Below are 230686 nucleotides of genomic sequence, written 5' to 3'. Positions count from 1 at the left end.
GGTCTCTGCAATGCCGCCAATCAGCGAACCAGCCACCACACGACGCTTGAAGACCAGATTGAACGCTTCAATGGCAGGCTCAATGGGCTCCAACAGGCCGACAATGATGTGCGTGCCGTCATACTTCAACGACGTTAGGTAGGGGTTAAGATCGTGCTGTACGGGCACGGTGTCGAGCATAAAGTCGAACGTTTCTGCGACGGCATCCATTTGTGCTTGGTCGCTGGAAACCACCACGTGGTCAGCACCGTTGCGCTTGGCTTCTTCAACTTTAGCGTCGGAACGAGTAAAGACCGTCACTTCAGCACCCAGCGCTTTGGCCAGTTTGACGCCCATGTGGCCTAAACCACCCATTCCGATCACTCCGACTTTATGGCCTTTGCCGACACCGTGATGCTTGAGTGGTGAATAGGTCGTCACACCGGCGCAGAGAATCGGCGCTGCAGAGGCTAAATCAATACCATCAGGCATTTGCAGCACAAAGTGCTCGCTTACGACGATGGAGTCAGAGTAGCCACCTTGGGTCATGGTGCCGTCCTGACGGTCTTCACTGCCATAGGTCATAGTGAAGCCTTCCAGGCAGTACTGCTCGACGCCATCTTTACAGGCGGCGCAGGTACGGCATGAGTCAACCATACAACCAACACCCACCAGGTCACCGGCCTTAAAACGCGCTACTTTATCGCCGACAGAGGTGACGCGGCCGACAATCTCATGGCCTGGCACGACGGGGTACTGGCTCATGCCCCAGTCATTGCGCGCAAAGTGCAGGTCACTGTGGCAAACGCCGCAGTAAAGAATTTCAATCGCTACGTCATCCGGGCGTGGCTGACGACGATCAAAAGTAAACGGTGCTAAGGGCTTATCGTTAGCAAATGCGGCGTAAGATAATGCTTGGCTCATCGGTGAAACTCCTTATCAGCAAAAGACTGCCCTATAAATCAGCAGACATTTCCCCGCGTGCGAGGTATGCCGATAGTATTGTCCTAATCCATGAGGATAGCGATGAACGAAGCTACGCCATTTTTGCCAATTACTCCGACAGTACGTAATAAAATAACAAAAAATAGCCAAAAATCGTTATTATTGTACAAAAGCCACCAGAAACCAGAGAGAACAACCATGGCCTCAACCGCTCAGGCTGGCAATGCGCTGGCTGCCGTTATCGCCCCACTCATTAAGTGTGACGGGATCAGTGATACACCGCTGTCGGGCGTGTCATTACTCTGTTTAAGCCGCCATCAGGTACGGACACCGCTTCTTTATGAGCCAAGCCTGACCATCATTGCCCAGGGACGAAAAATGGGCTACCTGGGTGATCGCGAAATCTATTACGACCCCGGCCACTATTTAGTCCAAACGCTCCCCCTGCCCTTTGAGTGTGAAACCTACGGCTCACCGGAAGCACCTTTGCTGGGTATATCGGTACGCCTGGATCCGGCACTGTTAAGCGAGATGGTCACCGCCATGGGTGACGCCAGGCATCACAACCAAGCACCGTTACCGATGGCTTCAGTGGCCATGACGGAGGGCATGCAGGACGCCGTTTTGCGCTTGGCACGCACGCTAAATGAAGCGGTAGAGTGCAGCACGATGGGCACAGCGCGTATCCGCGATGTGGTATTTGAAGCGTTAAAGGGAGAGCAAAGCCAAGCATTGAGGGCACTGGTACTGGGGCACGGTAATTATTCACGCATTGTGCAGGTGCTTTCCAAGCTCCATGCTAACTTTGCCCAAGACTTTAGCGTGGAACAATTGGCAGCACAGGCCAATATGAGTGCGTCGACGTTTCACCAGCACTTTAAACAGATTACCCGCTCGTCCCCGGCCCAGTATCTAAAACGGCTGCGCTTAATCAAGGCGCAGCAATTGTTGCTGCAGGATAATCACAACGTCAATCAGGCCGCTGCGGCAGTGGGTTACCGCAGCGTGCCTCAGTTTAGTCGTGACTATAAGCGCTATTTTGGTGAGCCCCCGCTACAGCATCGCCGTCAGGAGCAGGCGTTACGCGCTTAAAACGACAATTAACCCAGGGCTTATTTGGCAAACACCTGACTCATATCTTTAAACGCCTTGAACTCCAGGGCGTTTCCGCATGGGTCGAGTAGGAACATGGTGGCCTGCTCACCCACTTCACCTTTAAAGCGAACATAAGGCTCGATCACGAACTGCGTATCACGCGCTTTCAAACGCTCAGCCAGGGCTTCCCACTCATCCCACTCTAAAATCACACCGAAGTGCGGGACAGGAACGTTATGACCATCCACGGGGTTTGTATGAGCGCTCTCTTGGCCAGGTGTTTTGGGCTGCTCATGGATCACCAACTGATGGCCGAAGAAATTAAAGTCGACCCACTGTTCGCTAGAACGCCCCTCTTCCAAGCCGAACACATCATTATAAAACGCGCGTGCCAGTGCTACATCGTAAACAGGAATAGCCAAATGAAAGGGTGAAAGGCTCATGGATGTTCTCCAGTTTATTAAGCTTTTGGGTGGTTGGACGGCACTTTATGCTGCCATGCTCTATTCATCCTAGGGCGGCGCATGGGAAAATAAAATCAATAACTATTTGGCTGATTCACAAAAAGGATTTATCAATGATCCGCGAGCTGAAAACGCTGATTGCGGTCGCCCAGGAAGGCACCTTTGCCGCGGCGGGTAACAAAATCGGCCTGACACAAGCGGCGGTCAGTGCACAGATGAAACGTCTCGAGGAAGAGCTGGGTATCGCCCTGTTTGAACGCAAGGGACGTGCCGCCATATTGACCCAACGCGGGCAAGAAACCTTAAGGCAAGCTCACGCCCTGCTTACCCTTTATAGAACTCTGGGAGCTGCGACAGCGGGACAACCAGCAACGCAACGTATCAACATTGGTGCCATTGCTTCAATACAGCGCTCTCTACTACCCGATGCTCTGGCCCGCTTTCATCATACCTATAGCGAGTGTCGAACGCGGGTGGTGCCTGGGCTTTCCATGGAACTGGTGAATCAAGTCGATGCTGGCGAGCTGGATATGGCCGTGATTATTCGCCCGCCCTTCTCATTGCACAGCGATTTACGCTGGACACCCCTCGCCCACGAGCCTTTTCGGCTAATCGTGCCGCAGCATATTGGCGGTGATCAATGGCGGGAACTGATCGCCCACCAGCCGTTTGTCCGTTACGACCGCGCCTCCTTTGGCGGACGGCAGGTAGACCGTTTCCTACGCGACAATCACTGCAATGTGCGCGAAGTATGCGAAGTTGATGAACTAGAGGCCATCGTCAAACTGGTTGCCAAAGGCGTCGGCATCGCTCTGGTGCCTCAGGCGTTTGCCCAGCAGCGCTGGCCTGCAGGAGTACGTGCGATTGATTTAGGCGAGCGCACCTTTCATCGCGACATCGGACTTATTCATCCCACCAGCGGTCATTTGAGCGAACCCGCCAGGGCGCTTGCCCAATTGATTGGCGATATTGCCCAACAGCATGGGCTCTAAATTTAGGCAATCCACAATATAATCACGCATTAAAAAACGCTACCCCGGACACCAGAGGTAGCGTTTTAGTTAGCGCCATTCAAGGCTGACTAAAAAGGCCGTTAAACTTCGGTGATGGCGTCTTCTTGCATTTCAGTTGACGGGGTTTCGCTTTGTTCCTCTTCGCTCGGTTCGGCTTGCGCGTCACTCTCCCCGCTCGCCTGACCGGCGTCGCTATTGCTAGTAGCAGCAAGGTTCGCAGGCTCATCTAACTGCAAGGTTTGCGCGGTATAGGCACGAACCTCGCTGAGCAGTTCAGGGTTTTCTGCTAGAGGCTGTCCATAAGAGGGCACGATATCTGTCAGTTTATCCTGCCACTCAGCGCTGGCAATCTGCTCAGGAAAAACGCGATCAAGCAGGTTTAGCATGATGGAAGGCGCCGTCGACGCTCCTGGTGATGCCCCCAGTAGAGCAGCAATCGAACCATCTTCGGCGCTGACAATTTCGGTACCGAACTGCAGTACACCACCGCGCTCTTCATCATTTTTGATAATTTGCACACGCTGACCTGCTGTCCAGAGCTCCCAATCGTCCTGGTTGGCTTCTGGGTAATACTCCTGAAGCGCTTCGAACCGATCGCCTTCAGACATCAACACTTGGCCCACCAGATAACGAACAAGATTAAAGTTATCCAGCCCCACTTCCGCCATCGGCCACGTATTGTTGAACGTCATTGAGCCAAACAGATCTGTCCAAGAGCCCTCTTTTAAGAACTTGCTTGAAAAAGTCGCAAACGGGCCGAAAAACAGCGCAGGTTTACCATCTAAATAGCGCAGATCAAGATGGGGTACGGACATTGGCGGCGATCCTTCACCTGCTTTGCCATAAACCTTCATGGCGTGCTGAGCGACAACGTCTTGGTTAGTGGTATAGAGGAACTGCCCACCCACCGGGAAGCCAGCGTAAGCCTTGGCTTCAGGAATACCCGACTCTTGCAGCAGGGGTAGCGCTGCCCCACCAGCCCCGATAAATACAAAGCGCGCATCGACACTGGTTTCCCCACCGTTGGCGAGATCCGCCACGGTGACTTTCCAGGTATCGTCATCATTGCGTTCTAAACCACGCACTTCGCTGCTAAGACCTAGCGTAAATTGATCGCTGCGAGCCAGCGCTTCGATCATTTGGCGAGTTTGCGCGCCATAGTTAACCTCTGTGCCCATTTGCATGCGTGTAGCGGCAACAGGCGTATCATTATCTTCACGCCCCGCCATGACTAACGGCATCCACTCGGCTATCACGTCGCGATCTTCAGAGTATTCCATGTCCGCGTAAAGCGAGTTTTGTACCATGGTGGCATGACGTTCGCGAAGGAAGGCAACATCATCGTCGCCCCAGACGAGACTTGCGTGGGGCACAGTGCTAATGAAGGATGTCGGTTCACCAAGAATATCGTTATCTACCTGGTGAGACCAAAACTGACGAGACACTTCAAACTGCTCGGTAACATTAATCGCACGCTGAATATCTACGCTGCCATCTTCCTGCTCAGGGGTATAATTCATTTCACAGAAAGCTGAGTGCCCACTGCCTGCATTGTTCCAGGCGTTTGAACTCTCTTCAGCGACTTGATCCAAGCGCTCATAAAGGTGGATATTCCATTCAGGCTCGAGTTCTTGTAAATAGGTACCTAGCGTGGCACTCATGATGCCACCGCCAATCAGTACCACATCAACAGGCTCGTCCGCGGCAAGGGGCATCGCTGCCAGCGCCAGCAGAGGTGAACAGAGTAAAAGGCGAAAACGTTTATGCATGTCATGTCCCTGACGATACAGAAAGGACGCGCCGGAACGGTAGGCGTCCGGCATCGAGGGGGTATCATTTGTCGACGAAAGTCTAACAAATTTGTGCCATGCCGGAAATATGCAATCTTACTTAAATGAGAATGAATGGGTTTAAGCTATGAAACCAGAGGATCTGGAAAAGTTAGTGACGCGGACCATGCCCTTTGGCAAGTATGAAGGCCGCCTTATTGCGGATCTGCCAGGCCCTTATTTAAACTGGTTTGCTCGGGAAGGGTTTCCTTCAAGCGAGATCGGCCAGTTACTGCATTTGATGCATGAAATTGATCACAACGGGCTTGGCCCGCTGCTGGATCCCCTGCGAAAAGCGCCGAGTCAGCGCGGCGAAAGCTGACACTGATAGTCGTCGCGCTGACTCAGGGCACCCTCAAACTCAGCCCGGTAAGCCGCCGCATGAAGTGCCGGGTCTCGGGGAAAACGGTCTAACGCGACGGCTAGCTCAAAAAAACCTGCTGCTGGTATCCCTTCACCCCGCCGACTGACCACCAAGGCGGCGATGAAAGGCGCTTTATGCACAGCGTCTTCACGCATTGACTGTTCAAGCGCCTGGGTAACCTGAGCGATAGTGCGTGGTGGCGTTAACGCCAGTGCGGACGCCACCTGCTGATAAGTCATTGGCAGGGCATCACGCGGCACGTTAAGCAGTAGCTGGCGAAGCGCAGCAACGTTGTCTCTCATGTACATCCTATTATTCGGTTTTAAAAACGCTCAAATTTTGGAAAGTCATCGTCAACGCTAAACCATGACACTTTAGCGCTTACAAACGCATGATACTTTTTAGTCACACTGCCACAGAGGCAACTACCTGCTCCCATCCGAAACTCCTTAATTTAGCTATTGATGCGGTATTTGTGCTAAGAATAGCTCAAAAGGAGAGCGACATATGTCGTCATAAGGAGTAAGCATGACAATGCAATTAAAAACTGCGCACCCTCGCGGTGGCCGTTGGCCAAGCGTGCTGGCTGGCGTAGCTATTCTACTGCTAGCAGCAGCGGCATTAATGATGGCGGGTTCTGGGCCTGCTTATCGGGGTAACTTCATCACCCTGGGCGAGGCGTTTAACTGGCTGCGCTATGGAGTTTATGCCGCCGGTGGAGCGGTGGCGATGAGCGTTATCGCCCTACTATTGAGCATGTTTACGCGCCGATTTACATCTGCCTTAGTGGCTTCGCTTGTCATTGTCGGCGCTGCGGCGCTGCTTTTCATCCCCTGGCAACATTGGCAACGCGCTCAACAAGTGCCCGCTATTCACGATATTACAACCGATACGCAGAACCCGCCTGTTTTTGAAGCCTTAGCCAACGCGCGTGAGGTTGCGCCTAACGGGGTCGATTACCCAGGCGAGACCACCGCCCAGCAGCAGCGAGAGGCATACCCCAATATCAGCTCGTTGGTCCTCAACGAAACGCCTCAAACCGTTCTTGCGGCTGCCCAAGCAGAGGCGGAAGAGGCTGGCTGGCGTATCACCCGGATTACCGACGATCACATAGAAGCCACCGCAACGACGCGCTGGTTCGGTTTTCAAGACGACGTGGTCATACGCTTAACAGAAGTTGAAAACGGTGTGCAGGTGGATATGCGCTCGGCGTCACGTCTAGGTGCCAGCGATGTGGGCACCAACGCTGCACGAATCGCCGAGTTTTTAAGTGCGCTTGAGGCAAGACTTAAATAACACTCTTGCTCTTGCCCATCTCACTCTTTTAATTAGTGTAAAGAACCCGTTCTGCTGCCGTTCTCGCGCGCTAAAATTTGCTCAGCATCAAGAGTGCCAATCGGCACTTGGTGCTGAGTGGGAATATCTCCACTCAATTGAAGGGCTTGATAGCGCAGGGCGCAAACGCGTAAAAATGAGGTGAAGTTACCCAGATCGTGGCCGGCGTCGATTGACTCATGGTAAAGCCGGGTAATCATCTGCGCCGTGTTCATACCATCGCGCTGGGCGATCTCTTCAAGGATGTACCAAAAATAATTCTCCATCCGCACACTGGTCACCATGCCATCAATACGCAGCGAGTGGGTAGCACTGCGCCATAGCTCTGGGTCGGCTTGTATAAAGAGTTTACACATCGGCGTTGTCTCTCAGCGTATTCATAGCCACGCAAATTATTAGCATAGCGGCAATGGTGGGCACTGCAAACAAGAGCGCCCAGCGGGTGCCGGGCGCAAATGTCTTGGTTACCGCAATCAATCTCACTTATTCAGTAGTGCCATAAATTGCGCAAGCCAGGCCGGGTGAGCAGGCCATGCGGGGGCCGTCACCAAGTTGCCATCGGTGACCGCATCGGTCACGTCTAAATTGGCGAAGTGACCACCCGCCAGCTCTACCTCTGGTTGGCAGGCGGGGTAAGCGGAGCACTGCCTTCCTTCAAGCACGTTGGCCGCGGCTAATAGCTGCGCCCCGTGACAAATCGCGGCGACGGGCTTGTTAGCCTCAAAAAAGTGCTGAACCATCGCCAGAACGTCTTTGTTTAAACGCAGGTATTCAGGCGCACGCCCACCGGGCACGACCAAGGCATCGTAATCGGCAGGATTAGTAGTGGCGAAATCGGCGTTTAAGGCAAAACGGTGGCCAGGTTTTTCTGAATAAGTTTGATCACCTTCAAAATCATGAATGGCCGTCGCCACGGTATCGCCTGAGGCCTTTCCTGGGCATACAGCGTCCACGCGGTGGCCAACCGCCAACAACGCCTGAAACGGCACCATGGTTTCATAATCTTCTGTAAAGTCGCCGGTGATCATTAAAATGCGCTTGCTGCTCATCTCAGTGCTCCTCTTATCCATCTTATGGTTATTGATCGAGTGTGTGAGCACACGCGGGGCGTGTTAGATGAGACTAGCAAGCGCATTACCACAGCAGGTAGTAATGGCTTACTACTAGATAATTTCTTCCTTCTGCGGAAGTGATAGATGACGCTGACCCGCCGTATCGCTTACACGGAAGCGCCCCACCAGTGAGTGCATATCACCCGCGCGATCATCCAGCGTATGGCTAGCGGTAGTGGCTTCCTGTACCAACCGGGCATTTTGGTGCGTTACTTGATCCAACTGTGAAATAGCTTGGTTGATCTGATCAATACCCGCAGATTGCTCGTGGGTCGCCCCTGCAATTTCGGTGACATACCGCGTCACCTCACCGAGGCTATCGATGATCTCCTGAAGGTGCTTGCTGGACGCGTTCACAAGCTGTTCGCCTTCGCTAACTTTAGCGACACTGTCATCGACCAAATGACGGATTTGGGCCGCCTCTTCAGCACTTCTCCCGGCTAATTTACGCACCTCTTGGGCCACCACAGCAAACCCACGCCCCTGCTCGCCTGCCCGGGCGGCTTCAACAGAGGCATTTAGCGCGAGCAAATTGGTTTGAAAAGCAATATCGTCAATAGCTTTGATGATAGAGGTGATTTTTTCGCTAGCCTCGCGGATATCACCCATTGCCGAGGTAGTGCGCTTGGCAACATCACCCGCTGAACGTGCCCGTTGATCAACGCTCCCACTTGCGCTTTTAGCCTGATCAGCATAATCAGCGGTTTGCTTCACGGTCGCGGTGATTTCCTCAAGACTTGAGGCTGTTTCAGCCAACGAGGCTGCTTGCTGGTCGGTGCGCTGGGAGAGGTTTTCATTCCCGGCAGCAATTTGACGACTGCTGGTTGCAATAGCTTCGGCGCTTTCACGAATTTGCGCCACCATGCCTTCAAAGGTATCCATCATGTTGTTAAAGGCCTGGGCGGTCTGACCTACTTCATCATTACGCTTTAGCTCAAGTCGCATTGAAAGGTCGGCACTCTCTCCTGCCGCCCCACTGATATCTTCCATTTGTCGACGCATTGCCACGAGCGGGCCCAGCACACGCACCATAGTGCGCCAGCCAAAGATCGCCAGCAGTACAATGACGACTAAGGTCACTACAATCAGTAAGGAACGGCCAGCGTTGGCTAACGTCTCTGCCTGAGTAGCAGCACTGTCCGCTTGCTCAACGGTATACGCTTCGACGTCGCTCAATGCACCACGCATCTGCGTCATCGCTTGGGCAACATTTGCCAACGCCGCTTGCACCTGCGCGTGTAACGCGAGCTGTTGCAAGCGAAGCTCATAAACAGCGTTGTCATCAGAGACCATCAACCCTTCCAGCTCGACGATGACACTGTCCAAATCATTAATAAGTGTGCGCTGCTCCACTTCGGTGCTGGGGGCCTCTGCAATCGCCGCCAAGGATTGCCGAGCAAGACCGACCTGCTGGGCAATTTCATTGTGACGCAAATTAACCAGTGCATCGGTGCTGTTCAATTGCATCATTTGGCGGCCAAGGTCAGATAACTGCGCTAACGCCATGCGCGCGTTACCGCTCAAACGCCCGATATCCGCTTGTGCGGTAAACATATTGTCGAGTAGCTGAGTAGGCAGCGTGGTCATGCCATCCTCGCGCCAAGCTTCCATCAATACACGCTGCTCGCGGTCACTTCGCACCTGAGCTAGCGCCGTACGCCCGGCCATATCTTCGGCGCTCAGCATCACTTGTGAAATAAGTGTTTGCATGGCGCTTATGCGATCGGCCATTTGCGTTTGTAAGCTCAGCTCTTCTCGGCGCACCGTTTCCAGTGCCGTATCTCCGTCTAACAATGCCTGATAGTGGCTGTCCAGTTCACTCAGGCCCTCTGCATGATCAACCCCACTTAGACCTTCACGGGCGTCCTGGAAGCGTTCGTTTAATGTGCTTTGTGTGGTGACTTCATCAAGTGCAGTGGCATTCTCTGCGGCAAGTAAATCCGCATGGCGCTGTCCAAACGCGCCCATGGTAAGCACCATGCCACGGCTGGCATCCTGAAGGGGCAACACCTCACCGGTAATATAGCGCTGCGAGTCGATTAGCCGTTGGTTAGTCGTCCAACCTGTCGCCGCTAGAACCACGGCGCCCAGCACCGCCGCTAAGAACAGGCTGATCAGCATGGCTCTAATACTTAACGTTTTCTTCATTATCTTTTTTCACTTGTGTCAGGGTCTTACAGGTAACATCAGCTTTAGTAACATAACCGTTATGGCAACAGGCTAGCCCACTCCACCGACTCGAAACGGCCGTTAGTGATAATGGTTGGCCACACCGCATCGCTAGCTTGGTGATCATTTCGTCCCAAACTGAGCGGCTCTTCTAAACCGATATCGACATTTCCCAAGCCGAGCAAACCATCCACGATGGCCTCCCGATCCGGGTCTGCGCCAGCAGCTTTTACACCTTCCACAAACAGCTTCGCGGCGAGATAACCTTCGAGGGAAATAAAGTCAGGTTCGCTGCCGCGTGCGTGGGTTTCAAGCGCCTGGCGGTAAGCTTCAACAGCAGGTAGGTCGGCATCCAGTGGCGGCACCACTTGGGTGATAATAACGCCTTCTGATAGATCGCCAAGTTCATCCTTAAGCGCCTGGCTACCGACAAAGGAGACATTCAAAAACACTGCATCAGGCAGGTCGTGAAGGGCTTCACGGATAAAATCTGCTGCAGGCCCATAGGTACCCACCACAATGATGGCACGTGGTGTCACCGGCGCTTGCAGAATGGTCGCTAAGCCTTGATGAATATTGCGCGTACCCCGGGTAAAACGTCCATGGGCTAGCGCAGCGGTATTACTAACACCATGTGACGTTAATGCTTGAATAGCGCCATTGTACCCAGCATCACCAAAGCTATCGTTTTGAGTAAAGAAGGCAATTTCTTCGGGCAAAACACCTGCTTCCAAGAGCCCATTCACCATCGCCGCCGTCTCTTGTACGTAGCTGGCCCGGTAATTAATCACATAACGGTCTGGGGGTGTTTTCCGTAATACGCCCGCCCCGGTAAACGCGCCATACATAAGCGTTTTGTATTCGTTATAGAGGGGAATGGTAACTGTCGCTGTTGGGGTGCCGACATTGCCAATGGCTGCTAGCACCTCATCTTGTTGAATAAGTTGACGCGTATTGCTAGCGGCCTGGAGCGGCCGGTACTGATCATCTCGTGCAAGCAAGGTTAGCGTTTCACCGTTAACGCCACCGGAGGCGTTAACCTCGGCAAAGTAGGTCTCGATCCCTTTTTGCATGCCCAGACCAAGCGGAGCAGCACCACCGCTGGAAGGGGCGACAATGCCAAAGGTAAGCTCGGCCTGAACCAGCGGCGAAACCATTAGCCCAGCGAATAACGATATTTTTAATAGCGGAGTTTTTAACAACCCTTTTTGTAACAGTAGTGTTCCCAATCGTCGCATTGATCTGCTCCTTACTCGCTAGATCACTTCCCCACCCGATAAACGGCATGTTGAAAAACAGACAATGATAAACATCGCCTGACTTTTACATTACCGATCCGTTACCCTTTACTATCGGCAGGAGAATATACGACTAAAGATTAATTATCGTTAATAACTAAGTAATTATTGTTGGCCATTTGTAACCGTATGGAAATCACTGAGCATTTTATTTAAATTATCATTCGTAATCATTAGCTTATCGACATTACAAGATTTCTAATCTGGACGTTCAATAGCAAATCTGTCGCTAATACGAATGTAGTCACTACCTGCAAGACGACCCACGGGTTTGAGTTTATCCATATCCACATGACGACCGTCCCAAAGAGTGTCATCGATATGAATAGAGACCACTTGCGCCAGCACTAATGTGCCTGCCAACGGTTGATCGCCGAAGCGGATCATATCGAACAGTTTGCAACCAAACGCGACGGGGGCATCGGCAACCCTAGGCACACTAACGCCCGGCATAACCGCTTTTTCAAGTCCGGCCAGGGTAAATTCATCCTCACCCGGCGGTAGGCTAGCACTGGTGGTATTGAGCGCTTCAATTAACGCCTCGCTTCCCACATGTACAACGCACTCTGCTACTTCATTTAAATTACGCACCGTGTCTTTAAGCTCACCGCTACCATTAAGCAGGGGTGAAAACGCTAGCACCGGTGGATTGACACTGGCGACATTGAAGAAGGAGAACGGCGCTAAATTAGCATTACCATGTTTATCCTGCGTAGACACCCAGGCAATGGGCCGCGGGCAAATGCTGCCTGATAACAGCCGATAAATAACACCGGGGCTTAAGGGGGAATCATCTAATAGGTAGTCGCTCATTGTGGCTCCTTGATGGCAAGTTTTCAGGTTAGTATCACTTTATAACAGCAAAGCTAGCGATGCCCTGTTTTGTCATTTTCGATGCGACCATTTTAAGGAGCCTTTTTTTAATGAGAATTGCCATTCCCGATGATTATCAAGACTGTGTGCGCAGTTTAGATGCCTTTAAGCAGCTAGAAGGCCACGATGTAACGATCTATCACGACACCCTTACCGACCTGGACGCGCTAAGTGCGCGTTTTCAGGACGCCGAGGCGTTAGTGCTGATTCGTGAACGCACGCCTATCACGGCTGCCCTACTGGAGCGCCTGCCCAACCTGAAAGTCATTAGCCAAACGGGTGGCGGTGCAGCGCATGTGGATATGGAAGCGTGCCGCCGTCATGGCGTCACTGTCATGGCGGGCACTGGCTCACCTTACGCTGCAGCAGAAATGACTTGGGGTTTAGTCCTGGCGGCAATGCGTCATATACCGGCAGAAGTGGAGAACCTGAAAGCGGGCCGTTGGCAGCGCACGCTAGGCACCGGCCTTAAAGGGCGCACACTGGGTATTTTCGGCTACGGTAAAATCGGCAGTTTAGTAGCGCGCTATGGTCAGGCGTTTGAGATGAACGTGTTGGTATGGGGCCGTGAGGGCACTCGCCAGCGCGCTTTGGATGCCGGTTTTGAAGTGGCGGAAACCCAGGACGATTTGTTTAAGCGCTCAGATGTGCTGAGCCTGCACCTTCGTTTGAACGACGACACCCGCGGTATTGTCAGCGCTGAATCGCTTGCTCAAATGAAACCAACGTCTCTGTTAGTAAACACCAGCCGCTCTCAGCTAGTGGCACCAGGGGCGCTTGAACAAGCACTCAAAGCCGGGCGGCCTGGCCAAGCGGCGGTAGACGTATTCGACGCAGAACCTGTGCTCGCAAGCTCTCTGCTGGAACTACCCAATCTGGTTGCTACACCGCACCTTGGCTATGTCGAAAAAGATAGCTATGAGCTCTACTTTGGCGATGCGTTTAACAATCTGCTGGCCTATATTGATGGTCAGCCTATTACTAATTTAGCGGGTTAAAAGGGCGCGCAAAATAGCGCAGCGAGCCCCGCCTCTGTGCCAATTGTGCTAGCCTTATAGGTTCACAAGTAACACAGGGGCCTTTAATGCTCACCATTTCTAGCAACGTTACCCTGGCTGACTGGGAGATTGATATCAGCCAGATTCGCGCCCAAGGTGCGGGCGGTCAGAACGTCAACAAAGTCGCCTCAGCGGTACACCTGCGCTTCGATATCCTTAGCTCCACACTTCCACCACTCTATAAAGAGCGCTTGATGGCGCTATCTGATCAGCGCATCAGCAAAGAGGGTGTCGTCATCATTAAAGCCCAGAGTCATCGCAAACTTGAACTCAATAAAGAAGATGCCCTGGCACGTTTAAAAGAGCTAATCCAGAGCGCCACCAAACAGCAAAAAGTGCGTCGTGCCACCAAGCCAACCAAAGGCTCTCAGCGCCGCCGGGTCGATCATAAAACCCGTAAAGGGAAGATCAAATCGCTGCGTGGTAAAGTGTCTGCTTCTTAATACGCGAATTTGTTCCGAAGGCCTCACCCAATGACGATAAGCTCTACCTCTTGCACCGCGCGCCCAGTGTCACCTTGTGTGCAAATCTGTCAGATAGAACCTTCAACGTCGGTTTGTGAAGGCTGCGGACGTACATTGGATGAAATCGCCTGCTGGGGAAGCATGACCGAGGCTGAAAAAGCCCCGGTCTGGGAACGTCTGGAAAGTGAAGGCTATGTCTCAGATGACGGCTTTTCTGACGACAATGCCGCCGATTGATGACGATCACTCAATATATGATGCAACTCACCACAAGCGACCATCGGGTCATCGCAGTTGATAACAATATCAGAACGCGACAGCACGTAGCTGCGCCCGGTGATGGTGTTCTCCACGACCTGGTAGTCACCCTCCTGATGCGTGCCAATAAAGGTGCCGATAAACCCAGTTTCACGCAATGAAACTGTCTCTAACTTGTCACCTATATTGAGCCGTCCTTCATAGTTCATCAACGCCAAGCGCGCCGACGTACCGGTACCTGTCGTACTACGGCAAATAACGCCAGGATGAACATACGTGGTTGAACGTGAGCGAATAAAGCCTTCTGTAATTTGCTCTTCAGGCCCCATAAAGTGCAAAAATGGCAGCGGCCCCACATCCCCCAGGGTGTAATGTGAAAACCCTCGCTGCGCTTTAATTGCTTCAACAATTTTATAGGCACACTCAGAGAGCGCCCGCTCCTCATCACGCGTAAGCTTAAAGCCCAGCTCGGTGGCATCGACCAAGGCGTAAAACCCACCGCTGTAGGCGATTGAGTAGGTGACTTCGCCAATCCCCGGCACCTGAATCTTCTGGCGATAAGTGTCGATATAACTGGGCAGGCCGCCACAAGTCACCGACTCCACCACGCCGTTATGCACCTTCGCTTCGATTTGTACTAACCCTGCTGGTGCTTCCAGCTTAAAGCGCTGTATGCCTTCCTGCTTGGGCACAATACCGCTCTCAAGCACTGCGGTGGCGGTACACAGCGTGTTGGAGCCGGAGTAAATGGGATAACCCATTACCTCCATAATGATATAACCCGCGACTGCTTCCGGATGGGAAGCGGGTACCAGCAAATCCACTGACATTTCGGGAATACCGTAGGGCTCTTCGAGTAATAGACGCCGTAAACCGTCGGCATCGTCACGCAGGTACTCCATCTGCTCACGCACAGTGGCCCCTGGCAGCAGGTCAATGCCTCCTGTCACTATACGGCTGACATCACCACCGGCGTGGGTATCCATAAGCTGGATCGTGTGGAGGTTATGCACTAGCGGCGCTCCTCGGTGGCAGAAGAGGAGTTTTCAAGCGCGAACGGGGCCCCGTGAGATGCCCACTGAGCATCGGGTACAAGCACAATTTTGCCCAGATAGTTGCTGCTCCGATTGACAAAGTAGCGCTCGGCATCATGTAGATCAGACAGCTTGAAGGCGGCGTGAAGCACCGGCTTCAGTTCACCGCTGCGAATCCACGCTACCAGTTGCTCGGCCTCTTCACGGGTGCCGTGGGAAACCCCAAATATCTGCACTTGATAAAGATAAACGCGAGTCCACATCATTTCGCTAAGATTGCCACCGCTAGCCCCGGCAATGGAAAGGCGCGGGTAGCTCTTGCGGCCCTGCATATCGACAATCATGGTGTCGATAAACAGGTTGGTCATCTCACCGCCGACCAAGTCCATCACTGCATCAATCGGCTTACCGCCAGTGGTTTCCAGCACCCGGTCAACAAACGTCGGCAAGTCGCCACGATCAATCACCGCTTCTGCGCCTAGTGCTTTCAACGAGTCTGCTTTATCTAGCTGGCTGACCGCATAGGGAATAGCGCCCACAATACGACAGAGCTGAATCAGTGCAGTGCCCACCCCACCACTGGCGCCACTGACCAAAACACGCTCGCCAGCACTTACATTGGCAGCCGTCATCATATGGTAAGCCGTCTGATAGGAGCACATACCCATTGAGGCTAGTTCCGCGTCGTGCAGCTCTGGGTTGGGCACATGATAAAACTGATCAGCAGGCACGGCGATATACTCAGCAAAGCCGCCGTCGGCACCATGGCCGTAATAGTCGGGGGTAAGATTAATATCGCGGCGCTCGTCGGCGTAAATATTAAAATCCAACAAGCCGCGCTGACCAATACGTTCAGCGTCGACACCCTCACCCACCGCCACTATCCGACCTGCTACGTCGGCGCCTTGAATCCGCGGGAAGGTTAAGGTTGGCGTTCCGCCCATGGCAAAGGAGGTTACATCGCCTTTATCCTTGGTGGGATAAAGTCCTTCACGGGCTTTGCGGTCAGTATTGTTCTTCGCTGTTGCCGTCACCTGCACCAGAACTTCGCCCGCCTTGGGCTGCGGTGTAGCGACATCCTGATGATATTCCAGCTTTTCGATAGCGCCATGCCCGGTCAATAGCATGGCAGCCATTGTGGTTGGCACCGTGTGTGTTGTCTCGGCCATGGAGTGACTCCTAGGTTGGGCTAAAAAACGTCCGGTTAACTAAAAACAGGGACGCCAATCAGCACTGTGTGCAGGTAAAAGGCGAACACCACATACGCTACCAAGCCGATGAGTACGGTAGCAATGGTGGCCATTTTATGAGTATTGACGGGCGCAGGCGGCGTAAGGCGGTCGCGCTTTTTGGCGGTTTTAAATGCCAGGATAGCCCAGATAAGAAAGGCGGCAAAAAAGATAATATCGCCCAAGCGACCGTTGGCCAGCAGGTGAGCGAACGCCCAGATTTTTACCGCTAGCATCATCGGATGGCCAAGCTTGGCCTTGATCGCATTATGCGGAACGTACGCTGCCGCCAACATGATAAAGGCAGGCAGCATTAATAGCGCCACCGCATGGCGCATGCCCATGGGGGGGTACCAAACATTAATAGGGTCGAGACGCATCTGTCCAAAGCCATAAATCGCAATGGCCAGACCAACGATAGAAACCGCCGAATAGGCTACTTTCCAGGTGGTTTCGCCGTGTTGCGCAATCTGTTGCTGACGCCAGTTTTCAGCAAATATACGTACAGAGTGACTGCCTAAAAAAATCAGCAGCCCGATAATCATAATTGTCATGTTACAACTCCCAGTGAAAACGCTAGTCGACGGCTTTATGCCTTATAGTCTTGGTCGCCGGAGAGGATGCCACAATCAACCGCTGTCCACCTATGTATGCGTCAACTTTTCGTGCACGGGCTAAAACCAGTGCTTGCGCTTAAACAACCAAATCAGTACTCCACCGATGCCTAACATGGCTCCCCAAACAAAAAAGTAGCCGTACTCATAACGCAGCTCGGGCATATTTTCAAAGTTCATGCCGTAAATACCGGCGATAAACGTGAGTGGAACAAAGATAGCGGTAATGACGGTGAGAACACGCATGGTGATATTAAGCTGATGCGACGAAATAGAGATATAGCCATCGATTAGGTCACCGCAAATATCGTAGTACATCTGGGTCAAGGTATAGAGACGTTCAAAGCGATCCGCTACATCGTTGATGGCATGCAGCGTTTCACTCTCCTCACGCGGCAAATGTTCATAGTCATAAGCCGTTAGTTCTTGGGTAATACCCTGGTGATAGCTAAAGATACGGCGCATTTTAACCAGACGGGATCGATAGGTAATGATCTTACGCATTAGCGTATCATTACCATTTTCTAACAATTCATCCTCAAGGTCGCTTAACGCCGTTTCAAACTCGAGCAGACTGTCGATGTAAAAACCCGCTGAAATATACATTACCCGGAGCGCTACGTGTTCTGGTGAATGGGCCAGTAGGGCTTTACCTTGGTCGTTGAAAAGCCGTTCTATGGAGAGCGCTTCGCCGGGGTGGAGCGTGACCAAAAAGCGCTCCCCTACGAAAAAACATACCTGCTGAGGCAGGTAGTTAAGCTCGGCATCAAAGGAGGAGATGCCGCGATAAATGATCAGTGTATGGTTATCAAATTCTTCGATTTTAGGCGGATGGCGCTCTTTATGGGCGTCCTGTATCGCCATGGGATGAAACTCAAATGCCTCTAAAATTTTGCGCTCGCTCTCCTGGGCCTCACCCTGCATATCAATCCAAATATGGCTCCCCGGCGAAGATTGCCAAACGGCCAACAGCTGCTCGTCGCCTTCGTGGGTTTCACCTTCAGGCGTGGTCAGGATAGTGCGAATCATAGTCGTCCTTGAATATTTCCGAATTTTAAGAGGCGTTCTCAGCAGGCGGCGCAATGCGTACCTGGGCTTTTCCAGAGCGCTTTGCATCATACATGGCAACATCGGCGCGCTTTAGCAGTTCATTCAAGGTTTCAGCGTTTGTCGGCAAGTAAATAGCAACACCAATACTAACGCTGACATTTAACAACACTTCGCCAACGGCTAGCGGCTCTTCAATCACGTGGACTAATTTATTAGCCAAATACTCAATGGCGGTGGGCTCACTGCCTTCCAAAAGTAAAACAAACTCATCGCCTGCCCAGCGCGCAATATAATCGGTTTCACGGATTGCCTGTACCAGTCGTTTACCCATTGCTCGCAGTAACTCATCACCAATGGCGTGACCGTGAGTATCATTAATTGCTTTAAAACCGTCCAGATCCAAAAACAGAACTGCTAAGGGCTTATGGTTACGTCGCGTGCGGGCCATGGCAGTGGGTAAATGCTCATCTAATGCTCGCCGATTGGGCAGTTTGGTTAATACATCCTCACGCGCCTGTTGGTCACGCAAGCGCTCTAGCTGTTGTCGTTCGGTAATATCATGAATAAACAGGCTTCGTCGTTCGCGCCCATCAATGATTAATTGTTTCACACGCACTTCGACGGGCATTTCATTGCCATCATAGCGCCGCGCCGTGTAGTTGATAGGGGCCTGATCATTTTCGATTGGCAACCCATGGGGAAAGAGTAACTGCGTAATTGACCTTGCTAGCACCGCTTTTCGTGGCCAGCCAAACATTATTTCAGCGGCCTTATTCCAATCCAGTATCACGCCCTGTGAATCAATACTGATATAGGCGTCATAGGCAGATTCGATGACAAGATTAAGTTCATTAGTACGCCGCTTAATTTGGCACTCCATGCTGCGATGAAGCTCGCTTAAAGCCCGTTGCGATTCCTGAGCATTTTTTCTCTCTCGGACCAGCCGTTCACGCAGCCGAATCTCGTCAGTCACTATCGCCGCTAAATCCCTTAATGCCGCCAGCTCAATATCACTAATAGCACGAGGCAGGGTATCGATGGCGCAGAGTGACCCCAGTGCTAGTCCCTTGGAAGTACACAAGGGAATACCCGCATAAAAACGAATACCACCAGAGGCCGACACATGAGGGTTTTGCGCAAAGCGTGGATCCTGGCGTGCATCTTCGACTATTAGCGGCTCTGTGGCAGTCACCGTATAAGCACAGAAAGCCACATCGCGAGATGTCTCGCGAGTCTCTGTGCCCACACGAGACTTAATCCACTGACGCTCAGCATCGATTAGCGTTATCGTTGAGATCGGTACATTCAGTAATTGGGTAACCAGCCTGGTGACGCGGTCAAAGGCTGGCTCATCTGGCGTATCTAGCAGTTCAAGCTCATAAAGAGCGGCTAACCGCGCCTCTTCGTTAGATGCTTTAGGGTAGTTCATTATAGTGTCACCCATTGAGGCAGGTGTAGATATCTCAGCATATCGCGACCAGCACTTTACTGCTTAATACTTACCTTTTTTTAGTCACCATCGCGAGTAACACGCTGACTAGTGTCGAGGCCGCTAAAGCACCCACAAATGGCCCTAATGTGGGAATACTGCCTGGAAAACTGGCAGCCACTACACCCGTAATAATGCTTCCTTGGCTTAACCAGCCGGGAAGGATCGCTCCCAGTAACCCTGCAACACCTCCCGCAATGGCGGCAACAGGCGTCATGCGTTGCCAGAGGCCTAAAAGCACTGGCACTACGATGGCAGCACACAATAAATCAGCAATAAGGAACAGACGCAGTACTGATAACCCCTGCAAAGCAATCACGACCACCGGAATCATTAGCGCCACCGTTACCCAACGAGCGGTGGTCAGTGACACGCCCCGTTTCTCGCTGCGCGCGACGACGAGCGAAGCAATACCGTTTTGCAACGTATCAACGCTGGAGGCAACCAAGGTAACCGCCAACACTAAGGCAGGCAACGTCAGCCAAATGGGGGCATTACTTAACAGGGCAAAAAACGGCATTGGCGGATTCCCTAATGGCGCACCGCTCATAGCGGCCAACATACCCAAACCGCCAATCATCATCACCACAACAACGGTCATACCGCCGCCTAACCACGCACCACGACCCAGGCTTTGATCATCCCGAGCAGCCCATACGCGCTGCCAATAGCCCTGATGAAAGAGATTCGCCGCCGTCACTGCGATCACCAGCGTTAACGCAACACTTAGCGCGTTGGCAACAGGAATAGAAGGCAACGCCGCTTCGTTAGGCATGGTAGGCAAGCGCCACAACGTGACGCTTCCCACCGCCAACAGTAGCGCTAGCAATAGCCATGCTTGCCAACGATCCGTGGCAAGGCTAGCGCGCAGACCACCCATCGCCGTATAAATCAGTGTGGTAAGAGCGACGCCTATAATCACCAGAGGGGGTGGCACATCGGATAACAACGCGGTGATCGCACCAATGGCGGTGAGCTCAGCGGCCAGGAAACAAGCCATATAGCCGACCGACACCAGCGTAACCCAGCGCCGCACACCCTGGCCGTAGCACGCTTCAGCAAACTCGGCAATGCTGCGCCCCTCTGGGAGCGCGCGGCGGATCTTTGGCCCATACAGTCCTAATACAATAAATGGCAACGCAGACCCGAGTGCATAGCCTGCTAGTGCAAGAGGGCCAACGAATGCACCAATTTCAGGCGGCGCGAAAAGAATCCATGCGCCCATTCCGGATGCGAGAAAGGAGAGCCCAAGGGTAGAGGCAGTTTGCGAGTTGCGGGCGGTGACGTAGTCATCCAGTGAGCCATCTACCCATCGAGCGCGGAGACCTAAATAAGCAAAGCAGCAAAGCGCCGCGCCAAGCACGGCTGACGTCAGGTAAAGCATGTCGCACTTCCTCCGCCGGTACTAACCGGATCAGGTTCCAGGGTCTGCGCGAAGCGCATTCTCAGCCTCAATGAAAAGGCTCCCCTGGCGACAGTGAATGGAGGCGCTATCCTCAATGATAAAAGCGCCTTAGTAAAGCTTAAGCAGTGCCTCCAGCATTATGACGGGGCACACGTCCCATTAAGTAAAATTCTTCATTGGGCGGTGTTCCCGCCAGTGTCACCAAGCGATTCGACAAGCCAAAAAATGCTGCAATGGCGCCTATATCCCAGCAATCCTCATGGCTAAATCCTACCTCATGCAGGCGGGCAAGCCACTCATCGGTCATTTCACCGACATCTATAGCGCAGTGCATCGCAAAATCAAGCATCACCCGGTGGCGCTCGCTAATCGGCGCCACACGATGATTAATCGCGACCTGGTCGGCAAGCAGAGGATTTTTACTGTAAATACGTACCAAGGCGCCGTGCGCTACTACGCAATATAAACATCGGTTACGCGCACTAGTGGCAACCACGATCATCTCTTTCTCTGCTTTAGTGAGCGACTCCGATTCACGCTCCATTAAGGCATCATGATAGGCAAAGAAAGCACGAAACTCGGCCGGGCGATGTGCCAACATCAGAAAAACATTGGGCACAAACCCTGCTTTTTCTTGGACAGCTAAAATAGTGGTACGGATATCTTCCGGCAGATCATCCAATGTTTCAGGCACATTAAAACGACTTAATGGAGCAGACATAATCACCTCTTTATTGTTAAGTTTATCCATCTCATAAAAATGGCTTAGCTGTAGTGTAACAAAAAGCTAACTTAAGTGACTTTTAATCAAACGCCCTGCTCGCCATACTGATACCTCGATCTGTGATAAAAACTGCCCACTACACTTAATAAACAGTTCGTTCAAAGGGACACTGTCATGAGCCACAACGAAGCCAAGGAACATACCCCCGGTCGTCTAAACGAGCTGTTTGCTGACCCCTACCAAGCGTTTGAAAATGATACTGATGAGCGTCAACTACACATTCGTATCATGCTGCATATGTTACTTGCGCGCCCAATGACCCGAGGGCAAATGACACTGCGAGTCATCCATGGCTGGGAGAATGGTGGCTTTGAGCCCGAAGACCTTCAGCATGTCGACTATCCACTCACGGGTGTCGCTGATTTCAAACGGGCAGTGCAGGATTTTGTACACGCCTCAAAACACAACACACCGCTTCCCGCTGACAAAACCGCCATTCTGGCAGCCCCTCTAACAGACGCAATTGCCGACGCCGAAGCAGAGGGCCAACATCTCCCTAATGACATTCGCGAGACGCCAGCACGATGGCAAGCGTTTGAGGGCGGTTTGGCGCTATACACACTGTTTAAAATGTACCACCGCCTGGTTTATGGTGAAGACGACACTTACCGCTGCGCTCAGTGCATTACCCCCCTTGGTATGCGAGAAATACATGAGTTTCACCTCGAAGAGGGAGAGTTCGCACTCTTAGTACCGCCAGCACCATACGCTATGGATGAACCGTCCCTACTGGTTCTGCATGAAAGCCAACTCGATCCAATAGAACAATTGCTTGAAGAGAGCCTGCCTCTGTTTGATAACTTTTAAGGGCAGCGATAACGTTTCATCGGCTCCGCGTAGCCACCCCTGTTTTTAATTGGCCCTGTCTAAACAGGGCCAATATCAGGCAATTAATAGCGCTTCAATTAGCCAAGCGAAATAGTACTATTGATACCGCTGGAGACATTCTCCGGCTCAAACCAGCGCGCAGTGACCGTTTTCGTTTGCGTCCAGAAAGCAATCGCCTGTTTGCCATTCGGTCCCAAATCGCCGAGTTTGGATGCCCTTGAGCCGGTGAAGCTGAAGTATGCCACTGGCACAGGAATCGGCACGTTAATCCCAATTTGTCCGACGTCGATATCCGTCTCAAACCGCCTGGCTATCCAGCCTGAGTTGGTAAAGATAGAAGTGCCATTGCCGTTAGGATTGGCATTGATAAAGGCGATCGCCTCATCCAGTGTTTCAACACTCACAACGCACAATACGGGGCCAAAAATTTCTTCGCGATAAATGGTCATATCTGCAGTAACGTCAGCAAACAAGGTCGGCCCTACGAAGTTACCATTGGGGTAACCCTCTACCTGAACGTTGCGGCCATCGACCATCAGTTTGGCGCCCTCTTTTTCGCCTGCATCGATTAAACGCAGCACGCGATCACGGGCCGCTGGCGACACTAGTGGCCCCAAATCCGCATCAAGCTGTGTGCCTGGGCCTACTTTCATTGCCCTCGCCGCTTCAACTATGTCGCTTAGCCATTCGCGTGCCTCACCGACCAGCACCACCACCGAGTTAGCCATACAGCGCTGGCCCGCTGCGCCAAAGGCTGAGCCCAGCAGGTTATTGATCGCCTGACTACGGTTAGCGTCGGGCATCACCACACAGTGGTTCTTGGCGCCCATCATCGCCTGCATCCGTTTACCCGCTGCGGCGGCACGGTTATACAGCAGAGACCCCACATGGGTAGAGCCAATGAAAGAGAGCGCCTTGATATCTTGGTGATCAGCAATTTGGTTAGCCACATCCGGGCCACCGTGTACCACGTTGAGCACGCCCGGTGGGACGCCTGCTTCGTGGGCCAGTTCCACTAAGCGCATGGTAGAACTTGGATCCTGCTCCGACGGCTTAAGAACAAAGGTATTACCGGTGGCTATCGCCAGCGGGAACATAAAACAGGGCAGCATAATGGGGAAGTTGAAGGCGGTAATTCCTGCGCCCACACCCAATGGCTGATGCATGGTGTAAACATCCACCTCATTGGCAGCATTTTCTGCCAGCTCACCCAACTGGAGCGATGTGATCGAACAGGCGTGCTCTACCACTTCCAGGCCGCGACCTACTTCACCTTCCGCATCCGGCAGGGTTTTGCCGTGCTCTTCTGTAATTAGAGCTGCAAGCTCCGACGTATTGTCGCGAATCAGCGCTTGGAGCTTAAGCATAATGCGCATGCGCTTGCCTAGCGGCACTTTACGCCACTCTTTAAATGCCTCTTTGGCACTGCTGATAGCGCGCTCTACTTCGTCAGCGGTACAGAACGGAACCCGAGCCACCACCTCTTGGGTTGCGGGGTTGACAACATCGCGCCACTCCTGGCTTTGCGACTTTACGGGCTGACCGTCGATATACATGGGAATTTCGCGAACGGACATAGCGTTGCTCCTATCTATGATTGTGGTTGTTATGGTCGTTTCTGTTTTAAAAAAGCCGTTTTAAGAGCGTATCGCGGTAAGGCGAGAACACTGGGTATAGCAGCAAGTTGACGTTAACGTCAACCAAGTATCCTGTGAGTAGACAAAATCTACGGCAGGACGTCAATTAGCCTTTCCATTGTGACCCTGTGCTGGCTATGCTTCGGCTAATCAGGGGCTCGGTGGGTTTTTAAGCCGCTCACGGCAAACGCCAGGCACATCGTGTTTAAACACAGGGAACGATCAATGCAGACCTTCAGCTGCCGCTGTGGCAATCCACTCTTTTATGAAAACACTCACTGTCTAACCTGCCAATCGGAGGTCGGCTGGTGCCCTGCCTGTAGCAATATTGTCGCGATTGAGCCGCTGGACAACGGTGGGTATCGCTGCACCCATCCTGATTGCGATACAGCGCTGATGAAGTGCCACAACTACGCCGTTGAGAACGTTTGTAATCGTATGGTGGTGATGGCGCATGGCCAAGCCGATGCTCTATGCGACTGCTGCCGTTATAACGAAGTAATTCCGGATCTCAATATTGAAGGCCATCGTGAACGCTGGGCAGCGCTCGAAGCAGCAAAGCGGCGGCTATTTCATACCCTCGATCTACTCAAGCTGCCCCACGGCACCAAAGACGATGCTATTAACGTGCCGCTAAGCTTTTCATTTATGGCCGATGCCCTTCCCGACCAAGGGTTATGGCGCTCTACCGCGAAGCAAGAGAAGGTGTATACCGGCCATGCGTCGGGCCATATAACCATTAACGTCAAAGAGGCCGATGACGTTGAGCGCGAGCGCTTGCGCGTCGATATGAATGAATCACACCGCACGCTTATCGGGCACTTTCGCCATGAAATTGGCCACTATTATTGGGATGTACTGGTAAAAGATCGCGATGAAGAGGCGTGCCGTGCTGTATTTGGCAACCACCACCGGCCAAGCTATGCCGAAGCGCTTGAGCGTTACTATCAGCAGGGCGCGCCAAGTGATTGGCCTAACCGTTTTATCTCCGCTTACGCCACCATGCATCCATGGGAAGATTTCGCCGAAACCTTCGCTTACTATCTAGATATGGTCGCCGTGCTGGATACCGCCCTGCACATGGGCATTACCCACGTTGAGTACGACGGCAGCCTGGACAGCATGCTGATTGCTTTTCATCAGGTGGGCTTGGCGGTAAATGAGCTAAACCGGGATATGGGACTACTCGATTTAGCGCCTGGGGTGCTTGCCCCCGCCGTGCGTGAAAAGCTGGCGTACCTGCATCACATCATTCAGGCCGCCAGCCCGTTAGAACGTGACTCCCTCACGAGTTAATCGTTATCGTTGTCCCCCGCGTGGCTCTGGCTCTGACTCTGGCTTTGAGTTTGAGTGACGCGGGGAACACTCTCGTCATTTACAAAGTAGGTAGCGCTAAGCGTATCGTGAATAGCGGCAAAGCCAATCTGCAGTTCATCAATAAACGCATGCAGCTTGCTGGGTGAATGAGCGAGCGCTTGGATATCAGCGTCTACGACATCGGCGCGCACTAGCGAGACGGTGGCCGCCGGACGATCCTGGCGTGGTAATAGCGTCAGTTCATGACCCAGCGTCTCAAGGCTGCAGGCAATCGAGCGTGGCAGGTTAGGGTCTTGAAGCAAAAATCTCAGCACATCCGGGCCCCGCACACGCAAACGTACCTGCTGGCGATACATTTGATAAGCCGTGAGCGATTTGAGCACGCTCATCCACTGCAGGTTTTCAAACGGCAGCAGCTCTTCTGGGTTCTGTGGCAGTAGGCTGGCGGAGCGCACATCGACGATGCGAGTCGTCATATCAGCTCGCTCCAACTGTCGTCCTAACTCAATAAAGTTACGCGCGGGGCCATGGCTTAACGTACCCTCAATAAGGCCTGTCAACGCCTGACAGCCACGGATCACACTCTTGAGAAAACTATCGCGGCGACGCGGGCTCACGCCATTTTCAGCATGATCGGCAACGCTCAGATAGAGCTGATTGACCTCTTCCCAAATCTCCCGAGGCACCACGTCCCGGGTGGTTCTGAGGTTCTCGCGCGCACTGGCGAGGGCGGAGATAATCGAAATATCATTATCGCTATCGGCACATAAAAAATGCACGACATTACGCTCATCAAAATCATCATGGCGTGCGGTAAAGGCTTCCAGGCTGCCGGTCATTTCGATAAGCGGCGCCCAACCTAGCGGCAAGCGCCCCGGCAAATCCAGCATAAGGTGGCTGTTGACACTCAGTAGGCGCGCGGTATCTTCCGCTCTTTCGATATAACGCGCCATCCAGTAGAGGTTCTCTGCAACGCGTGACAGCATGGCGTTAGGCTCCTTTCACCGCGGCCACTGCCGCCTTATCGTCGGTTTCAACAATCCAGGTATCTTTACTGCCGCCACCTTGGGAAGAATTCACCACTAACGACCCTTCTATCAATGCCACCCGTGTTAAGCCACCGGTGGTGACATGAATTTCAGGCCCGGAAAGTATAAAGGGACGGAGGTCCACATGGCGGGGCTGCGGTAGCCCATTCGCCAGCGTAGGCGTAGTAGACAGTGCCAGGGTGGGCTGCGCCATGTAGTTTCTAGGGTTCGCCTTAATCAAGCGGGCAAACTCTTCGCGGGTCTCTTTGGTAGAGCGAGGGCCAATCAGCATGCCGTAACCCCCCGACTCGTTGGCGGGCTTTACTACCAATTCATCCAAGTGATCGAGCACATAGCGGCGGTCATCCTCGAACATACACAGGTAGCTGGGCACATTGGGCAGCAGCGGCTCCTGATCGAGATAGTAGCGGATCAGCGCAGGCACAAAGGCGTAAACGACTTTGTCATCCGCCACGCCTGCTCCCGGTGCGTTGGCGAGCGCCACTTTCCCCGCCCGCCAAGCGCGCATTAGGCCCGCCACGCCCAGCATAGATTCAGGGTTAAACGCCTCGGGGTCTAAAAACTCATCATCAACGCGGCGGTAAATAACATCAACGCGGCGCATGCCCTCGACCGTGCGCATGTACACCACATCGTCGTCATCAACGAGCAGGTCACTCCCCTGAACCAGTTCAACGCCCATTTGTTGGGCAAGATAGGCGTGCTCAAAGTAAGCAGAGTTATAGATACCCGGGGTCAGCACCACCACTTGAGGGTCATCCCCCGGTCGCGGTGACATCGCAGCTAACATGTCGTATAGCTGCGCCACGTAGTCATCAACAGGCAAAATTTTACCTGACGCAAACAGCTCAGGCAGCACTCTCTTAGTAACGTTACGGTTTTCCAGCATGTACGAGACACCGGATGGAATACGTAAGTTATCCTCCAGCACATAGAGCGTGCCATCCCCATCGCGCACCAGGTCTGACCCGCATACATGAGCCCATACGCCATGAGGGGGATTAACACCCACACACTGAGGACGAAAATTAACCGACTGGGCCAACACTTCGGCGGGCAACACTTTGTCCTTAATGACTTTTTGGTCGTGGTAAAGATCATCAATAAATAAGTTCAGCGCCTGTACACGCTGTTTTAGGCCTGCCTCAGTTTTACGCCACTCACTGGCAGGAATAATCCGCGGCACAATATCAAATGGCCATGCCCGGTCGATCATGGCCCCTTCAGAATAAACAGTGAAGGTAATCCCCATAGTACGGATCGCGATCTCCGCCGCGGTTTTCCGCTCGGCTAACTCTTCTGCGCTAAACCTTGCCAACATGTTGCACAATTCACCCGCTGACTCGCGTGGCTGACCGGGTGCGGCCATCAGCTCATCGTAATAATCACGACACGCATAGTTATTCCAATTCACTTGGCTCATGGGCGCTCTCCTGGCGCTGGGGTGGAAGCGGCAACTTCCTCAATGCTCAGTGTAGGCCTGCCGCGCGCAAAACAATCAAACAATTGAGAGCAATATGCGTACCATCTTTTGCGATATTTCAACGTTCGCTTACTTAAACGCTACTTGACAGAGATTTCTAGCACTTCAAAACGCATTTATGAGCCATCATGGTGCAATAAAGCTGTTCCATATTGGTGCATATCAACATTTCCACTTTAGTTAAACGCCTTAGTTAAGATAGCGGCTGCAAAAAAGTAAAAGTGGAACGATACTTGCGAAACGTTCGGTTATTCCCTAACCCAGCCGACCACCGGTTGATAACGGTTCTCTTGAGGGTGGCCCATGACCATTCGCGTTGCCTTGTATCATCGTACGACTTACCACTTTGACCGTCCGGTGCGTCTTTCGCCCCATGTTATTCGGCTGCGCCCGGCGCCCCACTGCCGCACGCATATTGAGGCATATTCACTCAAACTCTCCGGCGATGACCACTTTTTAAACTGGCAACAGGATCCGTTCGGCAACTTCAATGCTCGCGTGGTCTTCCCCGAACCGCGTAAGGAACTGACCATTGCCGTCGAGCTGATTGCTCCGATGACGGTGATTAACCCGTTCGATTTCTTTTTGGACGACATTGCGCAAACCATTCCCTTTGCTTACCCGGAAGCACTGCGCCAAGAATTAAGCCCCTACCTGGAAATAACCGAGTCTGGGCCGATGTTGATGGAGTGGCTTAAAGCCGTTCCCCGTGAGCCAACCACCACCGTTGACTTCCTGGTTGCGCTGAATCAGCGCCTGCAGGATGACATCGGCTATTTGGTTCGCCTGGAGCCCGGGGTGCAGAGCTGTGAAGAGACCCTCACGCTAGCCAGCGGCTCGTGTCGTGACAGCGCTTGGCTACTGGTGCAGATTTTCCGCCACCTTGGCCTCGCGGCGCGCTTTGTATCAGGCTATCTCATTCAGCTCAAATCTGATGTCAAAGCCCTCGATGGCCCAAGCGGTACAGACGTCGACTTCACCGATCTGCACGCCTGGACGGAGGTATTTCTGCCTGGCGCTGGCTGGGTGGGACTTGACCCCACCTCGGGATTGTTCGCAGGCGAAGGCCATATTCCGCTGGCGGCGACGCCAACGACGGGCAGCGCGGCGGCTATCACTGGATTTTCCGATAAGTGCGAAGTCACGTTTGATGTGACCATGGAAGTGGAACGCATCCACGAAGACCCACGGGTCACCAAGCCTTATAGCGACGAGCAGTGGCAGCGTATCTGCACCCTGGGCGACGAAGTAGATGCCGAGCTTCTTCACGAAGATGTGCGCCTCACCATGGGTGGCGAACCGACCTTTGTCTCGGTCGACGATATGGAGAGCCCACAGTGGAATACCGAAGCGCTAGGCGATCACAAACGTGAGCGCGCAGAAGCACTGCTAACGCGACTGCAGGCCGCCTATGCGCCCGGCAGCGCTATTCAACAGCAACAAGGCAAGTGGTACCCCGGTGAACCGCTACCCCGTTGGGCGCTGGCCTGCTACTGGCGTAAAGATGGCGTGCCGCTATGGCGCGATCCAAAATGGTTGGCCTGTATGGAAGGCGCTCCCAAAGTAGACGCTGATAGTGCGATGGCTCAGCGTTTCACCAAGGCGCTGAGCGAACGCTTAGGGGTCGCAGAACGATACTGGATTCCGGCCTATGAAGATGCCTACTACTACCTTTGGAAAGAGCAGTCGCTGCCGGTTAACGTTGATCCACGTGAAGTGAATCTTAAAGATGATGCCGAACGTCATCGCTTAGCTCGTCTATTGGAGCAAGGCTTGGACGAAGTCGTGGGCTATGCCCTGCCGCTGCGTCACTCAATTAGCCAAGCGCATCGGTGGGAAAGCGGCCGTTGGCCACTTAAACGCGACCATCTATTCCTGGTACCCGGCGACTCACCCATGGGCCTGCGCTTGCCGCTTTCGGCACTGCCTTGGGCTGACCCGGAAGAGCAAGCTCAGCCTGAATCACTGTTTGCAGCACGCCCCGAGCTTGGCGACATTCACGGTGAAGTTGCCCGCCGTAACGCTGAGCAGCTGCATATCAGCGATGCTGAACGCTTGGGTCGCTCTAGCCACCCTAGCCCTTCCCACCCCGAGGGCGAATCCGTTCAACAGCAGCCACGGGCAGACAGCGACCGGGAGAGTGGCGTTATTCACACCAGTCTATGCGTAGAGCCTCGTGATGGCCGTGTACATATTTTCTTGCCACCGCTGACCAGCCTGGAGCACTACCTTGACCTAATTAGTACCATTGAGGAGTGCGCCAAAGAGCTCGCTTGTCCGGTTATGGTAGAGGGCTATTCGCCGCCCCGTGACCCGCGCCTGGAAAACTTTATGATCACCCCGGATCCTGGTGTGATCGAAGTCAACATTATGCCTGCCGCCAGCTGGCAAACTTTGGTCGCTCAAACCGAGCGGCTGTATGCCGAAGCACGTGAAACACGACTAGGCACTGAAAAATTCATGCTGGATGGCCGCCATACCGGTACCGGTGGTGGCAATCATGTCACTCTGGGCGGATTAACGCCTGAAGATTCCCCGTTTTTGCGCCGTCCGGATCTACTCGCCAGCTTAGTGACCTACTGGCAGCACCACCCAAGCCTCTCTTACCTGTTTTCAGGCCTGTTTATTGGCCCGACCAGCCAAGCGCCACGAGTTGACGAAGCGCGTCACGAAGCCCTTTATGAACTGGAAATTGCCCTACAGCAAATGCCCGAAGGCGACGTGGTACAACCCTGGCTGGTCGACCGCTTACTGCGCCACCTGTTAACAGACTTAACCGGCAACACCCACCGCGCCGAGTTCTGTATCGACAAACTCTACTCGCCGGATAGTGATAGCGGGCGCCTTGGATTACTGGAACTACGCGGTTTCGAGATGCCTCCCCATGCGCGCATGGGACTGATGCAGATGCTGCTGATCCGAGCACTCGTCGCACGCTGCTGGAAAACACCCTACCGAGCCAAACCGGTTCGTTGGGGAAGCGCATTACAGGATCGCTGGATGCTGCCCCACTACCTATGGAATGATCTCGACGACGTACTGGGTGACTTACGCCACCACGGCTTCGATTTTGATCTGGAGTGGTTTGCCCCCTTCCTTGAATTTCGCTTCCCGCTGCATGGACGCTTGCACACCCCCATGCTGGATATCGAGCTGCGCCAAGCCATCGAGCCATGGCATGTACTTGGTGAAGAAGCCTCTGCGGGCGGCACTGCCCGCTATGTGGACTCCTCGGTTGAGCGCCTGGAAGTTAAGGTGAGCGGAATGAGCGGTGACCGCTATGTGGTGACCTGCAACGGCCGTAGAGTGCCCCTTTCCGCCACGGGAAGAAACGGCGAAGCGGTAGCCGGCGTGCGCTACCGTGCATGGCAGCCGCCATCGGCGCTGCATCCGCAGATTCCTATTCACGCGCCGCTGGTGTTTGATGTGATCGACACCTGGAACCAGCGCTCCGTTGCAGGTTGCACTTACTACGTCGTGCATCCGACCGGCCGTAACTTCGATACATTCCCCGTCAATGCGTTTGAGGCCGAAGCGCGAAGACTGGGGCGCTTTAGTGACAACGGCCATCGTCATGGCCATCAGGTACCCAAGGTGGAAACACCCAGCCTGGAACTGCCGCAAACGCTCGACCTACGCTGGACGCCAAGCTAATGCTTTTCTCTTAGCGCCTAGTGCAGGATAATCCGCACCTTACCTCTCAGGATTACAAGGATAATGACGGCCCCTGTCTCTCCCTCGCTTCTCGCGCCCGTGGTTAACGGGCTCGTTGAGGATTATTTAAACCAGCTAGGCAAGGGACAGCCCGGCACATTTGACGCCATGCTCGATGGCCAAGGGCAGTTACGCCCTGGTTGGCAGAGCTTACTGGGCTCTTTGGAAAATCTTGGCCCTGCAGGTCGCTATCAGCAGCATGAAGAGATTCAGCGGCTGCTCGCCGAGAACGGCGTGATTTTCAATATGCATGATGAAACCCAGGGGCGTTCGTGGCGGCTAGACCCGCTACCCTGGGTCATTGATGAACCACAGTGGCATGCGCTGGAAGCAGGGCTTACTCAGCGAAGCCGCCTGCTGACCGCTCTTTATGATGATATTTACGGTCCACGAACGCTCTTCGATGCAGGCCTACTTCCAACTCAAGAATTGCTCGCTTCAGCGCACTTATTATTGCCCTGTCACCGTTCGCTCCCCAATGATCGCGCGCCAATTGCTTTTCATGGCGTGGATGTTATTCAGGACATCCACGGCCAATGGCGGGTGATAGCAGACCGATTGCAGGCGCCCTCTGGAACGGGGTTCGCACTCGAAAACCGCATTTTAATGGCGCGTGCATTGCCGGATATGTACCGCAATGCGCCGTTGAAGCGGTTGGCGGGTTTTCTTGATTTGCACCACCGCACATTAATCGCGATGGCCTATCAGCATCGCGACAACCCAACGCTTATTTTATTAACACCGGGGCCTGGCAGCCCACGTTATTTCGAGCACGCTTATTTAGCCAACTATCTCAATATTGCCCTGGTGGAGGGGCAGGATCTCGTTGTGCGCGATACTCAAGTATGGCTGCGCACACTGGGCGGCTTGCAGCCCGTGGATGTGGTATTGCGCCACTGCGACGATGCCTATTGCGACCCGCTTGAACTGCGTGGAGATTCGCAGCTTGGCGTTCCAGGATTATTACAGGCTATGCGTGCCGGCGGTGTGGCCTTATCAAACGCCTTGGGTGTGGGCATTTTAGAAGCGCCGGTCTTAGCAGATTACTTACCCAAACTGTGTGAGCACCTACTGGGTGAAACCCTGCTGTTACCCAACGCCGACGCCACCACTCAGCCAGCCACTGCGCCCATCTTTGATAGCTATCTACAGCGCTTGGAACCCACGACTCTTAACCTGCGCTGCTTTGTGACACGCATGCCAGGCAGCGCAACCAGCAGTAGCAACGCTAAGGGCGAATATCAGGTCATGCCCGGCGGCCTAGCATGGGTAGGAGAGCCAGGCTCTCCCTCCCTCAGCAGTACTATCGTGAAGGATGTATGGGTCACCGCCGCCTCACCCCAGCCCCATGTTAGCCAGCTCCGACAGGCCCGTGGCCCAGTGGTGGCCACCCGCGATGGTACTGACCTACCTAGCCGAGTAGCTGAAAGCCTATTTTGGTTAGGCCGTTACGGTGAACGGTTGGATACCCGCGCGCGCCTGCTGCGTGAAGCGCTTTTGAGACTGATGGAGTACGACCAGGACGAGATCGCCGATCAATTATTGGATGAGCTGCTGCTGGCCCTGGATATCACGACGCTCAATGAAGATGACGAGCACCGCTTGCAGGCACCCTTAATTGGCTTTGATCAAAAACGTGCAGCGCTGCTTGCCCAGTTTGATGACGTGGAACCCCAGGCGCTGCAGCCCCTGTTTTCACAATTAATGCGCAATGCGCGCAGCGTGCGTGATCATCTAGGCGACGATTCCTGGCGAGTAGTCCATCAATTGCGCCAGCGCATGGCTACGTTTAACCCCAGCCTAGGTGCCAGCGCTGCAAGGCGGGCCTGCGAAGGACTTTCCGCGCAGTTAGCGGCGTTCTTTGGTCTGTGCAACGAAACCATGCCGCATCATTACGGCTGGCGGTTTATGGATATCGGCCGCTTTCTGGACCGTGTGCTGGGGCTGCTGTCGCTGCTTAAACTTACCCTGAATGCGCCCCATTCACCGGGACTGGCGCTTTGGGAAGTTGTACTCGCGACGACCGATAACTTTACCGCTTACCGACGCCGCTACCGCAGCGAGCTTCACCCAGCGGCTATTCTAGATCTGCTTCTCTTCGACGAAACCAACCCCCGGTCGGTGGGTTATATGCTAAAACGCATAGAGCGACAAATGGATCGTCTTCCCGGCACTACATCGCCCTACCGTAATGCCGAACGTCGACTGTTAATTCAGGCCAATGCCGCCCTCCATCTTGCGGATATTGATCGCTTGAGCCATTTGGCCGATACCCCAGAAGCGCAAGACGCCTTAGAGCAACTGTTGGATGCTCTGATTGCCCCCTTGAGTGCGCTTTCGGAAGCGATTAGTCAAAGCCACTTCAGCCATGTAGAGCGGCCACGCCAGCTAGTCAGCATGGAGCCAGACGCATGAACTACACGTTGCGGCATACCACCCGCTACCACTACAGCGCCCCGGTGACGCTGTGCCATAGCGAAGCGCGGGTGTTACCACGCAAAACGCCGCACCAGCAGTGTGGCGCTTCAGAACTGCAGATTAGTCCTACGCCACAAGTGCAGATGGAGCGCCGCGATGTGTTCGGCAACCGGGTGCTTTATTTCGCTATGGAAGAAGTCCATCAAACCCTGGATGTCACTGTCGTAACGCCGCTGAACACGCAACCCTTAGCCGCCTTACCCAACGCTTCGCCAACGTGGGAAAACGTTGCTGAACAGCTTAGCCAGGACAACAGCTTTGATGTACAGCTCTACCGACTGGACTCGCCGTTTATCCGCCGTAACGATGAGCTCGCCACCTTCGCCCATAGTTGCTTCACCCCGGGCAGGCCGATTATTGAGGCAGCGTTGGCACTCAATGAGCTGATCTACAAAACATTCGAATACGACCCCAGTTTCACCACACTGGCAACGCCGTTAAGCGAAGTGCTCACTAACCGACGCGGCGTTTGCCAGGATTTCGCTCACCTGGCGATTGGCGCATTGCGTTCGGTAGGTCTCGCCGCCCGCTATGTCAGCGGTTACTTAGAAACGCAGCCGCCACCTGGTCAGCCACGCCTTATAGGCGCAGATGCTTCCCATGCGTGGCTGGCTACGTGGATTCCCGAGTGGGGCTGGCTAGCCCTCGACCCCACCAATGGCACTGTGGCTGGGGAACAGCACCCTGTGTTGGCCTGGGGTAGGGATTACGCTGACGTCGCCCCGCTTAAAGGTGTTATGAATGGTGGCGGCGAGCACCGACTCGAAGTTGAAGTCGACGTAATGCCATTGGCTGTCTGATGCAAACAGCCCCCGACTAAGGTATAAAAGAAGCTCGGCCAGTTTGCTCAGGGAAGATTTAATGCAGCACGGGGTGATTAGTAACAACGCAAGATATACGCCTCAGAGGACTTCCCAGTGCCTACTTTTAGGCTGTTTTTTAATTCTTTTATTTGGCGCTATTGAGCAATTTCATAAGCCCCATTTCGCAGTATTTCAACAATCCGATGAAAACTTACTGCGCCAGTCAACCCATTACAGTGTTGCCCCACTTCCCACTAAACTGCGTATTAAAAAAGATTCATCCAAGTGGCAAACAGATAATGAGCTTTTACCATTATTTGAGCTGTCGGTTAGCAACGCGTTGCCGCCTAACGTCTATGACACACTATTGCTGGCGTTATCTTACGGCCCTATTTTAAACCGAGTAGCCCCTAGCCAGCCATGTTCCTGCCTCACCTTACTCCCGCCAAATCGAGCACCGCCCAACATCGCGGCAAGTTAATTCTCGTTTATTTAATTGTTGCTGGCAGCCAAAAGGGCTCACTGCCAGTGTGCTATAGGTACCGTTTAAAAGGGTTTCCCGTTTATGTTTCCCGTTGATCATCTCATTTTACTTGCTGCGATTTTAATACTAGTGGGCATTGTTTCCAGCAAGCTCTCCGCCCGTCTTGGCTTGCCGGTGTTAGTCCTATTTTTAGTGATAGGCATGCTTGCTGGTGAGAGTGGCATTGGCGGAATCGCCTTCGACAACCCCGCAGGCGCCCATGCGTTAGGTACGCTGGCGCTGGCGATGATTCTGTTCGATGGCGGGCTACAAACCCCCACTTCCTCGATTAAAAAAGTATGGAAGCCTGCTTCACTACTCGCCACAGTCGGGGTACTAATTACCGCTCTTATTACCGGTTTAGCCGCTGCCTATATTCTAGGTCTGCCACTATTAGAGGGTTTTTTACTGGGCGCCATTGTGGGCTCTACAGACGCCGCAGCGGTGTTTTCGTTGTTGCGCAATGCTGGCATACATATTAACAAAAAGCTTAAGTCGACCTTGGAGATTGAAAGCGCCTCGAACGACCCAATGGCTATTTTCTTAACCGTAGGCCTACTAGAGGTACTGGTTAATAACATGGAGCCTGGCGCAGGGTTACTTAAACTTTTTATTCTGCAAATGGGCTTAGGTGGCTTAGTGGGATTAGGGGTTGGCTGGGTATCGGTAAAACTCATCAACCGCATTCACCTGGTCGCCTCTGGGCTTTACCCGGTCATGGTTGCTGCTTGCGGTTTTCTCTCTTTCGGCATCTCAGCCAACCTGGGCGGCAGCGGTTTCCTGGCTATTTTCTTGACTGGGGTGTTCATCGGCAATCACCGAATCGCCTTTCAGCGCAGTACCTTCTTGTTTCATGACGGACTCGCGTGGTTAAGCCAAATCGTGATGTTCGTGGTATTGGGGCTGCTGATTAACCCTGTGTCACTATTGGATGTGTGGCTGGAAGGGCTATTGATCGCGGCAGTGCTTATTTTGGTCGCTCGCCCTATCGCCGTTCTGCCCATCATGAAAATGTTTGGCTTTAATGCTCGTGAAGCCAGCTTAGTCGCTTGGGTTGGGTTACGCGGCTCTGTGCCCATTATTTTAGCTATTTTTCCGCTTATGTTTGGCCTGGAAGGGGCGGAGTTAATTTTCAACGTAGTGTTTTTCGTGGTGCTGATTTCAGCCACTATTCAGGGAACCACGCTGCCCATCGTAGCGCGTAAACTGAGGCTGACCGAAAAGCCACCGGCAGTACCCGCCGCCAGCCTTGAAATTACCGCACTAGAGGAAGTCGATGCCGATATTGTGGAGTACACCTTGAGTGATCACCCCCGTGCGGCAGGACGACGGCTGTCACAAATGGCCCTCCCGGATACCACCGTTGTCGCCATGATTACCCGTGGAAAAGATGTGATCCCCCCACGCGGCTCGACAGAGCTAATGGCGGGTGACCATCTATTTGTGGTGCTACGACCGGAAACGCGAGCGTTTATTGATTGCGTCTTTTCAGACGCTGTTGGGGTCGTCAGCGATGAACTGCCTGACCAGGAGCTAAAGCTCAAAGGTAGCACCAAAATAGATGACTTATGCCATTCGTATGGTTTGTTGATCAAAACAGAGGATGGGCAAACAACGCTGGATTCGCTGATTCGCGATACGCTACCCAGCCAGCCTGAGGTGGGAGCCTCACTACACATTGAGGGAATTATGCTGGCGGTATTAGAAACACTCGGTGGCCGCATCACCACCGTGGGGTTATCAGTACAAGAAAAGCCTAGTGAATAGGTGAAACTACAACGCTTAGCCTCTCAAAACTTAGCCTCGCAAGAGGCTAAGCAAACAGCACCGTTTAGGCAGAGGCGGTTTCGTAAGCAGCCTTGAGACGATAAAACTCTTCTACGATAGCGGCCATTTCATCGGCGTCGTAATTGCAAAGGCCGCTCACGACAAGCTTCTTGGAGCCCACCCCAACCGCTTCACCAGCGGACTCAATCGAGAACTCCAAGCGAGCGTCTGCGCGCTTACCGTGAACCTCCAGCGAAGAGTGGTTCAGCGTTAACCCTGGAGAAAAGCCATCTAAACGCTCAAGGGAAAAGCCCATGCTATCGTAGATCACCAATGGACGTTTAGGGTTAAACATGACCCCATGTTGCTCCATTAAAGGTTTGAGATAGTGCGGAAAATTTTTACCTGAAAACGCGACATAGCAACGAGCAAATGCTTCCACCACAGCGGGATCGTGGGTAATGTCACCACTACGCACCACCTGTAAGTAGCCTTTGCCGCTCTCATCACAAACATGAAGTGTACCGTTGTCTGCTTCGCTAAACTTTATCGGCGTGTCGGCGCCCACCATATTGGTAAACCGAAATTCCATTTGCCGCGACAACCCAAACTTCGTGAGCACGAGTGCAAACAGCAGGTCGCCGGGGACACAAAAGCGCCGTGCATCCGGGTTATGAATAGGGTTGTAGTCACCAGCCACGCCTTTAGCGAAACGACTGGCCTGCTCTGCAGAGATCACTACATACTCTCCGCGCTGCGCGTAAAAATCCTTGAACATGGCGTTTGTTGCCTGCCTAGCGTTGAAATCGAAAACCCGTCACTGCCCAACGCAGCGCATAATGCCATAAAACACGCCCCAACAGGAGTTATCTGCTAGGGAAGCCACTATGTCAGACGTGAACACTCGTAAAAATCGCCTACCTCATCTAATGCAGAGGGTATTGATTGGCCTACTGTTTTTCATCTTAATCTGGGTGGCGGGCAGCTATTGGCTCCTCAACAGCCAGTGGCTGCCCACACGCATTTCACAATTTGAAGGTGTCGATATCCGCTGGGACAAAGGTGCTAGCCGACACCCTGGCCGCTGGGAAGTAGAGGGACTTTATATCGCCCGCCAGGATGAGGCACTGCCCATTACCATTGAAGCCGAACGCGCCACTCTTTCGCTTTCGCTGCTCTCGCTATTACGCGGCGAGCTGCATATCGACGCCCTTGATGCCGAGGGCATTCGCCGCTTGACCGTGGGTGATATCGCGCTTGAAGCTGACGGCCAACTGCAAGTAGCGGAGACCACGCTAAGTCGCGACACCCTAGCGATTCCTAATATTTCCCTCGCCATTACCAATGGTCGTTTAGTTCGCTTGAGCGATCAAGCGACCTTAGTGCGTGATATTAATCTTAATGCTGATGCAACGCTCAATTCGATAACCTCTGTTGACACCAGCAGCGGCGAATTGAACGCCGATCTATTGTCGGCACTTTCTGCACAACTTCAGTTGGACGCACAGGCAGATGCCTGGGATGTGTTTATGCCCTACCTAGGCGCCCTGCCCTGGCTAACCCTGGAGGGGCGAGGAGCGCTATCAGGAGCGCTAATGCTAACAGACGGCATATTACAGCCTGATAGTGAACTCACTCTGGATGCGCCCATGCTGCGCTTAGCCGTTGATGAACAACGTTTGCGCAGCCCCAGTTTGCGTAGCCTCAGTGACTCACCCCGCTGGATAATTGCAGACAATCCCTCGCCACACCATACGGCTACCGGCCAAGGAAGCGTTCGCTTGGCTGTCGAGAACGACCAGCTGCATTTTTCCACGCAGCTTACCGATGTAGAACTCGCTGATACGCACCCTTACGCGGAGCACGCCGAGCTACGCCTTACTACTCAAATTCCTAACCGGCGCCTGGATCAACTGGACCTTCCCACTTCGGCGGCGCTAGCCTTGCGGGGTGATATCACTCGTTTGGATATGCTTGATCGTTACCTGACGCTTGATGGCAAAGGAACGGATAGTGAACAAAAAAGCATCGATGGGCCTAATAGTGACGGCCCCGATTCTGCGAAACAGGCTATCCGTCTTACCGGCCATGGCCAAATTGAGGCCTCGGCGAGCATTCGCCAATCGCGTCCTTTTGATGCCCAACTGAACATTCAAGCGCCGGAACTCGCCGCCGATACGCTCGGCTTTATCGCTCAAGGAAGTGGCTCACTTAATGCCCAACTTACGCCAGAGGAGACCATCGAGGCAACGCTCAGCTTTACCGATGCCACGCTGCACCACCAAGAGCGCCAACTGCTTGCCAATGCCGATATCAATATCGACGCTACCAGCCCCATTGATACTGAAACAGTACGTGAAGAGGCCTCAGCAACGCTAAGCTGGACAAGGGCGCGTCTACCGAATATCGCTGTTTTACAAAGCTACTTAGAGGCAATTTTGCCAGACCCAGCGCCACTGCAGTTACTTAGCGGGCAAGCTGAAAGTCACGGTCGGCTTTCGATTGCGTCAGAACAGCTAAGCGGAGAGATACATTTAGCTGGCAACGGGCTTACTACGCGCTGGCAGCACGGTGAGCAGGCGGGTGCGCTCACCAGTGATATGCAGCTGTTCCTACCCATTCAGCAGGCAGCGATGGATGGCTCAACGCTGGATATCAGCGGTACCCGGTTAAACTGGCAATTGGCCGACACCGACCAACCAAGCGAGCGTTTAGACAGCGTACTAGCGTTGTCCGACGGCCGTTTTCAGCGGCAAAATGACGAGCCTAGCGGCCAGTTTACCCTTGCAGGAAGCGTGCAGCAGCTCGGTTTTTTAAATACCTTCTTGCCTGACGCTCACGGGCTGACCATCGCCGGTGAAGGCCAGTTGTTTGCCCAAGGCGCCTTTAGCAATGACCGCTTGCTGGCCCCCACCCGTTTACGGGTCAATGCCGACCAGCTCGAAGTCTCGTTTTTAGACTATCTTGTCACCGGTCGGGGTGAGCTTACCGCTCAATTAGATAGCCCCGAGCAGGCCCAACTCTCGCTTGGCATTCCCCGCTTTGCGTTAAGACGCCAAGATGATGACAGCCCGCACCTGGAGGGCCGCCATTTTGCCCTTACGACGCAAACCGAGCAGTTTAGCGATGTGCTCGAATCCCCTCATCCCGAGCACTTCACTACCCGTATAGCGCTGCCCATTACCGAGGTGCCCGACTTCACTCGTTATAACCGCTACTTGCCTGAAGGAGCGGGTATCACCTTACTTGGCGGGCAAGCCAGACTTGAAAGCGAGTGGTTACTGGAAGGACTAAATGCCCAGGGAGAAATAACGCTACGCGCCTTTGGTGCCGAGTTAGCACTGCTAGACCAGCGGCTTCGCGGTGATTTGCATCTCTACTTGCATTTAACCGAAGGCGACCTGGAAACACGGCGCTTTACCGCCAATGATTCACTTCTACGCCTGGAAAATGTTTTCCGTCAGAGCGAGGATGGCACTCAGGACGCAGGTTGGTGGGTACAGCTTTCCATGCTGAATGGCCAGCTAGCGTGGGAAAACCCCATTCGCTTAGCCAGCCAGCTACGTCTTGAAATGCGTGACACCGGGTTACTTGCACGACTTTTTCTAGCCCGTGCCCGAGACAGTGACTGGTTAGGCCGTTTGCTAGATGTTCATGATATTAAAGGTACCGCGCAACTACAGATCAATGGCGAGCAAATTAGCCTGCAAGACTTGACGCTGACCGGCGGACCGCTGCTGCTACTTTCCGATATCACGCTGGCAGAACGCAGCGCTAACGGCGCACTTTATGCGCGCCTTGGGGTACTGGGATTAGGCGTGGAATTGAGAGATAGCGAGCCAACCCTGCGGGTTATTCAACCGCGCCGCTGGTTTGATCGCTGGCGGGATGCGCATCGTTTTCCTAGGCCGTAATCATTAACCCTTCGTCTTTTTGCGATCACGGCGAATCATCCTCACCCGCTCTTTGGCCTTTTGTGGGGTAGAGAGGGGCGCCGCCGTCTCATCAAGGGTTTTTGGCGGAACCGTCACCCAGGCAAAGACCGGCAGTGCTAGGTGCCAATGGATCGCCGCCAAACGCAGCCCTAATGTCACGCTTAATGAAGCGGCAATCGCTATAGTGAGCGGCACTCCCAAAGCATGTAGTGCCACGTAAACGATCCCGCCCGCCATGGCGGCCGTCGCGTAAATCTCTTCGCGCAGCACCATGGGCACCCGCTGGGCCAACACATCACGAATCATGCCACCTGCCACACCGGTCATCATGCCCATCAACACGGCCACCATGCCGGATGTGCCCAGCAGCAGCGCTTTATGGGCACCAATGACGGTGAACAGCGCTAACCCGAATGCATCGGCGATGGGCAAAAAGCCCCGCGACAGGCGGTGGATATAGTGAAACCCCATGACCGACACGCCCACGGTGGCTAAAATCACCCACAGATAAGTTGGATCTGTCACCCAGAACACCGGCCGAACACCGAGTACTAAATCACGCAGCGTGCCCCCGCCAATACCGGTCACCGCTGCCAGCACCAGCATGCCAATCGGATCCATGCGCGAACGGCACGCCAAAATCACGCCCGACAGCGCGAACACGATGACACCCGCCATATCCAGCCAGTAGACCACGCCCGACACGCCCTTCTCCTTTAATTTCACTACTTATGAAGGCAGGCAGGATAGCACTCTCTTCAACATGAGTGGCACGCCACAATGACCACAATCCGTTTAGAGACCTTGACGCTTTAACCACGCTTTCAAAAAAGCAATTTCACTCTCCTGAGCAGCAATAATTTCCTCGGCCAGCTGACGAATCTCGTCGTCTTCGCCGTGCTCCAGCACAATTTCCGCCATGGCAATCGCACCCTCGTGGTGAGGAATCATGCCTTGCGCGAAATCGACATCAGGGTTGCCTGTGAACGCCATTGCCATATCTTCGTGCATACGTTCACTGGCGGCTTGGTAGGCGGCCACGGCAGGGTTATCGCTGTGGGAGTCGGCAGCGGTTCGTTGGTCACCGTGACTACCATGGTGACCGTGCTCTTGGGCATAGATATACGGCGCTACCAGCACTCCGGCTACTACACATAGGCTTGCAGCCATTTTCAAAACAGAGGATGGCCGGACAGTGGACAACGGGCTGTTGGCATAAATAGGCATAGCAATGCTCTTATCGGCAGTGATGGTAATTAAAGTTTAAAACCTACAGGCAGCCCACAGGTCAAGACGTGCCAAGTGAGTTACCCTGTAAGGCATCACCGATACATTGCATTGGAGAGCACATGGACTGGAATCCGGCTTACAGCTGGCTGGTACTCGCCCTGCTATTAAGTTTGGCAGAGCTGACCTCTGGCGCGATGGTACTGCTTGCGCTGGGTATCGCCGCGGCGCTAACGGCGGCGGTTACTGCACTGGGATTAACGCTCCCTTGGCAAATGCTCAGCATGGCTATTTTTGCGGGAGTACTGCTGCCGCTATGCGTTATGGTCATTCGTCCTCGCTTCTCTCCCCGGGGGGTGGCTTACGGCACCACTGGCACAGGCGTCGAGAAAGGCAATCACTACACAACCCTGCGGCGTGATTTTGATGATGCCACTGGCATTAAAGTGAATGGTGATTTCTACCGTTTACGCGACCTTGATAGTGGTGAAACCGAGTTCCCCACAGGTACAACGGTGGTGTTTAGGCGTTTTGAAGGTACTACCGCTTTGGTCACGCTACATCAACCCGCAGACATCGCTCCTCAAGATGACAATTCTCTACGCAAGGAACCTTAATCATGGATTTACCTATTAGCCCAGGTTTAATAATCAGCCTAATTGTTGTGGCAATCGCGGTCATGATCATTTCTAAAGGCTTAATCATTATCCGTCAATCTGAAGTCATGGTGGTGGAACGGCTCGGGTCTTTCAATCGCGTATTGGAAAGTGGTATTAACATTATTATCCCGTTTATCGAACAACCCCGCGCCATCACCATGCTGCGCTATCGCAAACTCGGAGAGGAATACACCGCGATCACCACAGATGAAATCAGGATCGACCGCCGCGAAACGGTCATGGACTTCCCCGGCCAGCCGGTGGTTACCACCGATAACGTCACGGTGCGTATCAATGGCGCGCTCTACTACCAGATTATTGACCCTAAGCGGGCCGTTTATGAGGTCGTCAATATGAGCCAGGCAGTTGAGGTACTGGCCAAGACAACACTGCGTTCAGTCGTCGGCAAGATGGAGCTGGATAAGCTGTTCGAATCCCGCGCGGAAGTGAACAATGAGATCCAGGCGGCAATGGAAGAGCCCGCTTCTAAGTGGGGCATAAAAATATCTCGCGTAGAAGTGCAGGATATAGCCATGCCGGAAGAGGTGGAAACCGCCATGCGCCTGCAAATGGCCGCTGAGCGTAAACGCCGTGCGACCGTCACCGAAGCAGAAGGTGAAAAATCAGCGGCAATTGCCATGGCCCAGGGCCAACGTGAGTCATCGATTCTTAACGCTCAAGGCGATAAAGAGTCCGCTATTCTGCGCGCACAGGGTGAGCAGGAGTCTATTAAGCTCGTACTTAGCGCCATCGGGGATAGTGAGGAGAATAAGCGCACGGTAGTGGGTTACCTGCTCGGTCAAAGCTATATCAAGGTGCTGCCTAATATGGCGAAAGATGGCGAACGGGTATTCGTGCCTTATGAATCGTCGGCGCTGCTTGGTTCCATGGGTATGTTCCGCGAAATGGCCGGTTCACCTGAAGATACGGTGGGTAATCACCTTAAAAACCGTGGTGGCAGTGATAACGATTTTCGTAGTGGGATAGTAGGCGGAGCCGTCAGCGGCCACTAATCACGCGACCAATAAACCACAGACATTGTGATAAGCCGGGCCCCAAGGGGTCTGGCTTTTTTGTGCTCTCCATTTATCCGTTACCCGTCATCAAACGTTGAAGTAAACATCATCGCCCGGACCCATTTTTAGCTAAACTAGCTACCATCCGCTCATAAATTCTGGGCGAAATACTGTATTAATCCTTCGTTTTGTCATCGGTTGATGCAACTATCCATGGAATGTATATCTTGTTCTAAATCAGGACGTTCACCATGCTGCTTCGTGGTTACATCGTACGCCATGGCATTCGGTTATTGATATTTCTTGCCGTGTTATTGGCATCTGCTAGTGCGTTAGAGGCAGATACCTTACCCCAGCCGCTAAACAGCTGGGAGTACCGCTGGGGCGACTCTCCGCCAAATGTCGATGGCACCCCGGCATGGCTCTATAGCGATGCGATCGAATGGGAATCAACTGCCTCGCCTTCCAATCCGCCAGGGCGAGAAGGCCACCAACACCTTTGGTTGCGTACCACGCTACCTGAAGGCGAATGGAACGACCCGGTACTCTTTATTACCAGCATTAACCTGATCGGCCAAGCCTATCTTGGTGATCAATTGATTTATCAGTATGGCGAGTTTGATGAGCAGGGCCGTGGCGAGTTTGCAGGCTGGCCCTGGCATATGATCGACCTTCCCGACGACGCTGCCGGTCAAATACTCACTTTTCGACTCTACTCCTACTACACCAGCATTGGCTTATGGGGCCAAGTTCAGGTAATGGAACGCATTGAGGTTTTAAAGCAAGTTATTCATGACTCCGCCCAGGATCTTGGCGTTAGTGCGCTGGTCTTGGTGTTGGCAATTCTAGCCTCAATTTTTGCGCTCATCGGCCCTGAACGTAGAGGTTTTGGGGCAATCGCCCTGTTTGCTTTTGCAACGGGCTTAATGTTGATTGCGGAGGCGCCCGCTCGACAATTAATCGCCAGCGATGCGCTGATGTGGGATACGCTGCGGGCAGGCAGCTACTACACGCTGCCTGTTGCGTTAGGTCTGCTACTAAGCCACTGGCTCGAAGGCTCTGCCAAACGTTGGCTGACACAACTGTGGCGTCTGCACCTTGCTTATTTGATAGTGGCCATCAGCCTGGTAAAGCTAGGGTTTATTAGCCTATCAATGACCTTTCCAATTTTTGATGCACTGTTAGCCGTTACATTACCGGTTATGCTGATGCTTGCGCTGTTCCGTTTTCCCAAACTGAGTCTTGAACAGCGGCTGTTAGTTGTGAGTTTCACCTTTTTCGCGCCACTGCTAGTGACCGATATGCTAGTAGCGCACGGCTTTATCTCGTGGCGCCCTATTCCTCTAAGCTATGGCACACTCGCATTTTCTCTGGCTAATGCCGCCATTTTTCTATGGCACTATCGACGTACTCAGCAGTCACTGGCGATCTCAAATGAAACGCTTGAGCTTCAAGTGGCAGCGCGCACGGCAGAACTAGACCGCCTAGTGCATGAACTGGAGGGTCTCTCTTTCGAGGATCCCCTTACGGGGCTTCATAATCGTCGTCATTTCAATACCGTATTCGATCATGAATGCCGTCGCGCGCAACAAAACAGCAGCCACCTATCATTACTGATGCTGGATGTAGACCATTTTAAAAAGATTAACGACCATTTTGGCCACGATGCTGGTGATAGCGTACTGGTAGAGATCGCATCGCGACTTCGGCAGCACTTTCATGGCATGGACGTTGTCTGCCGCTTCGGCGGTGAAGAGTTTATCGCCCTGTTGCCAGCCACGTCCGTAAACGCAGCCCAAGAGCACGCAAATGCCCTCCTGAAAGCGGTTTCACAGCAAGCGATGATTTATCATGGGGAGCCGCTGGGCCAGGTCACACTCTCCTGCGGAGTCGCCTCGTTCCCAAACCATACCGAAGAGCCCCAGAAATTGCTGAGACTCGCCGATGAAGCGCTTTATCAGGCCAAGCACAGCGGCCGTAACCGCTGTGTAGTGTGGGCCGAATCGCATCAAGCCCAGCAGTTTATGTTGGCCACTGAAGGCAGTTCGATTGGCTTGATGGCTAGGGTGAATCGGTCGCCAGAAAGTGATCAATAAATACAGCGTAATCCTGTTCTGTACAGTCGGCGTAGGCGACTGCCAGTGTAGAAATAACCTCGACAAACTGAGATTCCCGCCCTTTCAGTCGTTGGCAAACCGCTTTGGCAAAGCGTGTCGCATCACCTTGATTAAGCGCCTGGGCGCCACGCAGGTGCTCACGCGCGAGAATCTCTCCCCACTGTTGCGCCAGCTTGCGGTATGACTTTCCACCCGAGAGCTTATGGGTCGGCATATCTTTTTTGAACGGGGAGCGCTCACGCACCGAAAACACCTTGCCGTTCATCGTCAGCCAGCCAAGATAGGCATCGGGATGCTCAGCATTGGCATGAAATGCCGCAGCATGGCGAATACCTTCATTGGGAAACAGCTTGCGCCATGCCTGCTGCTGGTCTTTATTCATAAGCCGAAACGCCTCTGGCGTCACCTGCTCTTTAACATCCAGAATAATGTCATCGTGTTCGTGCTCAACGCCCCCTTCAATCAATACATAATAGCGTTCGACACCTAGCGATCCTGTGCCTGCATCCAGGCGCCGAGCCGTATCCTTCACGCGAAAATGGTGGGGGTCACTCTCCTTGATGGTATGTTGCAGTGTCTGCTGATACTCCTGCTCAATCAGACGACGTAGCTGGCTGGCTACATCCGCCGGCAGGTTAGCGAGTTTGCCGGGACGCTCAGCGAATTGACGGCCTTTATGGTCATCAAGCCTCGTCCACTTTTCGAGCATCCGCGCACGGCTCTGTTTGTCCGCCACTTTGCTCATAAACGGCTTCAGCGGGCCTTTGGCGGTATCGAGGGTAACAGCGTGAATAGGCTTAGCATCGACGTGATCAGCAAGGGTATGATAATAGCCCTCTATCAATTTTTTAAGCGCCTTATCAATCGCTTTGGCGTCCAGCTCTGCGTTCTCACGGCCATCTAATACCACGCTGATGGCCAGTCGCCACACATCGTATTGGTAGTCACCAATCAACGCATCATCGAAGTCATCCATGCCATAACGCACTTGGTCGTCATGATGTCCATAGGCGCCAAAGTTATAGACGTGAGCATCGCCTTGCAGCCATGTTTGGGTTGCTGGCCACCCGCCAAACAGAGCAAAGCGCCAATCGTGCCAAACGTCGTGCCAGAAAAGATGATTACTGCCTCGGTAAAAGCGGTAAGGCGACGCAGCCATTTTGGCGTATTTGGCTTGGCGGGTGGCCGTCGCCAATGTTTTATTGGCCTGATGGGTTGCTTCAATCACCTGCTGAGGGCGGTTATGTCCAGTCAATGCATGGCTCATTGCGTTGCCTTTGTCGATGCATGTCAGTGCCTACAAGCACTTTGCTATCACTGTAGCCGATGAACATGAATAGATTAAGTCACTGCCCTCCACCCGCCATGTCTATTACCCCAGGCGGGTAAAGCCACGGGGAGCAGCAATACGGAAGAAACGCTCGACCACCTCGGCACGGGTAGCAGGTGTTATTAATGAGACTGCCACAAATACCGGTAAATTGAGCATCAGCCCCCAGAACCCAGCGTGAACCCCCAGCGGATGCGGCCAGAGCGTGGTAAACGCGACGGTAATCAAAAAACCCACCACGATACCGGCCATCACGCCCAAGCGAGAAGCTCGCGGCCAGAAGAACATACCAATAAACGCAGGTAGCACTTGAGAAGCAAAACCCAGCCCCACCAGCAAAATCATCACCAGGCTACCAGGCTCGGCAATCGCCAATGGTGCCACCACCAGGAACATAATGGGAAGAATCAGCAGCCTGGCTAGCTTGCCGGTGACACCATCAGAGAGTTTTAAAACGGGTTGCAGCACATCTTTACTGAGCGAGAGTGATACCGAATGAATAAACGGCTCGCTAGAGGACATTGATGCTGCCAGAGTGCCCGCCCCCAATAGCCCAACAAGCACGACCGGTAAATGCTGCATGGCGTACTCAAGGACGACAGTATCTGCCCTAGCCAGCTCTGGAAGTGAGAAAATACCAATAAAGCCCACGACCACCATGGGTAGGATGACAATATAGTAGGTAGGTAGCCATGTGGCGCTACGACGAATCGTGCGCGCGGAGGATGCGCTCATCCACTGGGTCCATACAGGTGGCATAAACGAAAACATCGAGACGATGATAGAGGTCGTCCAGAAGCTAAAGCTCATATCCCATCCTGCCCCTGGCAGGGTAAGAAACTCACTGTGATCAGCCTGAATGCGCTCAAATACACCTGCAAAACTTAAGCCACCGGTGGCGCTATGCACCGCCCATAGGCCAACCGCCCAGGCAACGATCAGCATTAACACCCCCTGAAACGCATTGGTGCGGCCAATGGCCCGCTGGCCGCTGGCGTAGAGATAAACCGCAATACAGCCAAGCACCAGCACGACGCCCAACCAAATGGGAATCAAGCCACCACTCATCACAAACAGAATATAAGCCGAGCCGATCGTTTGTAGCACTGCATAGGCGACTGAACCAATCGCCATGACTAACGCTGCCAGTGCACCTAAAGCGGGGCTTTGGTAGCGATCAGCAATCGCGCTTGCTTGGGTGACATGGCCAAATTTTTCGCCGAATGCCCACACCTTGGGCCCAAAGTACCAAGCCACCAGCGCCAAATATGCAAGGTAGATCGCCACGTAAAATACCGCGACACCTTTGGAGTAAGCCCAACCCGGCGCGCCCATAAAGGTGTAAGCACTCACACTACCGGCTGCAATTAATAGGTAAAGCGTAATAGGCCCCATACTGCGCCCTGCCACGCCCCACTCTTCCAGGCTGTTCATATCGGCTCTATTAGCACGCGCGCCTCGGGCGCGCAGGCCAATAACCATGGCGATAGCCACATACGTCAGCGTAATCAGCAGTGGCCAAGGGCTATTCATGGTCGTCTCGCTCTACAATGTGGTTGCCGATCAACATGACCGCTACACAGGCGAAAATAACCAAGTAACTCCACACCACCATCAGCGGTAGCCCCATTACCAGCGTTGCCCGGTTGACCAAGCCGATTACCGGCCACGTTCCCGCTATTACCAGCGCCACAAAAGCGATTAATAACCCCCACCCCGCACGGGAAGTGGGCAGAACGATCAAACGTCGCATCAATGTTCCCCTTAGTTATCTAACGACTGGTTTATTAAATGCCAGCACCATCACGTGGCAGCGACGGCCAGCGCAGCGGCAAGGCCAACCGCTTTTCTAGCTGCCGCGCCAGCTGCAGCACAAAATGGTCAGCAAAACGGGGGCCAACTAATTGCACGCCTATGGGCATATCGCTACTGCTAAACCCTGCATTGAGCGAGATCGCTGGCTGTTCTCCCATATTCCAGGGCACGTTATAAACTATATGCTCAAAGGGCTGGCGAGGATCATTGGTGGGCGATGGCCACTCTGCGGGGAAAGCGATGTTTGGCGTGGTCGGTGAAATGACCGCGTCCACCTGCTCAAATACCGCTTCTGTCACACGGCGCATGACCATGGTCTGTTGAAATCCCTGAACCACCTCCACGCCGCTTAAGCGAGCGCCGCCGTCTGCCCAGGCTAAAATGGCGGGTAGCACTCGCTCACGCTCTTCTGGCGAGAGCTTTAATAGCTCGTTCCATTGGCGAGCCTGCCAAAAGCGATCCAGCCCATCCAACATGTCGCGAGTAAGCACTGGTGCCAGCGGCACCAGCGTTGCCCCGGCGGCTTCCAACTGCTTCGCAGCTTGCTCAACGTGATGGCGAATCTCATCATCCAAGGGCAGACCACACCCCGCCTCCATCATGACGCCAATCCGCAAGCCTTTAATATCTAGAGTTAAGTTTTGCCAATCAATATCTTCCGGTGGCAAGCGCATCGCATCTCGTCTATCCGTACGGGCAAGCGTCGACATCATCAGCGCCGCATCTTCAACGCTGCGTGTCATTGGCCCCGCGCAACGACCCACATAATACGGATCAATAGGCACCCGGCCGAGGGAGGGCTTAAATCCCACCACGCCACACCACGCTGCAGGCAGGCGTATCGAGCCACCGATATCGGTACCCACGTGCAGAGGGCCAAACCCCGCAGCGGCGGCTGCCCCCGCGCCGGAGCTTGAACCACCAGTATTGCAGGCCAAATCCCAAGGATTACGGGTTAAACCATGAAATGACGAAAGGCCTGATGAGAGCATGCCAAAATCGGGGCAGGTGGTTTTTCCTAACAGTAAGGCATTGTCTTCATCTAAACGTGTCGCCGATGGCGCATCCTGGCTGGAGATCGGCTGTTCGCCCAATCCTGTTCCGCCGGGTACGGGCATGCCTTTCGTTGCAATTAACTCTTTTAAGGTTACCGGCACCCCATCCAGCGCACCGCTAGGCTGACCTTTGGCCCAGCGCTGGGTGGAGTCTTCCGCTGCGGAAATAAAGGTATCCGCCTGATAGGCATAGAGTGCATTAATATGAGGCTCCCAGGCGCCGACATGCTCGACCAGAGCAATCGCCACCTCGTTGGGAGAAAACGATTTCACGCGGTAGCCATCCAGTAGCTGAGTGGCCGTAAGTTGGTGTAGTTCAGCCATCACATCACCTTATGCGGTTGTTATCATACTGTTGATATAAGTCTGTCGTTCTTAATAACCTCAGCATGAACCCACATAGTGTCTTACGCCATTTCAATATTGACCGCAGAGTGTCCACATTTTGTGTGCGCTTGCCGTCTCAGCGCTAAGGCTTTTCCAACGCCTGCAGAGCGCCGGCCAATAGCGAAAGACACGCATCAGTAGCAAAGCTGCGCTGTCGATGACGATAGACGCAAAGGTCAATCCGCGCCGCTTCCAGCTCAGAAGAGCATAAGGGAATGCTGACTAACTCACCTTGCTGACACTCTCGTGCCACCGCCATCGGCGGCAATATCAGAACGCCCGCACCGTTAAGGGCGAGTACCTTTTGGGTTTCTAGAGAGGCAGTTTTGAAGCTGGGGATTAGGCCAACGCCGGCACGGTGTGCTGCGCGTTCCAGCGCTTGGCGTACACCGTAGGATTCATCAGGCAGGATCAAGCGGTGCTCTGCTAGAGAGTGAAGACTTACCTCTGTAGCAGTGGCCAACGGATGATTGGGGGCCATGACGGCATGATGATGTAACTCGCCACTGGCGAAAGGCACTATGTCATCGTGGCGGGGCATGAAAAACGATAGACCGATATCCGCGTCGCCACGGCGCAGCGCTTCCACCATCTGGCTGGAACTAGCAATGCCAATTTCAAAGCTTAAATGGGGATAGCGCTGGCCCATTTTGGATAACGCAGGGCCTAATAGGCCAGCCACAACGCCTTCTGCCACCTGCAAACTCACCCGGCCAGTGCGCAATCCTTTGAGGTCAGCAATATGCTCTTGCACCCGCTCAAGGTCGCGCAGAGTGCGCTGAGCCTGAGCGGCTAACAGTTCCCCCGCAGCGGTGAGGCTAATACCGTTGGGGCCACGTTCGATCAACGGAGCGCCAAGCTGATGTTCCAGTAAATCGATCTGTCGGCTAATCGCCGTAGGGGCAATATGTAATTGAGCCGCCGCCTGGCGCAGCGAACGACAGCGTGCAACAGTATCGAAGTAGCGTAGTGCTCGCCCACTGATCATAAATGCCTCTTAGATACGTGGCTTACTTAGCGGGGTAAGTTTATCTAGCTAACGCGCTATTAACATAAAGTGATCGCGCTATAGCGCGTCAGACCAGCGAGTGGCAAGTGGCTGCCCCCACTTATCGCCATGCACCAGATCACTTAACGGCAACCGGGAACGCCAGCCTTTCGCTTCAAGTTCAGGCTGATCTAAAAACTCGCTCACGTAGCCAAGGCAGAGATACGCGAGCGGGTAAACGTGCTCCGGCAGATTTAGCACTGTGCTTATCTGTTCTTGGTCGAGAATACTCACCCAACCAACGCCAATACCTTCTGCCCGTGCCGCCAACCAGAGGTTTTGCACCGCCATGCAAGTGCTAAACAGGTCGGTTTCTACAATGCTATTACGCCCTAGCACATGGGGGCCACCCCTACTCCGGTCGCAGGTAATGCAGAGGTTAAGAGGGCTTTCCATAATCCCTTGCAGCTTAAGGCTGCGATAATGCTCTTGGCGCTCGCCTTCAAAGCGCTCGGCAGCCTTCTGGTTCTCCTGCTCGTGCATCGCCAATACCGTTTCCCTGACGCTACGACTCTCAATCACGATGAAATCCCAGGGCTGCATAAACCCCACTGAAGGCGCATGATGCGCTGCTTCCAAAAGACGGGCCAGCACGTCAGGGGGAATCCGGTCGGGCAGAAATTGCGAGCGTACATCGCGCCGCTCATGTATGGCGCGGTAAAGCCCACGGCGCTCAGCTTCGGTAAAACGGTGATTCGAGGTGGTCATGGCGCTTGTCGGACCTTTTGCTGATCTGTTTTATAGACGAGTGAAGAGTCTACACGAGCTCAGCCCAGCCTCCATCGCAGTGGCGTTGTTTGGCGTAATACACCGTCCTCGTCCCAGTCGTCCCAGCCAGCAAAGGGGATGGCCAGCTCACTCTCCAGGCTCTTCAGCCGAGATGCCCAGGCCGCTTTACAAGCCTCCAAGTGGCCAGTGAGGTCAGCTTCCGCTTGATAACGAATACCGCCGCCCTGAATGCCGTAGCTCACCTGAGGCGCCAGCACGTCAAAGCCAACGTAGTACAACGATGCGTGCATGGGCCACAGCCAGTGCACCATATTGCCAGCGCGGCCAAAGGGCTGAAACGCCATCTCCGGCGAGCCCGTGGTGACGGAAAGCATCGCCTGTTTACCTCGATAGTAGCCCCGGTCGTAACGCATGCGGCTTGTATACCGCCCGCCATACACCAGCACCCGATCAAACCAGCCTTTCAAAATGGCGGGCTGGGCGTGCCACCATAATGGAAACTGGAAGATCACCAGGTCAGCCCACTCCAGCCGCGCCAACTCCCGCTCAACATCCTGCGGTAATGCATTTTGCTGGTAGTGAGCCAGTTGCTCATTGAGGGGATAAAAGTATTCCACATCAACAGTGTGATGCGGATAGTGCTTGGCGCGCTCCACCGGATCAAACTGCTCAGCATAGAGATCATCCACCTCCACTGTATGGCCCGCGTCCACCAGCTTGTTTACCGCCACATCCACTAGGCCGCCATTAAACGACTTGCGTTCAGGATGAGCCAAGACGATCAACACTTTCATACGACGCCACCCTATCGATTGGTTTGACGACAGGCTAACCTGTTCATATATGCCAAAACATTAGCCAAAAATGAGAATCAGGCTTGCATGAATGAACAGCAGATACGGTGGGATGATCTTCAAATTGTGCTAGCGATTGCCGAGGCAGGCTCACTATCCGGCGCCAGCCGAGCGCTGCGTATCAGCCATGCCACCGTCTTTAGGCGTTTAAGTGAGATGGAGCAAGGGCTGGGAGTGAAACTTTTTGAGCGTAGCCGCACCGGCTATACACCTACCTTAACAGGGAATGACTTGGCGGCTTCGGCCAAGCGCGTGCAGAGTGAGATCAACGGTGCTGAGCGCCGCATTATTGGGCAGGATTTAACGCTTACCGGCAGCCTGCGAATCACCACGACCGACACACTTTTCGCAGGCCTGCTTTCGCCACTACTGGCAAGCTTTCGCCAGCGCTATCCGGAAATCACGCTGGAAGTGGTTATCTCGAATCAACTGCAGAGTTTGTCTCGGCGTGAGGCCGATATCGCGATCCGTCCTACCCGTAAGCCACCCGAAACCCTGGTAGGTCGCAAGATAAGCAATATCACTCAGGCGATTTATGGTCAAAAGACGCTTTGGCAAAACACACCACTGCCGCTTGAGCCATCGTCACTGACATCAGAAAGTTGGATCGGCCCGGATGTTCATCTAGGCGACGCAACGCTTGAAAAGTGGATGATGGATAAACCCGCTGCCTACCGGCTGGACAGTATGCTGGGCATGCAATTGGCGGTACGCCACGGGGCGGGCATTGCGGTACTGCCTTGCTATCTTGGTGATGCCGATGAAGCGCTACTCAGGCTCAGCGAACCGATTGACGTGCTGACGACTCAGCTCTGGCTACTCACCCATCCAGATTTGCGTTATGTGGCCAGAGTGCGCGCGTTTATGGAGGCGATCACTGAAGGGCTGCGCGGAGGGTAACCACAAGCTCTGGTGCCTGATCGATGGATCAAGTGACAGCGCCCCCTATGGCAAGAGCGATCACTCCTGCTCAAACTCCGCCAGGAACTGCGTCAGCAACTCATCCAGTTGCTGACGTTGTTCGTCAGTCAGCCCACTCACTAGCTGCGCCTGTGTCTCTACATGGGCAGCCACCGCTTCGTCGATCAGATCAAATCCGCGCTGCGAAAGAGAGATCAGAAAACCGCGACCATCTTCAGGGTTTTTGACCCGCTCGATCAGTCCTGATTTTTCCAATTGATGGATACGGTGAGTCATGGTGCCTGAGGTCACCATGGTGGATGCCATCAAATCGCTCGGCGATAGCGCATAGGGCGCTCCCTCTCGGCGCAGCGTGGCCAATACGTCAAAGCCCGCATCCGTCAGGCCATATTTTGCCCAGGTCTTCTCCATCGCGCGCATCAAGGTGTGGTTCAGCCGTTTGACCCGCCCGATGGTACCCATCGGGGCTACGTCGAGGTCGGGCCGCTCCTGCCGCCACTGTTTGAGTATGTGGTCTACATGATCCATAAACGTATTTTGCGCCTATATACCTTGACGTCAAGATTAATCCTACATACCTTGATATCAAGATATAATCCTTAAAGGCTGCTAATGACATTACCCAACAAACCCAGGCTATACTCCTCTAAAAGAATCTGGCTTGCCCCGCTGCTGTATCTGCTCGCTGGTGGCGCCTTGCTGGGCCTGTCGACTAATTTGGCAAAGCTCGCGGGTGAAATGCAGCTATCAGCGCTCAGTTTTCTGTTTTGGTCCATTTTGGGAGCGGCCATTATTCTGCTTGCACTCGCCGCCTATCGCCGCAATCTGCCACCGTTGACCGTTCGCAGCGTCGAGTATTACCTGGTCTCTGCAATGCTGGGCGTGGCGGGCGCCAACCTGCTTTTTTTCTCGGCGATCCCCCATGTTGGCGCCGGGTTTGTGGCATTGATCATCACGTTGCCACCGCTGCTCACCTACGTCGGTGCGTTGACGTTAAAAATGGAGCGCTTTCAGCTCTTACGGGCGGCTGGGGTTATGTCAGCCCTTGCGGGCGCCTTCACCCTGGCTTTCCATAAGCTTTCCGCCCCTGATGCTGATTACCTCTGGATTCTTCTCGCCTTGATTGGCCCTGTTCTGCTGGCAATCGGTAACCTCTACCGGACCCTGCGCTGGCCAGTGGGGGTATCCAGCGATGCACTGGCGCCAGGGATGTTGATAGCTGCCTCCCTCCTTCTACTAGGAGTGGGCCTACTGCCAGGCTTCTCACTTCACGTACCTACGGATCGATCTCTGCCGATTGTTTTAATTGCCGTACAGGCGATGGTATTCGCGGGGCAGTTTTTACTGCTCTTCCTGCTACAAAAAAGCGGTGGCCCAGTGTTCCTTAGTTTGCTGGGCTCGGTCGGTGCCGTGGTGGGTGTTCCGGTCGCCATCTTGTTACAGGGAGAAACCACCCCCGAGGGCTTGCTGCCTGGCATCCTACTAATTGGTATCGGTATTACCCTGCTTAACATTGGTAAAGCGAAGCAGGTGCCTGATAAAACAGTCTAAACGGTGGGGCGATAAACATGGCAAGTCGCCACGGAGAGGGGACAAGAACGGTTATACGTTCCCGCTTACTGCTACAGAATGCGACGCTCCATGGCGTGCATTCCCCCTGCGGTTTTTAATATCTTAAACCCCATGCGCTGGTATAGAGCGATAGCAGGATTAATACAAAACACGCGAAGCCGAAGTAACTGAATGCCCGATTGCTGGGCAGTATCAGCGGTGAAGCAGATTGCCGCTGTCCCCAAGCCTTGGCGCTGCCACTGCGGGGCAATTTGTAGTTCCCGAATATAGTAAGCGTCTTGATCGTGATTGATGCATAACAGCCCAACACGTGACGCGTTCATAACTAACGCGTAGCTGTCCAACTCGCCCCACTGTCTATCAAACAGATCGGTATCCCAGCGCATATCCAGCTGTTTGTAGTAGCCGGACATATTTTGGCGAATTAATTTTTCCGCGAACGCCTTATCGTCAGTCGGCCGAATAATAGGCGTCATATCTCGACTCCTGGTGCTGCTTAAGGCTATGTGCTGGCTCTTCCTTCGCGTTGCATTGACACTCTCCTCGACATTATCAATATTGCATTCGCTTACGCTATTCCTACACCAACTGAAACGGGTAAACAGACCCGATCTTGAGTAACTGGGTGAGCTCATCCAGTGCCGCAAGTGACTCTTCTGCCAGCTGTGGGTCGGCCAGATCGTCAGGGGCTAGGCGGTCGCGGTAGTGGCGCTCCACCCACGCGGTCAGATCGGTGTAAAGTGCATCGTTGAGCAGCACGCGGCCAGAGAGAGCGGCACGTTCGGTTTCCGTTAGCACCACACGCAAGCGTAGGCAGGCGGGGCCGCCACCGTTGCGCATGCTCTGCTTGACGTCTTTTACGATCACTTCGCCGATGGGGTTATTGCCCGCCAGGATCAGATCCTGGATCGTCCGCCAGACCGTTTCCCGCTCCTGACATTCGCCGGGTACCACCAGCGTCATGGTGCCGTCCGGGTTGGAAAGCAGTTGGGAGTTGAAGAGATACGATGCGACCGCGTCTTCCATGCTCACCGCCTCGACCGGCACGCGCACGGGAATCAGCGGCGTGTGCATTTTGGCACGCAACGCATCGAGCGTGCCCTCTTCGTCCAGAAAGGCCATTTCGTGGTAGAGCAGCACGGGCCCGTTGCCCACTGCAATGACATCGTTATGGAACACGCCAGCATCGATGGCATCCGGGTGCTGCTGGGCGAAGACGGTTTGCGCTTCCGTAAGCCCGTGCTGGCGGGCTACCGCCTGACTGGCTTCTAAAGTTTGACGCGCGGGATAGCGCTTGGGCTCTTGTTCACCGCTACGCACGTCACCAAATGCCTGGCGGCCATAAACGAACAGATGAACGCCTGGCTCACCGTATTCGCCGCATAGCCGAGTGTGATTGGCAGCCCCTTCATCGGAAAAGGCCGGCGTGGCAGGCAGCACCGGATGGTGGGCAAAACACTGCTCATCGCGGAAAATAGCTTGCAGTACCCTCCCGGTGGTTTGCGGCTCCAGGTAGCGGTGAAAGCTAGACTGCAAGTTGGCGGGGGTGAAATGCACCCGGCTATCCGGCGCATCAACGCTGGGGGTAATCGTGCCTGCGTTAGCCGTCCACATACTGGAAGCGGAGCATACCGCGCGCAGCAATTGCGGGGCCTCTTTTGCGGCGCGGGCCAGCACCTCACTATTGCTGCCGCTAAAGCCTAAATCGCGCAGCGCGCCAACATCAGGTCGCTGTTGCGGAGGCAGCACGCCCTGGACGTAGCCCGCATCCATTAGCGACTTCATTTTCAGCAGTCCCTGGAGCGCACCCTCTTTAGGATTAGAAACCAGGCCCACGTGGCTCATGGAAGCCACGTTGCCAACCGCCAGCCCAGAGTAGTTGTGAGTTGGGCCGACTAAGCCGTCGAAATTGACTTCAAAGGCATCAGCGGTAATCACAGGCTAACTCCTGGTGGCAGGGTTTCAGGCATCTCCAGTGTATCGGCTTCCATGGAAGCTACCGGGTAGGCGCAGTAGTCCGCCGCGTAAAACGCACTGGGGCGGTGGTTGCCGCTGTCACCCACGCCGCCGAAAGGCGCATCGCCGGAGGCACCGGTAGTTTGGCGGTTCCAGTTGACAATACCGGCGCGAATACGCAGCAAAAAGTCGTCCCAATCGGCTTGCTCGCCGCCAATCAGCCCGGCGGAAAGCCCGTAGCGGGTGTTATTGGCAAGCTTTAGCGCTTCATCCCAATCACTGTAGCGGTGGATTTTCAAAAGCGGGCCAAAGTGCTCCTCGTCGGGCACATCTAATCCCGTCACGTCAATTAGTGCGGGGCTTAACAGGCTGGTGTTGTCTTGCAGGCGCTGCATGCGATTGATCACCGTGCCGCCCATGGTTTCCAACTCATCCTGGGCTTTCAGCAGGCCATCTGCCGCCGCCACACTGACCAAACCGCCGTAAAACGGGGCTGGATTCTCCTCGAACTGGCCCGCCACGTGCAGCTTGGTGATCGCCTCTGAAAGCGCATCGATAAGGCGGTCGCCCACGGCGCCTTCTGGCACCATCAATCGGCGAGCGCAGGTGCAGCGCTGGCCACCGGAAAGGAACGCCGACTGCAGAATGGTGAGTACCGCTGCACGCTCGTCATCAACGTCCTTCACTACCAGCGGGTTATTGCCGCCCAGTTCAAGCGCGAGAATTTTATCCAACTGTCCCGCAAACTGTTGATGCAGCATACCGCCGACCTTGGCACTGCCGGTAAATAGCAGGCCATCAATCTCAGGATTGCCTGCCAGCGCCTGCCCAACTGCGACGCCTCCCTGAACCAGATTAATCACCCCAGCAGGTAGCCCGGCCTCCAGCCAGCACTGCAGGGTTAAATCGGCGGTCAAAGGCGTCTGGTCACTGGGCTTGAAGACCACACAGTTGCCCGCTAGCAGCGCCGGCACCATATGGCCATTGGGCAGATGACCAGGGAAGTTGTAGGGGCCAAACACCGCCATTACGCCGTGCGGGCGATGGCGCAGCACGGCTTTTGCACTGCCAACGGCTTTTTCCCGCTCACCGGTACGTTCGTTATAGGCCTTGACCGAGAGCGCTACCTTACCCACCATCGCACCCGCTTCGGTGCGCGCTTCCCAGAGCGGTTTGCCAGTTTCAGAGGCAATGGCCACGGCCAGCTCTTCACCGCGTGCTTTTAATACCTCAGCAAATCGCTCAACAAGCACTTGGCGCTCAGCAAAGGGCGTACGCGCCCAACCAGGAGATGCGTTGCGGGCTCCTTTGACAGCGGCCGTGACCTGCTCTGCGCTGGCCGTTGCTGCCTGCCATAGCAACTGACCGGAAACGGGGTCGTGCTTGCTCAACGGATCGGCGTCGCCTGCGACCCAGGCGCCATTGATCAGTTGCTGCTGTTGGGCGTGCATAAAACTCTCCTGTAAACGTCGCCTAGGTTTCGAGTAGCCGTAGGGTATCGCCGGTGGTAACGCCTAAACGCTGCGCTTCTTGTTCGCTAAGCACGATGGTGTTGCCTTCGCTGGGCGCGCGGCCCACCCAGCTGGCAGTAAAGTTCAGCATCTGGGTGGTGGCCGCCAACCAGCGACTGACGCTCTCTTCACGGGCAGCGGCAGATACTTCCACCTGACAGAGCCGCGAGTTGCGGATGGCGCGTACATCGTCAATATAGGCTTCCACGGTGGGGCCACCGTCGAAAATATCGATATAGCCTTCCCAGCGCAGCCCCTCTTTTTTTAGCATCTCAAGCGCCGGAAGGGTATGGCGATGCACCTGTCCTATGCAGGCGCGCGCCTCTTCGGCCATGAAAGTGGTGTAAATTGGGAACTTGGGCATCAGCTCGCCGATAAAGCTCTTTTGCCCTAAGCCGGTGAGTCGATCCGCTTCGCTGAAATCCATGGGAAAGAAGTGTTTTCCCAGGCTTTCCCAAAAGGGGCTGGTGTTGTTCTCGTCGAATACGCCGCGCATTTCCGCCAGTACTTTATCCGGAAAACGGTCTCGAAACTGGGCCATAAACAGCCAGCGCGCTTTAGAGAGTAGCGCACCGTTACGCAGGTGTTTGTTAGCTTCACCACGGTACTCTGGGCGTAGAAACAGCGAACACACTTCGGCGTCGCCGGTGTGGTCAGAGCTTAAAAACAGTGTGTCGATGGTGCGGTGCAGATCCAGCTGTATGGAGGAGTGCGCCAGGGTACCCAACCGATAATTATAAAACGGTACTTCGCGGCCCACCTGCCCCTCGATGGCACAGCAGCCCGCCAACTCACCGCTCACTTCATCTTCCAGTACAAAGAAGTAGAGCCGGTCGTCTGCAGGGGTGCGTTCTTCAAAAGCACTGGCGGCCGCTTCAATCTTACCGGCCAGAAACTCGCGGTTATCCGGCAACGAGGTAAACCCTACCCCGGCCTGCTGCGCAAGCGCCTGGAGCCCATCCAAGTCTTCACGGGCTATGGGTCGAATGCGCATTACATTTCTCCTTCATCGAGCGCGTCTACGGCAGTAGGCAAGGTGAGCGGCGCGGCCAGCACCGCCCGCCCTTCCGTTACCCCCAACCGCTCGGCGTGCTCCGCCGAGAGCATTAACTGTCCCGTGGGTGACAGTGCGTAACGCGCGACGATACAGCGGAAATCACACAGTTTTTGGTTCGCGATCATCGCGGGTTCAGCGTCGGGCAAGGCGTGTTCCGGGCGAATGCGCACCGGGTGCCAAGCCGCGCGGCGAAAAGTTTCCAGCCGGTCGCGCTCGGCTTTGACAATGGGGCCCGCGTCGAAAATATCCACATGGCGAGAGCGCACAAAGCCTTCCGCCAGCATCTCTTCCAGAGCCTCTTCATGGGCGGGATGCTCACGACCGATCGCGGCTCTTGCCTGGGGCGTCAACAGCGGCAAGTAGAGCGGGAATTGGGGCATCACTTCAGCGATAAAGCTTTTCGAGCGCACCCCAGCGATATGGTTAATATCCTGAAAACTGCGGGCAAAAAAGTGCCTGCCAACGCTTTCCCAAAACGGCGATTCGCTGCGGGTATCTAAATAGCCTGGAAACGCTACCGCTAAGATGCGCGAAAAACGCTCTGGGTACTGGGCAATAAACATCAACCGCGCTCGGCGTAAAAGGTTCTCGGCGCTAGTGCCTTTGTAGCGAGGATTCAGCGAAAATGCACACAGCAGGGTAGCATCCGAGACTTCATGGGAGAGCGCTAATGTCTGTACTTCACGGCGCACATTCAACTGCTGTGAGGCGTGAATCAGCGTCTCCTGCCGATAGGTGTAGTAAGCCTCATTGGCACCCGCCTGGGCGCGAATCGTCGCCGTGCCCAATACTTCATCACGGCTATCATCGGCTAATACAAAGGTGTAGTGCTCGTTTTCAGGAAACTCAACGTCGCCATTAAAAGCATCCTGGGAGCGCGCAATACGCTCCTGAAGCCGTTCACGATTGGCAGGCAGGTTGGTGAGCCTCGGCACCGCGTGCTCAGCCAACTGCTCTAGCGCGGCAAGGTCAGTCGCTTTAACGGGTCGAACTACCAGCATTCTCGACGCCCCCTCGATTAACGCAGCATGTGGCTCGCTCATGCTGTCGCAACAAGTCGCTCAATGGCACGCTCTAAACGAGCCATTCCTTCGGCGATATCCGCTTCAGGAATCACCAGGGAAGGCGCCATACGTAGCACGTTCGGCCCAGCGATCAGGGCCATCAAGCCCTCTTCAATGGCCAGCGGCAGAATGTCTTTGGCGCGACCTTCATAGGCATCCGACATTTGAGCACCCATTAGAAGGCCCATACCACGGATCTCTTTAAACACGCCGTGCTTACGGTTAATCGTTTCCAGATGCTCGCGGAACAGGTCGTGACGTTTTTTCACGCCCTCCAGAACCTTGGGAGTATCGATAAACTCAACCGCGGCCAGCGCTACCGCTGACGCCAAAGCATTACCACCATAAGTGGAACCGTGGGTGCCAATCACCAGCGATTTCGCCACTTTATCGGTTGCCAGCATGGCACCAATAGGGAAGCCGCCGCCCAGGGATTTCGCGCTGGTGAGAATATCCGGGGTAATGCCGTAATTCTTATACGCATAGAGTTCGCCGCTGCGGCCAACGCCGGTCTGCACCTCGTCAAAAATCAGCAGTGCGTTGTGTTCATCACACAAATCACGTAGCCCCTGAAGAAATTCTGGCGTTCCGGGCACGATACCGCCCTCGCCCTGCATGGGCTCGACCATGATCGCGCAGGTGTCGTCGCCCATCAGCGCACGAACGCTTTCTAGGTCATTGTAATCGGCATGCAGAATGCCACCCGGCACAGGGCCAAACCCCTGGGAGTACTTCGGTTGGCCGCCCACGCTCACAGTGAAGAAGGTACGACCATGAAAAGATTGATAAAACGAGATGATCTTATCTTTCTGTTCGCCGTGGTTATCCACCGCCCAACGGCGCGCCAGCTTCAGCGCAGCTTCGTTGGCTTCGCCGCCTGAAGAGCATAAAAATACCTTATCGGCAAAGGTCCGCTCGACCAGCGTTTTGGCTAGGTTAAGCGCGGGCTCATTGGTAAATACGTTGGAGAGGTGCCAGAGTTTTTCGCCCTGCTCTTTAAGCGCATTGACCAATACCGGATGGCAATGGCCAAGAGAGTTAACCGCGATGCCACCAGCAAAATCGATATATTCACGGCCCTGCTGGTCCCACAAGCGGCTACCTTCACCGCGCACGGGTATGACCTGCTGCGGCGAGTAGTTTGGCGTCATGTAGTGGTCGTAATCTTGACGGCTTGGGGTATGGCTCATGGCACGCTATCTCCAGTGGAGGAAGTGAATAAGAACAGTATAAGGGGCCAACAAGGTTAGCCGCTTTCAGCAATGGGACGGCAAATTATGAATAGCGGCGCCTGTTCAACTGCGCTAACGCCTTGAAGAACGCTATAAGACCCCCATACTTATTGGCAAGCGATAAAGACATGCTTGGACAGCGAGGTATCGCGACGTACTGACACTCAGGAAGAGAGGAGTACAACGTATGCAGATTGATCTAAGCGGCAAGCACGCCATTATTACCGGCTCCACGGCGGGTATCGGTTTTGCGATTGCCCAAGGGCTCGCCAACGCTGGCGCCAAAGTTGTCGTCACAGGCCGTTCCCAGGCACGTGTGGATGAAGCAATAGCCACCATTAAGCAGGATGCCCCGAACGCCCAGGTTGAAGGCGTAGCCGCCGATCTCGGCACCGCTGAAGGCTGCCAAATGTTGATTAAGCAGCAGCCCAGTGCAGATATTTTGATAAATAATGTAGGCATTTTTGGCCCACAGGACTTTTTCGAAGTCGATGACGCCACTTGGCAGCAGTTTTTTGACATTAATATTATGAGTGCGGTACGTCTTTCGCGCCATTACGCCCAAGGCATGCGTGAACGCGACTGGGGCCGGATTCAGTTTATATCCAGCGAGTCGGGTATCAACATCCCCACTGAGATGGTGCATTACGGCATGACCAAGTCGGCGCTGTTATCCATATCACGTGGGCTGGCTAAAGCGCTGAGCGGCACCCAAGTAACCGTTAACGCCATTTTGCCCGGGCCTACCCGCTCTGAAGGCGTGCTTAAGATGATTGGTGAAATGGCTGAGAAAGAGGGCATTTCCCAGCAAGAGATGGAAGCAAGGTTTGTAAAAGAGAACCGCCCCACTTCCATCATTCAGCGCTTAGCAACGCCCGAGGAGGTGGCCAGCATGAGCGTATACGCTGCCTCGATTCAAGCGAGCGCAACTACGGGCGCGGCACTGCGCGTGGAAGGCGGCATTGTCGATACGTTAACCTAATACCGCTAACCTTATCTTTCTAACCTAGACGCTCTTCTCTTGGCGTCATGCCAAAGTGGTTCCGGTAGGCGGTGGAAAAGTGAGCCCCAGAGGAAAACCCTGTGGCAAACGCGATATCGCCTACCGGCCGATCACTGTCGCGCAGTTGTTTACGTGCTTCCTGCAAGCGTAAATCGAGATAGTAACGGCTTGGCACCGCCTGCAGATATTTCTTGAACAACCGCTCCAACTGACGCCGCGAAATGCCCAGATGCTCAGCCAGTTCCAAGGTCGAGAGCGGCTCCTCGATATTCGCCTCCATCAATGTCACTGCATCGACCAAGCTCTGCGGAGCGTGGCCTAAACGGCTGCGCAGCGGCACATGTTGGCGCTCATCTGCCAAGCGGATACGATCACAGACAAACTGCTCCGACACCTGTTCGGCCAATCTTGCCCCGTGATGCTGGCCGATCAGCGTCAGCATCAGGTCCATCGCCGCCGTGCCGCCCGCGCAGGTCAACCTGTCACGATCAATTTCAAATAGCTGCTGGGAAAGCGTTACCTGCGGATAGGCTTGAGCAAACGCTTCAAAGCGCTGCCAAGGAAGCGTTGCGCGATAGCCTTCCAGCAAACCGCAGCGCGCCAGCACTTCCGTTCCTCCCGCTAACCCCCCCAACGCCACACCACGGCCCTGGTGCCCACGCAGCCACTCATTGAGCTTTGCTGGAAGCGCGTAAGGTAGCGGCGTCGGGGCGCATAGCAGCAGCAGGTCAAGCGGGCCCAGGGCGGCACTAAGCTCATGTTGCGCAATCAGCGAGAGCTGCGCACCGCTGCGAACCGGCTCATCGCCAAGGCTTAACGTAACGGTGTGATAAAGCATTTGCCCACTTAACTGGTTAGCCATTTGCAGTGGCTCCAGAGCGCTAGCATGGGTCAACAGTGAAAAACCGGGCAGCAACAGAAACGCAACCCGCCGACGGGGTGGCGCTGCCAGTGAGGCTAACGGGGTGGGCTGCATGATAACTGACTGGGTTGCATGGAAAGATGCATTAAAAGCTGCATGAAAAACCGCCATCGGCATGGGTAAACAACTATCTTACCCAATTGCGTAGAGGATCGCAGTGTTATGACCACTGCAGCAAAAACATGACGCATGAATGCAATTTGCCGGGCACAAGGCCCGGCAAAAGGAAGCATGGTTAAGCACTAGTTGCCGCGATTAATGATGCCTAGCACGATGATACTCACCACAATGACCCCCAAAATGATGACCACCAGTGGGAGTAATTTATACAACCCGCCTGGTCGCTTCTTGGCTTCAGGCTGAAGATGCGGCTTAGAAGATTCAAAATCCTCAGGCACCCGTTCGCTTATGATGTGCTCTTTCTGTTCTTCCGGGGTTTTGCTTTCCCTAGTATCCATAAACACCTCCCGCGTTCCGGTCGAATTGGGCGGCGCTACCGCCTCTGTTAATGGCTTACAGATTCACGACATCAAACGTAACCTCTGGATTGACGTCGGCATCGTAATCTACGTCGTCACGTTCGAAGCCGAATAGCTTCAAAAACTCGTGCTTATAACCAGCATAGTCGGTTATCTCGAATAAGTTCTCGGTCGTCACTTCCGGCCATAGATCCTGGCAGGCTTGTTGAACATCGTCGCGTAGCTCCCAATCATCCAAGCGCAGGCGCCCGGCTTCATCCGTCGCAAACTCGCCACGTAGGCCCTGGGCCGAGTAAAGCTGTTCACTGAACAGTCGATTCAACTGATCGATTGTGCCTTCGTGCAGGCCCTGCTCTTTCATAATGCGATAGACCATGGCGATATAGAGCGGCATTACCGGAATCGCCGCACTGGCCTGAGTGACCACAGACTTAAGCACAGCAACATTGGCACCACCGCCGCTGGCTTTTAATTTGCTGTCGATCGCCGTAGCGGCGCGATCCAGATCTTCCTTGGCTTTGCCCAGTGCGCCATGCCAGTAAATCGGCCAAGTGATCTCGGTTCCGATATAGCTAAACGCCACACTGCGGGCGCCTTTTGCCAACACGCCGGCTTCGTCTAGCGCGCTCATCCACAGCTCCCAATCTTCGCCCCCCATCACGGTGATGGTGTCGTCGATCTCTTGCTGCGTCGCGGGCTCTACTTCTGCTTCAATAATCGCGTCTTTATTGGTGTCGATGGCGGTGGCACGGTAGGTTTCGCCAATTGGCTTCAAGCTTGAGCGTTTCAGTTCACCGCTATCCGGCAGCTTACGTACGGGCGACGCCAGCGAGTAGACCACCAGATCAATCTCGCCCATATCTTGCTTGATCAGCTCAATAGCTTTTTCCCGCGCCTCATGGGAGAACGCGTCGCCGTTAATCGAATTGCTATACAGCCCTTCCTGCTTGGCAAACTTGTCAAAAGCGGCACTGTTGTACCAGCCTGCGGTGCCTGGCTTTTTATCGGTAGCAGGTTTTTCAAAGAACACGCCCAGGGTGTCGGCGCCATAGCCAAAGGCCGCGGTAATACGCGCGGCCAGGCCATAGCCACTTGATGCACCAATCACCAGCACTTTCTTCGGGCCAGCCTGCTTATCCAAACCGCGGGCACGCGTTGCTTCAATCTGTTCGCGAACGTTCTGCTCGCAACCAATAGGGTGAGTGGTGGTACAAATAAAGCCGCGCACTTTGGGTTTAATAATCACATCGAACCTCATAATCGAATTAATTTAGCGTTTGACATCATAACCAGCGACACCGTTTTGCCCTAGTTTTTGAAATGCTTTGTGGCAACGTTTTGCTATGGCAGTGTTATGACTCATTAGGGCTATTCTAGCTGTCTCAGCGCGCCCTGTCCGCTCTCACGCTATTGTCCACCATTGAGATACAGGCACTTTCGCGTCACGATAGTCGCTTAAGCAACCACTACCCCAACGAGGCGACCATGAATGCGCAGCAGCTAGTAGATGAACGCGGCGATCTTTGGCTAGCGTTAGCACCGCTGTGGCTAGACCGTGAACCCAGCGAGCGCGCTTACGCGCATATGGTCGAGGTCGTGCAGCGCTACGATATGACGCTTAAGGAGCTTGAATGGATGTTCCGGCTGGAAATGGCCCCAGTGATGTCACGCCATCAGCTCTCAATTGCCAGCGAGTGGCGGCAGTTTGATGACCGCAAGTTGATGCAGCAGTTGGTCAATCACAACATGCGCTTGAAGGGTTGGCGACGCAAAAGTTGGGCGCTGTTTTCAGGCTTAACGACGATGATGGTTCGCCATCGATTGAACGCGCTGATGAGCCGTGTGGCCGTGGCGCGGGGTGAGCAGGCTTAAGGGTAAGACTGATCTAGCGCTTCTTCCAATGCCAGACGCAGTGGACGCCCGTGGTCGCGAGGCCCAAAGCGAGCGATCACTTTGCCATCACGGCCCACCAGGAATTTGGTGAAATTCCACTTGATCAGTTGGGTACCCAACACGCCAGGCGCCTCACGTTTGAGCAGTACAAACAGGGGATGCGCATCTCGGCCATTGACGTTGACCTTTTCCAATAGAGGGAAACTCACCCCAAAGGTCTGTTCGCCAAATTGGCAAAATGCCTGGGCGCTTTCTGGCGACTGTCGGCCAAACTGGTTGCACGGGAAACCGAGCACGGTAAAGCCACGGTCCCGGTAGCGCTGAAAGAGGGTCTCGAGTTCGCTTAATTGCGGGGTAAAACCACACTGACTGGCAACATTAACCACCAGCAGCACTTGGCCCCGCAGCGCACGCAGGTTGAACGGCAGCCCTTGATGGGTATAGCAATCTTGATCGTAAATTTGCATCACTCAGTCCCGCAGAACCTCAAACGGCATAGCCATCACCATGCCACGGCTATGCTTTTTACACCAGCGGCCCAGCGACGACTCTTAGCGCCAGCGCAATAAGCAACACGCCGGTAATACGGTTGATCCAGTGGGCACGCTGTTGCAGCCAGGGCAAAATCCTTGAGTGGGAAAGTACAACGGCCACCAATACGTACCACCCCCCATCAATAATCATTGCCGTTAACACTATTATAGCTTTGGCCAGCGCGCTCATTTCCGGCGTTACAAACTGGCTCAGCAAGGCAACAAAAAACAGAATCAGCTTAGGGTTGCCTAATGCCACCAACACGCCCTCTTTGGCTGCCTGCCCGCGGCTAGTGGCAATCGCATTAGGTTTTAAGGCACCGGCTTTCCCGCCGCGCAGCGCTTTTACCCCTAGCCACGCCAAGTAAGCCGCACCGCACCAGGTAATCAGTTGGAACAGTAGCGGAAAACCCGCGATTAAAGCGCCAAGCCCCCAAACAGTCAGCAGCGCATAAAAGCCCACCCCAAAGGCATGGAAGATGGCTGCAGTCACGCCGGTAAAGCGACCGCCACCCAGCGTATGACGCAACACCAGCGCTAGGCTTGGCCCTGGCGACATAGCGCCCATGGCACAGATGGCGGCAAGCGAAAGCCACAGTGTCAACGGCATGCCAGTTTCTCCATAGGGATCGATATCACAAAGTGAAGCGTTAAGCGGCCAGTATACGCGAAGCCAAGCAACACTTCGGCTGGCGTCTTAAATAACGCTGTTAGCATGGTACGCTGTTGGGTAAAATTTACCTTTTCGCTCTTTTTCACTCTATTGAAATACTCGCCCTGCTGCTTCAATGCGCAGGGCATATTGAAAACTTAGGTCTAGAAAAAATAGGACGGCAACATGGGTAGGGCTTTTCAGAACCGTAAGGAATCCATGGCCAAAACGGCCGATGCAAAGACCAAGGTCTACAGCAAATACGGGCGCGAAATTTACGTTTGCGCTAAAGCTGGTGGCACCGACCCGAACGGTAACTTAGCACTGCGCGGTTTAATGGAGCGGGCCAAGAAAGACCAAGTGCCTTCTCATGTGATTGATAAGGCCCTCGATAAAGCCAGCGGTGCCGGTGGCGAAGACTTCTCTGCCGCTCGTTACGAAGGCTTTGGCCCCGGCAATGTGATGGTGATCGTCGACTGCCTTACCGATAACCCCAACCGCACTTTTGGCGATGTACGCGGCTGCTTTACCAAAACCAAGAGCAAAATTGGTACGCCCGGTAGTGTGAGCCATATGTTCGACCACTGCGCTATCTTCTCCTTCGCAGGAAGCGATGAAGACGCCGTGCTGGAAGCATTGATGGAAGCCAATGTCGATGTCACCGACATTGAGCAAGAAGGCGAACGCATCACGGTTTTCGCCCCGCATACCGATTACGCCAAAGCCAAACAGGCGCTGCTGGATGCGTTCGGTGAGATTGACTTTGAGGTGGACGAAATTCAATTTCTGCCGCAGACCACCACGCCGGTTGAAGGCGATGACGTGGCGATGTTTGAAAAATTTCTTGGCATGCTCAACGAACTGGATGACGTGCAAAACGTCTATCACAGCGGAGAGTTGCCCGAGTCAACCGACGCCTAAGCATTGATTGCCCCATTAGTAGGAAGACTCTGCCGCGTTGCGTGCATCCAGGGCGGCATCCGGTGGCAACATTGCCGACTGTACGCCCGCGGCACTTAGCACTGTTTTACCGCGGACGGTTAAGTCGGTGATAAACAGAAATTGTTGGCGCGGGTCCACCGGATAGGCGCGGATGCGGTAATGGGTACCCCAAGGCTTCTCTTCGGCGACCACAATAATCGGCTTATCGAACTTCAAATAGGCGCTGGTTAATGCCACATCGCGCAATGCTTTGCGCACCCAGCCTGCTTCGTGCTCAGGGTGAAGGTAAAAACTCGCCACGCACTGCAGGCTGGTACCGCCATTATTGGCGTTGTAAATGGCGTGATCCCATAACTTCAAGTGCGGCACCGCAACGAGGTCATCGTCGGGTGTTTGAATGTCGACAGTGCGCAGGCCGACATGCTTGACCTCGCCATAGGTGCCTTCAATATTGACCCAGTCACCGGGGCGGTAAGGCAGCTCAATGGCCGAAACAACTCCCGCAATCAAGCTGCTAACGTAATCCTTCATGGCAAAGCCAATGGCTAAGCCCAATGCTCCCAACAGTGTCACCATATTACGCAGCGAAGGCTCGATAATAATGGGCACGACAATGGCGAGCGCGGTAATTAAAATGAATAAGCGCGTCAGCGGTACCAGCGCAAAAATACGAAAACGCACTTGACCATGCATGCGGGTGGCCAGCCAATTTAGCCCACGCTGGCTGACAATAATCAGCACGATGGTGCTTAGCAGGACTACCCCGAGGGTTATCAGCGCCTGGCTATCAATATCGTTGAATAGTCGTGCGTACTTCTGTTGTTCGTCCATGGTGCCCTCCGCGGGCCTGTCTCTTTAGAAGGGCTGCTTATAGGGGGTCGACCAAATAATTACGCGACTCCAATAGCTGGCGAACGCTTGCATAGCTTAACGGTGTAATCTGCCAACGCCCTTCGTAGCTTGAAACAACCCCTTTGCGTTGCAAAGCTAATCGGGCATTGAGCGCTTCATGGTGTGAAAAGGGCAATACCTCACCCAACGAGTGATCATCCAGCCCGCCGTGGATCAATAGCGCGTGCAGCACCAACGTAGCGATATCACCGGTATCAGCGGAAAGCTCCGCCTCGGCGAGTGCATCTACTAGCCATAAACCCACTTCCCCACTGGACGACGGCTCGCGCAGACGCTCACGCCAGTAGTGCCAAGCAAGCCCAATATGACCACGGCAGTGAGCCGCCAAACGCTGCAGTTCTTGATAGGGGGCTTTTTCGTTTCGATTGGCCTCTGAATCGAACAATACCTGGTTGCCAGTTCGCGTGCTATAGACCGGTGGAGACTGCCCCCCATGGGTCGCAATCGCTGAGAAGTAGCGCGACAGCTGCTCCCCCTCCATGGATTGGAGCGTCAAGGCTGGCGCCCCATCAATACCGATCACTTGTTGAAGGTAGGCGTAGGTCCAACTATCGCAGCCAATCACACCCTTACCCAAACGGCCACTTAAGGCGCGTTCTAGAAATTCACGTACTCCTTGAATACCCTGCGTATGGCGTAAAAAGTAACGCTCTAGAGCTGGAACTGCCCATTCTCGATAATTTACAAAGCGCTCTACCCACTGAGTATCTCCCTCGGCGAGTTCACTAAGTGTTGGTGTCGGCACACAGGCTATATGGTGCTCTTCAGCCCACTGCTTGACGACCGATACATGACCGTTATGGGGCGGAGTAATAAAAAACGTGACCGGCGCCTCTAGGCTTTTAAGCTGTTGCGCTAATGCCTTCGCCGCAGGCGACCAATCAATTGGCGGTACTAAATGCGCTAGCCGAACGTCAGGTAGTGCGCGCAGTTCGCTCTCTTCTTTCACTTGCTGCTCGGCGGCTTGCTTGCCCACTAACCACGTTGAGGCTGAGCGTAATGACCGTCGCCACTGGCTTGCCTGGGTCTGCTCGGGAGTTTGAAATTGATCAAGCTCGACGACTGCCCACAATGGCGCCTCGGCTGATGACGACTCCCCCATGACGTTGCCCCTATTACTCATGATAAACGTCCACTTTAGCACGGTGCGCGCGGCATCTAACCTCACAGACGAACTTATGGTCTAAAATAAAGTCTTTATAGACAGTAGGTAGCGCGCTTAACGGACTATTGTTTTATTAAAGGAGAAAGCGATGAGTGTCGTTCATGTTAGCGAAGAAGAGCTGCATGCCAAGCTCGAAAAGTGCATTGCCGGTGAACGCTTACTGATTGAGCATGAAGGTAATCGATTCAGTGCCCGAATCCAGCATGTGGGCTTAGTGGGTGTAAAGGTAATTCCTGAAACAGAGATTAAGAACAGCCACCGCACGCCGGGCGACGTGGAAGGGGTAACAGTGCCCTACGATGAGATATTGGAGCTAGAGGTTAAGGGCGTCGTTTACAGTCGATTGCCGGATTAATTCAAAACCTTGCACGCCCGTAAATTAATCAAGGCGTGCAAGCTCTGGCTAAGCCATGTTGCAAATAACTATGTTTCAAATAAGTATGCTGCAAATAGCTATGCTGACTGGTTTAAAATGTCAGGCAGATCTTACCAAAGTGCTGGCCAGACTCCTGATGGCGGAAGGCATCGGCGATTTCAGCCAACGGAAACTCACGGTCTATGATTGGATGCATATCAAACGTTTCGAGGGCACGAATCATCTCAATTTGATGACGACGACTGCCGACAATCAAACCTTTTAAACTTGCCTGTTTGGCCATTAATTTGGCCGTCGGAACTTCCCCTTCACGACCGGTGAGAATCCCAATTAATGCAATGTGCCCGCCAATTTTTACCGCATCAATGGACTGGGGAAGTGTACCTGAGCCACCTACTTCCACGACATGATCGACGCCTTCGCCATTAGTCAGCTCTTTGACTCGCTTACCCCAATCAGGCGTCTCTTTGTAGTTGATAGTGTGTTCAGCCCCCATCTCACGCAGCCGTGCCAGCTTTTCGTTGGATGAAGATGTCGCTATTACCCGAGCCCCCATCAAGCGAGCAAACTGAAGGGCAAAAATAGACACCCCACCGGTACCTAACACCAGCACGCTATCGCCCGCTTTGATACCGCCATCGACAACGAGCGCACGCCAAGCGGTCAGGCCTGCGGTCGTTAACGTGGCCGATTCAGCGTGGCTATAACCCTTGGGCTGATGGGTAAACCACTCAAACGGGCGGATCACCTGCTCACGGGCATAGCCGTCCACGCCGTCACCCGGTGTCGTGCGAAAATCACCCACTCTGGCAGGGCCTTCCAGCCAGTCAGGAAAGAAGGTCGAGACGACACGATCACCGACGGTGAACTCGCTGACACCTTCACCGACCGCTTCAACTACGCCCGCACCGTCCGACATGGGGATGCGGTTTTCTTCTGTGGGGATCATTCCGGCGACCACAGCGTAGTCGTGGAAGTTCAAGGAACTTGCATGAAGGCGTACTTTAATTTCACCAGGGCCTGGCTCCCCTGGCGTTGCCAGCTCGACCACCTCTAGCTTGTCTAGGCCGCCGGGCTGCTTAAGATTAATCGCTTTCATCGCTACCTCAATATACAAGAATGTATGTCACCATTATCAATGGGGGCCATTGTCCTCAACATCAAGCCCAAGGAACCCGCCCGATTGACGCTGCCAGAGGCTGGCATAGATGCCCCCTTTCGCCAGTAGCTCCTGATGCGAGCCGGTTTCGACGATGCGTCCTTCGTCCACCACGATCAGCCGGTCAAGCATGGCGATGGTAGAGAGCCGATGAGCAATGGCAATGACCGTTTTACCCTCCATCAGGGTATCTAGCTGCTCTTGAATCGCGGCCTCTACTTCAGAGTCCAGCGCCGAAGTCGCCTCATCCAGGACTAAAATGGGCGCATTTTTGAGCAGCACCCGGGCAATGGCGATACGCTGACGCTGGCCGCCTGAAAGCTTAACACCGCGCTCGCCCACGTGAGCATCCAGGCCACGTCGCCCTTTCGGATCGACCAAGTCATTGATAAAGGTATCCGCATGGGCACGGCACACGGCGTTCCAAACATCTTCGTCGTTAGCATGAGGGCTGCCGTAACGGATGTTGTCACGCAGCGAACGGTGCAGCAGCGAGGTGTCCTGAGTGACCATACCAATCTGGTGGCGCAAAGAGGTCTGGGTCACCTCAGCAATATTTTGCCCATCGATCAAAATCCGCCCACCTTGCACGTCATAAAAACGCAGCAGCAGGTTGGCGAGGGTCGATTTACCCGCCCCTGAACGTCCTATCAATCCGATTTTTTCTCCGGGAGCGATAGTAAGGTCTAAGCCATCAAACACGGTTTTGTTTTCGCCTTTAGCCTGCGCGTAGCCAAACCGCATGGCGTCAAATCGAATCTCCCCTTCGGGAACGTTGAGAGGTTGCGCCTCAGGGGCGTCACGCACCGTTGGCTCCTGAGCGATGGTGTTCATACCATCTTGTACGGTGCCGATGTTTTCAAACAGTCCGGCGACTTCCCATAATATCCAGTCGGACATAAAGCGAATCCGCATGACCAGTGCAATGGCAATCGTCAGCACACCCAGGGAAATCGCTTCCATATACCAGGCGCTAATGGCCATGGCCGCTGTGCCTACCAGCAGTGCGGTGTTTAGCAGCGTCAAACCCACGCTCATAATGGTCACCAGCCGCATCTGGCGGTGAACAGTGACCATAAAGCCTTCCATAGCGTCGCGGGCATAGCGCTGCTCGCGCTCGGTGTCGGCAAACAGCTTAATGGTTTGGATATTGCTGTAGCTGTCCACCACGCGACCGGTCATTTGCGCGCGGGCGTCCGCCTGCGCCATGGAGACATCGCGGAGGCGCGGCACGAAGAAACGCATAATCGCCAGGTAGCCCACCAACCATAGCCCAAGCGGTATCAGTAGCAAGAGATCCGCCCGACCCAACAAAAAGGCCGCACCGGTAAAGTAGACAATGGCGTAGACCAGCAGCCCCATTACCTTAGTCACGGTTTCGCGGATCGCCAGCGCCGTCTGCATCACCTTTTGCGACACCCGGCCAGCAAACTCATCCTGATAAAACGCCAGGCTCTGGCTGAGCATATGGCGATGCGATAACCAGCGGCCAATCATCGGGTAGTTACCGAATATACTTTGGTGGGTGACCAATGACTGCAACAGCACTAACAGCGGCAAACCGATCAGCAGTAGCAGTCCAAGGCCTGAAAGCCACAGTCCGTTTTCAGCCCAAAAGCCTGCTCGCTCAACGTTGCCCAACCAATCGACCAACTGGCCCATGTAGCTGAAGAAAACCACTTCCGCCGCCGACACCAGCGCCGTGAACAGTGTCATTAACAGCAGCAGCGGCAACATTGGGCGGGAGAAGTGCACAATAAATGGCATTAAACCCTTGGGCGGCGTTTCAACTTTACCTTCAGGGTAGGGGTTAACCCGGGTTTCGAAGTAACGAAATAGCGGCTGTAAAACACGCGTGAGCATGATGTTTCCTTACGTTACTGGCGTTGGTGTTAACGGTCTTAATATCGTTATGGATTCTTGGGATGATGACTATTTTCAAGAGGTAGAGCGGCGCAATAGCCAGCGCGCCCAGAATGGTGCAATGATCATCAGCGTGACCATACGCAGTAAGTGGTGGAAAGCGACAAATACCGGATCAATGTTTAGCGCCACCGCCAGAATCGCCATCTCGCCAATGCCGCCCGGCGCTAGCGCCAGCAGCGCCACATCACGTCCGACACCCAACAGCTGATGGATTAGCTCAGCGAACAGCGCCAGCACTATCAGTGCTAAAAGCGTAGCAACGCCAGACTGCCATAAATAGCGGCCAAAAAGCTTGCGGGTCATTCCTTGAAAACGCGAACCTATAGCACTGCCCAAGACCCATAGCATCAGGTTCATTCCCCAACCCGGTAGGGCGAGACTGGCAATATCAAACCCCGATAATAAAGCCGCCAGTAGCAGCGGTGCCAGCAACGCAGAGCTGGGAATACGCAGCCAGCGTCCTAGGGGCAATATTAGCGGGATCAGCAGTAGCATCCAACCATGTTCCAAACCACTGTGAACAGGGCCAATACCTTCGCCACCGCCCTCATAGGCCCAGAATAGCGGGGGAAGAAAGAGGATGACTAGAATGATACGCAGCGACTGCGCGACGGCGATGCGCTGAGGATCGCCACCGCACTTCTCACCCAGCAGGATCATCGCTGTCATGGCACCTGGCGACGCACCAAACCAGGCGCTAACTGGGTCAAATCCACAGCGGCGATACCAGGCAGCGGCCACGGCAGTGGAAGCTGCCACGCCCATTAGCAGCAGAGCGGCAGAAATAGGCCAATCAAGCACGCGATGCGCCAGTTGCGGTGTCACCTGGCTACCCAACACCATGCCCATTACCGCTAAAAACATATTACGCAGCGGTTCAGGCACAGCGACGCTAACGCCTTGTGAAGAGGCCAACAGATTGGCAATTAAGGGGCCCAGCATCCAGGCAAGGGGTAAGCCGGTGAGTTGAAACAATGTGCCACCTACGGCACCAACCGCTAGCGATATTACTAGCGCTTTTGCACTCCCTGCCGACACTCCCTTTATGCTACCCCTCACGCGTGCTCCTCACCTTAGCCATGTTTTTCACTGGTAGTTCTGCGAAGCACCGTTTTGCTAAACACATAATTGCTAAACACAGAATTGCCAACGACCGTTAACAAGCTAAGGATATCGGTTTACACCGTCTAAGGCTATTGACCTGGGCTAGAGACCTCAGCCATCGACCGAACTGTTTTAGTAAGGCTGAGGAATCTCGCCATTATCATCGTCGTCATCGCGCATACGCGCCTGACGCTCCGCCTCTTCCTCTTTGGCATCGTCGATGACTTCCATCAACTCATCGACGTTCGCAATATGAGTGTCGGCATCGAAGTGGCCGGTGAGCTTACTATCCGGGTGCAGTTCGCCGGTTTCATACAGCGCCCACATCTCTCGGCCGTACTCGGTCGTGAGAAGTTCAGGCGCGAACTGGCCGAAGTAATTGCGCATGTTATCCACATCGCGGTACAGCATCGCGGCCGCGCTGTTATTACCGGCGGCGTCAACGGCCTGAGGCAGATCGATAATCACCGGGCCAGAAGCATCTACCAGCACGTTAAATTCCGACAGATCGCCGTGAATCAGGCCTGCGCACAACATTTTCACCACGTCCTGAATGACCTTGGCATAGTAGGTCTCGGCCTGCTCTGGGGTAAGCGTCACTTCGTCCAGGCGCGGTGCCACGTTGCCCTCGGCGTCGCTGATCATTTCCATCAGCAGTACGCCGTCCACAAAACCGTGGGGCTCGGGGACCCGCACGCCCGCCGAGGCAAGGCGGTAGAGCGCATCGACTTCGGCATTCAGCCACGCCTGTTCTTGCTCTTTCTGACCATAACGGGTTTTCTTGGCCATTGCCCGTGAACGGCGACTGTTGCGCTCTTTACGCCCTTCTTGGTACTGAACGGCCTGTTTAAAGCTGCGCTGCTTAGCCTCTTTAAACACCTTGGCACAGCGCACTTCTTCACCACAGCGCACCACGTAAACCTGCGCCTCTTTGCCACTCATTAATTGCACCAGCACCTCATCGATCATTCCATCATCGACCAGCGGCTGTAATCGCTTAGGGATTTTCATGGTTAGCTGCGTCGGCTCCTCTTTGGTACGCTTTCAATAACGAATACGGCGAACGCGGAAAGCCCGCCCTTTTAATTTATCACGCTCGAGTTTGGCTTGAGCCTGCTGAATCACATCACGCTCAACGGCCACATAGGCACTGCGCGCGAGCACTTTGATTTTACCTACTTGCTCGCCGCGTAACCCGCCTTCGCTGGTCAGCGCACCAAGAATATCACCGGGGCGCAGCTTATCTTTCTTGCCACCGGCTAATTGTAACGTGGACATGAGCGGCTCAAACGGCACCGAGTGCTGGGGCTTAGGCAAAGGCTCGGTTTTAATCGATTGCTCCAGCAACCCTTCCAGCCGCTCAAGCCGGTAGCTCTCTTTAGGGGTCACCAGCGTGCAGGCAATGCCGCTGGCCCCGGCACGCCCGGTGCGACCTACTCGGTGTACGTGAACATCGAGTTCACGGGCGATTTGGTAATTGAACACGGCGTCTAGTTGAGCGATATCCAAGCCGCGGGCGGCAACGTCTGTGGCCACCAGAATAGACGCACTCTGGTTAGCAAAAAGAATCAGTATTCGGTCGCGATCTTTCTGCTCTAAATCACCATTGAGCGCCACAGCGCTAAACCCGGCATCCGTTAGCTGCTCAGCCACCGCCTGGGTCTCGCGCTTGGTATTGCAGAACACCACGCTGGTGGCAGGCCGATAGACCAGCAAAAGTTGCTGCAAGGCCTCAAATCGCGCCTCCTCATTGGCGACGCTGTAAAAGTGCTGCTGTATCGTGCTGGCATCATGCACTTCGGCGATTTTTACCATCACCGGCTCACGCATCACGCCACGGGTCATCTCGGTCAAGCCACCCGATGCGTGCTCATCTGGAAAGGTGGCACTGAACAGCAGGGTTTGACGTTCATCAGGCGTTTCCGCAATGATCGCATCCAAGGTAGCCTGAAAGCCCATATCCAGCATACGGTCGGCTTCATCCAGCACCAGCATCGATACCGAATTCAGGGTAAGAGAGCCTTTTCGCAAATGCTCGTCAATACGTCCTGGTGTGCCCACCACAATATGTGCGCCATGCTCTAAAGAGCCCAGCTGTGGGCCAAACGGCGCACCGCCGCATAGCGTGAGGATTTTCACATTGGCAACACCGCGAGCTAAACGGCGCAGCTCTTCCGCCACCTGATCAGCCAGCTCCCGGGTGGGGCATAAGACTAAGCCTTGAACCGCGAAGCTCTCAACCTTTAAGTTGGCCAACAGCGCCAAACCAAAGGCCGCCGTTTTACCTGAGCCGGTTTTCGCCTGCGCCAGCACATCGCGCCCTGACAGCATAGGGGGCAGGCTTTCGGCCTGCACGGGCGACATTTCATGGTAGCCAAGGGACGCAAGGTTGCTAAGCAAAGCTTTTGGCAACGCTAACGAGGAAAAGGAGGAGTCAGACACGATATTACCTTGCTTGGGCCACAGATGGGTGGAGATCGGAAACACAGCGTGCGCCCCTGGAGGGCAAGTGACGCACAAACATTACGGCACCATACCAGAAAGTGCCTCTGCCTGCGCCGCCATCAAATCAACTTCACGTTGCCAGCGGTACAAAACTGGCCTGACTCAGGGTGGCTAAATCCCTCGGCGAGAGCTCGATCTCTAACCCGCGGCGCCCGGCACTAACATAAATATTGGCATAGCCTTCGGCGGAATCATCAATAAACGTCGCCAACCGCCTCTTTTGCCCCAGCGGGCTAACGCCACCCAGCACATAACCGGTGGTGCGTTCCACTTCCGCTGGCGCCGCCATAGCGGCTTTCTTGGCACCGGCAGCCTTGGCAATCTGCTTCAAGCCTAACTGGCAGTTCACCGGCACAATACCCACCGCCAACTGCTTGCCATCTAGCTTCACCACTAATGTTTTAAATACCTGCTCAACCGCTACGCCCAGCTTTTCCGCCGCCTCCAACCCAAAGGAGAGCGCGGAGGTATCGTGTTCATACTCATGAAGCTGAAAGGCAAACCCTGCTTGTTTTGCACTATGAATAGCCGGTGTCATGTCGCTCTCTTGGTTAACGGCGCTGATGCTGGGAATTTTACGGTGAGGCGCATTTCGCCCTTTAGATTGATAACGCGACAGGCAAAAGAAAGTCAACTGATTGGAGCATGGTGAAGGTTTGATTGATGCTTCTGGAAAGCTGCGCTCCTCCTGCTAGGCTTAATAACTACTATGCTTAATAAGGCAATTGGTACAAGGAAGCTAACCGGAAGGAGACCCGCAATGCCAGCAACCTCTAAAGCGCAACAAAAAGCCGCAGGAGCAGCGCTTTCCGCTAAGCGCGGGGAAACCAAGCCCAGCGAACTTTATGGTTCGTCTAAAGAGATGTATGACTCCATGAGCGAGGAGGAGCTAGAAGATTTCGCGAGTACAAAGCGCAAAGGCAAGCCCGAAAAGAAACAGGATTGACACTTCGCCCAATCAAAAGCGCCAGCACATTCCCGCTGGCGCTTTTACTGACACGGTCACAATAACTGTAATTAGTTACAAGCGACCACTTTACGCATGGTGTCTTTTGCCCATAGCGTTTGGCCGTCTGGCGTACGCCCGTGGTCATTCCAGCGTTCGGCAGTTTCAAGGCAGAACGATCCAGCGCTTTCAACCGTGGTATCTCGATTCGCCGGACGCTCGCCGCCAATCCGCATGATATCCGGATTGCTGGTGGTATAGCTTGGAGCAATGGTAGAGCTAGCACAGCCAGCGACCAAAACGGTCATTAGCAGTGCGGGTAAACAGCGGCGCAATGGCATGTTTTTACAACCCTCAACGTATCAATAGTAGGCCGACACCTATTGTCGGTAGCGCTAAATAGCACTCCCTTACTCAGAACGTCAATATTTTTTGTACATCTTAGCCAGCAACCAGCGTCAGGCTGGTCACTGGACGTAGATTCAGCCGTTTACAACGCTGCTCTACGCTATCGACAATTTCTTGAGCATCATTGAACTGCTGCTTGTCGAGCTGGATATCGACCATCAGGAAACTGCCCACCTGAGCCAGGCGCACATCGTCGGCAGAGACATCAAAGTCGGCGACATCCTCCACCACATTTTGACGCACGCTGCTGCATGAGCCGCCAAACATAAGCTCGCGCAGCGCTCCTTTCACCATCCTAATGGGCATGGGCAAGAAGTAGCCTGCAATGATCAGCACCATCACGGGGTCGGCAAAGCGCGCGTAACCAGCCCAGGGCGACTGAGTTAGCACCCAGGTCAGCGCAAACCCCAACATCACCGCAGCGCTCAGCCAAGTATCCATCTGCCACTGACGCAACTCAGCGGCCAACAGCGAAGAGCGAGCCACCCGGGAATAGCGCGCCAACCACCACCAGGTCATCAGACAGCCGGTTACATTCACCACGCCAAACATTAACGCTAAATCCAGCGTCACCAGGCGGCCCCCATCAAGCAGACTCCACAGAGCAGAGACCAGCGATACGATACACACCATCGCAATTACTACGCCTTTGAGCAGAACCGCAAGCGGCTCCACCGTCAGCCGCCCAAAGGGGTAGTGATCATCCGCAGGTTTACGTGCCTGTTTGAGGGCATACAGCGAGAGCGATGCCAGCACTAAGCTTAATAGCGAATAGCCGCTATCAAACAGAATGGTGATTGAACCGCTGGTAAGCCCTAGCACAAGCCCTGTAAACGCAAACAGGCTGGCTGAAATGGCTGAAAATTTTAGCGCACGGCGCTCGGCAACAAAGGGGGTCACGCGGATAACTCCATAGCATTCGACGATTTGTGCGCCATAATAGAAGGGAGTTATGACAATCACGAATCGCTCAGCGCCAAGTTAACTGGCGCTCGATCAGTCAACCGGAAAGATTATGCGTGCGGAACAGGTTCAAGCCTTTATCGATGTTACCGAACATGGCTCTTTTGCCGCCGCGGCGCGGCACACCGGTCTTAAACGAAGCACCCTAAGCGCTGCGGTCAATGCATTAGAGGACAGCCTGGGCGTGGCGCTATTTGAGCGTTCGGGCAACAGCCTAACGCTGACCGCCGTTGGTGATAGCGTGCTGCCTGACTGCTATCGTTTATTAACCAGCGCCAGCCGGATCAAAAAGCACTGCCACCAACATTTGCAAGGGGTGGAAAGCCAGCTCTGTATTGCCCGCGACGATGCACTGCCGGAAGTGTTTTGGCGCCAGGTGATGCATGACCTAAAACAGCAGTTTCCACTAACCGCGATTTCGGTTTATTTGGTACCTCCTCAGGAGCATAACCAGTTTGTACAGCGCCAAACGGTGGATATTGCCTTTGGCCTGTATACCGCGGAAGGGATCGACACCAACGCCGCTAACCTTGCCCCTGTCAGTATGCGTTTAGTGGCAGCGCCCCACCATCCGCTTAGCCGGTTGCCCAGCGTTAACCGCGATGATTTAGCCCAGTATACGCAGGTATGTTTAACCCACGTTCAGGATGACAAGCTGATCAGCGAAGCTCTTTTTTCAGGCAATTATCTTGGGCTAACGATGTTTGAGGTCATTCGCGACGCGGTTATCAACGCGACCGGCTGGGCGCTGCTGCCTTACCCGTTAGTCAAAGGCGCTCTGGACGCTGGCACGCTCTGCACGCTAACCCATGACCTTGCGTTAGATAGCCACTACTACCGTTATGTTGAGAGCGATAACCGCGGTGTGGTGGCCACTGCCTTGTTAAATAAGGTGGCGCATTTCTTAGCTTCCCAGAACTAGTGCTCAGACTTAACCCAGGAGTAGCTGACACATCGTTGAAATCTTTTTGTGGCGAAAAACACCAAAGCCTTCCACGCTATTAAAAAGTGCTAAATAAGGAGATGCCAGGACACGTCACGTGTGGGACACAGGCAAGTGTCATCCAGGCGTAATACGCACCTGCCAGTGTCGAAGTTGCCGTCAACCAAGGAGTGATTCCAACGATGGTACGACTCGATAAGAAAGCCACTCGGCTGTATGTGTTGGACACCAATGTCCTCATTCATGACCCCGCCGCGCTTTATCACTTTGATGAGCACGATGTTGTCATCCCCATGACTGTCCTCGAGGAGCTTGATAAGCACAAAAACGGTGTTCGTGAAATCGCTCGCACGGCTCGCCAAATCAGCCGTACGCTCTCTGACCTTACCAGCCAAGTCACCTTTGACGAGATCCAACGCGGCATTCCGATTCCCCGCATCAGCGGCGAAACAGGACGCCTGCACTTCTTATGCTACAACGACTTAAAGCTTTTCGACGCCCTCGACGATAGCCCCGATAACCGAATACTGGCGGAAACCTGCCGCCTACGCGAAGAGCGCCCCGACGCCTCCGTCATCCTCATTACTAAAGATATTAACCTACGTGTGAAAGCCGCTGCGCTGAAAGTGCCTGTTGAGGATTACCTCAACGATCGCGCTTTCTCCGATAGCGATGCCATGATTGAGGGCGCCCAAGTCTATGCCCCCGCAGGCCAGAATGGCGCCTCACTCTGGGAGGCATTGAACGTTGATGTCACCGTGGAGCGTCTTGATCACCACACTTTCTATCAGCTCTCCGGCTCAATGCCTCGTCACTGGCATGTCGGCATGCTGGTCTCGGACAGTGAAAACGGGGCTGAGTTTGAAGCGATCGTTCGCGAGCTAGGGCCCTCCTCGGCTCGCCTTCAGCTACTCACAAACTATCGCCATCACGCAGGCGTCTGGGGGGTTCATGCCCATGACAGTCGGCAAAATTTCACCTTAAACCTCCTCATGGATCCTGATATTGACCTCGTAACCATCGCGGGTAATGCGGGAACGGGGAAGACCTTTATGACCCTGGCCGCCGCCTTTCAGCAGACACTGGATGCCAAGTTGTTTGAACGCATTGTGTTTACCCGCGCGCCGATCCCCATGGGCGAAGACATTGGCTTTCTACCCGGCACGGAGGAGGAGAAAATGTCACCGTGGATGGGGGCCTTCCACGACAATATGGATAATCTGTTGCGCAATGAGGAGGGAGAAACCAGTTGGGATAACGGCGCCACGCGCCAGTTGATCGGTTCGCGAGTGCAGATACGCTCACCGAGCTTCATGCGAGGTCGTACGTTAAACGACACTTTCTTAATCATTGATGAGGCGCAGAACTTCACACCTAAACAGCTCAAATCGCTGGTCACCCGGGCGGGGCGAAATACCAAAATTGTCTGTTTGGGCAACGTTGGCCAAATCGATACGCCCTATCTCACCGCTAACACCTGCGGCATGGCGGCGGTGGTGGAGCGCTTTCGAGACTGGCCTCATGCGGGGCATATCACTCTGAAAAGCGTTGAACGTTCACGCTTGGCACTGGCGGCGGAGGAGCTTCTTTAAGGCAGTGGCGTAAGTCATATCAAACTCCCACCGCTCATCAAGGGTGGGAGTTTGATAGGTAGTTTATTCAGTATCAGCGTCATCCGCTGATATCTTCCACGGACGAGGGCTACCAATGGTATCTGCAGCAAATGCCTCTCGCTCGCCTAGCGGGCGTGTCTCCCCTATCGTGGTGTCGTTATAGGTTTGGCGCTCCATTTCACAATTCACTTCCGCTCCAAACAGCACCACAAAGGCAGATAGCCAAAACCAGATCATCAGCGCTACGACTGCGCCTAACGATCCATAAAGCTCGCTAAAGGTGGAGAAATAACGCACGTAAAGCGAAAGTCCGCCAGAGCCTAACAGCCACATCACCGTTGCCAGCAGCGTGCCATAACTTAACCAACTCCACTGCGCGGAGCGCCGATAAGGCGCGAAACGGTAGAGCAATGCAATGAGCATACTCATCACCACCAGCAGCGCTGGCCAGCGCAGCCACTGCAGAATCTTGTCAAACGGTGAATCAATCGCCAACGCGTTGACCACGATCGGCACAATGGCGATGAAGCCAAGTGAAATCAGGGTCATGATAATCAACCCAAATGTCAGTGATACCAATACCGTGCTGCGGTGTAGCAGGCTGCGCTTTTCAGTTTCGCCATACACCACGTTAAGGCCGATCACCAGCACCGCCACACCCTTCGAAGCGATAAACATCGCAATCAGCAGCCCGGCTAGGGCGCCGAGAAAATTACCCGACTCCGCACTCTCAACAACCTGCTGAGCCTGTTGGTCAATCAATTTAGCCGCATCCGGGGGCATAAAACGACTGATTTCATACAGTTGCTGGCCCGCCTCGTAAGGATCAAAAAGCAGCCCCCAAAGCGAAATCACCGCCGCGATAGTCGGAAACAACGCCAACAACGCATAAAAAGCCACCCCTGCGGCCAACATGGTAATGCGATTGCGGCGCGCCGCTCGCACCACACGCCAAGCAATATCCTGCCAGCCACGCTGGGGAATATCGCCGGGAACCAGAGCGCGACGTCCGCGCGCGAGCTTACCCACAGAGTGCTCCTAACCAGTGCCTGCCTGAGCACTTCTTAGGCAACCATTTTCCTAACAGATGTATCATCGCTGGCCTTCCCACATAAGTAGCGCCGCAAGCAGCACGGCAAGCACCATCATTAAACCGCTTGTATGGTGACGCAACCAGGACTCTCCCGACAACAGCCGAGTTATATGGCCCATTAACGTCTCTTCCGCTTTTTGAGCGGTTACCACGCTTGCCGATTTCAGTCGGCCACAGCCGTGACCGAAAGCTTGGATGGGTACCAGCATCGCGCTAACGACACCGGCGTAGAGCCACCATAAATCGCCCGCGGGAAGTGTTTTTCCCTTGAGCGGGCGCGTTAATAACCAACCTATCGCGGCAAACAGAACCCCCACAGGAAAGGGCCATACGATCCCCAGCCACTCTTTCATCGGTGGCATCTCGATGCTACCTGCAGGCAGGGGAAGCCAAAGAGGTGTCAATAGCGCTGCAACGATAGCCACTAACCAAGCGCCCCACTGCTCTGGGTTGCTGCCCCCTTTATGCCGCTGCTGCCACTGGCGCCATAGGGCAACACTCACCAGTGCCGCAGTGCCGACTGCGGCCCAACTCAGCAACTTGATCAGCGATTCATGGTGCATTTCATACAGCGGGCTTTTCACTCCCCACTTGCTGACCATACCCGCGCCAATAGCGCCCGCCAGTGATATACCGGGCAGCGCTAGCAATGCCCATATCAACGGTAGCGGCCAGCGCGGCAAATGCTCGCTGATACTGGTGCCCATAAACAGCGAGCCTTTAGCCAACGCGTGGTGGGCAGCAAACAGCACCAAGCCCGGCCACAGCAGTGGCCACACCTCTGGCGCGACCAACCCCATGGCGACGAGAGCCGTCATCATGCCCATCTGGCTGATACTGGAGTAGGCCAAGACGGCTTTTGGATGGCGCTGAAAAACACCATACAGTGCGGCGCCAAACGCTGCTGCCAGGCCTGCAATCAACATAGTGTTGCCAAACTGGGCTAGCGGTTCTGACACCTGCTCACTACCTAATGGCAGCACACTAATCCAGCCCAGCAGCCCCGCCTTAATCATTGCCCCACTAAGCACGGCGCTGGCTGGGGCTGGGGCTACCGGGTGCGCTAACGGCAGCCACACGTGCAACCCAATAACGCCCGCTTTCACGCCAAAGCCCAAGCACAGCAAGGCGGCCATCCATGAGCCGTGCTCAGCGACCAAAATACCTTCGCGCACGCCTTGCAACGTCAGCGTATCGGCCTCTCCGGCCGCCCATAAAAAACCGCCTAAAATGAGTCCTTCACCCACCACGGCTAATATCAAATACGCCTTGGCGCCCAGCCGGGCCTCGTCTGAACCGCTATGCACCACCAAGGCGTAAGCGGCGAAGGTCATCAGCGCAAAGCCCAGGTAAAAACTAGCGATATCCTGGGCAATAATCAGCAGCACGTTGCCCAACAGCGTCAGCGGCCATAGCAGCGCCAAACGCAGTAAGCGCCGCTGAGCGTCTTGATCTCCGGCCTGCGCTTTTGCCTGTTCAGCCGCAAAATATCCCTTGGCATGAAACGCTGCCAAACCCCACAGTAGGGCGGTGAACGCAAGCCAAGGGCGGCTTAGCGAGTTGAGCTCCCATTCCCCGCCCAGCATCCAGGCATTGATGGTCCAGTGCGCTTCCCCAGCGTAGGCCAAAAGTAACGCTGGCCAAACAGCGCTTAGCCAGAGTAATGAAAAGTAGCCCCTCTGCGTAGCGGGCCTCCGGTAGGCGTTCCATAGCGTATAACCGGCAACGCCTAGCGGCCAGAGCAGTGCGAGTGCAAGCAGCAGCGTCATCATGGCAAGTACTCCCCGTTGGCTACCCGCGCCGCCCAATCCAAGGGGCTGAAAGGCAGCCCGGCAAATAGCCCTGCCCCAAGGCTTACCAGAGCGGTGAATACCATCGGCCAAAGCAGCCAGCCGTGGGTTTCTAAACGGCCTAACCGCTGCTCTTTGGGCCAACTGCCTTTGCCATGGGATGGCCCCAGGCGAAACCACAAGCGGTGTACAATCGGCAAAAAGTAGATGGCGTTGAGCGTACTACTGGCTACCAATACGGCGACGATCCAGTACATTCCTGCCTGAATGGCGCCAACCCCGAGATACCATTTGGTAATAAATCCCGCCACCGGGGGAAGCCCTATCATGCCTAGTGCGCCGATGGTAAACGCAATACTGGTCAACGGCATACGCTTGCCTGCACCGTCCATTTCATCAATGCGATGAATCCCCAGCTCTTCGGCATAGTTGCCTGCACAGAAGAACAGTGTGACCTTCATTAAGCCTTGGTGGAGTAAGTGCGCTAAGGCCCCGACCGTACCAAAGGGACCGAATATGCCTATGCCGAGAATGACGTAGGAGACTTGGCTGACCGTAGAAAACGCGAGGCGGGGTTTCAGTTCTTCTTGAGCAATCGCCCTTAACGAGCCATAAATAATCGTAATGGACGCTGCCACCGCCAAAACGGTAATAACGCCCAGCTCAACACTGAGCTCAATGCCAAACAGATCATAAACCACCCGCAGAATCCCGAAGGCGCCTGCTTTCACTACCGCGACTGCATGTAATAGTGCGCTCACCGGCGCCGGCGCCACCATGGCTCTGGGTAGCCACCCATGCAGCGGCACCATGGCGGCTTTCACCGCAAGCCCACCCACCAGCAGGGCGAATATCAGCGTTAACAGGCCACGATGATCGTTTAAATAATCACCCAGGCCCTCTTCTGACGAGAACGACTGATCCCCTGTTAGGGTGTACAGCAACACTGCTCCTAGCAGCAGCACCACGCCCGCACTTAAGGTGTAACGTAAATAGACACGACCCGCATCGAGCGCTTTCTGGGTACCATTGTGGACCACCAGCGGATAGGTGGAGAGCGTCAACATTTCGTAGAAAATCAGAAAGGTAAACAGGTTGTCGGCAAGGGCAATGCCGATCGTGCTCGCGACGCAGAGACTAAAAAAGCCAAAGAAGCGCTTTCGATTGGCGGAGCCTTCCAAATAACCGATGGCATAAACCGTGGTACACAGCCACAACAGTGACGATAGCCCGGCGAACATCACCCCTAGCGCATCGCTGCGCAGAACGAAATCAACGCCACCAATTACTTGAAAGCTAAAAATATCTTCATGACCCGCGGCCACCCGACGAACCATCAGCATAACCAGAATAATCTTAACCACGGCCGCCACGAGGTTAATCGTCGTACGCAGTCGTCTGGCCTCTTCCGGCAGAGCAAAAATAATTACGACCACCAGTAGAGAGGTAGCCAACGCAGTCAGCGGTAACCAGGCGGCGTTCATGGGCTACCTCCATGCATCAATTCCAGCGGGTAATGCGCTAATAGCCCTAAGGCAAACGCGATCAGAGCAAGCGTTAGTGCGATCATATCCATGCCCGGCGCCAAGGGTTGGTAGCGATGTCGCGGGGCCGTTTCATCAAAGGAGTAGCGAAACATTCGAAACACATAGGCGGCAGTCAGCAGCGTGCCGGTTAATAGCGCCGCTACCGCCCACCACTGCTGGGTGATAATCATCGCTTGTAGCAGCATCCACTTAGCCGTAAAGCCAGCGCTAGGCGGCAGCCCCATTAAGGTGATTGAGGCAATGCCAAACACCAAGAGTGAAAGCGGTAAACGGCGGCTGGTACCGGCCAGGCCTTTGAGCGTGCTCTCGCCGGTGGCCAGTATCAGGTTGCCAGCAGCCATAAACATAGCCGCCTTGGCAAAGGCATGCCCCATCAATTGCAGCCAAAAACCCTCCCAAGCCAAGGCGCGCGGTAACGGCGCAATATCCGGGCCCAGTAACAGAGGAAAAGCCACCATTAGATAGCCCAGCTGTGCAACGGTTGACGAAGCGACCAGGGTTTTAAGCGAGTCGGTGCGCCAAGCCAACAGCCCTCCCCAAACAATGGCCAACATGCCTAACCAAGCGATCACCCGGGGTGCGTAGAACGTTTCAGGCAGCAGGATGCTCCACAGCTGCAGCAACATAAATAGCGATGCTTTAATCACCAGCGCGGCGTGCAGCGCACTCACCGGCGTCCAGGCATTCTCGTGCACTGGGGTCAACCACGCATGTAGAGGAAATAGCGCGGCTTTCAAGGCCAGCCCAGCACCTATGAGCGCGGCAGCAAACCACGCCACTGGGCCTGGCTCGATTACTTCGGCTAACCCCTGTAAATCCAACCGCCCCCAGTGGCCTAAAATCAGTGCCACCCCAAGCAGATAGGTCAGCGATCCCACCAGTGCTAACAGTAAATAGCGCATCCCCGCCACAATGGCAGGTACTTTGCCTGAGAGCATCAGCATGCCAACCGCTGCCAGCCCCATTAGCTCCAAGGCGATATAAAGGGTGAGCAAATCGGTGGCTAGCCAAATTAACGAGAGCGCACTCAGCACCACGCCCATCAAAGGCCACAGCCAGCGAGCCAGCGGCCCGGTTTCGCTTAAACGCAAATAGCCGGGCGTATATAGCGCCGCGGCAACGCCGATCACCTGAGTCATTAATAGCAACAGCACGCTCAAGCCGTTTAAGCGTAGCGACAAGTGAATACCGGCGATTTCCCACTGCCAGCGCAGTAACCCTGCCTGCTCAAAGGCAGCCAGCAGCACCACACCAGACGCCAATACCGGCAGGCTAGCCAGGGCAACAGGCAAGGCACGCTTAGGGGAAAATAGTGCTGCAAAGAGACCTAGTAGAAGCGGTAAACCCAGTGCTGCTAACAGCGCCCAATGGGTGCTGGCAAGAGGTTCAAAGGTGCTGTCGAAAAGACCAAAGCGCCAGATCATGTTGTGCGCTCCTTGAGTGCGCCGTCACGCCCCAAGGCCTCGACCCCTTCCAGATGCAACAGCTGCCTAATCAATAGCGCGCCGAGCATCGACCCTAGCCAGGCAACAAGCAGCCCAACACTGATAAGTGCTTGGGCAGCAGCGGAGGTGCCCGCCACACCCGCCAGCAGCATAAACACTCCTGAGCCCAGAATATTGAATGCCAATAAACGGCGCAGCAAATGGCGATGCAATGCAAACGCGCCCAAGGCGCTGGCGGCAATTACCACCCCCGCTAAAAGCAGCGGATGCTCTGAAGGTGAATACACCATATCGGCGATAACATAGCGAATCGCCGCGCCGACCATAACAAACCACGCCAGCGCCAACACTACACGCATGGCGACCCGCGACCAGGGCTCGTTGAAGGTATCGTGTTTAAGAGGGGATGATGCGCCAGGGGAAAGATGTCCCAGCGCATAGAAAAAACAGGGGCCTGTCAGCATCACCCCCAGCAGCAGCTCGGCCGTTGCCAGCCAGGGCGCGCCCAATTGCCACCAAGCAAGCGTCATTGAGACAGCAAACGCCAAAAAGAAACAGCAGGCACGCACTAAGTGGCGATCAAATAGGCACACTAATGCCGACCCTGTTAAGCACAGCGCCAGCACTACTTCGATTACATCAAGAGCGGCTATCGCATCAAAGGAAGCTATCATTCGTTTTCGCTACATCCTTGCATCGGGCACGAATAGGCGCTTAGCTCAGGCGAGCACTCAGCCACTTGCCGATATCATTTACCTGCTGAGGGCAAAGCGCGTGCGCCATGGGGTATTGGCGATAATTGACCGCATAACCCATCGCTTTAAGGCGGTCGGCACCACTGCGGCCCAGGCTTTCGGGCACAATCGGGTCAAAGTTACCGTGCTGAACTTCAACAGGAATCTGACGATTGGCTTCTGCTAGGTCGATATTGTCCGCCGTCGCAAAGTAGGTCGACATGGCTAACAAGCCACCCAGCGCCGCGGGGAACGTGAGCGCGGCTTGATAGGCGACAGCGCCCCCTTGTGAAAAGCCCGCGACGATAATGCGTTGGCTATCGATACCTTGATCAATCTGCTCTTGGATCAACGCTTGAATGCGCTCGGCGGATTTTTTGAGCTGGCTTTCATCCACCCTACGCCCCAAATCCATGGCGAGAATATCGTACCAAGCGGGCATCACCATGCCGCCATTAATCGTTACGGCCAACCGTGGCGCATGGGGCATGATAAAGCGCACGTGTGAATCTTTGGGCAGTGCTAACGCGGGTACCAGCGGTTCAAAATCGTGTCCATCCGCACCTAAGCCGTGAATAATAAACACACAGGCATCGGCGGGTTGACCATCTTTCGGCTCAATAATCAGTTCGCCAGGAGCAGTCATGAAGTCGTATTCCTTATCCAAAAAGCGCCACCCTAGCGCAAACCAGCGTTTACCGCGAGCGGTGGCACGTTTAAAAAGGCCACACTAAGGGAATCAAGAGTAGCGCTATCGCGCCGGTCAGTATATTCAAACCACTCCCCAGACGAAGAAAATCGCTGACCCGATAGCCGCCGGGGCCATACACCATCAAATTGGTTTGATAGCCGATAGGGGTTAAAAAGCTCGCCGAGGCGGCGAACATGACCGCTACCACATAGGGCATCGGGCTAACGCCCAAGCTTTCTGCTGCGCTCATTACCACCGGAAAAATAATCACCGCGGCTGCGTTATTGGTCACCAGCTCTGTCAGCAGTGCGACCACGCAGTAGGTGCCGATCAAGAGCAGCAGCGGATTACCCGCCACAAACGTTAGCACCCCACCGGCCATTACCTCAGCGGCACCGGAGCTCTGCAGTGCGGCTCCCACACCAAAGGAAGCGGCAATCGTGAGTAGCACCTGAGTATCCAAACCGCGCTTGGCTGCTCCCACCGAACAGCAACCCGTAAGTAACGCTAATGCCGCCCCTAACATGGCGGCGTTGAGCATACTCAGTACGCCTAAGGCGGCGAGAAGCACGGCCCCTAACAGCAGGCCCCATGCTAGCGGTGCTTTTTCATGTATTGGGCGCGCCGCACCATTGAGCTCGCTAATCAGCAAGAAGTCCCGTGACTGACGATGACGCTCAATAAACGGTGGTCGTGCTTCCAGCAACAGAACATCGGCGGGCTGCAGCCGCACTTGACCAAGGTTGCCCTTGACCCGCTCACCGCCCCGGCAGATTGCCAGCACCGCCGCTCCATACAAGGTTCTGAAGTGGCCGTCGCGAATACGCTGACCGATAAACTGGCACTGATCCGACACCACCGCCTCGACCAAGCGGCGCTCCTTAAACTCTTTCTCCAGACTGGACGTATCATCCCGAGAAGGAATCAAACCACGAATCTGCTGCAACTCCACTGCGGCATCAGAGGTGCCGGCAAACACCAGTCGATCACCGCCTTTTAATTGTTCACCAGGGCCAACCACACTAACCACGTTGCCTGCGCGCTCAATTTCAACCAGAAACAGCTCCTGTAAGTGTCGCAGTCCCGCTTCTTCAACGCTACGATCTACCAGTACGCCCGCTGGGTCGACTTCCATTTCGATAGTGAACTCTCGCGGGTTGGCAAACGCACTAGCCACCCCTTCCCGAGCAGGCAATAAGCGTGGCCCCAGCAAAATCAGGTAAGCAAGGCCGACTACCGCGACGGGAATACCTACCCAAGCCAAATCCAGCAGGCCCATGCCAAGCTCGGGGTAGCGCTCCAGCAACAACCCATGCACCACTAAATTAGTGCTGGTGCCAAACAGCGTAATAGTGCCACCAAGAATGGACGCAAAACTAAGCGGCATCAGCAGCCGCTGGGGAGATAAATGCAGCCTGCGGCTCCAGCTCATGACGGCAGGAATATAGGTGGCAACCACAGGGGTATTATTAACAAAGGCGCTGAGTGTCGCGACGGGTAATAGTAGGCGTATGAGCGCACCTCTTTCTTTATCAGGGCGTCCAAGCACATAGCGAATGATCAGATCGATGCCGCCGGTTTCACGAATGCTGGCTACCAGCACATACATGAAGGCCACAGTAAAAAGACCGCTGTTTGAAAAGCCTCCCAGCGCCTGCTGTGGGTCAATGACGCCAAGCGTCATCAACACAATCACCGCGCCCAGCAGAATGATATCCGGCCCTAGACGTGAGAACGCCATAAGCGGAAAAATGGTCAGCACCACCGTGACTGAAACCCAAGCATCAACCGACATCGCCACAACACCCTTAATAAATAAACATAAGAGCATTGTGAGGCCAGCCCTATATTCTAAAAAGTTATTTTTAGAAACATTTAAAGATCAAAATGGAATATACGGGTGTGAGGTTTGAGGTATTTTTGCACTCAATCTTATAGATACAAAAAACCCCGCACGTGGCGGGGTCCTTTGGTCAATCATCGCTGGGCAGTGATTGCTAACATCTCAATGCTTAAGAATTAACTTAAACAACTTTGATGTTAGAAGCCTGAAGGCCTTTTTTACCCTGGGTGACGTCGAAGGAAACCTTCTGGCCGTCTTGCAGAGATTTGAAACCTTCAGACTGAATTTCAGAGAAATGTGCGAACAGGTCGTCGCCATTGTCGTCAGGAGAAATAAAGCCGAAGCCTTTAGTGTCGTTAAACCACTTAACTGTGCCAGTTGCCATGATCGAAATCCTCGATGTAGCTAATTAAAACCGGGAAATACCCGAAGTGCAGTGGGTAGAACAAGAAACTTTCACCAGATTTAACGCTTGAGGCGCTTCTATCCTGCTGACAACGTTCGACTTGCTAACCAACTGACGCTATTTTGCGCCTAACCTGTGTGCGCGTCAACACTCTTATAATCAAGGCTATGCAGCCCTGTATGACAAGGTGCTGGCTAATCACTCTCACTGCTCAGAGAGGAGCCAACCGGCAGCTTTCTCCGCAATCATCAGCGTGGGCGAATTGGTATTGCCGCTGGTAATCGTCGGCATAATGCTCGCATCCGCCACGCGAAGCCCAAGAATGCCCCGTACCCGCAGCCGACCATCGACTACCGCCAAACTGTCATCCTCGCGCCCCATTTTCGCAGTACCAACGGGGTGGAAAATCGTCGTGCCTATATCCCCCGCCAAGCGAGTTAGCTCGTCGTCGGTTTGGTACTCAACGCCCGGTTTCACTTCCTCAGGCGCATACTTGGCAAACGCTGGCTGCTCGGCAATCCGCCGGGTAACGCGCAGGGAGTCCGCCGCTACTTTGCGATCCTCTGGCGTGCTTAAGTAATGAGGAGAGATGGCCGGCGTCTGACGGGGGTCGCTGCTTTTAAGACGTACCGTGCCCCGGCTGGTTGGATTCAAATTGCATACGCTGGCGGTAATCGCCGGGTACGGGTGTAGCGGCTGCCCAAAGGCTTCAAGGCTTAGCGGCTGTACATGGTATTGAATATTAGGGTGCGTTTGCTCCGCCGTACTGCGGGTAAACGCCCCTAACTGCGAGGGCGCCATGCTCATCGGCCCAGACCGTTTGAGCAGGTACTCCCAACCAATGCCCGCTTTCCCCAATAGCGTGCTGGCTATCGCGTTCAGGGTTTTGCCATTGGTGATGCGATATATCGAGCGAATCTGTAAGTGATCCTGCAGGTTCTCCCCCACCCCGGGCAATTCATGCACTAACTCAACGCCGTGTTCGCGTAGCAGCTCGGCTGGGCCCACGCCGGAAAGCTGGAGTAAATGCGGCGTGCCAATCGCACCTGCGCAGAGCACCACCTCCCCGCTCACCATGGCACGCTGGGCGTGACCGTTGCGCTCCACCTCCACGCCGCTGCAGCGCAGTGCTTCTTCACGTTTGTCAAAGAGCAGGCGATTGACCTGCGTGGAGTGCCAAAGCGTTAAGTTGTTGCGCTTCAGTGCGGGGCGCAAAAACGCTTTGGCGGTATTCCACCGCCAGCCCGAGCGCTGATTGACTTCAAAGTAGGCCACGCCTTCATTTGAACCACGGTTAAAATCCTCGGTGCGCGGAATGCCCGCCTGAACCGCAGCTTCGGCAAAATCATCCAGCACCTGCCATTTGAGGCGCTGTTTTTCAATCCGCCATTCGCCACCATGGCCATGAAAATCTCGGTGCTTCGCGTCACCATCACCATGCTCATCCAAGCGGTAGTGATCTTCATGCTTGATAAAGTCAGGTAAGCAGTTCTCCCAGCGCCAGGCATCGTCGCCGGTGACTCCCGCCCAGTGGTCGTAATCCCGGGCCTGACCGCGCATATAAATCATGCCATTGATGCTGGAGCAGCCGCCCAGGGTTTTCCCCCGTGGGTAGATCAGCGAACGGCCGTTGAGCCCTTTGTCGGGTTCGGTACGAAACAGCCAATCGGTACGCGGGTTATTAATGCAGTAGAGATACCCCACCGGGATATGGATCCAGTGGTAGTTATCGCGACCACCCGCTTCGATCAACAGCACCTTGTTGTTAGGGTTGGCGCTGAGTCGGTTAGCCATCAGGCACCCGGCGGTGCCCGCTCCTACCACGATATAGTCGAAATTATTATTAGTTGGCGCTGGCATGCGTTGGCTCCCATAACGTTTAGGCGTTACTTCGCCGTGGGCATCACAAATTCAGCACCGGCATCGATTGAGTCCGACCAGCGCTGCATAATCGATTTTTGTTTCGTGTAAAAACGCACGCCCTCTTCACCATAGGCATGGGTATCGCCAAACAAAGAGCGCTTCCAGCCACCGAAACCATGCCACGCCATCGGCACCGGAATAGGCACGTTGATACCCACCATGCCGACCTGAATGCGGCGCCCAAACTCCCGCGCCACGGTGCCGCTTTCGGTAAAGCAGCTAACGCCATTGCCGAATTCGTGGTCGTTGATCAACTGGATGGCGGTGGCGATATCCGGTACCCGCACACAGACCAGCACCGGACCAAAAATCTCCTCTTTATAGATCGTCATTTCCGGCGTGACGTTATCGAACAACGTGCCGCCCATCCAGAACCCTTCGGCACACTCATCGCCTGCCGAGGCAGCATTAAAAGTGCGACCATCGACCACCAGTTCTGCGCCTTCAGCCACCCCTTTTTCGATATAACCGGTAATCCGCTGGTGAGCTTGCTGGGTAACAATCGGGCCCATCTCCGCATCAAGCTGCATACCATCTTTTACTTTTAGCGCTTTCGCACGCTCAGCCAGTGCCGGCACGACTTTATCCGCCACGTCGCCGACCAACACCGCCACGCTGATCGCCATGCAACGCTCACCGGCAGAGCCGAAGGCGGCACCGATGAGTGCATCGACCGCTTTATCAAGGTGGGCGTCCGGCATCACCACCATATGGTTTTTGGCCCCGCCGAGTGCTTGGATACGTTTGCCATTACGAGCGCCGCGTTCGTAAATCAGATTGGCAATCGGCGTGGAGCCCACAAACGACAACGCCTTAACGTGCGGATGATCAAGCAGCGCTTCCACCGAGTCTTTATCGCCCTGCACGACGTTGAACACGCCATCGGGCAGGCCCGCTTGTTTAAGCAAATCAGCCATCAGCAACGAGGCGCTGGGGTCAAGCGGGCTTGGTTTCAAAATAAAGGTATTACCCGCAGCAATGGCTAACGGGAACATCCACATTGGCACCATGGCCGGGAAATTAAATGGCGTTATACCAGCGACCACGCCTAATGGCTGGCGCATGGTCCAGTTGTCGATCCCGGTACTCACCTGCTCGGTGTAGTCGCCCTTCAACAACTGTGGGATTCCGCAAGCGAATTCAACAATGTCAATACCACGCGCGACTTCCCCCTGGGCATCGGTGAACACCTTGCCGTGCTCTTTGGTGATCGCTTCGGCCAACGCATCTTTGTGAACATTTAACAGCTCTAATAACTTGAACATTACCCGGGCACGACGGATAGGCGGGGTATCAGCCCAGGCAGGAAAAGCGGCTTGTGCGGCTTCTACGGCGGTGTTCACATCGTTTGATGAAGCGAGCGATACACGGCCAGTCACACGGCCGGTGGCGGGATTGAATACGTCCTGAGCGTTTGAAGACTCACCAGCGGTGACCTGGCCATTAATAAAGTGCTGAATCGCTGTTGTTGTCATGGGAGTACCTGTTTTAAGAGCATGGTTTTAAGAGCATGGTTTTAAGAGCGTAGCTAAAATACTTACTAAAAAGAGCCTGCGTTTAGCCTAGCCTACTGGGCGCTGGGAACAGATCAATTGAGTTATTTAAAAGCCAGTTATAAGCTCTACTAATATCACCAGCACGCGTTGAGGCTCATCATGCAAGATTACGCCACACTCCGCGCCTTCGTGGCCGTTGCAAGAACGGGCAGCGTGTCCCGCGCCGCTGAGCAGTTACATTTAACGCAGCCTGCCATCAGCCTAAAGTTGAAGCAGTTACAGGCTAACTTAGGTCTCACACTGTTTAGTCGTCGCCCCCAAGGGCTAGCGCTAACATCCGATGGCCATGCCCTGCTTCCCGCCGCTGAAAAAGCCCTGACCAGTGCCCAAGCATTTGAGCAAACCGCCGGAACCCTGCACAGCACGCTGCGCGGCAAGCTCTCCATTGGCACCATTGTCGACCCGGAGTTTCTTCGTTTAGGCGCTTTCTTAAGCCGCCTGATGGCCCGCGCGCCACAATTAGAAACCGAACTGCATCACGGCATGAGCGGCAGCGTGCTGAGCCGCATCGCACAGGGTGAACTGGATGTCGGCTTTTATCTGGCACCGCCTGGCGAAGGCCCTGGAGTGAACCAGGGGCATGAGGTTCTGGCCTGGCGCGAGCTGACGCACTTTGACTATCATGTGATTGCCCCGGCTGGCTGGGAAAATCGGCTTATTGATACCCGCTGGGAGCACCTGGCCACGCTACCATGGATTGTGACGCCCCACGATTCGGCTCACCATCGGCTATTAAAGCAGGCCTTGGCGAAAAGCGGCGCGGTGCCTAACCGAGTAGCCCAAGTTGACCAAGAAGCCTGTATGTTGGATTTGGTTCGTGCAGGCGTTGGCTTAAGCTTGGCTCGCGATGCCCTGGCAATGACCGAGCGTCAAGAGAGTGGCCTGGCAGTAGCAGACAACATCCGCCTGCCCTGCGCATTAAGCTTTATATGGCGACACGCAAGCGCTGCCGAATCGACCGTAAATGCGGCACTCGATACGCTGGACGAGGTATGGCCACATCGGCTGGTTTAACCTGTAAGGATGTAGCACTTGCAGCCACTAATCGACTCAACATCGAGCGATAACTCGCCACCGCCACTGGAGTGCTTACCATGACCCGCTTTTCATTTTTCCGTCCCCTAACGCTCTGCGTAATGACCGCCGCAGGTCTCGCCAGTGCGTCGTTGCAGGCGCAATCTACCGCGCAAGCGACCTTTGCCGGTGGCTGCTTCTGGTGCATGGAGCCTCCTTACGACAACCAGCCCGGTGTTAGCGCCACCATCTCAGGCTATATCGGCGGCGAACTCGAGAATCCCACTTATGAGGATATCTCCAGGGGTGGTACGGGGCATGCGGAGGTTGTGCAAATCGAATATGACTCAGAGCAGATCAGCTACGAGCAATTGTTGGAAATTTTCTGGCGCAACATCGACCCCTTCGCAGTAGATCGCCAGTTCTGCGATGTGGGTGATCAATACCGTTCAGCTATTTTCTACCACGATGAAGTGCAGCGTGAGCTGGCCGAAGCCTCAAAAACCGAGATGGAAGCCCGCTTTGACCGCGACATTGCCACTCAAATAGTACCGGCTACTACGTTCTGGCCTGCCGAGGAGTATCACCAGGACTATTATCAAAAGAACCCCGTGCGCTATAAATTCTACCGCTATAGCTGTGGTCGTGATGGCCGCCTGGAAGAGGTGTGGGGCGAAGAAGCCGGTGGGCTTACGTTTGAATAGCAAAGCAGCTTCTTAGCCTTCACCGTGGAACTGATTAATTAAACCAATGCCTCACAATGAGCACCGCTATTATGCAAAGGCGCTCATTGTGTACTAGAGTGAATGCACATCAGAAGTAGACCGGTCGATTAAGCGCCCAGGAGCTGGACGTTTTGACCAACACGTTGATCTATAGATAGGAGATCTTATGAGCAACAGCATCAAGACGATTAACCCGACCAACGGTGAGACCCTCGAAACCTACGCTTTAATGAGTAGCGCTGAAGCTAAGCAGGTCGTGGATGCCTGCTACGATGCTTTTCTCGATTGGCGCCTGGAATCACTCGAAAGCCGCGCCAAAACGGTCAAAGCCATTGGCCAAGCGATGCAGAAGCATAAAGACGAGCTGGCTGACCTGATGGTCAAAGAGATGGGCAAACTGCCTTCTCAGGCCACCCAGGAAGTTGACCTTTGTACCGCTATTTGTGACTACACCGCTGAACATGGCCCTAAAAAGCTAGCCGATGAAGAGCGCCAGCCAGGCAATGGAGAGCGTGGCTTTGTGACCTACTCTCCCATGGGCGTCATTTACGGCATTCAGCCCTGGAACTTCCCGGCGTATCAGGTAGTACGTTACTCAATTGCCAATATCATGGCGGGTAACGGCGTTCTGCTTAAGCACGCTGAAAACGTGACTGGTAGCGGCCTGCTGTTGGAAAAAATCTATCGTGAAGCGGGACTTCCCGAGAACGTTTTCCGCACGCTAGTGATCTCTCATGACGTTTCCGATGAAGTAATCGCTCACTCTGCTGTTCGCGGCGTAACGCTAACAGGCAGCGATGGTGCAGGCCGCAAGGTGGCCACCAAGGCTGCCGAGTACCTGAAGAAGACGGTGCTTGAGCTGGGCTCTAACGATGCCTATCTGGTGCTTGATGATGCCGACATGGATGTGGCGATCGACACCTGCGTTCAGGGGCGTGTCTACAACGGCGGCCAAACCTGTGTAGCCGCCAAACGCTTTGTAGTGACCGAGAAAAATTATGAAGCGTTCAAAGAGCGTTACGTTGCTCGCATGCAGTCGCTGAAAGCGGGTGATCCAACCCAAGAAGACAGCGATCTCGGCCCCATGGCCCGCGTGGATCTTCGCGACGGACTTCATGATCAAGTGGAAGAGAGCGTACGCAAAGGCGCGAAGGTTCTGTGCGGTGGTGAAAAGCCATCCGGCAAAGGCGCGTTTTATCCGGTGACCGTGCTGGATAACGTGACACCAGGTCAGCCCGCTTACGACGACGAGCTGTTTGGCCCTGTAGCCGCGCTGATTCGCGCTAAAGATGATGAAGATGCCATGCGCATTGCCAACGACAGTCGCTACGGCTTAGGCGGCGGCATCATCTCGAAAGACGTTAAACGCGCGACCGAGCTTGCCAGCAAGTACTTCGACACCGGCATGGTGTTTATCAACGGCTTTGGCGTTGCTACACCGGAAATGCCCTTCGGCGGTGTTAAGAACTCGGGTTACGGTCGTGAACACGGCGGCTTTGGCATGCTTGAGTTCGTTAATGCCAAATCCGTTATCGTCGTTCAAGAGTAATACTGTGAGCTAACGCAACATGCAGTGAATTGTGGACTGTAAGTTGTAAGTTGTAAAAAGCTAGCGCCGCAGGCCTTCATCAGGCCTGCGGCGTTTTTTTGAGTCACACTATCGAGTTTTTAGGCACGCTGCTGTGGCGCTCGGCGCTGCCACAGCTTAATCACTAGCGCCATCACCACCCAGGTAACCAGCGCAGCAATCACATCATCCAACACAATGCCAAAGCCGCCATTCACATACTCTGCCAAATGAATCGGCGGCGGCTTTAAGGCATCGAAGAAGCGATAAACCATAAAGGCCAGCGCCATGACCAGCGGATGCCTTGCTGCCTGGAGGCCAATCACCGCCAGCGGAAACGCCACGTACTCATCCGCCACAATACTGCCGTGATCAAGCCCGGCAAACTGTTGCGAAGCGAAGTGACAAACCGGCACAGCAAACACCAGCAGCATCGCGATAATGGTCCCCTGCTGGCTAAGCGGGCGGCTCAGCAGCCACCACGCTATTGGGATACCCAAGAGTGAACCGAAAGTACCTGGTGCAAAGGGTAATCGCCCCAGCCCAAAACCATTCGCTAGCCAAACATTAAGCGTTTCCAGCATCAACCAGCCTGCTCAGCTTGGCGCTCAAGTTCAGTGGTCATCTCTTTGGGTAAATTAAGCGCGCTGGCCAATTGGTCCAGCCATGCACGCTCCATAGGGTTTTGGTCGTCGGTTACTGCCACGCTGATCAGGTACATCTCGCGTGCCGCCTGTGGGGAGTCCGCTTCACGGGCCAGGGCCTGTGCATCCAGCGGTGCTTTCAACTGCTGCTCCACCCAGTTATGCATCTCCTGGTCGGCGCCGAGGGCATCAATTTGCTCGGTGATCAACGCCTGCTCCTGCTCATCAATATGGCCATCAGCACGGGCAGCCATAATCATTGCCTGCAGCAGTTCCAGACTGCGGCGCTCTTGGATCTCACCGCTAAGCACTTCGACCCGTTCGCCTTCTGAGGCATTTTGGGTAGCACTCTGTTGAGCATTGCCATCTTTTGCCGCCTGAGAGCTTTGCCATGCCTTCCACGCCAGCATGCCTACCCCGGCAATGGCACCGTATTTAAGCGCTTTGCCGCCCATGCTACGGCCGCGTTTGGAGCCCACTAACATACCCATGGCACCGCCACCGAGCAGGCTTTTGACATCAAAACCACCGGAGGAGCTACTTCCTTGACTGCTACCGCCGCCTAACTGCTTAGAAAGCCCGCTCAGCATGCCTTTAACATCGACACCGCCGCTGCTACCGCCCTTCTGGCTACCGCCGGCTTGCTGCATAAGCTGCTGTAAAATTTTGCTTGCGTTCATCCTTGTACTCCTGGGTAGGTATTTATCTTGGCTCGCTTGCCGATTAACGTACGTTATAAAGCATGCTGCATGAACGCAGCGTGAACTAACACTGCCTTAGGCTTAAAATGCGTTAGTCTTAAAATGCGTTAGTTTTTAAATGCATGACTCATTAAAGAAGTGCGCCTTTCACTGCCACCGAACTCCCGTGGCGGCTAGCGCTCACCTCTAAACGGACTGGCATTTGCTCTTTGAGTTCGCTGACATGAGAAATCACCCCAATCATGCGCCCGCCCATTTGCAGTTCGCTAAGCATGGCAATCGCTTGATCCAAGGCATCCTGATCGAGGCTACCAAACCCCTCATCGATAAATAGCGTATCCAGCTGAATGCCGCCAGCGTAAGCTTGCACCACATCCGAAAGCCCCAGTGCTAACGACAGCGCTGCCATGAAAGACTCCCCGCCGGAAAGCGTGGCTACCGAACGGTTCTTACCGGTATAGGTGTCCGCCACATCCAACTCGAGGCCTGACGCTTTGGTGCCCTTTGACGGGTCTTCTCGCCGCACCAGCTGATAGCGCCCACGGCTCATACGTACCAGCCGTTCAGAAGCCTGAATCAGCACGTCATCCAGCAGCACGCCGAGCACAAAGCGTTGCAGACTAATGCGATGCCCGGTGCGACCGTTAGCGACCTCGCTTAGCGTACCCCAGAGTTGATATTGCGCTTCAAGCTCCGCCTGGGCGGCGTGAGCTTTGGCAAGCTTTTGGCGAATGCCATGCAGCATGCTCAACCGCCCATCGCACGTTCGCCAAGCTTCTAACTGGGTGTTTTCTTCAGCTTGGGCAGCATCGGTTAACGTGGCAAGCGCGGTGAGATCCGGCGGTGTTTTCTCCGCAAGCTGGGTTTGGTAATTCTGCAGTGCACCCTCAAGCTCGGCTAGGCGGCGTTGGTACGCCTCTATCTGCTGGGTGAAAGTTTGCCGTTGGGTATCATCCAACTGTGCTGCCTGGAACGCAGCATTGTCCTCAAAAGGACTTTGCTGCAGCGCGGCTTGCCACTCTGTTTGAGCCTGTTGTAGCGATTTTTCGCTGCGCTCGACGCGTTCGTTAGCGCCGCGTAACTGCTCTTCCGCCCGCGCCAGCTGGGTTTGGCTGTTCGAAAGCGCTTGCTGGGCGACTTCCCAGGCGTGCTCAATGTGGGAAACCTGGCGCTCTAGTTCGGTGAGCGTTTGGCGCATGGCCTCAGGCTCACGAGCATTTTCCGGTAGCGATTGACTCAACTGGTCGCGCTGGCTTTCAAGCCGCAACGCGTCCTCTTTGGCCTTTTCAACCGCGGGCCGTTGGGCCTTAAGCTGTTTATCCAGCGCCCCCCACTCACGGCGCAGTGTGTCGCGGGCAGCGATTTGCTGGTGAGTCTCACGCTCAACGCTTGTCTGCCGAGCGGTCTGGCGTTGCCACTCATCGCAGGTTTTTTGAAGCTCAACCAGCGGTTGGCTAGCCCACTCACCTAACTGCTGGGTGAGTCGCTGCACTTGCTCTGCGTTGTATTTAATCTGCTGTGCAAGCTGCTGGTGATGACGCTCAGCGCCCTGGAAGGATTGGCGAGCATACTCTTGCGCCGCCCTGGCTTCTTCAACCTGCGCTTGAGTAACTAGGTTCGCGTTATTAGCCGCTGGCGCGGGGTGATCAAGACTGCCGCACACCGGGCAAGGCGCATTAACTTCAAGGCTGAGCGCCAACAGCGCTGCCTGCCCCTGGTGCCAGCGCATCTCCTGCTCCGTGGCGTGATGTTCCGCTTGCGAGGCTTCGCTTTGTAGGCGCTTGAGTGCATCAGTTGCCTGCTGCTGTTGAGCGGTTAACTCACGCCTCTGACGGGTGAGTTCATCCAGTTCTTGGCGTTGGTTCAGCAGGTTGTTATGCCGGTTTAGCTCAGCAGGCGCGCTGGCCAGTTGCTGGAGCTCGGCCTGTAAACGTTCGAGATTGATGCCTATCGCTTCGCCCTGCTGGCGAATGCTATCAAGCTGCTTTTCATCACGCTTGAGCGAAGCATCAGCTTGTTGCCAAGCGGTCTGCGCCGTTTGAAAACGCCCTTGCAACGCACTTAACTGTTGGCCCTGTTCAATAAACTCAGTTAGCTGGCGATGCCGTTCACGCAGCGCGGGGACTTCAGTTTGGCGTTCCTGGGCCACTTCCCAGGCGCGCTGCGCTTTTTCAGCGCTCGTGCGCTCGGTCGTTAATGCGGTGTGCGCCTGCTGATGCTCGGCTTGGGCGGTAGTCAGCGCATGCTGCGCCTGGTCTAAGGCGGTCTTCGGGGAGTGCAGCGCCTGTGCATGGGTGCTTTGCGCTAAACGCGCCTGCATACTTTCTATATGAGGTTGCTGCACAAGGTGGCGGGCTTTATCACTCGCCAGCGCATCGCGCGCCTCAAATTGGCGCTCCAGTGCCAGCGCTTCATCGCGCTTAATTTCAGCCGTACGGCGCTGCTGTTGCGCACGTTCAAACGCTTGCCGCGCCGCTTCTACCTGGGGGGTCAGTGCTTCCAGTTCTTGCTCTAACGCAGCTTCGCCTACCAGTTCGCCACCGGCGAGAATGCCGCTGATATGTTGGCGGTGGTCCTTCACAGCCCGCTCGATTTGTTTGGCCTGGGCGCTTAATTGCTCTTCAATACGCTGGAAAATTTGCGTTTGAAACAGCTGTGAAAAGATTTTCTCACGATCCTTAGATTCTGCTAATAGTAGCTCGCGAAACTTGCCTTGGGGCAGCACCATCACCTGGCGAAACTGATTGGCATCCAGCCCAATCAAGGTGTGTAGCTCTGCAGTGGCATCATTGACCTTGCGCGCCACCAGGCAAGACTCTACCTCGCCACCCTCCTTTAATCGCCATAGCTGCGCTTCAGCGTTATGGGTGGTGGTGCCTTCACCGCGCGCTTTAGGACGCTCCTGCTGGGGTACACGCCTGACCCGGTATTCGACGCCGCGTAGGCGAAAATCCAGCGTCACTTCGGTCAGCAGTGAGGCATCCGCTTGGTCACAGCGCATTTGCGCAGGGTCGCGTTCATTGCCAGTGGTTTGACCATATAGCGCAAAGCAAATGGCGTCTAAAATAGAACTTTTACCCGCGCCGGTAGGGCCGTTTATTAAAAACAGCGGGCTTCTACCCAGCGCAGTAAAATCAATCGTTTGAGTGCCAGCGAAGGGGCCAAATGCCTGCATGGTGAGGTTTAACGGCGTCATCCTTGGGCCTCATCGCGCTGCAGCTGGGTAATTAACGCTGCCATGGCACTGGCCTGCTCTTCGCTCATGGCATCACCGCTGGTTTGGTTGAAGAAGTCGCTGAACATATCCAGCGCATCAAAGCGCAGCCGCTCCCGGTCGAGCTGCTGGGTGCCGCGCGCCTCCAGCATGCCAGGCTTCTCTAAATGCAGCACATTGGGATACACCTCGCGCAGCTTGCCCATGGGATCGAGTATCGCGTGACGATCGGTCAACCGTACTAGCAGATAATCGTCCGCGTTCTTATCGGTTCTGCCCTGGGCGATCAACGCATCAATTTCGCCTTCTAATACACGGACTTCACGGCTGGGTACCAGCGGGAACTGCTCAATCTGCGTGACACCGTGGGAATCTATATCAACCAGGGTGACGCCTTTACGCTGGCTGGCTTCGGAAAAGCTGTATTTCAGCAGCGAGCCGCTGTAGCGAATATGCTCGCCGCCGCGATACTGCGGGCCGTGTAAGTGACCAAGCGCCACATAGTCAAAGTGTTGCATGGGCTCCCACGCCACGCTTTCAGCACCGCCTAACGTTAGCGGGCGTTCTGAATCCGACGCGCTGCCACCATCTACAAAACAGTGGCTCATCAGTATGCAGGGGTGTGTGGGGTGGCGCTGCTCATTAATGCGCTCGACCAAATAGCGATGGGCGCCGTCAAAATCCCGCACGTCAACGTTAAACTGGCTGCGTACATGTTCAGGGTCAGCGTAGGGCATGCCGAACACATCAACGTCAACACCGCCAATAGCCAGCGTGACGGGGGTAGCAACGTCGTTTAAGTCGGAGAGAATGTGCAACCCAGCCTGACGCAGATGGCGTGCGCCAAAGCGCAGGCGTTCGGCGCCATCGTGGTTGCCTGAAATCATGATGACCGGCAGCTTGCGCACTTCACAAAGCGCATGCAGTATCTCATCCAGTAATGTCACCGCCGCCGATGGCGGTACCGAGCGGTCGTATATATCGCCGGCAATCAGCACCGCATCGACGTTTTCACGGTCAATGATCTCGATAAGTTGGTTAAGCACATGGCGCTGATCTTCCAGCAATGAAAGATTGTGGAAAAGCCGACCCAAATGCCAATCGGCGGTGTGAAGTAAACGCATCACTAACTCAACAAAAAGTGTGTAATGGCATCATAACAACCCAGCCCTTTCTCTACCTATAAAACGCCATTCAGCCACAAAAAAGCCCCGCAAGCGGGGCTTTTCGATACTCGTTAGGCTTACTAGCGACGGAATGCGTCAGGGTAGCTGGTTAAATCAACACCCCATAGCATTGGCAGCAGGAAGTAAACCGCCGCGGTAATCAACAACATCGCAATGATGTTGATCCAGAAACCGGTGCGTACCATTTCAATAATTTTAAGCTTGCCAGTAGCAAAAATGATCGCGTTGGGCGGTGTACCCACCGGCAGCATAAAGGCGCAATTAGCGGCCATGGCAGCGGGCACCATCAGCGCGAAGGGGTGAACATTGAGCGCCAAGGCAAGTGAAGCGAGCACTGGTAGGATCATGGTGGCGGTCGCGGTATTTGAGGTGATTTCGGTCAGGAACAGCACCATACCGGTTGCCAGTAGAACTACTAACAGGAAGTTCATGCCTTCCAGCACGCTCATTTGCCCACCAATCCATTCCGCCAGGCCAGAAGAACCAAAGCCTGCCGCAATTGCCAAACCACCGCCGAACAGCAGCAAAATGCCCCAGGGCACATCTTTCGCCACGTCCCAACCCAGCAGGCAGCCGCCCTTGTTTTTAGAAGGAATCAAAAACAGCAGCAGCGCCGCGACAATCGCGATCATGGTGTCGTTAATGCCAGGAATATTGATGATCTGTCCTTGCCACAAAAACGAACGGGTAATCCACATGAAGGCTGCGAATAGGAAAACGCCCAGCACCGCTTTCTCTTCAAAACTGGTGTTACCCAAGGCCCTTTTCTCTTTATTTATTAGCTCCCTACCGCCCGGCAAATGATTAAATTTAATAGGGAAAAATACTCGGGTTAGCAGCAACCACGCGGTTATTAAAAGCACCACGACCACTGGGAAGGCAAACATTAACCAACCGGCAAACGATATTTCGAAACCAAACAGCTCGCTCACAACAGCGGCGAGAATAATATTCGGCGGGGTGCCAATCAGCGTACCCAGACCGCCAATGGTGCCGCCGTAGCCGATACCAAAAATCAGCGCTTTGCTAAATTTATCGATTTCGCCACTGTGGTCGCCGTCGCTTTTTGCAAGCTCCTGACTAACCTGATACACAATCGCCGTACCAATGGGCAGCATCATCATCACCGCTGCCGTATTGGAGACCCACATCGACAGAAAGCCGGTAGCGGCCATAAAGCCGAACACGATGCTATTAATACTGGTGCCCAGAACGGCAATAATCGACAGTGCGATACGCTTATGCAAATCCCACTTTTCCATCGCCAGGGCAATCATAAAACCGCCCAGAAACAGGAAAATAATCGGGTTGCCGTAGGCCGCAGTGACCGTACTTCCATCCAGTGCACCGGTAATCGGCAGCAGCACAATGGGCAGTAGCGAAGTGGCAGGAATCGGGATAGCTTCAGTGATCCACCATACGGCTACCCACAGCGTGGTGGCTAACACCATGCGTCCTTCAAAACTCAGATCTTCAGGGTGAAAAAACATCACGACAAAAGCAAACAGCAGCGGGCCAAGCAGCAAGCCAACCTTCTGCGGAGTCGTGTAAGCGGGCGGTTTAGGTTGATGTGAAGGCTCGCGCTTTTTGTTGGCGGCCGCGGCGTTGGCAGCCCCACCCGTTGGCAGCGCGCACATCAATAAGTTTTTGGCTTGGTAGTGGGAACTCCAGAGCTGATCCCACACCGTCATCAGGGCAGTTTTATGCATACAATTTGCGCCACTTACGGTCAGAGTGAAAAGAACAAAGCGAGGCTCCACATACCGACAAAAATGTCGCCCGAGGGGCAATGCGGATACTCCTTAGGCGCCCTTTATTAACTGCAATAGGCAATTAGTCCAGTGATTTACCCATAATTACCACCAAAGTCTAACAACTTTAGTTTTATTATTAGCAGCTCCTAACAATGACATAGCTATCGTGTTTACGTAAGTTGGCATCACTATTAAAGAATTAATTTCGCGTAGCAATTAAGGAGAATCGAGTGCTTGACCGCTGGACAATGCCGCTTACCCATGGCCCACTCAAGCGCCTCGCGCAACCGTTACATAAAAAGCGAATCACGCCGGATCAAGTAACACTATGGGCTTTTTTAATTGGCATGACCGCCCTGCCGCTACTGGCATTCGAGCAGTTTGGGTTCGCTCTGTTGGCGATAGTGCTAAATCGGGTGGGAGATGGTCTAGACGGCGCTTTGGCACGCTTGAGTGGCCGTACCAGTGATGCAGGCGGGTTTCTCGATATTGGGCTCGATTTCGTTTTCTACGCTGCCGTGGTGTTTGGTTTCGCGCTGGCAAACCCGACCCAAAATGCACTTGCGGCGGCATTGTTACTGTTTGCATTTATCGGCACGGGCACCTCATTTCTAGCCTTTGCGATTGCCGCCAAACACCAGGCAGTAGAGCGCCCCCACTTCCCCACTAAAGCGTTCTACTATCTGGAAGGGTTGACCGAAGGCACCGAAACCGTTTTGGCACTGATCATTTTTTGCCTGTTTCCAGAGCACTTTTCCACACTGGCTATACTGTTTTCAATTGCCTGCCTTATTACTACAGCCACACGACTATGGGGAGGCTACTGGACACTGCGTCGGCATGAAGCCGACTAATATAGCGTATGCTGAAGGATACAGTGACACGCTCTCTCAAGGACGATGCCATATGAAAGATCGTGATGAAACGGCACAGAACCATTTACTCGCGGCGCTACCCGATGACGCCAAGCAGCGACTTGCCCCCTTGTTTGAATCGCTCTACCTGCCACTCGGCCACGTTATTTACGAACCAGGCACGACGTTACAGCATGTCTACTTTCCAATTGATGCCATTGTTTCGCTACTTTATGTCACTGAAAACGGCGCCTCTGCGGAAATAGCCGTAGTGGGTAATGAAGGCATGGTAGGTATTGCTTTATTTATGGGGGGCGAAAGCACAACAAATCGTGCCATTGTGCAAAGTGCTGGCGATGTCATGCGATTACCCGCGACGCCTCTGCGCGATGAGTTTAACCGCCATGAGGGTATGCTCCATTTACTACTGCGCTACACCCAAGCCCTCATTACCCAGATGTCGCAAACAGCGGTATGCAACCGTCACCACTCGATTGATCAACAGCTGTGCCGCTGGTTACTGCTTTCGCTAGACCGTTTGCCCGGCAATGAGCTGATTATGACTCAGGAGCTGATTGCCAATATGCTCGGGGTTCGCCGCGAAGGCGTGACGGAAGCCGCCGGTAAATTGCATAAATTGGGCGTTATCGAATATCGCCGGGGGCATATTAGCGTTTTGAATAGACCCATGCTCGAACAGCTTAGCTGTGAGTGTTATGCCGTGGTTAAACGGGAAAGTGACCGCTTGATGCCTTATCAAGCCATGTATCCAATAAAGCATCTAATAAAAACACCTAATTAAAAACGCTGAAAATACGCAAGCCGAACGCAATTAGTGCACGCAATGTGCGCTAGCGCACGGACGCCATCTCTCGCTACGACCATTGTTCTAGTATGGAAGCATCGTCTGTGCGCTCCCCAGAAAAGTGCACTTTCACAAGGATGGAATCTGTGAACCAATTTCTCCGTTTTGTGCGTTCGCACCATGCGTTTGATGCGCCGTGGGATTCTACTATCCCCGTTAGAGAAGAACTCTTTAGCGCAGAGCGTCTTGAACAACATGCAGGCAGCCTGGCACTTGCTCAAGCGGTGACCGCCTCGCCGCCCAAGGTAGTGTCGTTAACACGACGGCTCAACGTTAACGCTAAAACGCTGCTAAGTGTTTACCGCGCCAGTGCCAGCGCGCTCGCCGGAGGCCGCGATATCGTCCCAGCGGCTGCTTGGCTACTTGATAATTACCACCTGATTGAAGCGCAAATCCGTGAGATTCGCAGTGACCTTCCTCCCGGTTATTACCGCCAGTTACCCAAGTTAGCCCACGGCCCTTTTGCTGGTTACCCAAGGGTATTCGGTATTGCCTGGGCGTTTGTGGCGCATACCGATAGCCATGTCGATCTAGATAATCTGCAAACCTTCATTACCGCCTATCAACGCGTTCAGCCCCTTACCATTGGTGAGCTTTGGGCCGTGGCGATTACGCTGCGTATTGTGTTGATTGAGAACCTGCGGCGCCTTGCCGACCAAATTATCAGTGAACAAACGGCAAGGGATGAAGCGGATGCGTTGGCCGCTAAATGGCTAAAGCCCACCGATCAGCAATCAGCGTTAGAGCGCCACACTTTTAGCGTTGAGACCACTACCTTAAATTTTCATAAAGGACCGCTGGCTGAACCGTTCACTGCCCAGTTGGCTAAGCGATTACGTGGCTTAGACCCTAGAAGCAGCCCACTGGTAGGTTGGCTTGATGAACAGCTCAGCCACCAGGGTGAAACCATTGACGAGATGGTTTTACACGCGCAGCAGCGCCAAGGTGCTGCCAATGTGACGGTTCGCAACATCATTACCAGCATGCGATTTGTCTCCAGTATCGACTGGGCTGAGTTGTTTGAAGGCGTCAGCTTGGTGGATGAGCGACTGAACCAACAGAGCAATTTTGAACAGTTGGATTTTCCCACCCGTAATCAGTACCGCAGTGCGGTAGAGCAGCTCTCACGTGGTTCAAAGCGCACAGAGCTTGAAGTGGTGGATGCAGCTCTGACGCTATCGCGTCACGCAGTGGCAAACACTGGCGAACCCATTGAAGCGGCGCGCATGGGCGACCCTGGCTATTTTCTCATCGGCTCAGGCCGCTCCACCCTGGAACAAACGCTGGGATTTACACCTACGCTTCGCCAGCGCCTACGCCGAACCCCCATTCACCATGGCATTCGCAGCTATATCGTCATGATGACGGTAGTAACATTAAGCTTGATGACGCTGGCGGCCGTGTTACTGCTTTCATTGCCACTTGGACTAGGCGAAGTGCCGTTACCATGGCTACTCTTGCTGGGCATATTGGGTTTTCTGCCGATTGTGGAAGTGGCCACGCTGATCGTTAACCGGCTGATCATTTACTGCATCGATGCTCAGCCGCTGCCAAGTCTTGATCTTGCTAAGGGGATCCCCAACCATCTACGCACCCTGGTTGCTGTCCCTACACTGTTGACCAGTGAAGAGGATTTACAGGAACAGATTGAGCGTCTTGAAGTGCACCACTTATCGAGTGGCGAGGGCGCCCTTGCCTATGTACTCCTTCTAGACGGCGTCGATGCCCCCCAATCGGAATTACCTCATGAGGCAGCGCTTCTTTCTGATGCCCACGCCGCCATTGAGCAGTTAAATGAGCGTTACCGTTTACACGCCCCAGGCGGTTTACAAGCCCCAGGCGGTTTAAGCGCTCAGGGCAGCGATAAGCGCTTCTTTCTGCTACACCGTCGACGGATATTTAACCCCAGTGAAAACACCTGGATGGGATGGGAGCGTAAGCGTGGCAAGCTGCATGAGCTAAACCGCCTGCTACGTGGCGCGCTGGACACCACCTTTATCGACCCGCCCACGCTGCCTGCGGATGTTCGCTATGTCATCACCCTGGACGCTGACACCCGTCTTCCCAGAGGTGCAGCCAGCCGGTTAGTCGGTAAGATGGCGCATCCACTTAACCAGCCACTGATGGATGAACAGCAGCGCCGAGTGGTGCAGGGTTACGCCATTTTGCAGCCGCGTGTTACACCGTCGTTGCCCACCGGAGGAGAGGGGTCTATTTATCAGCGGCTATTCTCTGCCCCAGGTGGGCTTGATCCTTACGCCGCCGCTATTTCAGACCTTTATCAGGATTTAATCGGTGAGGGCTCATTCGCGGGGAAAGGTATCTATGCCATTGATGCGTTTGAAGCATCCTTAGCTGGCCGAGTGCCCGAAAACAGCCTGCTCAGCCACGATCTATTTGAAGGTGTGTTTGCCCGTGCGGGGCTCGCCTCCGATATCGAAGTGATTGAGGACTTTCCCGCCCGCTATGACGTGGCCGCTAAGCGTCAACACCGCTGGACCCGCGGCGACTGGCAGTTGCTTCCCTGGCTATTGGCGCCAGCGCTGCCACTGACGGGGCGCCTGAAAATGCTCGGCAATATACGCCGCTCAGTGCTGCCACCCTTGGTACTCGCAAGTCTTGCGGTTAGTTGGCAGTTCCCGCTCAGTATGGCCATCGCCAGTACGCTGTTGCTGTTAGCCGTGGTGGGAGCGCCTGTCCTGCTCTCGCTAGTCACCTCGCTTATCCCCTTCCGAGCCACAACAAAACTGCGCCACCACTATCACCTTTGGTTTGATGAGCTGAAGTTGGGTAGCGTGCAGGTTCTGCTGCTGATCATCTTTTTACCCGACCAAGCGTGGCGCATGCTAGACGCCATTGCCAGAACCTTAGTTAGGGTATTGATAACCCACCAACGACTGCTTGAGTGGACGTCTGCCGCTCAATCTATGAAGAGCCCTGCCCTGACCGTTTTGGGGTTCTACCAGCGGATGGCACCCGGCACGGCATTGGGTTTAGCGGTCACTATCAGTACGCTTTGGACAGCCAGCAGCGCTTGGCCCATTGCGCTGCCGATGGCACTACTCTGGTTGGCTGCACCGGCCGTGGCGTCATGGTTAAGCAGCAACAAAAGCGCTGTTGTCCAGCCCACTATTTCAGTGGACGAAGCACGCGAGCTACGGCTGATTGCACGGAGAACCTGGCGCTATTTCGAAACGTTCGTGACCGCCACAGACAACCGCTTGCCGCCCGATAACTTTCAAGAAGATCCTCAGCCTGCGCTTGCCCAGCGCACCTCACCCACCAACATGGGGCTTTATCTGCTTTCGACCTTGGCAGCGCGTGATTTTGGATGGGCAGGCACTCAAGCAGCGATGGAACGTTTAGAAGCGACCCTCGAGGTGATGCATGGGCTGCCGCGCTACCGGGGGCACTTCTATAACTGGTACGCCACCCACGACTTGCGCCCACTTGACCCCCGCTATGTGTCCACGGTGGATAGCGGCAATCTTGCAGGTCACTTGATCGTGGTTGCCAATGCCTGCGAAAGTTGGCAAACGGAGCGCTTTCTAGCGGATCCCCGGGTGGGCATTGCTGACACGCTAAATTTGGCCCGCCAGGCACTCCAACAAGCCTCAGTACCGGTGAACAAGAGGCTCCCGGAAAAATTTACGGTTCAGTTAACCGTACAGTTTGAAGCCATTGACGCTCAGTTAAAGGGTGAAGCGCTGCAGCCAGAGTACTTGGCCAGTATCGCCGAGTTGACCCATAAAGCTTTGAGCCTGGTACGCGCTACGCTGGATGAAAAGAGCGACATATACAGCGAAGATGTACTGTTTTGGGTGGAAGCATTGCACTCTTCCGTGGCGCAGCACCGCGCTGACCGTGATAGTCAGGCAAGCGTGGCAGAGGCTGCGTTATCGCTGCGCTTGCAGCAGATTGCCACGTCCGCGCGGCGCCTGGCGATGAACATGGATTTCGCCTTTCTACTCAACAACGAACGCCAACTGCTGTCGATTGGCTACTCGCTGGATGACAACTGCCTGGATACCAGTTGCTATGACCTGCTGGCATCAGAGGCACGGCTTGCCAGTCTGTTTGCAATTGCCAAAGGGGACATCCCTACTCGTCACTGGTTTAGATTGGGCCGTGCGGCAACACCGCTTACCTTTGGCTCGGCCCTGATCTCCTGGTCGGGCTCGATGTTTGAGTACCTAATGCCGTCCCTAGTGATGCGTGCGCCCGGCGGTAGTCTGCTGGAACAAACCAACCGGCTGGTAGTAAAGCGCCAAGAAACCTATGCCACCCAACTCTCTGCGCCGTGGGGTATCTCCGAATCCGCCTATAACGCCCGTGATATGGAGTTCACCTACCAGTACTCAAATTTTGGCGTGCCTGGGCTGGGGCTTAAGCGGGGGCTCTCAGCGGATTTGGTGATTGCTCCTTACGCCACCGGATTAGCCACGATGGTCGACCCCAACGGGGCCTGCCGCAACTTTAAACGCTTAGCGGAGATGGGCGCGCTAGGCCGCTACGGCTTCTATGAGGCGCTAGACTTTACCCGCTCGCGCCTGCCTGCGGGGGAAAGCGTGGTGATTGTGCGTAGCTTTATGGCCCACCATCAGGGCATGACGATCGTCGCCATTGCTAATACTCTGAACCACGGCCAGATGCGCGCTCGCTTTCACCGTGAACCGATGATTCAAGCCAGTGAGCTACTGTTGCAAGAGCGCGTTCCGCGCAATGTGGCGATTGCTCACCCCCGTGCCGAAGAGGTTAAGTCAAACGCTAGCCAGGTGATAAACGAGGCCCAAACCATTCGCCGTTCAACCACGATGGCAAGTGGCCCGCCTATTACTCACTTGCTTTCTAACGGCTGTTACTCGGTGATGTTAACGGCCACCGGCGGGGGTTACAGCCGGTGGCGTAATATTGCGATTAGCCGCTGGCAGCCAGACGCCTCTCGCGATCACCTGGGCAGCTTCATTTTTTTGCGCGATACCCAGCTTCCTGGGGTATGGACCGCAACAGGACAAACCGCTTCGCATTCGGCCAACGCTACCGATGACCATAACCATGTGATATTCGCCGAAGATTACGCTCGCTACACCCATCGCCACGACGACATCACCAGTCACATGGAAGTAATGGTGTCAGGCGAAGACGATTGTGAAGTGCGGCATATCTCGCTCACCAATAGCAGTCGCCATTCCCGTGATATCGATATTACCTCCTACTCTGAATTGGTATTGACCACTCCCAATGCCGACAATGCGCACCCCGCGTTTGCCAAAATGTTTGTGGTGACCGAGTACTTAGATGCATTCAACGCCCTGATTGCGACCAGGCGACGGCGCTCGCCTGACGAAGATGAAGTGTGGGTAGCACACTTTGCTGTAGTAGAAGGCGAAACCGTCGGTGAATTGCAGTTTGAGACCGACCGCGCTCGCTTCTTGGGTCGCGGACGACGTGCGCTAAACGCGGTATCGCTGGGCAAAGATCATCGCTTGTCGGGCAGTGTCGGTAGCGTGCTGGATCCCGTTTTTGCATTGCGCTACCGACTGCGCGTGGCCCCCGGCAAAGCCACTCGCATTGCATATTGGACTGTGGTGGCTTCAACCCGCGAAGCATTGATGGACTTGATCGATAAACACCACGATCGTAGCGCTTTCGAGCGCGCCAAAACCCTCGCCTGGACACAGGCGCAGGTTCAGCTCCGTCACTTGGGCATTCAACCTGAAGAAGCGGCCGATTTTCAGCGTTTAGCCGCCCCCATTTTATACCCCGACCCACGCTTTAGAGCGCCCGCCGAGGCCATTGAACGCGGTGCAGGACCGCAGTCACGCCTATGGCAGCACGGCATCTCCGGTGATCTGCCGATTATTTTAATGCGCATCGATTCTATCGATGACATTGCTCAGGTGCGCCAGTTACTGCGCGCCCATGAGTACTGGCGCATGAAACGGCTAGGCGTCGATGTGGTGATTATTAATGAGCGGGCCTCCTCTTATGTTCAGGATCTGCAACAAGCGATTGAAACGGCCATTCTTAGCAGTCAAACCCAACCCCGGTTCAAAAAGGATCACGCTCAGGGCGCGGTGATTTCGCTACGTGCCGACCTGATTAGTTTAGAAATACGCACGCAGTTACAGTCGATTGCCTGTGTCGCGCTGATGGCCCATCGAGGCAACATAGCGAATCAATTAGCGCTCACACTGCCTGAACATCGCTCTTTACCATCGCGCGCCTTCATCAAACGCTCGCTGCCCAAACACACCCCGACTAATACCGTTGAGGCTGCGCTTGCCCCACTTCCAACGCTTGAGTTTTTTAACGGGCTGGGGGGCTTTGCGGCGCAAGGGCGCGAGTATGTCACGGTACTTGAAGCGGGAAATTCTACGCCGGCACCGTGGATTAATGTGATCGCCAACTCAGGCTTCGGCTTTCAGGTATCAGCGGAGGGCGCGGGCTATGTATGGGCGGATAATAGCCGTGAAAACCAGCTGACACCGTGGTCTAACGACCCCGTGGCTGATCCCAGCGGCGATGTGATTTATGTGCGTGATGAAGAGTCGCTGAACCTCTTTACCGCGACCGCCCACCCTATACGTGATCATGGTCGCTATATAGCTCGGCACGGCTTCGGCTACAGCCAGTTTGAGCATCACACGGATGGTATCGCCCTTGAGCTACTGCACTTTGTGCCGTTAGACGACCCGCTCAGAATATCCCGGCTGCGCATTAGCAATCACTCAGGGCGTCCCCGTAAGCTTTCTGTCACGGCTTACGCGGAGTGGGTATTAGGCACCTCGCGCAGCGGCTCGGCGCCATTTCTTATCTCTCGCTCAGACGCTGACAGCGGCGCGCTGCTGGTAGAAAACCCATGGAACATCGCGTTCCCAGGCCGGGTAGCGTTTTTGGATATGGGCGCCCACCCTACCTTTTGGACAGCTGATCGATGTGAATTCATCGGCCACGGGGGGAGCTTGGCAGCGCCTTTGGGGCTGCGCACTAACGCCCCTCTTTCCGGCACTCACGGTGCGGGGTTAGATCCCTGTGCCACGCTACAGCGCAGCGTAACTCTGGCAGCAGGCGAAAGCGTCGATGTGATCGTGTTACTGGGTCAGGGAGGATCAGCCCAAGAAGCACAGACGCTGATTGCCCGCTATAGAGAAGCCGATATTGATGCTGAACTGGCCACAGTAACAGCGCACTGGCAAACACAGCTTAATGCCATTCAAGTGACCACGCCCGACCGCGCCATGGATATCATGCTTAACGGCTGGCTGCTCTACCAAACCATTGCCTGTCGGATCACTGCGCGCTCAGGGTTCTATCAGGCCAGTGGCGCCTATGGTTTCCGCGACCAGTTGCAAGACGGCATGGCGTTGACGTTTACAAGCCCAGAAACCACTCGCCAACATTTGCTACGCGCTGCTTCGCGCCAGTTTGTCGAAGGTGATGTTCAGCACTGGTGGTTGCCCCATTCCGGCCAAGGGGTACGAACGCGCATTTCTGATGATCGGGTATGGCTCGCCTATGCCTGCGCTCGCTATATAGCCACGTCTCTTGACGTTGGCGTACTGGACGAGCCAGTCAGTTTTCTTGAAGGTGCTTTATTAGAACCCGATGAGCACGACTGCTTTTTTCAGCCCATGATTGCCGGGGAAACAGCGTCACTCTTTGAGCACTGCGCCCGCGGCCTGGATCAAAGCTTAACGCTGACCGGCGAGCACGGCTTGCCACTGATCGGTGGCGGCGATTGGAACGATGGTATGAACCGCGTTGGCGAAGCGGGCAAAGGGGAAAGTGTCTGGCTAGGTTGGCTGCTAGTGCATACGCTGGAGCAATTTTTACCCTTCGCCGAGCAGCGTGAACAGTCACTATCTAGCGCTTCTCTCCTCCCTTTGGATGAGCAGGAATCACCCCGCACCGAGCGGTGGCGTGCCCACGCTATTGCGCTTCGTGTTGCGCTGGAAGGTAGTGGCTGGGATGGCCAGTGGTACCGGCGAGCAACCTATGACGATGGTCATTGGTTGGGCAGTAAAGAGAGTGAGGCGTGCCGGATAGATTCGATAGCCCAAACGTGGGCGGTGCTTTCTGGCGCGGCGAACCCACACCGAGCAGCGCTTGCCATGCGTTCACTTGAGCGCGAGCTCATCATGCACGATGAGCAACTGGCGCTACTGTTCTGGCCTCCCTTTGACCAACCCGAACGCGACCCTGGCTATATCGGCGGCTACCCACCGGGCATGCGCGAAAATGGCGGGCAATATAGCCATGCTGCCATGTGGGCGATACTGGCATTTGCCAAATTAGGCGAAGGCGGTAAGGCCCACGCGCTTTTCTCGCTGCTCAATCCTATCAATCACGCCCGCACGGCTGAAGAAGTGTCCCGCTATCACGTTGAACCTTATGTGGTCGCCGCTGATGTTTACTCGGTTGCGCCGCATACCGGTCGCGGCGGCTGGACATGGTACACGGGCTCGGCAGGCTGGATGTACCGAGCAGGCATTGAAGGTATCTTGGGAATCAGCCGGGAAGGCAGTTGGCTGGTAATTGCTCCCTGCCTGCCTAACGAGTGGCCAGGCTATAGTGCGACTCTTACCGTTGCCGCTACGCATTACGCGGTTGATATCGTCGCCACTGACGAGGCACCCAGCGCAGAGCTGGACGGCAGCCCACTTGCGCGCCAGCAAGGAGAAGTACGAATCCCACTGGACGGTAAAAACCATCAGCTGAAGATAACTATTCAGCGTCACGTTAACCAGGCTAAATCGTGAGTTGTTACCTGCTTTTGGGGGTTTGCTTCTGACTGAAAGCTATATTATGCTCAGCTGCGTACAAGACACGTACAACTCATAAGCAGGTGGTCGACCAACACCACCATTAAGAATCGCATTCACACGGAGCCGTGATATGCACAGCGAAACGCAAAGCGACCTTTCCCAGGCAGGTCTTCAAATTGCCATTCAAGACATCAAGGATGATCTGTTCGACACTCCCGAGTGCGACTACGCCATTGCCCAACTGCTTAACCGCTGGGGCCAAGCTAAAAAAGCCGAGCACCTACTGGATGAGATGCTGCTTAAATGGGGCACTTCCTCTGAAGTTATGGCTTTAACGCAGCAGGGCCATGAAGAAATAAAAGCAGAAATGAAGGCAGCGATGACAGGTAGCGAAGTGCTCGCGGATAATAGCGAACCAATGCGCAAGCCTAAAACCGCACCCGCTCAGCTAAGCGTCGTTGCGGCTTGACTCGCTAATTCATTGATATCAATGCCCCTGGCCGCTTGGCAGGGGCATTTTTAATGGATGCGAGTAGCGTTAATCGAGATGATCCAGCGTGACGATGATGTCTTCCGCTGCAACATTTACGTTCCAGAAGGTATAGCTGTCGTTATCTTCATCTACGAGGCGGATGTCGAAATAGGGATTGGTATAGCCGGTTAACGTCACCCGTTGCGTATCACCGTTCATCAACACATCACTGCCCAACAGATCCTCTTCCCAACTTTTTGAGCTCCCTGGGCTCACGTACATATAGTAGATGGTGTAACCAGTGCGGTTCGTAATATCCACATAGTAGTCTGCTGCTACTGCTAGTGATGAAGCGATTAGCGCCATAAGCGCAACCAACAACGTTCTTATACGCATTGGAAAATTCCCTGGATCTTTTTTTTGGAGTAAACAGCAAGTTGCGAGTTTTGCACCGCTAAGTTTGAACACCCAGCGACATTCTCAGTATATAACCTGCGAGTTTTTTTACACGGCTGCCCGCGGCATACCCGCAGCTGATAGAATGCTGCCCCTTTCAGGCGCGTTAGTGGCCCATCGCCGTAACGTAACCCCTTTTCGACTACCTGAGAGTTGCGCAATGATCGCCACCGCCCACGCAGTTTTCCGGCCACTCATTCGGCTGGGCCTTATCCCGCAGATTTTAATCGGTATTGTTGTTGGGGTATTGCTCGCCCTGTTTGCACCGGGTATTGCCAGCGATGTGGCCCTATTGGGCCAGCTATTTATCGCCGCGTTACAGGCCGTGGCACCTATTTTGGTGTTTGTATTAGTGGCTGCAGCCATCTCTGCTCATCAAAAAGGCCAACCAACCCACATGCGCCCTGTGCTAATGCTGTATGTGGTAGGCACGCTAATCGCCGCATTCATTGCGGTGGCAGCCAGTTTTCTTTTTCCTACAGAGCTTTCATTGAATGCAGGTCAAGTGGATGGCACTCCACCTGGGGATATTTTTAGCGTTCTACGCGATCTGCTATTGAACGCCGTGGCCAATCCCATTAGCGCGCTGATGGAGGCTAACTTTATCGCTATTCTGGCCTGGGCGATCGGACTGGGATTAACGCTGCGCCAAGCCAGCGATACCACCCGTCAGGCATTGAGCGATTTATCCACGGCAATCACTCGCATCGTTACGCTGGTGATTCGATTAGCGCCGCTGGGCATCCTGGGTTTGGTAGCAGGCACGCTAGCAGAGTCTGGCGTTGGGGCGCTGCTCAACTATGCCCAACTGCTAGGTGTGATTGTGGGCTGCATGCTGTTTGTCGCGCTAGTGAGTAACCCGCTACTGGTGTACTTCACCACTCGGCAAAATCCTTATCCACTGGTGTTCACATGCCTGCGGGGCAGCGCGATCACGGCCTTTTTCACCCGCAGTTCGGCAGCCAATATTCCGGTCAACTTAGAACTTTGCCGCCGCCTGAAGCTTGACCCTGACACCTACTCCATATCAATTCCGTTGGGCGCAACGATCAATATGTGCGGTGCGGCCATTACAATTACGGTGATTACCCTGGCCACCACACATACGCTAGGGATTAACGTTGATTTCGCCACGGCGCTGCTGCTGTGCGTGGTTTCAGCGCTGGCGGCCTGCGGCGTTTCAGGGGTGGCAGGCGGATCACTCATGCTGATCCCAATGGCCGCCAATCTGTTTGGCATCCCCACGGAAGTGGCCATGCAAGCAGTGGCGATTGGCTTTGTGATTAGCGTGGTGCAGGACTCCACCGAAACCGCGCTCAACTCCTCAACCGATGTCCTCTTCACTGCTGCCGCCTGCAAGTCACAAGAGGCGAAGCGTTCTTAACCATTCACTATTGGGAGTGGCTTTTTATAATAGCCACTCCTACTAATAGCTACTCCCAGTCGTGCTCGCGCATCAACCATTTGATGGTTTAAAAAGGTTTGCTAAACGCTCACGTTCACCCTCTTCATAAAAACTTGGATCATCGAATAGATCGCGCTGGGTATCATCGAAGATCATTTCTAACGCCCCTGCACTACTTTGTACCATTGGCTCAAAGTGGGCAGTATGGGTGATCAAGGCCGTTACATGGCGGCGGCGATAAATGGCGTAAATACCTAACAGGGTAAACACACAGGCAATATAGATCGGCAGGCCGTGGCTCCCCACTGCTGTCATCAGTGACCCTGCTGCAATTGGCGCCACGGCACAACCCGCCCCGTGCATCACCAGCATATCTGCCGAACCGGAAACAATTTCATCAGGGTGGAGCTGATCGATCAGTTGAGCCACCGCCAGCGGATAGAGCGAAAACGCCAAACCACCCCAGATAAAGTAAAGCCCCAATAGGGCTTCATGGTTGGGCGCAAAGGGCATAACCGCTGCGATCACCGCTGCTAAAAGCACCACCCAGGTCATCACCCTGGGGCGGTCATGCTTATCCGAAAAACGCCCAATAGGGATTTGTAGCAATGCGCCGCCAATAATCGCCACGCTCATCACCAGCCCGACCCCACCAATATCAAACCCCAACTGAGTGGCGTAGACCGGGGTCATCGACCAGAACGCGCCCATGGCAAGCCCAGACAAGGCAGCGGAAGCCACCGCCAGCGGTGCAAAGCCTAGTAACGCCCGTAGGCTGCTTTTAGGCCGCTCGGGGATCTTAGGCTGAACGCGACGAGTCAGGGTGATCGGTAATAGCGCCCAACTGATCAAAATAGCGATGACAACAAAAAGTAAAAAGTCTTGCGGCGAAGAGAGTCGCAGTAGCTGCTGAGCAATGGCTAACGCCCCTAAGTTAACCACCATATAAACCGCGAAAATACGCCCCCGCTCATGGCTGGCGGCTTGGCTATTCAGCCAGCTCTCGATCACGGTGATTAAGGTAATAAACGAAAGCCCATAGATGACCCGCAATGGTAACCATACCCAGGGGTTAACAAAGATGAGGTGCAAAAGCGCTACCGATGCACAAATGGAGGCGCAGAAGCCAAAGGTACGGATATGTCCCATGCGCCGAATTAATCGCCCACTCACCCAGGTGCCGCAGATGAACCCAACAAAGTAGCCGGACATGATGATCCCGAGCACCGCACTGGAGAAGCCCTCATCAGTACCCCGCAGCGTTAGCAGCGTATTTAATAAGCCGTTACCAAGCAGCAACAACGCCACGCTCTGCAGTATCGATTTAACCGGTTTGAGCATTGCCAATGAACGCATTGCGTTTCCTCGCAGCAGACAACTTAAAGTTCATCAAGAAAGTTCATCAAGAAAGTAGATGCATAAAGAGTGCCACTGAAAGCTTTCAACACAATCATTGACAGGCTAACGTTCTTTATATAGAACGTTCTATAAAAGGAACAGCATTAAGAGCAGCCGGACGATACGTTATGGATAAGCTTTCACTCAGCACGCTAGGCCAACACCTCCAGTCGCTTCGTTTAGAGCGTGGCTGGTCGTTGTCGCAGCTGGCCAATGAGGCAGGCATCGCCAAATCTAACCTATGTCGCCTTGAACAAGGTAACGGCAACCCCACGCTGGATACTATTTGGCGCTTGGCGGTGCAGCTCAACGTCCCTTTCGGCACGCTGGTGGCGCCGATTACCGTACCTCTCGGCGAAGACGGTGTGCAGGTGCGCTTAATTGATCAAGGCAAAGATGCGCCCCAAGTTGACGCCTACTGGATGCGCTGTGCGCCCAACACGATTCGCAATGCCGAAGCCCACACAAAGGGCACACGTGAATCGCTAACGCTGATTAGTGGCTGGCTTGAAGCGGGGCCAGAAGGGGCTACTACCCAGCTTAGGCCAGGGGATACGATCACCTTCGCCGCCGACCAGCCGCATCTCTATCGTACCCAAGAAGCAGAAGCCACCTTAATGATGACCATCACCTACGGTACGGAAGGCAATTTACCATGAGCCAGCTTGCCAGCCACTCCCCAGTCCGCCATGCATTAAAAGGCGTGCGCGAAGCTATTCCACTGCTGGGGGGCTATATTCCAGTCTCGCTCTCTTTTGGTCTGGTCGCTACCCAAGCGGGTTTCTCTACCTGGGAAGCCGCGGCTATCTCCTTATTGATTTACGCCGGTGCTTCGCAGTTTCTATTTGTAGGTATGGTGGCGGCAGGATCGCCGCTTTGGCTAGTCGTGGCAATGACACTGCTGATCAATGTGCGCCATGTGGTTTATGGCCCTAACCTAGCAGCTTTATTACCACGCAGCCGCCACTGGCCATGGCTGATGCACGGTCTGACCGATCAAGTCTTTGCTCTGGCATTGACGCGGCTACCCCAATTGCCGACGCCCGAACGCTTTGGCTGGTTCTTAGGTGCATCGCTACTGGCCTGGGGCGTTTGGATAGTGGGTACCGTGGTAGGCGCCACCGCAGGAGAAACGCTAACACAACGCTGGCCGCTACTGGGTGAAATTATGCCGTTCGCCCTTCCAGCGCTATTTTTGACCATGATCGCGCCGCGTTACACCGATAAACGTTGGGCAGTGGCGTTGAGCTGCACCATTCTCTCAGCGCTACTTTTGACGCTCTATGGCTGGAGTAATGTGGCCATTCCGTTAGCCGCTGGCTGTGGCGCCCTCTGCTTCTATACGGTGAAGCTCCAAACACGGAGACGTAGCTCATGAGTACTTCACTTTGGTTGGCCATTTTTGCTTCCGCACTGGGCACCTTGCTGATGCGCGTCGTCCCTTTCCTATGGATGCAGCGGCGCCTTAATAGCGAGACTGGCCTTAATAACATGCCCCAATGGCTTGGCATTCTAGGCCCGCTGATGATTGCGGCGGTGCTGGGTGTATCGATTATGCCGGTTAACCCGAGCGCTATTTCCTGGCTTGCCACGGCTATCGGTTTATTCGTTACGCTATTGGTATGGTGGCGAGTGCGCTCATTGGGCTGGCCGGTGGCGGCTGGGGTTGCGGTGTATGGGGTGGTGCAGGTGATAGCCTACATTTGATAATGCTTTGCATTAGCTTTTGCGGCATGCCATCATCTTGCCTCTGCCGTCCATGCTAATCGTAAAGTGACATCAATGTTAAAAGCACACACCCATCGCCGTAACGCTTTAATGAGTGTGTTGTTAATAACGTTGGCGGCGCTAGCCCCGTCTCTGTTGACAGCTGACACACTACACAACCCTTCTAAGTCACCGCGTATCGTCACCCTTTACCAGGGGGCTACTGACAGCGCTGTGGCGCTTGGGCTAACGCCGATTGGCGTGGTCGATTCATGGCTTGAAAAGCCCATGTATCGCTATCTCCGCGACCCGCTGAATGGCGTCGAGCACGTGGGGCTAGAAACTCAACCCAATCTGGAAAAAATTGCCTGGCTCAACCCTGACGTGGTGATTGCCAGCGATTTTCGCCATGCGCGAATAGCCCCGCTATTGAATGCTATTGCTCCGACGGTATCAGCCTCTACGGTGTTTAATTTCAAAACTACGCTCAGGATGGTAGCCGATGCCACCCACCACGAAGCAGAGGCCAAGCAATTACTCCAGCGCTGGGATGAAAGAGTTGCTGATTTTCGCCAACAAATTGCCGTTGAACTTGGCCATCTTTGGCCGCAAAAAGTAGCCGTTGTTCGGTTTAAAAGCGACCACGTGCGCATTTATACCAGCGGCTTTGCAGGCTCGATTTTAACTGAGCTGGGCTTCGAGCAGCCAGATACGCTACAAAGCCAGAGCTGGGGAATGAAGCTTTCCAGTACTGAAAATATCCCCGTCATAGATGCCGATGCCATTTTTATTCTGCTTGAGCCAGATGACCCAGCGATTGCGGATAATTACCAGCACTGGGCCTCTCACCCACTTTGGCAACAGCTTGCAGCCGTGCAAAGCGGGCGGGTGTTTGAGGTTGATCCGGTAAACTGGATGATGGGCGGCGGGATATTGGCGGCCAACGCCATGCTAGATGATCTATATCACCACTATGCATTAACATGCCACGCCCGCTTGCCTGAACACGTGGTGGCATCTACATGCTGAACAGCGCCGCCGCGAAAAACATTGGTCTTTTTATGGGCCTGCTGGTAGCGCTGGGCGCCTTTTTTGCTAGCGTGATGTTAGGTACAACTGAGATCGCTTTATCCTCTCTGTTTGCCTCACTGACCCAGTACGACCCTACCAATATCGCCCACATTATTCTGTTAACCGAGCGCTTACCACGTGCGGTGATTGCCGCTCTGGTGGGTGCCAGCCTGGCGATTGCCGGGGCGCTGATGCAGACCATGACCCGCAACCCACTGGCATCACCGGGCATTTTAGGAATTAACGCTGGCGCGATGTTTTTTGTGGTGGTGGCGGTGTCACTTTTGCCGCTGCATACCCCCGCCCACTACGTTTGGGCTGCGCTCTTCGGCGCGCTGGTCGCGGCCACCCTGGTAGTGCTGCTTAGCCGCGGCCGCCACGGTGAGCTTTCCCCCCTGCGGGTTGTACTGGCAGGAGTGGCGGTAACGGCGATGTTTGTGTCATTCAGCCAAGGGCTACTGGTAATTGACCAGCAAAGTTTTGAAAGCGTGCTCTATTGGCTGGCGGGTTCATTAGCCGGGCGTGAGCTCTCTGTGGTCGTGCCCTTATTGCCTCTTTTTGGCGGGGCGTTTTTACTCTGCGCGTTGCTTGTTCGCCACACCAATGCGCTATTGCTGGACGATGACATGGTGACCGCACTTGGCATGCAGGCCACCACTATCAAACTGCTGCTGGGGCTTGTCGTGATTGTGTTGGCGGGTAGTTCTGTAGCGCTAGCAGGCATGATCGGTTTTGTGGGTCTAATTGTGCCTCATATAGCGCGGGGAGTGTTTGGTATCGATCATCGTTGGCTATTACCTGCCTGCGCTCTGCTGGGTGCCGGTTTGCTGATGTTAGCTGACCTGGGCTCGCGCTTTTTAATGCCACCCCAGGAGATACCGGTTGGTGTGATGACCGCGCTGATCGGCACGCCCTTCTTTATTTATCTGGCGCGACGCAAAATGGTAAGCCAATGAGACCAGCAGCAACGCTAACCCTCAATACCAAGCACGACAGCACTCCACCGCTCATTCGCCTGTTATTAATCAGCCTGTTTTTGATAGTAAGTACGGGCTTGTCGCTCAGTCTGGGGAGTTTTCCCACATCGTTTAGGCAGGTATTACACGCACTATTAGCCCCACAGAATAGCGATATCGCCTTTATCATTTGGGAGTTAAGGCTGCCCCGCATTGTGCTGGCGATACTGGTCGGTTCCGCCCTGGCAATAGCCGGGGCTGTTCTGCAAAGCATTGTGCGTAACCCGCTAGCCTCACCGGATGTTATCGGCATTACCAGCGGTGCTTCACTGGCGGCGGTGCTATTTCTATCGCTGTTCAGCGCGACGGTGAGCATTCATTGGCTGCCCATTGCGGCCATGACTGGCGCGCTAGCATCGGCGCTTCTAGTAATCAGTTTAGCGTGGAGAAATGGCATCAGCCCATCACGCATGGTGCTTGTCGGTATCGGACTTGCGGCGGCCATGGGAGCGGGTACCACACTGTTAATCGTGATTAGCGATGACTCCGCCGCCATGACGGCCTACGTTTGGCTCACCGGCAGTCTTTATGCGGCGCAGTGGAAGGATGTAAAAGGCTTATTACCATGGGTAGTGGTCGTGATACCCATTTGCTTCATTTTCGCGCGGCATGCGGATGTTATGGCACTGGGCGATAACGTTGCTGAAGGGCTTGGAGTAGCTCTTCTGCGTAGCCGTTTAGCACTACTGGCTTGCAGCGTTGTGCTGGCAGGGGCCGCTGTTGCTTTCGCGGGGGGTATAAGCTTTGTGGGCTTAATTGCGCCGCACCTGGCTACCAAGTTGGTGGGACGTAAACTAGCGTGGCTGATACCTGCCTCTGCGCTGGTCGGTGCATTAATAGTGCTTTATGCCGACCTGCTTGGGCGGGTAGCCTTTTTACCCAAGGATTTGCCAGCGGGCATCTTTGTAGCCGGGATAGGCGCGCCCTTCTTCGTGTACTTGCTACACAGGGCGCGCTACAAAGGTTAAAAATCGACGCGATAACCAAAGGTGAGGGTTCTGCCCCGCCCAGCAAAATAGCGCTCATCGTTCACTAGCGCACTTTGTGAGTAATACGTGACGTACTGCTCATCAAGCAGGTTAGATACACCTACATTGACCTGACCGATAGGCAGTTGGTAGCCCACGGCAGCATCCATCAACAGATAGCCATCAAACTCACGATTAGCTTCATCGAAGGTTTCATCGAAGGCGTAGTTGGCTTGAACAAAGGTTGAGAGTTCATCGGTCCATTTGGCCGACCAGCTGGCTATCAGGCGATCCGGTGATACATCCAACCCCGACAGTTTCGAATCCAGGCTGCCGTTATCGTCGCTATCGTAGCGCCCCTCCATGCGGGAGTAGGCTAAGCGGCCAGCGTGTTGATCGGTAAATTGATAGTCTACGGCGGCCTCAAAGCCTTTGATTTCTGTCTCCTGGCGCTGCATGTAGAAGACATCATCGACTTCGGTCAAGCGGCTACCAAAGTCAGAAGAGGACTCATAATAGCTAAGCTCAGCGGCTAAGCGCCCATTTTCAAAGCGCACGCCCGTTTCAACATTATCGGTAACGATAGGGCTTAGATTTTCGATGCTATCGACCGACTGCCCTGGGGTACTGATGCCCCGCAATGCACGGCCCACATCGGGAATAGAGAACCCTTCAGAGTAATTGGCAAACAGGCTCCAATGATCGACGGGACTCCACACCGCCCCCAGGTTATAAAGCGTTTCATTGAAACTGGGATCGCCACCCTCTACGTTAACGCCATTGTTTGCCGCTACGGTCTGATAATCACCGATATCCAGCTTGGCATACTCATAACGAACCCCAGCGGAAAGCAGCAACGAATCAACCGGACGAAAGTCTGCCTGGAGGAAGGGTGAAAGATCGGTATATTCCGTAGAAGGCACATAGGTTCGGTTTGATTGATACAAGTACTGCTCTGTTTCATCGAACAGCGTATCGAACCCGGCGGTCAATTTAAGCCGATCATCCAACAGATCATCTTTGGTTAAAGAAACCTTGGTGCCAAACTTGCTGGTTGCCGCCATCGTTTGGTCATAAAAAGTCCCCACTGGCGCAATGGTGGGATCTTGGAAAGTAGCTGAGTTGGTGGCGCCAAATAGCGCTTCATAATCCTGGTAGAACGCCTGAGCGCTTAACCGCATTCCGGCAAGATCGTAATGATCGTAGCTAAGCCCTGTAGTCCACACACGGTTATAGGGGGCGTCTCCTTCAGGCGTGCCACGCTCAGACGTCGTGACCACACCATTGGCACGATCTCCCGTTACGCTGACATAATTATTATGATTTTCAATATCATAATGGTTGACCGTTAACTGAAGACGCTGGTTATCATCAAGCCAATAAGCCACCTTGCCCAGGAAATCATAAGAGCGTGAATCCATCAGGTCGCCCTGGGTATTATCCACGCCTACAGGGTCACCGTTGCCATCCAGGAAAAGCCCTTGATCCTCAAAGCTCATTGAGAACAGATAATCGACGTTGCCGCTGTTGCCACTCACCCCATAATTGGTTTCATAGCTGAGAGTATGGCTGTCCAGCTCTCTGGTGGGGGTCGTCACCTTAACCTCAGCGTGCTGGTTGAGTGAGCCTGGCTCTGGGCGTTTGGTAATCAAATTGATGACACCACCTGCAGCCCCTACCCCGTTAGTAGCGTTCGCCCCCTGGATCACCTCAATCTGTTCAACCATTGAAAAATCGATGGCATGTGCTTCACGGCCTGTAGGCCGCAATGGATTCGATTGCGGAATACCGTCAATAAGAATCAGCGGCGTACGCCCTCTCAGGGTTTCACCGCTACCGCTCATCTTTTGACGGCTAGGCGAATAGGAAGGCAGCAAATTACTGAGTATTTGCGAGGAATCGCTGGAAATTTGCAGCTGCTGATTGATCTCTTCCTCGCTGATAATACGCACCGTTTGTGGCGAGTCTTCCTTTGTTGCATTGGTTCTTGAAGCAGTGACAACCATGGTTTGATCCGAGTTTCCTCGGCTATTTTGCGCCTCTGCGTTAGCGGTTGCTGATTCCTGCCCATAGGCTTGGCTAGCAGTCACCAAACCGGCAAGCGTCAACGTAGGCCAAAATACCGGGCGTTTCTTAATGTACATCTTCTTTTTATCCCCTGCGTTTATGTGAGCCTTCCCTCTAATGCGTAATGCAGATCTAAATGATAATGATTATATTATGCACATAAAAAACAGTGAGGTCTATTCCCATGGAACGGACCGTTCGATATAACGAAATTCTTTAGGTCATCGACAACCAACGAGTAGTTTCACAAGGGCTAGCAGTAAGTATTGAAAATGAGAATATTTTGTCTTACGGTTCTGACTGTTTCGATCACCCAATGAGCCCCTCATGCCGTACCCACCAAACCCGCCTCCCCGCCTGACAGGCGAAGCCCTGCATGCTGGCTATGACGCCCGGCAAGTGCTGAGCGGTGTGGATATCACCATCGCGGAGGGCAAACTCACGGTGCTTCTGGGGCCGAATGGGAGTGGTAAGTCGACATTACTGAAAACCCTGGCCCGCACGCTTAAACCAAATGCTGGCTATGTTTATTTAGATGGCAAGGATATTCACCGAAGCAATACCCGTGAGGTCGCCAAGCGCCTGGGGATACTTCCCCAAGGGCCAGTCGCCCCCGAAGGGCTGAGCGTAAAGCAGTTGGTCGGCATGGGGCGCTTTCCGCACCAGGGGCTATGGCAGAAAAATGCCCAGCAAGACGCTGAGGCCATTCGTGAAGCGATGGTTTATACCCATGTAACGGATTTTGCCGAGCGTAATGTCGATGCGCTTTCCGGGGGGCAGCGGCAACGCTGCTGGATTGCGATGGTATTGGCCCAGCAAACCGACCTGATCCTGCTTGATGAACCGACCACTTTTCTGGATCTAAAGGTACAGGTTGATCTACTGGAACTCCTTTCACGCCTAGCCCATGAGAAAGGCCGTACCCTACTACTGGTACTCCACGACCTGAACCTGGCCGCCGCCTACGCCGACCACTTAGTGATGATGCGCGATGGACGCATTGTGACCAGTGGTGCCCCCGCTGACGTATTCACCACTGCCAACCTTAAGTGCGTTTTTGACCTGGACGCCCATGTAATACACGACCCCGAAAGCGGTAGCCCGATTTGCGTACCACGCAAGCGACCCCAGCCCGCCACTGCATCGGATACATTTGCTCAGCAGCGCTGTGTATTGTGAGCCATGGTTTATGATTTTAGTTTAAGCATAAAAAAGCCCGGCCAATATGGCCGAGCTTTTTAGAGCAGAAGTGGTTTACCAATTGTATTTCAAGCTACCGACCACGCTTCGAGATTCGCCGTAATAACACCAGAAATCACAACTCGCGACGTACTCTTCATCGGTTACGTTGTTAACGTTAAGCTGTGCCGTCCAGCTGTTATTGATATCGTAGCTAGCCATGACATCGCCAACGGTATAGTCGGGCACGGTAGTGCTTCCATCAACTGACTCCCCCACATGGCGAATGCCAGCACCAACCCTCAGACCAGGCAGATCAGTTCCTGCGAAATCATAGTCCAACCATGCTGACGTCATATGGCGAGGTATCAATGCCGCACGATTGTCATTTGCGTCACGCGCGTCCGTATAGGTATAGGCAGCCGTCAGCTTTAGCGATTCCGTAAGATAGCTCACTCCCTCCAGTTCAAATCCGGTAGAGGTTCTCTCACCCTCCTGTTCTTGATTACCAGCAGGCCTCGTCGCGAAGGAGTTCGACTCTTTAATATCAAACACGGCCGCCGTAACGTAACCATCCCAGTTAAACGGCGCATATTTGACACCTACTTCCCATTGCTCACCTTCGATTTCCTCAAATATTGCACCAGACGGATCAGTCTGCGCCTCAGGCTGGAAAGATTCGCTATAACTGAGGTAGGGATTCAGGCCATTACTGCCAAGATACATCACACCGCCAGAAAGTGACGTTGCAGCCTGGGTCTCATCTACCGTTGCGTTATCTCGCTCGGACTCGTTTCTAATATCAGCACTGTCATACCGCGCTCCCCCAAGCAATACCCAGCGATCATCAATACGCAGCTGATCCTGCACATAGAGACCTAGCTGTTCCTTGTCGATCCGACGGCTAGTTAACTGATTATCAGGCACTGGGACGATACCCCCTCGAGGGTCAAAGATATCAACGGTGTCGTAGGTAAAATCATCGAACTCTTTACCGTCCAAACTCAGGTCTTGGTAATCCACCCCGACTAGTAAAGTGTTTTCCGTACGCTCTGTATACCACTTACCTACCAGCCGATTATCGATGGTGAAGCTATCGATATCGCCGTTGCGCTGAAGGTGGCCGCGATAAGCCGTGCGACCGTCGCCCGTAGCATAGTCCATATAGGTACTACGAAGATCCAGGTCAAGATGGCTATAACGGAAGTTTTGCTCGAACTCCCAAGTGTCATCAAGCGCATGGCGAAGTTCGTAGCCAATAGCAGTCTGCGTATGCTCATCTCTATCATAGCCCGGCGCACCATAGTTGGTCTGCGGATCTACTTTTCCAAACGGGGTATTTTGCACCGTGCCATAGGCTAGCTTGAATGGATTTACGGGAACGCCGTCGTCCTGTTGGAAACTGGCTAGAACGGTCAGTTGCGTCTCATCAGAAATATCCCACTCAAGGCTCGGCGCAAAGTAGTAACGCTCGTTATCGGTGCCATTTAGGTCACCATCTCGCTCCTTATACAGCCCCACGAAGCGGTAGCGTACATCTCCACTGTTCGTAACTGGACCTGATGTATCAATGCCTAACTGGCGATGATCCCGATTGCCAGCCTGGATCTCGAACTCACCTCTCGGCTCATCGGTCGGTCGTTTGCTCACAGCGTTTATCATTCCACCTGAGGGCGCCTCACCGTAGAGAATCGAAGTGGGGCCCTTGAAAACGTCTACTCTCTCCAGACCGTAAGTTTCAGGTAGCCACTGGTAATATCCGGTTCGATAGAGACGAAGTCCATCCTGATAGGTTGCCTGATCAAAGCCCCTGATTTTGAACCAATCGGTATTGTTGTCCGAGCCATAGTGACCGGAAAGCACACCAGAACGATAGCGGAACGTCTCGTCGAGTTGCTGGACGTTGCGGGTATCCAGCTCTTCACGGTCAACGCTCGAGACTGGCCGTGGCGTTTCCACTAGCGGGGTATCGACTTTCAAAGCCGTGGCCGTGACCACCACGGTGTCGTTGGACGTAGACGTTTCTTGCGCGTAGGTAGATGCACAAAAGATCGCCACGGTGACGGGAATCAACGAGGAGATTGAGCGCGCCAAAGGACGACGGGCAAACGGCAGACGAGGCATGGTGTGGTCTCAGTTGGATTTAGGAGCAAAGAGTGAGCAGAAAATAAGAAACATGATAATCGTTGTTATTAGCATTCATGATAGCGCTTTTGAATAGTTGTTTTCAATTGCTTAGTGCGGGGATTTTTAACGCTGACAGAGGGGGGATGTTGTGTTTATGCGTATGGACCAGCTCAGCCATTTCTGGTGAAAGCTAGTTTTATGACCTTAGTCTGCTGCTATCCAGAGATAAGATCGAGCCGAACACCTCTCAGAGTGGTAAAAATGAATTCGCCCATGAAATATCAGCTCCCACTCGCTTACATTGAGCCGTTGAGCGCAGAAAAGATTTAAAGAAGGTGAATGCAAAACGATTGTCGGAGAACCGTAGACCAAGAGATTCATTAATCCCTGTTTTTGAAATAGGCAAATATAGAAATGGTGGGCCCAGTAGGACTTGAACCTACGACCAAGGGATTATGAGTCCCCTGCTCTAACCAACTGAGCTATAGGCCCGAAAAGCGTGCATATCATAGCGAATGTGGCGGTGTGAGGCTAGCCCCATTGCGCTATCTTGATGTCATTACGGCACTTTATGTGGATTGGGCAGTCTTGAGAGTAGTTCTTTATGCGGAGACGCGCTGTGAAAGCATTGATTGCCCTATTTCCTTTATTGTTGGCGCTGCCGGTTCACGCTGACTGGCAGCTTGACCCTGCTCAGTCCCAGGTGCAGGCCTCGATTACCCAGTTGAACGGTGAGGCACCAAAAACTCATCACCATCAGGTGCGCGATCTGCAGGGCGATATATCCAGCGATGGCACCCTGCGGCTACCGTTAAAGCTTAGCCAAACCGACGTGCTTGAACGCTTTGGCGAATTACCGCCGTGGATAGGCTTGCTGGCGAACACCACCTTGGTGACGCTAGTGGCACAAATGCCGCCAGAGCGGCTGGATAACTTAGATATCGGTGAGTCGTTGGTTGAGACGCTGGAATTTCGCGTTCAGTCCGACATGATCAACCAACAGGAGTCCGTGCCGCTGCGCTTTACCCGCGAAGGCTTGAACGAGATACGCGTGACCCACGCGGAGCCCATGGCGATGGATGGCAGAGCACTGATGGCGAACAGCACGGTAAGAACCGTGCTGTCGATGCTGGGCTATGAGGAGATTGACGAGCATGTGCCCGTCACCTTGAATGCGCTGCTGGTTAACCGGTAGCGACTAGTTACTGAGTACTTCTACATCCCCCGCCTGGGCTTCGCCGGTTTGTACTCGCCACTGGGCAGCGTAGTGGCCGTTAGCTTCTAATAGGGTTAAGTGGCTGCCGCGCTCGGCCACTTGGCCTTTCTCAATCACCACAATCTCATCGGCATGCACGATGGTAGAAAGCCGGTGAGCAATCATAATTACCGTGCGGCCATGGGCGATGCGTTTAAGCGAGCGCTGAATGGCCGCTTCGGTTTCGTTGTCTACCGCGCTAGTGGCTTCGTCCAACACTAGGATGGGCGGGTCTTTAAGTAGCGCTCTCGCCAATGAGAGCCGCTGACGCTGGCCACCGGAAAGCAGCACGCCACGCTCTCCAACAGCGGTATCCAGCCCCTGGGGCAGCGTTTCAATAAAGCTCCACGCTTCGGCCGTTTTGGCGGCGTCAATAATCGCGGCTTCGTCCGCATCTGGCTTGCCGTAGGCAATATTGTCACGGATGCTGCCTTCAAATAGATAAACATCCTGGCTGACTAACCCAATCGATTTGCGCAACGAGTTCATGCTGACGTTGGTAATCGGCTGCCCATCAATCAGCACTCGCCCGCTTTCTGGGTCATAAAAGCGCAGCAATAGTTTGATGAGCGTAGATTTACCCGAGCCAGTCGCCCCCACCAGCGCCAAGGTGGCGCCTGCTGGTACGTTTAGGTGAATACCATCGACACCGACTTGGCTGGTCGTGTAGTGAAAACTGACATCTTCAAAGGTGACCTCACCTCTCACTGGCGATGCAAGCGGTGTGGTGCTGTCATCTTTGACGGTAATCGGCACTTCAAGTAGATCGAGGATCCGCCGCGTGCTTGCCATGGCGCGCTCGAATAGGTCGATCACCTGGGCCAAGCCGGTAAGCGGCCAGAGCAATCGCTGGGTCAGAAATACCAGTACGCCATACGCGCCTACGTTCAGGGTGCCGTTGAGCGCCATCATGCCGCCGACGGTAAAGGTGGCTAAAAAGCCTGCCAAAATCGCCATGCGGATGACCGGAATAAACGCAGAGCTAACCTTGATCGCCCTTCGATTGGCTTCTACATAGGCTTCGCTGGCATCGCGGAGGCGTTCGGCTTCGCGGTCTTCGCTGGTAAAGCTTTTAATCGTGGCGATGCCGCTAAGGTTGTTGGATAACCGGCTGGCCAGATCGCCTACCTTCTCGCGCACATCGCTATAAAGCGGCCCGGCTTTACGCTGGAAGAAGAACGCGCCCCAGATAATCAGAGGAATCGGCGTAAACGCGAGCAAGGCAATCAGCGGCGAAAGCACAAAGAACACCGCGCCAACCGCCACCACAGTGACAAACACCTGAATCAGCGCGTTGGCACCGCCATCTAAAAAGCGTTCGAGCTGGTTAACGTCATCGTTCATGGTCGCAACCAGCTGCCCGGAGCTTTTTGATTCAAAGAACGCCATATCGAGCCGCTGGGCATGCTCGTAGGTGTCTTGGCGCATATCCGCCTGCAACCGCTGGGCTAAGTTGCGCCATAAGATTTGGAACAGATACTCAAACAGAGACTCGCCTGCCCAAATAAAGAACGTCAGCACGGCCAGCATAGTGATCTGCTGTTGGGGTGTTTCAAAGCCCAAACTAGCGACAAAACTCTGCTCTTGGTTGACCACAACATCAATGGCGACACCAATCAAAATCTCGGGCGCAATATCAAACAGCTTGTTGATAACTGAACAGGTGGTGGCGGCAATAATGCGCCGCCGGTAGCCTTTGGCGTAGCGAAGTAGCCGCATCAAGGCTTGAAAACTGTGTGCAGGAGAGGACACAAGCATTCCTTACTAGGGTTGGAATAGGCTGAATTAGCGTTAGAGACAGAGTAATGAAATCGCCCTGCTTTCTCTAGCAAGTCATCTCTAGCAAGTCATCTCTAGCAAGTCATCTCGAGCAGGACGATACGGCAGATAACACGCTATCAAGCGGGCGCGGGAGAGCGCCGAACGTTGGCCAGTAGCGGGCTACCAGTATCGGGGTCGATTAGTAATGTGCACTCCACTTGATACAGCGCACGGACTAAGTCTGGCGTTACCACGTTGGCAGGTGGACCTTCCGCGACAATCTGGCCTTCGCGCATAGCGATGAGATGGTCAGCGTAGCGACAAGCACTGGCGAGATCGTGTAGCACCATCACCACGGTGCGGCCGTGATGGGCCAGGTTTTGTACCAGTTCGAACACTTCGATCTGGTGACCAAGATCCAGCGCGGAGGTAGGTTCATCCAGCAGCAACAGTGGGGTTTGCTGGGCGATGGTCATGGCAATCCAGGCACGCTGACGCTGGCCTCCGGAAAGCGCTTCTATTGGCCTATCAGCGAGTTGTTCTAGGCCTGCTGCAACCAGCGCATGCTGTACCACGCGCTGGTCTTCCGCCGACCATTGGCGCAACCACCCTTGGTGCGGTTGACGCCCAAAGCGGATGAGCTCGGTCACGGTTAAGCCTTCCGGTGCCACGGCCTCTTGAGGAAGCAGCGCTAGCTGGGTGGCCAACTGGCGAGCTGGAAGGCGTTGAATATCATCGCCATTCAATAGCACCGCCCCTCTGTCGGGCTTATGCAGGCGGGCAAGCCCCGCCAGTAGCGTAGATTTACCGCAACCGTTGGGGCCAACAATGGCGGTGACTTGGCCACTTGGCAGAGTAATATCTAAGCCATCAATCACCTGTCGGCTGCCATAACTCATACCTAACGATTGCGTGGCAAGTGATGGCATTGACGATGTTGGGGCTTGGCTCATGTGAAGCTCCGTTGCGGGCGCATTAATATCCATAGTAACCAGGGGCCGCCGACGACAGCGGTCACGATCCCGACGGGAATCTCGATGGGGGCGAACAGCGTGCGTCCGGCTAAGTCCGCGAGCACCATCACCAACGCGCCCGCCAAGGTGGCGGCCAAAATAGGCACGCGGCGTGAGCTCGATAGCGAGCGAGCTATCTCTGGGCCGATTAACCCCACCATACCCACTGGCCCGGCGACGGCGACGGCCAAGCCCGTTAGCGCCACTGACAGCAGTAGTACTTCGAGCCGTCGTCGCCTCACGCTAACCCCCAGCCCCCTGGCGGTGGCATCTTTAAAACGCAGCAGGGTCAATGAACGCGCCAGCGCCAGTGCGGCGGCTAAGCCTAATACCAACCCGAGCGTGAGTAGCTGCAGTGCACCACTGGGGCGGGCATTCAATGAACCTACGGTCCATGGGTAGGCGGCGTTGGCGGTGTCGATCGCTACACGAGCAAGCATCAGTTGGGTGATCGCTCCGAACACCGCGCCAACCCCAATCCCCGCGATAATAAAGCGATAGCCTTGAGTACCACTACCGGCGGAAAGCCCAAAGGTAAGTACCGCAGCGGTGGTCGCCCCGGCTAATGCCATCGCGGGCGGCGCGATAGAAACCCCAAGCCCTATCACTGAAGCCACGGCAAACGCCGTCGCGCCATTATCAATGCCGATAATACCGGGTGTAGCCAGTCGGTTACGGGCCAGGGTTTGCATAAGAATGCCCGCTAATGCGAACGCCGCTCCAGTACAACAGGCAGCGGCCAGTCGCGGCAAACGTAGCTCTTGCACCACAAACGCCGTCATCATGTCAGCGTTACCCAACAGCGCCTGCAGTACCTCTAAAGGCGCCACTTTTACACTGCCTAAGCTTAGGTAAATAACGCAAACGAGCAGTAAGGCGCATAAAAGGCCAACGTTGACGATTACCCCACGCTGCTCTAGCAAAATACTCTTGTCGCCGTTGGCGCTGCGCCAACCGAACCGCCAGAACCCGGTGGGTGGTAGCACTTTGTCACTACTTTGTTGGGAATCGATGGTTAAGCGCTCAGCTGACGAAGGCATAGGAGAAGTTCTTAACTGAGTGGTTCTTAACAGAGTGCTTCTTATCGAAGTAGATTTCATTGATCAGCTCACAGCATCGGTAAGCGACGCGCACGCACCACGGCCACCAACACCGGCGCGCCGCATAGCGCGGCAAGCACGCCCAACGGCAGTTCCGACGGAGCGACGACGACGCGCGAGATAATATCTGCTGCCAAAACCATCAAGGGGCCGATCGGCAAACAAAACCACAGCGTGCGGCGGATATCAGGTCCGGCAAACGCCCGCGCTACAAAGGGCACGACCAATCCAACAAAGGCAATCGGTCCTGCGATGGCTGTCGCGGCGCCGACTAATAGCGCCACACAGGCGACCACTAGCCAGCGAATCAGGTTGGGGTGATGGCCTAGCCCCGAGGCAATTCGCTCGCCTAACGCGAGTGCCGCGAGCGGCCGAGCGATGAGCGCGATGACAAGGGTCGCCAGCAGCATGCTTGGCAGTACCGCCACAAGGTCATCCAGCCGTCGCCCCGATAGGCTACCAATAACCCAGAACCGAATTTCATCTGCGGCGCGCTGATCGTAAAGCAGTATCAATGAGGTCAGCGAGGCCAGCAGCCCTGAAAAAGCAGCTCCGGCCAGCACGAGCCGCACAGGGTCGTTACCCACACCACGAAACCGTGCCACGCTCAATACGCATACACAGCCTAGCAAAGCGCCAAGCTGGGCCACGGAAATGCGCAACGTGGCAGCACTAGCCCCCAGCACCAAGGCCAATGCCACCGCAAAGGCAGCCCCGGCGCTCACGCCTAATAGGCCAGGCTCCGCCAATGGGTTGCGGGCGACCGCTTGGAGTAGTGCCCCCGCAACGCCCAATGCCATCCCTACCGCAATGCCAATTAACGTTCTTGGTGCGCGCAGCTCCCAGACGATGAAACTCGCTTCACTGTCCTGCGCGCCACCGAATAGCGCCAAAACCCTCATCGGGCCAACGCTACCTGCACCAATCAATAAACTAACGACACTCACCGCCACAAGGGCGGTGAGGAGTAATATCATGAACGTACGGGGGCTGGAACGCCTGATGACACCAGCCGTTGCAAAACGAGGAACCGTCACGGCAACAGCGCAGCCTCTATATCTTCAAGAATGGCTTGCGCGGCAAGCGGGCCATTGGCACTGCTCCACAGCTGGCCATTCACTGGCACCACCTGCTCTTGCTGAACCACGTTGAGGCGAGTGAACGCCGGGCTTTGTTTAGCCGCGTCCAAGGCCTGTTGGCCATCATCATTGAGGGTCGCCAGGAATAGCCAGTCGCCGTCTACTTGGGCAAGGTTTTCCAGGCTGAGTACATCACTGTGTACGCCGCGCTCGCCAATTAAATCGGCGCCTTGTACGTCAAGACCAACCCGCTCTAACAACCCTGTGGCAATCAAATTTTCGGACATTACCATCGGGCCACCGGGCATCCAGCGTACTAAAAAGGCAGTTCCGCTTACGTCCGCATCCGCTAACGCTTCTGCTAATTCCGTGGTGCGCTGATCAACCGCTGCAATGGCTTCCTCGATCGCTTCTTCACGGTTTAATGCTTCGCCATAAAGGCGTGCCTCAGCTTCCCAATTATTGGCAGCTAATGGCTGTATGTGTGGCACCACGGTCGGCGCAATGCGTGAAAGCAGTTGGTACTGCTCATCAGAAAGCCGAGCGGGCGCCAAAATAAGATCCGGCTGCTGCGCTAGCACAGCTTCAATATTAATTTCCCTTACAACGCCCATAATAGCGGGCCGGTCATCGCCTAAATGAGCCTCTACGTATTCGGCTACGTTATCACCACCTCGGGTGGTGACAGCACCTAGCGGCGTAATGCCTGCTGCAAGGGCAGCATCTAATGCTCCTTCGTAAAGGGTCACAACGCGTTCAGGGGTGCCCTCAACGTCTACGTCGCCAAACGCTGTATCCAGGGTGCGTGCTTGCGCAGCGGCTACGACCAGTGTGCTGAGTAGCGCGGCAGCCACGCCTTGGCGCAAAAAAGTGCCTAGCAAGGCGGACATCGGTTTTGTTGTGACCAGCATACAATTCTCTCAGTGCGGTATATTGATTCAGATAATAACGATTCTCAAAAGCACTTGCACTACTATTCGTGGGAATAGGGCGTTCCATTTCCCGCAACAGCTCTTCGCACTCATGTTTCATTTCATGCAACGGCGTGTTCCTTGTTTGCATCTCGCGTTTGGGAACTTTTCTTTTTAGACTCTCAATCCTATTTGATAATAAATATCATTAGCAAGCGAATCGTATTACCAAGGGATCCAACATGCACTACTTCACTCGTCACACTTTAACCAGCGCCATCGCACTTGCTGCTTTATCTTCAGGTGTTCATGCACAAGAAACTGCTCAGCTCGACAATATGGTGGTTTCTGCCAGTGGCTTTGAGCAAGCCATGGTAGACGCCCCTGCCAGCATCTCGGTGATCTCGCGCGAAGAGCTTGAACGCACGCGCGTCACTAGCATTGCCGATGCGCTGCGTAACGTTGAAGGTGTAGATGTGGGCGGCCAAGTGGGTAAAACGGGCGGCAGTAACATCAGCATCCGTGGGATGCCAAGCGACTACACGCTGATATTGATCGATGGGCGTCGCCAAAACGCGGCGGGCAGCGTGACGCCTAACGGTTTTGGCGAAACCTCGACCAGCTTCTTTCCGCCCGTAGCCAGCATTGAACGCATAGAGGTTATTCGTGGACCGATGTCGACGCTTTACGGCTCCGATGCTATGGGCGGCGTAATCAACATTATTACCCGTCGAGTTGGGCGTGAATGGACGGGGTCAGTAGGCGTCGAAAATACCTTTAACGAGGATCGTGACTTCGGTGACCGCCGTGAAATCAACCTCTACACCAGTGGCCCATTAGTAGCAGACACACTGGGCGTGCAATTACGTGGACGCTTCTATGAGCGCGATGCATCTGAGCTTGTTTACAGCGACGAGAATGGTGATCCCATAGAGGTCAGCCAGCGCGGCCCCAGCCCTGTAGAGGGAGATGTTTACAATCTAGGCGGCAAACTAACCTGGACACCTAACGCTAATAATGATCTTTGGGTAGATGGTGAAGTAAACCGACAGCGCTATAACAACGACGAATGTCAGTTAGGGACACTGGATGGTCGCTCACGTAGCTGCGAACCCGAGCCCGGCGAAGCTTTCGGGTACTCAGATGAGCTTCGCTTTGAGCGTGAGCAAGCCGCGATTGGCCACACGGGTCGGTTTGCATCAGGCACGTTGGAAACTAGCCTAATGCGCAATACCACCGAAACCAAAGGGCGCACCATTCCAGGTACAATAGGCGAGGCTTACGACGGCTTTCCAGGCATTGTCGGCGGGGGGCCCCGTGAGCTTGAAACCACTAACACGGTGCTCGATAGCAAATTCGTAATGCCGTTAGACGACCATATGACGACTGTCGGTATGCAGTGGTGGGATGCCGAACTCGACGACGGCTTGGCCGGGGAAACCTTCGAGCAAACCACCTGGTCGCTGTTTGCTGAGGATGAGTGGCTACTGCGCGACGATTTAGCCCTTACTCTGGGTGGTCGTTATGACCACCACGATGCTTTCGGTAGCCAGTTCAGCCCACGCGGCTATTTAGTCTGGAACACCACACCGGAGTGGACACTTAAGGGCGGCGTTAGCCGTGGCTACAAAACCCCCACGCTCAACGCCCTGCACGACGGTATTAACGGCGTTACGGGGCAAGGCACTATACTGACGATCGGCAATCCAAGCCTTGAACCGGAAACCAGCACCAGCAGCGAAATAGGCGCGCATTACGATAACCAGCAGGGCTTCACCGCCAGCGCCACGCTTTTCTACAACCAGTTTGACGACAAGATAGCCAGTGGCAACGATATCCTGATCGAAAACGATCCGTTGATTCCCGACGGGCTGTATGGCCAAGACGTGAATATTGACGAAGCTATCACCCAGGGCGTTGAGCTATCCACCAGCTATCAGTTCAATCCGGCCTGGCGTTTAAATGCCAACTACACTTATACAGACTCGGAGCAGCAAAGCGGCGAGAACGAAGGCGACCCGCTTACCGATACCCCAGAGCACGCAGTAAATGCAACGCTGCGCTGGCAAACCACCGCGAAGCTGGATACATGGCTATCAGCGGAGTACCGCAGCGAGCGATACCGTAATCGTGAAGGCGTTCGTGGAGCTCCTTCCTATGATGATTTAGGGGATTTTAAAGCCTATTCACTATTTCACCTGGGCGGTAATTACGCGGTGAATGACAGCCTTAACCTGAGCGCTACGATCTACAACCTCTTTGATAAAGATTTTGTCGACTATCGCGCCTACGGTGATGGCACCAACTTTGGCAACGTTTACGCCAATAGTGAGGAAGGTCGCCGTCTGTGGCTTTCGGCACGCTACGAGTTCTAACCCCCTCCAGCTCGCTACTGTTTCAATGCTGACTTATGCCCCGGCCATGCGCTGGGGCTTTTTTTCATCTTTTAAGTACTGCTTGAAATGCACCAACAAAACAACAGCGGCTATCGCTAGATAGCCGCTGTTGTTTTGTTGGTGATGGTTTTGACGATTTAGAAGGCGACGTTCAAACCTAACCAGACGCGACGGCCATCTTCCACATAGCCATACTCATCGTAGTCGATCTCTTCATCGAACAGGTTGTAGATGCCGGCGTTGAGTTGAGTATTTTCGTTCAACTGGTAGCCGATACCGGCGTCAATAAAGGTGTAAGACGGCGCCACGGTGGCACTTTGTGAAGGGCCGGTATTGGGCTGGCTCTCTTCTCCGCGGTAGGTCACCTTGGTCCACTGGCTCAGCTTGGCTGAGACTTGCCAATCTAACGAGGCAGAAACTTGGTGGCGAGGAAGCTGAGTTAACGGCTCGCCAGCATAATCACCGCTTTTTTGCTCAGAATCGGTAAAGGTGTAACTACCGGTTAGCTCAACGGTATCGGTAAGCGGCGCAGAGAGGCTGACTTCTACTCCCTGGGTTACCGCTTCATCGATGTTAATGCGATAAGTAGGATCGCTACCAAACCGATTCGCTCCCTCGGCACACACACCTTCAGGGCATGCAATTCGAGTGATCTTATCTTTAAAATCATTATGGAATACCGTAACGCCCCCGCTTAGCCCCGCATCATTGGCATATAACAGCGCCAACTCTTTATTGAGCGACGTTTCTGGCTGTAAATCGGGATTACCGTAAACATCGCCGCCACGGCTGGTTTGCCCCCAATCAGCGGTGATTTCACGTAGATTGGGCGAACGATAACCAGTAGAGACGCCTCCTTTTAACGTCCAGTCTGGGGTCATGTTCCAAACACTATAAAGCCGCGGGCTAATATGGCTGCCGAAGTTATCATCATTATCCAAGCGTAAGCCGCCGGTTAGCGCCCACGTGTTCGTCAACATCCACTCATTCTCAGCGAAGATGGCCCACTGGCTATTATCAATCTCAGTGCGTGAAGAAATCGTGTTGGTAGTGCTGTCTTCTAATGACTCTTCTTCGTAGCTAGCCCCCAACGTCACCATGTGTACACCTAGCGGAATGACTGCGCTGGTTTTGGCAGTAGTGTTGGTGATTTGGATATCACGTGATTTGTTTTCACTACGTTCACGCTGTAGGTAGCTTTCGCTGGTCCCCCAATCGAAGCGCCCGCTGTGGGTTACAGCAACATGCTGATTGGTAAACTCATTAAAGCTATCGCTACAGCCTCCCCGGCAGCCCTCTGAAGGTGCCGAGTTACCCATCAGCGACTGGCGGTCCTGCTCGGTAATGCCCGCTTCAGCAGTGAAGTCGTGATTATCCGAGGCGGCGAAACTCAGCCGCGCCGTAAGGCTTTGCAGGCTTTTATCTTCGTAGCCGTTAATGATGTTGTCTTCATCGCGCTGGGAGGCACGGCCATAGAGCTGGAGGCCTAACCGATCACCTACCAAGGGCCCGCTGAGATAAAAGTTGGCCTGGCGGCTGTCGCCGGAATCACTGTCTTCTTGCAGCACCGTGTCGAGCTGAACGCTACCGTGCCACTGCTGAGCAACTTTACGGGTAATCACGTTGATGACACCACCAATGGCATCGGAGCCATACAGCGTCGACATCGGTCCGCGTACTACTTCAATACGCTCAATGACCTGTAACGGTGGCAACCAATCTTGCTCAAACCCGGCACTACCGTTGGGGCGAGACTCGCGCGAATTTTGCGGGCGACCATCCACCAAAATCAGCGTGTACTGGGAGGGCATACCCCGGATCGAGATATCTTGGCCGTTATCCCCTCTCCCGCCCCCGGTAACTATGACGCCAGGAACATCACGTAAGGCATCAGTTACACTCTGGTAGTGGCCCCGCTCTAACTGCTCGCGAGAAACCACGCTGATGGACGCGGGTGCATTGGTGATTTGCTGTTCAAAGCCGGACGCTGTAATCACCATATCGTCTAAGCGGGGCGCTTCCTGTGCCCATACAGCGCCACTGGATAGGGTACAAATCGCGCTGGCTAGCAGCGTGCGACGCAAACAGGGTGACATAGCAAAATCCTTCGTGGTGAGTGAGCAACCGCTCTATTAAATGCGAATTATTAGCATTAATATTTTTGCACACTCTTTACACAATAGGGTGAGACGGTACGTTCAACCAAACGGAACACAAATGCCTATTATTTTCATTCGCACCAAACAGTGGCACAATTAGCGCTCACCCTTATCCCGTGGGCCTGACCATGTATGACTTTGACGAACTCACCGCTTTTGCCGATGTGATGACCACGGGCAGTTTGACACGCAGTGCCCAGAAGCTTGGATTAGCCAAATCGACGTTAAGCCGTCGCATTAGCCAGCTCGAAGCCCGGCTTAATCAACCCCTTCTTCGGCGCCAGGCCAACCGCTTAATCCCGACTGAGGCGGGGCTACTGTTTCACAACTACTGCACTGAGCTTTTAGCGATGGCGGCGCATAGCCAAGAGGCGCTGGCTGAACTGCGCGAAGAGATCAGCGGTGAAATAACCCTTGAGGTTCATGGCGCTCTAGCGCGCAGTTGGTTAGCCAGCGCGATTGATGCTTTCTTAAATCGTCATCCAAAAGTGGAATTAACGCTGCATACCCGTGAGACGCCGCCGACTAAAATGCACAGTAACAGTGTTCACGTGTGGCTGGGGCCAACCCATGAGTGCGGGCTTAATCAGGAGCGTTTGGGTCACTTAACCCGTGGGCTATATGCAAGCCCTCCCTATCTCGCGGATAAAGGAACACCCAATCACCCTGAAGAGCTGAATCAACATGCTTGGATAGACCTGTTGGGCACTGCTTCCAACGGGCTTCTGCTATCTCACTCTGAGTATGGCGAATATACCTTTAGCCCGCCCCGCTCACGGCTGCGGGTGGATCTCACCGCGCTACACATTGATGCCATCGCGCGCAGTCAGGGTATTGGCCTACTCGCTCACTGGCTAACCGCAAAGCGCGAACAACATCATCCAGGTGAATTGATTAACTGCCTACCTGGCTGGGAGCCAACCCCACTACCCATTACGCTGCTCTACGCTTATGGCCACCAATCGCGCCGAACCCACGCCTTGTTGGAGTTTTTACGCAGCCAAGTGCCGGCCCAGTGGCGCGGAACAACCGCGACTGTTTAGCGGAATTCGAGTGTTTACCTTGCCAGTTAGCCCGCTCATTAACGACAATAGGCAGCTAACGATTGCCAAGGACAGTAAATGCTTGCCGAACTTTTTGCCGTCATGGCGCCTGTGCTTGCCGGTGCAGGGCTTGGCTATTCCTGGATACGCTTAGGCCACCCTTACCCGGTCGACTTCATTACCCGGCTCGTATTTAACATTGGTACGCCCTCATTGGTATTGGCGTCTCTTGCAGGCGCCGACATTGATGCAGCCACTTTCGGCCAAACTATGCTGGCCGCCGCGTTAGTGATTCTCACCATGGGGGCCGCGACCTTTTTGGTGGCAAAACTGTTGCGTCGCAGTTGGCGGGTTTTACTTGCTCCCATGATGTATCCCAATACCGGCAACATGGGCTTACCCGTAGTGCTGTACGCGTTTGGCAGTGCGGGCTTTGCCTACGGCATCACGGTCATGGTCACCGTATCACTATTTCAATTTACCTTGGGCGCTGCGCTCAATAGCCAGGGCAACCCACTCAAAACCCTGGTTAAAACGCCGACGGTGTACGCCATTGTTATTTCCATGGCGCTGCTGCTGACGGGTACTGAGTTACCCGCATGGCTGGCCAACACCGTGGATTTAATGTCCGGGTTCACGGTACCGCTCATGCTGATCACGCTAGGCGTGTCACTGGCCAGCATTCAGGTTAAAAACCTGCGCTCGGGGCTGGGGTTTAGCTTGGTGCGTATTCCGCTTGCCGCAGTCGCGGCTTGGTTTATCGCTGGCTGGGTGGGCCTCCCCCCGATTGCACAAAGTATTTTAGTGGTGCAAATGTGTATGCCGGTGGCGGTCTTCAATTACCTATTTGCCCAACGTGCCCAGCGCGAGCCTGCCTATGTCGCAAGCCTAGTATTCTGTTCGACCCTGTTAGCGCTGCTTTATGTACCGGCGCTACTCGCTTTGCTAATGTAAGCCCGCATTTCAAGAACGCCGTTGAAACACTCTTAGCGGAACCTCAACGTGGGTGAAGAGTCACTGCTAGACTATTGCCAACGATAACGGGCACTAACACTACTTGAGGCCACGCTATGCATTATACGAACACGCGCAATCAAACTCCTCGCCGCCTTACCGCTAGCGCTTTGGCAGGAATCGGTGGACTAATGCTGGCGGGGGCTATTAACACAGCCAATGCGGAAGTTGTGCAGGAATCGCTGGAAACCGATCACCTTACGCTGTCCATTGAGCGCATGGCTGATGGGTTCGAGCACCCATGGGCGGTGGCCTTTTTACCCGATGGCCGTTACCTAGTGAGCGAACGCAGCGGGCAGCTAAACCTTATCGACCCGGAAAGTGGCGAGGCCAGTACCCTGGAAGGCATGCCAGAAGTGAGTTCTCGAGGTCAGGGCGGCTTGTTAGATGTGGTTTTACATCCTGATTTTAAAGGCGATGGTGGTGAAAACGACTGGATCTATTTCACCTGGAGCAAGCCCGAAGGCGATAACAGCCTTTCAGCGCTATCGCGGGTAAAATGGCAGGGCAATCAGTTAGGAGAGGTAGAACACTTATTTGAGCAGGATCGCGCATCAGGCCCTGGCCGCCATTATGGGTCGCGGCTAGCATGGCTGCCCGACGACACCCTACTGATGAGCATCGGCGACCGCGGTAGCGAGCCGCCCCGCGCCCAAGCAAGCGATGACCATGCTGGCTCAACGTTGCGCCTTACCGCTACCGGCGGCGTGCCGGATGACAACCCCTTTGTGGATGATGATGACACGCTGGACGAAATCTACTCCATGGGGAACCGCAATATCCAAGGCATGACCGTCATGAGCAACGGTGAAGCCTGGGCGTCAGAGCATGGCCCACGTACCGGTGATGAGCTGAACCGCATTGAAGCAGGCAATAATTATGGTTGGCCGGATGCCAGCCAGGGCAATGATTACGCCACCAACGAGCCGATTGGCGAAGATTCACTGCCTGGGATGGTGGACCCTGTATACGTCTTTGAAGGCCGCTTCGCACCCGCCGGGCTTGCAGAAGTAACCAGCGACGCCTTTGGCGAGTGGGAAGGCAACTTACTGGCCGGTGGACTAGGCAGTGAAAAGCTGCTGCGCCTGCGCTTGGAGAACGGCAGCGTGGCAGAAGAAGAATTAATTTTAGATGGGGAAATTGGCCGCATTCGAGATGTTCGCCAAGGGCCTGATGGTATTTATTTGCTGACTGATGACCCTCAGGGCGGCTTGTATCGTTTGGCGCCAACGCATCCGTAGCGGCCCACTCACTCGCTAATACAAAACCGTATTGATACCACCATGGATGCCGCATGCGCTTACGCAACTTAATTATTTTAACAGTGATCGTGCCGCTGTTTGTCATCCTGGTGGTGTTTAGCTTGGTGGCGATTAAGTCGCTTGAGGATAACGTACGCTCAAAGCTGCAAACGGAAGTTGAGATTATCACTCGTACGCTGAGTTCTTCCCTGAGCTACGCCATCACCCCCGACAGCAACACCCCGCTTGAAGAAGCGCTACAGTCGGCGTTCTCCTTCCATCGCATTTATGGCGCCTATGTGTTTGATACCGATGGGCGCGATATTTACGGACTAGGCCTGGGCAAAGATATTTTCAGCCGAGAAGAAATTCAGCAGGTCATTGAGCGCGATGACTTATATAGCAATTATCGACAGCATGATGGATGGAACTACTACTCTGCGTTGACACCTTTGCGCTCGCAAGATGGCACTGTGTATGGCGTGCTTCAAGTTAATCGTTTAAATACTGGGATTGAGAACTACACTGGCTTTATCAGCATTGTGGCAGTGCTGGTCTTTGTGATTGGGGCCGCCGGGATTGTCTTTAGTATTTGGTGGGGATTTCGTCGCCATATCGAGCGCCCGCTTAACCGCTTACTCCACGTGATGCTGCTGGTAGAGGATGGTGATCGCAGTCAACGCGCCACAGAAGACGGCCCGACTGAATATCGTCGCCTCGCTTCCGGTTTAAATGGCATGCTGGACGCGATGGCAGAGAAAGACCACGAAATCGAAGATCGCCAACGGCGTGAGATCGAACTCGAAAAACGCCTGCGTAAATCGAAAAAACTGGCCGAGCTGGGCGTACTCGCCGCGGGGGTTGCCCATGAAATAGGCGCGCCGCTAACGGTGATCAATGGTCAGGCTCAGCGCTTAGCTCGTAGGGATGTCATTGGTGATGACGAGCGAGCACGCTTAGGAAGAATCCGCGGCGAAGTAGAACGCATCGTTGAAATCGTGCGTCAATTGATGGAATTGGGCCGACAACATAACGTGGAGAAAGGCGAACAGGCGCTCGACCAGCTTATTATGAGTGCCAGTGAGTTAGTGGAAGAAGAACTAGAGCCGCGCAATATTCGCCTAGACATTGAATTACCGTCACCGACACCCAATTTACTCGCCAACGGGCAACAAATTGTTCAGGTGTTAACCAATTTACTGAGAAACGCCGCGCAAGCCCCCGACGTTAACCGTATTCGGGTGCGAGCCCAGCAGCAAGAACATGAATTAGTACTATGGGTTGAAGATGATGGCCCGGGCATCCCCGACTCCCATCACCAAAAAGTGTTCGATCCATTTTTCACCACCAAACCTGTCGGGCAAGGCAGTGGTTTGGGGCTCTCTATGGTACACCGCATTATTAACGACCACGGCGGCACGATCGGCGTGTTTGACAGCGCCCTAGGCGGCGCTGGATTTGAAATTACGCTTCCCCTTAGTGAAACCGCATCCGCGTGAGGACAACGTTTGTGACCCATCAGGAACACCTTTTACCTTTATTGGTGGTGGAAGATGACGCCGCTATACGTGAGTTATTAGAGGAAGAGCTGCAGGATGCAGGCTATGCAACGCTGGGCGTCCCTAGCGCTGAAGAGGCTATTGCCTTACTGAGCCACACCACCGTCTCACTGGTTATTACCGACGTACGCCTGCCGGGAATGACAGGCATCCAGTTACTTCAGCAGCTGCGCCAAGCGGGCAGTGAGCTGGGGATTATTGTGATTACCGCCTTTGGCACTATTGATCAGGCAGTCGAGGCGCTAAAGCTTGGCGCTGACGACTTTCTCACCAAACCGCTTGATCTTGATGCTATTCGCGATGCCGTCTTTCGGGTACTTGAGCGGCAGCGTTTGGCGGTTTCACACGACGCGGATATCAGCCATTTCCACGGTATTGTGGGTAAAAGCCAGGTCATGCAGGCGCTGTTTCATGACGCCTCACGCCTTGCCAAAAGCGATGCGCCGATTCTGATCCTGGGTGAAAGCGGTACCGGTAAAGAGCTGCTCGCCCGCGCCATTCATCAAGAGAGCCCGCGCAACGACCAGCCCTTCGTGCCGGTCAACTGTGCCAGCATTCCCGCCGACTTGATGGAAAGTGAGTTCTTTGGCCACGTAAAAGGTGCTTTTACTGGTGCCAACGAAGCGCGTAAGGGGCTCTTCCAAAGCGCCCAGGGCGGCAGCCTTTTCTTAGATGAAATTGGTGAAATGCCTATCAATCTGCAGGCTAAATTACTACGGGCGCTGCAGGAAAAGACTGTGCGTCCCGTGGGCGGTGAACGCGAAGAACCGGTCGATGTTCGCATTATCGCGGCGACCCATCGAAATTTAGACAAAGAGATAGAGCAAGGTAACTTTCGTAGTGACCTTTTCTACCGGCTGGAAACTTTCTCGCTGCGTATTCCGCCGCTGAGGGAGCGCGGTACCGATATCGAGCATCTGGTGTTTGCTCTTATCGACAAGCACGCAGAGGCACAGGGCAAACAGATAGAGCAAATCGAACCCGAAGCCCTCAACAATTTGCTGAATTACGCCTACCCCGGCAATGTTCGCGAATTGGAAAACGCCATTATGCGCGGCGTTACCCTGAGCGAAGATGGCTCCCTTAACCACAAAGATTTGCCCGAACGACTGCGGGAGCAATCCACTGTGGAAACCGGCACACCGCTGGTGCCTGCCGTCAGTGGCGAACTGCTCGCTAGTGGACAGTTACCAGCCCCTCCACCGATTCGCTGGCCGAGTTTAGAAGAAGTCGAGAAACGCTATATTAACAAAGTATTAGAAGCAACGGGTGGCAATAAACGGCGCACTGCCGAGGTGTTGGGGATTGCACGTCGCACGCTCTACCGTCGCTTAGAAGACAACGATGAATAAGCACAATCAGGAATAACTAAAACAGCCTTCTAAAACTGACTTGCTAGAGGGCCAAACGCAAGACAAAAAAACCCCCGCGGGCGCGGGGGCGAAAAGGATGGTAAATCGTGTGGAGCAGCCGCAGGGAACAGACAGCTGATGCGACTTACCATCGTAGGGAGCGGTACTAACTCGGTATTGGCCTCAGTATTGGCGCAATACATGCTCAATACGTGTCATGCATACTTCACTGAGCAGAGCTCGAATTCTCGTCATCTTCACTGTCGGTGCCAGGCATTGGGTCAGTGCCCTCACCAAAACCAGCTTCGTCATCTGGATCCATGGTACCTTCTACAGGCTCATCCATGGTGTCTTCGGGCATATCCTGACCAGTCATAGGTTCGCCAGAAGTGGTGCCATTCTCTTGAGTCATCGCATCTTGAGACATCGAACCTTGTGAACCTGACTCTTCAGGTAAACCAGGGTCTTGCTCCATTGCTGGCTCTTGACTCATCGTCGATTCGGGCTGGGTAGTTGCATCCTGCTCTAGTGGCGAAGTCTCCTCAGCGGGGGGAGCAGTTTCTTCATTGTCGCCACAACCAGCTAATACGATGACGCTTGCCGCTGTGGCCATCATGCACAGCGTTAACCAACGTGGGCGTTTGGAAATTTGCTGATGTTCAATGTGGTTATGTTGATTATCCATAATACCCACCTCCATTACTGGCACCGTTAATATCTTCAACATCAAATTACTTAAATGACGACTTGGCTACTCTTCCTTCGTTACACAACTTATTTACTCATCAATCATATTTTCGAGATTGAGGTAATTACATAGATCACATTCACTTCCTGTGCCAATACAGCATAAATAATAAAAATATCAATTAAATCATTATCATAAAAAACAAAACGTGCGCGTACAAAACGCTCCATCATATAAATTCTAGTGGGTAAAAAATGACACATGTGGCGTTAATTGCCCCGTTGAGCGAGCCGTTGTGACACACAGGCCCTACCTATGTATAATAATTTTTAATAAATTATCCAACTCAAGCTCTTATTTCTTTATGAATGGCGTAGCAACGACACACGCCCATTCCTCTCACTAAAAAGGCATCGCCGATGGACGAGACACGACCCGTCAAAATTAAAGTGCGCGGATTAAGTAAAGTCTTTGGTAAGCACCCACAAAAAGCCATCGAACTGCGTAACCAGGGAATGAAGCGCCCTGAAATTTTGGAGAAAACAGGCCAGACGCTGGGACTATCGAATATATCGTTTGATGTTTACGAAGGTGAGCTGCTGGTCATAATGGGCCTATCGGGGTCGGGAAAATCGACGTTGATTCGCTGCCTTAATCGCCTTATAGAGACCACCGAAGGCGAGATCGTCATTGATGGCGAAAACATTCCGACGCTGAAAGAGAAAGCTCTGCTTGAGTGTCGTCGTCGCCACTTCTCTATGGTGTTTCAGAACTTCGCGCTATTTCCTCACCGCACTGTGCAGCAAAACGCCGAGTTCGGTTTGGAAATTCGCGGCGTAGAGAAAGCAGAACGACACAAGATTGCGCATGATTCGCTGAAGCAGGTTGGCTTGGAGGGCTGGGAAGACGCCTACCCAAATCAACTTTCCGGCGGCATGCAGCAGCGGGTCGGCCTGGCCCGCGCGCTGGCCAACGATGCCACCGTGCTATTAATGGATGAAGCCTTCTCCGCACTCGACCCGCTAATTCGCAAAGACATGCAGCAAGAGCTTTTACAACTGCAGTCGAAAATGCAAAAGACCACCGTCTTTATCACCCATGATCTGGATGAGGCGCTTAACATTGGCGACCGCATCGTGCTGCTAAAAGATGGAGAAGTGGTACAGATCGGCACGCCAGAAGAGATTCTGACAAAGCCTGCCGATGATTACGTGCGGCGCTTTATCGAAGGGGTTGATCGGTCACGTATTCTGACCGCCGAGAGCGCCATGCGCCCACTACGCACCACCGCCCGCGAAAGCGATGGGCCACGTACGGCACTTCACCGCATGCGCGACCACACTATCGACTCTATCTATGTAGTTGATCGCGATCGCTGTCTGCTCGGACTACTGGAAGTGGACGCCGCCAGTCGGGCAATTGAAGAGGGGGCTGATTCAATTATCCCCTATTTAACCCAGGATTTTCGCAAAGTCCCTATGGATGAACCGCTGCATAACCTGTTTGCCATGTTTAGTGAAAAAAGCTTCCCTATCGCCGTGATTGATAAGCAGGAACAACTGCTTGGGGTGGTGGTTAAAGGCGCAGTACTCGATGAACTGGCACGGGCAGGAGAGCAATAATGGATATCCCACGCATCCCGCTAGGTGATTGGATCGAAAGCGGCCTGACTTGGTTGACCAGCGAATACTCTTTGGTTACCCGAGGCATCTCTCGCTTTACGCAAACCGGCATTGATGTACTCAACGACAGCTTAATGTGGCTGCCTGAGTGGGCACTGCTCGGTTTGATAGCACTACTATGCTGGAAACTGGCGGGCCCTAGGTTAGCCATCGGCGCCGTCGCCGGTTTGGCACTGATTTGGAACCTGGGCCTCTGGAACCCAATGATCGAGACGCTCACGCTGGTGGTGTTCGCTACCATGGTGGCGGTGGTCATTGCGTTACCTGTCGGCATTGCTGCGGCCCTCTCCAATCGGCTTTACCGGGTCATTATGCCGATACTAGACTTTATGCAGACCATGCCGGCATTCGTTTATCTGATTCCTGCCATTCCGTTTTTCGGTATTGGCTCGGTGTCAGCAATTTTTGCCACGGTGATCTTTTCGATGCCCCCGGCGATTCGCTTTACCACACTGGGTATCCGTCAGGTTCCAGTGGAGCTAATCGAAGCTGCCGATGCATACGGCGCCACGCGGGGACAGAAACTGTTCAAAGTGCAGTTGCCGCTCTCACTACCCACGGTCATGGCCGGCATCAACCAGACTATTATGCTTGCCCTCTCCATGGTGGTCATTGCTGCCATGATCGGCGCCGATGGGCTAGGCAGCGAAGTATGGCGCGCTATACAACGTCTGCGCCCTGGTGATGGTTTTGAGGCGGGCATTGCGGTCGTCATTCTGGCCATGCTGCTTGATCGCTTAACCCAGTCGCTCAGAAAAACACGGCAATAAAGCAACACAGCAGAAGCGACTGCGTTGAGCCATACGCTTGCTAAGTCGCTTTTTGCTCATCATGCTGTTTTTGCAGCTGCTATGTTTTTAAGCTGTGTACATTAATAATTTTATACCCAAGGGAGAAAGTGAATGAAACATCGCACATTGAACCTCCGTATCCGTCTTGCGTCACTGGCACTGCTAGCGGGTGCTGGTGTAGCTGTCAGCAGCGCGGCGCAGGCCGAAGAAGAGAAAGGCCCGATTAATCTAGCCTACGTGGAGTGGTCATCTGAAGTCGCTTCTACCAACGTGATTGCCGCGGTGTTGGAACAAGCAGGTTATGAGGTTGATCTCACCTCACTTTCCGCCGCTGCCATGTTCCAAGCGCTCTCCTCTGGCGATGCGGATGCTATTGTGGCCGCCTGGCTGCCCACCACCCATGCTGATTACATGGAACGCTTGGGTGATAGCATCGAAGACCTTGGCCCTAACCTTGACGGCACCAAACTGGGTCTCGTTGTTCCTGAGTACACCGACGTCGATTCTATTGCTGACCTCAACGATAACGCCGACAGCTTTAATGGCGAGATTATCGGTATTGACCCCGGTGCTGGCTTAATGAGCCTCACTGAAGAGGTTGTGGATACCTATGACCTTGAGCTGGATCTGCGCAGCGGTAGTGGTGCCACTATGACGGCGGCACTGTCGAGCGCCATTACTAACGAAGAGAACGTCGTTGTGACCGGCTGGACGCCTCACTGGATGTTCGCCCGCTTTGACCTCAAATACCTAGACGATCCTGAAAATGTCTACGGTGGTGCGGAGCAGATCCATACCGCAGTTCGTGAAGGCCTGGAAGATGACATGCCGGAAGCCTATGCCATTCTCGACGCTTTCGAATGGACGCCTGAGCAAATGGGTGAAGTTATGCTCATGAACCAGGAAGACGGCAGCGACCCCTACGAAAACGCTAAGCAGTGGGTAGAGGATAACCAAGACGTGGTTGAGCAGTGGCTTGACAGCTAAACTACTCGTGCAAATACGATGACAGGGGGCTTAGGCCCTCTGTTGTCGTTATAAGTACTGTTTTTGATCAGTACTATAAGCCCGATGGTTCACAATGCGTTGAACACAGTTCCAGCCGTTTTGCTATTGTGTGCGCCTTAATGCACGCCATGCAATGCTGGTTGAAAACCACATCTTGGTTTCTGTTCAACATTTTTTGATCGAAACATCTTGATCGAAGTAGAGAGGCTCCAGTGGATAACCACGACGACAAACGTCCCCCTGAAGAGCCGGTCTCTGAGGGCATTCCTGCTCCAGATGGCCCGGCGAATCTGATTGATACCGATTATGTAATCGGCCAAGACAATATCACCACAAATACCATGGGTTTAAATTTAGACCTGCACGGCAAGGTATTTACGATTTCAGCTATTGTGGTGTTGCTGTTTGTAATAATGACGCTAGCGTTGCAAGAAACGATTGCGCCTATTTACGACGCTATTTTCGGCTTCTTGACCGGCAATCTAGCTTGGTTCTTTATTTCAGCCGCCAATATTTTCGTTATTTTATGTGTGGGCCTGATTTTCTCACCATTAGGTAAAATCCGCATTGGTGGCGCCGATGCCAAGCCCGATTTTACCTATATGGGTTGGTTCTCGATGCTGTTTGCCGCAGGCATGGGCATTGGCCTGATGTTCTTTGGCGTTAATGAACCTTTGACCCACTTTGGCACCTCCCTTGACGGTGGCAGCTGGGCTCCGCTAGGTGGAGCCGAAGGTGATACCGCGGGTGCAGCAGCGCTGGGCATGGCAGCCACTATTTTCCATTGGGGTCTACACCCCTGGGCAATTTACGCGGTCGTCGCACTATCGTTAGCACTCTTCTCGTTCAATAAGGGTTTGCCGCTTTCAATGCGTTCGGTGTTCTACCCAATCTTGGGTGAGCGCGTTTGGGGCTGGCCGGGTCACTTAATTGATATTCTTGCCGTGTTTGCCACGCTGTTTGGCCTAGCAACTTCATTAGGGCTAGGGGCTACTCAAGCGGCTGCCGGTTTGACGTATCTGTTTGGCGCGCCAGAAAGTGACATCACCATGATTCTACTGATCATGGGTATCACGGTTATCGCTATTGGCTCGATTATGGCGGGCGTTGATAAGGGTGTGCAGTTGCTATCCAAGATCAACATTGCTATGGCGGCGCTGCTGCTGTTCTTTGTGATCGCGGTTGGCCCCACCATGCTCATCGCGACCGGCTTCTTTGAGAACTTGCTCAACTATTTCGTTCACTTACCTGCGCTGTCGAATCCTTTCGGCCGTGAAGATGCCAACTTCAGCCAAGGCTGGACGGCCTTCTACTGGGCATGGTGGATCTCCTGGTCTCCGTATGTCGGTATGTTTATAGCCCGGGTATCCCGTGGTCGTACCGTTCGTGAATTCCTTATATCTGTACTGATCGTGCCTTCTGTGGTGTCGGTATTGTGGATGACCACTTTCGGCGGTACCGCCATTGATCAATATGTCAGCCAGGGTATTGAAGCCGTGCGTGACGCAGGTGTCGACCTGCAGCTCTTCATCATGCTGGAGCAGTTGCCGCTGTCACAAATCACCTCGTTCATCGCGATCATCCTGGTGATTATCTTCTTCGTAACCTCCTCTGACTCAGGCTCGCTGGTTATCGATTCGATTACCGCCGGTGGCAAGGTCGATGCACCTAAGCCTCAGCGCGTGTTCTGGGCAATCATTGAAGGCGCTATTGCGATTGCACTGCTATTAGGCGGCGGTCTAACGGCACTACAGACTATGGCCGTTTCTACGGGCTTCCCATTCACCATCATTTTGCTGGTGGCGTGTTATGCCATCGTAAAAGGGTTAATGAGCGAGCCAAAAGCGGTATGAAACGCATTTTGGCTTAGCTAGCGAGTACGCAAACGGGCAACTCACACATTGGGTTGCCCGTTTTTTTTGTTTTATAGCTTTAACACCATATATCTTTTAGCGGTGTGCCGGGCCGATAGTGGGTGGCAATTTGCGCTTGTAATAGCTCTGCGGTTGCCAGCGCATCGACGAGGGCATGATGGCCTTGATAGGCAGGTAACCCATAGCGTTCGCGGCTTGCGTGCAATCTTATGGAAACCGGTGGGCGGCCCAACCAGCGACGAAAACGCGCCCATAGAGTTTGGCGGTGCATCCGCGCCTCCAGCGACATGGTATCGATCATCGGAAACAGCACGCCTTCCCCACGCCGGGCTTTGACAGCGGCATCCAAAAAGGGGCGCTCAATATTACGAAAGTGGACCACCACTAAGCAGCCCGCTAACTGGGCCAGTAGATCGTCCAGGATCGCCTCTAAGTCTGGTGCCTGGGCGATCTCAGAATGAGTAATATGATGGAAAGCAATCGAGGCCTCATCAAGTGGCCTGGGCGGTTTGACCACCCAATAGCGCCGCTCGGCCAACTTAATGCGGCTTAACGTGAAGGGTACGACACCAATACTGACAATCGCGTGTCGCCGCTCATCCAGCCCGGTTGTCTCCATATCCAGCGCCACCATAGGCACCTCGGAAATCGGAGTGTCAGGATCAGGCAGCGGCGTCCCAAAAAATTGTTGGATGCTGGGATTTTTAGCCTGCTGTGCCCGCTGGGCCATATAGCCCTTCCAGTCGGCCAGGGTAATTTTTTGACGTGGGCGTATACCAAACATCTTAACGCCCCTGCCGCTGAGCGGGCATGGGGTAGCGGAATTTGAGAAACTTTTGCGCGTTGCTTAGCACCTGGAAAGCGTCTTTGAGGGTGTGGCGTTCGCTGTCGGCAACGTTTTCAGGCTCGATGTTGTTATCCGGCTGGCGCTCCTCTTGCAGATCAATCATTTGATGGCGCAGCCGCGACATGCATAAAAACTCAAACGCATAGCTAAGTTTGTCACTCATACCATTCGCCAAGAGCTGGGTCTTGCTGATGTCATTCAAACGCTGGAAGGAGTTCTGCGCTTTGGAGCCGCAGGCCAAAGCATGAATCCGCACCAAATCTACCATTGGCGCCGTGCCGCGGCGCTTCAGGTTGATGGAGTTATTGTGCTTGCCATCCTGCTCCATCACAAAGGTGCGGAAAAACCCCAGCGGTGGCGTGCGATTTAAGGCATTGCGCGCCATGGCGGCTAAGAAAAGCGGTGATTTGGGGGCTGTCTCGGCAATCAAATCTTGCAGCGTTTCCACAAAGAGGTCTTCGCCATAGCAGCTATCCAGGTCGAAAAAAATCGAGCTGTGCAGTAGCCGTTCAGGAGTGGGGTTGGCCATCCAATCCTTAAAATAGTCTTTCCAAACGCTGAGCGGCTGACGCCACTGAGCGTTGGTCGCCATCACATCGCCTTTGCAGTAGGTATAGCCACAGGCATCCAAGCCATCGCTAACGATTTTTGCCAAGGCATAAAAATACCCATCGTGAAGTTTAGGATCAAACTCGTCGGAGAGAATCAGCGCATTATCCTGGTCAGTCACGATACTCTGCTCATTGCGTGCCATTGAGCCATTGACCATAAAACAGTAAGGCACCGGCGGAGGGCCGAGCTCTGCTTCAGCCATTTCCAGCAACCGTCGCGTAAAACTGCGACCGATGGTAGAGAGCGCACTGCCCACCATCTGCGAGTTAGCGCCCTCTTGCACCATGCGTACAAAGGCGGCGCGCACATCCGGTGCCAAGCGCGCCAGCCCCTGGGCGCTGGACTGATTAAAGATATTGCTGACCAAATAGAGGCCGCTATGGGTCTCATAGCGGATAATATCGGAGAGGTGCACCACGCCTACCGGGCGCTGGCGATAGAGCACGGGCAGGTGATGCACGTTACTGCGCAGCATCGTCAGCATGGCTTCGTAGACAGAAGCGTCCGACTGCACGGTGATTAGCCTGGAGGAAACCACCTCGCCGACCGTGGTTTGCGGCGATAGCCCTTCCGCCACCACGCGGGTACGAAAATCACTGTCGGTTAAAATCCCGCACATCTGCCAAGTCTGGCCTTCGCTATCTTTAAAACTGTAGCGTGGGTTGTCGCTACCCTCTTTTATTACCAGCAGCGCGGAGGCCTGTGCTTCGCTCATCTGCTGCGCGGCGTGCTGAACGCTGGTAGTCGTTTCGACCATTACCGGGTAGCGGGTTAGCAGTTTGCGTATCCGGGTGACCATCATGTCGTTGGATTTCTTTTGCTGCTCGGCGGCGCTTTCTAACCGTGGCCGCTCCAACTCGACAAAATCGGCAAAATGCTCATCCTCATCACACAGCCTTTGGAAGACCGCTTTAGGGATAAAGTAAATCAGGGTATCTTCAATCGCCTTCGCTGGAAGCCGCACTTTATGATTTCGCAGTAGGCTGAAATGGCCGAAAATATCGCCTTCACCTAAACGGTTATATAACTCCCCCTGGCTGCGGTAAACCTCCACCGCCCCACTGCGGATATAACAGAGATCATTGAGGGTATCGTTTAGCGCTAAAATAGTGCTGCCAGTTTTGAAGTAACTCACTTCCACCTGTTCAGCAATGGCATCTAGAAGATCATCCGACAGCCCATCAAAAGGGGGAAAGCGTCCCATATGCTGGCGTATTTCTAACAGCTCGACATCCATACGGACTCCTTAAGGCTTGTCGGTTAATAGTCAGGATAATCAACCCATAATCTAAAGTGTGGCGGGAAGGCTTCGGAAGGTAAACCCCGAAACACACAATAAGGGCGAGCATGGCGAAAAGGATCATGAAAAAACGACAAGCAATAAAAAACCCGGTGCAGCATGCACCGGGTTTTGGATGGCCGAAGCCAAGCTGATAAAAATGTGACTAATTAATTTAATAAGCTAGCTACATAAAATACCTTATCAGCCGATATCAACAGCAGGGCTTAGGATTGGTTGGCCATTTCCTGAACACGCTGCATCATTTCTGGGTCTTGCTGAATAGATTGACCAATAGCATTGAAGGTATCAACATCTAGACCGCTGTCTTCTACGACTTCAATCATGCGGTCATTCGCTTCAGTGCGTACTTCCTGTTGCGCTGATTCATCTTCCGCTTCCTGCAGACGCTGGGTATATTCTTGAGAAATCACGGCAATTTCTTGAGAAGCATCGGCGAACTGCTGGAGCTGATCGTCAGAAAAATCCTGGGCAGGTGCAGCTTGTTGGGTCGCCATTGGATCTTGTGCTGATTCCTGCGTTTGCTGGGCATTGGCAGTAGCAGCCATTAAACCAGTGGCAAGCAGGGCAGCAGAGAACAGAGCAGTCATACGTTGCATAGTAAAGAACCTCAATATTGCGTTATGTATGTGCCCACTGTGACGCGCTGTTTTTAAGCAGGTTCAATTTTTTATGTAAAAGTTAGTAACAAAAAGAACAATATGTATCAAAGGAATAATTTACACACGCCAACTCGGAATATAAATGTCTAATTTATTCAAAAACTTACGATCAATAGACCTACCTTCTGCTGGGTTGGCTGTCATGCCTGCTCTTTTTGTTCTGCTTTGGAGTACAGGCTTCATTGGCGCCAAATTTGGTCTGCCTTATGCAGAACCGTTCACATTTTTGTTTATACGCTTCGTGCTGACGCTAATGCTGTTAATACCACTGGTACTTTTAATGCGTATTCCCTGGCCTTCCTCACCTAGGTTATGGACACACATCGCCATTTCAGGCTTTCTAGTCCACGGCGCATATTTGGGTGGCGTTTTTTACGGTATTTATTTAGGCATGCCCGCTGGTTTAGCGGCGTTACTCGTTGGGATTCAACCACTACTAACCGCTGCCTTTGCCGGACCTTTATTAGGTGAACAGCTCTCCTGGCGACAATGGTTAGGATTAGGGCTCGGACTGATGGGCATTAGCTTGGTGCTCGGCAGCAAGTTGGAAATTGGTGAATCCCTTTTCGACGGCTTCGGCATTAGTGCGTTACTTTGCGTCACCGCAGCGTTGCTCGGTATCTCTTTGGGTACGCTGTATCAGAAACGATATTGCACCAGTATGCCGCTGCTTTCTGGAGCTGTTATTCAGTATTTGGCAGCAGGTGCGCTGCTGGGGAGCGGTGCACTGCTATTTGAGACCCGTCAGGTGGAGTGGAGCAGCACGTTTGTTCTAACACTCGCCTGGCTAGTGTTGATTCTCTCGATTGCCGCTATTCTGTTACTTATGGCCTTGATAAAAAAGGGGGAAGCCTCGCGAGTAGCGAGTCTTTTTTATCTTGTGCCGCCCGTCACCGCGCTTCAAGCGTGGTGGCTATTTGACGAACGTCTTCCCCTATTGGGATTGGTGGGGATGTTCGTTGCCATCACCGGGGTGGTGTTGGTTATTCGCAAACCCGCCAATAAGGCGAGATCACGATAATTTTATTCAAGGGCTTGGATAAACATGTCAGCACAACATAACTGTGCCAGGGTGAAAGGACACTGTAACCGGTGCGATTCTCCGGTGCCTTTTGCATTTACAATGGCGTTTCAACCGATTGTCGACGTTAGTCAGCGGAAAATTATCTATTACGAGGCCTTAGTTCGCGGCCCCAATGGGGAATCCGCATTTTCAATTCTAGAGCAGGTCACTGATGATTTACTCTACCGCTTTGATCAGGCCTGCCGCATTAAAGCGATAGAGCTTGCCAGCGAACTGGGTATGCAGGAACGGCTCTCGATTAATTTTCTACCCAATGCAGTCTACGAACCGGAAGCCTGTATTCAAGCGACACTTGAAACGGCAAACCGCGTAGGTTGGCCCACCGAGCGACTCAATTTCGAAATTACCGAAACCGAGCGCGTCAATGACCGCCTGCATATGCGCACTATTATTGAGAGTTATCGTGAAATGGGCTTTACCACCTCACTGGATGACTTTGGTAACGGCTATGCCAACCTTGATCTACTCACTGACCTGCGCCCAGATACACTAAAAATCGATCGCGACCTGGTGATGGAGTGCGATAGCAATAAGCGCCGTCAAGCCATACTGCGTAGCTTAGTGGCGCTGGCAAAAACATTGGGAACACAGTTGATTGCCGAAGGCGTTGAAACCCGCGAGGAGTCTCGTTGCCTGCTGGCATTGGGCATTCCTATGCAGCAAGGTTACTACTTCTCCTACCCGAATTTGGAAGCACTGGCAGAAATTAACGACGCGAAATACGACTAGATGAGGGCTGGCAGCGGGCTCTTAAAACACTCCCAGTGTATAAGCCAGCCATATCTAGCTAAAAACATTCTAAAGATGCTCTAAATAGTCGGCGCCGCCTAAATTGCGCATTTGCTGGCGTATCCACTGGCTGCGCCGCTCAACCTGAGCATCGGGCCGCGCGGCACTACGGGTCAAGGGGCTAGGCAAGATAGCCGCAAGTAGACTGGCTTGGCGCTCAGTCAGCGAGCTGGAAGAGGCGCCAAAGTAGTGCTGTGCTGCGGCCTCCAATCCAAACACGCCACGATCCCATTCGGCGACGTTAAGATAGACTTCCAAAATGCGCTGCTTGCTCCAGAGTATCTCGATCAGCAGCGTAAACCACGCTTCTAGCCCCTTCCGCGTCCAGCTTCGGCCTGTCCATAGGAAAACATTTTTAGCCGTTTGCTGGCTCAAGGTGCTAGCACCACGTAACCGACCGCCGTCTTGGCTGGCCTGCAACGCGCGACGCAACTCGACGAGATCAAACCCACCATGATGTGGGAAGCGCTGATCCTCGGCAGCAATAACGGCGAGTTTGGCGTTGCCAGAGAGCGAATCCCAACCGCGCCACTCGCGCTGTATACGAATTGGCTCACTGTTGATCCAGCTCTGTATTTTGCGCTCAACCATCACCATTGAGCCCGGTGGCGGAACCACGCGGAACAGCAGTACCAGCGCGACTGACAGCAGCACAAACGCTAAAACGCCGCGCCAAACAATCCGCCATAGGTGACGCATAAAACGGCGCAGCGAGCGATTGAGCATCCAGTAATCCTTAACGCTTCATGAGGTGGTCTGCATGATAGCGCAGATGATCCTCAATGAACGAGGCAATGAAGAAGTAACTGTGATCGTAGCCCGGCTGACGACGCAGTGTTAATGGATGATCGTGCTCTTCACAAACGGCTTCTAAACGCTCTGGCTGAAGCTGCTCTTCAAGAAACTGATCCGCTTCACCCTGGTCGATAAACAGCCGCTGACGTGATGCTCCATTGGCAACCAGTTCACAGGCGTCATATTGGCGCCAGCGCGACTGATCTTCACCCAGATAAGCAGTAAAGGCTTGCTGGCCCCAGGGGCAATTCATCGGATTTACCACCGGTGAAAAAGCCGATACTGAACTGAAGCGACCTGGATGACGTAACGCGAGGATTAAAGCTCCATGCCCACCCATCGAGTGTCCGCTAATAGATTCACGCCCGTTAACAGGGAAGTGCTGGCGCACCACAGAGGGCAACTCCTCAATCACATAATCGTACATGCGGTAATGAGGCTTCCACGGTGACTCGGTAGCATTGACGTAAAACCCAGCCCCAGAGCCTAAATCGTAGCTCTCGTGCTCGCCGGGTAAATTGGTACCCCGTGGGCTAGTGTCTGGGCAGACAATGGCAATACCCAGTTCAGCCGCCAAACGGTGAGCACCTGCTTTCTGCATGAAATTTTCATCATTACAAGTCAGCCCAGAGAGCCACCAAAGCAGTGGTACACGCTCGTTTTCCGCCTGGGGTGGCAAGTAAACGGCGAAGACCATGTCGCAGTCCAGCGCACGGGAGTAGTGGCGGTAGCGCTTGTGCCAGCCACCGAAGCTACGGTTAGCGGACACCAGTTCTAAAGTTTCACTCATGCTCATGGGCAGGTTCCTTTAAATGCAGCAAACGCGGCAGGTCTCCCCACCGCGTTTTAAACATGCTAGCTATCAATCTCGGTAATGATACTCAGTAATGCAGCACGGTACGAATGCTCTTACCCGCATGCAGTAAATCAAACGCTTCGTTGATCTTCTCAAACGGCATATCGTGAGTAATAAAGTCATCAATATTGATCTCACCGTTCATATAACGATCAACATACCCTGGCAGTTCGCTGCGCCCTTTTACGCCACCAAACGCGGAGCCTTTCCAGACCCGCCCAGTAACCAGCTGGAACGGCCGTGTTGAGATCTCCTCACCGGCCCCGGCGACACCGATCACGATCGACTCACCCCAGCCTTTGTGGCAGCACTCCAGCGCAGAGCGCATCACATTGACGTTGCCGATACACTCAAAGGAGTAGTCGACACCGCCATCGGTCAGATCGACGATTACCTGCTGGATCGGGTCTGAGTACGCTTTCGGGTTCACAAAATCGGTGGCACCAAACTGCTTGGCCAGCGCGAATTTATCTTCGTTGACATCGATAGCAATGATACGCCCCGCTTTGGCCATCACCGCCCCTTGGATAACGGCTAAACCGATCGCGCCCAGACCAAACACCGCCACCGTAGCGCCGGGCTCTACTTTGGCGGTATTGAGCACCGCGCCAATGCCGGTGGTTACGCCACAGCCCAGCAGGCAAATTTTATCCATGGGGGCTTCTTTGGACACCACCGCCAGGGAGACTTCGGGCAGCACCGTGTACTCGCTGAACGTCGAGGTCCCCATGTAGTGGTGGAGCATCTTGCCGTCTAAGGAGAAACGCGAGGTGCCGTCAGGCATAACTCCTTTACCTTGGGTAGCGCGCACGCTGCCGCACAGGTTGGTTTTACCCGACAAACAGAATTTACACTTACCGCACTCAGCGGTGTAGAGCGGAATGACATGGTCGCCCGGCTTAAGACTGGTAACGCCCTCACCTACTTCCTGAACGACGCCTGCCCCTTCGTGACCCAAGACGGCGGGGAAGTTCCCTTCTGGATCAGCACCAGAAAGCGTGTAAGCATCGGTATGGCAAACGCTTGTCGCGGCCATTTTTACCAGCACTTCCCCGGCTTTCGGGCCTTCGACATCAATCTCAACCAGTTCAAGCGGCTTGCCCGCTTCCAGTGCAACAGCTGCGCGTGACTTCATTTTGACTCCTAAATATTCATTACTTCAAAAATAGTAACCGAGGCGTTACTCGTCGGTTGTCACTGGGCCAAACTCAATCGGCAGCCAGCGATAGCCCTCTTCATCTTTGACGATATGACCAATCCCGGGGAATGGCATATGGGCACCGGCTATCCAATGCTTATCTTCAACCGCACTTTCGAGGACTTCTTCTCGCGTGCGAATGGCCTGTTCAGGGTCAGAGTCAAACTCAATGGCCACAGTGGGGTCGGCAAATTGAATGCCGTAGCTGTGCACCACGTCACCCCATACCAGCATAGCGTCATCATCGCTATTGAGCATAAAGCTTGAGTGACCAACAGTATGACCGTGAGTGTCTTGTGCGACGATACCCATCAGCACTTCATCACCGGCAGTGAAAGGGGTGAAGCGATCCGCTTCTTGATAAGGCGCTACCGCCTCTTGGGCCATGGTAAAGAAGGGCTGATTGGCTTCAGGAGCCTCGGCTGCACGCTCCTCATCCAGCCAAAAATCGGCATCGGCTTGGCTGGCACGTAGCTCAGCGTTGGGGTAGACCGCTTCACCATCGTCATTGGCTAGCCCACACACGTGATCAGGGTGCAAATGGGTCATCAGTACAGTGTCAACATCCTCGGGCGAGTAGCCCGATGCGCGCAGATTACCCTCCACTTGCCCCAATGATGGGCCAAAGCAGGCAGCTGAACCGGCATCGACCAATACTAAGTTCTCACCCGTGTGAATAAGAAAAGCATTGACCGCCGTTTGCATGCCGCTTTCCGCATCAATAAATAGTGCGTTCAAATGGCGGAGAATTTCTTCTTGCTCCATGCCTTTCAGCAGCGATGTATCAATAGCCGTGTGGCCGTCGTATAAAGCGGTCACCTCGTACTCGCCGACCATCATACGAAACCAGCCCGGAGCCTGCTCCTGCTGTTGCGTAGGTAGCTCTGCCTGGGCGCTAGCAGCCCAACCGGCACTAATAGCAACGGCCAGCGCACCACGCGACCACAGGGATAAAGATTTAGACATAAGCTATACACTCCATTGATACGCTAACGATGCTAGCAGTGTAGGTCAGCTAGGCGCAGTAGATAAAGCGGGATACACTCATAAGATTATTGTTACACAGCAACAATCGCTATCGCACTAAGGGGTCAGCATGCAGCACTGGAGCCGGATCGAAGCGTTTGTCGAAGTAGTGCGGTTAGGCACGTTTTCTGCTGCGGCCCGTCACCTAAAGGTGTCGACCTCGCATATTAGCCGCTTGGTCAGTCAGCTCGAAAACCAGTTGGGCGTACAATTACTCTATCGCACCACCCGTCAAATTCGCTTAACCGATGCCGGGGCTACCTATGTAGAGCATTGCCGTCATCTGTTTGATGGGCTGCGCGATGCCGAGCAGGCACTTAGCGAACTGCAAGCCAAGCCCAATGGGCTGCTTAAACTCACCTCGGCCACGACCTTCGGCGAGCGCTTTATCGCGCCACTGGTGAATGATTTTCAATGTTTACATCCGCAGTTGGACGTTCACATGCACTTCACTAACCGACCGGTTGAATTGATTGAGGAGGGTTACGATATTGCCATTCGCATGGGGGTGTTAAAGGATTCCAGCCTGATCGCCAGGCGTCTATGCGACCGCCGCGAGTATATCGTCGGCTCACAAAGCTACTTTCGCCAAGCGCCGCGACCCCATACCTTGGCTGAACTTAGTCAACACCGCTGCTTGATTGGCTCTCGACCTAACTGGCTATTTGAGGTGAACGGCCAACGCCGCGAAGTGCGCGTCGAGGGGTGCTGGACCGGCAACTCCGGCCCAGCGCTGTTAGACGCCACACGCAAAGGGTTGGGCTTGGCACAGTTGCCTGATTATTATGTAGCTCCCTACTTGGCCAGCGGTGAGCTGGTAGCCGTACTTGAGCCTTTTCAGCACCACGATACCGCCGTTTGGGCGGTCTACCCTCGCCACCGACATCTTTCACCCAAAATACGCCAGTTGGTCGACTACCTGGTGGCTAATATAGACACCCTGCTACCTATTAACCCTTTGGACTAGCACTCGATGGCATTGACGGCGAGCCCGCCCTTGGACGTCTCTTTGTATTTGTCCTGCATATCGCGACCAGTATCGCGCATGGTGCGAATCACTTTATCCAGCGATATAAAGTGTTCACCATCGCCGTGCATCGCCATACGCGCGGCATTAATGGCTTTGACGGAGGCAATCGCATTGCGCTCAATACAAGGCACTTGAACAAGCCCGCCAACCGGGTCGCAGGTCAAGCCAAGATTATGCTCCAAGCCGATCTCAGCCGCGTTTTCCACCTGCCCCGGCGTGCCGCCAAGCACTTCGGCAAGCCCGGCGGCCGCCATGGCACAAGCGGAGCCGACTTCACCCTGGCAGCCCACCTCTGCCCCGGAAATTGAAGCGTTCTTCTTACACAAAATGCCCACTGCTCCAGCGGTCAGCAGAAAATCGACCACATCGGCTTCGCTCGCGTCGGGTTCAAACTTCAAGTAGTACGCCAATACGGCGGGGACGATGCCCGCTGCGCCGTTGGTCGGCGCAGTCACCATACGCCGCCCCGCGGCGTTCTCTTCATTCACTGCCAGCGCAAACACATTGACCCAATCCATCACGGTAAAGCTCGACACGATCAAGCGCTGATTAGCCGGTGGATTTAGCAGCTGTTGATGAAGCAGCTGCGCCCGCCGACGTACATTTAAACCGCCGGGTAAATGGCCAGTCGCGCGCAAGCCATTTTCAATGCTGTCGCTCATCGCGTGCCAAATGGTCAGCAGCTCCTCTCGAATGACCGCTTCGCTCCGCCAAGCCTTCTCGTTTTCAAGCATCAGTTGGCTGATGCGCAACTGATGCTGCTTACACAGGGCAAGCAGCTCGGCAGCGGTATTGAAAGGGTACGTCAACTGAGTGCTGTCTTCGCCTACTTCCCCAAGATCCGCCTTGGCTTGGTCGACATAGAAGCCGCCGCCAAGGGAGTAAAACGTATTGGTCGCTACCAGCGCGTCATCACAATAGGCGCTCAGCACCATGGCATTAGGGTGAAACGGCAGGCAGGTCTCATCCCACTGTACGTCGTTTGAAGCGTCAAAGGCGATCTGCTGACCATTAGCCAATAACAGCGGATCACCCTCCTCCAGTTGTTTTAACCGCGCTGCAATCGTGTCTGGGTCGATACTTTCTGGCGCTTCGCCCATCAACCCCATGATCACCGCCTGATCCGTCCCATGCCCCACGCCAGTGGCAGCCAGCGAACCATGCAGCCGAACTACCACCCGGCTGAGGCGGCTATCGCCAAGCGCAAGGGCAAAGTCCCGGGCGGCGCGCATTGGGCCCACCGTGTGGGAACTGGAAGGTCCGATGCCAATACGAAAAAGATCAAACACACTAATAGCCATGCCAATTAAGCCTCGAAACGTAGTTATTGCCTGTCTATTAGATACTTTGCAGGGGTGACGTCCAAACGTCGAGTGATTTACCGCAATATCGGCGTGCCAACACACAAGTGTGACGATATAATGAACATTCACCTATGCATGTTTCTATATACGAATAGTAACGCTGCTTACTTACAAAGGATGTCGGTATGCCTCTTCCCCCTTCCTGGCCCATAGAATTTAAAACCATCTTAGTACGTGCGGTGCTATACGTGCTGTTTATCGGCGCGATTACCCAAGGTGCTTATTTAGAAGCGCTCTATTTACCTACAGTTCGGTTTTCTGAGCTGGGATTTACTGAATTTACTCAAACGCTGGTGCTGGCCACCTGCTGCGCCATGCTCATCTATATCCGCCAAGTGCTGAAAGTCTGGCCTACCATTACCCTGCTTTTGCTGGCGTTTGTGGCCGCCTCGCTGGTGCGTGAACAGGATCACTTTTTAGATAATTATGTCGCTGATGACACATGGAAAGTATTGGTTGCGCTAATTATTCTCCCCACGCTTTTTTGGGTAATTAAACAGCGCCAACATTTCCTTGAAGAGTTCGCCTACTACAGCAATACCTTTGCCTTTGGCCTTTTCAATGCCGGCGTACTAACCACTTACATATTTTCACGTCTCTATGGGCGGCAGGAATTTTGGCAGTTAATCCTTGAAGACAGCTACATAGGAACTTTTAAGAGTGTCGCTGAAGAAGTCGTCGAATTGCTCGGTTACAGTCTAATTTTAATCGCTACTCTGGAACTATTGTTACTGGCCCGCCGCATTTATCGGGCTCGGCAAATAGTCACTTAAGCCAGGCAACGAACGCCTCTAGCGACCTACGCCAACAGTTACCTTCACAATCACCTTCAACAAATTGGCTTCAACAAAAAGCCCGCCGTTCAGAGAACGGCGGGCTTTCTACTTTCTATTTACCACTTATCGCTATTCACTACTGACGGCATTCACTCGTCAAGGAACGAACGCAGCGGCTCCGAGCGGCTGGGGTGGCGCAGCTTACGTAGCGCTTTGGCTTCAATCTGACGGATTCGCTCGCGCGTTACATCAAACTGCTTGCCTACTTCTTCCAGCGTATGGTCGGTATTCATATCAATACCGAAGCGCATGCGCAGCACTTTCGCTTCGCGGGCGGTCAAGCCGCCTAACACGTTGCGTGTGGCTTCGATAAGACCTTCACCGGTCGCCATATCAATCGGCAGTAGCATGGTGCCATCTTCGATGAAATCACCCAGATGTGAATCATCATCGTCACCAATCGGTGTCTCCATGGAGATCGGCTCTTTGGCGATTTTAAGCACCTTGCGTACTTTATCTTCTGGCATTTCCAAGCGCTCGCCGAGTTCTTCAGGCGTTGGCTCCCGGCCCATTTCCTGCAGCATCTGGCGTGATACGCGATTGAGCTTGTTGATCGTCTCAATCATATGCACCGGAATACGAATGGTGCGCGCCTGGTCAGCAATCGAACGGGTAATCGCCTGACGAATCCACCATGTGGCATAAGTCGAGAACTTATAGCCACGGCGATATTCAAACTTATCGACCGCTTTCATCAGACCAATGTTGCCTTCCTGGATCAAATCCAAGAACTGCAGACCACGGTTGGTGTACTTCTTGGCAATCGAGATAACCAAACGCAGGTTGGCCTCAACCATCTCTTTCTTGGCTCGACGAGCTTTCGCTTCACCAATCGAGAGCTTGCGATTCACCTCTTTAAGATCGGCAACCGAGAGTTGCACCATATCTTCTTCAAAGGCGATCTTACGCTGGGCGCGGGCAATATCAGCGCGTAACGGCTCAAGGCGGTCAGCGTATTTGCTCTGCGCTGCCTGGAAATCATCCAGCCAGGTTTTACGCGACTCGTTGCCAGGAAACGACTTGATAAAGGTTTTGCGCGGTACCTTGGCTTTTTTCACACACAGCTGCATGACCGCTTTTTCTTGGGCACGCAACTGCTCAACGCTGATACGCACTTGGCCGACGAGGCGCTCGAAGTGCTTAGGTACCAGTTTGATAGGTGAGAAAAGCACGGCTAGGCGCGTTTGCTCAGCCTTTAACTCAGCACTGCCGCGACCGTACTTGGCAAACGCCGCTTCCACTAGGGCGTTCTGCTCGCGAATCTGTTCAAAGCGCGCACGCGCTTCTTCAGGATCCGGACCGCCTTCGCTGGCCGTGGAATCATCGTCCTCATCGTCGCCTTCGCCTTCAACGTCATCGCCAACCTCGGGCTCTGGCTCCGGTTCAGGGACCTCAGCTTCGGCGACACCGGGAATACCTTCATCCGGGTCGATGAAACCAGAAAATAGATCCGAAAGACGTCCCGGCGCTTCTTCATCCTGGGTAGCGTCGTAGGCGTCTAGAATGGACGCGACGGCACCCGGCAAATAAGCCAGTGACGACATCACTTCACGGGTACCCTCTTCAATCCGCTTGGCGATTTCGATTTCGCCTTCACGGGTCAGAAGTTCAACCGTGCCCATTTCACGCATGTACATGCGAACTGGGTCAGTGGTGCGGCCTACATCGCTTTCCACGGCGGCAAGGGCCGCTACGGCCTCTTCCGCAGCGGACTCGTCCGTGGAGTGATCCGACATCATCAAAGTGTCTTCATCTGGCGCTTCTTCAACGACACTAATACCCATGTCGTTGATCATGCCAATGATGTCTTCCACTTGATCCGGGTCGGCGATATCCTCGGGTAGATGGTCGTTGACCTCGGCATAGGTCAGGTAGCCCTGTTCCTTGCCTCGAGCGATCAACTCCTTCAGACGTGACTGCTGCTGCGCATTTCCAGCCATAGAAACCCTATCTCGACGAAGAAGAATGAAACACCTGGAGCGCTGAATCGATTAAACTCAACAAGCCGAACAGTATAGCGTAATTCACCGGAAATTTTCCAGCTTGACGTATTTGCGCGGTCATACAGGTGTGTTAGGTTGTTCGGTTAGGCCAGCGCTCGGTGGCTGACCCTATATTTGGTGCTGAAACGTTAGAAATTCAACCCCATCCGTTCAAAACACCGCCTTACTGGCGCTGCGCAAGCTCCATTACCAAGCTTGCCAAACGCTGTCGCTGCTCCTTATCCAGCTTCTCCCCGGCGCGCTCCTGCGCCAGCAACGCTGCGTACTCCTCTTGGGGAGAGCGCTGACGCTGAACGTGCTGTAGATACTCCACCCAGCTATTAAGCTCGGCCTCTCTGTCCGCCTTGGGAATCAACAATTCGCGCTTAGCAAAAGCCGCCAATGCTTCACCCTGCTGGCTGCCTTGAAAGTGGGCCAACACCACTTGCGGACTGCGGTAACGCCCCGCTTTAAGCAGGGCGATCAACTCTTGGCAAAGCGGTGCATCATCATCTTCTGGCAACCAGTCCAATTCATTAGGTAGCACTGACACCAAATTGGGCTCATGCAGCAACAGCTGAACAATTCGCCCAACGGGCGAAAGCACCATTGAACGCTGACGCCCACCTTGGGTCTTAACCGGCTGCACTGCACTGGCTATCGCGGACGAAGACGGTTCACCCTCAATCTGTTCCGCCTGCCCCTGTTCGAGCTGACGCTGGGAGGTTTTAGCGCGCTTTTCAAGCAGCACTTTTAACTGCTCCTGCGCCAACCCACTGCGCTTCGCCAATGACTCCAAGAGCAGCGACTTGAGCATGCCTTCAGGCACTTTGCTCAATGCTTCAAGCACCTGGCTGGCAAATCGCTCACGCCCTTCCACTGTGTTCAGGTCACGTCCCTGCGCTGCTTGCTCGAAAAGAAACTCCGACAGGGGCATGGCACAGGTCACGCGATCCTGAAATGCCTGGGCGCCTTCACGGCGAACAAGAGTGTCTGGATCGTCGCCTTCGGGCAAAAACAGAAAGCGCGCTTCACGGCCATCAATCATCTGCGGCAACGCAGTTTCCAATGCCCGGCTGGCCGCCTGCCTGCCCGCACGGTCACCGTCAAAACAGAACACTACGCGACTTACCAGACGAAATAGGCGGGTCAAATGGTCTTCCGTTGTGGCGGTACCCAGCGTCGCCACGGCGTTATGAATACCGTATTGTGCCAACGCCACTACATCCATATAGCCTTCGACCATCACAAGCTGCTCAAGCTTGCTGGAGGCTTGGCGCGCCTCATACAGTCCATAGAGCTCGCGGCCTTTATGGAACACCGGCGTTTCAGGCGAGTTGAGATATTTAGGCTGATCATCACCCATCACTCGACCACCGAAAGCAATCGTACGCCCACGCAAGTCGCGAATGGGGAACATCACCCGATCACGAAAGCGGTCATAGGTACGCCCGGTATCTTCACGATGGATCAGCAGGCCATACTCCACCTGAACCGGCTCACCGATACCGCGCTCGCTGAGGTGCTGTTTAAGCGCCTCCCAGCCAGCCGGGGCATAGCCAATACCATAGGTCTTGATCACGTCGTCCGAGAGGCCACGACCCAACAGATAGCGCTGGGCGGACTGCCCCTCCTGCATTTTTAATCGCTCGCGATAAAAACTCGCGGCGAGTTCAAGCAGGTTAACGCCCTCTTTGCGCTTCTTTTCGCGCTGCTGAGCGCGCGGATCATCGGCACCTTCACGCGGCACCTCAATCCCCAGGCGCCCAGCCAACTGCTCAACTGCCTCAGGAAACGGCAGTTTGTCGTACTCCATCAAGAAGCGTAGTGCATTACCATTAGCCCCGCAGCCAAAGCAGTGATAAAACTGCTTATCCGCACTGACGGTAAACGATGGGGTCTTCTCTTGATGGAAGGGACACAGCCCTGAGTAATTGCGGCCGGCCTTTTTAAGCTGCACACGCTCACCAACCACCTCGACCACATCAACGCGGCCTAACAGGTCATCAATGAAACGCTGTGGAATTTGGCCTGCCATGAACTACGGGCATCCTCGCGCAAAGCGCTAACTTTCGAGACTGTTTTTTTAAGACACTGATTAGTTTTTTTAAGACACTGATTAAGCTCATCAGACCTATCATCAGATCACCATAAGCAGCGGTGGTCTTGAAAAAGATAATCTTGAAAAAAATAGTCTTGAAAAACGACAGTCAAAAACAAACGGCCACCTAGTGGCGGCCGCTTGGCATCCCTCTTGAGACGACCAGCTAACTGCTCCGGCCCTCTCGGGTACGGATCAATAGAGCCGTTCGAAACGCTTTTGCTCACGCTGCACTTTCTTAGCGTGGCGTTTTACGGCAGCTGCCGCTTTGCGTTTACGCTCAGCAGTCGGCTTCTCATAGTGCTCGCGGCGGCGTACTTCAGAAAGAACACCGGCTTTTTCGCAAGAACGCTTGAAGCGACGCAGGGCGACGTCAAACGGCTCGTTATCACGTACTTTTACAGAAGGCATTAAGCACTCACCTACCTTAAGGAGTCTTGAGTTCGGATAGTACGTACACTGCGATGTTGCGGTTTAGAATGCGGTGTACGACCCAGTTTTACAGCGCACAGTAGTCTAGTCCCCGTTGGCCATCTTTGCAAATGCTTACGCTCAGTTGTAACGACAATGCTAGACTATGGCCCTGGAATTATTCACCTTTTTATCTTTTAAATATAGCCATTGAGAGGCCCTTTATGCGTATTCTGGGCATTGAAACATCCTGCGATGAAACGGGTGTCGCGCTTTATGATACCGCGCTAACGGGCGGCAAGGGCCTGCTGGCAGACGCACTTTACAGCCAAATCGCCATGCACGCCGAATTTGGCGGCGTGGTGCCCGAACTCGCCTCCCGCGACCATACGCGTAAACTGCTGCCACTGATTGAGCAGGTACTCAGTGACGCCAAGCTGACGCGTAACGACCTGGATGGCATCACTTATACCGCGGGTCCTGGTTTGGTCGGCGCATTAATGGTGGGTGCCAGCACGGCCCATGGCATGGCACGGGCCTTAAACATCCCCGTGCTCGGCGTGCATCATATGGAAGGACATTTGCTGGCACCGATGCTCGAAGACGAGCCCCCCGAGTTTCCGTTCGTGGCGCTGCTAGTGTCTGGCGGGCATACTCAGCTTGTCGAAGTACACGGACTGGGCCGCTATCAACTGCTCGGCGAATCAGTGGATGATGCGGCAGGCGAGGCGTTTGACAAAGCCGCCAAAATGCTTGGTCTAGCCTATCCTGGTGGGCCGGAGGTAGCCAAACTGGCGGAGCTGGGTGACCCAAAGCGCTTTCGCTTTCCGCGCCCCATGACAGACCGTCCTGGGCTCGACTTCAGCTTTTCAGGCTTAAAAACTCATACTATGACCGCCATTCGTCAACTAGAGGCAGCCGGTGAACTTGACGCTCAGGCGCGTGCCGATGTGGCCCGCGCCTTTGAAGAAGCCGTTGTCGATACGCTAGTAATTAAATGCCGCCGAGCGCTGGATCAAACCGGACTGAAGCGCTTAGTAGTGGCCGGCGGCGTTAGCGCCAATCATCGTCTGCGTGAACGGCTGCAGGTTGAGTGTGCAAAACGCCAGGCCCGCGCCTACTACCCACGCGGGCGCTTCTGTACTGACAATGGCGCTATGATCGCTTATGTGGGGGCTCAGCGTTTAGCAGCAGGCGAGAGCGATACTCCCGGCATGATGCAGGCCACACCCCGTTGGCCGCTGGATCAACTGACGCCCCCTTCCAACGGTGATAGCTAATTGCCTACTCACCTTTAGCCAAGCGTTAAGAGCCGCGGAATGGCGGCTCCTCTCCGCGTCGGAGGCGGCGAATATTGAGCCCATGGCGGGTCAGTACCAGCAGGCTAAACCCGCCTACCACCATAAAATATTCAGGCGCTAACCAAGCGCATATCAACGGCGCGGCCAAAGCACTCATGAGTGAAGCCATCGACGCTTTCTTCAAACGCCATGCCAGCAGTGCCCAAATCACGGCACTTAATAGTGCCACCTTGGGCACCAATACAAGCAGTACGCCAAACGCACTGGCAACTGCCTTTCCACCACGAAAGCCATGCCATAGCGGAAAGCTGTGGCCGAGCAACACCGCTAACCCAACCAGGCCCTGCAACCATACTGGGCAGCTCATAAGTTTGGCTCCCAAGACGGCGGGCATGCCTTTTAAAGCGTCCAGCAACAGGGTAAATGCTGCCAAGCGGGGGCCGTAAAGGCGCAGAACGTTAGAGAACCCCGGATTAAACGAGCCATAGCGGCGCGGATCACCCAGACCCGCCAAACGGCATACGCTTAGCGCTGCCAGCCAACTGCCGCTAAAATATCCCACCACTATCCAACCCATGGCTGTATGCTCGCTTGATAGGCCGTCTCAATAGCCCGGCTCGCTGTCGTTTAATCCCATCCTAACGTACAATCGCCCGCTTGTTGCAGCAGGGGAAGGCTAATGGACCGCATTTTGATTGAGGCGTTAAGCGTTGATACCGTGATTGGTGTCTACGATTGGGAGCGCTCGATTCAACAATCGCTGAGCTTGGATTTGGCGTTAGCGACCGATATTCGCTCAGCGGCAGCCACCGATGATTTACGCCTCACGCTGGACTACGCTGCTATCTGCCAGCGCATTCAGCAGTTTGCCGATGAACATCAATTCGCGCTAGTTGAAACCTTCGCTGAGCGTCTCACCGAGTGCCTGCGACTAGAATTCCCCATTAGCTGGATGCGCCTAACAGTGCGCAAGCCGGGGGCGGTACCCAATGCTGCCAGCGTCGGCCTGGAAATCACCCGCGGCACCTTACCGGAGGCAACGCAGGAGCCCAGCGCATGAATTTGGTAACGGTCAGTTTAGGCAGCAACATTCATCCAGCTCAGCATATTCGTTGCGCTCTTGATGCCCTTGCCGATACTTTCGGCCCGCTGAAAATTTCCCGCGTGTTTGAAAGCGAGCCGGTCGGCTTCACCGATAGCCGTAATTTCTACAATTTGGTGGTGGCCTTCTACAGTGATAGCACACCTGGCGAGCTTCAGGCGTGGAGTAAACAGCTGGAAATAGAGCATGGCCGTCTTCCAGACACTGCCAAATTTAGCCCTCGCGCGCTGGATATCGACTTATTGACCGTGGGAAGCATCAGCGGCACCGTCGACAACGTGACCTTGCCACGCAGCGAAATAACCCATAATGCCTTTGTACTGCAGCCCCTGGCAGAGCTATTGCCGGAACAGCGCCACCCCCACTGCGGCACGCCCTACGCTACGTTATGGAGTGCCTTCGCACTTGGCAACCAGCGCCTCTGGGCAGTGGATTTTAGCTGGCGTGGTCGTTGGATCTCCCAAGCTGACGAGCAGCTCCTTCTTGCAGCGGCACGCCGATAAGCGGCTAGGTTAACGCGGCTGCCACGGCTTGTCCGCGGCGCTCACGCAATGCCTCTCCCAGCGCCGCACCTTGATACCCTTCGGCCATTAGCGTCTGTGGATTCACCTCACGGGCTGCTCGCCACGCAAGACCAAGCCGCTTCTTCTGCTCAGGCGCCAGCACATTCACTAAACCCAACTGCTCCTCAACCTGTTCAGGCTTGCGCCAGCCATCTAAACGCTCCAGCCAATGTAAAACGCCCGAACCATCCACTACGTTGGCAAGCAACCCATGAGTGAGCGCCGTATGGCGAGCTAGCTGAGCAACTGCATTCGGCAGCTTAAGTCTTGTTGCCAAGGCATCACGCTGGTCGGTGGATAGTGGCGATACCAACTGGGCATAGCGCCAATGGGGCAGCGCTAATTTGCCGCTCTCAGGTGCCTGATCCATCGCCGCCAACCCTTTCGCTAGCATTTCACCCACCAGTTCTGGCCACCACACCTTAAGTGCGTCGCAGCGCTCAAGGGTGTTGAAATAGACCTCTGGGCTTGGCTCACCCAGCGCTTTTTCGGTTTCGACCCACACTCGCTCGGCGGCCAAATGCTCAAGCTCGCCGCTCTGGCTCACTTGGCGCATCAGTGTCAGAGTTTCTGGTGCAATGCTAAAACCGAGCGACGCATAGCGGGCCAAAAAGCGCGCGGCGCGCAGCACCCGCAGCGGGTCTTCGCCAAATGCCTCGGAGATATGTCGCAGCACGCGCTGCTCAATATCGCGCTGCCCATTGAAGGGGTCTGTTACGTCGCCCTCGGTGCTTTCGGCAATGGCATTGATGGACAGGTCGCGACGTAGCAGATCCTCTTCCAACGTCACATCGGGACTTGCGTGTACTTCAAAGCCTGAATAGCCGTGGCCAGACTTACGCTCAGTACGGGCCAGGGCGTACTCCTCGGCGGTTTCTGGATGCAGAAATACGGGGAAGTCGCGCCCTACGGATTTAAAACCACGCTTACGCATGGCCTCTGGTGTCGCACCCACCACGACCCAGTCATTGTCATATACCGGCCAGCCCAGCAGTGCATCCCGCACGGCGCCACCCACCCGGTATACGTTTAAGCCCGCTAAGCGTGGATCGCTAAGTGTCTCTTTCACTACCGTCTGCTCCGTTGATGACTCGACACGCTGGTTCGCTCCCCGCTATCCAGATTGAGCGCGGTTAGCCGCCCACCCCAAACGCAGCCTGTATCCAGCGCCTCCACGAGCACCCGCGCCTGAGGGGCATTCCCATCCAGTGCCGCCCAGTGGCCGAAAAGCAACCGAGTGTCATCCTTGCGCGGGTATTGAAACCAGGGTAGAAAGCCCTCGGGGGCGCTATCAAGCCCCTCTTTGGCGGCGAAGTCCAAACGCCCCTGGGCATCAATAAAGCGCATCCGAGTCAGTACATTCACAATCAGGCGCAGGCGATCCATGCCATCTAAATCATCGCACCAGCTATCCGGCTGGTTGCCAAATAACTGGGTTAAAAAGTGCCCAGATCCCTCACTCGCCAGCGCCGTCTGAACTTCGCGCCCTAACGCTTCGGTCTGCGCGACGCTCCACTCGGGAAGCAGCCCAGCATGAGTCATTAACGTATTGCTTTCATGCACACTAAGCGGCTGGCTCTGCAGCCAATCCAATAACGGTTCGCGATCAGGAGCGTCAAGAATATCGCTCAAGGTGTCGTTTTTTTTCAGTTTGCCGCCGCCCCGGGCGACGACCAATAAATGAAAGTCATGGTTACCCAACACCGCACGTGCGGCGCTACCAAGCGCACGCACTTCTCTCAAGCAGGCTAAAGATCCCGGGCCACGATTAATCAAATCTCCCACTAGCCAAAGCGTATCCTGGGTCGGATTAAAACTGAGCTCCTCAAGCAGGGTCACAAATTCAGCGTGGCAACCGTGTAAATCGCCGATCGCATAGGTGCTCATGCGCGAGGCCTTTTTAATGGAATATGTGGGCTGAATACTACCACCTCACTGACCTACTCTGCCTGCCGTGCAGTGTTAAGTTTGATGATTAACGCTGGTGAAAATGGCTAACCTAGATCACTATAAAAGTACGCTTTGGCGTTCCCAAAATACTGGTCAAGCAGCGCACTTCCCTCTCATTAGCATCGCCGCCTCGCCACGACTGTTAAGGAAAACAATACTCATATGACGATGGACCCTACTCGACGCGGTTTACTGCGGGTCGCTACGCTGGCAGGAATCGGTGCAGTACTGCTACCCGGCACAACGCTACTCCCTATCGCGAGCGCTTCTGCTAAACCATCCACACTTGCCCCGCCTGTCATGGTGAAGGGCTGGCTGCTTAAGGCTAGTGACCGCTGATGTATATTGATTTTAAGGATATCAGTGAACATCAGGACGCCGCGGATGTGTGTATTATCGGCGGTGGTGCTGCGGGTATTTCCATGGCGGTCAATCTGGCCGAGCGGGGGCATAGTGTGCTGCTCTGCGAAGGCGGTGATGCCGACTACAGCGAACGCTCACAGCAGTGCTATCAAGGCGACGTCGTTGGCGACCCCTATATTCCCCTTTATGGTGCTCGCCTGCGCTATTTAGGTGGGTCCACAAATCATTGGGGCGGCGTTTGTCGACCGCTGGACCGCTACGACTTTCCCGGCAAAACAGCGGCCCTGGAGACGGCTTGGCCGATTGGTCGCGATACCTTAGCGCCTTACTACAGCGCTGCCGTTAGCATACTCGGTCTAGAAACCACCCCCGCCGACCAGTTGATCCCTAACGCAGATTTCAAGCGTATCTATTTTTCGTTGGGCCACCCCACGCGAATGAAAGAGAAGCATGCCGCATCGCTCAGCGATTCGACCTCTCTTAAGTGCTGCCTCACCGCCAACTTGGCCGCGCTGGAAACGGACAACGGCAAGGTCACCTCCGCCACTTTCAAAAATTACCAAGGTGACTATCGCCAGGTGCGCGCGCGGTACTTTGTACTCGCCTGCGGTGGCATTGAAAACTCTCGCCTACTGCTTTGGTGCAATCAGCAGGCCCAAGGAAAACTGATACCTGAAGATAAGACCCTCGGGCGCTACTGGATGGAACACCCTCACGCCACGGTAGGAAAAGCGTTGCTGTTTGAGCCAGCCGCACTAGGCATGGACGAAGTTTACAATGTGTTCCTATCCCCCACCGCTCACGCCATCGCCTCACGACAAATACTCAACTGCGGACTGCGTTTGCACCGCATGAACGCCGAGGCCACCCAGGAACTGATTGATGAGCTCGCCGATCAGGCGCCTACGCTGGCTGGGCGGATAAGCACTTGGCAAGCACAGGGTCGGGTAATACATGGCGCAGTGCTTAGAGCCGCCTGGGAACAGGAACCCCGCTTTGACAATCGCATTGAACTAAGCGACGAACTCGATGAACTGGGCGTACCTCGCAGCCGCTTGTTGTGGCAGCAGTCTGAGCTGGATCGCCGCACTATCCGACAGAGCATGCTTCTACTGGGTGAGTACCTGCGGGATAACGAAGTAGGCAGGCTACAGATGGCCGATTGGCTAGCCGAAACACCAGTACAACTGCCCACCGACGGCGAGCTTGCGGGGCGTCATCATATGGGCGGTACGCGTATGAGCCTTAATGCAGAGGAAGGTATTGTTAACCCTGATTGCCGTCTGTTTGCTCAGGACAACTTCTTCGTAGCGGGCTCTAGTGTGTTTGCCAGCGCCGGGCATGCCAACCCTACGCTAACAATAGTGCAGTTGGCTCTGCGGCTTTGTGACCATCTGGAGAGTAGGCTAATGCAGGACGCCTAATGGAGCTGGAGCGGTACGGCCAACCTGAAGGGGGTAATGGCTATTTCAAACGCGCGTTGAGTGGAGGTGTCGAGCAACGTATAGGCGCCTTCCATCACCCCCACCGGCGTTTGCAAAATGGCGCGACTGGTATAGCGAAAGCTCTGCCCAGGGCCAATCAACGGCTGCTGGCCGACGACGCCTTTGCCGCGCACTTCCTGACAGTCACCGCTACCTTGAGTGATTTTCCAGTAGCGCGCCATCAACTGAACGCTATGGGGGCTTTGGTTATGAACAGTCACGGTGTAGCTAAACACATAGCGCGACTCAACATCGTTAGACTCGTCGGCACGGTAGCTAGGCGCGACGTTAACTTCAATGGCTAAACCGCTCACGCTTGGCTGCCCCGCTCGTCGCTACTCTGCTCATCGGCGGTAACACGATTAGCAATCGCCACGTACTCGGCGATCGTCAGCGTTTGCGGACGACGAATAGGATCAATACCCAGATCTTCCAAAGTATCGGCACTTACACGCCCTTTAAAATTATTGCGCAGGGTTTTGCGCCGCTGGCCAAAGGCAAGCTTCACCAGCTCAAACAGCAGCGCTGGGTCATCTGCCGTGTGAGGCAGTGTCTCATGCGGCGTGAGCCGCACAATGGCCGAGTCCACCTTGGGCCGCGGCACAAAGGCTTCTGGTGGCACAATAAATAGCTGTTCGACCTGGCAGTAGTACTGCGCCATGACTGAAAGGCGCCCCCAATCGGGGCCACCCGGCTCTGCGGCCAAGCGTTCCACCACCTCTTTTTGCAGCATAAAGTGCATATCTTCTATCGCACTTCCTGCCGCCAGCAGATGAATTATCAGCGGTGTGGAGATGTTGTAGGGCAGGTTACCCACCACACGCAGGGCAGGCCCATCGCCTTTCAGCGCAGCAAAATCAAACTTCAGCGCGTCGCCTTCATGAATCACGAAATCGGGATAGTTGAAAAACTGCACGCGTAAGCCAGGAATCAGGTCACGATCCAGCTCAATAACCTCTAGGTGGCCGGCAGCATCCAACAGCGGCTCAGTGAGCGCCCCCTGGCCGGGCCCGATTTCGACGAGACGATCCGTTGAGCGCGGGCCTACAGCGCGAACGATCCGCGAAATAATACCTAGGTCGCGTAAAAAATTCTGACCAAAGCGTTTACGAGCGCGGTGTTGGGGCACAGTAGACATCAAACGGTGTTCCTTGGAGTGCAGATTCAATCGGGAGTATGTAGTGGTCAGCACAGTTGCAACTGTTGGCTGCTTGCACCTCGTTATACCTCAGCAGACAACCGCTGCGTGGCCAAACGGCGAGCAAGGTCGATAGCGACTTTTAGGCTGCCGGGGTCTGCTACGCCTTTGCCAGCCAGATCCAGGGCGGTGCCATGGTCAACTGACGTGCGCACCAATGCCAAGCCGAGGGTAATATTAGCGGCCTGACCAAAGCCTGCGTATTTTAACACTGCCAGGCCCTGATCATGGTACATCGCTAATACTGCATCGACTCCGGCCAAATGCCGGGGAGTAAACAGTGTGTCGGCTGGCAGCGGGCCATGAATATCCATACCCTCGCTGCGCAGTGCATCCAGGGCGGGAATAATAATATCCAGCTCTTCACGCCCAAGGTGTCCATCTTCACCGGCGTGGGGGTTTAAACCACACACCGCGATACGCGGCTTGGCAATGCCAAACTGGCGCTGCAAATCAGCGGCTAGCAAGCGGCTGATGCGCATAACCCGGTCATAGGTGATGGCGTCAGCGACGTTACGAAGTGGCAAATGGGTTGTGACCAGTGCCACGCGAAGATCACCGCTCCCCTGCCAGCTTGGCGAGGACGCATGCAGCGCCGCATCGGTGGCAAGCATCATCACGACATCATCAACACCGCAGGCATCACGCAGCCACTCAGTGTGGCCGGTGAACTCCGGGTGTCCGCCTTCAATAATGACGCCTTTGTGGAGCGGCGCTGTCACCATCGCGGAAGCACGGCCCAATTTACAGGCCTCCACAGCAACCGTCAGCGTGGCAAGCACGTAACTAGCATTGGCCGGATTGAGAACGCCAGGCATCGCAGTTGCTTTGAGCGCGACAGGCCAAACTGGCAACACATTAGTGCCAGTGCCTTGAGGCATTTCGCCGGGCGAACACTCGACCACGGTGATATTAAGGCCCAACACTGCTGCGCGCTGGCGTAGCATGTCAGGGTCGCCTACGGCGACCGTATCAACGGGAAGTCGGCCCTGGGCCGCCAGCATTAGCATAATTTCGGGGCCAATACCGGCTGGTTCGCCAGTGGTAACGACCACCGGCAAAGTGCTATCGGGAGTTAAAGGGCTCGCCAACATTAGAGACGAATATCAACAAAGGCCTGTGAGCGAATCTCTTGCTGCCAAGTCTCTAACTCTTCGTTAGCGCGACGCTGGAAGATCGCTTGGCGTACCTGCTCGCGCTGACTCTCCTGGGTAACATTCTGGCGGCGACGCTCTTCAACCTCAATCACATGGTAGCCAAACTGAGAGCGTACCGGCTGTGATATCTGGTTAACGCCTAGCCCCCGCATAGCTTCCTCAAAAGCAGGAACGGTTTGCCCTGGGCGTACCCAGCCAAGTTCACCACCGTTGAGGGCACTGCCGCTGTCGTCACTAAACTCACGCGCTACCGAAGCGAAGTCCTCACCTTGAGACAGACGCTGGCGCACTTCTTCGGCGCGCGCACGGGCCTGATTTTCATCGCGATTAGGAGTCAGCTCAATCAACACATGACGAGCACGCGTCTCTTCAATGAAGTTCTGCTCGCCAGACTGCCCCTGCTGCTGGTCTAAGAAGCGCTCGACGTCTCGATCGCTGACCGACACACGATTACTGATTTGACGCTGCTGTACCTGACGCATCAGCATTTCCCGGCGAATATCTTCACGCACGCTCGCCAGCGTCATACCGTCAGCCTCTACGGCATCAGCAAACTCGTCCAGTGTCATGCCGTTGGACTCGGCAATCGAGCGCACTTGGCCATTTAGCTCAGTGTCATCGATGGTCAGGCTGGCATCTTCCGCCATCTGCATCTGGATCTCTTCCATCACCATGCGCTCAAGCACCTGCCGCTCTAGCTGGGTGCGCGGAGGCAGATTGCCACCCTGTGATTGCGCCTGCTGCTCAATTTGCGACACGCGATCATTCAACTCGCTGCGCATAATGACATCGTTATTGACCACGGCCACGACGCTGTCCAGCGCTTGACGCTGCGTGGATTGGAAGTTCTGCGCCTGAACCGTGAGCGGGGCCAACGCAATGCCAGCGCCAACACACAGGGCGAGTAGGCTACCAGCAGAGAGCTGTGTCATTCGGCCTAGCAAGGGCTTTCTCATTTTCATAACAAACGTCTCTTTCATTAGCCATTCTATGGAAGTGATTTACAGCGCAGTCGGTCGATAGCCAGGAATGGTCTGTTCAAAATAGCTATCCGCATCCTGACCAACACCACCTAGGCCACGGAATACGAAGCGCAAAAATAGTCCGCGATCATTAAAATCATCATCAATGCGGGCAGTATCATCGTCATCTACCCATTCACGCCAGACTAACTGCAAGCCGTAGCAACAGTTGTTCCACTGTACGCCAGCCAGCTGCTCAAGAGAGCGGTCGTTGGTTTGATCGTGCAGGTAGCGGCCGATCAAATCAATGCTGGTGCTGGCTTTCCAGGCAAACGACAGATCCCACTCTTCGCGGCTATAGTCGCGAAAGCCGTCATCGTCAGGTAGAACGCCTGGATCGAACCCTTCGATCTCCCAACGGTAGCCAAGGTTCACTACATGCCCTTCGGGATGACGATAACGCAGGTCTAGGCTAGAACGTTCGGTGCGTTCACGATGATCATCGTAGAGCCATTCATAGCCACTGCTCCAACGATCATTGATCTGCCAGTCAAGGCGAGAAACCAGCGGAGAACGATCTCGTGTGGCCTGATAGCGACTTTCAGGATTAACGTTGGGGTTATCCTCAGGCCGATCCGGCAGTGTATCGGCATCGCCTTCGCTATCAATACGTCGCTCATCAAAATAGACGCTCTGCCCGACCCCGAATGAAAGCCGGTCACGGCCAGACGAATCCTCTAGTAAGCGTGACTGCACACCGTAAGAGAGCCGGTTGAGATCACCCACGCGGTCGGCGCCTGAAAAGCGTTGGGCTGACCATAGCTGATCCCAGGAAAACGCCCGCTCGCGGCTATCAAAGTCGGGGAGTTCACTCTGGTCGGTGCGCGGCACATAGGCATAATTTAGCCGCGGCTCTAGGGTTTGGCGATAGTCGCGACCGCCAAGGGCGAGTTCACGCTCAAAGACCAGGCCGCTGTCAACCGAGGTCAAAGCAATGCTACGGCTGGGCGAATCACCACGCTCCGTATCGCGCTCACCGTAATCCAGCTCGTAGGCGGTATTCCACAGCTCGGTGCGCGGCTCCAAATAGCCCCAGGGCTGCTCAAAGCGCCAACCAACGGCGGGAGTCAGATGCAGACGGCTACCGGTGGCCGCTTCACGTTCAGGCACACGGCGTTCATCAACATCGCGCCAAAAATAGGTCGCGTTAGAGCGCCACTGCGTATATAGGCCATTATCAAACTGCCAATTAGCGTTAGCACTCAGGCTAGGCAGTTGATAAAAGGGTTTATCGCTATCACTGAGCGGGTCTTCCAAGCGCTGAAAACCTTGGGCGCGGGCATCTAACTGCCAGCGCTGACCACGGTAATCGACCTGGGCCAAACGCTCCATGCTGGCGCGATCACTCTCCCCAAACTCACCGCCAAAGTCATCAAAATAGCGCCCATCACTAGCAGCCCCATAGCGTAGCCGGTAGTTACTGCGCTCGTTGACCCTTCCGGCGTGGCGCGCATCCACGTACCAACGATCATCGCCCTCAAAGCGATTTTCCCCGCCGCCCGAACCACCGTTATCGCTATTTAAATAGCCGCCTTCAACGATGCCCGCACTCTCTTCAAACAGGTAACGGTACTCACCGTTCATCAGCAAACCGTGGTCGCTCATCCAGCGCGGCGTGATGGTCGCATCGTGGTTAGCGGCGATATTCCAATAAAATGGTTGGGCGTAATCAAAGCCATCCGCAGAAAAGCCAATCGAGGGTGAAAGTAGCCCGGTGTGGCGACGATCATCGATGGGAAAACGTAGCCATGGCCAGTAAAAAACTGGCACGTCTTTAACATGCAGTCGGGCATGACGCGCAGTACCAAAGCCTTCTGCTTGGTATAATCGAATATCACTGCTGACCAATTCCCAGCTATTAGCCCCGGGGTCACAGGTGGTAAAGCTGGCGTCTTGCAGGCGATACTCGCCCTCCGCCATTTGCTCTAACTGGGCTGCCTGACCACGCAGGTGCTGTTCGTAAAGCACATAATGGCTATTATCCAGCGTCGCCCGGTCTTCATTTAGCCGCAGCATCGCCTGCTCGCCCCTTACCAGAGCACGCCCGTCGCGTATGGCTATATTCCCCTCTGCATCAACCTGTTGACGGTCAGCGGGTAAAAACACTTGCTCCGCTTCCACTTCCTCATTGCCACGGCGTAGCACTACGTCACCGCGCAGCAACGCTTCGCCATCAGCGGCGTAATCAACGTCACTGGCCTCAAGTGAGAGGGCTTCCGGGTTCTCTGCCGCTGGCAAGCGGTAGCTAGGCATGACATAACGCCCCCGGCACAATTGATTGGCCGCTTCTTGCTCACCCCAGGCTTGCCAATCCAACGCTTCCGCGGACATGGTTTGCCCTTGAGCCACCGCCGTAAACGAGGCGCCAGCAAGCAAACTGCCCATCAGCGTATGCGCAACCGGCAACGTGCGCGAAAATCGCTTGCCCATGTTCGTTATCCTTGGCATCCAGAATCGGTATTATACAGCCCGCATGATGCCCGACCAGCAAGGAGCTTGCATGTCCTCTTATCGGATTAACGCCCTCACCACGTGGGCTGCCCAACAAAACGGCCTTTCTGAGGCCGACATTTTACTTTCATCTGCTGTAGGGGATGCGAGTTTTCGGCGCTATTTTCGTTTAACGCTACCCAACGGTACCACCCAAGTGGTCATGGATGCCCCTCCGGAACAAGAGGATTCACAGCCTTTTGTGACCATCGCCCAGCGTTGGCACAGTGCCGGGCTGCCGGTACCCAGAGTGCATGCCGCCAACTTAGCGGATGGCTTCCTACTACTCGACGATTTAGGCAGCACGCCGCTACAGCATCTCTTCATCGATGACGCTACCATACAGGCTTATCACGCGCAGGCGCTCACACTGATCGCTGAACTGCAAAACCGCGCCAGCCCTGAATCATTGCCCGCTTATGACTCGGCGCTACTGGGCCGGGAGCTCGACCTTTTCCCCGAATGGTGTCTTAACGCTTGGTTAAAACTACCTCTCCCGGAAAGTTGGCCTAGCCTACGCGAAAGCCTTATTCAGCAGGCGTTAGCACAGCCGGTTGTCAGCGTGCACCGTGATTTTGATGCCATGAACCTGATGGTACACGACCAGCGCCTATTTATGATTGACTTCCAAGACGCGGTAGCGGGACCACTCAGCTATGACGTTATCTCACTTCTACGCGGCCGCTACTGCCGTTTTAATAGCCAGCAGTTTGCCCATTTCGTAAGCGAGTTTTATCAGCAGGCGCGCCGCGACGGCAGGCTTACCACCCGCGTCGACTCAGCAACCTTTCTGGCTCAATGTCACGCCATGGCCGCCCAGCGCTCGCTAAAAGTACTGGGAATTTTCTGTCGGTTAACGCTGCGTGATCAAAAAAATGGCTACCTTGAGCGGCTGCCGCACTTTTTGGATCATCTGGAGGATAGTCTCTCATCGCTTCCTGATCAGGCAGCGTTTGCAGAGTGGGTCCAGCTCACCTTACGACCCGCCATCATGCAGCGGCTAAAGGAAACAGGCTTATGAGAGCGATGATTCTGGCCGCAGGTCTTGGCAAACGGATGCGCCCGCTCACCGACCACTGCCCCAAGCCGCTACTGCCTGTGGCGGGTAAGCCACTCATCGTGCATCACTTGGAGCGGCTTCGCGAGGCAGGGATTCATGAAGTCGTCATCAATGTCAGCTACCGTGCCGAACAGATTATCCAGGCCCTTGGTAGCGGCGATAACTACGGACTACGCATTCATTGGAGTCGAGAAACAGCGCCGCTGGAAACCGGCGGCGGCATTCAGCAGGCCCTACCGTTGCTGGGAGAAGCGCCGTTTCTACTTATCAACGGCGATGTGTGGTGCGAAGCGCTTCCCGACCAACGCCTACTGCAAGATGAGGACTTAGCCCACCTGATGTTGGTGGATAATCCACCCCATCATCCAAGCGGAGATTTTGGGTTAACTGACGGGCGTGTTATTCAAACCGATACCCAGCGATTCACTTACGCGGGTATTGGCATTATCCACCCCGCGCTGTTAGCCGGGCAGCATCCGGGCGCCTTTGCGCTGGCACCTCTGCTTAGGGACGCTATAGATGACCAACGGGTGAGCGGTGAACGTTATACTGGGCATTGGGTCGATGTAGGCACCCCTGAACGACTTGCCGAGCTGGAAAGTCAGTTACATCAACGTGGCTAACCTGGCTTTCTGGTATAGCGGCGGGCCCGTCCGTTATAAGAAACGGAAAAGATAAGAGCAGCTGGGAAGTAAGGCGCGCAGGCCAAGAAATGTTATGCTGCGCGACTTACCTTTCGTCGCCTAGATGAGGAGAGCAGCGTGAAAGCACGGGTAAAATGGACAGAAGGCCGTCAATTTGTGGCGGAATCCGGTAGCGGCCACAGCGTTGTCATCGACGGCCCACCGGATCACGGAGGCCGCAACACGGGTCCTCGCCCAATGGAAATGCTGCTGATGGGCATGGGCAGCTGTACCGCTTTTGATATCTTGAACATTCTCGATAAAGCGCGCGCCAATGTCACCGATTGCGTGGCCGAGCTTGATGCCGAACGCGCCGATGAAGTGCCCGCCGTATTTACCAAGATCCACGTGCATTTCGTGGTAACCGGGCGAGCATTGAAAGAGAAGCAGGTGCAGCGCGCCGTCGAACTCTCCGCTGAAAAATACTGCAGTGCGTCTATCATGCTGGTTAATGGCGGTGTAGAGATCACTCACTCTTTTGAGATTATTGAGGCTTGAGCCGTTTTTTGCGCGCCCAACGCGCATCATTTTTGCCTCACCTTGCCGCTCGCCTAACCGCGGCGGCAAAAAAAGTAGTTCAGTCGGATGCAACACACCGCCTGGAAGGGCATAATACGCCCGCTCGTTTCGCCTTTAACTGTGTCGTGACTCCCCTGCTTACGCTTGTAAAGTTACGCCGCAGCAATGATGGCAACGTCTTATCGGTTCCGGCGCTGGCTCGTCGGGGTGTCTTCATCTGCCACAGGGAGGTTCGGACGTGACAGACAATCTCCGACTCCACGGGTTTAATAACCTGACCAGCTCGTTGAGCTTCAACATTTACGACATCTGTTACGCCAAAACCGAAGAGCAGCGTGCGGCTTATATCGACTATATCGATGAGCTCTACAACGCCGAACGTTTGACGCAGATTCTTAAAGACGTCACCAATATTATCGGCGCTCATGTGCTGAATATCGCCCGCCAGGACTACGAGCCCCATGGCGCAAGCGTGACGATTTTGATTGCCGAACATGAGCTAGACGAAGCGGCGCCTGAACAGATTAAACCGGGCCCCGGCCCACTGCCAGAAACAGTGGTTGGGCACTTGGATAAAAGTCACGTGACGGTGCATAGTTACCCTGAGTCGCACCCTGACAATGGCATCAGCACCTTCCGACTGGATATCGATGTTTCTACCTGCGGTCATATCAGCCCGCTAAAAGCGCTGAACTACCTGATCCACAGCTTCGACTCCGACATTGTTACCATGGACTACCGGGTGCGTGGCTTTACCCGTGATGTAGATGGTAAAAAACTGTTTATCGATCACGGCATTACTTCCATTCAAGACTACCTTGCAGAAGATACTAAGCATGCGTATCAGATGATGGATGTAAACGTGTATCAGGAAAACATGTTCCACACCAAGATGCTGCTTAAAGACTTCGAGCTGGATAACTATCTGTTCGGCACGTCTCGCCGTGATATTACCTTTGAAGAAGCACGCGATATTGAAAGCCGTTTGCGCAAAGAGATGCTAGAAATTTTTTACTCCCGCAATCTGGACTAACTGCTGTATCGAAACGCCAAAAAGCCAGCTGACGCTGGCTTTTTTTTCATATCAACTAAATATACTGACTTACATGTCATTGCAAGGAGCCTGCGACGAAGCAATCTCTACCTCCGGTGGCACTCAAGCCCAGATCGCCGCGCTTCGCTCGCGATAACAGGAAGGGCTATCGCCGTTAATAAACGCTTGGTTCGCCTTCAGGACGCGTTTTAAAGCGCCGGTGTAACCACAGATACTGCTCCGGGTGCTTGCGAATTGCCTGCTCAATAAACTGATTGACCTTTGTCGCATCCGCAACCTCGTCGTTGCTTGGAAAACCTTCTAAAGCAGGCAGGCTCTCAATGGTATAGGTCGCATTATCGGGATTGCGATGAAACATCATTGGCACTACCGATGCGCCGGTCATACGCGCAAGCTTTGCCGTTAAGCGGATAGTGGCAGCCTGCTGGCCGAACAGCGGTGCAAACACACTGACATCGCGACCAAAATCCTGATCCGGTGAATACCACACCATGCGCCCCTTTTTAAGCTGACGCACCGCACCGCGCAGGTCATATCGATCGATGGCGACACCAAAATTACGACCACGGGCTCGGGTCATAAAGCGTTCAAACAGCGGGTTATTATGCGGTCGATAAACTGCGTCGGCTGAGAAAAAAAGTGAGTGCAGGGCACCGCCTAAATCGAGTGTCGAAAAGTGAACACCGATAACGATGACACCTTTACCCCGCGCTGCTGCGCGGGCCATGTGCTCTTCGCCGATATAGGCCACTCGGTGGCGCAAGCTTTCTCCATCACGACACCAGCCCGTCGCGGTTTCAACAAGGCCAATGCCATTGGCAATGAAAGTACCTTTGACAAGCTGATGCTGTTGTTCGGCACTTTTCTCTGGGAAGCAAAGCGCGATGTTGGTGTCAGTAATGCGTCGCCGCCGCTTGGCAAAGCGCCACGCGAGCAATCCCAGCCCTTTGCCAATGGCCATTTTTAACCGCCAGGGCAGCCAGGCGGCGACATACATGGCACCAATCCCGAGCCAAGTAGGCCAGTAACGTGGATGAGCAAACGAACGCGGGTAGCGTGATCTCGACATAGAAAAAACCGTTTAATCAGAACGCCCATGATAACGCCGGGGCGCTCTGGGCAGTACCCCCGTTAAGAGCGTATAGCTGATCGTATCGCAGCAGCGTGCCACTTCATCCACCGACAGTATCTCGCCGTTGCTAGCCTTGCCCCACAGTATGACCTCGCTGCCAATCGCGGCACCGGGAACATCGGTCACATCAACGGTCAACATATCCATGGAGACTTTACCGGCAATTGCGCAGCGCTGGCCGTTGACCAATACCGGCGTGCCGTCCACCGCATGACGGTCGTAGCCATCGCCATAGCCGCAAGCGACCACGGCAATGAGTGAGCGCCGCGGTGCACGCCAGCGCCCGCTGTAACCCACGGGTTCGCCCTTTTCCAGCTCGCGCAGGGCAATAATTTCCGAGCGTAGGGTCATCACCGGCTGCAATTGCTGGGTAATTTCATTAGCCACTTCCAAAGGGTCGCTGCCGTAGAGCATGACCCCAGGTCGGTTCCAGTCGCCATGGGCGATTGGCCACGCCAGCGTAGCCGGTGAATTAGCTAGGCAAAGCGGCGCCTCTAATTCTCTGGCAAGCGTCTCAAGCTGCGCCATTTGCTGACTAAAATAGTGATTATCGTGCGCATCGGCGGTAGCGAAGTGGCTCATTAGATGGAGCGTTGCCACACTCGGTGCGGCACTCAATTGGCCCCAAATGGCAGCGGCCTCATCAATATCAAAGCCCAGGCGATGCATGCCTGAGTCAACTTTCAACCATACTGGAATAGGCTGGCGCGGGGTTGCCGCTAGCAGGGTATCTACCTGCCACTGGGTATGCACCGCAATCCAAAAACCGTGGGTATCTACCAGCGACAGCTCGTCGGCGCTGAAGATGCCCTCCAGTAGAATAATAGGTTGGGTAATGCCGCCCTGGCGCAGCGCGAGGGCCTCTTCAATACAGGCGACAGCAAAGGCCGGCGCATGCTCCTCTAGCGCTTGGGCGCAAGCCAGTGCGCCGTGACCATAAGCGTCAGCTTTGATCACTGCCACGGAGCGGCTTTGTGGCGCACAGCGGCACGCCAATTGATAGTTATGACGCAGGGCGTCGAGATCAATATCGGCCACAAGGGGGCGCATGGGCTTTCTCACTTACCTGATTGATCAATAACCGCTTATTAATAGCTGTTTATTAATAAGCATTTAGCGATAAAAAGCCGAGTAAGTCCCTAACGGTACTTGCTCGGCTTAGAGGGAAGGCGCATTTAATATTCGCCTGCGGTGCGCTTACGTTTCAAACAAGGCTTCCAAAGAAAGGCCCTGTTTCTCCAGCGAACGGCGCAGCTTTTTAAGCGCTTCAACTTGAATCTGACGGACCCGCTCGCGGGTTAAACCGATTTCGGCTCCCACTTCTTCAAGAGTTGCCGACTCGTGACCGCGCAAGCCAAAGCGTCGCACCACCACTTCGCGCTGTTTTTCGCTCAGTTCGTCCAGCCACAGGTCAACGTGCTCTTTAACGTCGCCATCCACCAAGCGTGCTTCAGGGCCCTGCACTTCATCGTCCGCCAGGGTATCGATCAGCGGCTTATCGCTCTCGCCACCCATGGGGTAATCGACTGATGATACCCGCTCATTAAGCCCGAGCATCTTTTTGACCACCTCCACCGGCTTATCCAGGTGGTCGGCAATCTCTTCAGCGGTGGCTTCGTGGTCAAACTTCTGAGTCAGCTCCCGTGCCGCACGCAGGTATATATTGAGCTCTTTAACCACATGGATCGGCAACCGAATCGTACGCGTTTGATTCATCAGCGCCCGCTCGATGGTCTGACGAATCCACCACGTAGCGTAGGTCGAGAAACGGAAGCCCCGCTCAGGGTCAAACTTCTCAACCGCCCTGATCAGGCCCAGGTTGCCCTCTTCGATCAAATCGAGCAGCGTCAAGCCACGATTAAGATAGCGACGGGCAATCTTTACCACCAGCCTCAGGTTGGATTCAATCATGCGCGAGCGGCCTAACGGGTCGCCCTTGCGCGCCAGACGGCCGTAGTAAACTTCCTCTTCTGGCGTCAATAGTGGCGAAAAGCCGATTTCGTTGAGGTAGATTTGCGTTGCATCCAAGCTTTGGGTCGATTGACGATCCTCACGCCCTAGCGCTTTCTCAAAAGCATCTTCTTCAACCGCGATGTCGTCATCGGTATCATCAAGCGCTTCTTCAGCAGCATCCAGGTCAACCTCCTGTAGATCTTTCTCCAACATACTCATGGCCTTACCCCTCGTTTATCGCCTACCCGCCATTTAGAAAGTCAATGGTGTGCACTCTATGACGCACACCGTATTGTTATGTGACAATTGTTATATGACGCTCGAATACAGCGATTCGGGCAACTTTCAAGTACAACGCTGGCTGCTCACTCTACGGTGAGTGCATTAGCGGGAAGGTAGAAAATCCATGGGATCTTGAGGCTGCCCATCGCGACGAACCTCAAAGTGCAACCTGACATTCTCCGCATCACTGTCCCCCATGGTGGCAATGACTTCGCCCGCCTCTACAACGTCATTTTCACTGACCCTTAAGCTATCGTTATGCGCATACGCACTCAGAAATTGGTCGTTGTGTTTGAGAAGGATGAGATTGCCATAGCCTCTTACGCCACTACCCGCGTAGACCACGATACCAGGCCCTGCCGCTTTTACAGGTTGCCCCTTTTCACCGGTGATATCAATCCCGGCAGTGATGCTGTCACCCTGCCCAAACGCCCCATCGACGCTACCATCAGCAGGCCACTGCCAGGCGATCGTTTCAGCGGGTGTATAGGTACGAGAAGATCGGTCGGCACTTGCCGTTTGGCTGGCCGGAGCAGCTTCAGGCTGCGGTTCTGATGCTGGCTGAGGTGCGGGTTGCTGGGCAGGCTCTGCTGCCGGGGCAGGCTCGGGCTCTGCCGCCGCCACTACTTCTGGCTCCGGCTCAGGTTCTGGTGCAGGCATAGAAGTAGGCGTCGAGGTATTGCTGGAGGAGGACGCAGACACTTGCTCAGCTGCCTCGACAGCATCACGCTCAGCGGTAAGGCGCTGATTGCGTTGAATCGCCGACTCATCGGGCAGCAGCCAATCCAGCTCTTGCTCATCGCTGGCTACAGAGGCTGTTTGCGGGCTCAACCCGGTCGCCACGGCACCGCCGCCACGTGGGGTATCAGAGGGCTGATTACTGGTGTTTGACGCCGTTGAAGCACCTTCGCGCAGCGCAATGGTCTGGCCTGGTCGAATCTGATAAGGCGCATCAATATTGTTGATTGACGCCAACTGGCGGTAATCCAAATTGTGCTGCCAAGCAATACCGTACAAGGTATCACCCGCCTTAACGGTATATTGTGGGGAATTTTCTACCGCCTGGCGGGCTTGGCTTAAGTCACGCACCTGAGGGCTTCCACCTTGCTGGCTGGCACAGCCAGCCACTGCCAATGCCAGCGCCGACATCATAAGCACTTTAAAACTATAACTTTTACGCATATACACCTTACTCCTTTTCAGCGCCAAGCTTGGTATCGGTTGGCCGACGATCCGCGTGCCGATTAAGTAACACAACCATCAGCGCCCCCACGGCCATTAACGCGACAACGCCAGCCACTTGTGCCGAGGCACCGGTCAATGCGGCATAGTCAGCGGGCAACAAATAACGGTGCTCCAATGGAATCATTTGCCCTTCTGGCCCAATTTGATAGCGTAACAGCTCACGCCATGGCCAGAGAACCGGTAACGAACCGACAATGAACCCCAGTAGCAGTTGCATGGTTGACGTATGGTGCCGCCGTAATAGCCAGGACAGTAGGCGGGAGAACACCGCTAAGCCAACTACACAGCCCATTCCAAACAGTATAATAATGCCCATATCCAGGCTACGAATTGCGCCCATAATGGTGCCGTAGAGCCCCATTGTCAGTAATAAAAAACTGCCTGACACTCCCGGTAACAGCATGGCGCTAATAGCGATACAACCTGCCACCATGACGACCAAAGCTTCGTTACCCAGCAGTAGCACCAGCGGCATCATGCCCGGCAATGCCTGAGCCAGCAATAACCCGACCAATAACGGCAGCAGATACCAAATTTTCCACCCGCTACTCGCTTGTCCGACCACCAGCGCCGAGGCCGCTACAAGACCAAAAAAGAACCCGTCCAGTAGCAGTGGGTGCGCCTCCATTAACCAAAGCGCTAAGTGCGCAACGCTAAACAGGCTTACCGCGACACCTGCGAGTAGCGGCACTAGAAAGGCAAGATTCAAATGCAGGCTTAGCGCTCGCCAGCCTCCTTGCCGCCATACACCAATGGCGCTTGGGCCAAATTGCTTAATCGTGTTGATCAGCTCTTCATAAATACCGCTAATAAACGCAATGGTCCCGCCTGACACACCGGGTACTGCGTCGGCGGCGCCCATCCCTGCGCCGCGTAAAAATATCCCCAAGGGTTGCCGCTTCAATCCACTACTCCTTGTAGTAAAGGTACAAAACGCACGGGCTCAAGCCGGCGCTTTTCAAAGGCACTGCCAATGCGTTTTACCTGGGTAAGCCACTGGCTGCCATCGGGGTCTTCCAACGGGGCAATCAACACCCCGTCGTAACTCAATTGCTCTAGTAGCGATGCAGGCACCGTTTGAGCGCAGGCGGTTAATAAAATCACATCAAACGGGGCAACTTCAGCCCAGCCATAACCGCCGTCCGCCACCGCTAGCGTGGCGGGGGCCGCTAACTGACGTAACCGCTCCGCCGCTCGCTCGTGAAGCGCGCCAATACGTTCAATGGAGTAAAGCTCTTCCACTAATCTGGACAGTATCAAGGTTTGATAGCCTGAGCCCGTCCCCAGTTCCAATACTCGTTGCGGCGCAGCGCGCAATACCAGCTCCGTCATGCGCGCCACGATGAACGGTTGCGATAACGTTTGGCCGAAGCCAATCGGTAACGCGGTATCTTCATAAGCACGGTGCGCCAGCGCTTCATCAACAAATAGATGCCGTGGCTCGCTGGCCATCACCTCAAGCACACGGGCATCGTTGATGCCTTGCTGCATAAGGCGCTCGACCATGCGGTCACGGGTGCGCTGGGAGGTCATGCCACGACCACGCAGCTCTCCGGGTGAGATATCAGGCAAAAACATCCAACCATTCCTGCACATCGTTACGCGCGGGGTGTCGCGTTAGGTCTGTTTGAAGGGGCGTAATCGACACATAGCCCGCCTCAACGGCAGCAAAGTCGGTATCATCTCCGTCATCAGCATTGGCCGCTACTGGCGCAATCCAGTAGCGCGTGCGCCCGCGCGGGTCCCGTACCTCTAACGGCTTCTCTGCTGGCCCTCGATACCCCAGCCGAGTCACCTTAACGCCTTTGATTTCTTCCCAGGGGACGTCAGGCACATTGACATTCAGCAGCGTACGCGGCGGTAGCGAGAGCTGATCCGCAGCGCCAATTAAGGTGGCCGCTACTCTTGCGGCGGTGGCAAAGTGGCGCTCACCGCACAGCGACATGGCAATTGCCGTCATACCTAAATTGCGCCCCTCCATCGCTGCTGCGACCGTGCCTGAATAGAGGACGTCGTCGCCCAGGTTACTGCCATGGTTGATACCCGAGATCACTAAATCGGGTTTTTCGTCCCACACGCCGTGAACACCTAAATAGACACAGTCCGCAGGGGTACCATCGACGCTATAAAAACCATTATCCAGCGGTGTCAGCGAGAGCGGCCGTGACAAAGTAAGCGAATTACTCGCACCGCTACGATCTCGATCTGGTGCCACTACGCGAATATTGGCATGCGCCAATAGTGCATCGTGCAGCGCACGCAATCCCGGCGCGTGTACACCATCATCATTTGAAAGCAGCAGTCGCCGCATAGTGAGTCTCCCTGTTCTTAAACACTAACGCTCTAAGCACTAGAGCGATAGACACAAGCGACATGAACGCAGCATAAGCACGAAACGTAGCCGCTCATATCCCTCTCTTTTACTAACTTTTCTGTATGTTAAGCGAAATTCTGATGGTTAAATCAGCTCACCAACATAAGCTCACCCAGCACGGCGGTAGCAAAACTGCCCCGGGGCAGCGCAAACGAAAGCCGCACGGCGTCAGGTTCCCAAGCTAGCTGAGGCTCCAACAGCCGCATACGCAGTGCGCGGCGCGCCTGCTTTACCCCGCTGCGTTCCAAGCCACCGCATAGCCCTGGGTAGTCCTGTAGCAAACGAGCCTCATAAACAGCAGCGTCGCCTTCGCCAGCTTCACCCTCGCCCCACAACACTCCAGTAGGATGCACATCCAGTTCTGCGGCACGGGTCTGCAGCGTTGCATCACTGGCGTCGATATGAAACACGCTTTGGGTTCCGTCCAGCATTAACGTATCGCCCGCCAGCGGCTGTGACCAAGTGTCATCTGCAATGCGTGCACTGAGCAGTTCATTAAACAGAAAACTGCGCGCGGTGGAGAGCATCATACCCTGGCGATCATCACGTTTGCGCCAACCACGGTTAAGTAATGCCTCGGCGCGCTGAAGATTACGCCCTTCGTGTCCAAAGCGCTGAGGGCCAAAATAGTTGGGCACGCCATGCTGACAAAGGGCTTCCCAGCGGCTGACAAAATCTTCGCTTTCGATAGCCTCACCACTCAGCCGTAAAACAAAACGATTAGTGCGGTGAACACCACGCTTCAATTTACGCGGGTGCCGCACCTGCTCAACAACGGTGACTCCCAGCGCATTAAGTGACTGTTCAAGCTCAAAGGGGGCATCGCGCCCTGGCAGATGCACACTTAACCACTGGCGTGTTATGGCAATACGGTCTTTCATGCCGGAGTAACCAATATCCCGCGGAGTGACACCGCAAAGACGACTTAATGTCTTAACCACATCTAACGTGGTTTGATTACGCTTTTCAACTCGCAACCAGAGATGCTCCCCGTGTGCTTCGGGGGTAAAATCGAGCTGTTCGTCGACCCAGAAATCTTCCGGCTGGGCACGGTACTTGCCCGGCTTAGGAGAACCGAACTGAGCATCTAAACAGCGCTGCCACGCTGGCATGTTAATCATTAAGCGCCTCAGAGCGGTTAAGCAGCACCACCGCCTCAGCCGCAATACCTTCACCGCGCCCGGTGAAACCTAATCGTTCGGTGGTGGTGGCTTTAACATTGACCTGACCAAGCTCGAGGCCTAGATCGGCGGCAATCACTTTCCGCATTGCCTCAATATGGGGCGCCATTTTTGGTGCTTGGGCCATCAGGGTGGCATCGATATTAATTACCCCATAGCCCTGCTCCTGAACAAGCGTCACGACATGGCGAAGCAGCTCGCGGCTATCAGCCCCTGCCCACGCCGAGTCCGTATCGGGAAAATGATGACCGATATCGCCCAGGGCACAGGCACCTAACAATGCATCACTAACAGCGTGGAGCAGTACATCGCCATCAGAATGGGCGACGAAGCCATGTTCAAACGGCAGCTTAATGCCACCGATCATGAGGTGATCGCCGGGGCCGAAACGGTGTACATCGAATCCGTGGCCGATACGCATTACTACGCTCCTAATGATTAAAGCCCGTCAGGCGTGTTAGCGGCTTGCGACGCCATGATCGCGGCTGCCAGCGCTAAGTCGTCTGGATGGGTAATTTTCAAATTGTCGCGCCGACCGCTGACCAACTGCGGACTCTCGCCTAGCGCTTCAACCGCCGACGCTTCATCGGTCACTAAGGTTTGCAACTGGCGGGCGGTCTCCAGGGCACGCCTCAGCAGAGCGTAGCGAAAGCCTTGCGGTGTTAAGGCGTGCCACAAGCCATCCCGGGGCTCAGTTCGCGCGCTCAAACAGTTCTTATCAGCACGCTTCATGGTATCTGCTACCGGCATCGCCAATAGCGCACCTGCGGGGTGTGTGGCAGCAGCGTGATGCAACGCCTGCAGATCGCCCTGAGTAATACAGGGGCGGGCCACATCATGCACCAACACTACGTCACCATCCTGAGCCGCCATGGCGTGCAGCGCATTTAAAACGCTGTCCATCCGCTCGCTGCCCCCCGCTACACGCTGCCAATCAGTGAAAGGCACCCAGCGCGGTGAAAACCAGTGGTCATCAACATCTAAACAGAGCACTAAGCGAGCATTGGGAAAAGCGCGGTGCAACCTTGCCAGCGTATGCGCTAGCACCGGCTGTTGATCGGCCAGGGGCAAGTACTGTTTAGGCTTATCAGCCCCCATTCGGCGACCTTGCCCCGCGGCGGGAACCACTAACCAGGTTTGGCTCACTGCGACGGCTCCAGGGGAGCAACCAACCCTGCATTGATACCGATCAACTCATTTTGGATCGCTACCCCAGGCACCCAGAAGAACTGCTCATCGGTACGCACCATGCCCATATCGCTACGTGCCCGCTCCTCAATGGCGTCTAAACCGGTTTTTAAATCCGTCACTTCCGCCGCCAGCCGGGCATTGCGCTCGCGCATGGGTACATTGGCCGCTTCCTGCACGGCCACCCGCTGCTCCACCCGCTGCAAATCGCTCCAGCCGCCGTTACCTAACCACAGCTCGTATTGAAGTAGCGCCAGCACGGCGAGCAAGGTCATCACTAACCATTTGCGCATCACTGCTCTCCGATAACCTATCTTTTACAACCCATCCATTAATATCTATCTATTAAAACCGATCGCCGAGGCTGAATATCAAAATGACGCTTTAAAACAGCGGTTGTTTCAAATAGATGCTCTGACTGGCGCGCATTATGCCATCAAGGCGCACCACCAGCGAGCCGCGCGTCATTTAAATTAAGGGCGTAGATGACTACTTGAAGGGCAGCGCTTGATGGGCCGCGTCTCGATAAGCGCTAACATGCTCGCCCTCTTCATGACAAAACTGTGCGACCCCCGCGGCAAGCCCTGGATGGTCAATATAGTGCAGCGAACGCACGCGCTGAGGGGCAAACCCACGTACCAACTTATGCTCGCCCTGAGTCCCTGGATCAAACAGCGACAAACCATGCTGCAAACAGTACTCAATCCCTTGGTAGTAACACGCCTCGAAGTGCAGGCAGTCTGCGACGACCTCGCTTCCCCAATAGCGACCATAGAGCGAACGGGGGCCGCGAAAATACAGCGCAGCCGCCACCGGGCGTTCTTCAATATGGGCCTGCACCAACACTAACGCGCCCGGCATGGTTTGGCGCAGGCGCTCAAAAAAGTCATGATTCAGATAAGGCGGTCGTCCACGCTCATGATAGGTAATCGCATAGCAGCGATAGAAATGGGCCATATCGGCGGAAGTGATCGCACTTCCTTCCAAACGCAATACCTTTAAGCCCTGGTCGGCAACCAAGCGACGCTCGCGTTTGATCATCTTGCGGCGCTTTGAAGTAAGGCTGGCCAAGAAACCATCAAAATCACCGAAGCCACGGTCACGCCACTGAAACTGAACGCCTTCACGGGTGATCAGCTCTGGACAGTGTGCTTGCCAGGCGGCTACATCCGCTTCATCGGCAAACAACAAGTGCCAGCTCGAAAGATCAAGGCTTTCACACTGCTCACGCCATGCATCGGCGAGCAGAGCGCGTACGGCACTGGCATTGGCGTGCTTGGCAATTAGCGTGCGTGTGCCTGGCACCGGCGTAAACGGCACCGCGCTTAGCGCTTTAGGGTAGTAGCAGCCACCGGCGCGCTCTAACGCTTCCGCCCAGCCCCAATCGAACACATACTCACCGTAAGAGTGATGCTTACGATACATTGGCATTGCAGCGACCAATTGCTCACCTTGCCATACACTCAAGTGGCAGGGCTCCCAGCCAGTCGCCAAGCTGACCGAGCCGCTCTCTTCCAGTGCGTTTAAAAAAGCATGACGTAAAAAGGGCTGATCGTTGTCTACCAGAGCATCCCACTGGCTTGCTGTAACGGCCCCAATAGTGGATAGAATAGTGAGCGAAAGCGGGTGTGACGGCATAGCTCCTCCCAGAAAGTGTCGGCTTACAGAGCGTGTGGGGGCTAACGCCATGAAGATTGCCAACGCCACTTTACACTAACTGCTTACACAAACCGTTTACATTAACTATTTACAGTCACCATTTACACCTATCGTTTACGCTGACCGTTTATAACGACTGTTTATAACGACTGTTTACACCAAACATTACCACCGACGACCCAGACCTAGCGCAGAGCAACGTTCCAACTGCCCTGCCTAACACGCCACGCCGGTAGCGGCATAAGGAGAGGCTATGACGCGCGACTTAACGGGTGACTTTCAAACGCAGCGCCAAGCTGTTGATCACATACCCTACCCGACGTTAACGGTGCGACGTGATCGTCTGGCCCGCTTAGCACGCATGACCAAACATCATCAGCTTGAGATTATTCGGGCAATTCAAACCGATTTTGGCAAGCGCAGCGATGTGGAAATACGCATCGCTGAAATCAGCTCGGTGCTGCACGCAATTCGCCACGCCAGGCTACACCTGTGGCATTGGATGCGCCCTTGGTCGGTCAGCATGCCTTGGCGGCTACTGCCTGCCCGGGCACGCGTCTCACCTCAGCCGTTAGGCATTGTCGGCGTTATGTCGCCCTGGAACTACCCGTGGAGCTTGGCACTAATGCCAGTGGTGGATGCGTTTGCAGCAGGTAACGTGGTAATGCTCAAGCCTAGCGAGCTCTCCCCCGCGACTAGCGCTCTGTTAATGCGGTTAGTACCGCAATACTTCACCCATGAAGAGTTCAAAGTAGTGGAAGGCGATGTTGAGATAGCGCGTCGTTTCAGCAGCTTACCGTTCGATCACCTGGTATTTACCGGTTCCACCGCTGTAGGACGAGAGGTGGCGCAAGCGGCGGGGGCGAACTTGACCCCCACTACGCTGGAGCTTGGCGGCAAGTCACCGGCGATAGTGGCAGGCGATGCAGATCTGGATAAAGCCGCTGCGGCGATTATTTTCGGCAAAGGCATGAACGGCGGACAAACCTGTATTGCCCCCGACTACGTGTTGGTAGAGAGCCGCCACATTAGTGCTCTGACAAAGGCCCTAAGCGAGGCTATCCAACAACAGCGGCCCAACGATCAAGCGGCCACTCATTCCATTAACGTAACTCATCAGCAACGTCAGGATGCCTTACTTCAAGAAGCCCACGATCATGGCTGCAGAATCATTGATCACGGTGCTCATGCGCCCGCGTTGATTATCGACCCTCATCAAGGCTTGCAAGTGATGCGCGAAGAAATTTTTGGCCGCTGCCTACCGGTCATTGGTGTCAATGATATGCAAGCCGCCATCAACTTTGTGAATGCTCGCCCTCACCCGTTAGCACTTTATGCGTTCACCCTCGATAAAGGTTTACAGCAACAACTGCTGCAAACGACGCACTCGGGCGCGCTGGTATTTAATGCCACGCTGCTCCATCACGCCGTGCCCTCTTTACCTTTTGGCGGTATAGGGGAGAGCGGCATGGGCGCTTACCATGGCCGCCACGGCTTTGAGCGCTTTAGTCATTTAAGGAGCGTTTTTTATCAGTCTAAACGTACGCCCAGCCATATGCTTTACCCGCCTTATCGGCGTTGGCTAATGAAACTTATTGGGCTTGGCTAAAGCTTATAAAGTAATGACCGATAGTTAATTACTAAATGTTATAACGCCCTTATGATATGTTTAATTAATTTTCTGCTTTGGAACGGTCATGCAAGCCCCAGACACTCCCGATAATGAAACACAGCGCCTGGCGGCCTTGCATGCTTTAGAGGTACTTGATACCCCCGAAGAGAGGGCTTTTGAGCGCATGACGCAGTTGGCACGTGACCTGTTTGACGTGCCTATTGCACTAGTTTCGTTAGTGGATAAAGAGCGCCAATGGTTTAAGTCGCACCAGGGGCTTGAAGCGTGTGAAACAGGCCGAGAGGTCTCTTTCTGCGCCCATGCAATCGCTTATGACGCCCCTTTAGTGATTGAAGATACGCTGCATGACGATCGCTTTATCGACCATCCTTTAGTCGGCGACCTGCCGCATATCCGTTTTTACGCCGGTTACCCATTACGGCCACTCAATGGCATGGCAGTTGGAACGCTGTGCATTATTGACCAACAGCCTCGCCACTTCAGCGAGCGTGACTTAAAGCTGTTGGGTAGCTTGGCCGGTCAAGTAGAAGAGCTATTGCGCCAGCATAAGCTCCGGATGGACTTGACACGCACTGCGAGCCGCTTTGAAGCGCTGTTTACCAAAAGCGCAACTGCCAAGGTGCGCATTGATCATGCGGGTCTCATTATTGGCATCAACCCCTTTGCGCTAAACCTACTGGGCTATGAAGAGAGCGAGCTGCTGGGCAAAAATGTCGCGACTCTCACTCCGCCTAACATTAGCCCACAGCACGACTCGTTTATCGCCCGCTATATTGCGGGCAGCGAACCTAACGTCATTGGCCGTGGCCGTGAAGTTGAAGCGCTACATAAAGATGGACGCACTATCCCCGTTCATCTGGCTATTAACGCCATTCACAATGATCACGGTGAAGTGGTGGAATTTTTAGGCGTACTCACCGACTTATCTGACGTTTACGCCGCTAACCGCAGAATGCACAAAGAGCAGAATCTGCTCAAAGTTCTCCACCAGGGAATTACCGATTACCAGGCATTAATGTCAGGCAAACGCCTGTGGATCTTCTTGATGGAGGCACTGCGGGAACTGACCGACAGTGATTACGCGCTGATAGGTGAAGTGTTGTCCACTGACACCACCAATGCGCTTAAAATCCATGCGATTACTGACTTATCCTGGAGTGAAGAGTCCCGAGTCCTGATGGAGCGGCTGCGGAGTGGTGACATGATCCTCTCTAATCCAAAATCGCTGCTTGGCAGCGTATTTGCTCATGGGGAAGTGATCATGACCAATGATGTCTACAGTCACGTCAAACGCGGAGGCTTCCCCCCCGGCCACCCTGTTCTTCACAACTATCTTGGCGTGCCTATCTTCAGCGGCGAACGTCTGATTGGCATGTACGCCATTGCCAATAGCAAGCAGCTATTGGACCAGTCATTGCTGGACTGGCTGCAGCCATTTACCGACACCTGCTCGCTACTTATAAATCTCTACAGCCAAATGGCCGAGCGCGAGCAAGTCACCCAGGATCTCGCAAGGGCCAGAGACCAAGCCGAAAAAGCCAATCAAGCTAAAAGCGAATTTCTTTCATCGATGAGCCATGAGCTACGCACACCGCTTAACGCTATCATTGGTTTTTCACAGCTGTTGGCCAAAGGGCGGCGTGACCCACTGAGCGAAAAGCAGCTGCGTCAAATAGGCCAAATTGAAACAAGCGGACAACACTTATTGAGCTTAATTAATGAGGTGCTTGATCTCGCTAGAATTGAGGCGGGGCATCTTACGTTGTCAATTGAGACCATAGCGATTGCAAACGTCATTAATGATGCTTGTAGCACCCTAGAGGCCAATATCGAAGCTGCTGGCATTAGGCTAACGCGCAAGCTGACGCCGCTGAACTGTCTGGTAACCGCTGACTACACTCGCACCAAGCAGGTAATGCTTAATCTGCTTTCTAATGCGATTAAATATAATAGCCACCAAGGCTCTATCAATATTGCGGTAACACAATTGGGTGACGAAGTACGCATCAGTGTGAGTGACTCGGGTAAAGGCATTGCGATTGAACGCCAGAATGAACTGTTTGAGCCGTTTAATCGTTTAGGCGCCGAGCTTGAAGCCGTCGAGGGAACGGGTATTGGCCTGGCGATAACGCGTGAATTAATCGGTCGCATGCAAGGCCGCATTGGTGTCGATAGCACGCCAGGCTTAGGCTCAACGTTTTGGTTTACGTTACCGATGGCCGAACAGAGTGCCGCCCCAGAGAGCACGCTTTCAAGCCCGCCAGTAGAAACTACCAACCATAGCGAGCATGTATTCCAACTGCTGTATGTCGAAGACAACCCTACTAACCAGCGGCTAATGGAAGATATTATTGAAGAGTTTGCCCATGTACAGCTTCACACGGCGGCCAGCGCTGAATTAGGGCTTGAAATCATGCGTCAATCGACGCCAGATTTAGTGTTAATGGATATACATTTACCAGGCATGAACGGTTACCAGGCCCTAGCGGAGATGCAACAAGACCCTAACCTCCAGCATATTAAAGTGGTGGCTCTATCGGCCAATGCTATGGAGCGAGATCTACGCCATGGGTTTGCCGCAGGGTTTGCCGATTACCTCACCAAGCCTATTGATATCGAACAGCTAAGCCTTACGCTCAATCAGTTTTTGAATGCCGTGCCAAGGAAGGAGCCATGAGCCTTACCGAAAAACACCTGCTGGTCGTTGACGACAACACGGTTAATATCGACCTAATGCTCGATCTGCTCGACGAGTATGGTTTCGAGAATGTCCATGGCATCAATGACCCACGCAAAGTGCTGGTCCACTGCCAGAAGCAGCTTCCTGACTTGCTGCTGCTAGATATACGCATGCCTCACCTGGATGGCTACGCGGTCATTGAAGAGTTGCGAAATCACTTTGCCGATCAGATGCCCCCGATCATTGTGCTTACTGCACAAATTGATGATGTGACTCGACAGCGCGCCTTGGCCATGGGGGTTCGTGACTTTATCACCAAACCGTTTAAACAAGATGAAGTCCTGCAACGGATACGCAATACCCTTGACGTCGAACACCGCTACCAGGTTCGCGATAAGCAGGCCGATACGTTAGAACTCATGGTGGCCAAACGCACCCAGGAACTGGATCGCCAGTCCCGGACTGATTCGATCACCCAACTACCTAACCGTCGCGGACTAGAACAGGCGCTGCAAGCGGCTGCCCTCCAAGCCTCTGGCACTGGGCTACTGTTTATTGCGCTAGATAAGCTTGACGATGTAGTGCGGCTACACGGCTATCGGGTTGCCGACCAACTGCTGCGTTTTATTAGCCAACGCCTTCGTCGGCAGCTCAGCCCTGAGTGCCTTTTGGGTTTATGGGGCGGTAGCGAGCTAGTGGTGATTACCACGACAGCCGACCCGGATAAGCTGCTGCAAATGGCTAACCAATTGTTGGCGTGTTTCGAACAGGATCAGGCGCTAGATGCGCTATTGTTGCCATTAAGTGCACGTATCGGGATCAGCGGTGAAGCGGGCCCTTTTGAGACAGAGCGACTAGTTCACATGGCCGCACTAGCCTTGCCGCCCGAAGGGACGCTACTCGTGCAACGTTACACGCCAGCGATTGAGGAGAAGCAGCGCCACCGGCTCCATCTGCAGCAGGCAATACGCGGCGCCACCGAACGAGGTGAAATGTCGCTCGCCTTTCAGCCTAAATTATCGCTGGCTGATCATAAGATACTTGGCGCAGAAGCGCTGTTGCGCTGGCAGCATCCTGAGTTTGGACTCATCTCTCCTGGTGAGTTTATTCCGTTGGCAGAAGCCAGCGGCGATATTCTCTCAATTGGTGACTGGGTGCTGGATGAGGCCATGCGCCACATTAACGCGTGGCGGGCACAAGGGTTGCTCAATGACGATTTCCATATCGCGGTTAACGTAGCCGCTCGTCAGTTAACCCGTAAGGATTTTGCCCAACAGCTGCTGAAGCGATTAGCCGAACAGCAGATACCCGAACGCTTTTTCGCTCTGGAAGTGACCGAGTCAGGTCTGATGAGCGACATGAATCACGCCCGCCAGCAGCTCGCTCAACTGGCCAAAATGAACATCGCCGTGGCGATTGATGATTTTGGCACCGGACAGTCGTCGCTGGCGTATATTAAAACGCTGCCCTTCTCGACGCTCAAAATTGACCGCGCCTTTGTCATGGATCTGGAAACCAGCGCAATTGATCGCCAACTGGCGCACACTATTACCCAACTGGCGCACAGTGTAGGCTGCGATGTGGTGGCAGAAGGCATCGAAACCTCGGCTCAAGCAGCGTATTTAAGCTCCATTGGCTGTGAAGCCGCACAGGGTTATTTCTATGCCCGCCCGCTGCCAGCAGAGGCGTTTGCAACCTGGTGCACCGAATGGAAGCCACTTCTTTCTACCCCGTACACGGAGACCGTTAATGGCTCATGACTTACTTGACCGCTTACGCGAACGCTTAGAAGAACTCAATCGCTCGGAGCGTAAAGTCGCCAATGTAATTCTTGAGGACCCCACGGTCGCCACGAGTCTTAGCATCGCCAGCCTGGCTCAGGCGGCAAGCGTGAGTGAGCCCACGGTGAACCGGTTTTGCCGCAATTTCGGCGCCAAAGGCTACCCCGATTTTAAAATAAAATTAGCCCAGAGCTTAGCCGGTGGTACACCTTACGTAACCCGGGCAGTGGAGCCAGGTGACTCCGCCACGCAGTACACTCATAAAATCTTTGGTGCCACTATCGCTGCGCTTGACGAAGCGCAGCGCGAAATCGATATGGCCGCTATTGAGCGCATGGTCGACTATCTCACTCAGGCCAAGCAGATTCACATCTTCGGGCTGGGAGCCTCCGGCGCGGTAGCCCAAGACGCCCAACACAAATTCTTCCGCTTCAACCTACCGGTAATGGCCTACATTGATGTGCTGATGCAGCGCATGGTCGCCGCTGCTTGCCATACGGGGGATGTCGTCGTGATTATTTCCTACACCGGGCGTACCCGCGAGTTAGTCGATATTGCCCGGCTCGCCCGCGACGCAGGGGCGGTAGTGCTCGGCATTACCGCGCCCAAATCACCCCTGGCCAACGAATGTACCGCCACCCTTGATGTCGCCACGCCTGAAGACACCGATCACTACATGCCGATGACCTCGCGAGTGATCCAGCTAACGCTGATTGATGCGCTGGCCACCGGAGTGACCTTGAGGCGTGGTGAAGACTTTCTACCCCACCTCAAGAAAATCAAAGACAGTCTGCGTGACACCCGCTTTCCGGTGGAAAAACCCGGTAAGTGAAGGGAAAATAGTGAATGGTGAGGAGTGAATAGAAAGCCGTTAGCTCACTGCAGCGGTGACGGTGATTTCCACTTTGAGTTCATCAGAGGGGAGTGGTGCGCACACGCAAGTGCGCGCCGGTGCGTAGCCTTCCGGCACCCAGGCATCCCATACCGCGTTCATAGCGGCAACGTCGCTGCCCTCTTTTAGATAAACCGTAGCGGTCAGCAGCTGCTCACGGCTTGAACCAATCTCTTTTAACAACGCATCCACCCGCGCCAGCATGCTTTCCGTTTGAGCGGTAATATCCCCCTCGCGGGCCTCTGGACCAGCCACTTGGCCACACAGATAGGCCACGCCCTGGTGGATAACGGCACGGCTCATGCGGGCTTTCGTATCGTGGCGCTGAATCTTCATAGTGCAAACTCCCAATAATTTCAAAAAAAGCAGTTTAAACCGCTTTGCGCACCTTTGACCATGGCCGTTGCATTAACGCTCTCACGGCCTTTCCGTGGGCACCGGGCGATGCTCAAAGACCCGCCGCAGCACAAAGCTGGTATGCGCGCCGGTTACACCCTCAATGCGATTAATCACGTGCAGCAAAAGGTGCTGGTAATCATCCATGTCGCGCACCAAAATCTTCAGCTGAAAATCCGCCGCCTGGCCAGTAATGATCAGACACTCAATGACATTGGGTATCTCGCGAATATGGCGTTCAAAATTATCGAAGCGCTCAGGCGTGTGCTGATCCATGGAGATGTGCAGTAGCGCCATTAGCTGGTAGCCCAACTGGCGGGCATCCACTTCAGCGCGGTACTGCAGTATCAAGCCGTGCTCTTCCAAGGCCCTCACACGGCGTAAACAGGGCGAAGGCGAAAGCCCGATCCGATCCGCCAGCTCCTGGTTACTGATACGCCCCTCCTGTTGGACAATATCTAAGATATGACGGTCAAAACGATCCAGAGCAAGTGGTGTTACCGGCATAGCAAGCAGCTCCTGCCAATTAAAATAATTAAAAAGATATATTCTGCCAATTATCTCCTTATTGCCCACATCTTAGCAATAACCTTTCGCTATAAACCCCTTACAATGGGTGAACTGCCAAAAGCAGTGAACTGTTGAATACGGCTTATGCCACAAGCAGCCGTCCCTATGATCTCCATTGATTTCAGGAAGACCTCCACTTTTAGGAAGACCGCCATGCCTGCTTTTGATCATCGCAAATATCGCCCCGCGCCCCGTGTGCCTGCTTTCAATCGCCAATGGCCGGATCGTGATCTTGATCACGCCCCCATCTGGGTGAGCGAAGACCTACGCGATGGCAACCAGGCGTTACTCGAGCCGATGACCGTTGAGCAGAAACAGCGCTTTTGGCATCAGATCGTTAAAGTGGGCATTAAAGAAGTCATGGTGGGCTTCCCCTCCGCCAGCCAGCCCGACTACGACTTCGTGCGTTGGCTGATTGAAGAAGATCAAATTCCCGAAGATGTCACCATCGCCGTACTGGTGCAGTGCCGTGAACACCTGATTGAAAAGACCTTTGCCTCGTTGGTCGGCGCCAAGCGCGCCATTGTTCACCTTTATAACTCCACCTCGACCATACAGCGCGAACGCGTGTTCGAGATGGATCGAGCTGGGATTGTCGATATCGCCGTGCAAGGCGCCACCTGGGTCAAAACCTACGCCGACCAATACCCTGCCATTGAGTGGTGTTTCCAATACACCCCGGAAAGTTTCTCCAGCACCGAGATCGACTTCTCCCTGGAAATCTGCGAAGCGGTGATGGACGTCTGGCAGCCAACGCCAGATCACAAGTGCATTCTCAACCTACCCACCACGGTGGAAGTGGCAGGGCCGCACCATCACGCCGACCAGATTGAGTACTTTTGCCAGCATATCAGCCGTCGCGACAGCGTGATTATCTCGGTACATACCCATAATGACCGCGGTGGTGCGGTGGCGTCTGCAGAACTCGCCCTGCTGGCGGGTGCCGAGCGGGTAGAAGGCACCCTGCTAGGCAATGGCGAGCGTACGGGCAATATGGATATCGTCACCTTGGCCATGAACCTCTACAGCCAAGGCATTGATCCTCAGTTGGATCTCTCCAATCCGGATGAAATTATCCAGGTGGTCAACGAGTGCACCGGTATCGCCATGCATCCGCGCCACCCCTGGGTGGGCGAGATGGTCTATACCGCTTTCTCGGGCAGCCACCAGGATGCGATTCGTAAATCCCTCAAACATCAAAAGCCAGACGAGCCTTGGCAAGTGGCTTATCTGCCCATCGACCCCCACGATATCGGCCGCGACTATCAGGCGGTGATTCGCGTCAATAGTCAGTCCGGCAAGGGCGGTATGGCGTTTCTGCTTGAGCGCGATTACGGCATTAACTTGCCGCGCTGGATGATGCTGGCCTTGGCCCCTTACGTGCAGCAGGAAAGCGAACAGCGCGCCAGCGAGCTCTCCAGCGAAATGATTCGTCAGGTGATGTTCGACAATTTCACCCAGGAAGCACCGCTATCGCTGGTGGAGTACCGGCTCTCAAAAGGCCAACAGGAAGGCATTGAAGTCACGCTACGCCAAGGCGACGAGTTGCTTCTTCTCTCTGGCAAGGGCAACGGCGCAATGTCTGCATTTACCGATGCGTGGCAACGCCACTCTGGCAGCAGCGTAGGCATTATCGATTACAGCGAGCACTCCCTGGGTGCCAGCAGTGAAGCCAATGCCATCGCCTTTGTGCAGCTCAATATCGATGGCCAGCGGCTCTGCGCGGTGGCCGAGGATAGCGATACGGTGAGTGCATCGCTCAAGGCGCTGTTGTCAGGCATTAACGCAGCCCAGGCAGTGGAAGCGCGTCTACAAAAAGTAACCGCCGTCGAAGCGTAAACGGCTGGGCTCTAAGGGGCAGGGCTTATTCGGCACACTCAATACACTTCAGCACTAGCGGATCCCAGGTGAGGCGTTTGGCTCCAATCCATTCGCCGCACTCGATACACTCACCGAAGCTTTCACTCTCAATCCTCTGCAGAGCAGCGGCAATCTGCTTCAGCTTTAGCTGACGGCGCTGCTCGCCTGCTTTGGCCATCGCCTGCCCCTGCATTGCATCCATACGCGACAGCCGCCCTACCGACGTTTGATCCAACATTACAGTATCGCGTGAGTCTTCACTGCTGGCGCTCTCCTCACGGAGCGTGGTGTCAAGGGTCTGCAACTTCTCGCGGATAACGGCAATATCCACCTCAGTGTGATTCATCTGTGCCTCCCATTAGCCTACAATCGTTAACCTACTAATTTGTTTGATCGCGTAAGGGACTATTCGATGGGCTATCGCACCCTGCTGCGCGATCACCGCAGCGTACTCAGTATCGCTTTTCTAGCGATGTTTAGCTCAAGCCTTGGGCAGAGCTACTTTATTGGCCTTTTTCAAGCGCCCCTTTCAGACCACCTTGGCCTTAGCGTCGGCCAATTCGGCACCGCCTATGCCTTTGTGACGTTGATAGCGGGCTTCTGTATGCTGCGCTTTGGGCCCTCCGTTGATTGGATTAATCCCCGGCGCTTTGCGGCGGTCATATTGTCACTGTTGTTAACTGGCGTTGTGCTGCTTACCTTATCGCCCTGGTGGTGGCTGGGGATAGTCGGCCTTGGCATAGTGCGGCTATGCGGCCAGGGCATGTTGACCCATTTGGGTAACACCCTCGCCGCCCGGGAGTTTACCACCATGCGCGGCCGTGCCATTGGGCTGGCGAACCTGGGCATTCCGCTAGGGGAAGCGCTGTTGCCCCCGTTAGTTGCTGCCGCGCTTATCTGGAGCAGTTGGCAAACCTTCTGGTGGCTGCTGTGTGGCGTCATCGCTCTACCTTGGCTTTGGCTGCTGCTAAAAGCCCCCTGGCCCAGCGCACCGGGCGTTAAACCAACCAAGCAAACGCCACACGGCCCTCGCCCCTTCCGTGAAAAACGCTTTTGGCTGCTAATGCCGCTACTGATGGCACTTCCTATCACCATGACGGGGCTGTTTATCTATCAAGCGCAGCTAACCAATTCGCTGGACAGCTCGCTGGCCGTTTATGCCCTGGCGCTGACCGGTATGGGAATCGCCAAACTGCCGGGGGCCTTATTAGGAGGCCGCTGGGTGGATAAACTGGGCCCCGTAAAGCTAGCCCGCCTTTACCTACTCCCCTACGCCTTTGCCATGGTGATGGCACTCACCATTGGCGGGCATATCAGCATTTGGGCATTGATGGTGGGCGGCGGTTTGGCCATGGGCGCGCAAGAGCTTATCGCCTCAGGCCTGCTGATTAAGCTCTGGGGGGCTGAAAATCTAGGCCGTGTACGCTCCGCGCTTAGCGCTGCCATGGTGTTCTCCACCGGCATCGCGCCTGCCGTGCTGGGGTTAGCCCTTGGGGCAGGCGCTCCGTTTCATGCGATTCTATTGGGCATGCTGCTGTTTATCATTGCTGGTTGGCTACTGGCCCAGCGGGTACTGCGGGAAGCCTCCAACATCAGGGCTGAGCCGTAAAAGTGCCTCAATCAGCGCAAAATCAACACCGGCAGCTGGGCTTTTCGCAGCATTGCCGTCGTGGTACTGCCGACCAACAGGTGACGAATACGTGAGTGGCCATAAGCGCCCATCACCAACATATCAATGTCATTCTCTTGTTTATAAGTGCGTAGCGTTTCTTCTACTTCGCCTGCACGAATCGCGCCCTCGGCGGTGTGGCCAGCCTCACGTAAGGTTTCCAGTGCCCAGTTTAACTGTGAACGGTTTTCTGCGGTTTCCGCGCCCACAATCACTACGTGACAGGTAGCCCCCTCGAACAGTGGGCTTTTAGCCAGCATCTCCACGCCTTTACGGGCGGTCTTGCTGCCATCGAATGCCATCATCACATTGTGCGGCTGAGTAAACTGCTTCGGCACCATAAGAATCGGACGATGCATTTCCCGCACCACCCGTTCAAGATTTGAACCTAGATGACCGCTGGCCTGATGAGCGGTTTCACCTCGTTTGCCGACGACCAACAAACGCACCTCTTTTTCATTTTCAACCAGGGTTTCGACTAGCGTGCCATTGCGTTGCAAGCTTTGCGGGTCGGCAATTCCCGCACTGACCGCTCGCTCTTTAGCGGCGTCTAGCAGCAAGCGACCGCGTTCACGGGAGACTTTTGCATGCTCCTCTTCAATGCCTGATAGTTTTTCCAACAAGTGTTCACGAGTCCCCAAGCCAAGATTGCCGGTTAAATCAGGCTCGGCTACCTGGGCATGGTTATCCACTGTGTGGATAAAACTGAGGGGAGCATTGAGTGCTTTGGCGGCCCACGCCGCGTAATCACATACGCCTTCTGAAAACTGAGAACTATCAATAGCTGCTAATACGCGATCAGACATGGTTCACTTCTCCTTGAGCGAGTGCATTAACATTGTTGTTATATTCTCGTCCTTTTCTACACGATCTCATTGACCCGCGACACCCTAAAACGCTCTTGCGTGCGTCGAACGTTATAAAATACACATGCTAAACTTAGCGGCCTATTGAAGTAGTCACCGAAGGGATAAAGCATGGGGCATGGCTTAACAAGCGTACTGTTAGTCGCACTAGGCGGCGCGCTGGGAGGTATGGGCCGGTTTGCGGTTTCAAACTTACTCGCCCGCCACCTCGGTAAGGCCTTTCCATGGGGTACCCTGGCGGTGAATGCCAGCGGCGCTTTTCTAGCCGGCTGGCTACTTGGCACCCAAGGGCTATCCAGCCTCCCCTCGCCGATATGGCTATTCTCAGTCGTTGGTTTACTGGGTGGCTACACCACCGTTTCCTCTTTTAGCTTGCAGACCATCGAGCTATGGCAGAACAGCCAGCAGCTACGCGCTAGCGTCAATATTGGCGCCACGCTGTTGCTTGGCTTAGCGATGGTCACCCTTGGCTGGTTGACATCGGGCGCTTCTCTGTCAGGAGTGACCTTATGAGCGCCTGGAAGGCATACATTGCGGTGGGTATCGGCAGCGGCGTAGGCAGCGTGCTGCGTTACGGCGTTTCGTTATTATCTCAGGCAACTCTAGGGGGTTATTTCCCCTGGGGAACACTTATCGTTAACGTATTGGGTTCCTGTCTCATCGGCTGGTTGGCAGCCACCCTCTCGCGATCCCCTCATAGCCAGCTAGCGCGCTTCCAACCGTTACTGATCGCCGGTTTTTGCGGCGGCTTTACCACTTTTTCGCTGTTTAGCTTAGAGACATTACATCTTCTCCACTTAGGCCAGCCCATTGTTGCGCTGCTGTATATTCTCGTCAGCCTGCCCCTTTGGCTGGGCGCCGCCGTCGTGGGTGAGCGCATGGCGTTTTCTCGTTAGCAAAACCGTCAGTTAAAGGACGAGCCAGTATGCGCGATCAGATGGAAAAGCATCAGTCTTGGCTCTACCTGATTTTCATTGGACTAGGGTTAGCGTTAGGTATCAGAGCACCGGAATTCGCCGAGCCTCTCGAACAGTTATTATGGCCTTTGTTAGGAGCGCTACTTTACGCCACCTTTACGCAAATTCCTTTGCTGCACATTGCCCGTAGCTTCGCTGACACACGCTTTATGGCCGCGCTGATGGTCGGTAACTTTATTGCTATTCCGGCCTTTTTAGCCCTTACCGTTATTTGGCTACCGCTTTCTCCCGCCGTGCTGGCAGGCGTTTTACTGGTTCTGCTGGTTCCCTGCACCGATTGGTTTATTACCTTTACACATTTAGGTAAGGGGGATAGCGCTCGGGCGGTTGCCGCCACCCCGCTACTGCTGCTGGTGCAGATGATCGCATTACCCATTTATTTGTGGCTATTCTTGGGCAGTGAGTGGTTTGGTCTTACGCTCTCTACAGAGCTGCTTAGTGCTTTTGCAGGACTTATTCTCACGCCTTTAGCACTCGCCTGGTTAACCGAGTATGCAGCCCAGCGCCACAAGGCAATTAAACACACCGTGCATTACCTGGGTTTACTGCCAGTGCCCTTGTTGGCCTTAGTGGTGTTTATGATTGCCGCATCCCAGGTCAACACTGTATTCGGTCTTAGCCAAGTTTTGGTTCAGGTGGTGTTTATTTTTATTGGCTTTTTACTCTTTGCGGCTCTATTGGGTAAGGGGCTTGGCAAGCTGTTTAAACTGCCCACCGCCAGCGCGAGAACGCTAGCGTTTAGCTTCGGCACACGAAACTCCTTTGTGATGTTGCCCATCGCTCTGACGCTACCCAGCGCCTGGCAGGCGGCGGTTGTGGTAGTGGTGTTTCAATCTTTGGTAGAGCTATTTGGCATGGTGGCATTCCTACGCTGGGTGCCAAGTAGGTTACTGCCGGAGCCCTAGCTTGTGTTAAACAGCGACTAGCTAACCCGGGAATAACCGCCCAGCACCCCCTGCTTGCTCATTACCAATTGCCAAAGTTGGAGCTCTCTGGCGCGGAAAGCACCGGCGCAACTGAGTAAGTAGTAACGCCACATGCGGTAAAAACGTTCCCCATACTGAGCTTTAAACGATGACCACCGCGCCTCGAAATTTTGATACCAGGCCATCAGGGTGCGGTCGTAATCAGCCCCAAAGTTATGTATATCCTCTACCACGAAAAGCGCTTCTGAGGCTTCGGTGAGTAGCCCTAACGTGGGTAGCTCCCCATTGGGAAAAATATACTTATCAATCCAGGGGTCGGTCACGGTATTACTTAAATTTTTGCCAATGGTATGCAATAAAAACAGCCCGTCATCCTTTAAACACCGGTTTGCGACGGTCATAAACTCGCGATAGTTTTTGTGCCCCACATGTTCAAACATGCCAATACTGACAATGCGGTCAAATCGTTCGTGCTCATTACGGTAATCCTGTAAGCGGAACTCTATCGGTAAGCCTTTTTTGATCAACCGCTGACCGAACTCAGCTTGCTCTCTGGAGATGGTAAGCCCAACGCACTCAACGCCGTAATGTTCGGCAGCGTAGGCCATAAAGCTCCCCCAACCGCAGCCAATGTCGAGGATACGCATACCGGGCTTTAGTTCTAGCTTGCGGCAAATCAGGTCTAGCTTGGCTTCCTGAGCATCATCTAATGTTTGGGCATTTTTCCAATAGCCGCAGGTATAGGTCATACGCTGATCGAGCATGGCAGCGTAAAAATCATTGCCCAGGTCGTAATGTTTTTCGCCGACTTCCCACGCCCGCTTAACGGTTTGGCGGTTCAGTAAGCGAGAACGTAACGAGTAATAAACCAGTTGGGTGGGCTTAATACGCTGACCAAGCTGGGTACGCATCAAGCGATAAAACAGCTCATCGAGCTGCTCAGTGTCCCAATCCCCGTTCATATAGCTTTCGCCAAGCCCAAGATTACCTCGCGAAAGAGCGCTATCAATAACGCCAGGTGCTTTTAGCTGTATGTCCCAAGGGCGCTGGCCATCCAACTGAATATCGGCCTGGGCCAGTAGATCGGCGACAAAACGATGGGATGAAGAGGCTTCGTCGAAGCCAAGAGGTGATTTTTCTAACGTGGGTATGTTCAAAGTAGGCTCCTCGCGCTATTCCGTTGAATAGGTAACAACCTGACTATCAGCATAGAACCGCATTGCAACATTAGCATTGTTAAATGAACAATTTTAACACTGTCACGCGCAAAAAAGCCGACCTACTCACGCAGAGTAGGCCGGCCCTTGGGAGCGCATGCTGCAGCTAGCGCAGTATTAAAACGGGAATACGACTTCCGCGTAACATGGCCGTGGTGGTGCTGCCCACCAGCAGGTGGCGAATACGCGAGTGCCCGTAGGCGCCCATCACCAGCAGGTCAATACTGCGCTCTTTTTCGTAGGCTTGAAGGGCTTCATCCACCTCGCCAGCACGAATAGCGCCTTCGGCCTGGTGACCTGCTTCACGCAATGTGCTTAACGCCCACTCAAGCTCGGAGCGGTGTTCAGCCGTTTCCGCACCCACGATCAGCACATGGCACTCAGTGCCCGCAAAAAGGGGCGAGCGTGCCAGCATTTCAACGCCTTTACGGGCGGTTTTGCTACCGTCAAATGCCATCAGGATCTTTTCAGGTCGCTTGAAGGTTTTCGGCACCATCAGGATCGGTCGGTGCAGTTCACGCACCACCCGTTCAAGGTTAGAGCCAAGATGACCACTGGATTGGTGAGCGGTTTCACCACGCTTGCCCAACACCAACAGCCGCATGTCTTTCTCAAGCTCTAATAAGCTCTCTACCAGGGTGCCATTACGTTGGCGAGTGACGGGGTCGCTGACCCCATCCTCTATTGCCCGCTCTTTGGCCGCTTCCAGCATCAGCTTGCCCTGTTCGCGATTCACCTTAGCGCGCTGCTCATCGAGGTCAGAAAGCTCTTTCATCAACCGTTCGCGGGCACCGAATCGTAGGTTGCCGGAAAGGTTCTGCTCTTCGGGCACTTCTGAATGGTTGTCGACCACATGCACGAAGGTTAACGGTGCATCCATGGCCAAGCTGGCCCAGGCGGCGTAATCGCAGACACCTTCAGAAAACTGGGAGCCGTCAATCGCGGCTAAAACCTGTTCAGTCATATCGCTCTCCTTGCTGGGATTAGTGGCCGCCCATCAATTTTTCAACCGCTTCGGGGTCGTTGTGAACCGCGTATTTATCCACCACCGTCGCGCTGGCTTCGCTTAGGCCCACCATCTCTACCTCAGTACCTTCACGGCGGAATTTAATCACCACACGATCCAGAGCCTGCACGGCGGTAATATCCCAGAAGTGCGCACGGGAGAGATTGATAGTGACTTTATCGATGCTCTCTTTGAAATCGAAGGCGCCAATAAAACGCTCGGAGGAAGCAAAAAACACCTGACCAACGACATCGTATTCCCGCTCTTTCCCCGGCACGACTTCTTTAGAGCCGATATACATAATGTTGCCGACTTTGTTAGCAAAGAACATCGCCGCCAACAGCACGCCTACAAATACGCCGATCGCCAGGTTGTGAGTACCTACAGTCACGATAACGGTAGCTACCATGACAAAATTGGTACTCATGGGATGCTTTTTAAGATCGCGAATCGACTCCCAGCTAAAGGTGCCGATTGCTACCATAATCATTACCGCCACCAGCGCGGCCATTGGAATCTGGGAAACCCAATCGGCCAGAAAGACTACCATCAGCAGCAGTGCGATACCGGCAATTAGAGTTGAAGTACGACGACGACCACCGGATTTAATATTGATCACGGATTGACCAATCATGGCGCAGCCCGCCATACCACCAATAAGACCAGCGCCAATATTGGCAATACCCTGACCTTTACATTCGCGGTTCTTATCACTCTTGGTGTCGGTTAAATCATCAATGATCGTTGCCGTCATCATCGACTCAAGCAGACCCACCACAGTCAGCATTAGAGAATAGGGCAGGATGATCATGAAGGTTTCGAAGTTCAACGGTACATCAGGCCACAAGAACATCGGCAGGCTATCAGGCAGTTCTCCCATATCGCCAACGCTGCGAATATCCATACCGGTCAACATGTACACGGCGGTGAGCACGACAATACATACCAGTGGCGAAGGAATGGCTTTACCAACTACCGGCACGTAGGGGAAGCCGTAAATGATGGCTAAGCCCGCAATGGTCATAGCATAAACGTGCCAGGTGACATCGGTTAACTCTGGCAACTGAGCCATAAAGATCAGTATCGCCAGCGCGTTGACAAAGCCAGTCACCACCGAGCGTGATACAAAGCGCATCAACTCAGCAAGCTTTAGATAACCTGCCACAATCTGCAGCACACCCGTCAACAAAGTGGCGGCCAGCAGGTACTCTAAACCATGCTCTTTTACCAAGGTGATCATCAATAACGCCATGGCGCCGGTTGCCGCGGAAATCATGCCTGAGCGGCCGCCCGTAAAGGAAATGATCACACAGATCGCGAAGGAGGCGTAAAGGCCAACCTTCGGGTCGACACCGGCAATAATTGAGAACGCAATGGCCTCGGGGATTAGTGCCAATGCCACGACAATTCCTGCAAGGGTGTCGCCCTTGAGGTTAGAGAGCCAGGATTGTTTAAACTTTTCGTACATGCGAGGGGTCCACGGTTTTAGGTTAAAAACAGGCCAAAAGCGTTCAGACAGCGCCGCCAACAGAGTGGAACGCTGCCAACGATTAGCACGCTGGGATGGTCAGCTCTCTTATTTTAAATAGTGTTGAGCTAGCGTTGGGTTTTGCTAAATTTGGGTACTAAGAATGTAAGTACCACAAAGCGATGACAGCACAGTGAATGCGCTATCAGCACCTTTGGAAGGGGAACTGGCGGGCTAGGGCGGAGTCATCAGCCCTGAATTTTCATGAGTCAATGCGGTCATTGGCAAAATTCTTTTCAGGAAAGCGTGGTGCGACAAAGCGCCATAGCTTACCAGGAATCCTGCTTCGTTGCACCTAACGTCTAACACCGCTATAGCGGCTCTAGCAGTCAGTAATAAATCGCTACTATAGGCAAAGTGACCTTCACCCCCTTCTGGCGTACCATTGTGTCGCTAAAAGAGACATTAAATCCCAACTTTTCACGTTGAAGCGGCACGCCATTCTTTACTGAACGCGCCTGCCGATTAAAGAGGAGCAGTCAATGAGCCAATCTATTGCAGTCATCAAGGGCGACGGCATCGGCCCCGAGATTATGGATGCCACGCTGCGGGTACTCGACGCGTTAGATTGCGGCTTAACCTACCAGCATATTGACGCTGGTTTAGGCGCACTTGAAAAGCATGGGACGCTGATTCCTCAAGCGTCGCTGGATGCCATTGAGAAATACGGTATCGCGCTTAAAGGTCCGCTAACCACACCGATTGGTAAGGGCTTCTCCTCGATTAACGTACAGCTACGTCGTCACTTCGACCTTTATGCCAACGTGCGTCCTGCAATTAGCTTTCCCGGTACCCGTTCGCGCTACGATGACATCGATATGATCACGGTACGCGAAAACACCGAGGGCGCGTATCTTTCCGACGGCCAAGAGATGATCGACGACGGCGACACCGGCATTTCGGTCATCAAAGTCACCCGCAAGGGCTCCGAGCGTATCGTGCGCTACGCCTTTGAGCTGGCCAAAAACAACGGCCGCAAAAAAGTCACCGCAGTACATAAAGCAAACATCATCAAAACCAGCTCTGGGCTGTTCTTGGACGTGGCGCGGGAAATCGCCAAAGAGTACCCCGAAATCGAATTCCAGGAGATGATCGTTGATAACGCCTGCATGCAGTTAGTGATGAACCCGCATCAGTTTGATGTGGTGGTTACCACCAACTTGTTTGGCGATATTCTTTCTGACCTGTGTGCGGGCTTGGTGGGCGGTTTGGGCCTGGCGCCTGGCGCAAACATCGGTGAGAAGGCGGCAATCTTTGAAGCCGTACACGGCTCCGCACCCGATATCGAAGGCAAAAACATCGCCAACCCCTGCGCCCTGCTACTGGCCGCTGCGCAGATGCTCGACCACCTGGGCATGAACGATAAAGGCGATGCAATCCGCCTGGGTATTCGCACCGTTCTGGAAACCCGCCGCGACATGGTCACCCCCGATATGGGCGGCACCGGCACGACCGACTCCTTTGCCCAGGCGCTGGTCGAGTACGTCCAGAGTTAGTATGTCCAGAGTTAGTACGTTTAGGGCTAACGAGCCGTTTCGTTTTAAACGTCGTTAAAACGGTAACGCAACAGGTATAACGCATTGAGGGTGACCAGCACGGTCGCCCCAGTGTCTGCCATCACCGCGACCCACATCCCAGTAATCCCCAACGCCGTAGAGACCAAAAACAGCGCTTTAAAGCCAAGCGCAAGCGCCACATTGGTTTTTACATTGCGCATGGTCGCCCGGGAAAGCGCGATCATCTCGGCAATACCGCCCACTCGGTTTTTAAGCAACGCCGCATCAGCCGTTTCAAGCGCCACATCCGTGCCGCTGCCCATGGCAATGCCAACTTCTGCCGCTGCGAGTGCCGGCGCATCGTTGATACCATCGCCCACTTTCCCTACCGGGCCAAGCCCTGCTGCCTGCCACTGGCGCACACGCTGAGCTTTATCTTCAGGCATCAGCTCGCCTTCTGCCTCAATACCCAACTGCTTCCCAATGGCTGCCACGGTACGGGCATTGTCTCCGCTGAGCATCACTGCCTGTACGCCCAGGCGCTCTAACGCTTGAAGGCCCTTGCGAGCATCGTCACGGGGTTCATCCCGCAAGGCGATTAGACCGATAGGCCGCTGGCTTTCTAACAGAACTGCGAGGCTTTTGCCCTGGGTTTCCAGCGCAGTAATGCGGGCGTCAATCTTGCTGGTGCGCTGGGTGAGCGTTTGTAAGTAGCGCGGACTTACTAGCATTAATTCACGCCCTTCCACCTGCCCGGCAACGCCCTGTCCCGCTAACGCACGGCCACCGTCGACTTTAGGCAAAATAGCTTCTGGCTGCTGGCCGTTAATATTTTGAAAATAGTCACTAATCGCCACGGCAAGGGGGTGGCTTGAACCCTGCTCCAGGGCGGCGGCAAGGCGGACTATTTCACCGTCACCGACGCCATCAAAGCTCTCTACATCTGTCACCGCTGGCTTGCCCTCGGTCAGCGTGCCGGTTTTATCTAGTGCAACTCGTTTGAGCTTGCCTAACTGCTCTAATACCGCGCCGCCCTTCATCAACAGGCCATTGCGAGCCCCCACCGATAACCCCGCCGCAATCGCAGCGGGCGTCGAGATCACCAGCGCACAGGGGCAGGCAATTAGCAGCAGCGCCAGGGCGCGGTAGATGGATTCTGACCACAGCATCGACGACACCAGCGGCGGTATGATAGCGACCAGCAGTGCCACCCCGACGACCGCGGGCATATAGTAAAACGCAAAACGGTCAATAAAGCGGGCCACCGGTGCTTTTGCTGCCTGGGCTTCCTCCACCAGCTTGATCACTCGAGCGATGGTGTTGTTTTCAGCACTTTTGGTTACCTCTACCTCAAGTACACCATCCAAGTTGACGGTACCTGCAAACACTGGCTCACCTTCGCTACGCTCCCGAGGCACTGATTCGCCATTGACCGGCGACTCATCGATTGAAGAGTGGCCAGCCACAATTTTCCCATCGCAGGGTAACCGATCGCCGGGGCGTACCTGCACACGCTGGCCGGGCTGGAGCGAGGCCGCAGCAATCTCGCGCACTTCGCCCTGTTCCAGCAGGCGCGCGGTAGAAGGTGTCAGCTTTGAAAGCGCTGAGATACTGCGCCGGGCCTGAGCTGCGGCAACGCCCTCCAGCAGCTCACCCACGGCAAATAGAAACACCACCACCGCCGCTTCGGCGGCTGCATTGATTGCCAACGCCCCCAAGGCAGCGATGCTCATTAGCATTTCGATGGTGAAGGGATTGCCCAGTTTGAGCGCTTGCCAGGCATGCTGAATAATCGGTACTAGACCCACCAGCGTCGCCGCAATAAAGGGCCAATTGCCCAAGCTAGGCCAAGCAAATTTAAGTGCCCAGGCAAGCGCCAGCAACGCCCCACTCACCAGCACTAAACGCCCTTTAGGTGTTTTCCACCAAGGGGTGTGTTTTGTCGATTCAGCCGTGTCCGCCGATTCATCAATTACCTGATAACCCAAGGCTGTGATGGTCGACTCAATTTCGGAACGGGGTAGCGTTTTCCCCGGCGTGGCAGTCAATCGAACCGAGCCGGTGACAGAACTCGCCGACACCTGTTCAACATGGTGTAAACGCGTTAGCGCTGCTTCGACCTTACGTTCGCAGCCGCCGCAGTCCATGCCCTGCACGCGCAGGGTGGTAGGTGCAGTGTTGGCTTGTGTGGTGTTAGCGGGTGTGATGTCACTCATCGCTCTTCGCTCCAAGTTCGTCTATCTTAAGAGCAGCGTAATACCTGTAGTCACTAGAGGTTCAAGCAATGAAAGAACATCTCTCAGAGCAGCACGCCCAGGAGCGGCATATTGGCATTGGTGAGTTGGCACGTGAGTCCGGCTGCAAGCCCGAAACGGTACGCTACTATGAACAGATCGGACTACTGCCGTCAGCCCCACGCAACGAAGGCAATCAGCGGCGCTATACCACAACCGCCATCCGCCGCTTGACGTTTATTCGCCATGCGCGGGATTTTGGCTTTTCTGTTGAGGCGGTACGGGAGCTCTTACAAATGGCGGATTGCCCCACTCTGCCCTGTGAAGAGGTAGATACGCTAGCCAAGCGCCACCTGGCCGAGGTGGAGGCACGGCTTGCAAGACTCACCGCCGTGCGTGATGAGCTCAAACGCATGATCAATCATTGTGCGGGAGGCAGCGTTGGTCAGTGCCATATCATTGATGTGCTAAGCGACCACCGCCTGTGCCATCAGGCGGGGCCTCACGGTGGTGCGGATATAATAGGTTAGCGCTGGTTTAACCCAGCCACACATCTAAAAACAGCATAATCACCAGCCCCATCGCCAAGCCAAACGTGGCTTTCTTTTGGTGCCCACAGCGGTGGGTTTCAGGAATGATTTCGTGACTGATCACATACAGCATGGCACCTGCGGCAAAGGCCAGGCCCCAGGGCAGCAGTATTTGGGAAACGCTAACAATACTGGCACCAAACAGCCCACCGATGGGCTCGATTAGGCCGGTTAGCGCAGCAATCGACCAGGAGCGCCACTTCGAGTAACCCTCGCCCATCAAAGCCACCGCGACGGCCAGCCCTTCCGGCATATTCTGCAGGCCAATGCCGATAGCCAGCGGCATGCCGCCCTCTAGCCCATTGGCCCCAAAACCGACGCCGACCGCCATACCTTCCGGCAGGTTGTGAATAGTAATAGCAAAGACAAACAGCCAGACACGGCGCAGAGAGGCGGCCTCCGGCCCTTCGCGTCCTTGCGCAAAATGCTCATGGGGTAGATGTTCGTTAAGTAGCGCAATGGCGCCCATTCCCAGCAGAATAGCGATACACACAATTGCGGCAGGCACGGGGCCGCCGGAATAATAGATTTCCGCAGCATCCAGCGCTGGAATAATCAGCGAGAAGAAGGAGGCTGCCAGCATTACCCCAGCGGCGAAACCCAACGCTAAATCGCGAAAGCCACGACTAGGCGTTTTTCCTAGCAGCACCGGTAGCGCGCCGACAGCCGTCAGCAACCCGGCGGTTAAGCTGCCCAAAAACCCTAATAACAACGTATTTTCCATGGACAGCATAAACTCGGTTAATCAACAGAAAGGCATAGAATAGAACGACGTATTGTTGTCTATCGTGATATCTACACGTACTTTAACGCACTAACGCTCAATGAATAAAATAATGATCGCCTTCATCAGCACGGCTGCCCTGAAGGCATTGACGCAAAGGATCAATGTGACACTCACCGCCACCTTAGCCGCCGCTCACTTTACCCAACTACGACCACGACTCGTAGCATTTGCGCGGCTACAACTGCGTGATGCTACCGCCGCTGAAGATGCTGTACAGGAAACGTTACTTACGGCATTTGAGAAAAGCGCAACCTTTGAAGGACGTTCCGAGTTCGAAACATGGGTGTTTGGCATTTTAAAATACAAAATTCTCGATCAACTGCGCCAACAGCGCCGTCAAGGGACTTGGCAACCGCTAGACCAGAATTTGGATGACGATACTCTTGATCGATTATTCCAATCTGATGGCCACTGGCAGAACGCTGCTCGTCCAAGCCACTGGGGCGAGCCGGAGCAGGTATTGGAAAACCAGCGTTTTTGGCAGGTATTTGATGCCTGCATGATCGCTTTACCCGACAGCATTGCTCGCGTTTTCACATTACGTGAATTGATGGGCCTTTCCACCGCAGATATTTGTAAGGAAACCGGCATTACTGAAACCAACTGCTGGGTCATCTTACACCGTGCGCGTTTACGGTTAAGAGAGTGCCTGGATCATGGTTGGTTAAATTAGCTTGGAGAAGCTTGTTATGCTGATGTGCCGCGAAGCCACGGGGTTAATGTCTTTAAAGCTGGAAAAAGCGTTATCCCTACGTGAAAAAATAGCCCTAAAGGTTCATCTTTCAATATGTCCAGCTTGTCGCCACTGCGTCCGCCAGTTTGACCTGTTACATAAAATAGGCAACCGCCATCCAGCCTCACTCCGTATGCCTGAACGCGAACAGGACGATTAACGCTGTACCAATACCAATAATCGCGTCCCTCTTCCGCTCTACTCACTAACAATCTTTACATTCTGTAAATAACTTTTTGTACTATGTTGGTACAAAAAAGTGATTTTACGCTGCATGTCTATTATGATTCAAAAAACTATACAAACCCTGTACGAAAGAGACTTTTCCTAAATGCTAAGCCTTCAACGCCCCTCACCTCACTATAGCGCCCTAATGCAACACACTGCCTGTATTGTGTTTACACCCAATGGCGTTATCAAAGAGGCGAGCCCGCTATTTTTGAAAGCCGTCGGCTATTCGCTTAAGCAAATTGTGGGGCAGCATCACCGTATGTTCTGCTTTATGGAAGAGAGCAGCCAACCTGAATACACGTCTTTTTGGCAGAATCTGGCCGCCGGAGAGAGTCAGCAAGGGCGTTTTAGACGCTTGAATTCTACAGGTGATGAAATTTGGCTTGAGGCAACTTACCTGCCGATTAAAAATCGTCGCGGCAACGTTGTACAAGTTTTAAAAGTGGCTAGCGACGTCACCCAAAAACATCAGAATGCGGCTAGGGAACGAGCAATTCTCCAGGCCTTAGACAGCTCGATGGCAGTGATTGAGTTCACCCCAGATGGGCATGTACTGGATGCAAACAGTAACTTTGAGCAAACAATGGGCTACTCGATTGATCAAATACGTGACGTCCATCACCGTAAATTCTGTTCGCCCGTTTTTTATCAGCAACATCCGGACTTTTGGGAGCGTTTAAGCCGCGGTGAGTTTATGCAGGGTAAGTTCGAGCGCATTGATGCCCGGGGCAACACCATTTGGTTAGAAGCGACGTACAACCCTATCCACGATGGGCAGGGTCAAATCATCAAAGTAGTTAAATTTGCTACCGATATTACACGCTCAGTTCAAGCGTCTGAAGCCGCCCAGGTAACCGTTCACACGGCACAAACTTCATCGACTCAGACTGAAAAAATAGCGCAAAGCGGTTTAACACACCTCAAGCAAATACTTGAAGACTCAGCGCAAGCTACGCAAACTCTTAACGAAGCACAGCAGTTGATCGCCGCTCTTAATCAGCAAGCCGACCAAATCAATAAAATTACCGCGACCATCGCGCAAATCGCCAATCAAACCAATCTACTCTCGCTTAATGCCGCAGTGGAAGCCGCCCGCGCAGGCGAACAGGGCCGTGGATTTGCGGTGGTGGCCAACGAAGTGCGCCGTTTGGCCAAAGGCTCCAGTGAAGCGGTGGAGAATATTACCCGGGTGCTAAAAGAGAACAGTGCTTTGGTTGAGCGAACGACTCAGGCCATGCAGCAGGTAGTGGAGCAGGGTCAATCCAGCCAAGCCAGCGTCGGGGAAATTGAGATTATCGTCAATGAGATACTCACCGGGGCGCGCAGTGTTTCAACGTCTATTGAACAGCTTGCGCTAGAGTCCGCTTAATGCCCCATGCAAAAGCCAGCGCATAGGCGCTGGCTTTTCGCTCTTTACACCAAGTTATCAACGCAGCGGCGTCTTACGCAAGTAAGGCAGAACCGTTTCGTACTCGCCATACTTCTGCTTGGCATCTTCATTTGAGACGCTCGGCGGAATGATAACGTCTTGGCCTACTGTCCAATCGGCCGGTGTAGCAACACCGTGTTTCGACGTGGTCTGCAGTGCATCCAGAGCGCGTAGGATTTCCGCAAAGTTGCGCCCGACGGTCATTGGATACGTCATCGAAAGCTTCAACTGCTTATCCGGGCCGATAATGAATACCGAGCGCACCGTTGCGCTGTCTGCGGGCGTACGGCCATCAGGCAGGTAGGCATCTTCTGGCAGCATGTCATAGAGTTTTGACACCGTTAAGCCGTCATCGGCGATAATTGGAAAATCAACCTCGCTGCCGCTGACGGTTTGGATGTCATTACCCCAGCGCTTGTGGTCTTCAACGCCATCCACCGACACACCGATCACTTTGGTACCGCGCTTCTTCCACTCAGCGCTGAGCTTAGCGACGGCACCAAATTCCGTGGTGCAAACCGGCGTAAAGTCTTTAGGGTGCGAAAACAGGATCGCCCAGCTGTCGCCAATCCACTCATGAAAACGAATCGGCCCTTGGCTTGTTTCCGCTTCAAAATCAGGCACGACTGCATTGATACGTAATGACATGCTTTCCTCCTTAATGGGCGTTAAACACCCTAATACCTTATTTGACTGTCAACGCCTTCACTATAGATCATTTAGCGCTAAGACAGCGAATCATTAGACAACGTTCACTCTCGATAATTAGAGCCCCTACCGCGATCGTAAAAGCCTAATGGTGGCTGGATTTAAAACGCAAAACGGCGCCCTTAGGCGCCGCTTCACATCGATAGCTGTAAAAGGATTACTCAGCTTTTTTAGCGTTTTTATCATCCCGCTTAACGCGCTTGATCCACTGCTGTTTCGCGTAATGCCGCAAATTGGCTACATTGTCAGTCTCATCGACAATATCCTGACCCAGAATGGTTTCGATAATGTCTTCAAGCGTAATCAAGCCCACAAAGGTGCCATGCTCATCATAGACCACCCGCATGTGAAGGTGATCTTTGAGCATGGAGGTAAATACATGCTCTACGTTATTCGAAACATCCACGCTACCAATTGGATGCATCAGTTCACGCATCGTTTTGGCATCGTCTGCATGATACATATCGGCTTTATGCACATAGCCAAACGCCTGCTCGCCGTTATCCATCACGGGAAAGCGTGTGAACGGCGCTTTACCGTACCGCTCATCAAAGACCGATACGGTCATATCAGGCAGTACCGTTTCGCACACGGTACGCGGTGTCATTGCTTTGCTTACTAGAATGTCGTGCAAGTTAAGCATGTTGATAATCGTGCGTGACTCATCGGCATCCAGCACTTTCTCTTCCAGACCTACGCGAGCCAATACTTTGATTTCATCGCGCAGATCGACATCGTGCTCTGACTTACCCAATCGACGTGTAATCTGCTCTGACATCCAGATAAAAGGCAGTAGACCCAAAATCATCGGTTTCAATAAGCGGGGCAGAAACGGGGACAAACCGCGCCAGTAAGTTGCGCCGATGGTCTTCGGAATAATTTCCGAGAGTATCAGAATCAGCATCGTCATCACCGCCGACACAATAGCGATGGACGATTCACCAAACACAATTGCCGCCTGAGCACCCACCGCGGTTGCCCCTACGGTGTGGGCAATCGTATTGAGCGTCAAAATAGCCGCAAGTGGCCGGTCAATATTGGTTTTAAGTTTCGTCAGCGAGGCGTGTAGCTTTGGCTTCTCTTCTTTTAGCTTCGCAATATAGCTGGGCGTAATGGAGAGCAGGGCTGCTTCGAGGATAGAACATAGAAAGGATAAAGCGATCGAAAGCGTGGCAATCGAGATCAGGAGGAACATGAGGGCCTAAGGTAGGGAATTATTTTGTGTTTATAGGGGCGATGGAGTCGGATGTCAACAATTATAAATGGCGTGCGCTTAACCAACGTAGATCAGCTCACCCTTGAAGCCAGCACTAGCGGTTACACCACTCTTTTTTTGTACGCTACAGCGCGCTATCCGCCATCCTCAAGTCAGCTTTCCATTCTCGATAAAACTCCTGCAATCGTAACTGATAGGCCCGATACTCACCGTCACATTGCGGGGCCCTGCGCTGGTCATGATGATGTTTACTGCTATCGCCATTCTAAGTAGCGCTAGCGCGGTGATGGGGTTGGCACCGCAAATACACATACCAAACTCGTGAATAAAATTCCGTCCTATGTTCACTCTATTGAGGCGCTCGCCGACGATCCCATATCTAGCTAGTAACAACTTTATCCAGGGGAAACTGTTTAAGGCTCCACATTAGTATTACTCTTGTAGCTTACAACCACTTATAAAACTCATTAAAAAGCTTTCAGGAGACATGGCTTGGAGAAACTTGAGAGAGTTATGTACGTTGAAGACGATCCCGACATCCGCGATATTGCCTCCATGGCACTTGAGCTTGTAGGTGGTTTAACCCTCAAAGCATGCGAATCTGGGCAACAAGCATTAAATGAAGTCGAAGCGTTTGCCCCTCAGATGTTTTTGCTAGATGTAATGATGCCTGGCATGGATGGCCCCACCACCCTCCTAGAACTTAGACGTCAAGGGTATATCACTGCATCAACCGCCGTGGCGTTTATGACCGCAAAAGTCCACCCAGAAGAGGTGGTGCGCTATAAGGAAATCGGTGCTACAGACGTCATAGCAAAGCCTTTTGATCCGATGACCCTGGCAGACGACGTTCGCGCAATCTGGAAGGCCTTCAATGGATGATTCACGTAATACACATGCGTTAAGCGCTCGGCTTGAGAAACTGTCCGAGGCCTACTTAACGCGCCTTACCTTGGAGTTTGAGCGGCTTGTCGAGATTGCTGGACAACTTGCAAACGAACCCAGGTGCCTAGAAGCACTTCAGCAATTAAATTCAGCGTTGCACTCATTAGCGGGGTCGGCAGGCACCTTCGGTTTTGTACAGCTGGGCCGCCAGGCGCGAGAACAAGAACAGCAAGTGGCAAAAGTACTGGAGCAGCCTAGCAATGACAAACAGCCGCTGCCGGTTAGCGAATGGATAGCTCAATTGCAAAGCGCACTCGAAACGGATAAAAGCCAGAAAGCGGCAATGGGCATCGAAACAAGCCGCGTCGAAAACATTAACGGCGCACCGTGCATCTGGTTAATCGAGCGCGACGCCATGTTAGCTGAGTATATGGTGCAGCAACTCCACAGCTTCGGCTTTCAAGTAAGACATTTCAGTGATGCAAAAGAACTCGACCAAGATAAAACAACAACGCCTGATGTGTTATTGATCGACCATCGTGCAACTCAACAAGAATCTCTCAAAATAAACCCAGTGGCCTTTTGGCAGGAACGCTTAAAAGACCTTACCTGCCCCATATTGTTTACGGGCACTGAAGAGAGTTTCACTGCCCGTCTTCACGCATTGCGTAGTGGCGGCAGCAATTATTTTGTTAAACCTCTTGATATGATCAAGCTCGCTTCCTACGTGGCCCAATTAATTAAAACCAAAGATACCGTGCCAGAGCGAGTGATGGTTATTGAAAACGATGTCGAACTGGCACATCACCTTCAAGGCGTACTGGAAGCAGCCAATATGCAGGTAATGGTGCTTGACCACCCCGGCATGCTGTTTGAGGCAATCAATGATTTTAACCCTGAACTGATTTTAATGGATCTCTGGCTACAAGATGTCACAGGTCCAGAATTAGCCGCCCTCCTCGGGCAGATGGAGCGTTGGTCTCAATTGCCAGTTATTTATCTTTCGGGTGAATCCAATGCTGAGCTGCGAGGGCAAGCATTACTCAAAGGGGGCGATGCATTTTTAGAAAAACCTATCGATAGCAACCTACTGATCAATCTGTGCCGATCCCGCGTTAAGCGACTACGCAACCTGGAACATACCAAAAACCGAGATGGTTTAACCGGACTTCTGAAGCACGCCAGCATTAAAGAAGCGCTGCAAGACCAGTGGCAGTTGACACAACGGAAAGCTCAGACGTTCTGCGTCGTCATGCTCGATATAGACCATTTCAAAAAAGTTAATGACACACATGGACATGCCGTTGGCGACCTAGTAATTGCTGCGGTAGGCACCCTACTTCGCCAACGTTTTCGCAGTACCGATAAACTCGGTCGCTATGGTGGAGAAGAGTTTGCGCTAGTGATGATTGATTGCACTTCAGACAATGCGTTACGCATGGTCAATAGCCTCCGTGAAGACTTTGCCGCTATCCAGTTTACGGGAGGGGGCAAACAATTTGCCTGCACTCTGTCTGCGGGCGTGGTAGATAACCAACATTTTCCCGATGACACGGCCGAAGCGCTACTTAACCGAGCAGATCGAGCGCTATACCAAGCTAAAAACAGTGGTCGAAACCGCGTTTGTTTAGCTGCAAATTAGTATTGAGAGCGATATGACGGCCGAGGTTTAAAATGAAGGCTCCACCAATACCAGAAAATGAACATGAGCGTCAGCGTGCGCTGGATGAAACACATTTAATAGATGACGGGCCAGAGGCACGTTTTGATCGTTTTACCCGCTTAGCTCGTCAAATTTTCTCAGTGCCTATTTCATTGATCTCATTAATTGATGGAGATTCACAGCGGTTTAAATCGCATCAAGGACTTGAGGCGACAGAAACACCACGCAACATTTCATTTTGTGGTCATGCCATCCTGACCAGCTCGCCATTGATTGTCGAAGACACCCTTAAAGACCCCCGCTTTGCAGACAACCCTTTTGTCACTAATACACCGAATATACGCTTTTACGCGGGGGTACCGTTGCATACGGTTAACGGCTACCGCATTGGCACGCTATGCCTAATTGATACACAACCCAAGCGCTTTGCACCCCAACAAGTGGCTATGCTTAGCGATTTGGCGGCTACTCTGGAACAGCTAATACACGCCGATGAGATAAAGCGACAATCATGCTCAAATCTAGAAGTTGAACTAACGGCCAGCCGAGATGCGATGGCATCGTTGATCAACAACATGCCCGGCGTAACCTACCGCTGCCTACCCGATGAGCACTGGACAATGCTGTACATCAGCGGGCAGGTGGATCGAGTAAGTGGCTATCCAGCTGAAGAGCTGATTGGTAACAAAGGCATTTGCTACGCAGACCTAATTCATCCAGACGATGCTCCAGCGCTGGAAAATGCGGTAACAGCAGCAATGGCTAACAATACAGAATGGCACCTTGAATATCGTATTCAACACCGTGATGGCAACTGGCGCTGGGTGGAAGAGCGGGGCAAATGCGTTAAAGATGATGCGCGGCATCCTGCTATTTTGGAAGGCTTTATTGTCGACATAACCCGTGAAAAGAATACCGTCAGTCAATTAAACAAGCACCACGACGCACTGTTATTACTCAACGACATTGCTTTTTCCTCACAGGATACATTGGACGGAAAAATCAACCACGCCCTTGAGATATCCCGGCAATACCTAAAAATGGATCTGGCGATTCTCAGTCAGATTGAGAGCACCGTGTATACGGTTCGCTGGATGGATGCCGACGCAGGCATCGCTTTAACTGCTGGTCAGACATTTATGTTAGGTCAGACGTGGTGCCAACTTATTTTTTCTGGAAAGGATAAAGAGCAACGTGAGCTATTCCTCGCTAATGCTGAAAGAAGCAAATTCCGCAATCACCCCTGCTATCAATCGCACCCGTTAGGTACCTATGCCGGCATCGTCATTGAGGTAGAAGGTCAGAGCTTTGGCACCCTAAACTTTTCTAGCGGTCTGGCAAGAACAGAAAGTTTCGAT

202 protein-coding genes, 1 tRNA gene and 1 riboswitch (1 of these 204 cut by a window edge) are annotated in these 230686 nt (G+C 54.1%); of the genes, 83 read left to right on the top strand and 120 right to left on the bottom strand.

Going from position 1 to position 230686, the window contains the following annotated elements; all coding sequences use genetic code 11:
• Positions 1-903, bottom strand: the 5' portion of a protein-coding gene (locus tag MLE19_RS07235) for an NAD(P)-dependent alcohol dehydrogenase (RefSeq protein ID WP_240717489.1). Its footprint begins 159 nt before the window's first position; only the first 903 of its 1062 coding nucleotides appear in the window; the start codon lies at positions 901-903; its stop codon lies beyond the left edge, outside the window.
• 219 nt (positions 904-1122) lie between these two features.
• Between MLE19_RS07235 and MLE19_RS07230 the strand changes: the two genes are divergently transcribed.
• Positions 1123-2016 (top strand): AraC family transcriptional regulator, encoded by an 894-nt coding sequence (locus MLE19_RS07230; RefSeq protein WP_240717488.1) that lies wholly within the window; start codon positions 1123-1125, stop codon positions 2014-2016.
• Between the two features lie 20 nt (positions 2017-2036).
• On the opposite strand, the gene MLE19_RS07225 is transcribed toward MLE19_RS07230, so the two are convergent.
• Positions 2037-2462, bottom strand: a complete 426-nt coding sequence (locus MLE19_RS07225; RefSeq protein ID WP_071693883.1) for a VOC family protein — start codon at positions 2460-2462, stop codon at positions 2037-2039.
• A gap of 134 nt (positions 2463-2596) precedes the next feature.
• Between MLE19_RS07225 and MLE19_RS07220 the strand changes: the two genes are divergently transcribed.
• Complete coding sequence (locus MLE19_RS07220) at positions 2597-3475, top strand: LysR family transcriptional regulator (protein WP_240717487.1); 879 nt, start codon at positions 2597-2599, stop codon at positions 3473-3475.
• A 101-nt stretch (positions 3476-3576) separates the two neighbouring features.
• Here MLE19_RS07220 and mqo read toward each other — a convergent pair whose 3' ends face one another.
• The gene (mqo, locus tag MLE19_RS07215) at positions 3577-5265 is read right to left on the bottom strand and encodes a malate dehydrogenase (quinone) (protein ID WP_240717486.1); all 1689 of its coding nucleotides are present in this window, start codon (positions 5263-5265) and stop codon (positions 3577-3579) included.
• A 148-nt stretch (positions 5266-5413) separates the two neighbouring features.
• Here mqo and MLE19_RS07210 point away from each other — a divergent pair, with 148 nt between their 5' ends.
• Positions 5414-5647, top strand: coding sequence for a DUF3820 family protein (locus tag MLE19_RS07210; RefSeq protein WP_240717485.1), 234 nt, complete (start codon positions 5414-5416; stop codon positions 5645-5647).
• Here the strand turns inward: MLE19_RS07210 and MLE19_RS07205 are convergent.
• Positions 5629-5991, bottom strand: a complete 363-nt coding sequence (locus MLE19_RS07205) for a hypothetical protein (RefSeq protein ID WP_240717483.1) — start codon at positions 5989-5991, stop codon at positions 5629-5631. The two genes, MLE19_RS07210 and MLE19_RS07205, sit on opposite strands and share 19 nt — an antisense overlap.
• Positions 5992-6217: 226 nt before the next feature.
• On the opposite strand from MLE19_RS07205, the gene MLE19_RS07200 reads away from it, so the two are divergent.
• On the top strand, positions 6218-6985 hold the full coding sequence (locus MLE19_RS07200) for a DUF1499 domain-containing protein (RefSeq protein WP_240717481.1): 768 nt from the start codon (positions 6218-6220) through the stop codon (positions 6983-6985).
• Positions 6986-7017: 32 nt separating this feature from the next.
• Here the strand turns inward: MLE19_RS07200 and MLE19_RS07195 are convergent, their stop codons facing one another.
• The 5 genes from MLE19_RS07195 to MLE19_RS07175 all read right to left on the bottom strand — a co-directional run bounded on the left by MLE19_RS07195 (position 7018) and on the right by MLE19_RS07175 (position 12416).
• On the bottom strand, positions 7018-7380 hold the full coding sequence (locus tag MLE19_RS07195) for a ribbon-helix-helix domain-containing protein (protein WP_240717479.1): 363 nt from the start codon (positions 7378-7380) through the stop codon (positions 7018-7020).
• Between the two features lie 123 nt (positions 7381-7503).
• Positions 7504-8073, bottom strand: coding sequence for a DJ-1/PfpI family protein (locus MLE19_RS07190; protein ID WP_240717476.1), 570 nt, complete (start codon positions 8071-8073; stop codon positions 7504-7506).
• Positions 8074-8187: 114 nt separating this feature from the next.
• Positions 8188-10284 (bottom strand): methyl-accepting chemotaxis protein, encoded by a 2097-nt coding sequence (locus MLE19_RS07185; RefSeq protein ID WP_240717475.1) that lies wholly within the window; start codon positions 10282-10284, stop codon positions 8188-8190.
• A gap of 59 nt (positions 10285-10343) precedes the next feature.
• Positions 10344-11543 (bottom strand): ABC transporter substrate-binding protein, encoded by a 1200-nt coding sequence (locus MLE19_RS07180; protein WP_240717473.1) that lies wholly within the window; start codon positions 11541-11543, stop codon positions 10344-10346.
• A 258-nt stretch (positions 11544-11801) separates the two neighbouring features.
• Positions 11802-12416 carry a flavin reductase family protein gene (locus MLE19_RS07175; protein ID WP_240717472.1) on the bottom strand — a complete coding sequence of 205 codons (615 nt, stop codon included), beginning with the start codon at positions 12414-12416 and terminating at the stop codon, positions 11802-11804.
• Positions 12417-12526: 110 nt separating this feature from the next.
• Here MLE19_RS07175 and MLE19_RS07170 point away from each other — a divergent pair, with 110 nt between their 5' ends.
• The 3 genes from MLE19_RS07170 (at position 12527) to MLE19_RS07160 (ending at position 14235) form a co-directional block, all read left to right on the top strand.
• Positions 12527-13474, top strand: coding sequence for a D-2-hydroxyacid dehydrogenase family protein (locus tag MLE19_RS07170; RefSeq protein WP_240717470.1), 948 nt, complete (start codon positions 12527-12529; stop codon positions 13472-13474).
• Positions 13475-13560: 86 nt separating this feature from the next.
• Positions 13561-13977, top strand: a complete 417-nt coding sequence (gene arfB, locus MLE19_RS07165; protein ID WP_064234834.1) for an alternative ribosome rescue aminoacyl-tRNA hydrolase ArfB — start codon at positions 13561-13563, stop codon at positions 13975-13977.
• A 30-nt stretch (positions 13978-14007) separates the two neighbouring features.
• The gene (locus tag MLE19_RS07160; RefSeq protein ID WP_240717469.1) at positions 14008-14235 is read left to right on the top strand and encodes a DUF1289 domain-containing protein; all 228 of its coding nucleotides are present in this window, start codon (positions 14008-14010) and stop codon (positions 14233-14235) included.
• Here MLE19_RS07160 and MLE19_RS07155 read toward each other — a convergent pair.
• The 7 genes from MLE19_RS07155 to MLE19_RS07125 form a co-directional block, all read right to left on the bottom strand.
• Positions 14190-15269: a proline racemase family protein gene (locus MLE19_RS07155; RefSeq protein WP_240717468.1), complete on the bottom strand. Its 1080-nt coding sequence runs from the start codon at positions 15267-15269 to the stop codon at positions 14190-14192. The genes MLE19_RS07160 and MLE19_RS07155 overlap by 46 nt on opposite strands.
• Positions 15269-16459, bottom strand: a complete 1191-nt coding sequence (locus MLE19_RS07150) for an alcohol dehydrogenase catalytic domain-containing protein (protein ID WP_240717466.1) — start codon at positions 16457-16459, stop codon at positions 15269-15271. The genes MLE19_RS07155 and MLE19_RS07150 overlap by 1 nt, the downstream gene beginning before the upstream one ends.
• Before the next feature lie 35 nt (positions 16460-16494).
• Positions 16495-17073, bottom strand: coding sequence for an NnrU family protein (locus MLE19_RS07145; protein WP_240717464.1), 579 nt, complete (start codon positions 17071-17073; stop codon positions 16495-16497).
• A gap of 120 nt (positions 17074-17193) precedes the next feature.
• Positions 17194-18162: a magnesium/cobalt transporter CorA gene (gene corA, locus MLE19_RS07140; RefSeq protein WP_240717462.1), complete on the bottom strand. Its 969-nt coding sequence runs from the start codon at positions 18160-18162 to the stop codon at positions 17194-17196.
• Between the two features lie 25 nt (positions 18163-18187).
• On the bottom strand, positions 18188-19612 hold the full coding sequence (locus MLE19_RS07135; protein ID WP_240717460.1) for a diguanylate cyclase domain-containing protein: 1425 nt from the start codon (positions 19610-19612) through the stop codon (positions 18188-18190).
• A 70-nt stretch (positions 19613-19682) separates the two neighbouring features.
• On the bottom strand, positions 19683-21056 hold the full coding sequence (locus MLE19_RS07130; RefSeq protein WP_240717459.1) for a sodium:solute symporter: 1374 nt from the start codon (positions 21054-21056) through the stop codon (positions 19683-19685).
• Positions 21046-21152, bottom strand: a riboswitch (TPP riboswitch). Its footprint overlaps the gene before it by 11 nt.
• 43 nt (positions 21153-21195) lie before the next feature.
• Positions 21196-21798, bottom strand: a complete 603-nt coding sequence (locus MLE19_RS07125) for a peroxidase-related enzyme (RefSeq protein ID WP_240717458.1) — start codon at positions 21796-21798, stop codon at positions 21196-21198.
• Between the two features lie 177 nt (positions 21799-21975).
• Here MLE19_RS07125 and MLE19_RS07120 point away from each other — a divergent pair, with 177 nt between their 5' ends.
• The gene (locus tag MLE19_RS07120) at positions 21976-22668 is read left to right on the top strand and encodes a hypothetical protein (RefSeq protein ID WP_240717456.1); all 693 of its coding nucleotides are present in this window, start codon (positions 21976-21978) and stop codon (positions 22666-22668) included.
• 98 nt (positions 22669-22766) lie between these two features.
• On the opposite strand, the gene MLE19_RS07115 is transcribed toward MLE19_RS07120, so the two are convergent.
• Positions 22767-24266: a CoA-acylating methylmalonate-semialdehyde dehydrogenase gene (locus MLE19_RS07115; protein ID WP_240717453.1), complete on the bottom strand. Its 1500-nt coding sequence runs from the start codon at positions 24264-24266 to the stop codon at positions 22767-22769.
• Positions 24267-24551: 285 nt separating this feature from the next.
• Here MLE19_RS07115 and MLE19_RS07110 point away from each other — a divergent pair, with 285 nt between their 5' ends.
• On the top strand, positions 24552-25622 hold the full coding sequence (locus MLE19_RS07110; protein ID WP_240717451.1) for a zinc-binding metallopeptidase family protein: 1071 nt from the start codon (positions 24552-24554) through the stop codon (positions 25620-25622).
• Here MLE19_RS07110 and MLE19_RS07105 read toward each other — a convergent pair.
• Entirely contained in the window at positions 25619-26629 is a 1011-nt protein-coding gene (locus MLE19_RS07105; RefSeq protein ID WP_240717449.1) for an alpha-E domain-containing protein, read from the bottom strand. The genes MLE19_RS07110 and MLE19_RS07105 overlap by 4 nt on opposite strands.
• Before the next feature lie 4 nt (positions 26630-26633).
• Positions 26634-28115, bottom strand: a complete 1482-nt coding sequence (locus tag MLE19_RS07100; protein WP_240717447.1) for a circularly permuted type 2 ATP-grasp protein — start codon at positions 28113-28115, stop codon at positions 26634-26636.
• Between the two features lie 363 nt (positions 28116-28478).
• On the opposite strand from MLE19_RS07100, the gene MLE19_RS07095 reads away from it, so the two are divergent.
• From MLE19_RS07095 to MLE19_RS07075, 5 genes are all read left to right on the top strand, one after another.
• A complete protein-coding gene (locus MLE19_RS07095; RefSeq protein ID WP_240717445.1) occupies positions 28479-31829 on the top strand; it encodes a DUF2126 domain-containing protein in 3351 nt (1116 codons plus the stop codon).
• A 63-nt stretch (positions 31830-31892) separates the two neighbouring features.
• The gene (locus MLE19_RS07090) at positions 31893-34304 is read left to right on the top strand and encodes a circularly permuted type 2 ATP-grasp protein (RefSeq protein ID WP_240717443.1); all 2412 of its coding nucleotides are present in this window, start codon (positions 31893-31895) and stop codon (positions 34302-34304) included.
• Positions 34301-35167: a transglutaminase family protein gene (locus MLE19_RS07085; protein ID WP_240717440.1), complete on the top strand. Its 867-nt coding sequence runs from the start codon at positions 34301-34303 to the stop codon at positions 35165-35167. Before MLE19_RS07090 ends, MLE19_RS07085 begins: the two co-directional genes overlap by 4 nt.
• A gap of 61 nt (positions 35168-35228) precedes the next feature.
• Positions 35229-35651: a hypothetical protein gene (locus MLE19_RS07080; RefSeq protein WP_240717438.1), complete on the top strand. Its 423-nt coding sequence runs from the start codon at positions 35229-35231 to the stop codon at positions 35649-35651.
• Positions 35652-35735: 84 nt separating this feature from the next.
• On the top strand, positions 35736-37460 hold the full coding sequence (locus MLE19_RS07075; protein ID WP_240717437.1) for a potassium/proton antiporter: 1725 nt from the start codon (positions 35736-35738) through the stop codon (positions 37458-37460).
• Between the two features lie 64 nt (positions 37461-37524).
• On the opposite strand, the gene MLE19_RS07070 is transcribed toward MLE19_RS07075, so the two are convergent.
• The gene (locus MLE19_RS07070; RefSeq protein ID WP_240717436.1) at positions 37525-38238 is read right to left on the bottom strand and encodes a DUF3581 family protein; all 714 of its coding nucleotides are present in this window, start codon (positions 38236-38238) and stop codon (positions 37525-37527) included.
• 109 nt (positions 38239-38347) lie between these two features.
• Between MLE19_RS07070 and MLE19_RS07065 the strand changes: the two genes are divergently transcribed.
• Complete coding sequence (locus MLE19_RS07065; RefSeq protein ID WP_240717435.1) at positions 38348-41374, top strand: hypothetical protein; 3027 nt, start codon at positions 38348-38350, stop codon at positions 41372-41374.
• A 3-nt stretch (positions 41375-41377) separates the two neighbouring features.
• On the opposite strand, the gene MLE19_RS07060 is transcribed toward MLE19_RS07065, so the two are convergent.
• Both MLE19_RS07060 and copM read right to left on the bottom strand, forming a co-directional pair.
• Positions 41378-42100 carry a trimeric intracellular cation channel family protein gene (locus MLE19_RS07060; protein WP_240717433.1) on the bottom strand — a complete coding sequence of 241 codons (723 nt, stop codon included), beginning with the start codon at positions 42098-42100 and terminating at the stop codon, positions 41378-41380.
• A gap of 90 nt (positions 42101-42190) precedes the next feature.
• Positions 42191-42622, bottom strand: a complete 432-nt coding sequence (gene copM, locus MLE19_RS07055; protein ID WP_240717431.1) for a CopM family metallochaperone — start codon at positions 42620-42622, stop codon at positions 42191-42193.
• 122 nt (positions 42623-42744) lie between these two features.
• On the opposite strand from copM, the gene MLE19_RS07050 reads away from it, so the two are divergent.
• The 3 genes from MLE19_RS07050 to MLE19_RS07040 all read left to right on the top strand — a co-directional run bounded on the left by MLE19_RS07050 (position 42745) and on the right by MLE19_RS07040 (position 46393).
• Positions 42745-43239, top strand: a complete 495-nt coding sequence (locus tag MLE19_RS07050; protein WP_240717429.1) for a nodulation efficiency, NfeD-like protein — start codon at positions 42745-42747, stop codon at positions 43237-43239.
• A 2-nt stretch (positions 43240-43241) separates the two neighbouring features.
• Positions 43242-44294 (top strand): SPFH domain-containing protein, encoded by a 1053-nt coding sequence (locus MLE19_RS07045; protein WP_240717427.1) that lies wholly within the window; start codon positions 43242-43244, stop codon positions 44292-44294.
• Positions 44295-44548: 254 nt separating this feature from the next.
• On the top strand, positions 44549-46393 hold the full coding sequence (locus MLE19_RS07040) for a GGDEF domain-containing protein (protein ID WP_240717426.1): 1845 nt from the start codon (positions 44549-44551) through the stop codon (positions 46391-46393).
• On the opposite strand, the gene MLE19_RS07035 is transcribed toward MLE19_RS07040, so the two are convergent.
• The 7 genes from MLE19_RS07035 to MLE19_RS07005 all read right to left on the bottom strand — a co-directional run bounded on the left by MLE19_RS07035 (position 46359) and on the right by MLE19_RS07005 (position 53572).
• On the bottom strand, positions 46359-47681 hold the full coding sequence (locus MLE19_RS07035) for a DUF2252 domain-containing protein (protein WP_240717424.1): 1323 nt from the start codon (positions 47679-47681) through the stop codon (positions 46359-46361). The two genes, MLE19_RS07040 and MLE19_RS07035, sit on opposite strands and share 35 nt — an antisense overlap.
• Before the next feature lie 105 nt (positions 47682-47786).
• Entirely contained in the window at positions 47787-49277 is a 1491-nt protein-coding gene (locus MLE19_RS07030; protein ID WP_240717423.1) for a sodium:solute symporter family protein, read from the bottom strand.
• Complete coding sequence (locus tag MLE19_RS07025) at positions 49270-49497, bottom strand: hypothetical protein (protein ID WP_240717422.1); 228 nt, start codon at positions 49495-49497, stop codon at positions 49270-49272. Before MLE19_RS07025 ends, MLE19_RS07030 begins: the two co-directional genes overlap by 8 nt.
• A gap of 34 nt (positions 49498-49531) precedes the next feature.
• Complete coding sequence (locus MLE19_RS07020) at positions 49532-50938, bottom strand: amidase (protein ID WP_240717421.1); 1407 nt, start codon at positions 50936-50938, stop codon at positions 49532-49534.
• A 145-nt stretch (positions 50939-51083) separates the two neighbouring features.
• Complete coding sequence (locus MLE19_RS07015) at positions 51084-51989, bottom strand: LysR family transcriptional regulator (RefSeq protein WP_240717420.1); 906 nt, start codon at positions 51987-51989, stop codon at positions 51084-51086.
• 78 nt (positions 51990-52067) lie between these two features.
• Positions 52068-52757 carry a 5,6-dimethylbenzimidazole synthase gene (gene bluB, locus MLE19_RS07010; protein ID WP_240717419.1) on the bottom strand — a complete coding sequence of 230 codons (690 nt, stop codon included), beginning with the start codon at positions 52755-52757 and terminating at the stop codon, positions 52068-52070.
• Positions 52758-52816: 59 nt separating this feature from the next.
• Complete coding sequence (locus tag MLE19_RS07005) at positions 52817-53572, bottom strand: NAD(P)H-dependent oxidoreductase (RefSeq protein ID WP_240717418.1); 756 nt, start codon at positions 53570-53572, stop codon at positions 52817-52819.
• An 87-nt stretch (positions 53573-53659) separates the two neighbouring features.
• Between MLE19_RS07005 and MLE19_RS07000 the strand changes: the two genes are divergently transcribed.
• On the top strand, positions 53660-54532 hold the full coding sequence (locus tag MLE19_RS07000) for a LysR family transcriptional regulator (protein WP_240717417.1): 873 nt from the start codon (positions 53660-53662) through the stop codon (positions 54530-54532).
• Positions 54533-54592: 60 nt separating this feature from the next.
• Here MLE19_RS07000 and MLE19_RS06995 read toward each other — a convergent pair whose 3' ends face one another.
• Complete coding sequence (locus tag MLE19_RS06995; RefSeq protein ID WP_240717416.1) at positions 54593-55081, bottom strand: MarR family winged helix-turn-helix transcriptional regulator; 489 nt, start codon at positions 55079-55081, stop codon at positions 54593-54595.
• Positions 55082-55165: 84 nt separating this feature from the next.
• Between MLE19_RS06995 and MLE19_RS06990 the strand changes: the two genes are divergently transcribed.
• A complete protein-coding gene (locus MLE19_RS06990) occupies positions 55166-56104 on the top strand; it encodes a DMT family transporter (RefSeq protein WP_240717414.1) in 939 nt (312 codons plus the stop codon).
• Positions 56105-56175: 71 nt separating this feature from the next.
• On the opposite strand, the gene MLE19_RS06985 is transcribed toward MLE19_RS06990, so the two are convergent.
• The 6 genes from MLE19_RS06985 to MLE19_RS06960 form a co-directional block, all read right to left on the bottom strand.
• Positions 56176-56601: a GNAT family N-acetyltransferase gene (locus MLE19_RS06985; protein ID WP_240717411.1), complete on the bottom strand. Its 426-nt coding sequence runs from the start codon at positions 56599-56601 to the stop codon at positions 56176-56178.
• Between the two features lie 103 nt (positions 56602-56704).
• The gene (astB, locus tag MLE19_RS06980; RefSeq protein WP_240717409.1) at positions 56705-58063 is read right to left on the bottom strand and encodes an N-succinylarginine dihydrolase; all 1359 of its coding nucleotides are present in this window, start codon (positions 58061-58063) and stop codon (positions 56705-56707) included.
• A complete protein-coding gene (astD, locus tag MLE19_RS06975) occupies positions 58060-59532 on the bottom strand; it encodes a succinylglutamate-semialdehyde dehydrogenase (protein ID WP_240717407.1) in 1473 nt (490 codons plus the stop codon). The genes astB and astD overlap by 4 nt, the downstream gene beginning before the upstream one ends.
• A 22-nt stretch (positions 59533-59554) precedes the next feature.
• The gene (gene astA, locus MLE19_RS06970; RefSeq protein WP_240717404.1) at positions 59555-60586 is read right to left on the bottom strand and encodes an arginine N-succinyltransferase; all 1032 of its coding nucleotides are present in this window, start codon (positions 60584-60586) and stop codon (positions 59555-59557) included.
• Positions 60586-61650 carry an arginine N-succinyltransferase gene (locus MLE19_RS06965; RefSeq protein ID WP_240717401.1) on the bottom strand — a complete coding sequence of 355 codons (1065 nt, stop codon included), beginning with the start codon at positions 61648-61650 and terminating at the stop codon, positions 60586-60588. Before MLE19_RS06965 ends, astA begins: the two co-directional genes overlap by 1 nt.
• A gap of 38 nt (positions 61651-61688) precedes the next feature.
• Positions 61689-62903, bottom strand: a complete 1215-nt coding sequence (locus tag MLE19_RS06960) for an aspartate aminotransferase family protein (protein WP_240717399.1) — start codon at positions 62901-62903, stop codon at positions 61689-61691.
• A gap of 229 nt (positions 62904-63132) precedes the next feature.
• Between MLE19_RS06960 and MLE19_RS06955 the strand changes: the two genes are divergently transcribed.
• Complete coding sequence (locus MLE19_RS06955; protein WP_240717397.1) at positions 63133-63927, top strand: SDR family NAD(P)-dependent oxidoreductase; 795 nt, start codon at positions 63133-63135, stop codon at positions 63925-63927.
• Between the two features lie 19 nt (positions 63928-63946).
• Here the strand turns inward: MLE19_RS06955 and MLE19_RS06950 are convergent, their stop codons facing one another.
• From MLE19_RS06950 to fabV, 3 genes are all read right to left on the bottom strand, one after another.
• Positions 63947-64924, bottom strand: coding sequence for a GlxA family transcriptional regulator (locus MLE19_RS06950; protein ID WP_240717395.1), 978 nt, complete (start codon positions 64922-64924; stop codon positions 63947-63949).
• Between the two features lie 188 nt (positions 64925-65112).
• Positions 65113-65328, bottom strand: a complete 216-nt coding sequence (locus MLE19_RS06945; protein ID WP_240717394.1) for a hypothetical protein — start codon at positions 65326-65328, stop codon at positions 65113-65115.
• 55 nt (positions 65329-65383) lie between these two features.
• Positions 65384-66595, bottom strand: coding sequence for an enoyl-ACP reductase FabV (gene fabV, locus MLE19_RS06940; protein ID WP_240717392.1), 1212 nt, complete (start codon positions 66593-66595; stop codon positions 65384-65386).
• Positions 66596-66834: 239 nt separating this feature from the next.
• On the opposite strand from fabV, the gene MLE19_RS06935 reads away from it, so the two are divergent.
• Positions 66835-67221: a DUF7079 family protein gene (locus MLE19_RS06935; RefSeq protein WP_240717391.1), complete on the top strand. Its 387-nt coding sequence runs from the start codon at positions 66835-66837 to the stop codon at positions 67219-67221.
• Here the strand turns inward: MLE19_RS06935 and MLE19_RS06930 are convergent.
• Both MLE19_RS06930 and MLE19_RS06925 read right to left on the bottom strand, forming a co-directional pair.
• Positions 67218-67709 (bottom strand): glutathione peroxidase, encoded by a 492-nt coding sequence (locus MLE19_RS06930; RefSeq protein ID WP_240717388.1) that lies wholly within the window; start codon positions 67707-67709, stop codon positions 67218-67220. The two genes, MLE19_RS06935 and MLE19_RS06930, sit on opposite strands and share 4 nt — an antisense overlap.
• Before the next feature lie 58 nt (positions 67710-67767).
• Complete coding sequence (locus MLE19_RS06925) at positions 67768-68385, bottom strand: LysE family translocator (RefSeq protein WP_240717386.1); 618 nt, start codon at positions 68383-68385, stop codon at positions 67768-67770.
• A 228-nt stretch (positions 68386-68613) separates the two neighbouring features.
• On the opposite strand from MLE19_RS06925, the gene MLE19_RS06920 reads away from it, so the two are divergent.
• A complete protein-coding gene (locus tag MLE19_RS06920) occupies positions 68614-69348 on the top strand; it encodes a YebC/PmpR family DNA-binding transcriptional regulator (RefSeq protein WP_240717384.1) in 735 nt (244 codons plus the stop codon).
• 15 nt (positions 69349-69363) lie between these two features.
• Here the strand turns inward: MLE19_RS06920 and MLE19_RS06915 are convergent, their stop codons facing one another.
• On the bottom strand, positions 69364-70200 hold the full coding sequence (locus MLE19_RS06915; RefSeq protein ID WP_240717382.1) for a mechanosensitive ion channel family protein: 837 nt from the start codon (positions 70198-70200) through the stop codon (positions 69364-69366).
• A gap of 37 nt (positions 70201-70237) precedes the next feature.
• The gene (locus MLE19_RS06910) at positions 70238-71383 is read right to left on the bottom strand and encodes a hypothetical protein (protein WP_240717600.1); all 1146 of its coding nucleotides are present in this window, start codon (positions 71381-71383) and stop codon (positions 70238-70240) included.
• A 151-nt stretch (positions 71384-71534) separates the two neighbouring features.
• Between MLE19_RS06910 and MLE19_RS06905 the strand changes: the two genes are divergently transcribed.
• Complete coding sequence (locus MLE19_RS06905; protein WP_035584805.1) at positions 71535-71801, top strand: hypothetical protein; 267 nt, start codon at positions 71535-71537, stop codon at positions 71799-71801.
• Between the two features lie 112 nt (positions 71802-71913).
• Here the strand turns inward: MLE19_RS06905 and MLE19_RS06900 are convergent, their stop codons facing one another.
• The 6 genes from MLE19_RS06900 to ybaK all read right to left on the bottom strand — a co-directional run bounded on the left by MLE19_RS06900 (position 71914) and on the right by ybaK (position 79054).
• Positions 71914-72921, bottom strand: coding sequence for a zinc-dependent alcohol dehydrogenase family protein (locus MLE19_RS06900; RefSeq protein WP_240717380.1), 1008 nt, complete (start codon positions 72919-72921; stop codon positions 71914-71916).
• Positions 72922-72957: 36 nt separating this feature from the next.
• Positions 72958-74844, bottom strand: coding sequence for an ABC transporter ATP-binding protein (locus tag MLE19_RS06895; RefSeq protein WP_240717378.1), 1887 nt, complete (start codon positions 74842-74844; stop codon positions 72958-72960).
• A 75-nt stretch (positions 74845-74919) separates the two neighbouring features.
• Entirely contained in the window at positions 74920-75954 is a 1035-nt protein-coding gene (locus tag MLE19_RS06890; protein WP_240717599.1) for an AbrB family transcriptional regulator, read from the bottom strand.
• 189 nt (positions 75955-76143) lie between these two features.
• Complete coding sequence (locus MLE19_RS06885) at positions 76144-77022, bottom strand: PA4780 family RIO1-like protein kinase (protein WP_240717376.1); 879 nt, start codon at positions 77020-77022, stop codon at positions 76144-76146.
• A 33-nt stretch (positions 77023-77055) separates the two neighbouring features.
• On the bottom strand, positions 77056-78453 hold the full coding sequence (dbpA, locus tag MLE19_RS06880; protein WP_240717374.1) for an ATP-dependent RNA helicase DbpA: 1398 nt from the start codon (positions 78451-78453) through the stop codon (positions 77056-77058).
• A gap of 133 nt (positions 78454-78586) precedes the next feature.
• Positions 78587-79054 carry a Cys-tRNA(Pro) deacylase gene (ybaK, locus tag MLE19_RS06875; RefSeq protein WP_240717372.1) on the bottom strand — a complete coding sequence of 156 codons (468 nt, stop codon included), beginning with the start codon at positions 79052-79054 and terminating at the stop codon, positions 78587-78589.
• A 222-nt stretch (positions 79055-79276) separates the two neighbouring features.
• Here ybaK and MLE19_RS06870 point away from each other — a divergent pair, with 222 nt between their 5' ends.
• A complete protein-coding gene (locus MLE19_RS06870) occupies positions 79277-79462 on the top strand; it encodes a DUF3008 family protein (protein ID WP_035584858.1) in 186 nt (61 codons plus the stop codon).
• 71 nt (positions 79463-79533) lie between these two features.
• Here the strand turns inward: MLE19_RS06870 and MLE19_RS06865 are convergent, their stop codons facing one another.
• Positions 79534-79803 carry a hypothetical protein gene (locus MLE19_RS06865; protein ID WP_240717370.1) on the bottom strand — a complete coding sequence of 90 codons (270 nt, stop codon included), beginning with the start codon at positions 79801-79803 and terminating at the stop codon, positions 79534-79536.
• Positions 79804-79903: 100 nt separating this feature from the next.
• Complete coding sequence (locus MLE19_RS06860; protein ID WP_240717368.1) at positions 79904-80770, bottom strand: cation diffusion facilitator family transporter; 867 nt, start codon at positions 80768-80770, stop codon at positions 79904-79906.
• A gap of 115 nt (positions 80771-80885) precedes the next feature.
• Here MLE19_RS06860 and MLE19_RS06855 point away from each other — a divergent pair, with 115 nt between their 5' ends.
• Together MLE19_RS06855 and MLE19_RS06850 are read left to right on the top strand one after the other, a co-directional pair.
• The gene (locus MLE19_RS06855) at positions 80886-81755 is read left to right on the top strand and encodes a LysR family transcriptional regulator (protein ID WP_240717367.1); all 870 of its coding nucleotides are present in this window, start codon (positions 80886-80888) and stop codon (positions 81753-81755) included.
• Between the two features lie 203 nt (positions 81756-81958).
• Complete coding sequence (locus MLE19_RS06850; RefSeq protein ID WP_240717365.1) at positions 81959-83368, top strand: PhoH family protein; 1410 nt, start codon at positions 81959-81961, stop codon at positions 83366-83368.
• A 63-nt stretch (positions 83369-83431) separates the two neighbouring features.
• Here the strand turns inward: MLE19_RS06850 and MLE19_RS06845 are convergent, their stop codons facing one another.
• From MLE19_RS06845 to MLE19_RS06800, 10 genes are all read right to left on the bottom strand, one after another.
• Positions 83432-84418 carry a YihY/virulence factor BrkB family protein gene (locus tag MLE19_RS06845; RefSeq protein ID WP_240717363.1) on the bottom strand — a complete coding sequence of 329 codons (987 nt, stop codon included), beginning with the start codon at positions 84416-84418 and terminating at the stop codon, positions 83432-83434.
• A 63-nt stretch (positions 84419-84481) separates the two neighbouring features.
• Positions 84482-86254, bottom strand: coding sequence for a complex I subunit 5 family protein (locus MLE19_RS06840; protein ID WP_240717362.1), 1773 nt, complete (start codon positions 86252-86254; stop codon positions 84482-84484).
• Entirely contained in the window at positions 86251-87756 is a 1506-nt protein-coding gene (locus MLE19_RS06835; protein WP_240717361.1) for a complex I subunit 5 family protein, read from the bottom strand. Before MLE19_RS06835 ends, MLE19_RS06840 begins: the two co-directional genes overlap by 4 nt.
• Positions 87753-89243: a complex I subunit 5 family protein gene (locus MLE19_RS06830; protein WP_240717360.1), complete on the bottom strand. Its 1491-nt coding sequence runs from the start codon at positions 89241-89243 to the stop codon at positions 87753-87755. Before MLE19_RS06830 ends, MLE19_RS06835 begins: the two co-directional genes overlap by 4 nt.
• Positions 89240-89938, bottom strand: coding sequence for a hydrogenase subunit MbhD domain-containing protein (locus MLE19_RS06825; protein WP_240717359.1), 699 nt, complete (start codon positions 89936-89938; stop codon positions 89240-89242). The genes MLE19_RS06830 and MLE19_RS06825 overlap by 4 nt, the downstream gene beginning before the upstream one ends.
• 40 nt (positions 89939-89978) lie before the next feature.
• Complete coding sequence (locus tag MLE19_RS06820) at positions 89979-90644, bottom strand: alpha/beta hydrolase (protein ID WP_240717358.1); 666 nt, start codon at positions 90642-90644, stop codon at positions 89979-89981.
• Between the two features lie 70 nt (positions 90645-90714).
• Complete coding sequence (locus tag MLE19_RS06815; protein ID WP_240717357.1) at positions 90715-92484, bottom strand: SLC13 family permease; 1770 nt, start codon at positions 92482-92484, stop codon at positions 90715-90717.
• A 229-nt stretch (positions 92485-92713) separates the two neighbouring features.
• Positions 92714-92917, bottom strand: coding sequence for a cold-shock protein (locus MLE19_RS06810; RefSeq protein WP_008958127.1), 204 nt, complete (start codon positions 92915-92917; stop codon positions 92714-92716).
• A 225-nt stretch (positions 92918-93142) separates the two neighbouring features.
• Entirely contained in the window at positions 93143-94798 is a 1656-nt protein-coding gene (locus tag MLE19_RS06805; protein ID WP_240717356.1) for a GMC family oxidoreductase, read from the bottom strand.
• 26 nt (positions 94799-94824) lie between these two features.
• Positions 94825-96336: a CoA-acylating methylmalonate-semialdehyde dehydrogenase gene (locus tag MLE19_RS06800; RefSeq protein WP_240717355.1), complete on the bottom strand. Its 1512-nt coding sequence runs from the start codon at positions 96334-96336 to the stop codon at positions 94825-94827.
• A gap of 180 nt (positions 96337-96516) precedes the next feature.
• Here MLE19_RS06800 and MLE19_RS06795 point away from each other — a divergent pair, with 180 nt between their 5' ends.
• From MLE19_RS06795 to MLE19_RS06785, 3 genes are all read left to right on the top strand, one after another.
• On the top strand, positions 96517-97431 hold the full coding sequence (locus tag MLE19_RS06795; protein ID WP_240717354.1) for a LysR family transcriptional regulator: 915 nt from the start codon (positions 96517-96519) through the stop codon (positions 97429-97431).
• Positions 97432-97511: 80 nt separating this feature from the next.
• On the top strand, positions 97512-98135 hold the full coding sequence (msrA, locus tag MLE19_RS06790; protein ID WP_240717353.1) for a peptide-methionine (S)-S-oxide reductase MsrA: 624 nt from the start codon (positions 97512-97514) through the stop codon (positions 98133-98135).
• 187 nt (positions 98136-98322) lie between these two features.
• On the top strand, positions 98323-99705 hold the full coding sequence (locus tag MLE19_RS06785) for an NAD-dependent succinate-semialdehyde dehydrogenase (RefSeq protein WP_240717351.1): 1383 nt from the start codon (positions 98323-98325) through the stop codon (positions 99703-99705).
• Positions 99706-99824: 119 nt separating this feature from the next.
• Here MLE19_RS06785 and MLE19_RS06780 read toward each other — a convergent pair whose 3' ends face one another.
• From MLE19_RS06780 to MLE19_RS06760, 5 genes are all read right to left on the bottom strand, one after another.
• A complete protein-coding gene (locus MLE19_RS06780) occupies positions 99825-100307 on the bottom strand; it encodes a phosphatidylglycerophosphatase A family protein (protein WP_240717349.1) in 483 nt (160 codons plus the stop codon).
• On the bottom strand, positions 100307-101047 hold the full coding sequence (locus MLE19_RS06775; protein WP_240717347.1) for a tellurite resistance TerB family protein: 741 nt from the start codon (positions 101045-101047) through the stop codon (positions 100307-100309). The genes MLE19_RS06780 and MLE19_RS06775 overlap by 1 nt, the downstream gene beginning before the upstream one ends.
• Before the next feature lie 151 nt (positions 101048-101198).
• On the bottom strand, positions 101199-104264 hold the full coding sequence (locus MLE19_RS06770) for an AAA family ATPase (protein WP_240717345.1): 3066 nt from the start codon (positions 104262-104264) through the stop codon (positions 101199-101201).
• Entirely contained in the window at positions 104261-105406 is a 1146-nt protein-coding gene (locus MLE19_RS06765; RefSeq protein WP_240717344.1) for an exonuclease SbcCD subunit D, read from the bottom strand. Before MLE19_RS06765 ends, MLE19_RS06770 begins: the two co-directional genes overlap by 4 nt.
• Before the next feature lie 122 nt (positions 105407-105528).
• The gene (locus tag MLE19_RS06760; RefSeq protein ID WP_240717343.1) at positions 105529-107178 is read right to left on the bottom strand and encodes a DASS family sodium-coupled anion symporter; all 1650 of its coding nucleotides are present in this window, start codon (positions 107176-107178) and stop codon (positions 105529-105531) included.
• A gap of 275 nt (positions 107179-107453) precedes the next feature.
• On the opposite strand from MLE19_RS06760, the gene MLE19_RS06755 reads away from it, so the two are divergent.
• The 4 genes from MLE19_RS06755 (at position 107454) to MLE19_RS06740 (ending at position 118179) form a co-directional block, all read left to right on the top strand.
• Positions 107454-108077 carry a CDP-alcohol phosphatidyltransferase family protein gene (locus MLE19_RS06755; RefSeq protein ID WP_240717341.1) on the top strand — a complete coding sequence of 208 codons (624 nt, stop codon included), beginning with the start codon at positions 107454-107456 and terminating at the stop codon, positions 108075-108077.
• 52 nt (positions 108078-108129) lie between these two features.
• Positions 108130-108879: a Crp/Fnr family transcriptional regulator gene (locus MLE19_RS06750; protein ID WP_240717340.1), complete on the top strand. Its 750-nt coding sequence runs from the start codon at positions 108130-108132 to the stop codon at positions 108877-108879.
• 140 nt (positions 108880-109019) lie between these two features.
• Positions 109020-117704, top strand: coding sequence for a GH36-type glycosyl hydrolase domain-containing protein (locus tag MLE19_RS06745; RefSeq protein ID WP_240717339.1), 8685 nt, complete (start codon positions 109020-109022; stop codon positions 117702-117704).
• Between the two features lie 136 nt (positions 117705-117840).
• Positions 117841-118179, top strand: coding sequence for a hypothetical protein (locus MLE19_RS06740; RefSeq protein ID WP_240717337.1), 339 nt, complete (start codon positions 117841-117843; stop codon positions 118177-118179).
• Positions 118180-118248: 69 nt separating this feature from the next.
• Here MLE19_RS06740 and MLE19_RS06735 read toward each other — a convergent pair whose 3' ends face one another.
• On the bottom strand, positions 118249-118578 hold the full coding sequence (locus MLE19_RS06735; protein ID WP_240717335.1) for a hypothetical protein: 330 nt from the start codon (positions 118576-118578) through the stop codon (positions 118249-118251).
• Positions 118579-118798: 220 nt separating this feature from the next.
• Between MLE19_RS06735 and sstT the strand changes: the two genes are divergently transcribed.
• The gene (sstT, locus tag MLE19_RS06730; RefSeq protein ID WP_240717333.1) at positions 118799-120022 is read left to right on the top strand and encodes a serine/threonine transporter SstT; all 1224 of its coding nucleotides are present in this window, start codon (positions 118799-118801) and stop codon (positions 120020-120022) included.
• 72 nt (positions 120023-120094) lie between these two features.
• Here sstT and MLE19_RS06725 read toward each other — a convergent pair whose 3' ends face one another.
• Positions 120095-121399, bottom strand: coding sequence for an MFS transporter (locus MLE19_RS06725; RefSeq protein ID WP_240717332.1), 1305 nt, complete (start codon positions 121397-121399; stop codon positions 120095-120097).
• A gap of 170 nt (positions 121400-121569) precedes the next feature.
• On the opposite strand from MLE19_RS06725, the gene MLE19_RS06720 reads away from it, so the two are divergent.
• The 6 genes from MLE19_RS06720 (at position 121570) to MLE19_RS06695 (ending at position 126203) form a co-directional block, all read left to right on the top strand.
• Positions 121570-122100, top strand: coding sequence for a helix-turn-helix domain-containing protein (locus MLE19_RS06720; RefSeq protein ID WP_240717330.1), 531 nt, complete (start codon positions 121570-121572; stop codon positions 122098-122100).
• Positions 122097-122819, top strand: coding sequence for an AzlC family ABC transporter permease (locus MLE19_RS06715; protein ID WP_240717328.1), 723 nt, complete (start codon positions 122097-122099; stop codon positions 122817-122819). Before MLE19_RS06720 ends, MLE19_RS06715 begins: the two co-directional genes overlap by 4 nt.
• Positions 122816-123148 carry an AzlD domain-containing protein gene (locus tag MLE19_RS06710; RefSeq protein WP_240717326.1) on the top strand — a complete coding sequence of 111 codons (333 nt, stop codon included), beginning with the start codon at positions 122816-122818 and terminating at the stop codon, positions 123146-123148. Before MLE19_RS06715 ends, MLE19_RS06710 begins: the two co-directional genes overlap by 4 nt.
• Positions 123149-123223: 75 nt before the next feature.
• The gene (locus tag MLE19_RS06705) at positions 123224-124177 is read left to right on the top strand and encodes an ABC transporter substrate-binding protein (protein WP_240717325.1); all 954 of its coding nucleotides are present in this window, start codon (positions 123224-123226) and stop codon (positions 124175-124177) included.
• Positions 124171-125175: a FecCD family ABC transporter permease gene (locus MLE19_RS06700; protein WP_240717324.1), complete on the top strand. Its 1005-nt coding sequence runs from the start codon at positions 124171-124173 to the stop codon at positions 125173-125175. The genes MLE19_RS06705 and MLE19_RS06700 overlap by 7 nt, the downstream gene beginning before the upstream one ends.
• Complete coding sequence (locus MLE19_RS06695; RefSeq protein ID WP_240717323.1) at positions 125172-126203, top strand: FecCD family ABC transporter permease; 1032 nt, start codon at positions 125172-125174, stop codon at positions 126201-126203. Before MLE19_RS06700 ends, MLE19_RS06695 begins: the two co-directional genes overlap by 4 nt.
• Here the strand turns inward: MLE19_RS06695 and MLE19_RS06690 are convergent.
• Positions 126200-128347 carry a TonB-dependent receptor gene (locus MLE19_RS06690; protein ID WP_240717322.1) on the bottom strand — a complete coding sequence of 716 codons (2148 nt, stop codon included), beginning with the start codon at positions 128345-128347 and terminating at the stop codon, positions 126200-126202. The two genes, MLE19_RS06695 and MLE19_RS06690, sit on opposite strands and share 4 nt — an antisense overlap.
• Positions 128348-128597: 250 nt before the next feature.
• Between MLE19_RS06690 and MLE19_RS06685 the strand changes: the two genes are divergently transcribed.
• On the top strand, positions 128598-129449 hold the full coding sequence (locus tag MLE19_RS06685; protein WP_240717321.1) for an ABC transporter ATP-binding protein: 852 nt from the start codon (positions 128598-128600) through the stop codon (positions 129447-129449).
• A 75-nt stretch (positions 129450-129524) separates the two neighbouring features.
• On the opposite strand, the gene MLE19_RS06680 is transcribed toward MLE19_RS06685, so the two are convergent.
• Positions 129525-131573 carry a TonB-dependent siderophore receptor gene (locus MLE19_RS06680; RefSeq protein ID WP_240717320.1) on the bottom strand — a complete coding sequence of 683 codons (2049 nt, stop codon included), beginning with the start codon at positions 131571-131573 and terminating at the stop codon, positions 129525-129527.
• A 418-nt stretch (positions 131574-131991) separates the two neighbouring features.
• Positions 131992-132068 (bottom strand) — tRNA-Ile (locus tag MLE19_RS06675).
• A gap of 112 nt (positions 132069-132180) precedes the next feature.
• Between MLE19_RS06675 and MLE19_RS06670 the strand changes: the two genes are divergently transcribed.
• A complete protein-coding gene (locus tag MLE19_RS06670; protein WP_276322366.1) occupies positions 132181-132771 on the top strand; it encodes a hypothetical protein in 591 nt (196 codons plus the stop codon).
• 3 nt (positions 132772-132774) lie between these two features.
• Here the strand turns inward: MLE19_RS06670 and MLE19_RS06665 are convergent, their stop codons facing one another.
• The 5 genes from MLE19_RS06665 to MLE19_RS06645 all read right to left on the bottom strand — a co-directional run bounded on the left by MLE19_RS06665 (position 132775) and on the right by MLE19_RS06645 (position 138695).
• Complete coding sequence (locus tag MLE19_RS06665; RefSeq protein ID WP_425356800.1) at positions 132775-134550, bottom strand: ABC transporter ATP-binding protein; 1776 nt, start codon at positions 134548-134550, stop codon at positions 132775-132777.
• 179 nt (positions 134551-134729) lie between these two features.
• A complete protein-coding gene (locus MLE19_RS06660; RefSeq protein WP_240717317.1) occupies positions 134730-135545 on the bottom strand; it encodes an ABC transporter ATP-binding protein in 816 nt (271 codons plus the stop codon).
• Complete coding sequence (locus MLE19_RS06655; RefSeq protein ID WP_240717316.1) at positions 135542-136645, bottom strand: FecCD family ABC transporter permease; 1104 nt, start codon at positions 136643-136645, stop codon at positions 135542-135544. Before MLE19_RS06655 ends, MLE19_RS06660 begins: the two co-directional genes overlap by 4 nt.
• 68 nt (positions 136646-136713) lie before the next feature.
• A complete protein-coding gene (locus tag MLE19_RS06650; protein ID WP_240717315.1) occupies positions 136714-137682 on the bottom strand; it encodes a FecCD family ABC transporter permease in 969 nt (322 codons plus the stop codon).
• A 56-nt stretch (positions 137683-137738) separates the two neighbouring features.
• Positions 137739-138695, bottom strand: a complete 957-nt coding sequence (locus MLE19_RS06645; RefSeq protein ID WP_240717312.1) for an ABC transporter substrate-binding protein — start codon at positions 138693-138695, stop codon at positions 137739-137741.
• Positions 138696-138937: 242 nt separating this feature from the next.
• On the opposite strand from MLE19_RS06645, the gene MLE19_RS06640 reads away from it, so the two are divergent.
• Positions 138938-141070 (top strand): TonB-dependent receptor domain-containing protein, encoded by a 2133-nt coding sequence (locus tag MLE19_RS06640; RefSeq protein WP_240717310.1) that lies wholly within the window; start codon positions 138938-138940, stop codon positions 141068-141070.
• Between the two features lie 158 nt (positions 141071-141228).
• On the opposite strand, the gene MLE19_RS06635 is transcribed toward MLE19_RS06640, so the two are convergent.
• On the bottom strand, positions 141229-143187 hold the full coding sequence (locus MLE19_RS06635; RefSeq protein WP_240717308.1) for a ligand-gated channel protein: 1959 nt from the start codon (positions 143185-143187) through the stop codon (positions 141229-141231).
• A 191-nt stretch (positions 143188-143378) separates the two neighbouring features.
• Between MLE19_RS06635 and MLE19_RS06630 the strand changes: the two genes are divergently transcribed.
• From MLE19_RS06630 to MLE19_RS06610, 5 genes are all read left to right on the top strand, one after another.
• Positions 143379-144293 carry a LysR family transcriptional regulator gene (locus tag MLE19_RS06630; RefSeq protein ID WP_240717306.1) on the top strand — a complete coding sequence of 305 codons (915 nt, stop codon included), beginning with the start codon at positions 143379-143381 and terminating at the stop codon, positions 144291-144293.
• Between the two features lie 78 nt (positions 144294-144371).
• On the top strand, positions 144372-145247 hold the full coding sequence (locus MLE19_RS06625) for an AEC family transporter (RefSeq protein WP_240717304.1): 876 nt from the start codon (positions 144372-144374) through the stop codon (positions 145245-145247).
• Between the two features lie 116 nt (positions 145248-145363).
• Entirely contained in the window at positions 145364-146548 is a 1185-nt protein-coding gene (locus MLE19_RS06620) for a PQQ-dependent sugar dehydrogenase (protein WP_240717303.1), read from the top strand.
• 53 nt (positions 146549-146601) lie between these two features.
• Entirely contained in the window at positions 146602-148047 is a 1446-nt protein-coding gene (locus tag MLE19_RS06615; protein WP_240717301.1) for an ATP-binding protein, read from the top strand.
• 11 nt (positions 148048-148058) lie between these two features.
• Positions 148059-149459 (top strand): sigma-54-dependent transcriptional regulator, encoded by a 1401-nt coding sequence (locus MLE19_RS06610; RefSeq protein ID WP_240717299.1) that lies wholly within the window; start codon positions 148059-148061, stop codon positions 149457-149459.
• A gap of 226 nt (positions 149460-149685) precedes the next feature.
• On the opposite strand, the gene MLE19_RS06605 is transcribed toward MLE19_RS06610, so the two are convergent.
• Positions 149686-150144: a hypothetical protein gene (locus tag MLE19_RS06605; protein ID WP_240717297.1), complete on the bottom strand. Its 459-nt coding sequence runs from the start codon at positions 150142-150144 to the stop codon at positions 149686-149688.
• A 422-nt stretch (positions 150145-150566) separates the two neighbouring features.
• Here MLE19_RS06605 and MLE19_RS06600 point away from each other — a divergent pair, with 422 nt between their 5' ends.
• The 4 genes from MLE19_RS06600 (at position 150567) to MLE19_RS06585 (ending at position 155481) form a co-directional block, all read left to right on the top strand.
• Complete coding sequence (locus MLE19_RS06600; RefSeq protein ID WP_240717295.1) at positions 150567-151769, top strand: quaternary amine ABC transporter ATP-binding protein; 1203 nt, start codon at positions 150567-150569, stop codon at positions 151767-151769.
• Positions 151769-152599 (top strand): ABC transporter permease, encoded by an 831-nt coding sequence (locus MLE19_RS06595; RefSeq protein WP_240717294.1) that lies wholly within the window; start codon positions 151769-151771, stop codon positions 152597-152599. Before MLE19_RS06600 ends, MLE19_RS06595 begins: the two co-directional genes overlap by 1 nt.
• Before the next feature lie 132 nt (positions 152600-152731).
• Positions 152732-153607 carry a glycine betaine ABC transporter substrate-binding protein gene (locus tag MLE19_RS06590; RefSeq protein WP_240717292.1) on the top strand — a complete coding sequence of 292 codons (876 nt, stop codon included), beginning with the start codon at positions 152732-152734 and terminating at the stop codon, positions 153605-153607.
• Positions 153608-153840: 233 nt separating this feature from the next.
• Positions 153841-155481, top strand: a complete 1641-nt coding sequence (locus MLE19_RS06585) for a BCCT family transporter (RefSeq protein WP_240717290.1) — start codon at positions 153841-153843, stop codon at positions 155479-155481.
• A 79-nt stretch (positions 155482-155560) separates the two neighbouring features.
• On the opposite strand, the gene MLE19_RS06580 is transcribed toward MLE19_RS06585, so the two are convergent.
• The 3 genes from MLE19_RS06580 to MLE19_RS06570 form a co-directional block, all read right to left on the bottom strand.
• The gene (locus MLE19_RS06580; RefSeq protein ID WP_240717289.1) at positions 155561-156286 is read right to left on the bottom strand and encodes a 3'-5' exonuclease; all 726 of its coding nucleotides are present in this window, start codon (positions 156284-156286) and stop codon (positions 155561-155563) included.
• 1 nt (position 156287) lies between these two features.
• Positions 156288-158198 (bottom strand): DUF294 nucleotidyltransferase-like domain-containing protein, encoded by a 1911-nt coding sequence (locus MLE19_RS06575; RefSeq protein WP_240717287.1) that lies wholly within the window; start codon positions 158196-158198, stop codon positions 156288-156290.
• A gap of 269 nt (positions 158199-158467) precedes the next feature.
• The gene (locus MLE19_RS06570; protein WP_240717285.1) at positions 158468-158860 is read right to left on the bottom strand and encodes a DUF4168 domain-containing protein; all 393 of its coding nucleotides are present in this window, start codon (positions 158858-158860) and stop codon (positions 158468-158470) included.
• A gap of 145 nt (positions 158861-159005) precedes the next feature.
• Here MLE19_RS06570 and MLE19_RS06565 point away from each other — a divergent pair, with 145 nt between their 5' ends.
• Positions 159006-159944 (top strand): DMT family transporter, encoded by a 939-nt coding sequence (locus tag MLE19_RS06565; protein ID WP_240717283.1) that lies wholly within the window; start codon positions 159006-159008, stop codon positions 159942-159944.
• A gap of 102 nt (positions 159945-160046) precedes the next feature.
• Positions 160047-160736, top strand: coding sequence for an EAL domain-containing protein (locus MLE19_RS06560; RefSeq protein WP_240717281.1), 690 nt, complete (start codon positions 160047-160049; stop codon positions 160734-160736).
• 69 nt (positions 160737-160805) lie between these two features.
• Here MLE19_RS06560 and mtgA read toward each other — a convergent pair whose 3' ends face one another.
• The 4 genes from mtgA to MLE19_RS06540 form a co-directional block, all read right to left on the bottom strand.
• The gene (gene mtgA / locus MLE19_RS06555; RefSeq protein ID WP_240717279.1) at positions 160806-161522 is read right to left on the bottom strand and encodes a monofunctional biosynthetic peptidoglycan transglycosylase; all 717 of its coding nucleotides are present in this window, start codon (positions 161520-161522) and stop codon (positions 160806-160808) included.
• Positions 161523-161532: 10 nt separating this feature from the next.
• Complete coding sequence (fghA, locus tag MLE19_RS06550; protein WP_240717277.1) at positions 161533-162387, bottom strand: S-formylglutathione hydrolase; 855 nt, start codon at positions 162385-162387, stop codon at positions 161533-161535.
• A gap of 85 nt (positions 162388-162472) precedes the next feature.
• Entirely contained in the window at positions 162473-163582 is a 1110-nt protein-coding gene (locus tag MLE19_RS06545) for an S-(hydroxymethyl)glutathione dehydrogenase/class III alcohol dehydrogenase (RefSeq protein ID WP_240717275.1), read from the bottom strand.
• A 45-nt stretch (positions 163583-163627) separates the two neighbouring features.
• Positions 163628-164611, bottom strand: a complete 984-nt coding sequence (locus MLE19_RS06540) for an MBL fold metallo-hydrolase (RefSeq protein WP_240717266.1) — start codon at positions 164609-164611, stop codon at positions 163628-163630.
• Positions 164612-164741: 130 nt separating this feature from the next.
• On the opposite strand from MLE19_RS06540, the gene MLE19_RS06535 reads away from it, so the two are divergent.
• Positions 164742-165638: a LysR family transcriptional regulator gene (locus MLE19_RS06535; protein WP_240717265.1), complete on the top strand. Its 897-nt coding sequence runs from the start codon at positions 164742-164744 to the stop codon at positions 165636-165638.
• Here the strand turns inward: MLE19_RS06535 and MLE19_RS06530 are convergent.
• On the bottom strand, positions 165635-167002 hold the full coding sequence (locus tag MLE19_RS06530) for an L-serine ammonia-lyase (protein WP_240717264.1): 1368 nt from the start codon (positions 167000-167002) through the stop codon (positions 165635-165637). The genes MLE19_RS06535 and MLE19_RS06530 overlap by 4 nt on opposite strands.
• Before the next feature lie 188 nt (positions 167003-167190).
• On the opposite strand from MLE19_RS06530, the gene MLE19_RS06525 reads away from it, so the two are divergent.
• Positions 167191-167838, top strand: coding sequence for a hypothetical protein (locus MLE19_RS06525; protein ID WP_240717263.1), 648 nt, complete (start codon positions 167191-167193; stop codon positions 167836-167838).
• Between the two features lie 152 nt (positions 167839-167990).
• Here MLE19_RS06525 and rpoD read toward each other — a convergent pair whose 3' ends face one another.
• The 3 genes from rpoD to rpsU all read right to left on the bottom strand — a co-directional run bounded on the left by rpoD (position 167991) and on the right by rpsU (position 172395).
• Positions 167991-169841 (bottom strand): RNA polymerase sigma factor RpoD, encoded by a 1851-nt coding sequence (gene rpoD / locus MLE19_RS06520; protein WP_240717262.1) that lies wholly within the window; start codon positions 169839-169841, stop codon positions 167991-167993.
• A gap of 226 nt (positions 169842-170067) precedes the next feature.
• Positions 170068-171921, bottom strand: a complete 1854-nt coding sequence (gene dnaG, locus MLE19_RS06515; RefSeq protein WP_240717261.1) for a DNA primase — start codon at positions 171919-171921, stop codon at positions 170068-170070.
• Between the two features lie 258 nt (positions 171922-172179).
• Positions 172180-172395 (bottom strand): 30S ribosomal protein S21, encoded by a 216-nt coding sequence (gene rpsU / locus MLE19_RS06510; RefSeq protein WP_008956349.1) that lies wholly within the window; start codon positions 172393-172395, stop codon positions 172180-172182.
• Between the two features lie 224 nt (positions 172396-172619).
• Between rpsU and tsaD the strand changes: the two genes are divergently transcribed.
• Complete coding sequence (gene tsaD / locus MLE19_RS06505) at positions 172620-173675, top strand: tRNA (adenosine(37)-N6)-threonylcarbamoyltransferase complex transferase subunit TsaD (protein ID WP_240717260.1); 1056 nt, start codon at positions 172620-172622, stop codon at positions 173673-173675.
• A gap of 25 nt (positions 173676-173700) precedes the next feature.
• Here tsaD and plsY read toward each other — a convergent pair whose 3' ends face one another.
• Positions 173701-174273, bottom strand: a complete 573-nt coding sequence (gene plsY / locus MLE19_RS06500; protein WP_240717259.1) for a glycerol-3-phosphate 1-O-acyltransferase PlsY — start codon at positions 174271-174273, stop codon at positions 173701-173703.
• Positions 174274-174375: 102 nt separating this feature from the next.
• Between plsY and folB the strand changes: the two genes are divergently transcribed.
• Entirely contained in the window at positions 174376-174756 is a 381-nt protein-coding gene (folB, locus tag MLE19_RS06495; RefSeq protein WP_240717258.1) for a dihydroneopterin aldolase, read from the top strand.
• A complete protein-coding gene (gene folK, locus MLE19_RS06490; RefSeq protein WP_240717257.1) occupies positions 174753-175301 on the top strand; it encodes a 2-amino-4-hydroxy-6-hydroxymethyldihydropteridine diphosphokinase in 549 nt (182 codons plus the stop codon). Before folB ends, folK begins: the two co-directional genes overlap by 4 nt.
• Before the next feature lie 4 nt (positions 175302-175305).
• Here the strand turns inward: folK and MLE19_RS06485 are convergent, their stop codons facing one another.
• Both MLE19_RS06485 and MLE19_RS06480 read right to left on the bottom strand, forming a co-directional pair.
• Positions 175306-176430: a polynucleotide adenylyltransferase gene (locus MLE19_RS06485; protein ID WP_240717256.1), complete on the bottom strand. Its 1125-nt coding sequence runs from the start codon at positions 176428-176430 to the stop codon at positions 175306-175308.
• Complete coding sequence (locus tag MLE19_RS06480; protein ID WP_240717255.1) at positions 176430-177248, bottom strand: symmetrical bis(5'-nucleosyl)-tetraphosphatase; 819 nt, start codon at positions 177246-177248, stop codon at positions 176430-176432. The genes MLE19_RS06485 and MLE19_RS06480 overlap by 1 nt, the downstream gene beginning before the upstream one ends.
• A 225-nt stretch (positions 177249-177473) precedes the next feature.
• On the opposite strand from MLE19_RS06480, the gene MLE19_RS06475 reads away from it, so the two are divergent.
• The gene (locus tag MLE19_RS06475) at positions 177474-177650 is read left to right on the top strand and encodes a hypothetical protein (protein ID WP_240717254.1); all 177 of its coding nucleotides are present in this window, start codon (positions 177474-177476) and stop codon (positions 177648-177650) included.
• Positions 177650-179098: an FAD-dependent oxidoreductase gene (locus tag MLE19_RS06470; RefSeq protein WP_240717253.1), complete on the top strand. Its 1449-nt coding sequence runs from the start codon at positions 177650-177652 to the stop codon at positions 179096-179098. The genes MLE19_RS06475 and MLE19_RS06470 overlap by 1 nt, the downstream gene beginning before the upstream one ends.
• Here MLE19_RS06470 and apaG read toward each other — a convergent pair.
• The 5 genes from apaG to MLE19_RS06445 form a co-directional block, all read right to left on the bottom strand.
• Positions 179095-179472 (bottom strand): Co2+/Mg2+ efflux protein ApaG, encoded by a 378-nt coding sequence (gene apaG / locus MLE19_RS06465; RefSeq protein WP_240717252.1) that lies wholly within the window; start codon positions 179470-179472, stop codon positions 179095-179097. The genes MLE19_RS06470 and apaG overlap by 4 nt on opposite strands.
• Complete coding sequence (rsmA, locus tag MLE19_RS06460) at positions 179469-180296, bottom strand: 16S rRNA (adenine(1518)-N(6)/adenine(1519)-N(6))-dimethyltransferase RsmA (protein ID WP_240717251.1); 828 nt, start codon at positions 180294-180296, stop codon at positions 179469-179471. Before rsmA ends, apaG begins: the two co-directional genes overlap by 4 nt.
• Positions 180297-180379: 83 nt before the next feature.
• Entirely contained in the window at positions 180380-181450 is a 1071-nt protein-coding gene (gene pdxA / locus MLE19_RS06455; RefSeq protein WP_240717250.1) for a 4-hydroxythreonine-4-phosphate dehydrogenase PdxA, read from the bottom strand.
• Entirely contained in the window at positions 181450-182475 is a 1026-nt protein-coding gene (locus MLE19_RS06450) for a peptidylprolyl isomerase (protein WP_240717249.1), read from the bottom strand. The genes pdxA and MLE19_RS06450 overlap by 1 nt, the downstream gene beginning before the upstream one ends.
• Before the next feature lie 39 nt (positions 182476-182514).
• Positions 182515-184965 carry an LPS-assembly protein LptD gene (locus tag MLE19_RS06445; RefSeq protein WP_240717248.1) on the bottom strand — a complete coding sequence of 817 codons (2451 nt, stop codon included), beginning with the start codon at positions 184963-184965 and terminating at the stop codon, positions 182515-182517.
• 70 nt (positions 184966-185035) lie between these two features.
• Between MLE19_RS06445 and MLE19_RS06440 the strand changes: the two genes are divergently transcribed.
• From MLE19_RS06440 to speD, 4 genes are all read left to right on the top strand, one after another.
• Entirely contained in the window at positions 185036-186046 is a 1011-nt protein-coding gene (locus tag MLE19_RS06440; protein WP_240717247.1) for an aminoglycoside phosphotransferase family protein, read from the top strand.
• Entirely contained in the window at positions 186043-186708 is a 666-nt protein-coding gene (murU, locus tag MLE19_RS06435) for an N-acetylmuramate alpha-1-phosphate uridylyltransferase MurU (RefSeq protein ID WP_240717246.1), read from the top strand. Before MLE19_RS06440 ends, murU begins: the two co-directional genes overlap by 4 nt.
• A 138-nt stretch (positions 186709-186846) precedes the next feature.
• Entirely contained in the window at positions 186847-187266 is a 420-nt protein-coding gene (locus MLE19_RS06430) for an OsmC family protein (RefSeq protein WP_240717245.1), read from the top strand.
• A 259-nt stretch (positions 187267-187525) separates the two neighbouring features.
• On the top strand, positions 187526-188320 hold the full coding sequence (speD, locus tag MLE19_RS06425) for an adenosylmethionine decarboxylase (protein WP_240717244.1): 795 nt from the start codon (positions 187526-187528) through the stop codon (positions 188318-188320).
• A 175-nt stretch (positions 188321-188495) separates the two neighbouring features.
• Here the strand turns inward: speD and lpxL are convergent, their stop codons facing one another.
• From lpxL to MLE19_RS06365, 12 genes are all read right to left on the bottom strand, one after another.
• On the bottom strand, positions 188496-189410 hold the full coding sequence (lpxL, locus tag MLE19_RS06420) for an LpxL/LpxP family Kdo(2)-lipid IV(A) lauroyl/palmitoleoyl acyltransferase (protein WP_240717243.1): 915 nt from the start codon (positions 189408-189410) through the stop codon (positions 188496-188498).
• 12 nt (positions 189411-189422) lie between these two features.
• On the bottom strand, positions 189423-190523 hold the full coding sequence (gene alr / locus MLE19_RS06415) for an alanine racemase (RefSeq protein WP_240717242.1): 1101 nt from the start codon (positions 190521-190523) through the stop codon (positions 189423-189425).
• A 147-nt stretch (positions 190524-190670) separates the two neighbouring features.
• A complete protein-coding gene (gene rpoS / locus MLE19_RS06410) occupies positions 190671-191645 on the bottom strand; it encodes an RNA polymerase sigma factor RpoS (protein ID WP_240717241.1) in 975 nt (324 codons plus the stop codon).
• 165 nt (positions 191646-191810) lie between these two features.
• Positions 191811-192890 carry a peptidoglycan DD-metalloendopeptidase family protein gene (locus MLE19_RS06405; protein WP_240717240.1) on the bottom strand — a complete coding sequence of 360 codons (1080 nt, stop codon included), beginning with the start codon at positions 192888-192890 and terminating at the stop codon, positions 191811-191813.
• 7 nt (positions 192891-192897) lie between these two features.
• Positions 192898-193857, bottom strand: a complete 960-nt coding sequence (locus tag MLE19_RS06400) for a DUF368 domain-containing protein (protein WP_240717239.1) — start codon at positions 193855-193857, stop codon at positions 192898-192900.
• On the bottom strand, positions 193854-194531 hold the full coding sequence (locus MLE19_RS06395; RefSeq protein WP_240717238.1) for a protein-L-isoaspartate(D-aspartate) O-methyltransferase: 678 nt from the start codon (positions 194529-194531) through the stop codon (positions 193854-193856). Before MLE19_RS06395 ends, MLE19_RS06400 begins: the two co-directional genes overlap by 4 nt.
• Positions 194518-195264, bottom strand: coding sequence for a 5'/3'-nucleotidase SurE (gene surE, locus MLE19_RS06390; RefSeq protein WP_240717237.1), 747 nt, complete (start codon positions 195262-195264; stop codon positions 194518-194520). Before surE ends, MLE19_RS06395 begins: the two co-directional genes overlap by 14 nt.
• Positions 195265-195416: 152 nt before the next feature.
• The gene (gene truD, locus MLE19_RS06385; protein WP_240717236.1) at positions 195417-196448 is read right to left on the bottom strand and encodes a tRNA pseudouridine(13) synthase TruD; all 1032 of its coding nucleotides are present in this window, start codon (positions 196446-196448) and stop codon (positions 195417-195419) included.
• On the bottom strand, positions 196441-196929 hold the full coding sequence (gene ispF / locus MLE19_RS06380) for a 2-C-methyl-D-erythritol 2,4-cyclodiphosphate synthase (RefSeq protein WP_240717235.1): 489 nt from the start codon (positions 196927-196929) through the stop codon (positions 196441-196443). The genes truD and ispF overlap by 8 nt, the downstream gene beginning before the upstream one ends.
• Positions 196930-196946: 17 nt before the next feature.
• A complete protein-coding gene (gene ispD / locus MLE19_RS06375) occupies positions 196947-197654 on the bottom strand; it encodes a 2-C-methyl-D-erythritol 4-phosphate cytidylyltransferase (RefSeq protein ID WP_240717234.1) in 708 nt (235 codons plus the stop codon).
• A complete protein-coding gene (gene ftsB / locus MLE19_RS06370; RefSeq protein ID WP_240717233.1) occupies positions 197651-197989 on the bottom strand; it encodes a cell division protein FtsB in 339 nt (112 codons plus the stop codon). The genes ispD and ftsB overlap by 4 nt, the downstream gene beginning before the upstream one ends.
• Before the next feature lie 196 nt (positions 197990-198185).
• Positions 198186-199334, bottom strand: coding sequence for a GNAT family N-acetyltransferase (locus MLE19_RS06365; RefSeq protein ID WP_240717232.1), 1149 nt, complete (start codon positions 199332-199334; stop codon positions 198186-198188).
• Between the two features lie 274 nt (positions 199335-199608).
• On the opposite strand from MLE19_RS06365, the gene MLE19_RS06360 reads away from it, so the two are divergent.
• From MLE19_RS06360 to MLE19_RS06345, 4 genes are all read left to right on the top strand, one after another.
• Complete coding sequence (locus tag MLE19_RS06360) at positions 199609-200964, top strand: aldehyde dehydrogenase family protein (RefSeq protein WP_240717231.1); 1356 nt, start codon at positions 199609-199611, stop codon at positions 200962-200964.
• 88 nt (positions 200965-201052) lie between these two features.
• Complete coding sequence (locus tag MLE19_RS06355) at positions 201053-203665, top strand: ATP-binding protein (protein WP_240717230.1); 2613 nt, start codon at positions 201053-201055, stop codon at positions 203663-203665.
• Entirely contained in the window at positions 203662-205428 is a 1767-nt protein-coding gene (locus MLE19_RS06350) for a GGDEF/EAL domain-containing response regulator (protein WP_240717229.1), read from the top strand. Before MLE19_RS06355 ends, MLE19_RS06350 begins: the two co-directional genes overlap by 4 nt.
• A complete protein-coding gene (locus MLE19_RS06345) occupies positions 205418-206281 on the top strand; it encodes a MurR/RpiR family transcriptional regulator (RefSeq protein WP_240717228.1) in 864 nt (287 codons plus the stop codon). Before MLE19_RS06350 ends, MLE19_RS06345 begins: the two co-directional genes overlap by 11 nt.
• Positions 206282-206320: 39 nt before the next feature.
• On the opposite strand, the gene MLE19_RS06340 is transcribed toward MLE19_RS06345, so the two are convergent.
• Both MLE19_RS06340 and MLE19_RS06335 read right to left on the bottom strand, forming a co-directional pair.
• Entirely contained in the window at positions 206321-206677 is a 357-nt protein-coding gene (locus tag MLE19_RS06340; protein WP_240717227.1) for a RidA family protein, read from the bottom strand.
• Between the two features lie 81 nt (positions 206678-206758).
• Positions 206759-207244: an Lrp/AsnC family transcriptional regulator gene (locus tag MLE19_RS06335; RefSeq protein WP_240717226.1), complete on the bottom strand. Its 486-nt coding sequence runs from the start codon at positions 207242-207244 to the stop codon at positions 206759-206761.
• Positions 207245-207460: 216 nt separating this feature from the next.
• Between MLE19_RS06335 and MLE19_RS06330 the strand changes: the two genes are divergently transcribed.
• Positions 207461-209146, top strand: coding sequence for a 2-isopropylmalate synthase (locus MLE19_RS06330; RefSeq protein ID WP_240717225.1), 1686 nt, complete (start codon positions 207461-207463; stop codon positions 209144-209146).
• A 25-nt stretch (positions 209147-209171) separates the two neighbouring features.
• On the opposite strand, the gene MLE19_RS06325 is transcribed toward MLE19_RS06330, so the two are convergent.
• The gene (locus MLE19_RS06325; protein ID WP_240717224.1) at positions 209172-209513 is read right to left on the bottom strand and encodes a TraR/DksA family transcriptional regulator; all 342 of its coding nucleotides are present in this window, start codon (positions 209511-209513) and stop codon (positions 209172-209174) included.
• A 66-nt stretch (positions 209514-209579) separates the two neighbouring features.
• Here MLE19_RS06325 and MLE19_RS06320 point away from each other — a divergent pair, with 66 nt between their 5' ends.
• A complete protein-coding gene (locus tag MLE19_RS06320; RefSeq protein ID WP_240717223.1) occupies positions 209580-210776 on the top strand; it encodes an MFS transporter in 1197 nt (398 codons plus the stop codon).
• Positions 210777-210787: 11 nt separating this feature from the next.
• On the opposite strand, the gene MLE19_RS06315 is transcribed toward MLE19_RS06320, so the two are convergent.
• On the bottom strand, positions 210788-211642 hold the full coding sequence (locus MLE19_RS06315) for a universal stress protein (RefSeq protein ID WP_240717222.1): 855 nt from the start codon (positions 211640-211642) through the stop codon (positions 210788-210790).
• 171 nt (positions 211643-211813) lie between these two features.
• On the opposite strand from MLE19_RS06315, the gene crcB (MLE19_RS06310) reads away from it, so the two are divergent.
• The 3 genes from crcB (MLE19_RS06310) to MLE19_RS06300 are packed head-to-tail and all read left to right on the top strand — an operon-like array spanning position 211814 to position 213584.
• Positions 211814-212215: a fluoride efflux transporter CrcB gene (gene crcB, locus MLE19_RS06310; RefSeq protein WP_240717221.1), complete on the top strand. Its 402-nt coding sequence runs from the start codon at positions 211814-211816 to the stop codon at positions 212213-212215.
• On the top strand, positions 212212-212598 hold the full coding sequence (crcB, locus tag MLE19_RS06305) for a fluoride efflux transporter CrcB (protein ID WP_240717220.1): 387 nt from the start codon (positions 212212-212214) through the stop codon (positions 212596-212598). Before crcB (MLE19_RS06310) ends, crcB (MLE19_RS06305) begins: the two co-directional genes overlap by 4 nt.
• Before the next feature lie 29 nt (positions 212599-212627).
• The gene (locus MLE19_RS06300) at positions 212628-213584 is read left to right on the top strand and encodes an arsenic resistance protein (RefSeq protein WP_240717219.1); all 957 of its coding nucleotides are present in this window, start codon (positions 212628-212630) and stop codon (positions 213582-213584) included.
• Positions 213585-213601: 17 nt separating this feature from the next.
• Here MLE19_RS06300 and cfa read toward each other — a convergent pair whose 3' ends face one another.
• The 3 genes from cfa to MLE19_RS06285 all read right to left on the bottom strand — a co-directional run bounded on the left by cfa (position 213602) and on the right by MLE19_RS06285 (position 217296).
• The gene (gene cfa / locus MLE19_RS06295; protein WP_240717218.1) at positions 213602-214762 is read right to left on the bottom strand and encodes a cyclopropane fatty acyl phospholipid synthase; all 1161 of its coding nucleotides are present in this window, start codon (positions 214760-214762) and stop codon (positions 213602-213604) included.
• 166 nt (positions 214763-214928) lie between these two features.
• Positions 214929-215786 carry a universal stress protein gene (locus MLE19_RS06290; RefSeq protein WP_240717217.1) on the bottom strand — a complete coding sequence of 286 codons (858 nt, stop codon included), beginning with the start codon at positions 215784-215786 and terminating at the stop codon, positions 214929-214931.
• 19 nt (positions 215787-215805) lie between these two features.
• Positions 215806-217296: a SulP family inorganic anion transporter gene (locus MLE19_RS06285; protein ID WP_240717216.1), complete on the bottom strand. Its 1491-nt coding sequence runs from the start codon at positions 217294-217296 to the stop codon at positions 215806-215808.
• A 542-nt stretch (positions 217297-217838) separates the two neighbouring features.
• Here MLE19_RS06285 and MLE19_RS06280 point away from each other — a divergent pair.
• Entirely contained in the window at positions 217839-218852 is a 1014-nt protein-coding gene (locus MLE19_RS06280; RefSeq protein ID WP_240717215.1) for an isocitrate dehydrogenase, read from the top strand.
• 44 nt (positions 218853-218896) lie between these two features.
• Here the strand turns inward: MLE19_RS06280 and MLE19_RS06275 are convergent, their stop codons facing one another.
• Positions 218897-221068, bottom strand: a complete 2172-nt coding sequence (locus MLE19_RS06275; protein WP_240717214.1) for a heavy metal translocating P-type ATPase — start codon at positions 221066-221068, stop codon at positions 218897-218899.
• Positions 221069-221136: 68 nt separating this feature from the next.
• Here MLE19_RS06275 and MLE19_RS06270 point away from each other — a divergent pair, with 68 nt between their 5' ends.
• Complete coding sequence (locus MLE19_RS06270; protein WP_240717213.1) at positions 221137-221616, top strand: MerR family transcriptional regulator; 480 nt, start codon at positions 221137-221139, stop codon at positions 221614-221616.
• A 7-nt stretch (positions 221617-221623) separates the two neighbouring features.
• On the opposite strand, the gene MLE19_RS06265 is transcribed toward MLE19_RS06270, so the two are convergent.
• Positions 221624-222400: a ZIP family metal transporter gene (locus MLE19_RS06265; RefSeq protein WP_240717212.1), complete on the bottom strand. Its 777-nt coding sequence runs from the start codon at positions 222398-222400 to the stop codon at positions 221624-221626.
• Positions 222401-222512: 112 nt separating this feature from the next.
• On the opposite strand from MLE19_RS06265, the gene MLE19_RS06260 reads away from it, so the two are divergent.
• The 3 genes from MLE19_RS06260 to MLE19_RS06255 all read left to right on the top strand — a co-directional run bounded on the left by MLE19_RS06260 (position 222513) and on the right by MLE19_RS06255 (position 224796).
• Positions 222513-223136 (top strand): sigma-70 family RNA polymerase sigma factor, encoded by a 624-nt coding sequence (locus MLE19_RS06260; protein ID WP_240717211.1) that lies wholly within the window; start codon positions 222513-222515, stop codon positions 223134-223136.
• Positions 223137-223152: 16 nt separating this feature from the next.
• Positions 223153-223356, top strand: a complete 204-nt coding sequence (locus MLE19_RS23020) for a zf-HC2 domain-containing protein (protein WP_306420901.1) — start codon at positions 223153-223155, stop codon at positions 223354-223356.
• Positions 223357-223527: 171 nt separating this feature from the next.
• Positions 223528-224796, top strand: coding sequence for a methyl-accepting chemotaxis protein (locus MLE19_RS06255; protein WP_240717210.1), 1269 nt, complete (start codon positions 223528-223530; stop codon positions 224794-224796).
• Positions 224797-224853: 57 nt separating this feature from the next.
• Here the strand turns inward: MLE19_RS06255 and MLE19_RS06250 are convergent, their stop codons facing one another.
• Together MLE19_RS06250 and MLE19_RS06245 are read right to left on the bottom strand one after the other, a co-directional pair.
• The gene (locus MLE19_RS06250) at positions 224854-225504 is read right to left on the bottom strand and encodes a peroxiredoxin (protein ID WP_240717209.1); all 651 of its coding nucleotides are present in this window, start codon (positions 225502-225504) and stop codon (positions 224854-224856) included.
• A gap of 217 nt (positions 225505-225721) precedes the next feature.
• Complete coding sequence (locus MLE19_RS06245; protein WP_240717208.1) at positions 225722-226759, bottom strand: CNNM domain-containing protein; 1038 nt, start codon at positions 226757-226759, stop codon at positions 225722-225724.
• Positions 226760-227272: 513 nt separating this feature from the next.
• On the opposite strand from MLE19_RS06245, the gene MLE19_RS06240 reads away from it, so the two are divergent.
• From MLE19_RS06240 to MLE19_RS06230, 3 genes are all read left to right on the top strand, one after another.
• Positions 227273-227662 (top strand): response regulator, encoded by a 390-nt coding sequence (locus MLE19_RS06240; RefSeq protein WP_240717207.1) that lies wholly within the window; start codon positions 227273-227275, stop codon positions 227660-227662.
• Positions 227655-229307, top strand: a complete 1653-nt coding sequence (locus tag MLE19_RS06235; RefSeq protein WP_240717206.1) for a diguanylate cyclase — start codon at positions 227655-227657, stop codon at positions 229305-229307. Before MLE19_RS06240 ends, MLE19_RS06235 begins: the two co-directional genes overlap by 8 nt.
• Positions 229308-229339: 32 nt before the next feature.
• A partial coding sequence (locus tag MLE19_RS06230; RefSeq protein ID WP_240717205.1) for a GAF domain-containing protein occupies positions 229340-230686 on the top strand: 1347 nt, incomplete at its 3' end.

Origin of the sequence: Vreelandella neptunia (assembly GCF_022489065.1) — a bacterium.
In the GTDB taxonomy this organism is placed as follows: Bacteria; Pseudomonadota; Gammaproteobacteria; order Pseudomonadales; family Halomonadaceae; genus Vreelandella; species Vreelandella neptunia_A.
Note: the sequence above shows the minus strand (reverse complement) of the source record. Positions and strands in the feature narration are given on the sequence as shown.

Coding starts and splice junctions, on each gene's coding strand:
- MLE19_RS06750 (WP_240717340.1), top strand. CDS start 108,130: ATGAAAGATCGTGATGAAACGGCACAGAACCATTTACTCGCGGCGCTA.
- MLE19_RS06405 (WP_240717240.1), bottom strand. CDS start 192,890: ATGCGTAAAAGTTATAGTTTTAAAGTGCTTATGATGTCGGCGCTGGCA.
- MLE19_RS06835 (WP_240717361.1), bottom strand. CDS start 87,756: ATGAACGCCGCCTGGTTACCGCTGACTGCGTTGGCTACCTCTCTACTG.
- MLE19_RS06315 (WP_240717222.1), bottom strand. CDS start 211,642: ATGTCTGATCGCGTATTAGCAGCTATTGATAGTTCTCAGTTTTCAGAA.
- MLE19_RS07160 (WP_240717469.1), top strand. CDS start 14,008: ATGACGATAAGCTCTACCTCTTGCACCGCGCGCCCAGTGTCACCTTGT.
- MLE19_RS06740 (WP_240717337.1), top strand. CDS start 117,841: ATGCACAGCGAAACGCAAAGCGACCTTTCCCAGGCAGGTCTTCAAATT.
- sstT (WP_240717333.1), top strand. CDS start 118,799: ATGATCGCCACCGCCCACGCAGTTTTCCGGCCACTCATTCGGCTGGGC.
- MLE19_RS06265 (WP_240717212.1), bottom strand. CDS start 222,400: ATGGAAAATACGTTGTTATTAGGGTTTTTGGGCAGCTTAACCGCCGGG.
- MLE19_RS06360 (WP_240717231.1), top strand. CDS start 199,609: ATGACGCGCGACTTAACGGGTGACTTTCAAACGCAGCGCCAAGCTGTT.
- MLE19_RS06580 (WP_240717289.1), bottom strand. CDS start 156,286: ATGTTTGGTATACGCCCACGTCAAAAAATTACCCTGGCCGACTGGAAG.
- MLE19_RS06715 (WP_240717328.1), top strand. CDS start 122,097: ATGAGCCAGCTTGCCAGCCACTCCCCAGTCCGCCATGCATTAAAAGGC.
- MLE19_RS07100 (WP_240717447.1), bottom strand. CDS start 28,115: ATGAGCCAAGTGAATTGGAATAACTATGCGTGTCGTGATTATTACGAT.
- MLE19_RS07035 (WP_240717424.1), bottom strand. CDS start 47,681: ATGAGCCATGCATTGACTGGACATAACCGCCCTCAGCAGGTGATTGAA.
- surE (WP_240717237.1), bottom strand. CDS start 195,264: ATGCGGCGACTGCTGCTTTCAAATGATGATGGTGTACACGCGCCGGGA.
- MLE19_RS06250 (WP_240717209.1), bottom strand. CDS start 225,504: ATGTCATTACGTATCAATGCAGTCGTGCCTGATTTTGAAGCGGAAACA.
- MLE19_RS06365 (WP_240717232.1), bottom strand. CDS start 199,334: ATGCCGTCACACCCGCTTTCGCTCACTATTCTATCCACTATTGGGGCC.
- MLE19_RS23020 (WP_306420901.1), top strand. CDS start 223,153: ATGCTGATGTGCCGCGAAGCCACGGGGTTAATGTCTTTAAAGCTGGAA.
- MLE19_RS06300 (WP_240717219.1), top strand. CDS start 212,628: ATGCGCGATCAGATGGAAAAGCATCAGTCTTGGCTCTACCTGATTTTC.
- MLE19_RS06700 (WP_240717324.1), top strand. CDS start 124,171: ATGCTGAACAGCGCCGCCGCGAAAAACATTGGTCTTTTTATGGGCCTG.
- crcB (WP_240717221.1), top strand. CDS start 211,814: ATGGGGCATGGCTTAACAAGCGTACTGTTAGTCGCACTAGGCGGCGCG.
- MLE19_RS06780 (WP_240717349.1), bottom strand. CDS start 100,307: ATGCTGGAAACGCTTAATGTTTGGCTAGCGAATGGTTTTGGGCTGGGG.
- MLE19_RS06825 (WP_240717359.1), bottom strand. CDS start 89,938: ATGATAGCTTCCTTTGATGCGATAGCCGCTCTTGATGTAATCGAAGTA.
- MLE19_RS06725 (WP_240717332.1), bottom strand. CDS start 121,399: ATGCGTTCATTGGCAATGCTCAAACCGGTTAAATCGATACTGCAGAGC.
- MLE19_RS06900 (WP_240717380.1), bottom strand. CDS start 72,921: ATGAAAGCGATTAATCTTAAGCAGCCCGGCGGCCTAGACAAGCTAGAG.
- arfB (WP_064234834.1), top strand. CDS start 13,561: ATGCTCACCATTTCTAGCAACGTTACCCTGGCTGACTGGGAGATTGAT.
- MLE19_RS07105 (WP_240717449.1), bottom strand. CDS start 26,629: ATGCTGTCACGCGTTGCAGAGAACCTCTACTGGATGGCGCGTTATATC.
- MLE19_RS06720 (WP_240717330.1), top strand. CDS start 121,570: ATGGATAAGCTTTCACTCAGCACGCTAGGCCAACACCTCCAGTCGCTT.
- rsmA (WP_240717251.1), bottom strand. CDS start 180,296: ATGTCTACTGTGCCCCAACACCGCGCTCGTAAACGCTTTGGTCAGAAT.
- tsaD (WP_240717260.1), top strand. CDS start 172,620: ATGCGTATTCTGGGCATTGAAACATCCTGCGATGAAACGGGTGTCGCG.
- MLE19_RS06945 (WP_240717394.1), bottom strand. CDS start 65,328: ATGGATACTAGGGAAAGCAAAACCCCGGAAGAACAGAAAGAGCACATC.
- rpoS (WP_240717241.1), bottom strand. CDS start 191,645: ATGAGTATGTTGGAGAAAGATCTACAGGAGGTTGACCTGGATGCTGCT.
- MLE19_RS06630 (WP_240717306.1), top strand. CDS start 143,379: ATGTATGACTTTGACGAACTCACCGCTTTTGCCGATGTGATGACCACG.
- MLE19_RS07185 (WP_240717475.1), bottom strand. CDS start 10,284: ATGAAGAAAACGTTAAGTATTAGAGCCATGCTGATCAGCCTGTTCTTA.
- MLE19_RS06805 (WP_240717356.1), bottom strand. CDS start 94,798: ATGCCAGCGCCAACTAATAATAATTTCGACTATATCGTGGTAGGAGCG.
- MLE19_RS06935 (WP_240717391.1), top strand. CDS start 66,835: ATGAATGCGCAGCAGCTAGTAGATGAACGCGGCGATCTTTGGCTAGCG.
- MLE19_RS07130 (WP_240717459.1), bottom strand. CDS start 21,056: ATGCTTTACCTGACGTCAGCCGTGCTTGGCGCGGCGCTTTGCTGCTTT.
- MLE19_RS06690 (WP_240717322.1), bottom strand. CDS start 128,347: ATGTACATTAAGAAACGCCCGGTATTTTGGCCTACGTTGACGCTTGCC.
- alr (WP_240717242.1), bottom strand. CDS start 190,523: ATGCGCCCCCTTGTGGCCGATATTGATCTCGACGCCCTGCGTCATAAC.
- MLE19_RS07205 (WP_240717483.1), bottom strand. CDS start 5,991: ATGAGAGACAACGTTGCTGCGCTTCGCCAGCTACTGCTTAACGTGCCG.
- MLE19_RS07135 (WP_240717460.1), bottom strand. CDS start 19,612: ATGAACTACCCTAAAGCATCTAACGAAGAGGCGCGGTTAGCCGCTCTT.
- MLE19_RS06645 (WP_240717312.1), bottom strand. CDS start 138,695: ATGCTGGTCACAACAAAACCGATGTCCGCCTTGCTAGGCACTTTTTTG.
- MLE19_RS06770 (WP_240717345.1), bottom strand. CDS start 104,264: ATGACGCCGTTAAACCTCACCATGCAGGCATTTGGCCCCTTCGCTGGC.
- ispF (WP_240717235.1), bottom strand. CDS start 196,929: ATGCGTATCGGCCACGGATTCGATGTACACCGTTTCGGCCCCGGCGAT.
- MLE19_RS06960 (WP_240717399.1), bottom strand. CDS start 62,903: ATGAGCCATACCCCAAGCCGTCAAGATTACGACCACTACATGACGCCA.
- folB (WP_240717258.1), top strand. CDS start 174,376: ATGGACCGCATTTTGATTGAGGCGTTAAGCGTTGATACCGTGATTGGT.
- MLE19_RS06595 (WP_240717294.1), top strand. CDS start 151,769: ATGGATATCCCACGCATCCCGCTAGGTGATTGGATCGAAAGCGGCCTG.
- crcB (WP_240717220.1), top strand. CDS start 212,212: ATGAGCGCCTGGAAGGCATACATTGCGGTGGGTATCGGCAGCGGCGTA.
- MLE19_RS07080 (WP_240717438.1), top strand. CDS start 35,229: ATGCAGCACGGGGTGATTAGTAACAACGCAAGATATACGCCTCAGAGG.
- MLE19_RS06270 (WP_240717213.1), top strand. CDS start 221,137: ATGAAAGAACATCTCTCAGAGCAGCACGCCCAGGAGCGGCATATTGGC.
- MLE19_RS07115 (WP_240717453.1), bottom strand. CDS start 24,266: ATGTCCGTTCGCGAAATTCCCATGTATATCGACGGTCAGCCCGTAAAG.
- MLE19_RS06955 (WP_240717397.1), top strand. CDS start 63,133: ATGCAGATTGATCTAAGCGGCAAGCACGCCATTATTACCGGCTCCACG.
- MLE19_RS06475 (WP_240717254.1), top strand. CDS start 177,474: ATGACGATGGACCCTACTCGACGCGGTTTACTGCGGGTCGCTACGCTG.
- MLE19_RS07175 (WP_240717472.1), bottom strand. CDS start 12,416: ATGAGCGACTACCTATTAGATGATTCCCCCTTAAGCCCCGGTGTTATT.
- MLE19_RS07090 (WP_240717443.1), top strand. CDS start 31,893: ATGACGGCCCCTGTCTCTCCCTCGCTTCTCGCGCCCGTGGTTAACGGG.
- MLE19_RS06325 (WP_240717224.1), bottom strand. CDS start 209,513: ATGAATCACACTGAGGTGGATATTGCCGTTATCCGCGAGAAGTTGCAG.
- MLE19_RS07180 (WP_240717473.1), bottom strand. CDS start 11,543: ATGCGACGATTGGGAACACTACTGTTACAAAAAGGGTTGTTAAAAACT.
- MLE19_RS06575 (WP_240717287.1), bottom strand. CDS start 158,198: ATGGATGTCGAGCTGTTAGAAATACGCCAGCATATGGGACGCTTTCCC.
- ftsB (WP_240717233.1), bottom strand. CDS start 197,989: ATGCGCAAATGGTTAGTGATGACCTTGCTCGCCGTGCTGGCGCTACTT.
- MLE19_RS06865 (WP_240717370.1), bottom strand. CDS start 79,803: ATGCCATTGCGCCGCTGTTTACCCGCACTGCTAATGACCGTTTTGGTC.
- MLE19_RS06285 (WP_240717216.1), bottom strand. CDS start 217,296: ATGTACGAAAAGTTTAAACAATCCTGGCTCTCTAACCTCAAGGGCGAC.
- MLE19_RS06760 (WP_240717343.1), bottom strand. CDS start 107,178: ATGCATAAAACTGCCCTGATGACGGTGTGGGATCAGCTCTGGAGTTCC.
- MLE19_RS07125 (WP_240717458.1), bottom strand. CDS start 21,798: ATGTCTGCTCCATTAAGTCGTTTTAATGTGCCTGAAACATTGGATGAT.
- MLE19_RS07145 (WP_240717464.1), bottom strand. CDS start 17,073: ATGACAATTATGATTATCGGGCTGCTGATTTTTTTAGGCAGTCACTCT.
- MLE19_RS06280 (WP_240717215.1), top strand. CDS start 217,839: ATGAGCCAATCTATTGCAGTCATCAAGGGCGACGGCATCGGCCCCGAG.
- MLE19_RS06530 (WP_240717264.1), bottom strand. CDS start 167,002: ATGGCTATTAGTGTGTTTGATCTTTTTCGTATTGGCATCGGACCTTCC.
- MLE19_RS06905 (WP_035584805.1), top strand. CDS start 71,535: ATGAGTGTCGTTCATGTTAGCGAAGAAGAGCTGCATGCCAAGCTCGAA.
- MLE19_RS06590 (WP_240717292.1), top strand. CDS start 152,732: ATGAAACATCGCACATTGAACCTCCGTATCCGTCTTGCGTCACTGGCA.
- MLE19_RS06990 (WP_240717414.1), top strand. CDS start 55,166: ATGACATTACCCAACAAACCCAGGCTATACTCCTCTAAAAGAATCTGG.
- MLE19_RS06640 (WP_240717310.1), top strand. CDS start 138,938: ATGCACTACTTCACTCGTCACACTTTAACCAGCGCCATCGCACTTGCT.
- lpxL (WP_240717243.1), bottom strand. CDS start 189,410: ATGTCGAGATCACGCTACCCGCGTTCGTTTGCTCATCCACGTTACTGG.
- ybaK (WP_240717372.1), bottom strand. CDS start 79,054: ATGACACCGGCTATTCATAGTGCAAAACAAGCAGGGTTTGCCTTTCAG.
- MLE19_RS06745 (WP_240717339.1), top strand. CDS start 109,020: ATGGAATCTGTGAACCAATTTCTCCGTTTTGTGCGTTCGCACCATGCG.
- msrA (WP_240717353.1), top strand. CDS start 97,512: ATGACCCGCTTTTCATTTTTCCGTCCCCTAACGCTCTGCGTAATGACC.
- MLE19_RS06995 (WP_240717416.1), bottom strand. CDS start 55,081: ATGGATCATGTAGACCACATACTCAAACAGTGGCGGCAGGAGCGGCCC.
- dnaG (WP_240717261.1), bottom strand. CDS start 171,921: ATGGCAGGCCAAATTCCACAGCGTTTCATTGATGACCTGTTAGGCCGC.
- murU (WP_240717246.1), top strand. CDS start 186,043: ATGAGAGCGATGATTCTGGCCGCAGGTCTTGGCAAACGGATGCGCCCG.
- MLE19_RS06245 (WP_240717208.1), bottom strand. CDS start 226,759: ATGTTCCTCCTGATCTCGATTGCCACGCTTTCGATCGCTTTATCCTTT.
- MLE19_RS06660 (WP_240717317.1), bottom strand. CDS start 135,545: ATGAGCCAAGCCCCAACATCGTCAATGCCATCACTTGCCACGCAATCG.
- MLE19_RS07170 (WP_240717470.1), top strand. CDS start 12,527: ATGAGAATTGCCATTCCCGATGATTATCAAGACTGTGTGCGCAGTTTA.
- MLE19_RS06350 (WP_240717229.1), top strand. CDS start 203,662: ATGAGCCTTACCGAAAAACACCTGCTGGTCGTTGACGACAACACGGTT.
- MLE19_RS07040 (WP_240717426.1), top strand. CDS start 44,549: ATGCTGCTTCGTGGTTACATCGTACGCCATGGCATTCGGTTATTGATA.
- MLE19_RS06565 (WP_240717283.1), top strand. CDS start 159,006: ATGTCTAATTTATTCAAAAACTTACGATCAATAGACCTACCTTCTGCT.
- MLE19_RS06650 (WP_240717315.1), bottom strand. CDS start 137,682: ATGATATTACTCCTCACCGCCCTTGTGGCGGTGAGTGTCGTTAGTTTA.
- MLE19_RS06950 (WP_240717395.1), bottom strand. CDS start 64,924: ATGCAGCCCACCCCGTTAGCCTCACTGGCAGCGCCACCCCGTCGGCGG.
- MLE19_RS06620 (WP_240717303.1), top strand. CDS start 145,364: ATGCATTATACGAACACGCGCAATCAAACTCCTCGCCGCCTTACCGCT.
- plsY (WP_240717259.1), bottom strand. CDS start 174,273: ATGGGTTGGATAGTGGTGGGATATTTTAGCGGCAGTTGGCTGGCAGCG.
- MLE19_RS07120 (WP_240717456.1), top strand. CDS start 21,976: ATGAGCCACAACGAAGCCAAGGAACATACCCCCGGTCGTCTAAACGAG.
- MLE19_RS06345 (WP_240717228.1), top strand. CDS start 205,418: ATGGCTCATGACTTACTTGACCGCTTACGCGAACGCTTAGAAGAACTC.
- MLE19_RS07190 (WP_240717476.1), bottom strand. CDS start 8,073: ATGAGCAGCAAGCGCATTTTAATGATCACCGGCGACTTTACAGAAGAT.
- MLE19_RS06680 (WP_240717320.1), bottom strand. CDS start 131,573: ATGCCTCGTCTGCCGTTTGCCCGTCGTCCTTTGGCGCGCTCAATCTCC.
- MLE19_RS06545 (WP_240717275.1), bottom strand. CDS start 163,582: ATGAAGTCACGCGCAGCTGTTGCACTGGAAGCGGGCAAGCCGCTTGAA.
- MLE19_RS06255 (WP_240717210.1), top strand. CDS start 223,528: ATGCTAAGCCTTCAACGCCCCTCACCTCACTATAGCGCCCTAATGCAA.
- MLE19_RS06290 (WP_240717217.1), bottom strand. CDS start 215,786: ATGACTGAACAGGTTTTAGCCGCGATTGACGGCTCCCAGTTTTCTGAA.
- MLE19_RS07070 (WP_240717436.1), bottom strand. CDS start 38,238: ATGTTCAAGGATTTTTACGCGCAGCGCGGAGAGTATGTAGTGATCTCT.
- MLE19_RS06985 (WP_240717411.1), bottom strand. CDS start 56,601: ATGACGCCTATTATTCGGCCGACTGACGATAAGGCGTTCGCGGAAAAA.
- MLE19_RS07110 (WP_240717451.1), top strand. CDS start 24,552: ATGCAGACCTTCAGCTGCCGCTGTGGCAATCCACTCTTTTATGAAAAC.
- MLE19_RS06695 (WP_240717323.1), top strand. CDS start 125,172: ATGAGACCAGCAGCAACGCTAACCCTCAATACCAAGCACGACAGCACT.
- MLE19_RS07075 (WP_240717437.1), top strand. CDS start 35,736: ATGTTTCCCGTTGATCATCTCATTTTACTTGCTGCGATTTTAATACTA.
- MLE19_RS07220 (WP_240717487.1), top strand. CDS start 2,597: ATGATCCGCGAGCTGAAAACGCTGATTGCGGTCGCCCAGGAAGGCACC.
- MLE19_RS06445 (WP_240717248.1), bottom strand. CDS start 184,965: ATGGGCAAGCGATTTTCGCGCACGTTGCCGGTTGCGCATACGCTGATG.
- MLE19_RS06655 (WP_240717316.1), bottom strand. CDS start 136,645: ATGCCTTCGTCAGCTGAGCGCTTAACCATCGATTCCCAACAAAGTAGT.
- MLE19_RS06615 (WP_240717301.1), top strand. CDS start 146,602: ATGCGCTTACGCAACTTAATTATTTTAACAGTGATCGTGCCGCTGTTT.
- MLE19_RS06260 (WP_240717211.1), top strand. CDS start 222,513: ATGATCGCCTTCATCAGCACGGCTGCCCTGAAGGCATTGACGCAAAGG.
- MLE19_RS06815 (WP_240717357.1), bottom strand. CDS start 92,484: ATGTCGGTTGATGCTTGGGTTTCAGTCACGGTGGTGCTGACCATTTTT.
- MLE19_RS06850 (WP_240717365.1), top strand. CDS start 81,959: ATGGTACGACTCGATAAGAAAGCCACTCGGCTGTATGTGTTGGACACC.
- MLE19_RS06535 (WP_240717265.1), top strand. CDS start 164,742: ATGCAGCACTGGAGCCGGATCGAAGCGTTTGTCGAAGTAGTGCGGTTA.
- MLE19_RS06830 (WP_240717360.1), bottom strand. CDS start 89,243: ATGATCTGGCGCTTTGGTCTTTTCGACAGCACCTTTGAACCTCTTGCC.
- MLE19_RS07065 (WP_240717435.1), top strand. CDS start 38,348: ATGTCAGACGTGAACACTCGTAAAAATCGCCTACCTCATCTAATGCAG.
- MLE19_RS07225 (WP_071693883.1), bottom strand. CDS start 2,462: ATGAGCCTTTCACCCTTTCATTTGGCTATTCCTGTTTACGATGTAGCA.
- MLE19_RS06840 (WP_240717362.1), bottom strand. CDS start 86,254: ATGATGACGCTGCTGCTTGCACTCGCACTGCTCTGGCCGCTAGGCGTT.
- MLE19_RS06330 (WP_240717225.1), top strand. CDS start 207,461: ATGCCTGCTTTTGATCATCGCAAATATCGCCCCGCGCCCCGTGTGCCT.
- pdxA (WP_240717250.1), bottom strand. CDS start 181,450: ATGTTGGCGAGCCCTTTAACTCCCGATAGCACTTTGCCGGTGGTCGTT.
- MLE19_RS06735 (WP_240717335.1), bottom strand. CDS start 118,578: ATGCGTATAAGAACGTTGTTGGTTGCGCTTATGGCGCTAATCGCTTCA.
- MLE19_RS07050 (WP_240717429.1), top strand. CDS start 42,745: ATGGACTGGAATCCGGCTTACAGCTGGCTGGTACTCGCCCTGCTATTA.
- MLE19_RS06895 (WP_240717378.1), bottom strand. CDS start 74,844: ATGCTCACGCGTGTTTTACAGCCGCTATTTCGTTACTTCGAAACCCGG.
- MLE19_RS06665 (WP_425356800.1), bottom strand. CDS start 134,550: ATGCGGCTACTTCGCTACGCCAAAGGCTACCGGCGGCGCATTATTGCC.
- MLE19_RS06600 (WP_240717295.1), top strand. CDS start 150,567: ATGGACGAGACACGACCCGTCAAAATTAAAGTGCGCGGATTAAGTAAA.
- MLE19_RS07210 (WP_240717485.1), top strand. CDS start 5,414: ATGAAACCAGAGGATCTGGAAAAGTTAGTGACGCGGACCATGCCCTTT.
- folK (WP_240717257.1), top strand. CDS start 174,753: ATGAATTTGGTAACGGTCAGTTTAGGCAGCAACATTCATCCAGCTCAG.
- MLE19_RS06340 (WP_240717227.1), bottom strand. CDS start 206,677: ATGAAGATTCAGCGCCACGATACGAAAGCCCGCATGAGCCGTGCCGTT.
- MLE19_RS06450 (WP_240717249.1), bottom strand. CDS start 182,475: ATGAAAATGAGAAAGCCCTTGCTAGGCCGAATGACACAGCTCTCTGCT.
- MLE19_RS06765 (WP_240717344.1), bottom strand. CDS start 105,406: ATGCGTTTACTTCACACCGCCGATTGGCATTTGGGTCGGCTTTTCCAC.
- MLE19_RS06965 (WP_240717401.1), bottom strand. CDS start 61,650: ATGCTGGTAGTTCGACCCGTTAAAGCGACTGACCTTGCCGCGCTAGAG.
- MLE19_RS06910 (WP_240717600.1), bottom strand. CDS start 71,383: ATGGGGGAGTCGTCATCAGCCGAGGCGCCATTGTGGGCAGTCGTCGAG.
- MLE19_RS06525 (WP_240717263.1), top strand. CDS start 167,191: ATGCCTCTTCCCCCTTCCTGGCCCATAGAATTTAAAACCATCTTAGTA.
- MLE19_RS06920 (WP_240717384.1), top strand. CDS start 68,614: ATGGGTAGGGCTTTTCAGAACCGTAAGGAATCCATGGCCAAAACGGCC.
- MLE19_RS06480 (WP_240717255.1), bottom strand. CDS start 177,248: ATGAGCACCTATGCGATCGGCGATTTACACGGTTGCCACGCTGAATTT.
- MLE19_RS06810 (WP_008958127.1), bottom strand. CDS start 92,917: ATGGCAACTGGCACAGTTAAGTGGTTTAACGACACTAAAGGCTTCGGC.
- MLE19_RS06800 (WP_240717355.1), bottom strand. CDS start 96,336: ATGACAACAACAGCGATTCAGCACTTTATTAATGGCCAGGTCACCGCT.
- MLE19_RS06870 (WP_035584858.1), top strand. CDS start 79,277: ATGCCAGCAACCTCTAAAGCGCAACAAAAAGCCGCAGGAGCAGCGCTT.
- MLE19_RS07085 (WP_240717440.1), top strand. CDS start 34,301: ATGAACTACACGTTGCGGCATACCACCCGCTACCACTACAGCGCCCCG.
- MLE19_RS06355 (WP_240717230.1), top strand. CDS start 201,053: ATGCAAGCCCCAGACACTCCCGATAATGAAACACAGCGCCTGGCGGCC.
- MLE19_RS06775 (WP_240717347.1), bottom strand. CDS start 101,047: ATGAACGCAAGCAAAATTTTACAGCAGCTTATGCAGCAAGCCGGCGGT.
- MLE19_RS07195 (WP_240717479.1), bottom strand. CDS start 7,380: ATGTGTAAACTCTTTATACAAGCCGACCCAGAGCTATGGCGCAGTGCT.
- MLE19_RS07230 (WP_240717488.1), top strand. CDS start 1,123: ATGGCCTCAACCGCTCAGGCTGGCAATGCGCTGGCTGCCGTTATCGCC.
- truD (WP_240717236.1), bottom strand. CDS start 196,448: ATGATTAACATGCCAGCGTGGCAGCGCTGTTTAGATGCTCAGTTCGGT.
- MLE19_RS06605 (WP_240717297.1), bottom strand. CDS start 150,144: ATGGATAATCAACATAACCACATTGAACATCAGCAAATTTCCAAACGC.
- MLE19_RS07030 (WP_240717423.1), bottom strand. CDS start 49,277: ATGAATAGCCCTTGGCCACTGCTGATTACGCTGACGTATGTGGCTATC.
- MLE19_RS06570 (WP_240717285.1), bottom strand. CDS start 158,860: ATGCAACGTATGACTGCTCTGTTCTCTGCTGCCCTGCTTGCCACTGGT.
- MLE19_RS06925 (WP_240717386.1), bottom strand. CDS start 68,385: ATGCCGTTGACACTGTGGCTTTCGCTTGCCGCCATCTGTGCCATGGGC.
- MLE19_RS07000 (WP_240717417.1), top strand. CDS start 53,660: ATGAATGAACAGCAGATACGGTGGGATGATCTTCAAATTGTGCTAGCG.
- astD (WP_240717407.1), bottom strand. CDS start 59,532: ATGCACGCCCAACAGCAGCAACTGATCAATGGCGCCTGGGTCGCAGGC.
- mtgA (WP_240717279.1), bottom strand. CDS start 161,522: ATGCTCAATCGCTCGCTGCGCCGTTTTATGCGTCACCTATGGCGGATT.
- MLE19_RS07015 (WP_240717420.1), bottom strand. CDS start 51,989: ATGATCAGTGGGCGAGCACTACGCTACTTCGATACTGTTGCACGCTGT.
- MLE19_RS06635 (WP_240717308.1), bottom strand. CDS start 143,187: ATGTCACCCTGTTTGCGTCGCACGCTGCTAGCCAGCGCGATTTGTACC.
- MLE19_RS07045 (WP_240717427.1), top strand. CDS start 43,242: ATGGATTTACCTATTAGCCCAGGTTTAATAATCAGCCTAATTGTTGTG.
- MLE19_RS06710 (WP_240717326.1), top strand. CDS start 122,816: ATGAGTACTTCACTTTGGTTGGCCATTTTTGCTTCCGCACTGGGCACC.
- corA (WP_240717462.1), bottom strand. CDS start 18,162: ATGATTCGCACTATCCTGACCACGCCTGAAGGTGAAACCCACGAAGGC.
- MLE19_RS06235 (WP_240717206.1), top strand. CDS start 227,655: ATGGATGATTCACGTAATACACATGCGTTAAGCGCTCGGCTTGAGAAA.
- MLE19_RS06795 (WP_240717354.1), top strand. CDS start 96,517: ATGCAAGATTACGCCACACTCCGCGCCTTCGTGGCCGTTGCAAGAACG.
- MLE19_RS06855 (WP_240717367.1), top strand. CDS start 80,886: ATGCGTGCGGAACAGGTTCAAGCCTTTATCGATGTTACCGAACATGGC.
- MLE19_RS06625 (WP_240717304.1), top strand. CDS start 144,372: ATGCTTGCCGAACTTTTTGCCGTCATGGCGCCTGTGCTTGCCGGTGCA.
- MLE19_RS07200 (WP_240717481.1), top strand. CDS start 6,218: ATGACAATGCAATTAAAAACTGCGCACCCTCGCGGTGGCCGTTGGCCA.
- MLE19_RS06320 (WP_240717223.1), top strand. CDS start 209,580: ATGGGCTATCGCACCCTGCTGCGCGATCACCGCAGCGTACTCAGTATC.
- fghA (WP_240717277.1), bottom strand. CDS start 162,387: ATGAGCATGAGTGAAACTTTAGAACTGGTGTCCGCTAACCGTAGCTTC.
- MLE19_RS06685 (WP_240717321.1), top strand. CDS start 128,598: ATGCCGTACCCACCAAACCCGCCTCCCCGCCTGACAGGCGAAGCCCTG.
- MLE19_RS07025 (WP_240717422.1), bottom strand. CDS start 49,497: ATGCGACGTTTGATCGTTCTGCCCACTTCCCGTGCGGGGTGGGGGTTA.
- MLE19_RS06820 (WP_240717358.1), bottom strand. CDS start 90,644: ATGACTGCTCCTGGCGAACTGATTATTGAGCCGAAAGATGGTCAACCC.
- MLE19_RS07005 (WP_240717418.1), bottom strand. CDS start 53,572: ATGAAAGTGTTGATCGTCTTGGCTCATCCTGAACGCAAGTCGTTTAAT.
- MLE19_RS06930 (WP_240717388.1), bottom strand. CDS start 67,709: ATGCAAATTTACGATCAAGATTGCTATACCCATCAAGGGCTGCCGTTC.
- MLE19_RS06560 (WP_240717281.1), top strand. CDS start 160,047: ATGGCGTTTCAACCGATTGTCGACGTTAGTCAGCGGAAAATTATCTAT.
- MLE19_RS07020 (WP_240717421.1), bottom strand. CDS start 50,938: ATGGCTGAACTACACCAACTTACGGCCACTCAGCTACTGGATGGCTAC.
- MLE19_RS06335 (WP_240717226.1), bottom strand. CDS start 207,244: ATGCCGGTAACACCACTTGCTCTGGATCGTTTTGACCGTCATATCTTA.
- copM (WP_240717431.1), bottom strand. CDS start 42,622: ATGCCTATTTATGCCAACAGCCCGTTGTCCACTGTCCGGCCATCCTCT.
- MLE19_RS06540 (WP_240717266.1), bottom strand. CDS start 164,611: ATGTCTAAATCTTTATCCCTGTGGTCGCGTGGTGCGCTGGCCGTTGCT.
- rpsU (WP_008956349.1), bottom strand. CDS start 172,395: ATGCCTTCTGTAAAAGTACGTGATAACGAGCCGTTTGACGTCGCCCTG.
- MLE19_RS06440 (WP_240717247.1), top strand. CDS start 185,036: ATGTCCTCTTATCGGATTAACGCCCTCACCACGTGGGCTGCCCAACAA.
- MLE19_RS07095 (WP_240717445.1), top strand. CDS start 28,479: ATGACCATTCGCGTTGCCTTGTATCATCGTACGACTTACCACTTTGAC.
- mqo (WP_240717486.1), bottom strand. CDS start 5,265: ATGCATAAACGTTTTCGCCTTTTACTCTGTTCACCTCTGCTGGCGCTG.
- MLE19_RS06705 (WP_240717325.1), top strand. CDS start 123,224: ATGTTAAAAGCACACACCCATCGCCGTAACGCTTTAATGAGTGTGTTG.
- rpoD (WP_240717262.1), bottom strand. CDS start 169,841: ATGGCTGGAAATGCGCAGCAGCAGTCACGTCTGAAGGAGTTGATCGCT.
- MLE19_RS06470 (WP_240717253.1), top strand. CDS start 177,650: ATGTATATTGATTTTAAGGATATCAGTGAACATCAGGACGCCGCGGAT.
- bluB (WP_240717419.1), bottom strand. CDS start 52,757: ATGACCACCTCGAATCACCGTTTTACCGAAGCTGAGCGCCGTGGGCTT.
- MLE19_RS06275 (WP_240717214.1), bottom strand. CDS start 221,068: ATGAGTGACATCACACCCGCTAACACCACACAAGCCAACACTGCACCT.
- MLE19_RS06915 (WP_240717382.1), bottom strand. CDS start 70,200: ATGGACGAACAACAGAAGTACGCACGACTATTCAACGATATTGATAGC.
- astA (WP_240717404.1), bottom strand. CDS start 60,586: ATGCGCATTCGACCCATAGCCCGTGAAGACTTGGATGGGCTCCAGGCG.
- MLE19_RS06670 (WP_276322366.1), top strand. CDS start 132,181: ATGCGGAGACGCGCTGTGAAAGCATTGATTGCCCTATTTCCTTTATTG.
- MLE19_RS06395 (WP_240717238.1), bottom strand. CDS start 194,531: ATGTTTTTGCCTGATATCTCACCCGGAGAGCTGCGTGGTCGTGGCATG.
- MLE19_RS06785 (WP_240717351.1), top strand. CDS start 98,323: ATGAGCAACAGCATCAAGACGATTAACCCGACCAACGGTGAGACCCTC.
- MLE19_RS07150 (WP_240717466.1), bottom strand. CDS start 16,459: ATGGCCGAGACAACACACACGGTGCCAACCACAATGGCTGCCATGCTA.
- MLE19_RS06885 (WP_240717376.1), bottom strand. CDS start 77,022: ATGAAAATCCCTAAGCGATTACAGCCGCTGGTCGATGATGGAATGATC.